This window comes from Bacteroides caecicola, assembly GCF_023337095.1.
GTDB classification, from domain to species: domain Bacteria; phylum Bacteroidota; class Bacteroidia; order Bacteroidales; family Bacteroidaceae; genus Phocaeicola; species Phocaeicola gallinarum.
In genome coordinates, this window is record NZ_JAMBLM010000001.1 from 57,672 (window position 1) to 288,357 (window position 230,686).

At 44.4% G+C, this 230,686-nt stretch carries 173 protein-coding genes, 4 tRNA genes and 2 pseudogenes (2 of these 179 only partly in view); 131 read left to right on the top strand and 48 right to left on the bottom strand.

Translation table 11 applies throughout. The annotated features are described in order from the left end of the window. From M3085_RS00250 to M3085_RS00285, 8 genes are all read left to right on the top strand, one after another. A protein-coding gene (locus M3085_RS00250; protein ID WP_249052011.1) for an alpha-L-arabinofuranosidase C-terminal domain-containing protein crosses the window boundary here: on the top strand, nucleotides 1-579 show its 3' portion. The gene continues 1,911 nt to the left of window position 1, outside the view; 579 of the gene's 2,490 nt are visible here — the last part of the coding sequence; its start codon lies beyond the left edge, outside the window; it ends in the stop codon at nucleotides 577-579. 13 nt (nucleotides 580-592) lie between these two features. Beyond that, nucleotides 593-2,935: a beta-galactosidase gene (locus M3085_RS00255; protein ID WP_249052012.1), complete on the top strand. Its 2,343-nt coding sequence runs from the start codon at nucleotides 593-595 to the stop codon at nucleotides 2,933-2,935. A 581-nt stretch (nucleotides 2,936-3,516) separates the two neighbouring features. Further along, a complete protein-coding gene (locus tag M3085_RS00260; RefSeq protein ID WP_249052013.1) occupies nucleotides 3,517-6,609 on the top strand; it encodes a SusC/RagA family TonB-linked outer membrane protein in 3,093 nt (1,030 codons plus the stop codon). Between the two features lie 22 nt (nucleotides 6,610-6,631). Continuing rightward, entirely contained in the window at nucleotides 6,632-8,164 is a 1,533-nt protein-coding gene (locus M3085_RS00265; RefSeq protein ID WP_249052014.1) for a RagB/SusD family nutrient uptake outer membrane protein, read from the top strand. 141 nt (nucleotides 8,165-8,305) lie between these two features. Then, nucleotides 8,306-8,584: a LysO family transporter gene (locus M3085_RS00270; protein ID WP_178256752.1), complete on the top strand. Its 279-nt coding sequence runs from the start codon at nucleotides 8,306-8,308 to the stop codon at nucleotides 8,582-8,584. Beyond that, complete coding sequence (locus tag M3085_RS00275; protein WP_249052015.1) at nucleotides 8,581-9,183, top strand: lysine exporter LysO family protein; 603 nt, start codon at nucleotides 8,581-8,583, stop codon at nucleotides 9,181-9,183. Before M3085_RS00270 ends, M3085_RS00275 begins: the two co-directional genes overlap by 4 nt. Nucleotides 9,184-9,195: 12 nt before the next feature. Continuing rightward, on the top strand, nucleotides 9,196-12,366 hold the full coding sequence (locus M3085_RS00280; protein ID WP_249052016.1) for a glycoside hydrolase family 2 TIM barrel-domain containing protein: 3,171 nt from the start codon (nucleotides 9,196-9,198) through the stop codon (nucleotides 12,364-12,366). Between the two features lie 232 nt (nucleotides 12,367-12,598). Further along, nucleotides 12,599-14,515: an MGH1-like glycoside hydrolase domain-containing protein gene (locus tag M3085_RS00285; protein ID WP_191710569.1), complete on the top strand. Its 1,917-nt coding sequence runs from the start codon at nucleotides 12,599-12,601 to the stop codon at nucleotides 14,513-14,515. 222 nt (nucleotides 14,516-14,737) lie between these two features. Here M3085_RS00285 and M3085_RS00290 read toward each other — a convergent pair whose 3' ends face one another. The 8 genes from M3085_RS00290 to M3085_RS00325 form a co-directional block, all read right to left on the bottom strand. Further along, on the bottom strand, nucleotides 14,738-16,597 hold the full coding sequence (locus tag M3085_RS00290) for an SLC13 family permease (RefSeq protein WP_249052017.1): 1,860 nt from the start codon (nucleotides 16,595-16,597) through the stop codon (nucleotides 14,738-14,740). 12 nt (nucleotides 16,598-16,609) lie between these two features. After that, a complete protein-coding gene (locus M3085_RS00295; RefSeq protein WP_204499608.1) occupies nucleotides 16,610-17,716 on the bottom strand; it encodes a sulfotransferase family protein in 1,107 nt (368 codons plus the stop codon). Between the two features lie 42 nt (nucleotides 17,717-17,758). Next, a complete protein-coding gene (gene cysN / locus M3085_RS00300) occupies nucleotides 17,759-19,264 on the bottom strand; it encodes a sulfate adenylyltransferase subunit CysN (RefSeq protein WP_191710572.1) in 1,506 nt (501 codons plus the stop codon). Nucleotides 19,265-19,274: 10 nt separating this feature from the next. After that, complete coding sequence (gene cysD, locus M3085_RS00305) at nucleotides 19,275-20,186, bottom strand: sulfate adenylyltransferase subunit CysD (RefSeq protein WP_178256745.1); 912 nt, start codon at nucleotides 20,184-20,186, stop codon at nucleotides 19,275-19,277. 234 nt (nucleotides 20,187-20,420) lie between these two features. Continuing rightward, complete coding sequence (gene cysC, locus M3085_RS00310; RefSeq protein WP_249052018.1) at nucleotides 20,421-21,026, bottom strand: adenylyl-sulfate kinase; 606 nt, start codon at nucleotides 21,024-21,026, stop codon at nucleotides 20,421-20,423. A 4-nt stretch (nucleotides 21,027-21,030) separates the two neighbouring features. Then, nucleotides 21,031-22,602: an SLC13 family permease gene (locus M3085_RS00315; protein WP_249052019.1), complete on the bottom strand. Its 1,572-nt coding sequence runs from the start codon at nucleotides 22,600-22,602 to the stop codon at nucleotides 21,031-21,033. A gap of 21 nt (nucleotides 22,603-22,623) precedes the next feature. Further along, nucleotides 22,624-23,451 carry a 3'(2'),5'-bisphosphate nucleotidase CysQ gene (gene cysQ, locus M3085_RS00320; protein WP_249052020.1) on the bottom strand — a complete coding sequence of 276 codons (828 nt, stop codon included), beginning with the start codon at nucleotides 23,449-23,451 and terminating at the stop codon, nucleotides 22,624-22,626. Nucleotides 23,452-23,554: 103 nt separating this feature from the next. Further along, nucleotides 23,555-25,210, bottom strand: coding sequence for an amino acid permease (locus M3085_RS00325; RefSeq protein ID WP_249052021.1), 1,656 nt, complete (start codon nucleotides 25,208-25,210; stop codon nucleotides 23,555-23,557). A gap of 738 nt (nucleotides 25,211-25,948) precedes the next feature. Between M3085_RS00325 and M3085_RS00330 the strand changes: the two genes are divergently transcribed. Next, a complete protein-coding gene (locus M3085_RS00330) occupies nucleotides 25,949-26,818 on the top strand; it encodes a TolB-like 6-bladed beta-propeller domain-containing protein (RefSeq protein ID WP_249052022.1) in 870 nt (289 codons plus the stop codon). A gap of 219 nt (nucleotides 26,819-27,037) precedes the next feature. Here M3085_RS00330 and M3085_RS00335 read toward each other — a convergent pair. The 3 genes from M3085_RS00335 to M3085_RS00345 form a co-directional block, all read right to left on the bottom strand. Beyond that, nucleotides 27,038-27,111 (bottom strand) — tRNA-Asn (locus M3085_RS00335). A gap of 25 nt (nucleotides 27,112-27,136) precedes the next feature. Beyond that, nucleotides 27,137-27,210 (bottom strand) — tRNA-Asn (locus tag M3085_RS00340). Between the two features lie 22 nt (nucleotides 27,211-27,232). Further along, nucleotides 27,233-27,306: transfer RNA gene (locus tag M3085_RS00345), tRNA-Asn, on the bottom strand. Between the two features lie 490 nt (nucleotides 27,307-27,796). Here M3085_RS00345 and M3085_RS00350 point away from each other — a divergent pair. Both M3085_RS00350 and M3085_RS00355 read left to right on the top strand, forming a co-directional pair. Then, nucleotides 27,797-29,494, top strand: a complete 1,698-nt coding sequence (locus M3085_RS00350) for a S41 family peptidase (RefSeq protein WP_249052023.1) — start codon at nucleotides 27,797-27,799, stop codon at nucleotides 29,492-29,494. 280 nt (nucleotides 29,495-29,774) lie between these two features. Further along, a complete protein-coding gene (locus tag M3085_RS00355; RefSeq protein WP_178257122.1) occupies nucleotides 29,775-31,832 on the top strand; it encodes an HD family phosphohydrolase in 2,058 nt (685 codons plus the stop codon). A gap of 132 nt (nucleotides 31,833-31,964) precedes the next feature. Here M3085_RS00355 and M3085_RS00360 read toward each other — a convergent pair whose 3' ends face one another. From M3085_RS00360 to priA, 3 genes are read right to left on the bottom strand one after another with little or no spacing between them, the layout of a single operon-like run. Beyond that, nucleotides 31,965-32,450, bottom strand: a complete 486-nt coding sequence (locus M3085_RS00360) for a low molecular weight protein-tyrosine-phosphatase (protein WP_249052024.1) — start codon at nucleotides 32,448-32,450, stop codon at nucleotides 31,965-31,967. A gap of 3 nt (nucleotides 32,451-32,453) precedes the next feature. After that, nucleotides 32,454-33,161: a phosphatase gene (locus M3085_RS00365; RefSeq protein ID WP_178257120.1), complete on the bottom strand. Its 708-nt coding sequence runs from the start codon at nucleotides 33,159-33,161 to the stop codon at nucleotides 32,454-32,456. 23 nt (nucleotides 33,162-33,184) lie between these two features. Then, nucleotides 33,185-35,647, bottom strand: coding sequence for a primosomal protein N' (priA, locus tag M3085_RS00370; RefSeq protein WP_249052025.1), 2,463 nt, complete (start codon nucleotides 35,645-35,647; stop codon nucleotides 33,185-33,187). An 89-nt stretch (nucleotides 35,648-35,736) separates the two neighbouring features. Here priA and M3085_RS00375 point away from each other — a divergent pair, with 89 nt between their 5' ends. Next, on the top strand, nucleotides 35,737-36,714 hold the full coding sequence (locus M3085_RS00375; protein ID WP_249052026.1) for a Gfo/Idh/MocA family protein: 978 nt from the start codon (nucleotides 35,737-35,739) through the stop codon (nucleotides 36,712-36,714). A gap of 268 nt (nucleotides 36,715-36,982) precedes the next feature. Here the strand turns inward: M3085_RS00375 and M3085_RS00380 are convergent, their stop codons facing one another. The 7 genes from M3085_RS00380 to M3085_RS00410 all read right to left on the bottom strand — a co-directional run bounded on the left by M3085_RS00380 (nucleotide 36,983) and on the right by M3085_RS00410 (nucleotide 48,288). Continuing rightward, nucleotides 36,983-37,567 (bottom strand): porin family protein, encoded by a 585-nt coding sequence (locus M3085_RS00380; protein WP_191710580.1) that lies wholly within the window; start codon nucleotides 37,565-37,567, stop codon nucleotides 36,983-36,985. A gap of 163 nt (nucleotides 37,568-37,730) precedes the next feature. Next, the gene (locus M3085_RS00385; protein ID WP_249052027.1) at nucleotides 37,731-40,085 is read right to left on the bottom strand and encodes an ABC transporter permease; all 2,355 of its coding nucleotides are present in this window, start codon (nucleotides 40,083-40,085) and stop codon (nucleotides 37,731-37,733) included. Between the two features lie 88 nt (nucleotides 40,086-40,173). Beyond that, entirely contained in the window at nucleotides 40,174-42,534 is a 2,361-nt protein-coding gene (locus M3085_RS00390) for an ABC transporter permease (RefSeq protein WP_249052028.1), read from the bottom strand. A 3-nt stretch (nucleotides 42,535-42,537) separates the two neighbouring features. Beyond that, nucleotides 42,538-44,871 carry an FtsX-like permease family protein gene (locus M3085_RS00395; RefSeq protein WP_249052029.1) on the bottom strand — a complete coding sequence of 778 codons (2,334 nt, stop codon included), beginning with the start codon at nucleotides 44,869-44,871 and terminating at the stop codon, nucleotides 42,538-42,540. A gap of 21 nt (nucleotides 44,872-44,892) precedes the next feature. Further along, entirely contained in the window at nucleotides 44,893-45,498 is a 606-nt protein-coding gene (locus tag M3085_RS00400; protein WP_178257114.1) for a GIN domain-containing protein, read from the bottom strand. Nucleotides 45,499-45,667: 169 nt separating this feature from the next. After that, nucleotides 45,668-46,918: an efflux RND transporter periplasmic adaptor subunit gene (locus M3085_RS00405; RefSeq protein ID WP_204499626.1), complete on the bottom strand. Its 1,251-nt coding sequence runs from the start codon at nucleotides 46,916-46,918 to the stop codon at nucleotides 45,668-45,670. A gap of 8 nt (nucleotides 46,919-46,926) precedes the next feature. Then, the gene (locus tag M3085_RS00410) at nucleotides 46,927-48,288 is read right to left on the bottom strand and encodes a TolC family protein (protein WP_249052030.1); all 1,362 of its coding nucleotides are present in this window, start codon (nucleotides 48,286-48,288) and stop codon (nucleotides 46,927-46,929) included. A 206-nt stretch (nucleotides 48,289-48,494) separates the two neighbouring features. Between M3085_RS00410 and M3085_RS00415 the strand changes: the two genes are divergently transcribed. Both M3085_RS00415 and M3085_RS00420 read left to right on the top strand, forming a co-directional pair. Continuing rightward, complete coding sequence (locus tag M3085_RS00415) at nucleotides 48,495-49,859, top strand: sigma-54-dependent transcriptional regulator (protein WP_249052031.1); 1,365 nt, start codon at nucleotides 48,495-48,497, stop codon at nucleotides 49,857-49,859. Beyond that, nucleotides 49,849-51,153: a sensor histidine kinase gene (locus M3085_RS00420; RefSeq protein WP_191710585.1), complete on the top strand. Its 1,305-nt coding sequence runs from the start codon at nucleotides 49,849-49,851 to the stop codon at nucleotides 51,151-51,153. Before M3085_RS00415 ends, M3085_RS00420 begins: the two co-directional genes overlap by 11 nt. A gap of 136 nt (nucleotides 51,154-51,289) precedes the next feature. Here M3085_RS00420 and M3085_RS00425 read toward each other — a convergent pair whose 3' ends face one another. Together M3085_RS00425 and M3085_RS00430 are read right to left on the bottom strand one after the other, a co-directional pair. Beyond that, nucleotides 51,290-52,141, bottom strand: a complete 852-nt coding sequence (locus tag M3085_RS00425; protein WP_249052032.1) for an FKBP-type peptidyl-prolyl cis-trans isomerase — start codon at nucleotides 52,139-52,141, stop codon at nucleotides 51,290-51,292. A 46-nt stretch (nucleotides 52,142-52,187) separates the two neighbouring features. Beyond that, the gene (locus tag M3085_RS00430) at nucleotides 52,188-52,772 is read right to left on the bottom strand and encodes an FKBP-type peptidyl-prolyl cis-trans isomerase (RefSeq protein ID WP_191710586.1); all 585 of its coding nucleotides are present in this window, start codon (nucleotides 52,770-52,772) and stop codon (nucleotides 52,188-52,190) included. Nucleotides 52,773-52,903: 131 nt separating this feature from the next. Between M3085_RS00430 and M3085_RS00435 the strand changes: the two genes are divergently transcribed. Both M3085_RS00435 and rd read left to right on the top strand, forming a co-directional pair. Next, nucleotides 52,904-53,620, top strand: coding sequence for an SIR2 family NAD-dependent protein deacylase (locus M3085_RS00435; RefSeq protein WP_178255777.1), 717 nt, complete (start codon nucleotides 52,904-52,906; stop codon nucleotides 53,618-53,620). Between the two features lie 123 nt (nucleotides 53,621-53,743). Then, nucleotides 53,744-53,908 carry a rubredoxin gene (gene rd / locus M3085_RS00440; RefSeq protein WP_007570351.1) on the top strand — a complete coding sequence of 55 codons (165 nt, stop codon included), beginning with the start codon at nucleotides 53,744-53,746 and terminating at the stop codon, nucleotides 53,906-53,908. Between the two features lie 290 nt (nucleotides 53,909-54,198). Here the strand turns inward: rd and M3085_RS00445 are convergent, their stop codons facing one another. From M3085_RS00445 to pta, 3 genes are all read right to left on the bottom strand, one after another. Next, nucleotides 54,199-55,239, bottom strand: coding sequence for a sugar kinase (locus M3085_RS00445; protein ID WP_204499630.1), 1,041 nt, complete (start codon nucleotides 55,237-55,239; stop codon nucleotides 54,199-54,201). 109 nt (nucleotides 55,240-55,348) lie between these two features. Further along, entirely contained in the window at nucleotides 55,349-56,551 is a 1,203-nt protein-coding gene (locus M3085_RS00450; protein ID WP_249052033.1) for an acetate kinase, read from the bottom strand. Between the two features lie 44 nt (nucleotides 56,552-56,595). Then, complete coding sequence (pta, locus tag M3085_RS00455; RefSeq protein ID WP_178255780.1) at nucleotides 56,596-57,609, bottom strand: phosphate acetyltransferase; 1,014 nt, start codon at nucleotides 57,607-57,609, stop codon at nucleotides 56,596-56,598. A gap of 237 nt (nucleotides 57,610-57,846) precedes the next feature. Here pta and M3085_RS00460 point away from each other — a divergent pair, with 237 nt between their 5' ends. The 6 genes and pseudogenes from M3085_RS00460 to M3085_RS00485 all read left to right on the top strand — a co-directional run bounded on the left by M3085_RS00460 (nucleotide 57,847) and on the right by M3085_RS00485 (nucleotide 66,641). After that, nucleotides 57,847-58,197, top strand: coding sequence for a CidA/LrgA family protein (locus M3085_RS00460; protein ID WP_178255781.1), 351 nt, complete (start codon nucleotides 57,847-57,849; stop codon nucleotides 58,195-58,197). Further along, nucleotides 58,178-58,873, top strand: a complete 696-nt coding sequence (locus M3085_RS00465) for an LrgB family protein (protein ID WP_178255782.1) — start codon at nucleotides 58,178-58,180, stop codon at nucleotides 58,871-58,873. The genes M3085_RS00460 and M3085_RS00465 overlap by 20 nt, the downstream gene beginning before the upstream one ends. 481 nt (nucleotides 58,874-59,354) lie before the next feature. Further along, a pseudogene (locus tag M3085_RS00470) lies at nucleotides 59,355-62,491 on the top strand (SusC/RagA family TonB-linked outer membrane protein). A 26-nt stretch (nucleotides 62,492-62,517) separates the two neighbouring features. After that, nucleotides 62,518-64,302: a RagB/SusD family nutrient uptake outer membrane protein gene (locus M3085_RS00475; RefSeq protein WP_249052034.1), complete on the top strand. Its 1,785-nt coding sequence runs from the start codon at nucleotides 62,518-62,520 to the stop codon at nucleotides 64,300-64,302. A 426-nt stretch (nucleotides 64,303-64,728) separates the two neighbouring features. Next, nucleotides 64,729-65,619 carry a DUF2156 domain-containing protein gene (locus M3085_RS00480; protein WP_178255785.1) on the top strand — a complete coding sequence of 297 codons (891 nt, stop codon included), beginning with the start codon at nucleotides 64,729-64,731 and terminating at the stop codon, nucleotides 65,617-65,619. Then, a complete protein-coding gene (locus tag M3085_RS00485; protein WP_249052035.1) occupies nucleotides 65,616-66,641 on the top strand; it encodes a GNAT family N-acetyltransferase in 1,026 nt (341 codons plus the stop codon). Before M3085_RS00480 ends, M3085_RS00485 begins: the two co-directional genes overlap by 4 nt. On the opposite strand, the gene cdaA is transcribed toward M3085_RS00485, so the two are convergent. Next, complete coding sequence (cdaA, locus tag M3085_RS00490; RefSeq protein WP_178255787.1) at nucleotides 66,642-67,421, bottom strand: diadenylate cyclase CdaA; 780 nt, start codon at nucleotides 67,419-67,421, stop codon at nucleotides 66,642-66,644. A 21-nt stretch (nucleotides 67,422-67,442) separates the two neighbouring features. Continuing rightward, nucleotides 67,443-68,297, bottom strand: coding sequence for a dihydropteroate synthase (gene folP / locus M3085_RS00495; protein WP_191710592.1), 855 nt, complete (start codon nucleotides 68,295-68,297; stop codon nucleotides 67,443-67,445). Between the two features lie 308 nt (nucleotides 68,298-68,605). Here folP and M3085_RS00500 point away from each other — a divergent pair, with 308 nt between their 5' ends. From M3085_RS00500 to M3085_RS00530, 7 genes are all read left to right on the top strand, one after another. Further along, a complete protein-coding gene (locus tag M3085_RS00500; RefSeq protein ID WP_249052036.1) occupies nucleotides 68,606-69,898 on the top strand; it encodes a UDP-N-acetylmuramoyl-tripeptide--D-alanyl-D-alanine ligase in 1,293 nt (430 codons plus the stop codon). 39 nt (nucleotides 69,899-69,937) lie between these two features. Beyond that, on the top strand, nucleotides 69,938-71,143 hold the full coding sequence (locus M3085_RS00505; RefSeq protein ID WP_249052037.1) for a THUMP-like domain-containing protein: 1,206 nt from the start codon (nucleotides 69,938-69,940) through the stop codon (nucleotides 71,141-71,143). Between the two features lie 150 nt (nucleotides 71,144-71,293). Then, entirely contained in the window at nucleotides 71,294-71,641 is a 348-nt protein-coding gene (locus M3085_RS00510) for a hypothetical protein (protein ID WP_249052038.1), read from the top strand. Between the two features lie 11 nt (nucleotides 71,642-71,652). Beyond that, nucleotides 71,653-72,330 (top strand): ABC transporter ATP-binding protein, encoded by a 678-nt coding sequence (locus M3085_RS00515; RefSeq protein ID WP_178255792.1) that lies wholly within the window; start codon nucleotides 71,653-71,655, stop codon nucleotides 72,328-72,330. A gap of 104 nt (nucleotides 72,331-72,434) precedes the next feature. Continuing rightward, nucleotides 72,435-74,807 carry an FtsX-like permease family protein gene (locus tag M3085_RS00520; protein ID WP_249052039.1) on the top strand — a complete coding sequence of 791 codons (2,373 nt, stop codon included), beginning with the start codon at nucleotides 72,435-72,437 and terminating at the stop codon, nucleotides 74,805-74,807. A gap of 159 nt (nucleotides 74,808-74,966) precedes the next feature. Next, on the top strand, nucleotides 74,967-75,608 hold the full coding sequence (locus M3085_RS00525) for a DUF3256 family protein (protein WP_249052040.1): 642 nt from the start codon (nucleotides 74,967-74,969) through the stop codon (nucleotides 75,606-75,608). A gap of 252 nt (nucleotides 75,609-75,860) precedes the next feature. Beyond that, nucleotides 75,861-76,769 carry a peptidoglycan DD-metalloendopeptidase family protein gene (locus M3085_RS00530; RefSeq protein ID WP_191710598.1) on the top strand — a complete coding sequence of 303 codons (909 nt, stop codon included), beginning with the start codon at nucleotides 75,861-75,863 and terminating at the stop codon, nucleotides 76,767-76,769. Nucleotides 76,770-77,170: 401 nt separating this feature from the next. Here the strand turns inward: M3085_RS00530 and M3085_RS00535 are convergent, their stop codons facing one another. Genes M3085_RS00535 through M3085_RS00545 form a run of 3 tightly spaced genes read right to left on the bottom strand, consistent with a single transcriptional unit; the run spans nucleotide 77,171 to nucleotide 82,990 of the window. Further along, nucleotides 77,171-77,878 carry a DUF3823 domain-containing protein gene (locus tag M3085_RS00535; protein ID WP_178255796.1) on the bottom strand — a complete coding sequence of 236 codons (708 nt, stop codon included), beginning with the start codon at nucleotides 77,876-77,878 and terminating at the stop codon, nucleotides 77,171-77,173. Nucleotides 77,879-77,901: 23 nt separating this feature from the next. After that, nucleotides 77,902-79,776: a RagB/SusD family nutrient uptake outer membrane protein gene (locus tag M3085_RS00540; RefSeq protein ID WP_191710599.1), complete on the bottom strand. Its 1,875-nt coding sequence runs from the start codon at nucleotides 79,774-79,776 to the stop codon at nucleotides 77,902-77,904. Nucleotides 79,777-79,783: 7 nt separating this feature from the next. Next, the gene (locus M3085_RS00545) at nucleotides 79,784-82,990 is read right to left on the bottom strand and encodes a SusC/RagA family TonB-linked outer membrane protein (RefSeq protein WP_249052041.1); all 3,207 of its coding nucleotides are present in this window, start codon (nucleotides 82,988-82,990) and stop codon (nucleotides 79,784-79,786) included. A 548-nt stretch (nucleotides 82,991-83,538) separates the two neighbouring features. Here M3085_RS00545 and M3085_RS00550 point away from each other — a divergent pair. Further along, complete coding sequence (locus M3085_RS00550) at nucleotides 83,539-87,543, top strand: two-component regulator propeller domain-containing protein (protein WP_410553953.1); 4,005 nt, start codon at nucleotides 83,539-83,541, stop codon at nucleotides 87,541-87,543. 204 nt (nucleotides 87,544-87,747) lie between these two features. Here the strand turns inward: M3085_RS00550 and M3085_RS00555 are convergent, their stop codons facing one another. Genes M3085_RS00555 through M3085_RS00570 form a run of 4 tightly spaced genes read right to left on the bottom strand, consistent with a single transcriptional unit; the run spans nucleotide 87,748 to nucleotide 93,874 of the window. After that, nucleotides 87,748-88,800 (bottom strand): glycoside hydrolase family 43 protein, encoded by a 1,053-nt coding sequence (locus M3085_RS00555; RefSeq protein ID WP_249052043.1) that lies wholly within the window; start codon nucleotides 88,798-88,800, stop codon nucleotides 87,748-87,750. A gap of 15 nt (nucleotides 88,801-88,815) precedes the next feature. Further along, nucleotides 88,816-89,985, bottom strand: coding sequence for a glycoside hydrolase family 76 protein (locus tag M3085_RS00560; RefSeq protein ID WP_178255800.1), 1,170 nt, complete (start codon nucleotides 89,983-89,985; stop codon nucleotides 88,816-88,818). A 2-nt stretch (nucleotides 89,986-89,987) separates the two neighbouring features. Continuing rightward, nucleotides 89,988-91,787, bottom strand: a complete 1,800-nt coding sequence (locus M3085_RS00565) for a glycoside hydrolase family 2 protein (protein ID WP_249052044.1) — start codon at nucleotides 91,785-91,787, stop codon at nucleotides 89,988-89,990. A 32-nt stretch (nucleotides 91,788-91,819) separates the two neighbouring features. Continuing rightward, nucleotides 91,820-93,874: a beta-L-arabinofuranosidase domain-containing protein gene (locus M3085_RS00570; protein ID WP_249052045.1), complete on the bottom strand. Its 2,055-nt coding sequence runs from the start codon at nucleotides 93,872-93,874 to the stop codon at nucleotides 91,820-91,822. 169 nt (nucleotides 93,875-94,043) lie between these two features. Here M3085_RS00570 and M3085_RS00575 point away from each other — a divergent pair, with 169 nt between their 5' ends. From M3085_RS00575 to M3085_RS00630, 13 genes are all read left to right on the top strand, one after another. Continuing rightward, on the top strand, nucleotides 94,044-95,129 hold the full coding sequence (locus M3085_RS00575) for a family 43 glycosylhydrolase (protein ID WP_178255803.1): 1,086 nt from the start codon (nucleotides 94,044-94,046) through the stop codon (nucleotides 95,127-95,129). 256 nt (nucleotides 95,130-95,385) lie between these two features. Continuing rightward, a complete protein-coding gene (locus tag M3085_RS13850; protein ID WP_262891999.1) occupies nucleotides 95,386-95,508 on the top strand; it encodes a hypothetical protein in 123 nt (40 codons plus the stop codon). Then, a complete protein-coding gene (locus M3085_RS00580; protein WP_191710605.1) occupies nucleotides 95,505-96,731 on the top strand; it encodes a DUF418 domain-containing protein in 1,227 nt (408 codons plus the stop codon). Before M3085_RS13850 ends, M3085_RS00580 begins: the two co-directional genes overlap by 4 nt. A gap of 230 nt (nucleotides 96,732-96,961) precedes the next feature. After that, nucleotides 96,962-98,200 carry a glycoside hydrolase family 76 protein gene (locus tag M3085_RS00585; RefSeq protein ID WP_249052046.1) on the top strand — a complete coding sequence of 413 codons (1,239 nt, stop codon included), beginning with the start codon at nucleotides 96,962-96,964 and terminating at the stop codon, nucleotides 98,198-98,200. Between the two features lie 31 nt (nucleotides 98,201-98,231). Further along, entirely contained in the window at nucleotides 98,232-100,721 is a 2,490-nt protein-coding gene (locus M3085_RS00590) for a glutaminase domain-containing protein (RefSeq protein WP_249052047.1), read from the top strand. A 53-nt stretch (nucleotides 100,722-100,774) separates the two neighbouring features. After that, complete coding sequence (locus M3085_RS00595; RefSeq protein ID WP_249052048.1) at nucleotides 100,775-102,226, top strand: glycoside hydrolase family 125 protein; 1,452 nt, start codon at nucleotides 100,775-100,777, stop codon at nucleotides 102,224-102,226. A 262-nt stretch (nucleotides 102,227-102,488) separates the two neighbouring features. Beyond that, on the top strand, nucleotides 102,489-103,682 hold the full coding sequence (locus M3085_RS00600; RefSeq protein ID WP_191710609.1) for a saccharopine dehydrogenase family protein: 1,194 nt from the start codon (nucleotides 102,489-102,491) through the stop codon (nucleotides 103,680-103,682). A gap of 27 nt (nucleotides 103,683-103,709) precedes the next feature. Next, complete coding sequence (bcp, locus tag M3085_RS00605; protein WP_191710610.1) at nucleotides 103,710-104,159, top strand: thioredoxin-dependent thiol peroxidase; 450 nt, start codon at nucleotides 103,710-103,712, stop codon at nucleotides 104,157-104,159. A gap of 52 nt (nucleotides 104,160-104,211) precedes the next feature. Further along, on the top strand, nucleotides 104,212-105,261 hold the full coding sequence (gene recA, locus M3085_RS00610; protein WP_178255810.1) for a recombinase RecA: 1,050 nt from the start codon (nucleotides 104,212-104,214) through the stop codon (nucleotides 105,259-105,261). A gap of 83 nt (nucleotides 105,262-105,344) precedes the next feature. Further along, nucleotides 105,345-105,932 carry a GrpB family protein gene (locus tag M3085_RS00615; protein ID WP_249052049.1) on the top strand — a complete coding sequence of 196 codons (588 nt, stop codon included), beginning with the start codon at nucleotides 105,345-105,347 and terminating at the stop codon, nucleotides 105,930-105,932. 303 nt (nucleotides 105,933-106,235) lie between these two features. Continuing rightward, nucleotides 106,236-108,524: an NADP-dependent malic enzyme gene (locus M3085_RS00620; protein WP_178255812.1), complete on the top strand. Its 2,289-nt coding sequence runs from the start codon at nucleotides 106,236-106,238 to the stop codon at nucleotides 108,522-108,524. Between the two features lie 120 nt (nucleotides 108,525-108,644). After that, nucleotides 108,645-108,824, top strand: a complete 180-nt coding sequence (locus M3085_RS00625) for a hypothetical protein (RefSeq protein WP_225230984.1) — start codon at nucleotides 108,645-108,647, stop codon at nucleotides 108,822-108,824. A 147-nt stretch (nucleotides 108,825-108,971) separates the two neighbouring features. Then, complete coding sequence (locus tag M3085_RS00630; protein WP_178255813.1) at nucleotides 108,972-110,306, top strand: NADP-specific glutamate dehydrogenase; 1,335 nt, start codon at nucleotides 108,972-108,974, stop codon at nucleotides 110,304-110,306. A gap of 104 nt (nucleotides 110,307-110,410) precedes the next feature. On the opposite strand, the gene M3085_RS00635 is transcribed toward M3085_RS00630, so the two are convergent. The 7 genes from M3085_RS00635 to M3085_RS00665 form a co-directional block, all read right to left on the bottom strand. Continuing rightward, nucleotides 110,411-110,830, bottom strand: coding sequence for a DUF2007 domain-containing protein (locus tag M3085_RS00635; RefSeq protein ID WP_249052050.1), 420 nt, complete (start codon nucleotides 110,828-110,830; stop codon nucleotides 110,411-110,413). A gap of 152 nt (nucleotides 110,831-110,982) precedes the next feature. Continuing rightward, complete coding sequence (locus M3085_RS00640) at nucleotides 110,983-112,107, bottom strand: AMP-binding protein (protein ID WP_249052051.1); 1,125 nt, start codon at nucleotides 112,105-112,107, stop codon at nucleotides 110,983-110,985. An 11-nt stretch (nucleotides 112,108-112,118) separates the two neighbouring features. Further along, a complete protein-coding gene (gene menC, locus M3085_RS00645) occupies nucleotides 112,119-113,174 on the bottom strand; it encodes an o-succinylbenzoate synthase (RefSeq protein ID WP_249052052.1) in 1,056 nt (351 codons plus the stop codon). 12 nt (nucleotides 113,175-113,186) lie between these two features. Then, nucleotides 113,187-114,002 carry a 1,4-dihydroxy-2-naphthoyl-CoA synthase gene (gene menB, locus M3085_RS00650; protein ID WP_178255817.1) on the bottom strand — a complete coding sequence of 272 codons (816 nt, stop codon included), beginning with the start codon at nucleotides 114,000-114,002 and terminating at the stop codon, nucleotides 113,187-113,189. Nucleotides 114,003-114,020: 18 nt separating this feature from the next. Beyond that, nucleotides 114,021-115,682, bottom strand: a complete 1,662-nt coding sequence (gene menD / locus M3085_RS00655) for a 2-succinyl-5-enolpyruvyl-6-hydroxy-3-cyclohexene-1-carboxylic-acid synthase (protein WP_249052053.1) — start codon at nucleotides 115,680-115,682, stop codon at nucleotides 114,021-114,023. Between the two features lie 16 nt (nucleotides 115,683-115,698). Continuing rightward, nucleotides 115,699-116,820 (bottom strand): isochorismate synthase, encoded by a 1,122-nt coding sequence (locus tag M3085_RS00660; protein WP_249052054.1) that lies wholly within the window; start codon nucleotides 116,818-116,820, stop codon nucleotides 115,699-115,701. Further along, nucleotides 116,817-117,236 (bottom strand): PaaI family thioesterase, encoded by a 420-nt coding sequence (locus M3085_RS00665; protein WP_225230985.1) that lies wholly within the window; start codon nucleotides 117,234-117,236, stop codon nucleotides 116,817-116,819. Before M3085_RS00665 ends, M3085_RS00660 begins: the two co-directional genes overlap by 4 nt. A gap of 135 nt (nucleotides 117,237-117,371) precedes the next feature. On the opposite strand from M3085_RS00665, the gene M3085_RS00670 reads away from it, so the two are divergent. Next, complete coding sequence (locus tag M3085_RS00670; RefSeq protein ID WP_249052055.1) at nucleotides 117,372-117,845, top strand: GNAT family N-acetyltransferase; 474 nt, start codon at nucleotides 117,372-117,374, stop codon at nucleotides 117,843-117,845. A 188-nt stretch (nucleotides 117,846-118,033) separates the two neighbouring features. On the opposite strand, the gene M3085_RS00675 is transcribed toward M3085_RS00670, so the two are convergent. Further along, nucleotides 118,034-118,939: a nucleotidyltransferase gene (locus M3085_RS00675; protein WP_178255821.1), complete on the bottom strand. Its 906-nt coding sequence runs from the start codon at nucleotides 118,937-118,939 to the stop codon at nucleotides 118,034-118,036. A gap of 145 nt (nucleotides 118,940-119,084) precedes the next feature. On the opposite strand from M3085_RS00675, the gene M3085_RS00680 reads away from it, so the two are divergent. Both M3085_RS00680 and M3085_RS00685 read left to right on the top strand, forming a co-directional pair. Further along, the gene (locus M3085_RS00680; RefSeq protein WP_249052056.1) at nucleotides 119,085-123,719 is read left to right on the top strand and encodes a translocation/assembly module TamB domain-containing protein; all 4,635 of its coding nucleotides are present in this window, start codon (nucleotides 119,085-119,087) and stop codon (nucleotides 123,717-123,719) included. Beyond that, nucleotides 123,719-126,043 (top strand): BamA/TamA family outer membrane protein, encoded by a 2,325-nt coding sequence (locus tag M3085_RS00685; protein ID WP_249052057.1) that lies wholly within the window; start codon nucleotides 123,719-123,721, stop codon nucleotides 126,041-126,043. Before M3085_RS00680 ends, M3085_RS00685 begins: the two co-directional genes overlap by 1 nt. Before the next feature lie 329 nt (nucleotides 126,044-126,372). Here the strand turns inward: M3085_RS00685 and M3085_RS00690 are convergent, their stop codons facing one another. Together M3085_RS00690 and M3085_RS00695 are read right to left on the bottom strand one after the other, a co-directional pair. Next, a complete protein-coding gene (locus M3085_RS00690; RefSeq protein WP_249052058.1) occupies nucleotides 126,373-128,391 on the bottom strand; it encodes a RagB/SusD family nutrient uptake outer membrane protein in 2,019 nt (672 codons plus the stop codon). A gap of 17 nt (nucleotides 128,392-128,408) precedes the next feature. Further along, nucleotides 128,409-131,717 carry a SusC/RagA family TonB-linked outer membrane protein gene (locus M3085_RS00695; protein WP_178255825.1) on the bottom strand — a complete coding sequence of 1,103 codons (3,309 nt, stop codon included), beginning with the start codon at nucleotides 131,715-131,717 and terminating at the stop codon, nucleotides 128,409-128,411. Between the two features lie 373 nt (nucleotides 131,718-132,090). Between M3085_RS00695 and M3085_RS00700 the strand changes: the two genes are divergently transcribed. The 27 genes from M3085_RS00700 to M3085_RS00830 all read left to right on the top strand — a co-directional run bounded on the left by M3085_RS00700 (nucleotide 132,091) and on the right by M3085_RS00830 (nucleotide 165,170). Then, nucleotides 132,091-132,891: a peptidylprolyl isomerase gene (locus M3085_RS00700; RefSeq protein WP_178256231.1), complete on the top strand. Its 801-nt coding sequence runs from the start codon at nucleotides 132,091-132,093 to the stop codon at nucleotides 132,889-132,891. After that, entirely contained in the window at nucleotides 132,888-134,126 is a 1,239-nt protein-coding gene (locus tag M3085_RS00705; RefSeq protein WP_191710622.1) for a M16 family metallopeptidase, read from the top strand. Before M3085_RS00700 ends, M3085_RS00705 begins: the two co-directional genes overlap by 4 nt. Nucleotides 134,127-134,149: 23 nt before the next feature. Beyond that, complete coding sequence (locus M3085_RS00710) at nucleotides 134,150-135,475, top strand: MATE family efflux transporter (RefSeq protein WP_249052059.1); 1,326 nt, start codon at nucleotides 134,150-134,152, stop codon at nucleotides 135,473-135,475. Nucleotides 135,476-135,478: 3 nt separating this feature from the next. Beyond that, the gene (locus M3085_RS00715; protein WP_204499679.1) at nucleotides 135,479-138,013 is read left to right on the top strand and encodes a hybrid sensor histidine kinase/response regulator; all 2,535 of its coding nucleotides are present in this window, start codon (nucleotides 135,479-135,481) and stop codon (nucleotides 138,011-138,013) included. Between the two features lie 169 nt (nucleotides 138,014-138,182). Next, nucleotides 138,183-138,255 (top strand) — tRNA-Pro (locus tag M3085_RS00720). Nucleotides 138,256-138,471: 216 nt separating this feature from the next. After that, the gene (gene tig / locus M3085_RS00725; protein ID WP_191710625.1) at nucleotides 138,472-139,818 is read left to right on the top strand and encodes a trigger factor; all 1,347 of its coding nucleotides are present in this window, start codon (nucleotides 138,472-138,474) and stop codon (nucleotides 139,816-139,818) included. 140 nt (nucleotides 139,819-139,958) lie between these two features. Next, a complete protein-coding gene (gene clpP, locus M3085_RS00730) occupies nucleotides 139,959-140,630 on the top strand; it encodes an ATP-dependent Clp endopeptidase proteolytic subunit ClpP (RefSeq protein ID WP_191710626.1) in 672 nt (223 codons plus the stop codon). A 50-nt stretch (nucleotides 140,631-140,680) separates the two neighbouring features. Next, nucleotides 140,681-141,931, top strand: coding sequence for an ATP-dependent Clp protease ATP-binding subunit ClpX (gene clpX, locus M3085_RS00735; protein WP_191710627.1), 1,251 nt, complete (start codon nucleotides 140,681-140,683; stop codon nucleotides 141,929-141,931). A 129-nt stretch (nucleotides 141,932-142,060) separates the two neighbouring features. After that, a complete protein-coding gene (gene recQ, locus M3085_RS00740; RefSeq protein WP_191710628.1) occupies nucleotides 142,061-144,244 on the top strand; it encodes a DNA helicase RecQ in 2,184 nt (727 codons plus the stop codon). Nucleotides 144,245-144,757: 513 nt separating this feature from the next. Then, entirely contained in the window at nucleotides 144,758-145,570 is an 813-nt protein-coding gene (locus tag M3085_RS00745) for a MotA/TolQ/ExbB proton channel family protein (protein WP_191710629.1), read from the top strand. A gap of 69 nt (nucleotides 145,571-145,639) precedes the next feature. Beyond that, entirely contained in the window at nucleotides 145,640-146,245 is a 606-nt protein-coding gene (locus M3085_RS00750; RefSeq protein ID WP_191710630.1) for an ExbD/TolR family protein, read from the top strand. A gap of 20 nt (nucleotides 146,246-146,265) precedes the next feature. Next, complete coding sequence (locus M3085_RS00755; protein WP_191710631.1) at nucleotides 146,266-146,919, top strand: ExbD/TolR family protein; 654 nt, start codon at nucleotides 146,266-146,268, stop codon at nucleotides 146,917-146,919. A gap of 27 nt (nucleotides 146,920-146,946) precedes the next feature. Further along, nucleotides 146,947-147,762 carry an energy transducer TonB gene (locus tag M3085_RS00760; RefSeq protein ID WP_191710632.1) on the top strand — a complete coding sequence of 272 codons (816 nt, stop codon included), beginning with the start codon at nucleotides 146,947-146,949 and terminating at the stop codon, nucleotides 147,760-147,762. A gap of 15 nt (nucleotides 147,763-147,777) precedes the next feature. After that, nucleotides 147,778-148,731 carry a PstS family phosphate ABC transporter substrate-binding protein gene (locus M3085_RS00765; protein ID WP_191710633.1) on the top strand — a complete coding sequence of 318 codons (954 nt, stop codon included), beginning with the start codon at nucleotides 147,778-147,780 and terminating at the stop codon, nucleotides 148,729-148,731. 16 nt (nucleotides 148,732-148,747) lie between these two features. Then, nucleotides 148,748-150,232: a tetratricopeptide repeat protein gene (locus M3085_RS00770; RefSeq protein ID WP_249052060.1), complete on the top strand. Its 1,485-nt coding sequence runs from the start codon at nucleotides 148,748-148,750 to the stop codon at nucleotides 150,230-150,232. A 219-nt stretch (nucleotides 150,233-150,451) separates the two neighbouring features. Continuing rightward, entirely contained in the window at nucleotides 150,452-152,386 is a 1,935-nt protein-coding gene (locus tag M3085_RS00775; protein WP_249052061.1) for an ABC-F family ATP-binding cassette domain-containing protein, read from the top strand. A 26-nt stretch (nucleotides 152,387-152,412) separates the two neighbouring features. Then, entirely contained in the window at nucleotides 152,413-154,452 is a 2,040-nt protein-coding gene (locus M3085_RS00780) for a M13 family metallopeptidase (RefSeq protein ID WP_249052062.1), read from the top strand. 198 nt (nucleotides 154,453-154,650) lie between these two features. Next, a complete protein-coding gene (gene xseB / locus M3085_RS00785) occupies nucleotides 154,651-154,866 on the top strand; it encodes an exodeoxyribonuclease VII small subunit (RefSeq protein ID WP_191710637.1) in 216 nt (71 codons plus the stop codon). Nucleotides 154,867-154,986: 120 nt separating this feature from the next. After that, the gene (locus tag M3085_RS00790) at nucleotides 154,987-156,006 is read left to right on the top strand and encodes a branched-chain amino acid aminotransferase (protein ID WP_191710638.1); all 1,020 of its coding nucleotides are present in this window, start codon (nucleotides 154,987-154,989) and stop codon (nucleotides 156,004-156,006) included. 39 nt (nucleotides 156,007-156,045) lie between these two features. Next, nucleotides 156,046-156,657 carry a DUF975 family protein gene (locus M3085_RS00795; protein WP_249052063.1) on the top strand — a complete coding sequence of 204 codons (612 nt, stop codon included), beginning with the start codon at nucleotides 156,046-156,048 and terminating at the stop codon, nucleotides 156,655-156,657. A gap of 470 nt (nucleotides 156,658-157,127) precedes the next feature. Further along, complete coding sequence (locus M3085_RS00800; RefSeq protein ID WP_191710640.1) at nucleotides 157,128-157,715, top strand: DUF3575 domain-containing protein; 588 nt, start codon at nucleotides 157,128-157,130, stop codon at nucleotides 157,713-157,715. A 25-nt stretch (nucleotides 157,716-157,740) separates the two neighbouring features. Further along, on the top strand, nucleotides 157,741-159,207 hold the full coding sequence (locus M3085_RS00805) for a DUF3868 domain-containing protein (protein ID WP_249052064.1): 1,467 nt from the start codon (nucleotides 157,741-157,743) through the stop codon (nucleotides 159,205-159,207). Next, entirely contained in the window at nucleotides 159,186-160,343 is a 1,158-nt protein-coding gene (locus M3085_RS00810) for a hypothetical protein (RefSeq protein ID WP_249052065.1), read from the top strand. Before M3085_RS00805 ends, M3085_RS00810 begins: the two co-directional genes overlap by 22 nt. Nucleotides 160,344-160,398: 55 nt before the next feature. Further along, nucleotides 160,399-161,940 carry a hypothetical protein gene (locus M3085_RS00815; protein WP_249052066.1) on the top strand — a complete coding sequence of 514 codons (1,542 nt, stop codon included), beginning with the start codon at nucleotides 160,399-160,401 and terminating at the stop codon, nucleotides 161,938-161,940. Between the two features lie 62 nt (nucleotides 161,941-162,002). Continuing rightward, nucleotides 162,003-163,019 (top strand): FimB/Mfa2 family fimbrial subunit, encoded by a 1,017-nt coding sequence (locus M3085_RS00820; protein ID WP_249052067.1) that lies wholly within the window; start codon nucleotides 162,003-162,005, stop codon nucleotides 163,017-163,019. Nucleotides 163,020-163,291: 272 nt separating this feature from the next. Next, a complete protein-coding gene (gene trmB / locus M3085_RS00825; protein ID WP_191710647.1) occupies nucleotides 163,292-164,050 on the top strand; it encodes a tRNA (guanosine(46)-N7)-methyltransferase TrmB in 759 nt (252 codons plus the stop codon). 19 nt (nucleotides 164,051-164,069) lie between these two features. After that, nucleotides 164,070-165,170: an Mrp/NBP35 family ATP-binding protein gene (locus M3085_RS00830; RefSeq protein ID WP_249052068.1), complete on the top strand. Its 1,101-nt coding sequence runs from the start codon at nucleotides 164,070-164,072 to the stop codon at nucleotides 165,168-165,170. A 100-nt stretch (nucleotides 165,171-165,270) separates the two neighbouring features. On the opposite strand, the gene M3085_RS00835 is transcribed toward M3085_RS00830, so the two are convergent. Continuing rightward, the gene (locus M3085_RS00835; protein ID WP_249052069.1) at nucleotides 165,271-167,475 is read right to left on the bottom strand and encodes a sodium-translocating pyrophosphatase; all 2,205 of its coding nucleotides are present in this window, start codon (nucleotides 167,473-167,475) and stop codon (nucleotides 165,271-165,273) included. A 920-nt stretch (nucleotides 167,476-168,395) separates the two neighbouring features. On the opposite strand from M3085_RS00835, the gene M3085_RS00840 reads away from it, so the two are divergent. The 54 genes from M3085_RS00840 to M3085_RS01105 all read left to right on the top strand — a co-directional run bounded on the left by M3085_RS00840 (nucleotide 168,396) and on the right by M3085_RS01105 (nucleotide 225,586). Next, on the top strand, nucleotides 168,396-168,932 hold the full coding sequence (locus M3085_RS00840) for a UpxY family transcription antiterminator (protein WP_191710650.1): 537 nt from the start codon (nucleotides 168,396-168,398) through the stop codon (nucleotides 168,930-168,932). Between the two features lie 26 nt (nucleotides 168,933-168,958). Continuing rightward, nucleotides 168,959-170,860 (top strand): polysaccharide biosynthesis protein, encoded by a 1,902-nt coding sequence (locus tag M3085_RS00845; RefSeq protein WP_204499703.1) that lies wholly within the window; start codon nucleotides 168,959-168,961, stop codon nucleotides 170,858-170,860. 39 nt (nucleotides 170,861-170,899) lie between these two features. Continuing rightward, complete coding sequence (locus tag M3085_RS00850) at nucleotides 170,900-172,069, top strand: outer membrane protein (protein ID WP_249052070.1); 1,170 nt, start codon at nucleotides 170,900-170,902, stop codon at nucleotides 172,067-172,069. 17 nt (nucleotides 172,070-172,086) lie between these two features. Next, nucleotides 172,087-173,286, top strand: a complete 1,200-nt coding sequence (locus M3085_RS00855) for an OmpA family protein (protein ID WP_249052071.1) — start codon at nucleotides 172,087-172,089, stop codon at nucleotides 173,284-173,286. Nucleotides 173,287-173,301: 15 nt separating this feature from the next. Beyond that, nucleotides 173,302-174,444 carry a DegT/DnrJ/EryC1/StrS family aminotransferase gene (locus M3085_RS00860; RefSeq protein ID WP_249052156.1) on the top strand — a complete coding sequence of 381 codons (1,143 nt, stop codon included), beginning with the start codon at nucleotides 173,302-173,304 and terminating at the stop codon, nucleotides 174,442-174,444. Between the two features lie 271 nt (nucleotides 174,445-174,715). Beyond that, the gene (locus tag M3085_RS00865; RefSeq protein ID WP_249052072.1) at nucleotides 174,716-175,102 is read left to right on the top strand and encodes a hypothetical protein; all 387 of its coding nucleotides are present in this window, start codon (nucleotides 174,716-174,718) and stop codon (nucleotides 175,100-175,102) included. A 327-nt stretch (nucleotides 175,103-175,429) separates the two neighbouring features. Further along, on the top strand, nucleotides 175,430-175,822 hold the full coding sequence (locus M3085_RS00870; RefSeq protein WP_249052073.1) for a hypothetical protein: 393 nt from the start codon (nucleotides 175,430-175,432) through the stop codon (nucleotides 175,820-175,822). Between the two features lie 422 nt (nucleotides 175,823-176,244). Then, nucleotides 176,245-176,682: a hypothetical protein gene (locus M3085_RS00875; protein WP_249052074.1), complete on the top strand. Its 438-nt coding sequence runs from the start codon at nucleotides 176,245-176,247 to the stop codon at nucleotides 176,680-176,682. A 121-nt stretch (nucleotides 176,683-176,803) separates the two neighbouring features. Beyond that, nucleotides 176,804-177,190: a hypothetical protein gene (locus M3085_RS00880; RefSeq protein ID WP_249052075.1), complete on the top strand. Its 387-nt coding sequence runs from the start codon at nucleotides 176,804-176,806 to the stop codon at nucleotides 177,188-177,190. Between the two features lie 534 nt (nucleotides 177,191-177,724). Next, nucleotides 177,725-178,891 (top strand): AAA family ATPase, encoded by a 1,167-nt coding sequence (locus M3085_RS00885; protein ID WP_191710657.1) that lies wholly within the window; start codon nucleotides 177,725-177,727, stop codon nucleotides 178,889-178,891. 83 nt (nucleotides 178,892-178,974) lie between these two features. Further along, on the top strand, nucleotides 178,975-179,511 hold the full coding sequence (locus M3085_RS00890) for a DUF4276 family protein (protein WP_249052076.1): 537 nt from the start codon (nucleotides 178,975-178,977) through the stop codon (nucleotides 179,509-179,511). Between the two features lie 14 nt (nucleotides 179,512-179,525). Continuing rightward, nucleotides 179,526-180,395, top strand: a complete 870-nt coding sequence (locus M3085_RS00895) for a hypothetical protein (protein WP_249052077.1) — start codon at nucleotides 179,526-179,528, stop codon at nucleotides 180,393-180,395. Then, nucleotides 180,383-181,489, top strand: a complete 1,107-nt coding sequence (locus tag M3085_RS00900) for a radical SAM protein (RefSeq protein ID WP_249052078.1) — start codon at nucleotides 180,383-180,385, stop codon at nucleotides 181,487-181,489. Before M3085_RS00895 ends, M3085_RS00900 begins: the two co-directional genes overlap by 13 nt. Continuing rightward, on the top strand, nucleotides 181,476-181,763 hold the full coding sequence (locus M3085_RS00905; RefSeq protein WP_191710661.1) for a PqqD family protein: 288 nt from the start codon (nucleotides 181,476-181,478) through the stop codon (nucleotides 181,761-181,763). Before M3085_RS00900 ends, M3085_RS00905 begins: the two co-directional genes overlap by 14 nt. Before the next feature lie 3 nt (nucleotides 181,764-181,766). After that, complete coding sequence (locus M3085_RS00910) at nucleotides 181,767-182,198, top strand: S24/S26 family peptidase (RefSeq protein WP_191710662.1); 432 nt, start codon at nucleotides 181,767-181,769, stop codon at nucleotides 182,196-182,198. A gap of 7 nt (nucleotides 182,199-182,205) precedes the next feature. After that, a complete protein-coding gene (locus M3085_RS00915; RefSeq protein WP_204501149.1) occupies nucleotides 182,206-183,324 on the top strand; it encodes a radical SAM protein in 1,119 nt (372 codons plus the stop codon). Further along, nucleotides 183,311-183,580, top strand: coding sequence for a PqqD family protein (locus M3085_RS00920; protein WP_191710664.1), 270 nt, complete (start codon nucleotides 183,311-183,313; stop codon nucleotides 183,578-183,580). Before M3085_RS00915 ends, M3085_RS00920 begins: the two co-directional genes overlap by 14 nt. Then, on the top strand, nucleotides 183,577-184,692 hold the full coding sequence (locus tag M3085_RS00925) for a nucleotidyltransferase family protein (RefSeq protein ID WP_191710665.1): 1,116 nt from the start codon (nucleotides 183,577-183,579) through the stop codon (nucleotides 184,690-184,692). The genes M3085_RS00920 and M3085_RS00925 overlap by 4 nt, the downstream gene beginning before the upstream one ends. Continuing rightward, nucleotides 184,689-186,416 (top strand): ABC transporter ATP-binding protein, encoded by a 1,728-nt coding sequence (locus M3085_RS00930; protein WP_249052079.1) that lies wholly within the window; start codon nucleotides 184,689-184,691, stop codon nucleotides 186,414-186,416. Before M3085_RS00925 ends, M3085_RS00930 begins: the two co-directional genes overlap by 4 nt. Nucleotides 186,417-186,428: 12 nt before the next feature. Then, nucleotides 186,429-187,241 (top strand): polysaccharide biosynthesis/export family protein, encoded by an 813-nt coding sequence (locus M3085_RS00935; RefSeq protein WP_191710667.1) that lies wholly within the window; start codon nucleotides 186,429-186,431, stop codon nucleotides 187,239-187,241. Nucleotides 187,242-187,268: 27 nt separating this feature from the next. After that, on the top strand, nucleotides 187,269-189,656 hold the full coding sequence (locus tag M3085_RS00940; RefSeq protein ID WP_249052080.1) for a GumC family protein: 2,388 nt from the start codon (nucleotides 187,269-187,271) through the stop codon (nucleotides 189,654-189,656). Nucleotides 189,657-189,662: 6 nt separating this feature from the next. Next, nucleotides 189,663-190,385 (top strand): tyrosine-protein phosphatase, encoded by a 723-nt coding sequence (locus M3085_RS00945; protein ID WP_204501153.1) that lies wholly within the window; start codon nucleotides 189,663-189,665, stop codon nucleotides 190,383-190,385. After that, entirely contained in the window at nucleotides 190,372-191,373 is a 1,002-nt protein-coding gene (locus tag M3085_RS00950) for an endonuclease/exonuclease/phosphatase family protein (RefSeq protein WP_191710670.1), read from the top strand. The genes M3085_RS00945 and M3085_RS00950 overlap by 14 nt, the downstream gene beginning before the upstream one ends. A gap of 14 nt (nucleotides 191,374-191,387) precedes the next feature. After that, complete coding sequence (locus M3085_RS00955) at nucleotides 191,388-192,497, top strand: EpsG family protein (RefSeq protein ID WP_249052081.1); 1,110 nt, start codon at nucleotides 191,388-191,390, stop codon at nucleotides 192,495-192,497. Between the two features lie 5 nt (nucleotides 192,498-192,502). Next, nucleotides 192,503-193,345 carry an ABC transporter permease gene (locus M3085_RS00960; protein ID WP_249052082.1) on the top strand — a complete coding sequence of 281 codons (843 nt, stop codon included), beginning with the start codon at nucleotides 192,503-192,505 and terminating at the stop codon, nucleotides 193,343-193,345. Between the two features lie 10 nt (nucleotides 193,346-193,355). Next, nucleotides 193,356-194,639 (top strand): ABC transporter ATP-binding protein, encoded by a 1,284-nt coding sequence (locus M3085_RS00965; RefSeq protein WP_249052083.1) that lies wholly within the window; start codon nucleotides 193,356-193,358, stop codon nucleotides 194,637-194,639. A gap of 129 nt (nucleotides 194,640-194,768) precedes the next feature. Then, on the top strand, nucleotides 194,769-195,725 hold the full coding sequence (locus M3085_RS00970; protein ID WP_249052084.1) for a glycosyltransferase: 957 nt from the start codon (nucleotides 194,769-194,771) through the stop codon (nucleotides 195,723-195,725). Nucleotides 195,726-195,733: 8 nt separating this feature from the next. After that, a complete protein-coding gene (locus M3085_RS00975; RefSeq protein WP_249052085.1) occupies nucleotides 195,734-196,954 on the top strand; it encodes a hypothetical protein in 1,221 nt (406 codons plus the stop codon). 13 nt (nucleotides 196,955-196,967) lie between these two features. Continuing rightward, complete coding sequence (gene wecB, locus M3085_RS00980; RefSeq protein ID WP_249052086.1) at nucleotides 196,968-198,083, top strand: non-hydrolyzing UDP-N-acetylglucosamine 2-epimerase; 1,116 nt, start codon at nucleotides 196,968-196,970, stop codon at nucleotides 198,081-198,083. Then, nucleotides 198,080-199,234, top strand: a complete 1,155-nt coding sequence (locus M3085_RS00985) for a glycosyltransferase (protein ID WP_249052087.1) — start codon at nucleotides 198,080-198,082, stop codon at nucleotides 199,232-199,234. Before wecB ends, M3085_RS00985 begins: the two co-directional genes overlap by 4 nt. 63 nt (nucleotides 199,235-199,297) lie before the next feature. After that, nucleotides 199,298-200,263 (top strand): glycosyltransferase family 2 protein, encoded by a 966-nt coding sequence (locus M3085_RS00990; protein ID WP_249052088.1) that lies wholly within the window; start codon nucleotides 199,298-199,300, stop codon nucleotides 200,261-200,263. Further along, the gene (locus M3085_RS00995; RefSeq protein WP_249052089.1) at nucleotides 200,260-201,417 is read left to right on the top strand and encodes a polysaccharide pyruvyl transferase family protein; all 1,158 of its coding nucleotides are present in this window, start codon (nucleotides 200,260-200,262) and stop codon (nucleotides 201,415-201,417) included. The genes M3085_RS00990 and M3085_RS00995 overlap by 4 nt, the downstream gene beginning before the upstream one ends. Then, nucleotides 201,414-203,423, top strand: coding sequence for an SP_1767 family glycosyltransferase (locus M3085_RS01000; protein WP_249052090.1), 2,010 nt, complete (start codon nucleotides 201,414-201,416; stop codon nucleotides 203,421-203,423). Before M3085_RS00995 ends, M3085_RS01000 begins: the two co-directional genes overlap by 4 nt. Next, entirely contained in the window at nucleotides 203,411-204,412 is a 1,002-nt protein-coding gene (locus M3085_RS01005) for a glycosyltransferase family 2 protein (RefSeq protein WP_249052091.1), read from the top strand. The genes M3085_RS01000 and M3085_RS01005 overlap by 13 nt, the downstream gene beginning before the upstream one ends. Nucleotides 204,413-204,439: 27 nt before the next feature. Beyond that, a complete protein-coding gene (locus M3085_RS01010) occupies nucleotides 204,440-205,528 on the top strand; it encodes an acyltransferase family protein (RefSeq protein ID WP_249052092.1) in 1,089 nt (362 codons plus the stop codon). A 229-nt stretch (nucleotides 205,529-205,757) separates the two neighbouring features. Beyond that, the gene (locus M3085_RS01015) at nucleotides 205,758-206,747 is read left to right on the top strand and encodes a glycosyltransferase (protein WP_249052093.1); all 990 of its coding nucleotides are present in this window, start codon (nucleotides 205,758-205,760) and stop codon (nucleotides 206,745-206,747) included. Between the two features lie 466 nt (nucleotides 206,748-207,213). Then, nucleotides 207,214-208,413, top strand: coding sequence for a glycosyltransferase (locus M3085_RS01020; protein WP_249052094.1), 1,200 nt, complete (start codon nucleotides 207,214-207,216; stop codon nucleotides 208,411-208,413). Continuing rightward, nucleotides 208,410-209,429 carry an acyltransferase gene (locus M3085_RS01025; protein WP_249052095.1) on the top strand — a complete coding sequence of 340 codons (1,020 nt, stop codon included), beginning with the start codon at nucleotides 208,410-208,412 and terminating at the stop codon, nucleotides 209,427-209,429. Before M3085_RS01020 ends, M3085_RS01025 begins: the two co-directional genes overlap by 4 nt. Continuing rightward, nucleotides 209,426-210,118, top strand: coding sequence for a glycosyltransferase family 32 protein (locus M3085_RS01030; RefSeq protein ID WP_249052096.1), 693 nt, complete (start codon nucleotides 209,426-209,428; stop codon nucleotides 210,116-210,118). The genes M3085_RS01025 and M3085_RS01030 overlap by 4 nt, the downstream gene beginning before the upstream one ends. Nucleotides 210,119-210,124: 6 nt before the next feature. Then, on the top strand, nucleotides 210,125-211,030 hold the full coding sequence (locus tag M3085_RS01035) for a glycosyltransferase family 2 protein (RefSeq protein ID WP_249052097.1): 906 nt from the start codon (nucleotides 210,125-210,127) through the stop codon (nucleotides 211,028-211,030). Next, nucleotides 211,023-212,159 carry a glycosyltransferase family 1 protein gene (locus M3085_RS01040; RefSeq protein ID WP_249052098.1) on the top strand — a complete coding sequence of 379 codons (1,137 nt, stop codon included), beginning with the start codon at nucleotides 211,023-211,025 and terminating at the stop codon, nucleotides 212,157-212,159. The genes M3085_RS01035 and M3085_RS01040 overlap by 8 nt, the downstream gene beginning before the upstream one ends. Next, nucleotides 212,152-213,180 (top strand): glycosyltransferase family 2 protein, encoded by a 1,029-nt coding sequence (locus M3085_RS01045; protein ID WP_249052099.1) that lies wholly within the window; start codon nucleotides 212,152-212,154, stop codon nucleotides 213,178-213,180. Before M3085_RS01040 ends, M3085_RS01045 begins: the two co-directional genes overlap by 8 nt. Before the next feature lie 10 nt (nucleotides 213,181-213,190). Further along, a complete protein-coding gene (locus M3085_RS01050) occupies nucleotides 213,191-214,330 on the top strand; it encodes a glycosyltransferase family 4 protein (RefSeq protein ID WP_249052100.1) in 1,140 nt (379 codons plus the stop codon). Next, entirely contained in the window at nucleotides 214,285-215,319 is a 1,035-nt protein-coding gene (locus M3085_RS01055) for a glycosyltransferase family 2 protein (RefSeq protein ID WP_249052101.1), read from the top strand. Before M3085_RS01050 ends, M3085_RS01055 begins: the two co-directional genes overlap by 46 nt. A gap of 10 nt (nucleotides 215,320-215,329) precedes the next feature. After that, on the top strand, nucleotides 215,330-216,205 hold the full coding sequence (locus tag M3085_RS01060; RefSeq protein ID WP_249052102.1) for a glycosyltransferase family 2 protein: 876 nt from the start codon (nucleotides 215,330-215,332) through the stop codon (nucleotides 216,203-216,205). Between the two features lie 30 nt (nucleotides 216,206-216,235). Next, a complete protein-coding gene (locus M3085_RS01065) occupies nucleotides 216,236-217,192 on the top strand; it encodes a polysaccharide pyruvyl transferase family protein (RefSeq protein WP_249052103.1) in 957 nt (318 codons plus the stop codon). Nucleotides 217,193-217,212: 20 nt separating this feature from the next. Further along, a complete protein-coding gene (locus M3085_RS01070) occupies nucleotides 217,213-218,490 on the top strand; it encodes a hypothetical protein (RefSeq protein WP_249052104.1) in 1,278 nt (425 codons plus the stop codon). Nucleotides 218,491-218,551: 61 nt separating this feature from the next. Beyond that, nucleotides 218,552-219,007 (top strand): DUF4251 domain-containing protein, encoded by a 456-nt coding sequence (locus tag M3085_RS01075; RefSeq protein ID WP_249052105.1) that lies wholly within the window; start codon nucleotides 218,552-218,554, stop codon nucleotides 219,005-219,007. Between the two features lie 6 nt (nucleotides 219,008-219,013). Then, a complete protein-coding gene (locus M3085_RS01080; protein ID WP_249052106.1) occupies nucleotides 219,014-219,622 on the top strand; it encodes a sugar transferase in 609 nt (202 codons plus the stop codon). 6 nt (nucleotides 219,623-219,628) lie between these two features. Continuing rightward, nucleotides 219,629-220,225, top strand: a complete 597-nt coding sequence (locus M3085_RS01085) for an acetyltransferase (RefSeq protein ID WP_249052107.1) — start codon at nucleotides 219,629-219,631, stop codon at nucleotides 220,223-220,225. Further along, a complete protein-coding gene (locus M3085_RS01090) occupies nucleotides 220,222-221,358 on the top strand; it encodes a glycosyltransferase family 4 protein (RefSeq protein ID WP_249052108.1) in 1,137 nt (378 codons plus the stop codon). Before M3085_RS01085 ends, M3085_RS01090 begins: the two co-directional genes overlap by 4 nt. A gap of 122 nt (nucleotides 221,359-221,480) precedes the next feature. Next, a complete protein-coding gene (locus tag M3085_RS01095) occupies nucleotides 221,481-222,128 on the top strand; it encodes a YdcF family protein (protein WP_249052109.1) in 648 nt (215 codons plus the stop codon). 234 nt (nucleotides 222,129-222,362) lie between these two features. Beyond that, nucleotides 222,363-224,129 carry a hypothetical protein gene (locus M3085_RS01100; RefSeq protein ID WP_249052110.1) on the top strand — a complete coding sequence of 589 codons (1,767 nt, stop codon included), beginning with the start codon at nucleotides 222,363-222,365 and terminating at the stop codon, nucleotides 224,127-224,129. Nucleotides 224,130-224,143: 14 nt separating this feature from the next. Continuing rightward, nucleotides 224,144-225,586 carry a DUF5723 family protein gene (locus tag M3085_RS01105; RefSeq protein WP_249052111.1) on the top strand — a complete coding sequence of 481 codons (1,443 nt, stop codon included), beginning with the start codon at nucleotides 224,144-224,146 and terminating at the stop codon, nucleotides 225,584-225,586. 220 nt (nucleotides 225,587-225,806) lie between these two features. Here M3085_RS01105 and M3085_RS01110 read toward each other — a convergent pair. Continuing rightward, a pseudogene (locus M3085_RS01110) lies at nucleotides 225,807-226,091 on the bottom strand (IS66 family transposase); the annotation flags it as partial. Between the two features lie 395 nt (nucleotides 226,092-226,486). Here M3085_RS01110 and M3085_RS01115 point away from each other — a divergent pair. The 4 genes from M3085_RS01115 (at nucleotide 226,487) to M3085_RS01130 (ending at nucleotide 229,925) form a co-directional block, all read left to right on the top strand. Further along, the gene (locus tag M3085_RS01115; protein WP_191710008.1) at nucleotides 226,487-227,716 is read left to right on the top strand and encodes a site-specific integrase; all 1,230 of its coding nucleotides are present in this window, start codon (nucleotides 226,487-226,489) and stop codon (nucleotides 227,714-227,716) included. Beyond that, the gene (locus M3085_RS01120) at nucleotides 227,713-228,084 is read left to right on the top strand and encodes a hypothetical protein (RefSeq protein ID WP_071149580.1); all 372 of its coding nucleotides are present in this window, start codon (nucleotides 227,713-227,715) and stop codon (nucleotides 228,082-228,084) included. The genes M3085_RS01115 and M3085_RS01120 overlap by 4 nt, the downstream gene beginning before the upstream one ends. Before the next feature lie 267 nt (nucleotides 228,085-228,351). Next, on the top strand, nucleotides 228,352-229,539 hold the full coding sequence (locus M3085_RS01125) for a primase-helicase family protein (protein ID WP_249052112.1): 1,188 nt from the start codon (nucleotides 228,352-228,354) through the stop codon (nucleotides 229,537-229,539). A 215-nt stretch (nucleotides 229,540-229,754) separates the two neighbouring features. After that, nucleotides 229,755-229,925: a hypothetical protein gene (locus tag M3085_RS01130; RefSeq protein WP_178256060.1), complete on the top strand. Its 171-nt coding sequence runs from the start codon at nucleotides 229,755-229,757 to the stop codon at nucleotides 229,923-229,925. A gap of 269 nt (nucleotides 229,926-230,194) precedes the next feature. Here M3085_RS01130 and M3085_RS01135 read toward each other — a convergent pair whose 3' ends face one another. Beyond that, nucleotides 230,195-230,686, bottom strand: partial view of an MBL fold metallo-hydrolase gene (locus M3085_RS01135; protein WP_071149578.1) — the end only. It continues 807 nt past the right edge of the window; only the last 492 of its 1,299 coding nucleotides appear in the window; its start codon lies off the right edge, out of view; the stop codon is at nucleotides 230,195-230,197.

Consider the following 230,686-nt stretch of genomic DNA (forward strand, 5'->3'; position numbering starts at 1 on the left):
GTTTATTTAGGTGAATATGCTGCTCATTTGCCCGGTCGTCCGAACAATATTGAGACGGCATTGGCTGAGGCTTTGTATTTGACGGCAGTAGAACGGAACGGCGATGTGGTTTCGATGACTTCTTATGCTCCTTTGCTGGCGAAAGAAGGGCATACGCAATGGAATCCTGACTTGATTTATTTCAATAATAAGGAAGTAAAGCCTACTGTGGGGTATTATACGCAACAGTTGTTCGGACAGAATTCGGGCGACACGTATATCCCTACGGAGCGGAAGGTTGACAATACGCGGATGGATGTGCAGAAGCGTATTGCTTCGTCGGTGATTCGTGACAGCCGTACGGGAGACCTGATCGTGAAACTGGTAAATCTGCTTCCCGTATCGATCAAAACTGCGGTTGAATTTCCCGGTTTGACAAACAGCAGTGCAGTGTTGCATGTCTTGTCGGGTAAACCATCCGATCAACACGTCAGGCCGCAGGAAAGTACGATAAATGTATCCGAAAAGTTTGATTATGAGATGCCGGCATATTCGCTGAGCGTAGTCCGCATACCTTCGCAATTAAAAAATAACAGATAAAACCGTAATACAAATGAAAAAGTTATTGAGCATCGGGCTTTCTTTGCTTTTCGCATTGGGAGTCGTATCCACCCTTTCATCCTGTTCGTCTTCTCAAACAGGAGAAATTTTTGAAGTGGGCAAAAATACCTTCCTTTTAAATGGTAAGCCATTCGTGGTAAAGGCTGCCGAGATTCATTACCCTCGCATTCCCGAACCTTATTGGGAACAGCGCATTCAGTCTTGTAAAGCGTTAGGCATGAATACTATTTGTCTGTACGTGTTTTGGAACCTGCATGAACAGAAACCGGGTGAGTTCGATTTTACAGGGAATAAGGATATTGCCAAGTTCTGCCGGTTGGCACAGAAGCACGGGATGTACGTCATCGTTCGTCCCGGACCGTATGTTTGTGCCGAATGGGAGATGGGCGGTTTACCGTGGTGGCTGCTGAAGAAACAAGATGTACAGCTCCGTACTCAAGACCCGTACTATATGGAGCGCGTAGGCATTTTCATGAACGAAGTGGGTAAACAGCTTGCCGACTTACAGATTACGCGCGGAGGAAACATCATCATGGTGCAGGTAGAAAACGAATATGGTTCATACGGGATAGATAAACCATACGTTTCGGCTATCCGCGACATGGTGAAAAAGGCGGGATTCACTGATGTTCCTTTGTTCCAATGCGATTGGAGTTCTAACTTTACGAATAATGCGCTCGACGATCTGCTTTGGACCGTGAATTTCGGAACAGGAGCGAACATTGACGAGCAGTTCCGCAAACTGAAAGAGCTGCGTCCTGAAACGCCGTTAATGTGTAGTGAGTTTTGGAGCGGATGGTTCGACCACTGGGGACGCAAGCACGAAACCCGCGATGCGGCTACGATGGTGAGCGGTATTAAAGACATGCTCGACCGGAATATTTCTTTCAGCCTTTATATGACTCACGGAGGAACTACTTTCGGATGGTGGGGCGGAGCGAATAACCCGGCATATTCGGCAATGTGTAGTTCGTATGATTACGATGCTCCTATCAGCGAAGCCGGATGGACTACTCCGAAATATTTCCAGCTTCGTGATTTGCTGAAACAGTATCTTCCCGACAGCGTTTCGCTTCCCGAACCTCCCGAAGCATTCCCGGTTATTGAAATTCCGGCGATTACTGAATGGCAGGTTGCTCCGCTCTTTGCCAACCTTCCCGAACCGAAACAAAGTGAAAACATCCAACCGATGGAAATGTTTGATCAGGGTTGGGGTAGCATTCTTTACCGTACGACGCTGACCGAAGACTTGAGCGGGATTCTCCATATTGATGAAGTGCATGACTGGGCACAGGTTTTCGCCGACGGCAAACTGCTGGGACGCTTAGACCGACGTCACGGTGAATTTACGCTTCCGCTGAAAGAAGCGTTGAAAAAAGGTACGCAGCTTGATATTTTGGTAGAAGCTATGGGACGTGTGAACTTCGACAAGTCTATCCACGACCGCAAAGGTATTACAAAGAAAGTCGAGGTAGTGAGCGGCGACAAAGCTACCGAACTGAAAAATTGGACGGTTTATAACCTGCCTCCTTTCTACGATTTTGTAAGCAAGAAAGCGTACAAACCCGGCAAAGCGGTAGAAGCTCCGGCATATTATCGGGCTACGTTCAACTTGGATAAGACCGGAGATACTTTCCTCGATATGCAGACATGGGGAAAAGGTATGGTATGGGTAAACGGACATGCGATGGGACGCTTCTGGGAAATCGGTCCTCAACAGACCCTGTTCATGCCGGGATGCTGGTTGAAGGAAGGAGAAAACGAAATCATCGTCCTCGATTTGAAAGGCCCGGCAGAAGCAAAAGTGGTTGGATTGCAGAAACCCATCTTAGACATGCTTCGCGAAAAAGCTCCGGAAACCCATCGTAAGGACGGACAGAACCTGAACCTTGCTGCCGAAAAGCCGGTTCACAGCGGAACTTTTGCACAGGGTAACGGTTGGCAGGAAGTAAAATTTGGTGCTCCTGTAACCGGACGTTATTTCTGCTTGGATGCGGCTTCGAATTACGACGGAACAAATATTGCCGCCGTTGCCGAAATGGACGTGTTGGGAGCGGATGGAAAACCTGTTTCTCGCGAGTCGTGGAAAATTATGTATGCCGACAGTGAAGAAACACGCAGCGGAAACCGTACAGCCGATAAAGTGTTCGACTTGCAGGAAAGCACCTTCTGGCAAACCGTCGACAATACGGCATATCCTCACCAGATTGTTATCGATTTGGGTAAGAGTTATCAGGTAACAGGCTTCCGCATGTTGCCGCGTGCCGAAGCAGGTGCCCCCGGTCAGATTAAAGATTATAAAGTATACGTAAAGGCATCGGACTTTAAATACTAACATTCGTTTTTCATACTTGTAACCCCGGATTTTCATTGGCTTCTTTAAAAATCAAGCCGATGGAAGTCCGGGTTTTTTCTATCTTCTTTTTTCCTCTTGTTCGATTCATCGGAATAGCTTATTTCAACTTGGTCCGGCTCGGTAAGAAGCCCGGAAAAACGCTACCCATAGAACCGGGTAACACTATGGGTAGAACCGGGCAACTCTTCCCATAGAAATGACCAACACTAACGGTAGCGTTTTTGGAGGATATAACGGCAGAAAATTCTTGCTCTGTCTGACACGCGGGAAAGTTTAAATCAGTTCATTTTTATGATATTCGGTTAATGTCCGTTGGTATATATTTCGGATAAGTATTGATTTAACTGTGGTTTGCCGAATATTGCCCATTGTAGATATGTTAACAATAATTTGTTGCTGATTAATAGTGAGTTATTGTTTTTGTTGTAGATAAAATACCACCTTCCTTCAGGCTTTTGTAGACAAGAAATCAATCCTTTTATTTCCCGCTCAGAAAAAAATACTGTTAGGTTTGCAACAGAAGTTATCAATTTTTAGTGTCAATCAACCTTAAAAGGCTTATGGAAAATAAAAGAAGTAATTTTAAAGCATGGCAATGGGCATTGCTGTTTGCTTTTATGTTTCCGGTATTGGGGTTCTCCCAAACCATCAAGGTAAGAGGAACCGTAGTTGACGCTACCGGCATGTCAATTATCGGAGCAAGTGTATTAGAAAAAGGAACTACCAACGGTGTGATTACAGACATCGACGGTAACTTTGAACTGTCTGTATCTGCCAACGGAACTTTGCAGATTTCTTATGTAGGTTTCCAGACTCAAGAAATCCCGGTAAACAATCAGACCGTATTTAAAGTAACCTTGAAAGAAGATGCGGAAGTGCTGGACGAGGTTATTGTGGTAGGTTATGGTACGATGAAGAAAAGCGACATGACCGGAGCGATTTCATCGGTTAAATCAGACGATTTGCTAAAACGTGCCACAACGAGCGCCACAGAAGCTTTGCAAGGTAAGGTGGCAGGTGTGAGTGTCTTGAAATCAGGAGGTAATGCCGGGGCCGGTATTTCTGTGAAGATTCGTGGTATCAAGACAATGGGTGATAATGAGCCGCTTTACATTATTGACGGTTATCCGGGTGATATTGATGCTATCAACCCTCAGGATATTGAGTCTATGGAAATTCTGAAAGACGGTGCTGCCGCTGCCATCTATGGTTCGGTTGCTGCAAACGGTGTTATTCTGGTAACGACGAAAAACGGTAAGAAAGGTGAGACGAAAGTAACATTCAACACGTATCTTACGTTTAACAGTGCGGCAAAGACCAATGAAATGCTCGATGCCGACGGTTGGTTGAAAGTAATGGATATGATGTATGAAAACGCCGGAGAATCGAAGCCCAATTACATTATTAAAAATGAAGATGGAAGTCTGAAAAATCCTACGGGTGCGAATACCGATTGGCAAGACCAGATGTTGCGTAACGCCATGTCGCAGAACTATTATGTAAATGTTACGGGTGGCTCGGAGAATGCAAGCTATTCATTATCGTACGGTCACTCTGACGAAGAAGGTATTTTCCTCGGAAATAATTACAAGCAGGATAATGCACGCTTGAAAGTAAATATGTCGAAATATATTTTTGATTTTGATGCGACATTGAACTTTAAGGCTACTCAGAATGAACAGCCTCAATATTCATTGAGACAAATGTATTCTATCAGTCCGCTTGTGCCCGTGTATGATGAAAGTCAACCTTCAGGCTATGGATTGACCCAAATGACAGTGGGGGATGAAACTTATACTTTCCCGACCTACAATAACGTGATGGCGGACCATCATTTCAATCAATCTAAAACCAACGGGTATGACATTACGGGTAACATTGGTCTGGCTATGCACTTTGCCCCGTGGCTGACTTTTAAAACGACTTACCAATATAATGGATATTATTCGGTAACGAGATCTCATACAGAGGCTTATACTTCGAATGTTCAGGGTGCTGTTAAATTCCCATATAATTCCGAATCGAATTCATATTTTTACTCTCATACGTTAGAGAATGTGCTGACGTTTATGAAAGATTTCGATAAACATTCTGTAACGGCTATGGTGGGTAGTTCGATTATTGCTTATCGTAATGATAATAGTTCGGTTAGTGTGGAAGGTAAAAATGCCAATGATGAACCTGCCGGATTTTTCGACCCGCATAATACAACTATTGATGCCGGTATCGGAGGTACGTTTAGCGGCAGCGGTACATTTTATAACTATAACCGGGCTTCTTTCTTCGGTCGTTTAAACTATTCATTTGACAGCCGTTATCTGTTGCAGGCAACGGTTCGTGCAGATGGTTCTTCCAAGTTCGGTAAAAATAACCGTTGGGGAGTGTTTCCTTCTGTTGCCGTAGGATGGAGAATCAGCGAAGAAGACTTTTTCCCGAAAAATACAGTTGTCAGCAACTTGAAGTTCCGTGCAAGTTGGGGACGCTTGGGTAATGAAAATGCGTTGGGGTATTACTATGCTCCCACCATGACCCAGAGCAATACTCAATGGATGAGTTATATACAAGGTGGACAACCGTGGACAGGTATGTCGAATCTTTATTTGGTGAACGATGATTTGCGTTGGGAAACTACCGACACGAAGAATATCGGTTTTGACTTCGGTTTCTTTAATAACCATTTAACCGGTTCTATCAACTATTATTACAATACAACGACCGATTTGTTGATTGAAAAAGTGATGCCTCCTTCAGCCGGTATTTATAACCCGACCGTGAATGTGGGTAAAATGCGTAACAGCGGTTTTGAACTGGAGCTGAACTATGCAAACAGTGTAAGCGGCTTCGATTATAACATAGGCTTTAACCTTTCTACCATTAGCAATGAAATGATTAAAGCCGACCCCAACCAAATATTATATGGTTCTGCATTGAAAGATGCCGGTCATTTTGCAACGCAAACTTTAGAGGGATATCCTGTCGCATCGTTCTTCCTCTATCAGACAGACGGTATATTCCAGTCTGATGAAGAAGCTGCTGCCTATGTAAATGCAGACGGTGAACGGTTACAGCCCAACGCAAAAGCCGGAGACATCCGCTTTAAGGACATGAATGGTGACGGGGTGATAGATGCCGATGATAAGGTATACAGTGGTTCCGGAATACCGAAAGTTGAAGCAAACCTTTCTTTCAGCGGTTCATATAAAGGATTCGACCTCTCATTCCAGTTAGGTAGTGCGTGGGGACACAAGCTGTATAATGCCAACCGCATCTATATGGAAGGAATGGATGCCGGTTCTAACCAGTTTAAAACGACATTGGATGCTTGGACTCCGGAAAATAGAGACACCGACATGCCTCGTGCGGTATTAGGCGATCCGAATAATAATACGCGGGAATCTACCCGTTATCTTGAAAACGGTGACTTTGTTCGTCTGCGTCAGTTACAGTTAGGCTATACTTTCCCGTCTAATTGGATGAAGAAAGTCTTTATCGAAAAATGCCGTATTTATGTGAGCGGAGAAAACCTGTTTACCATAACAGGCTATTCAGGTAATGACCCTGAATTCTCTTCTTCCATCCTGAATACAGGCATCGATTCCTTTGTTTATCCCTTTACACGTTCTTACGTAGTAGGTTTGCAAGTAACATTCTAATACCGATAAAATGAAAAATAATATGAAAAAGATATTTTATATAGCATCATTCGCATTGACTTTTTCGCTTGCGGGATGTGATGATTTTCTGACAGTTGAGTCTCCTAATTTTTCTACTGATATCTATTGGAGAGATAAGACTGATGTTGAAGCCGGCTTGTCTGCCGTCTACGGACAGTTGGAAAATAGAACAGATGAATATGGATTTTGTGAACATAAATATCCGGTAGAGGCTTTTCGCGGGGATGATGTCTCCATAGGTGACGATATTAATAACTATCCCAACATGAAAGATCTGTACGATTATACTTATGACAATGAAAATGCGCAAACTAAAGAATATTGGATGAACAATTACAACGGCATAAATTACGCGAATAATGTTATTTATGGCATTGATAAGGTTCAGACCAGCGGTGAAGCGATGAGTCAGGAAGATTACGACCATTTGATGGGTGAGGCAGTCTTTTTGCGTGCATATTATCATTTTAAGACTATTTTAAACTGGAAAGATATTATTATCCGTGATGAGTATCTGACCAGTGAAGATCAGGTTCATAAAGAAATTTCCTCACGTACAGACTGCTGGGATTTTATTTGTACGGAATTAGACCGGGCTGCCGGACTGCTTCCCGACACACGTCCTTCAGGCGAAACCGGACGTGTTACAAAAGATGTGGCTTACTCTTATTTGGGATGGGCATATCTGACTCGTGCTTACGAAGAGAACGATAAGAAAGATGATTATCTGGCACAAGCCATTACAGCTTTTAATAACGTAAAAAATGCTGCATTGGAAGAAGACTTTGAAAGCATGTTTAACGGAACGAACAAAAACTGTAAAGAATCTATCTTCGAATTACAGTTTACCAACATTACTTCAGACGGGGCATATCATAAACATGTGATGCACTATTGGGTAGCAGCTCCTTCAATGGGTGGTTGGGACGAGATACGTGTCAGCCAAAAGATGTATGATGAGTTTCTGAAGGAGGGCAAAATAGCCAATAACAATACGCAATACGATGCGCGTGTTTATGCATCTATGATTTTCAATGATGAATATTACACGGCTCCCAATTCGATATTCGGGGAATACAGTTACGATGATTGTTTCCCGTCAGGTTCGAAAACGAGTTATTGCTTTAAAAAGTTCATACCGTCAACTTACGAGGAATATTCTCAATCATCTACGTATACAAATATTCCGTTGATGCGTTATGCGAATGTGATGCTGATGAAAGCTGAGGCTTTGAATGAACAAGGAACTGCTTCCGGACGTACGGAAGCCATTAACTTGATTAACGAAATCAGAGAAGTTCATGGTAAATTGCCTCCTATGGAAGGCGATTCTTATGAAGCCGTAAAAGCACAGATAGAACATGAGCGTTTGGTTGAATTTTCTGTAGAGTGCTTCCGTTTTTATGATTTGCGCCGTTGGGGTAAATTGGAAGAAGCGATGAAAGCCGATGGAAGAACAAACTTTAACATAGCGGAAGATGAGTTCTTGCCTATTCCTTTAATGGAAATTCAAACCAATAATGATGTGAATTAAAAAAAGATTCTCTTTAAGAAGAATCGGGCAGAAAAGCAGATGACTGGTCTGCCTGATTCTTTTAAAAGAATAGATGACAGAAGAGTTCGGACGAACGAAGAAATCTAACTATTTTTGCCTATCGAAAGACAAAACAGAACTATGTTTACAGTTATCAGTTTGATGTTAGGAGGTATGTGCATCGGCTTTTTGTTGCGCAGACAGCAGTTTTCGTGGATACACCGGGTGATAACCACGCTTATTTGGATTTTGCTTTTCCTGTTGGGCGTAGAGGTAGGAGGTAACCGTCAGATTATCGAAGGACTGGCCACGCTGGGCTTGGAAGCATTTTCCATCACCATAGCGGCAGTTATCGGCAGTTGTATGGCGGCGTGGGCTTTATGGTATCTGTTATATAAAAAGAAAGGAGGCAAGGCATGAAAGGCAGTTTGATTATTGTCGGATTCTTTGCTTTGGGGTGCGTTTGCGGGATATTCCATGTAATACCTGTCGACATCGCCAAGACGGATATCAGTTTTTATGCGTTGTGTGCCCTGATGTTTAGCGTTGGGTTAAGCATCGGCAGCGACCCGCAGACGCTGAAAAAGTTCCGCTCGCTGAATCCTCGGCTGATCTTTTTACCGGTCATGACCATCTTGGGTACGGTATCGGCAGCGGCATTGGTCAGCTTGTTGCTTCCCCATCGTACGCCCGCAGACTGCATGGCAGTAGGAGCGGGATTCGGTTACTACTCACTGTCGAGTATCTTCATCACCGAGTACAAGGGAGCCGAGTTGGGAACAATAGCATTGCTCTCTAACATCATGCGCGAGATTATCACCTTGCTGTGTGCTCCGCTGTTAGTCCGATGGTTTGGTAATTTGGCACCCATATCGGCGGGAGGAGCTACCACGATGGATACAACCCTGCCCATTATTACACGCTATGCAGGACAACAGTTTGTTGTCGTATCTATTTTCCACGGCTTTGTGGTAGACTTCAGCGTTCCGTTTCTGGTAACTTTTTTCTGCTCGATTTAAAAAACATTATCCATGAAAAAAACACTTTACATTACTTCATTTATTCTTACGATTGCTTGTGCGTCTGCTTGGGCTGATAGTAATCAGCCGTGGCAGGATGCACGCATCAATGAAATCAATCGTGAACCCATGACGGCACACTTCCTGCCGTTTGTCAGCGAAAAGGCTGCGCTTCATCAGCAGGCGTTGCCCGATGTAGAACGTTTTGAGGTTAATACGAAGACCGAGCGTCGCGTGTCGTTAAACGGTACATGGAAGTTCCTTTATTCTAAAAACAATGATGCTTGTCCTGCTGATTTCTATCAGTCTGACTATAAGATAGACGGATGGAAAGATATCGAAGTACCGGGCAGTTGGGAGATTCAAGGCTTCGATGCTCCCATTTATACCGATACGCGCTATCCGTTCCCGCCCAATCCGCCTTATGTCCCTACGGACTATAATCCGGTGGGTGCATACGTACATGAGTTTGCTGCTCCCGATGGATGGGATGGAATGGATATATTTTTAGACTTTGAAGGCGTAGAGTCAGCATTCTATTGTTGGCTGAACGGTGAACTGGTTGGATATAGCGAAGACAGCCGGTTGCCCGCACATTTCAATGTTACCAAGCTGTTGAAAAAGGGAACGAACCGATTGGCGGTTAAGGTATTCCGTTACAGTGACGGCTCTTATCTGGAAGGACAAGACTATTGGAAATACAGCGGCATAGAGCGCGATGTATATCTGTATGCCCGTCCGAAGAGCCGCGTAAAAGATTTTAAATTGACTTCTGAGCTGGTAAACGGTTATAAGGATGGCGATTTTAACTTGAGCGTGATTCTGAATCAGCCCTGGAAAGGACAGCGTGTAGAAGTAAAAGTATTGAATGCAGATAATTCCGTATTGTTTGCCAATGAGAAAAAGATTTCGGGTTCAGCCGATACGTTATTTGCCATTAAGCAGTTATTCAACGATGTACTTCCGTGGAATGCAGAAACTCCCAACCTTTATACGCTTGTAGTCAATACATTCGATGCGAAAGGTAATGCGATGGAGTCTTTTGCACATCCGTTTGGTTTCCGAACCGTAGAGATGAAATACGGCCAGCAACTGATAAACGGTGTTCCCGTCTTGTTTAAAGGAGTGAATCGCCATGAGCATAATCCTTACAAGGGGCGCAGTATTGATGTGGCAAGCATGGTGGAAGACATTCGGCTGATGAAGCAATTCAACATAAATGCCGTGCGTAACAGCCATTATCCCAACCATTACCAATGGTACAGCCTGTGCGATAAATACGGATTGTATTTAGTGGATGAAGCTAACCTTGAAAGTCACGGAATGATGTTCCATAAAGATGAGACACTTGCCAATTATCCTGATTGGGAGGGAGCTTTCATGCAGCGTATGAGCCGCATGGTGAAGCGCGACCGCAACTATACGGCTATCGTAACATGGTCATTAGGAAATGAATCCGGTTACGGCAAGAATTTTGAAACGATTTATCATTGGACGAAACAGTTCGACGGTACTCGTCCGGTACAATACGAAGGCGGAGGCTATGAGAGCGTATCGGATATCTATTGCCCGATGTATGCACGCATTTGGGCGTTGCGCCGTCACGTGAACCAGCGGGATGCCCGCCCGTTGATTCTTTGTGAGTATGCACACTCAATGGGTAACAGTACCGGCAACTTGCAGGATTATTGGGACTTGATTTATAAGTACGACCAACTGCAAGGAGGTTTCATTTGGGATTGGGTAGACCAGACTTTTGCTATCAAGGATGAAAAAGGACATGATATATGGGCTTACGGCGGAGATATGGGCTATGTAGGAGTTCATAACGATTCTAATTTTTGCTCAAACGGACTGATTGCTTCAGACAGGAGCTTGCATCCACACATTTGGGAAGTGAAGAAAGTGTATCAATATGTTCACTTCAAGCCGGTTGCCTTTACTCCCAATCGTGTTCAGGTGATAAACTGGCATGATTTTATCGACCTTTCCGATTATCAGCTTCGGTGGACCGTAGAGACAGACGGAAAAGCGGTGCAGGGAGGAGTTATGGACTTTCCGAAGATAGCGGCCCGCCAGTCGGGAGAAGTTACTTTACCCGTGCAACCCATTCAGGCAGGCAATAAAGAATATTTCCTGAAGCTGGAGGCTGTAACCCGTAACGAGGCACCGATGATTCCGGCTGGTCATGTGGCTGCAATGGAACAATGGCAGCTTCCGGTAGATAAAATTGTTCCGGCGATGGAAACGGTTAACGGCACGTTGAAAAGTCGGCGTACGAAAGATGCTCTGATGCTGACGGGAGAGAATGATTTCCGCATCGGTTTCAGTACAGAGAACGGCGAGATGACCGTATTGGAATATCAGGGAAAGAATTTGGTGAAAGAAGGTTTGCAGGCTAATTTCTGGCGCGGACTGACGGATAATGATGTGGCAAACGGCACGGCTGAACGCTGCCGCACATGGCAGGATGCCGGAAAGAACGCAGTGCTGAAAGACATTCGTCTGGAAGAGAGTGCAGATAAAAGGCTCGCTACCGTAGTTGCCACGTATGATATGAAGGAGCAGGAATCAACTTTGCAGGTTACTTACCGTATCCGTCCGAATGGGGTAGTGGGTGTGACCATGCGCTTTACTCCGGGCGAAAAACAACTTCCGGAAATGCCCCGCTTGGGTATGCGTATGATTCTGCCTGCCGAATACGACCAAATGACTTGGTTAGGCAGAGGACCGCACGAGAATTATGCCGACCGGAAGACGGGAGCTGCCGTAGGACTGTATAGTGCCAGCGTGTGGGAACAGTATCATCCTTATGTACGCGCTCAGGAAACCGCAAATAAGTGTGATGTCCGCTGGGTGGCTCTGCGCAATGCTTCGGGCGAGGGACTTCTGGTAACAGGAGAGCAGCCGCTGAGCGTCAGTGCATGGAATTTTCCGATGGAAGACATCCTTTATCGTCCGTTTAACGTAGAGCGTCGTCACGGTGGAAGCATTGAGAAAAAAGATATCGTTTGGCTGAATATTGACCATCTGCAGATGGGGGTAGGCGGTGATAATACATGGGGAGCTCAAGTACACCCCGAATACACCATTATACCCCGCCAATGGGAGTATAGCTTTACGCTTCAGCCGCTGAATGCAGAAACTGACGCGGCTGAGCTTTCACATAAAACTTGGTTCTGAGAACCTGTTTAAATTTTCCGACGCAAGTATTTTTATCCGCCCCTTTTTGAGTTTGTTTCCGGTCTGTTTTCCCGTTTTCACTCGTCAGATAGCCCGCTATCATCCTCGTAAAAACGGGAAAACATCCTCGAAAACAATTCTCAAACTGAGGCAGAGCAAAATTTGAACAGGTTCTGAACTTTGCGCGCTTGTCTTAAAAATAATAGTTAATTTATTTATTGAATAAACACTGATGAAACAACTGATTAGAGGTTTTGTAATCGCGGGTATGGTTGCAGGCTGTCTGGCTTGCAGCCGTTCGGCTCAGGAGATGCCTCCTAATAGTACCCGCTATGAGTTTGGAGATATCTTGAATATAGCTTTGACTCCCGATTCCACGGTTCGCCGTGCCGGGTGTTTTACGGATGCCGGTTCGTGGATGGGATTTACCATTCCCGAAACAGATAAATGGGTAAACGGCTTTTGCGGTCCGTTCAGTCTGGATAACCGCATCTGGTTTGCCCAGTCTGCCGTGTGTGTTGATTTTCTCGATGGGAACGGTACGCTGACTCCCGATTCTGCCATTTATTTCCCCGGTGAAGTATATATCGCATCTTCATCGAACGACCGGAAAATAGAGCAGCGCATGAACTTTGTCAATAGTTCTACCGCTTTGCTTCAGGTGTCGAGCAATGTGGCTGAAGGCTTTAAGTTTACGGGGAAAGACTGGAACAGTAAAGTACGTCTGGAACGGGGAGAACAAACCATTACGGCTTATCATCCGAATGGTGAAGTGGTTCAGCTTACCTTCATGCCCGATGTGGAGTTAAGTTGCGACGGAAAAAATTATGTGGCTTCTACTGCTGCTGACTGTCAACAGATGAACGTGGCCGTTTCTTTCTATTTCTCGGATAAAGAATTGGCGTCGGGCGCACAGAAAAGTGTTGCTTTGTTGCAAAATCCACAACCGGAGTTGGCGGCGAATGCCAAACGTTGGGAAGAATATTTGCAGAAAGTTTTGCGTAAAGACATGAAGCATGAGTACGACCGGGTGGCAGTAAAATCAGTGGTTACGCTGATATCCAATTGGCGCACTCACCGGGGAGGTCTGTTACACGAAGGGGTTATTCCCAGCCACGCGGTGACTTATTTCATGGGTTTCTGGGCATGGGACAGTTGGCGGTTTTCTGCCGCACTCGCCCGCTTTGCTCCCGAACTGGCTAAAAACAACATCCGTGCCATGTTCGACTACCAGTGGCCGGACGGCATGATTATCGACTGTATCTATACCAATCCGGCAGAAAACAACGCCCGCGACAGCAAACCGCCTTTGGTGTGCTGGGCTGTCGACGAAATTTTTACCCATAACCAAGATACGGCATTCGTGAAAGAGATGTACCCGCAGTTGCTTGCCTACTATAAATGGTGGTATAACAAGCGGGACCATGACCGGAACGGCATGTGCGAGTTTGGTTCGACCGACGGTACGCTGGAGGCAGCCGGATGGGAAAGCGGCATGGATAACGCCATTCGTTTCGATAATGCCAAAATGCTGAAAAACGGGAACGATGCTTGGAGTTTGGATCAAGAGAGCGTCGATTTGAATGCTTATCTGGCATACGAATGTAAACTGCTTAAAAAGTTTGCCGCGCTTATCGATACCACATTCGATGCGCCTGATTACAGCGATAAAGTGGCCGATTATTTCTTCGATGAAAAGATTGGCTATTTCTGCGACCGCCGCCTGAAAGACGGAAGTTTCATCGAAGAACCTGCATGTGAAGGTTATACGCCTTTCTGGACACAGATAGCCACCAAAAAGCAGATGGAAAAAGCGTTGGTATTATTTACCGATACGACGAAGTTTTCTACCTACATTCCGTTCCCCACGGCAGCTGCCGACAATCCGAAGTGCGACCCGAACGGTTATTGGCGCGGACCTATCTGGTTAGACCAGACTTATCAGGCAATAAAAGGATTGCGCAATTACGGTTATAACGACTTGGCAGACAAGTACACGCTTCAAGTGTTCGACCGCTGTCAGGGTTTGACCGGCGATGCCCCGATTCACGAGAACTACGGAACGCACACCGGCGAACGCCTTCAAGCATCTCATTTCAGTTGGAGCGCATCTCATCTGTTGATGCTATATGAAGATTACGGGAAATAGCATGTGCGACAGGCGCTGAGCAGTCTCGCTTTTTATATTTGGTAAATGAAAACGAGCTTGTAAAATATCCTGATTAACAGGATGTTTTGCAAGCTCGTTCTTTTTTGTGCCTTTTTGTTTGAACAGTCGGAAAACTTATGCGGAAGCGTTGCCTTACGCAAGCGGTAGCGTAACGCATTTCTATGGGTAGAAATGAGTGGTCTTACCCGTAGCGTTTTTCGCTTAAAACGGGAAGAGCAACGGAAGCACAAATACCATTACGATACCCATGATGATTTGAAGCGGAAGCCCTACCTTTACGTAATCCATAAATGTATATTGTCCGGCGGGCATGACCAGCGCATTGGGCGGTGTGGAAAACGGGGAGGCGAAACACATGCTTGCGCCTACGGCTACCGCAAACAGGAACGGGACGGGATTGATGCCGAGCTGCTCTGCACTGTGGAGGGCAATCGGGGCAAGAAGCACCGCCGTAGCCGTGTTGCTGATGAACATGGTGAGCAGCGAGGTGGTAAAGTAAATGCCTGCCAAGAGTGCGAAAGCTCCGTAGCTGCCCAAACCGCTTACCAGTGCATTGGATATGGATGCCGATGCTCCGGTTTTCTCCAGCGCGAGCGACATCGGCAGCATGGCGGCGATTAGTACCACGCTTTCCCAGTTGATGGTTTTGTATGCCGCTTCCACATTCCGGAAACAGCCGGTTAAAACCATCAGGATGCCGGCTATCATGACCGAAGTCACGGGGGCTACGGGGATGAAGTCGAACACCATCATTACTATCATCAGCAGCATGATGGCGGCGGCTACGGGAGCCTTGTAGTCGAGGGTTACTTTGGCGGCTTCGGCAAGAGGCTGCCCCAATACCACCCAGTCGGTCCCGTCGCGTCCCAAGCGGGCAATATTGTTCCATGTGCCTTGCACAAGCAGAACATCTCCGCTGTGCACACGCTTGTCTCCGAGGTCTCGTAACAAGTAATCGCGCTGCCGGCGAATCCCCAGCACATTCACGTTATATTTGTCGCGGAACCCGATTTCCTTTACCGTGCGGTTTATCAGCAGTGAAGTAGGCATCAATACGATTTCGGCGATACCGATGTCGTAGAAATCCAAAGAATTTTCGTTGCGGTTGGTTTCCTCCGTAGCGTGTCCGTCGAGTATTGATACGGCGTATTCATCGGCAAACTCCTTTACCCGGTTGAAATCTCCCGTAACGTAAAGGATGTCGTTTGCCTGAAGAACGGCATCGGGCGAAGCTAACTTCTGCGCAATCGTTTTCAGGAAGCGGTGGCGCGAAAGGTCGCCTCGGCGTATCTCCAAGATGTTCAGCCCATACTTGCGCCGGATGTCGAGCTCGATTACCGTAGAACCTGCCAACTTGGAAGTTTCGGTAACCAACAGACGGAACAGGTTATGCGACAGTCCGTACTCGTTGACCAGCTGCTTGAGCGATTTTCCTGACTTTGCATCGTCTTCCCGTTTCTTTCTTCCGGATAAAAACAGCTTGCTGAGAGGCATTAACACGATGATGCCTACCAGCAGGCAAACCAGACCTACCGGAAGGAATGAGAAGAAAGAGAGCGGTTCGTAACCGGCAGCCGTCAGCGTATCTTGGATAACCAAGTTGGGCGGCGTACCGATTAGCGTCATCATTCCGCCCATGCTGCTGGCAAAAGCAAGCGGCATCAGCAGGCGGCTGGGATTCATGCCCGCGCTCATAGCCAAGCTGACAACGATGGGAAGCATCAGTGCCACCGTACCGGTGTTGCTCACAAAAGCTCCGATGGCGGCAGTTGCCAAGATGACAAGCAAAAACAGCCGTGTCTCGCTCTTTCCTGCGAGTTTCAGTATACGCGAACTTATTATTTTCGCCAGTCCGGTCTGGAAGATAGCCCCGCCTACTACGAACAGTCCTATTATCATGATTACCACCGAACTTGAGAAACCCGACAGTGCTTCTTCCGGTGTGAGGATATGGCATAGAAGGAGTGCGACAAGCGCACACAAGGCAACCAAGTCGGAACGGATTTTTCCGCTGACGAAGAAAATGGCTGAAATGGCAAGAATGATAATCGTGATAAGCATGTTTCGTCTGGATTATAGTTTGTAACCCCAATCTTCAAGGGCAAACGACCAATGCTCTTCCACGAGTTTCACCGTTTCGGGTTTATACTGATATTTGTTTTTCTTGTATCCCTTTTTCTTGTCTACGTATGCTTTGATGTCGGCTTCTGCTTCTGCGAATCCGGGGATAGAGAGTTTCTCGTAAATTTCTTTCGTCAGGTCGAAAGCATTTTTCTCATAATCCTCGAATTTTACTTCTATCAGGTTTCCTTCGGGAATGTATTTCTTGTCTGCTTCGTACTTATGATACAGTTTGGCGTAAACCGACAAGATGTTGGCTTGCAACTCTTCGTTGCTGATGTCTTCGAGTTTCAACGGCTGGATGGTATTGGTAAAGAAACTGCGCGTTGACTCGAACACGGTATACGGATTGCGCATCAGGTAGATGAACTTCGCGTTGGGGAACATTTTTACCAGCTCTTTCACACGGCCCGTGTGAGGAGGGTTCTTGCTCAAGAACTGCGTTCCGTGTGTATTCCACAGCGAAATTTTTATCAGCTTGACGAATGTTTCTTCAAACACCTTCAGTTCTTCATCGCTAATATCATTGAAGAGTAAGTATTTATCAGCGTACTCCTGCATGTATTTAGGCAGGAACCAAAAGTTGTAGTAGGTGTAAGGCATCATGTTCGACAAGGCAAACTCCTCCTCTTGCGGGAGGTCTACCGCCAGCTCCATATTGTCAGTAGGGCGTTTGTCAGGCATCAGCCAGCTCATGTTTTTCTTGAAGAACGGTTGTCCCCACATCATCAGATGGGGGAATACCGTTTGGTAAGTCGTATTGTAACCGAAATGCTTGTCACAAGAAAATACGTTGTGCATGAAAGTGGTTCCGCTGCGCCAATGTCCCAGAATGAATACCGGATCATGTTCCAGCGGTTTATCGGCAAGCAGCTTTTTATAACGGCTCTCTTGCAGAGACGTCAGCGTAGAGAGCAGGCGACAAACAGCTTTGGTCAGCCGATACTTACCTCGATATGCCGGGTCGATGTCACGTCCTTTGGTTATTTGGTTAAAGGTTTTCCAGTCTGCCCCAACCAACGTGTTTATCGGAAGTTTGTTAAATTCAAGTAGTCCCATTAAGTTGATAATTGAATGTTGAAAAAAATGATAGTTGCGTGGTTATTTCTTTACTTCGATGGCAATACCCTGACGTTCCAAGTCTTTTACCGCCTTTTCTATTGCTTCGTAATGTTCGGGAGCAATGCCTAATTTAGGTAAGTTTAAAACCGGAAGTTCCATCGTCGTGTGCATGTCTTTATCCTCTACACGATTGATAATCATACCTACGGCACTGGTATTGTTGGTAATCGGGTCAATAAGGATAAACGCTCCGGTAGGTTTGTTTTGGGTATATGGGTCGAAGAATAACTCCTTAGATGAAGTCAACACCACGCGGGCTATCTGATTCAGTTGCATCGGCACGTCCTCTTTCGCCAGTCGTCCGTTCTCAACAGACAGATGTTCCATTGTGTTGATGTCCACTTTATATTTGATGGAGTCGATGCGTGTACGGCTGGTGTTGGTGGTCTGCTTCAGGAAGAACGATTTCTCCAAGTCCATCTTTTCCTCGTCCATCCATACCAGCATGGCTTCGAAGTTACGTCCAATCATCGGGACGTTATCCGGATGTACCAGCATCTCACCGCGTGATACGTCGATTTCGTCTTCGAGCGTCAGCGTAACCGACATGGGCGGATAAGCATAATCCAGCTCGCCGTCGTAAGTAACGATGCTCTTTATCCGCGATTTCTTGCCCGAAGGCAAAGCCATCACTTCATCACCTTTGCGTACAACTCCCGAAGCCACTTTGCCGCAGAAACCCCGGAAGTCCAGATTCGGACGCAATACATACTGTACCGGATAGCGGAAGTCGGTCAGGTTATGGTCGTTGCCGATGTGAACCGTTTCGAGGAACTCCAGCAGCGAAACGCCGTGATACCACGGAGTACGTTCAGATTTATCTACCACGTTGTCGCCTTCGAGTGCAGAAAGCGGGATGCACTGTATGTCGGGGATGCCCAACGGGGTGACAAAGGCTTTATATTCGGCTACGATTTTATCGAATACCTCTTGCGAATAGTCTACCAAGTCCATTTTGTTGACAGCCAATACCACGTGTTTGATTCCCAATAAAGAAACCAGATACGTATGGCGGCGAGTCTGCGTGATAACTCCCGTGCGGGCGTCGACGAGGATGATTGCCAAGTTTGCCGTCGAGCCGCCGGTAATCATGTTACGGGTATATTGTTCGTGTCCCGGAGTATCGGCTATGATAAACTTACGGTTGTTGGTCGAGAAATAACGGTAAGCCACGTCGATGGTGATACCTTGCTCCCGTTCAGCCTTCAGTCCGTCGAGCAGCAAAGCATAGTCAATGTGTTCGCCTGCGTTGCCCACCCGTTTGCTGTCGCGCTCCAAAGCGTCGAGCTGGTCTTCATACAGTTTCTTGCTGTCGAATAAGAGTCGCCCGATAAGGGTTGATTTTCCATCGTCTACCGAACCGGCAGTGAGGAAACGCAACAAGTCTTTCTGTTCATCTTTCTTCAGAAATTCTTCGATAGACATTGTGCCTCTTTCTTCACCTTCCATCGGATTCCCTGATTTGTTTTTATCTAAATGTTCCATACTTCCTTGTTTAAAAATATCCTTCACGTTTCTTTTGTTCCATGCTCGCATCTTGGTCAAAGTCGATGACGCGCGTCGTACGTTCGCTCTTGGTGGTAGTCATCATTTCCTCTACTATCTTTTCGATGGTGTCGGCTTCACTTTCCACGGCTCCCGTCAGCGGCCAGCATCCCAATGTGCGGAAACGGATTTTCTTCATCTCTATTTTATCCTTGTATTTTTCCGGCAGGCGGTCATCATCGGGCATAATCAACTGTCCGTCGATATTAACCACCGGACGTTCTTTTGCGAAATACAGCGGGACGATGGGGATATTCTCCAAGCGGATGTACTGCCAGATGTCGAGTTCCGTCCAGTTGCTCAGCGGGAATACGCGAATGCTCTCTCCTTTGCGGATGCGTGTATTATAGATGTCCCACAGCTCCGGGCGTTGATTCTTCGGGTCCCATTGATGAAACTCGTTGCGGAATGAGAAGATACGTTCTTTGGCGCGCGATTTTTCTTCATCGCGACGTGCACCTCCGAATGCGGCGTCGAATTTGTATTTGTCTAACGCATGAAGCAATGCTTGCGTTTTCATCAAGTCGGTGTGTACTTTGCTACCGTGCGTAAACGGTCCTACACCGGCGCGGAAAGCCTCCATGTTACTTTCCACAATCAGATTCCACCCATACTTCTTGGCATATTCGTCGCGAAATTGTATCATTTCTTTAAACTTCCACTTCGAGTCGATGTGCATCAGCGGGAAAGGAACTTTTCCCGGAGCGAAGGCCTTTTCCGCCAAGCGTACCATTACGGAGGAGTCTTTGCCGATGCTGTAAAGCATCACCGGGTTTTCAAATTCGGCAGCCACCTCACGGATGATGTAGATGGATTCTGCCTCCAGTTCTTTTAAGTGGCTTAGTCTGTATTCTTCTTTCATATCATATCTTGTTTTTTAATGAAGAATTTATTCTGTTCTTTATTTCTTTATATATAGCAATGCTTGTTATAACGCAATTTTGAACCTGTTTTCAGGGGCTGAAAATTCTTGCGGATGAACCGGTCAGTCCTATGGGTAGAAATGGTCAACTCTACCGCATGGAACGGGTAACACTAACGGTAGTGTTTTCCGGGGCAAACCGCAGTTTTATCTTGCGTCATAAAATGCAGGTTATCAGAGTATTCCGTTGATGCGTATTTTAGGTAAAATAAGTTTCAACAGTTCTGCTACGGATTCTTCAACCGACAGCTTCGACGTGTCTATCGAAAGTGCCGGATGAACGGGAGCTTCAAACGGAGCCGAGATGCCGGTGAAGTTTTTTATTTCCCCCCGTCTTGCTTTGGCATACAGCCCTTTAACATCGCGCCGTTCACACTCTTCGAGCGGCGTGCTGATATAGATTTCCATAAAATCGTTCTTCCCGATGATGTTTGCCGCCATTTCGCGCAAGGCATTGTTCGGGCTGATAAAAGCGGCGATGGTGATGATTCCTGTATCGACAAACAGTTTGCCTACTTCCGCAATGCGGCGTATGTTTTCGATTCGGTCTTCTTCCGAGAATCCTAAATTATTGTTGATTCCGCTACGGATGTTGTCACCGTCGAGAATACGGCACAGCAACCCGCGTTTCTGGAGTTCGCGCTCCAAAGCGATGGCAATCGTGCTTTTTCCCGAACCACTCAAGCCGGTAAACCAAACCATCAGTCCGCGCTGGCCCAACAAGTTTTCCTTGTCGGCTCGGGTAAGCATTTTATCAAATATCGGATAAATATGTTCCATAAATTTATACAGTTGGCGTGAAAGGCCAAATTAAAGGAATAAGTATAATAGACAATATCATAACAATCAAGTCCATCGGGATACCTATTTTCATGAAGTCGGTAAACTTATAATTTCCGGCTCCCTGCACAATCAGGTTGGTCTGGTAACCGATGGGTGTGGCAAATCCTGCCGAAGCCGCGATACAGATAGCAATGAAGAACGGCATCGGGTCTACTCCGAATTTGCTTGCCGTTTCTAACGCCAGCGGAAACGCCAGCGCCGCCGCCGCGTTGTTTGTAATCAGCTCGGTGATGATAAGCGTAACGAAGTAGAGTAGGGCAAGCGCTCCCCATGCGCCCAAAGAGCCTGAAACGTTTTTAATAAACTCGGCAATCAGTGCAGCCAAGCCCGATTCTTCCATTGCCGAGCTGATGGCAAATGCACAGGCAATGGTTATCAGGATATCCCAACTGATGTATTTCGTATATTTCTTGGGCGGAAATAATTTAAGCCATGCCATTATCACTGCCGTAACCGAGGCGAAAAAGAACATGTCTAACTTCACATTTGGGAAACGTTCTTGTGTGAAAGGCAATTCGCCGATGGTAGCTCCTATAATCATGATCAGGAGAAGCGCAAATGCCGTCCATTTTTTCCATGCAGGCACAAAGCGTGTAGGGATGTCTTTTCCGTTTGTTATCATCAAGAATACAGACGAATCTCCCCATGCCCGTGTAAAAGCGTCGTCGGCCAGCAATACCAGCGTGTCGCCTTCTTGCAGTCTTACTTCGCCGAGGTTTTCCGTGATAATCTGCCCTCCCTGACGTATCTCTTTGATTTCGGCGCCGTAGCGTCGCTTAAAGTCGAAGTTCTTCAGTTTGCGCTTTAGTCCCGGAAAACGTGAGGCAAGCACTACTTCTACAATGTGTTGTCCGCTTTCCATTGCCGCGTCTGCCTCTTCTTCTTCAAAGTTGTCCGGACGCTCCGCCGGCAACAGCTTTTTCGAAGTCAGTATAATGAAAAGGATTCCCACTATCGTGATAGGTATTCCGATATAAGCTAAATCAAACATCTTTAATCCTTCGAAGCCCCGGTCTATCATCATACCGTGAATCACCAAGTTGGTCGATGTTCCGATAAGCGTACAAAGCCCTCCCAAAATAGTGGCATACGACAGCGGAATTAAGAACTTGGTACACGAAAGTCCTACCTTTTTAGACCAATGCTTGATTATCGGGGCAAAGATAACCACCACGGGCGTATTGTTTAAGAATGCCGAAAACGCACTCACGATAGGCAGTACGCGCAGTTGGGCTTTGGTTACCGTCGTGGTTTTATCGGGAAACAATTTCTTTACGATGGTAGTCAGTGCGCCGCTTTGTCTTACTCCTTCGCTTACCAGAAACAGCAATGCCACTGTTATCATGCCCCGGTTACTGAATCCGGCAACCATTTGCTTCGGAGAAATAATGCCGGCTACCATAAAAAGCACAACCACAGATAGTAAGACAATGCCCGGACGCATCTTATCCATGATAAGCGCAGCCAACATTCCTGCCAATCCAAGTAATACAAAAAGTATTTCAAAGTTCATATATCTTGATGTAATTTAGTCTTATTCACGTCTGCCCTCTTTAGGCAAGACAATGAACCACGGATTTAACAAATCTTCTTTATTGTAACGTAAAGGAGTCTTTTCTTCTGCTTGATATACTTCTCCTCCTGCTGCGCGTACGATGGCGTGTCCTGCAGCCGTGTCCCATTCCATCGTAGGAGCAAAGCGCGGATATACATCGGCTTTCCCTTCTGCCACCAGACAAAGTTTCAGCGAACTGCCACTCGATACGGTAGTTACCTGTGCATGTTGCTGCTTCATCTGTTCGATGTATGCTTCCGTTTCCGGAGTAAGATGAGAGCGCGATGCCACCACTACGAATCCCTCATGCTTATCTTCATAAGGCAGTCGGCAACCTTTTTCCATGAGTGCTTCCACTGTTCCGTCAGGGGCTGCTTGCGCAATTCCGTTTACTTTATAAGCACCTGTCTCGCAGTCGCCGAAGTAAAGCTCTTGTTTTACCGGAATGTAAATCACGCCCGCTTCCGGATATCCGTTCCGTACGTACGCAATGTTTACGGTAAACTCTCCGTTACGTTTTATAAATTCTTTGGTTCCATCCAGCGGGTCTACCACCCACAGTTCGTTCCAGCTTCTCCGTTCCTCGGTTGCTATTTTCCTTCCCTCCTCGCTCAGTATCGGGTAGGGCGTTTCTTTTAGGAAGGATGATATGACCTCGTGCGATTTACGGTCGGCAATCGTTAGCGGTGAATTGTCGGCCTTTTTCTCTATTTCGAAATCCGCGTTAGGATCGGTGTACACTTCCATGATTTTCGCTCCGGCTTCAATGGCTGCACGGATGGCGACATATAATATCTTCTTATCCATAAAAACATAAATTGCTGTAAAATAACAGCTTTTTCAAGACTTATCGGTAGTTGAATTTTCGTTTTTTGTTGCTAATTTTATTTTATAACTTCTTTTAAGAAAATCAGGTATGTGCCTGAGCGTGTTTCCAGATTCGCCACATATAGTATGCACAGTGGGTAAAGGCAAACACAAACGAGATGGTAAGCAGGGTCTTGTCTTCTTCCCACCCTACGGTTTGCTGATGCCATAATCCGGTGATAATACTTAATACGGCAAGTACCAGCCCTAATATATTTAATACCATGTCTCCTTTCCGGTGCGCCTGATGCGGTTCAAGTTTACTGTGCTTGATGCCGTAGCCGGCGTATATATCCAGTCCGATGAGCATCCATAACACGAGGCGTATCCATGTATCGGCAGGAAGGAAACACATCATACATAAGCAGGTCAGGATTCCCAAAATGGGGATTAACGGAACGAACGGAGTCTTGAAAGCCCGATGTACGTTGGGCATCGTTTTGCGTACCACCAATACTGCGGCACAAACCAGCGTAAAGGCGAGCAGCGTACCGATACTGGTCATTTCGCCTGCCACTTGAGCGGGGACGAATCCGGCAAGCAGACTGACTACCACCATGAAGAGGCAGTTGCTGTGTAGCGGTGTGCGGAAGCGTTCGTTGATTCGTGAGAAGAATGGGGGAAGCAGTCCGTCGCGACTCATGCTGAGGAAAACGCGGCTCTGTCCTAAAAGCGTTACGATGATAACCGAGCAGTAGCCGAAAAGAATAGCCAAGATGATTGCCTTGTTCAGCCACGGATAAGCCGGCTGGATGATGCCCGAAGCATCCGGAGTACCCATCTTTTCGATGGCTACTGCTACGGGGGCGATACCCACCTGCCCGGAGAAATCCGTATAATGAGCCACTCCGGTCATTACATGGGCAAACAATATGTATAACACCGTACATACCAAGAGCGAAACCAAGATACCGATGGGCATATCCCGTTTGGGATTCTTGGTTTCTTGTGCCGCCGTACTTACAGCGTCGAAGCCTAAGAATGCAAAGAATACGATTGCCGCACCGCGCAGGATACCCGAAAAGCCAAATTCCCCCAAGTGTCCGGTGTTTTGCGGAATGTAAGGCACGTAGTTCTCGGCTTGGATGAATTTCCATCCCAAAATCACAAAGATAAGGATTACAGATACCTTTAAGAAAACAATCAGCCCGTTGAAGAACGAGCTCCCTGCCGTTCCGCGCATCAGGATGAGGCTCATCAGCACCACGATTACCATTGCCGGAATATTGATGATGCCGCCGTCCCACGGACATGCCGTCAGTGCGTGAGGCAGTTCGATGCCCACTCCCTGTAAGAATACCACCAAGTAACGGCTCCAACTGATGCTTACGGTAGTGGCGGCAACGGTGTATTCCAATACCAAGTCCCACCCGATAATCCAAGCTATCAGTTCGCCCATCGTGGCGTATGAGTAGGTGTATGCACTTCCTGCCACCGGAATCATCGATGCAAATTCGGCGTAACACAGTCCGGCAAAGCAACAACCGATGGCTGCAATGATGAACGACAGTGTAATGGCAGGTCCGGTATAAGCGGCCGCCACGGTTCCGGTGATGGAAAACAATCCCGCTCCGATGATTACGCCTACTCCTAAAGCCACCAGACTAACCGGCCCCAACACACGTTTCAGCGTTTTGTTTCCTGTTTCTCCCGCCTCTATCTGAAGCGCCTCAATGCTTTTTCGTATAAATAGTCCCATTCTGTTTTGTAGTTGTACAACGAAAAATGAGTTGCAAAGTTACAGAGAAATCTGATAATATTGAATTTATGAGTTTAAAAACTCAAGAATTCGGTCATTAGTCATCTTTATTGAGAGAAAATGTTCTTAGGTGTAGCTTAGAACCTATTTAAATCTTAGTATGATTTTGTTAGGAGAAATGAGGTGCTTCCAACTTATGGATGAATAAATATTAAAATATTGTACATTTGTTTTTATAACTAAAAATATTTTATGATCATGAAACCGTTAAAGATTATTTTTATTTCTTTTGTTGTTGTGGCAATAGGGTATAGTCTGATTAAGACTAAGGTTAATTCACATGAAGGTATGTCAGATCTTATGTTAGCCAATTATAGAAGCATTGGCTCGTAATGAAGGTTCTGATTGTGACTATAAAAATGGCTATACTGCATTTACAAACAAATCGGGGGGAGCCTATGATTGTTGTCAAGTATGGGTGTCAAAAGCCCCTAATACAAGTGAAGGGCATTGTCGGTAGTGATTAATGAAAGATTAGAAAAGAAAGGTTACAAACAAGTGACAGGGCAACCGCATCAAAATGTCAATATGCTGATAATCAACGTTTGTCTTTAGTGTATCTTGTCAAATATTATAAAATATAATATTGGGTTATCAGCAAGTTAGGCTGCTAATAAAATTTTGATGCGGTTGCCCTGAAACAAGTGACCTTTCTTTTGGAAATTAAATAATTAATTTATGAAATTACGCACATTATCATTTTTTATTTTGTTATTGTTTGCCGTGGGATGTACTACAAGAGATAAACAAGCTGAAATTATATGGAAAGAACGGAATATTCCGAAGGCAGTTCATTTGCAGGTGGTGGATTCTCTTGTTATAAACCAGCCCTTTAATTTGCTTTCATGGAGCATAAACGGAAACAGTGTTTGCTTTGTTACGTCCGGTATGCAGGATGGCTTTCTTTCAGTTTATAGCTATCCTGAATGTATGAAACGCTTCGATTTTGGGAAAATAGGACAAGGACCGGATGAATTTATTACGCTTAATGCAGGTGAAGCGCGAAATAACCGGTTGCTTTTATACGATATTATGGGGCGTAAGGCACTTTTGTTTGACACAGATAAAGACACGCTCCGTGTAGCTTCCCGTTTATCGCTGTATAATGATGAAGAAGGTTTGTGTCGTCCTTTTACTTACATTACACAGATAGATTCTGATAATTATTTGATGAAAGTAGACGATGCTGTTTCGTCGACATGGGATATATCGGATTTGAAAGTAGGGAAGGTGAAAAGTTCTTTCAAAAATCCCAATCGGACGGAAGAGTATTCGTATACGCCGTTCGATTTTATTCAGTGCGTATGCGATACGACTTTGATAGTTGCCTATAAATACATGGACAGGTTGGAGTATTATTCCATCAAAGATTACCGTATATATCCTTTGTTTGCGATGGGAAGTCATACTAATCAGGCAGATATACAGGATTACAATTACCTGATGCAGTATTATTTGGACGTAGCACCTCATAATGGTTTCTTCTATTGTTTAAAGTCGGATGACGGAATGGAGAGTGGAAATATAATAGAAGTCTATGATGTTTAAGGTGAATGTAGGGAGAGTTATTTATTAGGCAAAAGAATCAGTTCCCTGCGTTTCGATTCGGAGGGATTGCTTATAGGATATGCCGCCGATACGGACCAAACGGTACTTTATCGCTTTAACCCCAAAGGATATTAAGCGGATGAATCTGTCTCATGTTTCCCTGAAATATTCCATACGAAAAAAGCTGCTTCAATCTACTTGAAACAGCTTTTTATTTTGCTCTTCAGGTTGGACTTGAACCAACGACCCTCTGATTAACAGTCAGATGCTCTAACCGACTGAGCTACTGAAGAAAGTAATAAGTTATGTTCAATGAAGCTCTTCAGGTTGGACTTGAACCAACGACCCTCTGATTAACAGTCAGATGCTCTAACCGACTGAGCTACTGAAGAATTTCGCAATCCGGCTTATCGGCTCTTCAGGTTGGACTTGAACCAACGACCCTCTGATTAACAGTCAGATGCTCTAACCGACTGAGCTACTGAAGAAGGTTTTTCCGAATTGCGTGGCAAAGGTAGCAGGTTATTTTGAAATATGCAATATCTTTGCGAAAAAAATATTCAATTATTCATTATTTTTCGCTGTAAGGTTGTTTTTATGAAGTATGATTTAGCCTTTTTACCGGATTATTTACGGTCTTTTGTTGGCTGTCTGTGCCAGAAACAAGGCTGTAAACTGCTTGTAAAAACGCTACCGTTAGTGTCAGGTGCTTTATGCGGATAAGTTATTCGGTTCTACCCATAGAACAAGGCAGTCTTCCGAATAGAATTTTTTGTTGTTTCCGGTGTTGTGTATTGTCTTGAAAAACAATAGATTACAGTTTATCCGTCAGCGCGCCCGCTATTTCCCTGATATCGGCAGAATAAAAAGGCGATAAATTTACACGGATGGGGCGAAATTAAGTTAAATATTAAGCGAGTTTTGCGAGGATAAACGGAATAATGTTTTTCTTTGCAGTTTGAAATTTATGATATAACTATGTATATGAAAAAAATATTGGCAGGTGCATTGATTGTGCTGGTAGGCATCGGCGTTATCAGTTTTAAGGAAGACGACCGGAATTTCCAGATAGCAAAGAACTTGGATTTGTTTAATTCAATCTTCAAAGAACTGGATATGTTTTACGTAGACACGATTGACGCCGAAAAGATGATTCAGAACGGTGTGAGGGGGATGCTGGCACTGACCGACCCGTATACCGAGTATTATCCTGAGGAGGAAATGAGCAGCGTGAAAGAGTTGACCACCGGAAAATACGGAGGCATTGGCGCAGCCATACGTTATTACGAGGCGAAAGACCGCATTGCTGTCATCGAGCCTACGGAGGGGATGCCGGCTGCCGAGGCAGGCGTAAAGGCGGGCGATATCATTCTTGCCGTGGGAGGAAAGGAGATGGTACGTGGGGATATGAAACCGCAAGACTTTTCAGAAAAGGTGAGTCAGGCGTTGCGCGGCGAACCGGGCACGTCGTTTATTCTGAAAGTAATGCGTCCGCTGAAAAACGACAGCACGATACTTGAGTTTAAAATAACCCGTAAGAGTATCCGTACCAATCCGGTGCCTTACTACGGAATGGTGCGCGACAGCATCGGGTATCTGGCTCTTTCCAGCTTTACAGAGAACTGCTCGAAAGATTTCAAGAAGGCATTTATCGAACTGAAGCAAAAAGGAGCGAAGGCGTTGATTCTGGATTTGAGGGATAACGGCGGCGGCTCGCTGTCGGAAGCGATAGACATCGTAAACTTTTTCGTACCGAAAGGGCAGGAGATTGTGGTGACGAAAGGAAAGCTGAAGCAGGCGCAAGGTTCATATAAGACCGAAAACGAACCGATTGACACCAAAATTCCTTTGGCGGTTTTGGTAAACGGAGGGTCGGCATCGGCATCGGAAATTGTGAGCGGCTCGTTGCAGGACTTAGACCGTGCCGTAATAATAGGTACGCGCACGTACGGGAAAGGGTTGGTACAAACCATACGCCCGCTGCCCTATAACGGTACGCTGAAAGTTACCACCTCGAAATATTATATACCGAGCGGGCGTTGCATTCAGGCGATTGATTATGCGAAGAAGAACGCCGACGGCTCAGTGGCACGTACGCCCGACAGTCTGACGAACGTATTTCATACGGCAGCCGGTCGTGAGGTACGCGACGGGGGAGGTATTCGTCCGGATATAGAAGTAAAGGGCGACCGCATCCCGAACATTGTGTTCTACCTGATGAACGAGGACATTATCTTCGATTATGCCACGCAGTATTGCTGGGATCATCCTACGATGGAGTCGGTAGAATCGTTTAAGTTGACAGACGAAGACTACCGTACCTTTAAGGAGTTGGTTAAATCGCGCGATTTTACGTACGACCGCCAGAGTGAGAAAATGCTGAAGAGCCTGAAAGAAGTGGCAGAGTTTGAAGGATACATGGAGGGTGCTTCCGAAGAATTCAAGGCATTGGAGAAGAAACTGAACCATAACCTTGACCGCGATTTGGATTACTTCTCGAAACAGATAAAGACGTATATTGCCCAAGAAATCGTAACCCGTTATTTCTATCAGCGCGGTGCGGCGATGGAGCGCCTGAAAGACGATGAAGATTTGGGGAAAGCCATCAGCGTATTAAAGGATGGAAAGCAATACAGCGAAATACTGTCTGTAAAGAAAACGCCGGAAGCGAAATAAGAAATTGGTTTCTTTTTCGGCAAAACATAAAGAGAAAATAAAAGTAGAATAAGAGCCTGTTTAAATTTTGCTCTGCCTGCGTTTGAGACTTGTATTCGAGGATGTTTTTCAGTTTTTACGAGGAGGACAGCGGGCCATCTGATGAGTGAAAACGGGGAAACAGACCGGAAACAAACTCAAAAAGAGGCGGATAAAAATACTTAATCGGAAAATTTAAACAGGCTCTGAGCATTATTATTCTACTTTTTTTCTTATTTTGCAGCCCAAATACGATTGGGTTATGAAAAACTTTCAAATGAAAAGGCAGTTGTCATTAAAAGAACTGCTGTATAAAGGTCTGATATTCCTCGCAACGGTGCTTGTCATCGTTTATTTTTTACCGAGGGAAGGCAAATTTAATTATGTCTTCGAAATAAACAAGCCGTGGAAGTATGGACTGTTACAGGCATCTTTCGATTTCCCTATCTATAAAGATGATGGGGAGATGGTGAAGGAGCAAGACAGTATTATGCGTAATTACGCTCCTTATTATCGGCTTGATAAGAATATAGGCGAGCAAATGATCCGGAAATTCAAAGATGATTATGCTCGAAACCTGAACCACATTATTCCGGTCGCAGCCTATAGCCATCACATCGAGCGTCTGCTTCGGGTGATTTACGAAGCGGGAGTTATTGCTCCCAATGATTTGGAGCAAATACAGAAAGACAGTTTGAATCACATTCAGATGGTTGATAAAAATACATCGAACCAAACTGAAGTGAAAGCGCTTTATACTTTTAAGCGGGCATACGAAATGCTTGTCAATGCGGATACGGTTCATTACGACAAGGCTTTGTTGCAGCGTTGTAATCTGAATAATTACATTACCCCCAATTTGATTTACGATGCCGAACGGTCGGAGTCTGCGAAACGAGACCTGTTGAGTGAATTGTCTTGGGCAAACGGTTTTGTGATGAACGGTCAGAAGATAATCGACAGGGGCGAGATAATCGACCAGCATACTTATAATATCCTGAAGTCACTGGAAAAAGAATGGGGAAAACGAAGCGAAACCGTGGCCGAAAAACGGTTGACTTTGTTCGGGCAAACGCTGTTTGTGGCGATTCTTATTTTTTGTTTCATGACTTATTTGGAGTTGTTCCGTCGCGATTATTACGATAAGCGGGGGTGTATTACGCTGTTATTTATTATTATTGTAGCTTTCCCCGTATTGTCTTCTATCATGGTCGAACATGCTATATTGAGTGTCTATATCGTTCCGTTTGCCATGATACCTATGATTATCCGCATTTTCCTTGATTCGCGAACGGCATTTATGGCACACGTGATAGCTATTTTGCTTTGTTCCATCTCGCTGCGTACCCCTCATGAGTTTATATTGCTGCAAACGGTGGCAGGTATGGCGGGTATATATAGTTTGCGTGAATTGTCTCAGCGTTCCCAGCTATTCCAGTGCGCACTGTTTGTAACATGTTCTTATTCTTTGCTTTATTTTGCACTCGATTTGATTCATGTCAGCAAAATAGCCCAGCTTAGTACGCATATATACCTTCATTTTGTAGTCAATGGCATTTTGTTGCTGTTTACTTATCCGCTGCTGTTTATTTTGGAAAAGACATTCGGTTTTACTTCAAATGTTACATTGGTTGAACTGTCTAACATTAATAACAAACTGATGAGACAGATGTCGGAAGTTGCTCCGGGAACATTCCAACACTCGCTGCAGTTGGCAAACCTCACCGCTGCTGCTGCTAATCGTATTGATGCAAACAGTCAGTTGGTTCGTACGGGGGCGATGTATCACGATATCGGTAAAATGCTGAATCCGGCTTTCTTTACCGAAAATCAGTCGGGAGTTAATCCGCATGACCAGTTAGACTTTAGGCAGAGTGCTCAAATCGTTATCAGCCACGTAACCGATGGCTTGAAATTGGCAGACAAATACAACCTGCCGCAAGTGATAAAAGATTTTATAAGTACCCATCACGGAAAAGGCCTTACGAAATACTTTTATATCTCTTATCAGAATGCACATCCGGGTGAGGAGGTAGATAAAGAAATGTTTCGTTATCCGGGACCGAATCCGTTTACGAAGGAACAGGCTATTCTGATGATGGCCGATTCGGTAGAAGCAGCTTCGCGCAGCTTGCCTCAATATACGGAAGAAAGCATTTCGGCATTGGTTGAAAAGATAATCGACAGTCAGGTGCAGGAAGGATATTTTAAAGAATGTCCCATCACGTTTAAAGACATTGCCACGGTAAAGGCTGTATTCAAAGAAAAGCTGAAAACCATGTATCATACGCGCATCAGCTATCCGGAACTGAAGAAGTAACGGAAAGGCATTGGAGGGCAGTATGATTTGCCTGAAAACGCTACCGCATGTTTTAAGGAACACAAGCCGATGTTTTAATCAATTCTTCGGTTTTTTTTCCCTAAAACATGCGGTAGCGTTTTCAGGGGTTGTTTATCTCCAAATCTGTTTGTCGGATTCCATATACGAGTTTAACAAACCAGCGCAGGCATCTTCTAAGATATCGAGCACATTCTCAAAGCCTTGCGCACCTCCGTAGTAAGGGTCGGGGACGTGGTCGGCTACTTTTGTCCGACAAAAATCAGTCATACGCACTATCTTCTGTTCCGATTCCACCGTAGGGGCTTTGTCGTGGAGGGCATCAATATTTCCGTCATCCATACCTAAAATCAGGTCGAAGTCATAGAAGTCAGCCGTACAAACCGGACGCGAACGGTGGGTGATATGATAGCCGCGACGCCGGGCGTGGGCGCGCATCCGCTCATCGGCATGTTCGCCCTGATGGTAACCGCTGATACCTGCCGAGTCGACTTTGATTTCGTTTTCCAGTCCTTCGCGACGAATGTAAGTACGCATGATTTCTTCAGCCGCAGACGAGCGGCAAATATTGCCTAAGCAGACAAAGAGTATTTTCTTCATGGGCTAAAACAAATAGTTTTTAAATTTTTCTACACTGGTATTCATGATTAACGCTTCCGGAAAATCGGTTTCGGCTACCAGCTCTAAAGCATAGTCGTAAGTGGCAATATCGAACGAGATATGGGCATCGCTTCCTAAAATGACAGGCACTTCGTACTGCTTGCACAGGCGGAGGATTTCCAGATTGTTTGCCCTTGCGTCTGCCTTATGCCGGCAAGGTTTTAGCGAGCTGTTATTGATTTCGAGTAATGTCCGATGAGCTTTCGAAGCCAAGACAATCGGTTCGAAATTCAGTTTGGCAGTACCGTCACCCGGATGGCTGATGATATGGATATAAGGGTTTGAGATAACTTGTATCATGCCGTGAGTGTTTTCTTCCGGCGTACCCTGCTTGTAGCAAAGCGAGTGGATTCCGGCAATGCGTAAGTCGAGCATTCTCAAGTAATATTCGTCCATGTCAAGGTTTCCTTCTCCGTCGAGTATGTTTATCTCCGCGCCCAACAAAAGTTCGATTCCGTACATTTGCCGTGGAACAACATGGAGGTTGCGGAAATAAATCGGGTCGCACGAGCCGGGTATTCCGGGAGAATGTTCGGTAATACCCAACACTTTCAACCCTTTTTCGGCAGCGGCATGAGCCATTTCTTGCAGCGTGCTGAAAGCATGTCCGCTGGCTATGGTATGCGTATGTACATCTAATTCTATTTTCATAATGGGATGTTAGTTTATTTGTGTTACATCGGGTCGACGTCGTAATACACCACAAGCGAGCGGAAACGTTCGTCTTCGATTACCGAACGTTGTACCTGAACCAAGTACGAGCGTACTTTCTTCATCGACACGGTTTGTTCGATTTTTATCACTATTTTCTTTATATACAATGTCTGCACACGCGCTACGGGCGGTTTGTCCGGACCGAGGATTCGTTCTCCTAATCCGCTTCGGAGGTAAGTCGCCATCAGGTCGGCGGCTTGGTCAAGGACATCCTCTTTGCGGTGTTTCAGATAAACATATATCAGCCGGTAGAACGGGGGATATTTGAATAAACTGCGTTCCGCCAACTGGTCTTGATAAAGCCGGTTGTAATCGTTTGCTATGACTTGACGAATCAGCGGCAAGTCGGGCGACTTGGTTTGCAGTATCACCAGCCCCTGCTTGTTTTTTCTTCCCGCCCTGCCTGCCACCTGTGCCATCAGTTGGAAGGCACGTTCGTATGAACGGAAATCCGGATAATTCAGCATCGAGTCGGCATTCAGAATCCCCACCACACTAACGCGGTCGAAATCCAATCCCTTCGAAACCATTTGCGTACCGATTAATATGTCGGTCTTTCCCTCTTCGAAATCGGCTATTATTTTTTCGTATGCGGTTCGCGTCCGTGTAGTGTCTAAGTCCATACGTGCCACCCGTGCTTCAGGGAAAAGCGTTTTAATATCGTCTTCAATCTTTTCCGTGCCGAATCCCCGGTTCATTAACTCCGTACCGCCACACGCCGGACACGATTTCGGCACTTGGTAAGTGTATCCGCAGTAATGACATGTCAGTTGGTTTAATCCTTTGTGATAAGTCAGGCTGACATCGCAGTTCTTACAGCGAGGAACCCATCCGCATATCCGGCATTCTATCATCGGGGCAAATCCGCGCCGGTTCTGGAACAGAATGACCTGCTCTTTGTTTTCAAGGGCTTCGCGAACCTTTTGCAGAAGCAGCGGCGAGAATTGTGCCGTCATGTATTTCTTTCGTGCCAGCTCTTTGATATCGACTAATTCGATGTGCGGAAGCCGGATGTTCTGATGGCGTTCGGTTAATGTTACCAAACCGTATTTGCCATGTGTGGCGTTATAATAGGTTTCGATGCTTGGCGTAGCCGTACCCAGCAAGGTCTTTGCGCCGAACATGGAGGCAAGCATGATGGCAGCGTTGCGGGCATGATAGCGCGGGGCAGGCTCTTGCTGCTTGTACGTATTCTCATGTTCCTCGTCTACGATAACCAGACCTAACCGCCGGAAAGGTAGGAATACCGAAGAACGCACACCCAATATCACGTCGTAATCATGCTCGGAAAGCTGTTTGCGCCATATTTCCACCCGTTCGGCATCGGGGAACTTCGAATGGTAAATGCCCAAACGATTCCCGAAAACACGCTTCAGACGCTCGGTTATCTGGGTGGTCAGGGCTATTTCGGGAAGTAAATAAAGAACTTGCTTGCCGGTCTTTATAGTCTGGTTGATAAGATGGATGTATATCTCCGTCTTGCCGCTCGCTGTGACTCCGTGAAGCAAGCAGACGTTTTTTTCGCGGAAACAGTTTAAGATGCCCGTATAAGCCTGTTGCTGGGCAGGGCTTAACGTGTTCAGCGGGAGGGTATCGACGTTGCTTTGGGTCAGTCTGCCTATTTCTTGGAAATAAACCTCGAATACTTTCTTGGCAATCAGCTCATTCAGCGCTGCCGAAGAAGCCCCTGCCGCATCGAGCAGTGCCTTACGTGTAACCTCTTTGGGGGGATTCCCCGGCTGTGTCCAACCGGAAAGTTCGATGTATTTCATCAGCAGCGCCAACTGTTTGGGAGCACGGGCAAGCAGGTCGAACTGGAAACGCAGGTTCCGTTCGCTGCTCATGGCATCGGTCAGCCGTACGCGCGCTTCGGTGCGTGGCTTGTACACCCGCTTCAGCTCTTCCTTTACGTGGATGGCTTCTTTGTCTAACAGCGATTTGATGACCGGCAACAAATGTTTGATGCCACTCGCTTTTTCCAACTGCGTGACGCATTGTTCCGGGTCGGCACTCAGCAAGTCCAATACGCGCTGCTCCTTTTCGGGCAACGGCTCGGCGGCTTCGAAGTCCGGGTTATATACTACCAGCGTTTCGCTCTCTAATTTCATCCCCGAAGGCATGGCAGCTTTATACACGTCGCCCAGCGTACACAGATAGTAATCTGCCAGCCATTGCCAGAAAGCATACTGATGTTCCAGCAAAGCCGGTTGCTTGTCCAGTATTTCAGACACCTCTTTCGTTTCGTATGCCTCAGGCGGAGTGTCGTGTACCCGTGTTACGATAGCCGTATAGTATTTCTTTTTCCCGAAAGGGACGACAACCCTGCATCCCATCCGCACTTCTGTTTCCCATTCCGGCGGAAGGGCGTATGTATATTGTCCCGCAATGGGCAAAGGTACTATAACGTCGACATACTTTTTCATGGCTGCAAAGTTACAAAAAAGCCTTCCATCTTGCTTGCCCCTTTAGCAAAGTTTTATAGCTTTGCAAGAACGGTTAAATTATATTACGCATGAAAACATATAAGATAGGAATCATAGGATGCGGCCACATAGCCCGTAAGATGGCTTTTACGTTGGGACGCATGGAGGGAGTAAGGTGTTACGCCGTGGCTTCAAGAAACTTGGAGAAAGCGCAGGCATTTGCCGCCGAATGGCAGTTCGAGAAGTCATACGGCTCTTACGAAGCGCTTGCCGACGACCCCGAAGTGGATTTGGTTTACATCGCCACGCCTCATTCGTTCCACTACGAGCAGGCGCGGATGTGCATCGAGCGCGGAAAGGCAGTGTTGTGCGAGAAAGCCTTTACCGCCAATGCCCGTCAGGCGGAAGAACTGTTGGCGTTGGCTCATGAGAAAAGTGTGTTTATCACCGAAGCTATCTGGACACGCTATTTGCCGCTGTCGGCTAAGGTGAAAGAGCTGTTAGACGCAGGGACGATCGGAGTTCCCCGTACGCTGTCGGCTAATTTAAGCTACCCCATCTCCGGCAAAGAACGCATTGTTCGCCCGGAGCTGGCAGGGGGAGCGTTGCTCGATATAGGTATTTATACGCTGAACTTTGCGGCAATGGCTTTCGGTGCGGATGTGGAGCGCACGGTGTCTGCCTGCACTAAAACGGATACGGGTGTCGATGCCCAAGAAAGTATCACACTGTTTTACGCCGACGGGCGAATGGCTGCCTTGCAGTCGAGCATCTATGTGCAGAGCGACCGCGAGGGAATTATTTCGGGCGATAAAGGGCATATCATCGTAGAAAATATCAATAACCCGTCGTCCGTCCGTGTGGTGGGTTCGGATTACCAGACCGTAGCCGTTTATCAGGCCCCGCCGCAGATTACCGGTTTTGAATACCAAGTGAAGGCGTGTATCGAGGCATTGGAGAAAGGGTGGTTGGAGTCGCCTTACATGCCCCATGCCGAAACGTTGCGCATCATGCGCCAGATGGATGCGCTGCGCAAAGAGTGGGGAGTGGTATATCCTTGCGATTAAACGGTCAGCCGGTTCTTTCGCCGCAAAAGGTTTTATGCAGAGCGAGAGAACCGGCTGACTGTTAGTTGTTTATAGTCTGTATGAATCTTTCCGTCCGGCTAAAGCGCAAGGCGGAATTTTTCTTCCGCATACCCCGAAAAATGCTACGGTTAGAAATTTTATTCCATGCCGAAAGGTTGACCATTTCTATTCGGAAGACTCATCGGTCTATCGGGTAGAATTTTTCGGGCTTTCTGCTAAGCCGGAAAAGGCTTAAAAGACACTATAATCAGAACATGTAGGCAAGCGAGATTTGCCACGTGTTGTTATCGAAATCCACGTGCGTAAAGCTGCCGTTGTCGCTTTTCACCATTGCACCCGTATCCTTCAATCCGATGTTGTAGTTTGCGCCTACATGTACATGTCCTAATATTTTCAAACCGGCTCCTACGTTGAGGCTGGTCGATTTTTTATTAAATTCGCAGATGTCTTTAAACCAGCGGTGACCAACGTTGAAACCGAACTGCGGACCTACTGCCACGTAAGCTCCCAGTACACTGCTGAATCCTATTGTCCACTTCAGGTTGATAGGAATTTCGATGCTTTTCTTCTTGGTAGAACCTTCTGCCGTATCAATACCGTATTGGTTATACAACGCAGAAACGTCTACACCTAAGCCCAATAAAGGCAAGGTAAGTTCGGCCGTCGGTCCGATGAAGAATCCGCTTTGGTTATCTGAGTTGAACACCTCTTTCGATATAGAAACTTTTGAAACGTTTAATCCGCCCTTTACACCGAATTGGATTTGGGCTTGCGACGGCAATGCCATAAACAAACATGCCGTAACCATCAGAATAGATAAAATTCTTTTCATAAGCAACTTTTGTTAATAATTCTCGTCGGCAAATATAGGACATTCGCCGAATAAAGACAAAAGCATAGGGTGAAAATACTCAAAATCCGGAGGAACGGAGAGTTTCCGAATCTTCCGTTCCGTCCGGATTAGGCAAAGTGTGAGAGTGAAAATAGAGAGAGATTTATTCGGTTTTCAGGTTGTTCACCGGGTTTTCACGTGTTGCCTTCAGGCTGATGAAGAATACAGATATCAGCGAGATGAGAGATACCGTTGCGATGGAAACCAGCGGAACCCACCACGGGAATGTGCTGTCGAACGTCACAATCTTGTCTATCTGACGCACACCGAATATCATCAGCGGGATGGCAATAACGAGGCTGATGAGTAACGACACGAGTGAGAAGCGCATCAGGCGTTTCATTTCACCCGATGAACTGGAGCCAAATACCTTTCGTACCGCCATGTCGCGCTTGCGCTGGGCAATGAAGTAAATGCTCATAGCCGTAAGTCCGAGCAATGAAATGAGCAGGGCAGCGCAAGTGAAAATAATCATCAGGCTGTTCATGCGGCTGAAATCGGAGTAAAGGTTGCGTATCTGTTTATCGTACCATTCCGACTCGAAAGAAAAATCTTTGGCAGCTATCTTGTAAAGCTGGTCCAGCTCTTTCTTGTAAGTATTTAGGTCTCCGTCCTGTACCTCCACTGATACGTTCCACGGATAGATGCTGTCGGGATGTTGGATTTGCATCTGGAGCGGATGAATGTCGTGGTCTATCAGGTCACGGCGGATACGGAAGTCTTTAAACACTCCTGCTATCTGAACCGGCCCGTAATTGTCACTCATAAAATGGTCGGTAACTCCGATGGTGGCAAGCGTTTTCATCGCTTTTTCGCTCATAAAGAAATTGTTCCTTCCCATCGGCGTATGGCGGTCGTCGGTAATCTTAATGTGATAGATATCTAAGAATGCCGAGTCGACAATGAAAGTCTGAAAGCTCATTTCCAGCGTACTGTCTGCCGAAGGAATGTAAGTGGTATTGTTGCTTCCCCCATCCAATGGTATGCCGCACGAGAAAGAAACACGTTTCACGAAAGGCAGTTTCTTAGCTTCGTTACGGAAAAGTTGCAGGTCTTTTTGCGAACCGATAGACGGATAGCTCAATACGTTGCCGAACTCATATCCCAACGGTGCGTGTACGATGCGGTAAATCTGTACGGAGAGATAAACCGAACAAGTAAGCAAGGCGATGGTCAGTCCGCTTTGTACGATGTTGAGCGTGCGCAGGTAAACAGATTTCGTCTTGCGGCGGAACGTACCTTTCACCACGTCCATCGGGTTGTAGTTAGAAAGCATCGTGGCTGGGATAAAGCCCGACAACAGGGTCAGTGCGGCGATAAACAGGATGTAAACCATGATGGTTACTCCGTTGAGGTCGCCCGTGATGTCGATTTTAGAATGAAGCAGTTCGATGGCAGTCGGCTCTGCAGCTTTGGCAAGCAGAAATCCCACGACGAACGAAACGAACGTAAGTAGAAACGATTCTATAATCATACGCCAGAATATGCTGGGCTTTGATGAACCGAGCAGGCGGCGTGTTGCCATCTCTTTGGCACGATAGCTGGTTTGCGCCACGCTCATGCTGATGTAGTTCAGCACCGCCATCAAGAGGATGAGTATACCTACGGTAATGAAAATGACCACCAGCTTAAAGTCGTACTGGTTCAGTGGAGCTACGGCGGGGGTTTCCGAGAAATAAAAATCATGCCACGGGATGAAACGGGCTTTTTTAAATGTGCCGGAGTTTTGGTAAATCCAGAAGAATTCTCCCAAATAAGATGCCACATCATCCGATTTCAGATTCAAGTCAGAGCCGGGAGCGGTGCGGAAAAAAAGCACACTTCCTCCCGCATTGTTCATGTGAGTACATTCGATAGAGCAGCCCCAGTTAATGTACTTCATGTTCTCAAAAGGAATGAATATCTCGATGTCGGAAGATATGATGGAGTTGTCAATATCTTCGATGACTCCGGTTACTGTAAATGTTTCCTTGTTACATGGCACTACGGTAAGCGTCTTGCCTAAGGCTTTTTCTGTACCGAACAGGCGCAAAGCAGCCGACCGGGTGAGTACGATGCTGTTATTGTCGGTTAATAACTGTTTGCGGTTTCCTTCCAGCAAAGTGAAACGGAAGAACTCGAAGAAGTTCTTTTTCACACAGGCACCCATTGTCTGTACTGGTTTGTCGTTTACCTGAACAAACGGCTCTGAAATGCTCATGGCACACCAGTCCTCTATCTCCGGATAACGACTTTGAAGGCGGTCACCCAGATTGTAATGTCCGCCTGCCCAATACTCATTGGCAAACACTGAGATGCGGTCGGCATCCGGCAAATCACGGTCAACGGTAAGCTGACGCATCACCATGTTGGCGATAAGCAACACAAACATCAACGAGATGCTTAACCCCGCCACGTTGACCAGCGTAAAGAGCTTGTTTCGCTCCAAGAATGTAAAGTAAGTTTTCAGTCCTTTCATATTATTGGTATCTATGTAAAAAGTTACGTTTATTTTCCTTTATTTCATGTGGTAGATTTTTAAGCGTATCTTTAGGATTCGGAATCCGCTATTCCGTCTTAATATTGTTAATCGGATTTTCTCGCGTGGCGCTTCGGCTGATAAGTCCTATCGACAGCAGTGAGATGGCGGCTACGGCGATGAAAGCCACACATGCCGTCCACCACGGAAACGACTTGTCGTAACCCACGATGCGCTGGATGTAACGGAATCCTATCCCGATTATCGGGACGGCGATGAGCAAGCTGGCGGCAAGCGACTGACCTGCAAATGCCAACAGACGCAGCAGTTCATGCCGGTTATCCGAACCGAACACCTTGCGTATCGCCATGTCGCGTTTGCGCTGGGCAATGAAGTAAAGGCTCATAGCCGTCAGTCCCAACAGGGAGATAAGCAGGGCAGCAAGCGTGAATATGCCTATAACCTTGTTCATGCGGATAATGTCGGCATAGGCATCCGCTATCCAGTAATCATACCAATGTGATTCGAACGGGACTCCTTCTATTATTTCCGAGTAGAGTGCGTCCAACTGATGCTTGTAGGCAGGCAAATCGCCGTCGGTTGTTTCTACCAAGATGTCCCACGGATACCCGATGCTGTCCGACGGGATAATCTGCATCAGTACGGGGCGTATGGGGTCTAATGCCGAATACATGCGGAAATCAGGGAAGCGTCCGGCTATTGTTCTCGATGCGTCCTCGCCTTCAATCTTAAACGAAACCGCATCGTCGTCCAATCCCATCTGCCGGAACGCTTCGTGGTTCAGGTAGTAATTCCGGTCGCTGTAAGTCAGGTGATAATCTCGTTCCAACGGGATGTGGAAAATATCGAGGAAAGCCGAGTCGGTTTGCAGCAAGCGGAAGTCTACCGGAACGATACGCCCCTTCAGGTTATAGGTAGTGGAGTGTCCGTTTCCGCCATCGACGGGCATACCGCGCGTCAACGATACATTTTTTACGAACGGTAACTTGCGAACCTCGTCGCGGAAGCGGTATAGATTATTCGTCTCGCTCATGTTAGGATAACAAAGCACATTGCCGTAAGTATATCCTAACGGCTCGTGAAGCAGGCGGTAAATCTGTACGCCGAGAAAGAATGAACAGGCAAGCAGAGCCACTGTCAGTCCGCACTGTACCACGTAGAGCGTACGCAGATAAACCGCTTTGGTCTTGCGCCGGAACGTACCCTTTACCACATCCATCGGGTTGTAGTGTGACAGAATCGTGGCAGGAACGAAACCCGATACGGCAGAAAGCAGCAGAATGCCCGCCACGTAGACCGCCGCAACCGGTATGGTAAAGTCGCCCGCTACGTCAATTTTGGTTTTCAGTAGCTCCATGGCGAAAGGCTCTACCGCCTTAGCCAGCAGGAAAGCAAGGGCAAACGCAATGAAAGTCATGATAAGCGATTCTGCCATCATGCGCCAGAAGATATCCTTCGATGACGAACCTAACAGGCGGCGTGTAGCCATCTCTTTGGCACGATAGCTGGTTTGAGCCACGCTCATACTTATATAGTTGAACACAGCCATCAGCAAAATCAGTATCCCCGTTACGGTAAACACTGTCATCAGCTTGCGGCTGTACTGGTTCATGTTAGCGCATTCTATTTCTGAAAAATACACCTCGTGCATCGGAACCCAAAAGGCTTTCTCAAACGAACCGTTGTGATAAGGCCATGCAAATGTCTTGAGCCACTCCAGCATGTCAGCGTTCTTGTCGTTCGGGTCTATCCCTTGCGGCACGCGGATGAACACATTCGCCCCGCCAAAGTTCTGCATCACCGTATTCTCGATAGCGGCAGCCCAGTTGATGTATTCCATTGCCTCGAAAGGAAATACCAGCTCTGTTTCCGAAGGGAATATGGAATTGCCGATGTCTTCCATTACTCCCGTTACCGTATAGGTATGCTTGTCGGTGAAGTTCACTTTGATGCTTTTCCCCACCGCTTCCTCGTTGCCGAAGATACGCTTAGCCGCTGACTCCGAGATGACTACGCTGTAATTGTCCTGTAGCACATGGGCAGGGTCTCCCTCCCGAAGCCGGAAGCCGAAGAACTCGAAGAAGTTCTTGCGTGCCAGTAATACCTTCACATCAAACTTCTTACCCTCAACGTCGATGTATTCGCCACCCACACCGGCAGCATTCGTAGCCACAGTCCATTCCTCTATTTCCGGATAGCGGCTCGCGAGGCGTTCGCCCAACACGTAATGCGCACCGAAATTTTGTTCGGAGCAAAACAAATACGTGCGGTCGGCATTGCGCGTGTCGCGGTCTACGGTAAGCTGGCGGGTTACCATGTTGGCGATAAGCAACACGAACATGAGCGAGATACCCAAGCCTGCCACGTTGACGAACGTAAAGAGCTTGTTGCGCTCCAAGAATGTAAAGTAAGTTTTGAGTGCTTTCATACATCATTCCGTTTTAATCGAGTTAGCCGGATTCTCGTTGGCGTTTCTCCAGCTCTGTACAGTTACGGTTAGCATGGTAATAAGCGAAACGAGCAGGAACGAGACAAGGAATATCCAAGCGCGTATGGGAGTCTTTTCGGCAAAACCTTCTAACCAATGTGCTCCGATCCACCATCCGAAGGGTGCGGCGAAGATGAAGCATCCTATTAATATGTACAAGTACCGGCGGTTGAACATGCCCAGTATTTCGCCCGTAGTGCTGCCGAATATCTTACGGATGCCTATCTCCTTGCGGCGGTATTCGCTCTCGAACATGGTAAGCCCGAACACGCCAATGATGCTGATAACGATGGCAAGCAGTGAGAAGAGCAGGATTTGTTTGGTAAAACGCAATTCGTTACGGTAAGCCTCATCGAGCACTTGGTCGATGAAGCGGAAATTGAAGTCGTGACCCGGAGAGAACTTTTCCATCGCTTTCTGCAATGCACGGACTACTTCTACCTTGTCTGTACCGGCAGAGACACGAACGTTAATGAAGTTCTTTCCTCCCCAGCCCTGATGGTCTTTCCCGTAGATAAAGAACGCCATGGGCTGGGCATTGTTATCGTTGCGGAACGAAGTGTATTTCACATTCTCGCAGAAGCCTATCACGGGATAGTCGTTCGTGGTAGCAGGCTGGTCTACGGCAAGCCATTGATATTTAGCACGCGCTGCTTCGTTGAATATGTACACGTCACCGTCGCCGGGCTTAAAGTCTCGCCCTTCGGTGATGCGGATTCCCATCAGCTTGAGGTAGCGGTAGTCTACGGGCAGTACATCGAATAGGAGATGTTTGTCATCTGCGCCCCGTCCCCAATTCATGTAGCTGTCGGCAGAACTCAGAACGAATTGCGATACCGAAGCTCCCTCTACGCCCGATATCCGGCTGACCTCTGCTATCACCGCGTCTGTCTGACTTCGGGTTTCGTCTGTCATGTTGCCCACTACGATGGCATCCTTATCGTAACCGTAATCGGTGGTACGGATGTATCGGCTTTGGGTGTACATGATGCCGATGGCAATAATAAGGGCAAACGAAACAAAGAACTGAATGCAGACCAGTCCCGTGCGCAACTTGCGTCCCTTAGGGGTTAAACCGAACGACCCTTTCAGTACCAAAGCAGGTGGGAACGAGGTAACATACCATGACGGATAAAGCCCCGCGAGCAGTCCCATCGCCAAACTCAGCACGAAAGTAGCGGTTAGCAGGTAGGGGTGACTGCCGAAACTCAGATCGGAGGCGACCAAATCCTGCATTCCCGAATCCCGAAGAGCCAGCAACAGCACAAGGGAGAGCAAGAAAGCGATAAAGCTGATTAATGCCGATTCTGCGATGAGGCTTCCGCGAAGCGAGCGGGTAGTAGCCCCCAATACTTTCTGTGTATTGATGCTTCTGATGCGCATCGGCGTTTCCGCCAATGAGAAATTCATGAAGTTTATCGTAGCAATGATTACGATAAGGAACGATACGCATATCAGCAGGTAAACCGTAGTGCGGCTGCTTGCACTCTTATTGCCGATGGTAGAGAAATGCACATCGGTAAGCGGGGTAAAGTGAAGAAAGGGTTCTGTATTGGTTTCTTCTTTCAACTCCGGGAAGAACTCTTTCAGTTTATTAATAACTTGTTGGTTGATGGCATCCACTTCTTTCGGATGGGTTATCCGAATGTAACACGTATAGTTCCAGTTTCGCCAATCATCTTTGTTCTCATCCGCAGGGTAAATGGACTTGAAAATAGGGTTGCCTAATTCGCTGTTTTTAGGGAAGTCTTCGTACACACCGCCTACGGTTAGCGAAGTATCATCGAATCCTTTGCCTATCACATCCACAGTTCCAAAGAGCCGCATTGCCATTGACCGCGGGATAAGCACTTGGTTAGGCTTGTTAAGCGCGTCGGCTGAACCCGCAACCATTGTGGGCTGGAAGGTGTTCAGGAAATTGCCGAAACCCGCACGCATGGTTTCGTTGAACAGGTGCTGATTGACTGTTATGTCATAAGAACTCTGCCATGTTTGGAGTACGGACATGCTTTCTATGCCGGGCGAACTGGCTGCGATTAGCTCGCACAACGGGCGTGCCAACCATATTTGCCAGTCGTTGTTACCGTTTGGATTGACTTCCACACGGAATATCTTTTCATAATCCTTATACCCCTTGTTGAAATTGTAATCGTAATCCACCTGCGTCATGATAACGAAGAACGAGGCAAAAGCAATCGCCAGTCCCACGATGTTCAATACGCTGGCGGTAAAGAAACGCCGGAACGTATGCGAAAAGTTACGGATGAGAGTTTTCATTGCTTGCGTTTATTGGTTCACTTATTTCCCTATTTTCAGATTGTTGGTGTTACATACGCCTACACCGTCTTTGCTGATGCGGGCATGGTCGGCAGAGCCACTCAACACCACTTTGCCCACCCCGTCTAAGTCGGCACGGAGGTCGCGGCAAGTAACGTGTACGTCGGTTTTACCCACACCGTCTACCGACAGGCGGAGCGTTTCACACTTCAGGTCTTCCATTTCTACCGAACCCACACCGTCTACGTCGATACGGATGTCGTCCACCTTCAAGGTCTTTTCACACCGGAACGAGCCAACCCCGTCGAACGACAACTCATCAAGGTCGGGCGCGGTAAGATAGATTTTCGTCCCCTTCTGGTTACGTTTCTTCTTTGAATCGGTTTCGATGTAGAGCTTTCCGTCTTTCACCGTTACTACCGTATTTCTGACATCCGTTTCTTCACCCTCTATGCGTACCGAGCATTTGCTGTCTTGCGTGAAGTAAACGCCCGCCACGCCGTCCATTTCGATAGAAGAAAAACTCTCTACGTCCCGTTCTTCTACCACGGTTTTCTTACTTGCCATACAAGAAGTGAAACATCCCATTCCTACTATCCCTATCAGTGTTAAAATAATCTTTTTCATAATGCGTAAATGTTTTATAATTAAATATTTATATACTTTTCTTGAATCAGTCCGATCGGATGCCGTATGTCTTGAAAAACGCTACGGCTTGTTTTTTAATTTCATGCGGTAGAGTTCCCTATTTCTATTCGTAAGACCGGTCTGTCTTTCGAATAGAATTTTGAGGCTCTTATTTCAGTATCAAAACTTCGTTGTCTTTATAGCTTTCGTAGCCGGAGATGATAACCCGTTCTCCTTTCTCTAACCCTTCGGTCACCTCGTAGAACTGCGGGTTCTGCCGTCCGATGCGGATTTTGCGGCGATAGGCTTTTTCCCCGTTTTTATCTACCACGAATATCCAGTTTCCGCCCGTTACTTGGAAGAAAGTGCCCTTCGGTATCAGAACGCTTTGGGTAGGCTCGCCCAACTGGAGGTCGATGTAATACGTTTGTCCGCTGCGGATGTTCTCCGGGCGTGTACCTTCGAACACGAGGTCGGTGCGGAAACGTCCCTCACGCACTTCCGGATAAACCTTGCGTACCTTCAGGCTGAACTGCGATCCCTGCCGCTCGAACGTGGCAGGCAGTCCGTTTGTCACCCGGTCGATGTAATGCTCGTCTATCATCGCCTCTATCTTGAAGTCGGAGAGGTCGTTAATCTGACCCACCATCTGTCCGGCAGTAATGTTTTGTCCCAGTTCGGCATCAAGCAAGCCCAGTTCGCCGTCAATCGGGGCACGCACCTCCAACTTGTCTTTGCGTTCGCGAATCAGCAACACATTCTTGCGCATGTTCTGCAAGTTATCTTCCATCTGTTCCATCTGGATGTTGCGGTAAATCGAGTCCTGTTTCAGGCGTTCGGTTATCAGTCCGTGTTTTTTCAGTGAAACCTCGTAATCCTCTTTCGCCTGAAGATATTCTTCGCGGCTGATGAGGCGTTCCTTATACAGACGTTCGTACTGGTGGAACGTGCGCTGCTTGCGGAGCGTCTCCACATCTAATTGAACCTTTTCGGTTTCGTTTGTCAGCTTGTCTTGCTGCATGGTAACCTGCGTATTACGCAGCAGGTTCTGCTTCTCGGCAAGCTCCGATTCAGCATTCAGAATCTGGAGGTCGAGGTTCGAGTTGCTGAGGCGGAGAATCACGTCGCCCTGCTTTACATGTGCGCCTTCCTCTACCACCTTCTCGCGTACGATGCCCCCTTCCTCCGGGCTGAGCTGTACGATGGAAATAGGCTGTACCTGCCCGTTTACGCGGATGTAGTCGTTAAACTCTCCGTAAGTCACTTCGGCAATGTTCAGCGAACGCCCGTCGACTTTCAGCGTCGAGGCATGATTGCCAAAGATAATCCAAACCACTAACAGAAGCAATGCAGCTCCGCCGATGAGGTAAGGCAAGTGACGCTTTTGAATCCCTTTTTTCTTTTCTAATTGTATATCCATATCCTTTATCAGTTTTCCGTTTTTACTTTAATGATGTTTTCTCCTTTATAATAGTCTACCAACCTACATTTCATTACGTACGTCAGCCGGCTTTGCAGCAGCAGCGTTTCGCTCTCCAGCCATGTAGCCGCGTTGTTCTGCACGTCGAGCGAAGTCATCAGTCCCTCTTCATACTTGCGGCGCGTTACGTGATAGGCAAGCGAGTCTGAAGCCGCTTTCTTTTCCATCTGGATGCTTTCGCGCAAATACCCCTCGCGGTCTTGCACTGCCTGTTGCACTAACTTCTGAAGCTCCTCTTTCTGCGCTTCGTACTGTTCGCAGGCAATCCGGTAATTGTTACGCGCCTGACGGAGACTTATCGAACCACTCATGCGGTTGAAAATGGGGATGCTCATCGTAACTCCGAAATACTCTCCCAAGTTGTTATCAAGCTGTGTCTTGAAATCCGGATAATCATGGTTATGCAGCTCCTTGTAGTACGAACTGGATATGCCTCCGTAGAATGAAATGGTAGGCAAGACGTTCGCCCATGCTATTTTACGGTTCATGCGCGCCACCTGTTTGTTCATTTCCGACTGGCGTAGCGTGGGGTTCACACTGAGAGCAATGCGAAGCACGTCTTGCGGATGTTCGTCTGTCAGCCGAATCGACTCGAAAGTCTGTATATCGAGTATATCCGTATTGAGCAACAAAGAATCTCCGGCAGGGTAATTCATTTTCTGTTTCAGGGTGAGCATTGCCGTTTCGTAAAGATTCCGCTGATGCGTCAGGTTGTATGCGTCGGTAGCCTGCTGAGCTTCCATTTGTGCAACGTCGGCACGTCCTTTCAGCCCTAATTCTTCCTGTCGGCGCGTTTTGTAAAGTAAAGAATCACTCTCTGCCAGTTTCTTTTCCGCCAAGCGGATGGTTCCGTAGTAATAAAGTGCGTCAATGTAAGCCTGAAAGGTTTCAAGAGCAGTGTTGTCTTGCGCTTCCTGCAAGGCAGCCTTTCCCAACAGCAAGGCAGCTTTCGAGCGGCGCACTTCGTTTACTAAACTTCCGCCCCGGAAGAGCGTCATTGAGGCTTCGGCAGCGTAACTGTTGTTGAAAGTCGACACATTATTATATATATTGGTTTCCGGATCGACCGACCGACCGAAGTTATACTGCACGCCTGCGCTCGCACTGATGCCCGGTAAAAAACTGCCGATAGCCTTGAGGCGGTCAAGCCGGTAATTGTCGGCTTCTAATCGGCGCTGTTTCACCGTGCGGTTGTGTTTCACGGCGTAACTCATACAGCGGTCTACATCCCACGCCTCTTGCGCCGTGGCAGCCAGTCCGCAACCCACGGCAAGGAATAAGAGAACTGTTATTTTTCTGTATCTTTTCATTCGTTTTCTTGTTTTTATCCGTAAAAATGAAATCAAATACCGTGCCATAAATGTAAGTGCTTGTTAATCAATAAGAGTGAGTAGAAGCAGACGATGGGAAGTGTCAAAAAATTAGACACCCGGTGTCTAAATATTTGTCACTTGCCGCGGTGTCTCCTTTTCTTTTTTTATCTAACTTTGCGCTGTAACAGTAATGGATAAAGCTCATGGCAAAACAAGGAACGCTACTTGTGGTAGACGATAACCAGAATATTTTGACTTCGCTCCAATACCTGTTGAGCGAATATTTCGACCGCATCATTACGCTTGGTTCTCCCGTAACCATCCCTTCGCTTTTCAGGCAGGAGAGTATCGACGTGGTATTGCTTGATATGAACTTTTCATCGGGTATCAACAGCGGAAACGAAGGATTGTACTGGCTGCGCGAAATCAAACGCTTGCGCCCGCAAACACAAGTGGTGCTCTTTACAGCGTATGCCGACATCGACCTCGCTGTGACGGGAATCAAAGAGGGAGCTTCCGATTTCGTGGTGAAACCGTGGGACAACGCCAAACTGGTACGCACGTTGCAGGAAGCCTACGGTAAGACGAAAGGAAAACGGCAGGCGGCAGCTCCGTCGGAACAGGCAGGAGGCTCAATGTACTGGGGAAACTCTCAGGCAATTCGCCCGCTGCGGATGTTAGTGGAAAAGGTCAGCTCGACCGATGCGAACATTCTGATAACCGGCGAGAACGGTACGGGAAAAGACATGCTGGCGCGCGAAATCCACCGCCTGTCAAGCCGGCACACGAAACCACTGGTTACGGTAGACATGGGAGCCATTACCGAATCATTGTTTGAGAGCGAACTGTTCGGACACGTGAAAGGCTCGTTTACCGATGCTCACGCCGACCGTGTAGGACGTTTTGAGGCAGCCGACGGCGGAACATTGTTTCTCGACGAAATAGCCAACCTGCCTTATCATCTTCAAGCCAAGTTGCTTACCGCCATCCAGAAACGCAGCTTCATAAAAGTGGGCAGCAACACGCCCCAGCCTACCGACATCCGTCTGATTTGTGCCACGAACCGCGACTTGGAAGAAATGGTACGGAAAGGAGAATTTCGCGAAGACTTGCTTTACCGCATCAACACCATCCACCTGCACATCCCCTCGCTGCGCGAACGGAGGGAGGACATCGTACCTTTGGCAAAACGTTTCCTCGCACAATATAATACGCAATACGGTAGGGCGTTGGAAGGATTCGAGCCGGAAGCACTGCGTAAGCTGCTTGACCATCCGTGGTACGGAAACATCCGCGAACTGCAACACACGATAGAAAAAGCGGTTATTCTTTCCGAAGGCAATGAACTGAAAGCAGACTGCCTGCAATTCTCGGCTGCACAACATCAGCCGGCAGACGATACGCATCACCCGTCGGACGATATGCCGATACAAACGCTCGACGAAATGGAATGCAGTCTGGTGAAAAAAGCCATCGACCAATGCAACGGAAACCTCTCGCAAGCTGCGGCACAGTTGGGCGTTACCCGCCAGACACTGTACAATAAAATGAAGCGTTATGGCATTTAGGTGGATATCATCGACGTTTATCCGTGTGGCATTACTTATTGCCGGAACCGTATTGCTTACGTTAGGAGTCAGCCGCGTAGATGTTTGGTTTATCGTAACGGGGGGCATACTGTGTGTGCTGGCAGCCTATGTGTTTTTTAAGATTCAGAATCAGCTTCGCGAAAAAAGCCATCTCATGTTAGAGGCAATCCGTAACCGCGACTATACGTTCCGCCTGCCGGTTTACGGATTGGCGGGAGGCGAACGTGTGTTGCAAGATACCCTGAACCAGTTCGGCTCACTGATGGGCGAACAGAAACAGTTCATGGAACAGCGCGAACGCTTTTACGAACAAATACTTTCGAGTGTGACTTCAGGGGTTATCGTGATGGACGAAAACATGAAAATCGTACAGACCAATCCTGCTGCCGCCCGCTTGTTGGGACTGCCTTTCTTAGGAACGCTCCAACAATTAGAACGTTACGGCGAAGATTTTCCCGAAACCATCCGTTCGTTGGCGGCTGGCGAGCGGTGTAACCTGCAATACACTACCACGAAAGGCGAAGTCCACCTGCTGGTGCGAGCCTCCGTCATGCAGGTAGGAGAGCATACGGTAAAGATTCTCACCCTGAACGATATCCGCAACGAACTCGATGCCAAAGAGTTGGATTCATGGATAAAACTGACGCGCGTACTGACCCACGAAATCATGAATTCCATCGCCCCTATATCTTCACTCAGCGAAACCTTTCTGCAGCGCAGCGACGTGGTGGGAACTCCGTTGTATGAGGGCGTCCGAGCCATCCATGAAACCTCTGCCGGACTGATTAACTTTGTAGACAGCTACCGCAAGTTTTCCTCTCTCCAAAAGCCTGCCCCCGAACCGTTTTACCTGTTGGAACTGATACGTCAGGTTAGCGAACTGCATCTTTTGCCTCCCGATATAACACTGACCTTGCAGATAGAGCCGGAAGACTTGATGATTTACGCCGACCCGAATCTGATTCGCCAACTGCTGATTAACCTGATAAAAAATGCCGTCCAAGCTATAGGGACGGCAAAAGGTCGCATTCACATCCGTGCCTACACAACGGCAGACGAACACATCTTTGTCTACGTAAGCAATGACGGTCCGGTAATCCCCGACGATGAAGCCGAAGAAATCTTTGTCCCCTTCTTCACTACCAAGAAAGAGGGAAGCGGCATCGGTCTGTCGCTTTCCCGCCAGATAATGAAGCTCTCCGGCGGGACTATCAGCCTGCTCCGCCCCGGAACAAACGGATGGAATACCACCTTTGTGTTGGAGTTTGAGTAAATGTATCGTAAATCTCATTCATGCAGTAAAATTGCTTTCTGTAGAAGGTAGTGCAGTAAGACACACCGCCAATAAAAAAAGGATGCCTGCACATAGCTAAGCATCCTTTTCGTTATGAAGTATGATAACAAAAGTATTATTTTTCGATTTCAACCAATTCAACTTCAAATATTAACGTAGAGAACGGTTTGATGTTACGCTGCTGCTGTGAGCCGTAAGCCAGTTCCTGCGGGATGTAAAGTTCCCATTTCGAACCTACCGGCATCATGCTCAGTGCTTCAGTCCATCCTTTGATGACACGTTGCAAGTTCAATGTAATCGGTTTTTCTGACTTGTCGAATTCCGTACCGTCAATCAAAGTACCCTTATACATTACTTTTACGTTTGATGTATCGGCAGGCATTTCTCCTGTACCTTTGGTGATAACTTTGTATTGCAATCCGCTTTCGGTAGTTTGTACGCCTTCCTTGCCTTTGTTTTGAGCCAAGAACTCTTCGTTTTCTTTCTTGTATTCGGCATATTCTTTTTCGATAGCCTTTTCGCGGATGTCAGCTTGGTGCTTGCGGATGTAAACGTTAGCCGAGTCGATAGAAACCGTGCCTTCTTTCTTTGCGGTAGCAATGAATCCGGCCAAGTAGTTTTCTTTGCTCAGCGAAACGGTAGTGTCGTTACCGAACATGCGGCGGTTATTCATTTCATACATCTGTCCGCTAACCTGCTGTCCGAGTTGCAAGCCCAGCAAGTAAGCCTTTTCTTTCGGTTCCATTTCTTTCAGTCCTTGTTCCAAACCCTTGATGAAGTTGGCAACGTGAGCCGAGTCAACACCACCCTGATTCAAAACAAATTCCATCAATCCCTGATTATTGGCTACGCCCACCATATAAGAAAGCGTATCTACATCGCTCTTCAGGTTAGCCTGCGGAGCGTGATTGCATGATGCCAAGCCCGTTGCGGCTGCAAACATCATCAGTAAAGTAGTTTTTTTCATTTGCTTGTTATTTTAGTTTTGATTTTTATTTCTATAAATTGCCGATTTAGAGCACTTCGATAAGTTCTACTTCGAAAATCAGTGTGCTGTGAGGCGGAATCATTTCGCCGGCTCCCTGTGCGCCGTAAGCCAGTTCCGACGGGATGTAAAGTTTCCATTTCGCACCTTCCGACATCAGTTGCAGTGCCTCTACCCATCCTTTGATTACCTGATTCACACCGAAAACGGCAGGTTCGCCGCGCTTGATGGAGCTGTCGAACAACGTTCCGTCGATGAGTGTGCCTTCGTAGTGGCAGCGTACGCGGTCGGTAGCTTTCGGTTTCTTGCCGTTTCCTTCTTTGATTACTTCGTACTGTAATCCGCTTGGCAGGGTTACGATGTTCGGGTTCTTTTTGTTTTCTTCAAGGAATGCCTTGCCTTTGGCTATGTTTTCGGCATTCATCTTTTCTTCTAATTCGGTAAAATATTTGTTGACGATTTCGCGTGCTTCGGTGTGCGTAATAGCGGTTTGGTTTCCTTCCAACACGTCTTTGATAGCCTGTGCAAAGTCGTTTACATCAATGTTGCGGGCGCCCATGCTCCACAAGTTTTGGCCGATGCCCAAGCCGATGGCGTAACTGAACTTGTCCATAAATAGATTTAAATTATTAAGTATATGTTTAACGGGAGGCAAAGGTATCTTTTTTCTGTGAAACAGAGGTACTTTGACTTATAAAATTTCTTATTTTTGCGATAAAGTAGAATATTTCACGGAGGTTTATCATGAAGAAATTAGTAGTTTTGACGGGAGCAGGTATGAGTGCCGAAAGCGGAATCAGTACTTTTCGCGATGCAGGCGGGCTGTGGGAACGTTATCCGGTAGAGCAGGTGGCTACACCCGAAGGTTATGCTGCCAATCCTGAACTGGTAATTAATTTTTATAACGAGCGGCGCAAGCAGTTGCTTGATGTGAAACCAAACCGAGGACATGAGTTGCTTGCCGAGATGGAGAAAGACTATGATGTGACGATTATCACGCAAAACGTGGATAACCTGCACGAGCGGGCAGGCAGTTCGAACGTCATTCACCTGCACGGTGAGTTGACAAAGGTGACGTCGAGCCGGCATCCCAACGACCCGAAATGTATCCGTACCCTCCGCCCCGAAGAGTATGAAGTCAAGATGGGCGACAAGGCAGCCGACGGTTCGCAGCTCCGTCCGTTCATCGTGTGGTTCGGCGAGGCGGTTCCGATGATAGAAACAGCCATCGACTGTGTGGAACAGGCAGACATCTTCGTAATTATCGGTACGTCGCTCAACGTATATCCGGCGGCGGGACTGCTTAACTACGTCCCTCAAGGCGTTCCTGTCTACCTGATTGACCCGAAAGAGGTTGCCGTTAATTCGATGCGAAAGGTGCATGTTATCCGTAAAGGAGCATCGGAAGGCGTGGCCGAACTGAAAGCCTTATTAGAAGAATCGGGAAGCGTAGGAAAGTGATGTTCGGGGTATATATGCGATAAAAAATGTTATACGGGTAAGATGGTGAACAAATTTTGTTTATATTTGTTTTTACTTTGATATCAATGATAACGAATACTAACTTTAATAGAACAAGGACTTATGAAAAAGTACATTTGCACAGTATGTGATTGGGTTTACGACCCTGAAGTGGGCGATCCTGAAGGCGGCATTGCTCCGGGAACAGCTTTTGAAGATATTCCTGAAGATTGGGTTTGTCCGGTTTGCGGTGTAGGCAAAGAAGATTTCCAACCTGTAGAGGAATAATAACGAAATAAACAAAAGGGAAACGGTCGCTTTTCAGCAATGAGAGGCGGCCGTTCTTTTTATGAGAAAAAAGCTCTTATCTTAGGCTTGGTAAGGGGGAGAAAAACACTACCCATAGAACGGGTAAGTTCTATGGGTAGAACCGGATGGTTTATCCGCAAGAGATGGGTAACACTAACGGTTGCGTTTTTCAGGACTGACCGGTGGTGTATTCCCTACATGATTTGAGCCGTTCCAATGACTTGGGATGGAGAATAATAAGTTGTTGTTCAGCTTTTTATAATGAATGCTTACCGTTCTACCTCTCCACTCTCGTGTTTTGCAAGCAGTGCCTCAACTTCGGCAGCTTTCACCATGTTATAATCTCCGGCAATGGTATTTTTCAGTACCGATGCTGCCGTTGAAAAATTAACACGCTTCTGTTCGTCGCTGAAAGCCGTTTGCGCATAGAGCATGGCTCCACAGAAAGCATCGCCTACACCTACGCAGTCAATCACATTGTCGATGTCGAACACGCGCGTATGCTTCATCGTTCCGTTAGAATAAAGTATGCCGGCAAACGTATGATGTTCCGAACTCATGACGTTACGCAGCGCGATATAAATGTACTTGCAGTCGGGTATTTGCCGGCTGATGGCCTGACAGAACTTTTCGTACGCCTCTATGTCGTATTCTTCCCCGTCGCGGGTAGCCTTGAATCCCGGTGCAGGGATATCCATCAGCATGGCGTATTCGCTTTCGCTGCCGAAGATAATGTCGCTGGCGGTCATCAGCGGACGCAATACTTCTTGCGCCGTCTTTCCGTAATTCCACAGATTTTTCCGGTAGTTGATGTCATACGAAACGGTCAGCCCCATTTCTTTGGCAATGGTGGTTGCCTCTTTGCATACCTCGGCAAGTCCCGGTGTGAGGGCGGCATCGATGCCCGACCAGTGGAAGATGGAAGCATCTTTAAATATTTCCCTCCAGTTTATCATCCCCGGTTTCAGTTCGGAAAAGGCAGAGCCTTCGCGGTCGTAAATCACACTTGAGTTACGCATGGCGGCAGCTTTTTCCATATAATACGTGCCCAGTCTCCGTCCGCCGGTAAGGATATGCCCCGTTCCGATGTTATGCGAACGGAGTTCGGCAAGACAGGTTTCTCCCAGCGCATTATCGGGCAGGCGCGTAATGTATTCTACATCCGCTCCGAAGTTGGCAGCCGAAATAGCTACATTGGCTTCGCTTCCTCCGTAATTGACCAACATTTCATGGCTCTGCTGGATACGCAAATTGTTGGGCGTAGTGAAGCGGAGCATGATTTCTCCGAAAGTTACGATTTTCTTTTTCATAAAATGAGATTCATTAAAAAAACGCAGGCCTTCGCCCGTTCACTCAGATTGTGGATACCCTCTGTGCGAATTAGCGAAACCCTGCGTTGCAAAGTTTTATTTCAGAAATTTATTTCTGGTTCTTTAAGATTTCCATCGTGTCGGTAGCAATCATCAGTTCTTCATCCGTAGGGATTACCACTACTTTGACTTTAGAGTCGTCGGTAGAGATGATAGCTTCTTCGCCGCGTACCTTGTTGCGTTCCGGGTCGATTTTCACACCGAGGAATTCCAGCGGTTCGCAAGCAGCCCAGCGAGCCGTAGCCTGATTTTCGCCTACACCGCCAGTAAACAAGATAACGTCTACACCTCCCATCGCAGCCGCGTAAGCTCCGATGTATTTGGTAATGCGATAGAAGTACATTGCTTCTGCACGTTTAGCTTCTGCTTCTCCTTTGGCTGCGGCTGCTTCCAGTTCACGCATGTCGCTTGAGCGGTGGAAGATACCCAGCACACCGCTTTTCTTGTTCAGTATGTTCGACATTTCGTCCGGTGTCAGTCCTTCTTTTTTCATCAGATATAAGATGGCGCCGCCGTCGATGTCGCCGCTGCGCGTACCCATCATCAAACCTTCCAGCGGGGTAAGTCCCATTGTCGTGTCTACACACTTGCCGTCTTTGATGGCAGCGATAGAACCTCCGTTACCGATGTGGCAGGTAATGATTCTCGAACCTTCAGCCGGGATATTCAGGAACTCGCATACACGTTTTGACACGTAGCGGTGAGACGTTCCGTGGAAACCGTAACGGCGGATGCCGTATTTTTCGTAATATTCATACGGAATGGCATACAGGTATGCCTTTTCGGGCATAGTCTGGTGGAATGCCGTATCGAACACTGCGATTTGGGGAACGTTAGGCAACAGCTTCTGTACGGCATAGATACCTTTCAGGTTTGCCGGATTGTGAAGCGGGCCGAGGTCGCAACACTCTTCAACGGCAGCAATGACAGCGTCGGTAGTCAGTACCGAACCACTGAACTTAGTGCCTCCGTGAAGCACGCGATGACCTACCGCTCCGATTTCGTCGAGCGATTTTACTGCTCCATATTCGGGGTGGGTAAGGGTTTCAAAGATGAATTGAACCCCTGCCGTATGTTCTTCAATGTCTCTTTCGATGATTTTCTTTTCGCCGTTGGGCAATGTAATCTTCAGGAAAGAGCCGGGTAAGTTAATCTTCTCAAGTCCTCCTTGTGCGAGGATTGCTTTAGTAGTCATATCAAATAATTTGTATTTGATGGATGAACTACCGCAGTTGAGTACTAATATTTTCATTGGTGTTTTTATTCTTAATTTATTTACGTTACGTGTTTCGGTCGTTAACTGTTCTTTTTAGCTGCAATGGCTTGGTTGGCAGTAATGGCAATCATCTTATATACGTCTTCGATGCAGCATCCGCGTGACAAGTCATTGACCGGGCGAGCGATACCTTGCAAAATCGGACCGATAGCGGTAGCGTGTCCCAAGCGTTCTACTAATTTATATGAAATGTTTCCTACTTCCAGACAAGGAACGATCAGCACGTTTGCTTTTCCGGCGATTTCCGAACCCGGAGCTTTGCTTGCGCCGATTCTCGGAACCAGTGCTGCATCGGCTTGAAGTTCACCGTCGATTTTCAAGTCGGGAGCCATTTCTTTGGCAATGTTCAGGGCTTCTACCACCTTGTCTACCACTTCGTGCTTAGCCGAACCTTTGGTTGAGAAGCTCAGCATGGCTACACGCGGGTCGAGGCCTGCAACAGCCTGTGCGGTGCGTGCCGTACAAACGGCAATCTGAGCCAATTGGTTTGCATCCGGAACCGGTGTCACGGCTACGTCGCCCATTACCAATACACCATTGTCACCACATTCGGGAGCGTGAGTAAGCATCAGCATGGCGCCTGATACGCAAGTAATACCCGGAGCTGTTTTGATGATCTGCAATGCCGGACGAAGTACGTCTCCCGTTGTATTGCGCGCTCCGGCCAGCTGACCGTCGGCGTCGCCGGATTTGATAATCAAGCAGCCTAAGTAAAGCGGGTTTAATACCAACTTACGGGCTTCTTCAATGGTCATGCCCTTCTTTTTGCGCAGTTCGCACAACAGTTGGGCGTATTCTTCTTTTTTCGGATTTGTTTCAGGGTCTATGATTGTAGCTTTATGGATGTTTCCCAAGCCCCATTCTTTTGCCAGAGCCATAATCTCGTCGGGGTTACCCAGCAAGATAAGATCTGCTACACCGTCTGTCAATATTTGATTGGCAGCTTTCAAAGTACGTTCTTCCGTTCCTTCCGGAAGCACGATGCGCTGTTTGTCTGCTTTAGCGCGTTCAACGATTTGACTAATTAAATCCATAATCGGTTATATGATTAAAATTGAAATTGCATGTTAGGATGTTTGACCTTTTTTCCTCTTGCAAAAGTAGGCATTTTTGCAATATCAGGTTTGCAAAAGCCGATTTTTTTTGGTTTAAAGTATGCAAAAACTATATGTTTAAAGGCAGGATTTGTTAAAAGCGCCCCATATTGGTATCGCGTTTGGATTGAATCTGTAAATTTGCCACGTTTTTCAATAATTTTAGTAATAGGTATTATGATACGTCAATGTTCCATCCTTTTCGGATGTTTGGCGTTAGGTGAACTGATTGTTTATCTGACGGGTATCAAGCTGCCTTCCAGTATTATAGGGATGCTGCTTCTTACACTTTTCTTACAGTTGGGCTGGATAAAGCTCGAATGGGTTCAGGGATTGACCGACTTCTTGGTAGCCAATCTGGGTTTCTTTTTTGTTCCTTCGGGGGTAGCTCTGATGCTTTACTTCGATATCATTCAGGCGCAATTTTGGCCGATAGTGATAGCTACGCTGGTCAGTACGGTATTGGTGTTAATTGTTACAGGATGGGTTCATCAATTGGTTCGGAAGTATGGATTTTTTAGAAAATAAGTTTTTCCTGCTGGCAATAACGTTCGGCTTTTTCTTTTTAGCCAAGTTGTTGCAAAAGAAGACAGGCTCATTGCTGCTCAATCCTATCTTGATAGCGATAGCCCTGCTGATTTGTTTCCTGAAGTTTACGGGAGTGTCTTACGAGAAATATTCCGAAGCCGGTTCGCTGGTAGAGTTTTGGCTGAAGCCCGCCGTGGTAGCTCTGGGCGTACCTTTGTACTTACAGTTGCGGATGATAAAAAAACAACTGATGCCCATTGTCGTGTCTCAGTTGGCAGGATGTGTGGTCGGTCTGGTAGCCGTTACGGTGATAGCCAAACTGATGGGTGCATCGCCCGAAGTAATCATGTCGTTGGCACCGAAATCGGTCACCACCCCGATAGCGATGGAAGTGTCGAACGCCGTGGGCGGAATCCCTTCTCTGACGGCAGCCGTGGTTATCGTGGTAGGGCTGTTTGGAGCCATTTGCGGATTTAAGGTGCTTCAGGTAGGGCGCGTAGGCAGCCCAATCGCGCAAGGGCTGTCAATGGGTACGGCAAGCCACGCCGTCGGTACTTCACGGGCGATGGAAGTGAGCGGAAAATACGGAGCCTATGCCAGTTTGGGCCTCACGCTGAACGGCATTCTTACCGCTTTGCTCTCGCCGACTATTCTGCACCTTTTGGGGCTTTATTAATCCGGACAGACTCTAAGTTCTTGATAAATAAAGGAGTATGATGTTGCCCAAAGCAGCGTCACGCTCCTTTTTATGCTTCTTGAAACGCAAGCGGTAGTTTCCTCTTACGCAAGCGGTAGTTTTCCCTTACGCAAGCGGTAGTTTTCTCCAATTCATGCGGTAGCGTTTTTCCTCCCTTTTTTCCGGCTTATTTCTCTGTCCGGAAAGGCGTGAATTTTGCTTGAAATCATCGTAAAAAATGAGGCCGACAAATCATACTTTGAATGGAAAAATCGTACATTTTGATGAAAGAATAATCCAATATTTTCTTTATTAAGCTGATTATCAGATGTGTTTTCTGGAGAATATCTTAATGTACACCCGACAATTTTGATAGGATGGTAGACAATATTTTTATTTGTTATCTTTAAGTTTCAATAATTTTGCAATCAAGAAACGAATGGAATACAATAAAGTCTATTAATCCTTAAATTATAGAAGTATGGATACACATCTGAATCGTGTGCTTTTCAGTAGCACATTTATTAGACTGGCAGCGTGTGCCGTTCTTTCCGCAGGTTTTTTCCCTATGGTTCATGCGGAAACGAGCGAGATTTCCACTGCCGGTATTATGCAGCAGAGTCGTACTGTTACAGGTAAGGTCCTCGACCCGAAAGGCGAAACAGTCATCGGTGCAATGTGATGGAAAAGGGCACTTCCAACGGAACCATTACAGATTTCGACGGCAATTTTACCTTGAATGTATCTCCCAACGCTACGCTTGTAATCAGCTATATCGGTTACAAAACACAAGAGATACCGGTATCTCAGGCTAAGGCGGGGAGGCTGGAAGTTACATTGCGCGAAGATTCTGAGGTGATGGATGAAGTGGTGGTGGTAGGTTACGGTACTCAGCGGAAAGCAACTCTTACGGGTTCGGTGTCGTCGGTCAGCGGAGACGATTTGAAGAAGATATCAGCAGCGAATTTAACAAATACATTGGCAGGAAAAACAGCAGGTGTCATCGCTAATACGCGAAGTGGCGAACCGGGAGCAGATGATGCGGAAATATTGATTCGTGGTAAGGGAACATTAGGAAGTACCTCGCCGCTGATTGTGGTTGATGGGATAGCAGACCGTTCGTTTGGTCGTTTGAACCCTGAAGATATAGAATCAATATCTGTATTGAAAGATGCGTCGGCAGCAATTTACGGTGCGCGTGCGGCAAACGGCGTTATCTTGGTAACTACCAAGCGTGGCAAAGAAGGTAAAATAACGGTTAATTATAGTGGTAACGTTTCTATTTCACAGCCAACACGTGTTCCCGAAATGCTGGATGCTTACCAGTATGCTACGTATGTCAACGAGTTTGATGCAGCACAGGGAAACGCTTTGACGTATCCGGAAACAGCATCGGCAAAAATATTGGATGGAAGCGACCAGATTAATTATCCAAACACGAATTGGTGGAATGCAGTGTCGAAAGACTGGGCTACCAATACCGAACACAGCCTTTCTATCAGTGGAGGTACTGACAAGTTCTCGTTTTATACTTCTGCTCAATATATGTATCAGGATGTGATTTATAAAGATAGTCCGCAAAATTATAATCAGTATCAGTTTACTACCAATCTGGATGCCCAAATAACCAAAGCTATAAAGTTCAGTATGGATATTCTCGGACGTCAGACGGTAAACAACCGCGGCGCTTATTCAACTGAAGATTTGTTCGGATATTTTCTGACTACAAGTCCGATGGCAGCACCTTATTATCCGAATGGATTGTTAAGAATAGGACATGACGGCATAACGAATAACGCCGTGTTAATGGTTTCCGACCTTCCCGGAACGGATAAAACCACGAATAACACCATCAATCTGAAGCCGAGATTGCGTATTGACTTGGATGTCATTACTCCGGGATTGTATGCAGAGGGGTATGCGGCATTAGACTATACGTTTAATAATGGAAAAACAATAAGAAACCCGTATGACATTTATTCGTATGACGCAACAACGGGTGAATACATTAACCAGCGTGATGCTACCGGTGCTACAAGCGTAGGCTCTTGGTCAAGTAACAGCAGTACCGTTACGGTTAATGCGCGTATCGGATATAGCCGCACCTTTAACGATGTTCATAAGGTAGATGCTTTTGTAGCTTACGAACAAAGCAAGTATAAATATAATTATCTGTATGGCTATCGCACCAATTTTACTTCGTCTGTTTTACCGGATTTGGATTTTGGAAGTACCAATAAAGACGACCAGAGCAATAGCGGTAATTCTGATGAAACAGCGCGCCAAAATTGGTTCGGACGTATAAACTATGGCTATAAAGACAAATATCTTGCCGAGTTTACTTTGCGTTACGATGGTTCTATGAATTTCGCACCGGGTCATCGTTGGGGTGTTTTCCCGGGTTTCTCTGCCGGTTGGGTAATGTCGGAAGAAAATTTCTTCGAACCCTTGAAAAACGTTGTCAGCTTCTTCAAGCTGAAAGGTTCATGGGGAATGATGGGTAATGATAATATCAGCGCATACCAATACCTTTCCATGTATGGATTTGTTGCAGACAATTCAACTCCCTCACGTTATGTATTTGGTGTCGACCCCGTGTTTGCAGAGAGTATTTATGAAACGGTAACGGCAAATCCGTTGGTAACTTGGGAAACTGCTAAAACATGGAACGTAGGTTTCTCTTCTCAATTCTTGGACGGAAAATTCGGATTGGATTTTGATTACTTCCAATCTCGCCGTAGCGATATTCTTATTACTCGTAATGCCTCTATTCCTACTTATTCCGGTTTGTCTTTGCCTGCCGAAAACTTAGGTAAGGTAAAAAATCATGGTTTTGAATTGATAGCTACTTATCGAGACCATGCCGGCGATTTTGAGTGGGGCGTAACCGGTAATGTTACCTATGCGAAAAATGAAGTGGTTTATATGGATGAGGCGGTGGATACTCCGGAATGGCAGCGTCAGACCGGACATCCGATAGATGGGGGTACTTATTATCAGGCATTGGGTATTTATCAGACTCAGGAACAGATTGATGCAACACCTCATTTGGCGGGAACTAAGGTTGGAGACCTGATTTATCAGGATACTAATGATGACGGTAGCATTACGTGGGATGATGCCGTGCGCCGTGACAAGTCTGCTACTCCGAAATGGATATTCGGTCTGACACTGAATGGAGCATGGAAGGGATTTGATGTAAATGCCTTTTTTCAGGGACAAGCCGATGCTGAAATATTGGTGCAGCCTACGATGAATATGGCAACCGACTTTTACGAAGGGCGTTGGAGCGAATCGAATACGGCCGAACAAAACATGGCAGCCAAATGGCCGCGTGCTTTCATGAAAGAATCGCAGGTAGACGGACGTAACTCACAGTCATCTACATGGTGGTTACGTGACGCATCGTTTGTACGTTTGAAATCGCTTGAAATCGGATATACATTCCCAAAGAAATGGATTACTCGTTTGGGGATAGATAATCTTCGTTTGTATGCCAATGGCAACAACTTGTTTACGATTGACGGAGTAGATATTTTTGACCCAGAAATGACAAACGGCATTAGAGGGTATTCTATTCAGCGTACATGGACATTTGGTGTCAATGTTACTTTTTAATTTCTCACTTTTAAATGGTATTTATTATGAAAACAATATATAAAGGCGCATTGTGTACATTGGTTGGAATGAGCATGGCTGCGTGTTCCGATTTTTTGGATGTCGACCCACATAATCAGATTTCAGACGCTGCGGTTTGGAGCAGTTTGGATTATGCGGAGGCTTTTTTGAACAACTGTTACAGATGGGTAGAAGGAGATAATGAACAGGGTGTTCCTTTTTGCAGTTATACCGATGAATTGTATCACCGTACCGGATATGCCACTGAAGTGTATACGTTAGGTAATGTTTCTTGCGATAATTATAATGTCGGTTATTCCGAAGGTAAAGGTAATACATGGTATTTTTATTATACCGGAATAAAGAATACAAACCAATTCCTTGAAAGAATTAATGACGTATCGGTTACCTCGGAAGAAGAAGAAAGCCAAAAAGAAGAAATGATAGGTCAGGCTTATTTCCTGCGGGCGTTTTATTATCATCAGTTGTATTCTTTGTATGGTCGTGTTCCGTTGGTGTATCAAACGTTTGATATGGATTCGGAATGGACACAAACTCGTGCCGAAATGGATGAAGTAGCAGACTCTATCGTTGCGGACTGTGACCGTGCGGCGGCAATTCTTCCGGTTTCTTACACCGGTGAAGATTTTGGACGGGCTACACGGGGAGCGGCATTGGCTGTAAAAGCCCGCACCTTGCTTTATAAGGCAAGCCCGTTATTCGGTACGCCTTCTACCGAAAAATGGCAGGAAGCAGCTGACGCACAAAAAGCGATTATTGATTTGGCAAATGAAGGGGTGTATAGCTTGCCTCAAGTAAGTAATTATGAAGAATATGCCGAACTGTTTTGTAATCCTCAGAATCCGGAAATCATATTCGAAAAGATGTATAGTACAGTGAGCGGGGGCGCATATTCGCAGAGCTACCCGATGTCTTCGCCTCCCGGAGCTTATAACGGTTATAACGGATGGGGCGTATGGTTGCCCACGTATGATATTGTAAATCTTTATCAGAAATCGGATGGCACAGATTTTGAAATTACCGATTGGGATAATTATCCCATTCAGGTTCCGACAGTAGATAGTAATACGGGTGAAATCGTATATGTTGACCAAACAATTGAAGCTACCAAAACTTCTCCTTACGAAGGTCGTGAGATGCGTCTTTACGCTAATATCTTGTATGATGGAGCTCTTTGGGGATATGGAGAAGATAATCATCCCGTTGAAATATTCGAATCGGGGGCAGAAGGTGTAGAGTCTGGCGAACAGTCTCCTACTTATACGAGTGGTGAATATTGGAACGCAACCCAAACCGGTTATTATTTGCGTAAGTTCATGAATCCGAATTATAACCAGTGGGATGAAACTGTAATGGATAATACTCCGTGGATATTTTTCCGGTTGGGAGAATTTTATCTGAACTATGCGGAATGTCTGATCGAATTAGGGAGAGATAACGAGGCTTTGCCTTATATTAACGAAACCCGTACCCGTGCTTTACTTCCGGCATTGACGGATGCAAGTAATATTCGGGAGAAATATGAACAGGAAAGAGCTGTGGAACTGATGTTTGAAGGACAGCGTTTCTTTGACTTACGCAGATGGAAACGTATGGAAGAGGCTTATGCTGCGGAAAATTGCCCTACGGCAATGAAGATTTATAAGTTGGCAGACGGAACCTTGTTGTATACTCATAACACTACCGTATTACAACAGCGTAATTTCCGTGAGGCCATGTATTGGATGCCTGTTCCTCGTTACGAGTTGAACAAATGTCCGCAACTTGACGGGCTTCCTTATGAAGAATAACGTTTGTATTTAAGGGGAAAACATTCCTCGCCGGCAGCGGTCGTTGTGAAACGGGAACGCTGCCGGTCATATTTTTATAACCACATCCTATTTGTTGCAGTCAGACCGGTTTTGATACTATTTTAATAGGTTTCTCCGGCGAGAAGGAAGGTCGAAATTTTCCGCCGGCATATCCCGAAAAACGCAACCGTTAGTGTTGGTCATTCCATGCGGTAGAGTTGATCGTTTCTATTCGGAAGACCGAGCGGTTCTACTGTTAGAAATTTTCCGGGTTTCAAACCCAACCGGAGATTTTCTGAAACAAGTTCATAATCAGATTGATTCAGTTGAATTGCTTCTTTCGCAAGATGAAAGTCCGGCTTCATTCGTTCTCTTTGCAGAAATGTATTATATTTGCATTTCCTAATTAAAAGAGAAAGGATTTTTATGATACCCTTTAAACCAATAGAATTGGAAGACAGAGCGCGCGTTCTGCATTATACTCTGTCCTCTCCGCGTCGGAACTGTGATTTATCTTTCGTAAATTTATATAGCTGGAGCTTTTTATATCAGACGGAAATTGCCGAGCAAGACGGATTTTTGCTGTTTCGCTTTTATGTAGACGGCGGACTGGCGTATATGATGCCGGTAGGCGAAGGCGATGTACGTCCGGTGGTGGCAGCGCTGATGGAAGATGCAGACAGGCTCAATGCCCCGTTCCGTATGCTGGGCGTGTGTGTAAACATGAAAGAGACATTGGAGCAGGCTTTTCCCGGGCGTTTCCGTTTTACGTCCGACCGTGATTATGCCGACTATATTTACCTGCGTTCTGATTTGGCTACGCTGCGCGGCAAGAAGTTTCAGCCTAAGCGAAACCATGTCAATAAGTTTAAGGCTTCTTATCCCGATTACGAGTATCGCCAGCTTACTCCGGAGTTGGTGCCGGAATGTTTGCGGCTGGAGGCTTTGTGGTGTAAGGCAAACGACTGTGCGGAGAATGCCGCACTTCAGGCAGAACGCCGCTCGATGACGAATGCTTTAGAGAATATGGAGAAGTTAGGACTTACGGGAGGTGTGCTGCATGTGCAGGGAAACATTGTAGCGTTCACCTTCGGCGCTCCGATTAATAAGGAAACATTTGATACGTGCGTCGAGAAAGCCGATACAAGTATCGAAGGTTCATACGCTATGATTAATTATGAGTTTGCCAACCGCATTCCCGAACAATATATTTATGTAAACCGTGAAGAAGATTTGGGACTGGAAGGTCTGCGTAAAGCAAAATTGTCTTATCAGCCCGAAACGATTCTCGAAAAATACATGGCAGAACTGGTATGACAGTAAAAGAGCAAGTGAAGCAGCTCTGGAAGTTGTGTTTCAATGATAGCGATGCGTTTATCGACCTTTATTTCCGGATGCGTTATTCCGATCGTATCAACAGCTATACAGAGCAAGACGGAAAAGTTGTGGCAGCTTTTCAGCGCGTACCCTATTGGATGAAGTTATTTAACCGGGTATTGCCTGTGGCTTACATCTCAGGAGCATGTACGCATCCCGACTACCGGAAGCGTGGTATAATGCGCAACCTGTTGGCTGATGCCCATCGGCTGATGTTCAGTGAAGGAGTTATGGCAAGCATCCTGATTCCTGCCAACAAGGGGCTGGAGACTTATTATAATCGTAGCGGGTATGTTTCACGGCTTCAGCGTGAAGTCCTATTGCTTACGCTTGATAATTTGCAGCTTGCTGACGTAGCATCGGGGTTGGTTTTCAGGGATGTGTCCTTGTCGGATGATTTGCCTGAAGAAGTTTTTCCTTTTTTCAGCCGTGAGTTGGATGCCTGTTCTGCTGTCGTGTTACATACGTCGGAGGATTTTAAGGTGATACTTGCCGACTTGCAGTTGGCAGGTGGACAGCTTTGGACGGTTTATAACGGGGAAAGCCTTGTCGGGCTTGCTCTTTGCCTGAAAGAAAGAGACCGCCTTTGTGTGAAAGAAATCCTTTGTGCCGATGGAGAGACAAAGGCCGCGTTACTGCTGTTTTTGCTGCATCAGTACGAAGTAGAACAGATAGAATGCGTACGGTGTGCAACCCATACGGTACATCCTTTCGGTATGATACGCATTGTTCATGCTGAGGCTTTTCTAAGATGCTATGCACAGTATTATCCGGAGAAAGCATTCTGTATTAAACTGACCGACGATGAAATCTCCTCAAACTGCGGTTATTATACGGTTTCTGATGGCGTTTGCAGGCGCGGCTACCGGTTCGGGCAGTTGTACCGTCCATGCTCTGTCGGGGAACTTGCCGATTGGTTGCTTGCCGGTGACGAACCGTATATGAATCTGATGCTGGATTGATTATCTGTCGTCATCGTTGGTCAGCATACGTTCCAGCTCTTCTGCCGTCAGCTTCAGATGGAATTGCCCGTGATAGGCGATAGAGATACCGCCGGTTTCTTCCGAAACAATGATAGCCAGTGCGTCAGTTTCCTGTGATACACCCAGTGCCGCACGGTGTCTCAATCCGAGCTCTTTCGGAATATCCAAGTTGTGTGACACCGGAAGAATGCAGCCCGCTGCTTTGATACGTTTATTGCTGATAATCATGGCTCCGTCGTGCAGCGGACTGTTTTTAAAGAAAATATTTTCTATCAGGCGTTGGTTAATGTTCGCATCAATCACATCACCCGTCCGTACAATGTCGTCCAGCGGGAAATTCTTTTCAATGACAATCAGTGCGCCCACTTTTCCCTTACTCATGTTCAGACACGCCATGACGATAGGCATGATATCCTCTTTGCTGGTTTCTGTTTTTTTGTTTCCCCTCAAAAAGCGGAACCAACTGCTGCTGTGATGGCGCGAGCCCAGTGTGAGAAGGAACCGGCGTATCTCTTCCTGAAACAAAACGATGAGCGCAATGACTCCCACACTCACCAGTTTATCGAAGATAGAGCCTAACAGACGCATTTGCAATACTTGAGAAACAATGACCCAAATTACGATGAACACCAATATTCCGGTAAAGATATTGATAGAACCGGAAGATTTCATCAGCTTGTAAGTCTTGTACAGCAGGAAAGCTACCAGCAGGATGTCCAGTATATCTTTCAGCGTCAGGATGTGAATATCGAAAGGCATATCTTTTTTAGCGTTTAGTATTTATTCTTCAGGTTTTTTCATTGCGGTCGTGATTCGGACGGCTTCCACGGCAGCTTTTACATCATGTACACGCAAGATGTCCGCTCCTTTCATCAGTGCAATGGTGTTGATGATGCTTGTTCCGTTCAGGGCATCGTCCGGTGTTCCGCCAAGCAGTTTGTAAATCATTGATTTGCGCGATACGCCGACAAGGACGGGCAGTTCGAATATTTGCAGCTCTTCCATTTTGTCCAGCAGTTCGTAGTTATGCTCCAGCGTCTTGCCGAAACCGAATCCGGGGTCAAGAATGATATCTTTGGCGCCGAGGTCGCGCAGTTGTTGCACTTTTTGGGCGAAATAGAGCATGACCTCTTTGGTTACATTCTCGTAATGAGGAGCCTGCTGCATATTTTGCGGTGTACCCTGTATATGCATCATTACGTAAGGTACTCCCAAGCGGGCAACAGTAGGAAACATGTCGGCATCCATGTTTCCGCCGGCAATGTCGTTGATGATGGCTGCACCGTATTCTTCCACACACATGCGTGCTACGTCGGCACGGAATGTATCTACCGAAATAACCGCATCCGGCAACTCGCGGCGCACGACTTCCAGTCCCCGGCGCAGGCGTGCCATTTCTTCTTCGGCAGAAATATGTTCGGCGTTCGGGCGTGAAGAGTATGCCCCGATGTCGATTATGCTTCCTCCTTCTTCCGTTATCTGATGAGCTCGTGCGGCAATTTCCGCTTCCGTCTGTTTGCGACTGTTTGCATAAAAAGAGTCCGGCGTTACGTTCAGTATCCCCATTACCTGCGGATACGACAAATCCATCAGCCGTCCGTTTACGTTTATATATTTAATAAATGTGTGTACCATTGGTTACGCATGATTGCTTGGCGTTGCAAATGTACGTACAATAATTTATTTTTCGTTCTTTCGGAAACGATTTTTCAGATTTGAGGCGTAAAACATAGTGTCTGAAACGGGCCTAAAACGCTACCGCTTGTGTTACCTTACGCAAGCGGATGAACAGGGCAACACAAGCGGTAGCGTTCATCGGTTTATCCGTTAGTGTTTGCGGGGGTGCAGGCACAAAGTAAAAACTTGTGTAGATTCGTGACCAATCAGACCTGTAAATCGGAAGATTTTCATTAAGTTTGCCCCCTGTTTAATTGAAATGAATCATGGAATTAACCGCTTTATATGAGTGCTTTTTGGCGTGCGGCGAGGTAACGACCGACAGTCGCCGCTGTCCGCAAGGTTCGATGTTCATCGCCTTGAAAGGAGCCAATTTCGATGGAAATGCGTTTGCCGAAGATGCGTTGAAGCAGGGATGCCGTTATGCTGTGGTAGATGACTCCCGCTATGCCGGTACGGATAATCCGAATATTTTATATGTAAACGATTGCTTGTCGGCTTTACAAGGGTTGGCGAATATGCACCGGAAACGCCTGAACACGCGCATGATAGGCATTACGGGAACGAATGGAAAGACTACTACCAAAGAGCTTATCGCTGCGGTATTGTCGAAAAAATACAAGGTACTGTATACGCAGGGAAACCTGAATAACGCCATCGGTGTTCCGCTGACGCTGCTCCGCCTTACGCCCGAACATGAAATCGCGGTCATTGAGATGGGAGCCAGTCATCCGGGCGACATCAAGGAGTTGGTTGAAATAGCCGAACCGGATTACGGCATCATTACCAACGTGGGAAAAGCCCATCTGGAGGGATTCGGTTCTTTCGAGGGAGTAATCCGTACGAAAGGCGAGTTGTACGACTACTTGCGCACGAAGAACAATGCCACGGTATTTATTCAAAATGAAAATGCCTACTTAAACCGGATAGCCGGAGGGTTGAACTGTATACGTTACGGACAAACACCGGGACTCTTTGTGAGCGGTGAGTTGGTATCGTGTTCGCCGTACCTGAATTTCCGTTGGACTGTGGGAGGAACGTCTTACGATGTAAATACACAGTTGATAGGTTCGTATAATTTAGACAACTTATTGGCGGCGGCAGCCATCGGCGTTTATTTCGGGGTAGAGCCTGCGCAAGTTTCCGAGGCGCTTGGGGATTATGTTCCGCATAATAACCGTTCGCAGCTTACGGTAACACCTCATAACCGCCTGATAGTAGACGCTTATAATGCCAATCCTACCAGTATGATGGCTGCGCTGGATAACTTCCGGCGGATAGAAGATCCCCACAAGATGGCGATACTGGGGGCGATGAAGGAATTGGGAGACGCCAGCCGCGAAGAACACCAAAAGGTGGTAGATTACCTGTCCCGGTGCCACTTCGAGCGCGTTTGTCTGGTAGGAGAGGAGTTTGCTGCCCTTACCCATCCGTTCGAACAATATAAAGATGTGAAAGAGGTTGAGGCTATGCTGTCGGAAACCAAGCCGGAACACTGCCTGATTCTGATAAAAGGCTCGAACAGCATGAAGCTCAGCCAACTGCAAGATTATCTGTAATACAGAGTAGATGAATCCCTCTACATAAAGCGCATTAGTATGAATCCATCCGAAGAAACCCTCCGTTTTATCCGTTTGCACCGCCGTGATGATGTCCGTGCTTTGGCATTTCAGGCAGCCAAGTACCCCGACGTGGACATGGCGGAAGCGGTAGTACAGATAGCCGGCATACAGATAGCCGAGAAAAAGATTCCGCAATGGGCACAGACCGAAGGCATTCTTTATCCGAAACATTTGTCGATGGAGCAGTGTTCGTCGGAGGTAACAGCCCGTTATAAAGCCTCGTTGGTGGAGGGAGACTCGTTCGCCGACCTTACGGCGGGATTCGGAGTAGACTGTTCGTTTATAGCCCGCCGCTTCCGTAGGGCGGATTACGTGGAGCGTCAGGAAACGCTTTGCCGCTTGGCTGCACACAATTTCCCGCTGTTGGGATTAAGCCACATCAACGTGCATTGTGCCGATGCGCTGACGTATCTGCAAGCAATGGCTCCGGTGGATTGCCTGTTTCTTGACCCGGCGCGCCGCGACAGCCACGGCGGGAAAACCGTTGCCATATCCGATTGCGAGCCGGACGTATCCCGACTCGAACCGTTGCTGGTTGAGAAAGGGCGCACGGTGATGATAAAACTTTCGCCCATGCTCGACATCGCTGCTGTGTTACGCGACTTGCGCTGTGTGCGGGAGATTCATATCATATCGGTGAATAACGAATGCAAAGAGTTGGTTGTTATTCTCCGTCGGGACTCAGAAGTCTCGGAAAGCATTGGGAAAGAAATTATTATAAGTTGTGAACAGCTTGTTAATAACTCACCATCCCAACATTTCGACTTCACCTACGCCGAAGAACGCGAAGCGGTTTGCCCCATCGCTGATAAGGTAGGCGCGTATCTGTACGAACCCGGTGCGGCACTGCTGAAAGCGGGAGCTTACCGCCTGCTGGCGGCACGTTACGGCGTAAGCAAGCTACATCTTAACAGCCACCTCTATACGTCGGACGAACCGGTAGCCTTTCCCGGCAGGGCATTTAAGGTAATGGCTGTATCCGGTTTCGGGAAGAAAGACCTGAAAGCATTGTTAAGCGGGGTGGAGAAAGCGAATCTCACCGTCCGTAACTTCCCGTCATCGGTTGCCGAACTTCGGAAAAAACTCAAGCTGAAAGAGGGAGGAGACACTTATCTGTTTGCCACCACGCTTGCAAGCGGTGAGAAAGTTTTGATAAAGTGTCGAAAGGCTACCGTATCCTGATTCGTTACATTGTCTAAAAATTATACATCGGGTGTCTATTTTTTAGACAGTCGGAGGTCGGCTTAATTTGTTACGTGTGCTGTATATCAGAATGTTATAAAAATGGCACGGCATTTGTATTCATACTTCGTGAGAATAAACACGAATGTTATGAATACAATCTTACGAAACCTATTTTATACGCTGCGTCGTTTTCGGACGGCTTCCTGTCTGAATCTATTGGGACTGTCTGCCGCCTTTGCCGCTTTCGTAGTCATGATGATGAAGGTAGGCTATGAGCGAAGTTTCAATACCTGTTATCCCGAAGCCGACCGGATAGCGATTCTGGATATTAATATCGACGAAGAACCTTCGTATTTCGGTTGCGTACTTCCGCGAGGTTTCCTTGATTATGTTATCGGAAATACCTCCGGCATAGAGTGTGGAAGTATCTATGCCAAAGGTATTTTTGACGTGGCTTTCTGTACCGATCCCGATAAATCAATTAGTAACAATTAATAGATACCATTATGATTAAAATTGAAAACCTCAGCAAAACCTTCCGTACTACGGAAGTAGAAACCATTGCGTTGAACAAAGTAAACCTCGAAGTACGCGAAAAAGAGTTTGTTGCCATTATGGGACCTTCGGGATGCGGCAAATCTACCTTACTGAATATCCTCGGACTGTTGGATAACCCTACCGAAGGAAACTATTACTTGGGCGATAAAGAAGTCGGACATTTGAAAGAAAAAGACCGCACCAACGTGAGAAAAGGTAACATTGGCTTCGTTTTTCAGAGTTTCAACCTGATAGACGAGTTGAATGTGTTTGAAAACATCGAGTTGCCGCTTACTTATCTCCACATCCCTGCCGAGGAGCGTAAGAAAAAGGTAAACGAAATCATGAAGCGCATGGGCATCAGCCACCGTGCGAAACACTATCCGCAGCAACTCTCCGGAGGACAGCAGCAGCGTGTTGCCATTGCCCGCGCCGTGGTGTCCGACCCGAAGATTATCCTTGCCGACGAGCCTACCGGTAACCTTGACTCGAAGAACGGACAAGAGGTAATGGAACTGCTTACCGAGTTGAACAAAGAGGGTACTACCATCGTAATGGTAACTCACAGCCAGCGCGACGCAGGCTTTGCCGGACGTATCATCAATCTGTTCGACGGACAAATCGTTTCGTCTATCGCTGAAATGTAAATATTTGATAAATAGTTGGTTGTTGAGGCTTAAATTCTATGGGAAGAACCGACCTGTTTAAGCCGAAGAACTTAATAACGCAACCGCTAAAAACACCAAACACTATGGGAAGAATTTTTAAGTCCCTTTTTAGGAGGGGAGAGGCGAACGGAATCAAGATATTCTGCTTGGGCGTGGGGCTCGCCATTGGGCTGACTTTGCTTGCCGAAGTTATCTTCGAACGCTCGTATGACGACTTCATTCCACGATTGGAAGATACGTATCGGGTAGAGTCGAATTTTTTGGGGAAAGATAATGACGGTTGGCGGTCATACTCTCAAACTGCCGGAGCCATTGCGCCGGGTATCAAGAGCTACTGCCCGGAGGTAGAGGCTGCCACACGCTTTACGGAACTTATGTTCGGTAGCCCTTTCCAGTCGGAAGACAACAAGGTAATTCGAGGCAAGGTCTTGCTGTGCGACAGTTCGTTTTTCGATGTATTTCCCTTGCCGATACTGATGGGCGAATCGCCCCATACGGGATTGGAAAAGCCGGGAAACGTTTATATCTCTAAAAAGTTGCTTGACGTTTTGGGCGAAGGTATTATCGGGCACACCCTGAGCTGGCAAGAGAATCCGAAGGTGAAGTTTACCGTAGTGGGCGTGTTCGGCGACCTGCCCGAAAATTCCCATCTGCCCGATTTGAATATGGCAGTAGCCTTATCCTCTATCGGATGGTACAGTTGGGACGGAAGAGATAACTGGATAGGAAATGACCGGTATAAGAGTTACGTCCGCCTCCGTTCAGGGACCAATCCGGAGCAGCTCAAGCCCAATATCAAGAAAATGATAGACGACCACGTGGGGGAAGAGCTGGAGCAAGCCGGTCTAAAGCTGGATTACACCCTTTATCCTGTGAAAAAAATATTTGTATCCTCGGATTATAACCGGGTGATGAACATTGTGTTTCTTGCCTTTGCTGTGATTATGCTGTTGACGGCAATGTTGAATTACATCTTGCTTTCCATCTCCTCAATGGTAAACCGAGCCAAAACTGTGGCTACCTACCGTTGTTACGGAGCGGGAAGCAAAGACATCTATCGGATGATACTTGCCGAATCGTTTCTGCATGTGGGTATTCTCAGTCTCGCACTGGCTGTGTTGATCATATTCGGACTGCAAGATTTCTTGCAGGAACAGATAGGGCACAGCTTGCAGTCGCTTTTCCCGCCGCAAACAATTATAATCTGCATACTGGTTACGCTTGCGGTAGTGGTAGTTTGCGGGGTGATGCCGGGCTATCTTTATACACGCATCCCCGTAACGTATGCTTACCGGCGTTACACCGAAAGCAAACGGCACTGGAAGTTAGGCTTGCTTTTCGTGCAGTTCCTTCTTACCACGCTTTTCGTTAATCTGCTGGCGGTAATTGGTCTGCAATATCACACTCTGACGAACTACGACGCCGGTTTCGAGTATAAAAGTGTGGCAATGGTAGGCCTTTCCAATGTTCCGATAGCAGAACGGGAAAGATGCGTTCAGGAATTGCGCCGCCTGCCCAATGTCGTATCCCTGACGTGGGGATACCAGTCGCCTGCCGATAAGTGTAGCGGTAATAATGTTTACCTTCCTGATACGAAAGAACAGTTGATGAACGTGGCAGATATGTATGACGTGGGCGGCGACTACCACAAAACCTTCCAGATTCCCCTTGTGGAAGGAGAGGTTTTCACGCCCCATCTGCAAGACACGGTGACCCGTCAGGCGATGGTAAGCCGCCGGTTTGTGGAACGGATGAAAGCATTGGCAGGCTGGGAAGGGTCTGCGGTAGGGAAGTCATTTTTCTTGAGCGAACACGGAGGACCGCTGACCATCTGCGGCGTGTACGAAGAAATCCATCTCGGTTCGCAGATGACGGAACAGCGCGACGAGCGTCCTACGGTAATGTTCTACGGAGACAAACCGATAGGAAGGCTGTTCATCCGTTTCCGTCAGATGTCGCCCGAAGCCATGCAGGAAGCACAGGCAGTGGTAGACCGCACCATGACCAGTCAGGACAAGATAGTAACCAGCTTGGGCTTGGAAATGAACAGCCTGTACGTACAGTTGCTTCATGTGCGCAACAGTGTGCTCTTCGCCGGACTGTGTGTGCTGATTATCGCCCTCATCGGTTTGATGGCATATATCCGCGATGAAGTAACCCGCCGCCGTTCCGAAATAGCCATCCGTATCATTCACGGGGCATCGGTAGCCGATGTGCAACGGCTCTTTCTTACCGATTTGCTGAAAATAGCCCTGCCTGCCGTGGTAGTCGGTGCACTGCTGGCATGGAAAGTGGGCGAAAATATCCTTCAGCTCTTTGCCGTAAAAATAGAGTTGTCGTGGTGGATTTTTACCGGCTGTACACTCATCGTACTGCTTATCGTGGTGATGCTTGCCGCCTTGTTAGTATTAAAAGCCGCCCGTGTCAATCCCACCGAAAACCTGAAAACCGAATGACCGGAACCGGTAACATCCTTACATAAATTACCACGCGCCTGTATTCCCCGGACGGATGCAGGCGCGTATCTTTTTATAAATGGTTGCCTTTTTTCAACTCTTTTTGCCGGCAAATAGAAATAAATCGTAACTTTGGCGAGATTTATAACAGAGACCATTATGAAACAGATTCTACTTATAGCCTGTATGTTATGCAGCCTGACGCTGCCCGCCCAAGATATAAAGTCATTGTTTATTGAGTTGCCCGACTCGCTTTCTCCGCTGCTGACCAAAGTCAACCGCGAAGATTTCGGCGATTTTCTTGCCAGCAACATGAAAGCAGAAGTGCGCAACCGTTTCGGCAAAACCTCTGAAATGATTACGATGACCGATGATTATCTGATGCTGAAAGTCAGCTCGGTGAGCACTGCCGAAATGAAACTGCTTCCCGTCAACGACTCGGTAAAGGTGATTTGTGTGGTGCGTACCTATACGGCTCCTGCCGCCGACAGTCAGATCGAATTTTACGATACCTCGTGGCAAGAACTTCCGCTGTCTGATTTTCTGACCTTGCCGGCAGAAGATACGTTCTACAAGCACCCCCAATCAGCTGTTCAAGCCGACTCGTTGAGAAATTTGCGGGCATCGGCAGACATGTATCTGCTGAAGGCAGAACTCTCGAAAGAAGAACCCGTATTGACATTTACCTATACTACCCCCGACTATCTGGACGAAGAAACGGCAGGCAAACTGCGTGCATACCTTGTGGCTGCTCCCTTGCGCTACAAGTGGAAAGACGGAAAATTTGTCTCCTCTCTGTAAGCCCGGTTGGAAGTAACGGTTAAAAGAGGCAGATGAAAGTTTTTGTTGTACAGAAAGTTATGTTTAACAACATATATTTTCTGCATAAATACGCTTTTCTTATAAAAATAGTTAAGTAAATAATACGCTCTGCCGAAAAAAAATTATCTTTGGAACGCTTTTTGTAAATCTGAGTATCCTTTATAGAGGATAGTCTTAAAGTTGAACCGTATGAAACCGGAAACGGTCTCTTGAATAGAAGTAAAAAAAGTAATGATTTTAAAATGTATTAGAACAGTTGCGGTGGCAGCCTTGGCGTTAGTCAGCACACATGTGGCAGGGCAAGACCTGTTGGCGCGTCAGGCTCCGGTAGACCGGAAATTGAAAGCAGTAGATTCTTTAGCATTGATTCGTCAGATAAAGGCCGAACAAGCCGTTTATCCGGCGTATAGTCTCTATCCGAATTGGAATAATGAACGTGTTCACGCTTACGGAAACACGGTAAACGTACCCGACAGCTTCCGTATCGATCTTACAGGCTTCTGTATGCCTACTACCCATACAAAGATAACATCCAAATGTGGTCCGCGCTGGCGGCGTATGCACAACGGTTTGGATATAAAAGTTTATATTGGAGATACTATCCGTGCTGCTTTCGACGGACGGGTGCGTATGGTGAAATACGAACGCCGCGGTTATGGAAAATACGTAGTAATCCGTCATGACAACGGTTTGGAAACCATCTACGGACACCTTTCCAAGCAAATCGTGAAAGAAGATGAATACGTAAAAGCAGGCGACCCCATCGGTTTGGGTGGAAACACCGGTCGTTCTACCGGCTCTCATTTACATTTCGAAACTCGTTTCTTGGGCGAAGTCATCAATCCGGAATTTATGTTCGACTTCCCGAATCAAGATATTGTAGCAGACAGCTATTTGTTTGTCCGTGGAGCCAATCGTTATGCTTACCAGCGCACACGTGCTTTGGCTGCTGTGAAATCAGGCAAATCAGGGGCGGCAGAAGCTGAAAAGGCAGCTATCCGTTACCACAAGATTCGCAAAGGCGATACATTGGGACGCATCTCGCGTATTTATCATGTATCAATCGACCGTTTGTGTAAGTTAAATGGTATCAGACGTACGACGACTCTCCGTATCGGACAGGTATTGAGATGTTCTTAATAAACATATATTAGATTTTAAGAGAGAGAATAGGGAATGTGCCGTTCGGCGTATTCCCTATTCTTTTTATATGTGTGTGCGGAGAAGGGAACAGACTCTTTTTTTATCAGACGGTTCAGTGTTGAAGTAGGAGGAATGTTTCGTCCTGTTTCGGATGATACCTATTTTGTGCGGAATAGCAAAGCAATAAACGTTTGCCGGATTGGTTGCTGCCTTAATGAGATAATAATCTTATCCGAAGCATCTTCTGCCTCTATTGAAAGGAAGAAAAGAGTTGCCGGGCGGTAATCGAAGAGATAATAAAAGACCTCGAAAGCATGTGAGCCATGCCGACGAGGTCTTTCGATTTGTGCGACTTTAATTTATTGATATTGTTACCCTTCTACAATCCTTATGTGAGATTAATCCAAGCGGATGACAGGCGAGTAGATAGCTTGGTCGGAACCCGAAGGCCACAGGGCAATACGTCCGAAAAGCGTTCCACGATTCAGTGCCGTTTGAAACATCTGATGGTCGGTATAATCCCGTGTAGCGAACGTATAAGTTTTGCCACCGCCGGCATAATCCGCCATGTTTTCAGTTTCATCGTAGCGGTCTACGTTATGTTCTCCATCACTCAAAAATTGTGTGGTTCCTAACAGCAACATCACGCGGTCGATACCCGTTCCTGCAATTTTGTTTACGTCAAATGAGGCGTTTATCTGATTGCCGTTTCGTGTAATCTGTGCATTGTCTACCAGATAGTAGGGCACTACCTCCACATCTTGTACGGCTGTGCCTCGCAGGTTGATTTCGATGGTATCTCTTCCTTCCGAAGTCCACGGGCCGTTTCCGGCTTTCGTGATTAACTGATATTGACCGTCGAAGATGCAAATAGAAAACTCTCCGTTTTGGTTGACAAATACATCCACCGGGTCATGTTTTTCATATCCACGCTGATAAAGCTGAAGTCTCACAGCTTCATTGCCGCGTAATTGTAATGGTTCGCCTTGATAAACCACACGTCCTTTGATAAAAGATTCCGGCTCATCATAATTATCTTTCCGGCAACTTGTCAATACCAACGTTGCCAAAATAAAAACCGAGCATATCTTAAATAATGTATTCATATTATTGTTCGTTTTTGAGTTAATTATTGGAACGGATTTTTCACCAGTTTCGGGTTGTTATTAATCCATCCGTTATTTATTTCTGCATAATACTGAGCGTCAGTGCAATGGTAAGGCTTCGGCCATAAGTCGAGTGTAGCCATGTTTTTTTCGATGAATACCCATTTGCCATCGTTCGGGTCGCCCGGTGCAACTACTTTATACGGCCATAATCCTAAGCGTTGAGCTGTTCTCGTATTCGGGTTTCCGTCCCAAATTTTGTCAGCTTCCATCCAGCGTTTCAGTTGCCACCAGCGTTGTCCTTCAAATGCAAATTCCACACGGTTTTCATGCATGATTTTTTCGTGGTCGATGCTTGTCAGCGGTTTTACTCCTGCGCGTGAACGTATATCATTGATATATTTCAGTGCGGTTTCATCATAGTTATCGCCACTCAGTTCCCAGCTTGCTTCGGCAGCAATCAGATAAGCCTCTGCGATGCGGAAATGTACGTTCCACATATCAGAGCCTCGGCCGATGGTTCCGGCGGCAGGTGTAGCGTCAAGATATTTGCGGACATAGAATCCGGTACGGTTGATTTCACGTTCATTGCCGCCGAACGGACCATTGTTTGCCGTAATCAGGCGATGTTCTTCATCGTATGAGTTACGCGCTCCGGTTCGTTCCACCCATTTGCCGTTTTCCTTTCTCAACTGTCCGGCTTGCAGTTCGATGGTTTGTCCTCCGAAAGTAGCCCCCGGGAAGATGATAGAGCCGTTCAAACGCGGGTCACGTTCCATGAACAAATCAGTCGGATTGTCGAAGAATTTCGGGTTGTCTATCGTGCCGATGTCGAATCGTGCTCCTTTACCTCTTTCCTCTTCGCTTGCATCAATCGGTTCAAACGCCTCTACCAAGCCTAAGATTACCGACAGGCGGTCGCATCCGGTATCTTGTGCGATGCTCTTAGGCAGGTTGTTAGTGGTGAACTGATGTGTCTTTCCCGGTGCTACAAAGTCGAAACACCAGATAACTTCCGTATTTCCATCCTTCTGACATACGGCTTTATAGAAATTATCGGCATACGCCTGTGGGGTATTTTCGGTAGGATACATCAATTTATAAGGTCCTTTTTCAATTACTTCTTTTGCCGCAGCCAGTGCTGTTTGATAATATCCTTCAGCCTTTTCAGCAGGAATACCTACTTCACCTCCTTGCGTGCGTAATTGCGGATGAGCTTCAGGAGTGTTGTATCGAGCCAATGAAGCAGCAGTCAGTGCGGCGCGTGCTTCAAGCATTTTGGCTACCCAATAATTGGCACGTGCATTATGCGTGTTGGTTTCCGTAGTCAGCAACTTTCCGGCTTCTTGACATTCCGAAATAATGTAGTCGTACAGAGCTGTTTCAGTAGAACGTGGAATCTGCATGGTACTGATATCCATTCCCGGAGTATAGTCGAATATTTGGTCGCCAACGATGGGTACTCCTCCTAAACTTCTGCCCAAGCAAAAGTAAATCCATGCACGGATGTAACGCACCTCTCCGATGTAAGCCTCTTTCGTGGCATCATCAATTGCGGTAGAGGTTTTCACTCCCTCTAAGAACACATTCAGGTCGTGTATCAAATCGTAGCAATGGTCGTAGTCACACCATTTGTTACGGTCGAAATATTCTGTTTCATTTCTGTCGTAATAAATAGCCTCGTCGATGCTGGTCCAAGCATCCCAGTCTTCCACTTTTTGTCCCAGCATGGTTCGTCCGTAGAAGTTGGCTATTACAGATTTTATCAATGTCGGGTCTCCGTAAGTCTGGTCTTGGGTTAATATCGTGTCAGGCTTGGTATTCAAGAAGTCGCTACAACTGTTTAACGTCAGCATAGCAGCAGCCAGTGAAGCTGCGAATAAATATCTCTTTTTCATTGTTTACTTAAAATTTAAGGTTTACACCAATATTAATGACTCGCATCGGCGGATAGTCCAAACCATTGTCGCTTGCACATTCCGGGTCCATGATACCTTTCAGGTTCGAAATCGTTAACAGGTTTGTTCCGGAGATATAAACACGCAGATTGCTGATTCCTGTGTGATTCAACCATGCTTGCGGCAGCGTATAGCCAAACTCAAGATTACGTAATTTGATGTATTTTACGTTGTGCATCCAGAATGTACTGGTATCGTAGGCACTTGTTTCGTCTGAATTTAAGCGCAGCATCGGGTATTTTCCGGGAATCAGTTCGCTGTTCGGGTCAAACGGGTCAGACAGATGCCATGCGTCTTTCAGCACTTCGCTCGGATTGTTACCGTCATTTTGGAACGGGCGTGCAGTTTCATAACGTTGAATCCATGAAGTCATGCCGGAGCCTGTCCAGTCCATAGCCAAGTCGAATCCTTTCCATGCAGCAGAGAGGTTGATACCGAAGTTAATGGTAGGTGTGCTGTCTACACGATAACCGATGGGGCGTTCGTCCAAACCATTGATGACACCATCGTTATTCTGGTCTTTATACATGATATCTCCCGGAACAACCGTGCGGTTACCTTTGCGGTCATTGTCAATCGGGTAGGTAGCGATTTGTTCCCAACTTTCAAATCTTCCTATGGCTTCATATCCCCAGTTGATGTAGCCCACACGATGCCATATACTGTTTCGGTATTCATCCCATGAATTGCTGAAACGCGGTTTGTATTGTTCCCAGTCGTAGAAACGAGAATAAGTCATGTTGGCTCCCACGCTGTAATGGAAGTCGTTGTAATTATCAGTGTAATTAATTGAAGCGTCAAAACCTTTGTGCATATCCGACCGCAGGTTTTCTTTAGGCAAGTCAATACCTGTTTCGTTAGGTATCAGTACGTCATAACGAGATTCGGAAATACCTTCACGCAGACGGCGGAAATAATCGACTTGCAGGTTCAAGCGGTTGTTTAAGAATCCCATGTCGACTCCGACGTCCAGTATCTTGGCTGTCATCCATGAAAGAACCTGATTAGGCAAACCGCGTGTAGCTGAACCAACAATCCAGTTACCGTCGAGTACAGCACCTCCATTATTATAGGTATATCCCGACAAGAAATCAAAAGCAGCATAATCGGCTACGTTGTCATCTCCTACTTCGCCGTATGAGCCACGGAGTTTCAGGTTGCTGATTATCTGACCTATTTTGTTTTCTTTCCAGAAGTTTTCTTCCGAAATTCTCCATCCGATAGATGCCGACGGGAAGAATCCCCAACGGTGTCCCGGGCGGAATTTCCACGAACCGTCCCAACGTCCGATTAATTCTACCAGATATTTGTCTGCATAGTTATAGTTGATACGTCCGAGGTATCCCATACGTGCTTCGGTGCGGTCTCCGTCATCGTTGAATTCTACGATTTCTTTCAGGCGGATTAAGTCCATGGCATTGGATACCGGAGTAGAGTGAATCCACATTTTGGGGCGTTTGCGTTGGCTGGCTTCAAAGCTGGCTACGGCTGTAATCGAGTGTTTTCCGAATTTGCGGTCGTAGTTTAACTGGAAGTTACCAATCTGGTCTTCCACTTTTTCCCGATTACGTTCTCTGTACGGATTGGTCATTGCGTCTGTAACGTAATAAGAGTCGGTGCCCGGGTCGTATGCATACAAGTTAAATGTATATTCCTGATTGTCTAACTCATTGTATGCGTAATAATATCCTACCAATCCTTTAAACTTTAATCCTTTCAGAATTTCATATTCGGCAGTGGCGTTCAGTTGGATAACGCGCCATACGTCTGATACCTTACCCGAAGTATTGTAATTCAGGATGGCGAAGTTGGTTTCCGGCTGGTCGGACACTTTTTGCGGATAATTCGGGTTATCGTTTGCATAAGGCCGTTTGGTTGGCTGGTTTTTCAAAGTGGCGAAACGCGGCAACCAATAGTCGTCTGTTCCCGGAACGCCCGGATGCCGGCGGTCTTCGATACGTCCGTTAACGGTAGCACCTACCTTCAAACGCTCGTTCACATTCATTTCGATGCTCATCTGCGCGTTGGTACGGCGGAAACTGCCGTAGTTGCGAACCGTGGCATCTTGGTTGATGTGAGAAATGGCAACATAATAATTGGCTTTGTCTGTACCTCCTGAGAAGTTCGTGTTGATATAGAATTGAGGAGCGGTAACCCAAATGTAATCTCCCCAGTCCCAACCTTGATACTGCGGGTCAGTTCCTGCCATCCACTTGTCGTATTCTTCTTTATTGTAACGACGGTCTCCTCCCGTGCGTCCGGAGAATGTTTCGGCAGTGGCGTAAGCATGTACGTAATCTTTTACATTAGCCGGGTCAACGAATTTTGAGTTTTTCTGCCATCCGTAGTAAGCGTTAATCGAAACTGTGTTTTTCGTGTTTCGCGCTCCCTTTTTGGTAGTAACCACTACCACACCGTTTGCTGCACGCAAACCATACAGGGCAGCCGAAGCGTCTTTCAGGATAGATATTGACTCGATGTCGTTGAAGTCCATGTTGTTAAACTGTCCTTCATCACTCACAACTCCGTCGATAACGAATAGCGGTGTACCCATGTTTCGGATTTGCAGGGCGGTAGTAGAACCCGGCGCTCCGCTTTGTTGACGTGTGTTCAATCCGGCTATTTTACCAACCAAAGCACCACTGGCGGTTACGGCAGCCGAACGTTCGATATCGCTCGATTTGACAGAAGATACGGCTCCGGTCAGCGTTGCTTTTTTTTGCGACATACCGAAACCCGTTACAACAACCTCGTTTAACACCTCTGTTGCTTCTCTCAGTGTGACTTGGATAGAACCGGAATTACCGATTTTCACAGTTTGTGTTGTGTAACCGATATATGAAATCTCCAGCTCTTCGCCTTTAGCTACGTTGATTTCAAATCGTCCGTCCATGTCTGTGATGGTTCCTGTGCTACTTCCACTGAGCCGGACTGTTGCCCCGATAACGGGCTCGCCGTTTTCGTCTACAACGATACCTTTGATTGGCCGTTGTTGCTGTGTCGATTCAACAGAGGCGTCAGGCATTAACAGAGAGTTGGTTCCCCATGTGTAGCTATATCCGCTGGGAAGCAGGGAAAATGCGGCTGCACATAAAGGGACACGCCACAAGTTGCTACGGGTCAAGAAGCAAATTTTTTCTTCTTTTTTGCTCATAGTGACTAAATTTAGAAATGGTTAATAAAAAAAGTTCATGGTATTTTTCAAATTTACCGATTGCAAATAACGGTGATTTTTGCTCTTCGGAAGATGAAAAGCTATTCAATAAACAGAAAACGTGTATATTATAATAGTGCGTTGGATTACAGTGTTTTATGTATTATGTGTTGGTCTGATTTTTTTGTTTTATGGTTGCTGATTGTTGCTGTTTTTCTGTTATTTGTTTAAGAAGTGTCGGCATAAGAAGAAAGACTGTTATTTACGGAGTCAAAAACTCTTCGGGTAGAATTGGATAAAACATCCGCATGTTTTGCCTGACGCATACGGATGCGTTCCTATGCGCAACCGCATGTGTTCGAGCGTATGGTTTTTACAGATACATTTCGCATGAAACAGCCCGTTTGAGCAGCTATTTTTCCGGTTAAAACTTTACAGTAAAAAGAATATTCATTACTTTTGAAATCTTGAAACAAAGCATCATTATATTCATGCAATTTTTATTTTTGAAAAAAAAGGTTGACCCATGCAAACGCATGAGGCGGGAGATGAAATGCCTTCTTTTATGGTTTGCTGTGTGGGGAGTATGTCTTTCCGCAAAGGCTTCTGGCTCATTAATGTTCAGTACATATACGGTAGAAGACGGGTTGTCGCATAACACCGTGTTATGTGCCTTGCAGGATAGCTATGGCTTTATCTGGCTGGGTACAAGCAATGGATTGAACTGTTTTGACGGCAGGAAGAATATCATATACCGCAGTTCGTCGCAAGACGAAAACCGGTCGCTCGGAAATAACTTTGTCCGTTCGCTTTACGAAGACAGCCAAAAGCGTATCTGGGTAGGTACAGACTGTGGCATTTATATTTATGAGCGTAATCGGGATGCTTTTGTTCTGTTCGATGTTACTACCGAGTTCGGCGTGTTTATCAGTAGTGAAGTAAGCCGGATAGTGCAGTTGGCCGACGGTATGATAGGTATAGCTACGTTAGGGCAAGGACTGTTTTTTTATGACCCGCAGAAAAACGTTTTAACGCAGAACAATATGTATTCTTCGTTCGTATGGGACATCTGTGTGGGGCAAAAAGGAGAAATATACTGTTCTTCATTGCAAGATGATATTCTTTGTTTCGACCGTCATGGAGCATATCAGCGAACTTATCACTTATCATCTTCGGATGTAGATTGGAACAAGTCGAACCATAAGGCCAATTGCATTCAGCTTGTGGATAGTACGCTGTGGATAGGAACAAACAGCAAGTCTTTGTTCAGTATCAATGTAGGTACGGGAGAAACAAACCATTATGAAATAGGAGCAGACCAGTTCCGGATTATCCAATGTTTGAAACCGTGGAGGCAAAAAAAATTGTTGGTAGGAACAGATAACGGACTGTATAGTTTCGACCGCATGACAAAAACGCTGGTTCCGATAGATAACTCGGTGGGCGACTCTTCCGGTAACGACCGGAGCATCAATGCGCTGATGGAAGACGCCGAAAACGGTATTTGGGTACTGACTAACATGCAAGGAGTAAGCTATCTGTCGGCACGTGCCAAGCCCTTCCGCCGTTTTGTGTTACCCGAAAGCGGTGTGGTAAATACGTTTTGCGAAGATGAATCCAACGGAAATATCTGGATAGGTACTCGTAACGGGCTGTACCGATATGATAAGGCCACTCGGAAGGTCGATAAATATCCTTTGGAAGAAGACGGCAAATCGCCTTACGATATCCGTGCCCTGTTTTTGGATAAAGGTAAATTATGGATAGGGACATTTGCCAACGGGTTAAAAATCTTAGATTTGTCGACGAGGCGTGTAAAAAGTTATAATCACTCTTATACTACTCCGAACACGATATGTAGCGATGATGTGCAAACGATTTACGGCTGTCGTAACGGGCGGATTTATGTAGGGACAAGTTGGGGGCTTTGTTATTATAATCCCGAAGAAGACAACTTCCATACAGAAACAACCATTGGAGTCATGATATCCATTACGGATATATTGGAAGACGGGCATAACAACATTTGGATTTCGACGGCAAACAGCGGGGTTTTTCTATGTAATCAGACAGATAATTATTGGCGTCATTATGAACATAAGCGTAACGACAAGAAAAGCATCAGCCATAATTCCGTTATCACGTTGTTTGAAGACAGCAACGGCGTAATGTGGTTTGGGACAAACGGAAACGGGCTGTGCTATTTTGACGAACGCCAGAGATGTTTTGTCGATTTGAGTGAAAACAATTCATGGGTTTCCAGTCAGGTTATTTATTCGATAGAGCAAGACCAGTCGGGAGCATTCTGGCTGTCGACGAATGTGGGTATTGTGAAATTAAACCCCATGTCATCCGAAAAATACCAGCGTTTTACCGAGTCAGACGGTTTGTTGAGTAATCCGTTCCGTGAAAGAGCTTCTTTTAAGGCAGAAGACGGTACGATTTACTTGGGAGGGATGAATGGGTTTAACGCCTTCCGTCCTTCGTTCTTTCCTTCAAATGCCTACGTTCCTCCCGTATACATCACGGATATAACTTTGATGCGTGTCGATAAAAGAGAAGATGTACGTAAGTTGTTGCATCTTGACAAACCCTTCTATCAGGCCAAAGAAGTAAAGATACCTTATACCTATAATAGCTTTACGGTGTATTTTGCTGCACTTAGTTACCAAGACCCCCGTAAGAATCATTATTCTTATAAGTTGGAAGGGGTAGACAAGGAATGGTTTAACGATTTGGAGAATAACTATGTTTCGTATAACAATCTGGCTCCGGGCAAATATCACCTGCTTGTGCGTGGTTCGAACAATGACTTGAAATGGAATAATGATGTAGCTGATTTATGGATTATTGTTACGCCTCCGTGGTGGCTGTCAGGCTGGGCGTATCTTGTGTATTGTTTGCTTGCGGTTTGTTTTCTTGCGTATGCACTGTGGCGCAGAGACCGTCATCTGAAGAACAAATACCGCAAACGGATGGAAAATTATCAGATAGAGAAAGAAAAAGAATTGTATAAATCTAAAATCAATTTCTTTATCAATTTGGTGCACGAAATACGTACACCTCTTAGCCTGATTAAATTACCGCTTGAAAGTTTGCTCGTTACCGACCGGAGCAAAGAAGATAGCAAATATCTTTCGGTAATAGATAAGAATGTAAATTACCTGTTGGGAGTGACCAATGAGTTGCTGGATTTCCAGAAAATGGAGGCAGGCGTAGTACGGCTTCATCTGAAGAACTGCGATATTGTAGAGCTATTGCAAGATATTTATAACCAATTTATCGGTTCGGCTGAACTGAAGAGTCTTGTTCTGACGTTGGATGTTCCGGAAACCTCCCGGATAGAGGCGGTGATTGATGCTGATAAAGTCAGCAAGATTGTGGTAAACTTGGTTAGCAATGCCATGAAGTATGCCCATACCCGAATAGATATTAGGTTGAAACAACTCAATGAACAGTTTGATATTCGGGTAGAAGATGATGGAGACGGGATTCCTTTCGATGAAAAAGAAAAAGTTTTTCAAGCTTTTTATCAGGTAGACAATCCCAAAGCGATGTTAGGGACAGGTATCGGTCTGGCATACTCTCGCTCGTTGGCGGAAAACTGCGGGGGAAGTTTGAGGGCAGAAGACAATTCTTACGGTGGAGCATCTTTTATTCTGACGCTTCCCCTTCACGCCCGTGAGTCGGATATAGAAGAACAGATTATCGTATCGGATATGGATGAAAAGGTGGAATCGCCGGTGAAAACTGAAGAGGACGACCCGCTTTTGCAACAAAAATATACCGTGTTGTTGGTTGAAGATAACGTAGAACTGTTAGACATGGAGTATACAAGGCTTGCCAAATGGTTTAAGGTGGTAAAAGCAACGAACGGACTGCAAGCCTTGAAAGTTTTAGAAACGACTGCCGTTGACGTAGTGGTGAGCGACGTGATGATGCCTAAAATGAACGGACTGGAGCTTTGTAACAAAATAAAATCGGATATTGATTACTCTCACATCCCCGTTATACTGCTTACGGCAAAAACCTTACCCGAATCGAAAGCCGAAGGATTCAGGTACGGAGCGGATGCTTACGTGGAAAAACCGTTTACTATCGTTCAGTTGAAGATGCAGATACGAAATATCTTGAAGTTAAGGATGGTTTTCCATCAGCGTATGCAAGAGCTGAACAGTCATAACCTGCCCGAAGGACAAGAAGAAATAAGCATTACGCCTCGCGACCGCGAATTTCTTACAAAAATGCAGCAGGCGGTTGAAGCGCAACTGGCTGACGAGAATTTTTCGATAGACATCTTGGCGGCGGATATGAACATGAGCCGTTCTAATTTCTACCGTAAACTTAAAGCCTTGACCGGAATGTCTCCCAATGATTATCTGAAACTTTGCCGGTTGAACAGGGCTGCTGTATTGTTGAAGGAGGGATGCCGCATTACGGAGGTATGTGAGCAGACGGGTTTCAGTTCGTCATCTTATTTTGCCAAATGCTTTAGGGCGCAATTCGGCGTATTACCGAAAGATTACGTAACTCATCTCTCGCAAGAGAAATAAGAAATTCTTCCGAAAAAAACGCTACCGTTAGTGTTACTTGTTTCATGCGGTTAAGTTACCCGGTTCTACCCATAGGACTTGCCTGTCCTATGGGTAGAATTTTTTTATGCCCGGATAAAGTTCAAACAACCCTTTTATGCGGATAAGTTTTCATTTCTATCCGAAGGAATTTTCGGCTGTTTTTCGGATGGAAATTTTTCGTATTTATTTCTGTAAGGAAACCGGACGGACTCCCTCGTGGGTGATTTTTACGGGTTTGATGTAGCCATTGGGGTCGAACTCCAATTTATCAATGCAAACCTGACGTTCGTTTATCCCCGTGTGACCTAACGGACGGCGATGGTAAATAATGTAATACTCATCTTTTCCCGGTATCTGGATAACCGAATGATGTCCTGCTCCGGTAGCTACCTGCGGGTCTTGCTGTAAAATTTTTCCGATACGTTTAAACGGTCCGAACGGCGAGTCGGCTATGGCATAAGCCACACAATAATCCGGGCCTCCCCATCCGCCTTCCGACCACATGAAGTAATACTTTCCGTTTCGTTTCAGCATGAAGGGGCCTTCTACGTAATTTTCGGGAGTAACTTCTTTGTAGTACGTCCCGTCGCCAAACGGCTCCAAAGCCAAAAGGTCGCTTCGTAATTTCACCATGTTACAGTGTCTCCATCCCCCGTAGTACATATAATACTGTCCGTCGTCATCGCGGAACACAAACTGGTCTATCGGCTGTGCTTTATTTATGATTTTCGAGATGAGCGGTTTTCCTAAAGCGTCTTTATACGGACCTTCCGGACGGTCGGCAACAGCCACTCCGATGCCTCCCCACTGCTCATCGTTCTGAATATCGTTTCCGCCGAAGAACAGGTAATATTTCCCGTTGGCATGAATTACCGATGGCGCCCACAAAGCATATTTTACCCACGGAACATTTTTGATGGATAACACCTCTGGATGTTTGGTCCAATGAACGAGGTCGGTCGATGAAAAAGCATCGAAATGCGTTTGTAAGTTATATTCTTGATTGATGGCTTCGGTTTTTCGCTCCAAATCTTTTTTATAAGTAAGGGTGTCTTCTCCGTAAAGCTGAGAAAGCGTCGGGAAAATCCAGTATGTATCGCCGTAAACGATGGCTTCAGGGTCTGCATACCATCCGGGAATTATCGGATTTCCACTTTGCCGGTTTTGCTGTGACCGGCAGTGGGCGGCAGGAATACACAGTATGGCTCCTGCCATGATTAGATGTTTGATATTCATAACGTACAAATAGAGTTACAATTCGCTGATTTCTGCAAATAATTCAACCATGCAAGCGTTTTCCAGCAAACTTTTAAATTGGTTTGACTTATTTCCCGACCAGTCGTTGCTGAACAAGCCGTTGCTGTCGCGCGTCCATCTCCAAGCAAAATCGGCGTTATCTATCATCGCTTTGATGTAAGTCGGGTTATGGTCGGTTTGATAAAGAGCCTTTAAACCTCTGAACAAGATAACATTAAACCACGGACTGTCGGGATAGAATCTCATTTCTCCTTTCGGCGTTTGCTGCAAGCGGCAGAAATACTCGTAAGCCCCTTTAGCCGTTTGCTGCGCATCCTGTAAGTAAGCCTCCTTGCCTGTAATCTGGTAAAGCAGTACGCCTGCCTGAATCATTTGCCCACTGTTGTAAGTATATTTGGCATAGCCTATTTGACCTTCTAAGTTGATATTGTCCCAATAAACAAAATCCTCAGGGTCGCGCAGGTTTTTCTTGGTCCACTCGTAGGTTTCTTCAGCCTGTTTCAAATACTTTTCATCTTTTGTGAGCTTATATAACTTCAGACACAGAACCGTAGCCGGAGCATTTGAACAAGTATTTTTGGAGGTACGTTTCTGTTCACACCAATAGATTCCTCCACCCAGTTCGTCCGACCATCCAGAGTAAATATACCGATGCAGGGCGATAGCCTTGTCAAGATATTCTTGTTTGCCGGTAGCTTCGTAGTAATCGCAACAGTCTAAAGCTATCCAGTCGTTGTCATCGTAATATCGGTCATTTTTCCCTGCAAAGGTGGGGTATGATTGGTAACACGCCGGTTTCCGGGTATTGTCCCAATACAAATCAAGTCCCGGCTTGATTTGTTTATCCATAAGCTCCTTGTATTTGTCTGCTTTGGATATTTTGTACATGGAGACACAGCCCGAAACCATTGCCGAATACGGCCAAAGGAAAGATACTTCTTGCTGAGTAAGATTAGCATCGCTGTTGGCAGTATAAGTAATCTGTTGCTTGGGGTTACGAGGATAAGTTTCCATCAGCAGTCCGTATTTCGGAACCTGATATAAAGTTAATATCGTGTTCAGTAACGAATCTGCCCGCTGAAAGAAAAGATTACCTCCATACTGCCTTGCCGACAAGAGCAAGGGCAGTATGGTAAATAAGAAACAAAAAGATGCTTTTTTCATGATTATTTCAGGTTAGTGTGCGAAGAAGGAATCAGTTCGAAGATTGCCTTAATCCGTTTCATATCTAATTTGGGAGTACGGTTGTAATAATAAATACCGTTTTTTTCCTGTTCCACGTCAGTGAGTTGCGTGTAACAGAATCCCATAACGTGTTTAGCGTCTTTCAAGGCTTTTACCTGACTTTCCAAGCGAGTGTAGAACTCTTCGGGAGTTTGAGGTATGTTTCCATAGCCCCAAGAATTTTTGCGCTCTTCGGCCGACATCCATCCGATGCCTCCGAATTCGTCTACCATATAAGGTTGTCCTTCGTACACGGCCAAGAATTTTTTGTCGCGGCTGTTTCGGTAAGGTTCTTTTCCTTCTTTAAACTCCAGTTGTTCTGCCAGTTTGCTTCCATCCTGTTCATAATTATGTACACTCCAGATATCGGTCAGTATATGGTCGTCTCCGCTGGCGTCGTTGATGGGACGGGTGGGGTCGATTGACTTCGTTATATGATAAATGTCGCGTATCAGTCGCGGATAAACTCCTTCACGGCTTCCCCAAGTTTCATTAAAAGGAGTCCAAGTAACCAGCGACGGATGGTTCCGGTCTCTCGCTACCACTTCCGTCCATTCGCCGATGTAATTGCGCACCGCCAGTTCGTCATTGATATCCATCACCCAGCTTGCACTCTCTCCCCATGTAAGATAACCCAATTTGTCAGCCCAATAATAATAACGTTCTTCGAAAACTTTCTGGTGGAGTCTTGCCCCGTTAAATCCGGCTTCCTTTCCCAGTACGATGTCGTTTTTCAAAGCCTCGTCTGAAGGAGCTGTCCATACTCCGTCGGGATAATATCCTTGATCGAGTACCAAACGTTGGAAATAAGGCTCGTTGTTCAGATAAAAGATGCCATCGGCAGTATGTACTTTGCGCATACCCGCATACGATTTCACCTCATCAATGATGTTTCCCTGCTGGTCTTTTACCTGATAAACCAAGTCGTATAAGAACGGATTCTCAGGACTCCATAACTTCATATTCTTGACAGGAAGTATGATGGTACTGCTGTTTGAGCAGGTAACGCTTTTTTTTGCTACTGTCTTATCGCCGTCTTTTAGCACGATTTCCAGCGTATTGTTAGACTCTTGATAAAATTCCGGAGTAATAATCAGTTGTTTTTGGTCAATGTCGGGGCGTACTACCGCTGTTTTTAATCCTTTCTTGTCAACAGCTTCCATCCAAACCGTTTGCCAGATACCGGTAACGCGGGTGTAGGAGCATCCTCCCGAATAAAAGTTGGTACATTGTTTCCCGCCGGTCTGTTTACCCGAACGCAGGTCATCTTTTACCTGAAGCACCAAGTTATGTGTTTGTCCGCTTTTCACGAATCGGGTGATATCTGCCGAGAATGAAGACGAACCGCCCCAATGCGACTGTACAAACTTTCCATCGATATAAATTTCAGTATAATAGTCTACCGCTCCAAAGTTAAGCAATATCTTTTTCCCACTCCAGTCGGCAGGGATTGACAGTTTGCGTTGATACCACAGACAGTTGATAAAATCGGTATGCGCTACTCCCGACAGTTTGCTTTCCGGACAGAACGGAACAGTAATTTGCTGGCTCAGTTGTTCGGCCTTTTGTAGCGAGCGGTCTTTACCCGATTCTCCGAAATCGAACTCAAAGTTCCATGTCCCGTTTAAGTTTACCCATTGGCTGCGTTCGAATTGCGGACGTGGATATTCAGGACGCGGCTGCGGATTGGCAAATCCGTTCAAGCAAATTAATGCGAATAAAGTTGTTAATAGTTTCTTCATGATAGAATTGTAATAATAAATAGGTTAATGAATTATTCGTAAGTGTTAGGGAACGCGCTGATTCGGAGTCGGGCAGCTCCCATCGGTATTAAGGTGATTTCTTCTTTTTCCCTTTTGGGAGCATCGGCTTCGGGCAGTTCATGGCAAAGTCCGTATTGGTCTACCTTCCAGCTTGGAATCTGTCGTCCTACGGTTTTGATTTCAAGAGGAACGCTTTCTTGCGTGAAGGGGAAATTGTCGGCAGGCCATTGTTTTTTGATTACTTTGAAATCTTTCAGCGCATTGTCTTTGTTTAATACCAATGAGTAATTCCACGGCGAGTCGGGATAGATTTCATACGTAGGCCATTGGCTTGCATCGGCATCTTTTTGCCATTGTGAGTCGCCGATTGCAGTTTCTTTACTGTCGCTCTTTACATATTTCTCTCGTATTTTTAACGACATGGTGAGCGGTCCATAGTTTACGCTTACGCTGTTCTTGTTTACTTGCCATGTACGCAAACTGAGTTGCATGGGTAACGTCAGTTCCACTTTATCGTCGTTTTTCCAAGTGCGGCGGATACAAGCATATTGTCCGCTGGTAACAGGAGTCGTAACTTTCTGTCCGTTGATATGGATTTGTGCTTGGTTTGCCCAAGTAGGAATACGCAAGTAAAGCGGGAATTCCACTTCCTTGTCTGTTTGAACAGTCAACCGGATGACTTCATCAAACGGATAGTTCGTTTCTTCATGAATAGCGATTTGCTGTCCGTCTCCTACTTTCATGGTCGCTTTGCAAGAAGCATACAGAGCTAAAGCTGCTCCGTTATCGGGAGTAGCCAATACCAGATGCTCGGTATAGTAAGGCCATCCTTGTGCATGGTTATGTTGGCAGCAGCGGCTGCTGAAAGGGTTCATGGCAAGGAAAGGTCCGGAGTTATCAATGCCCGGATGATGGTTTTTCGAATCGCTTATCACATGATTCGGGCAGGTGATGTAACGCAACGCCTTAAAATCAGGCATGGTTGCTGCCGGATAAGTATTGAATGCTACATCTTCACAATGTTCAGCCCAAAAAGGATCACCCGTCATGCGGAGCATGATTTCATCCGAAGCCATTTGTTCCACCATTCCGCAAGTTTCTACGCCCTGCCGGGGGTCGATATAGCCCATGCGACAATTTTCATCAGAGCCGAACATACCTCCCGGCACTTGTCCGAACGTGCGTCTGATCAGATGATGTACATTGTATGAAGCAGCTAATAAAGCAGAATCTTTATCAAGCATGTAGTAAGTGGCGGGTTCGCGGAAACATTGCGCAACGTTCACGTTATGCCAGTTGGGTAACGTAGAAGATCTTGTCCAATCGGCAGTGTTGCGATGTATCTTCTCAGCTAACTCTAACAAGAAAGATTCACCGGTTTTATTGTATAACCAATATACGCTAAGTAAATTATCTCCACCGCGGCTATTTTCCCAGTAATCCTCTAAAAATTTATCGTCAGGCAAACTTAACTCCCATTTGAAGAAATTGGTCATTAAAGTTAGCACGCGCGAATCGTTGGTATATTCATAATAAGATTGCAGACACCATAACATAATCATTTGCGCCCAGAGTTCAGGCTTATCGCCTTTCATGTTTATCGGACCAAACGATCCGTCGGGACGCTGGCTGTTTATGGCTGCTTCAATCCATGTTTTAGCTTCGTTTATCATGTTCTCATCGCCTAAGATGTAAGCCAGATTTCCGTAGCCTTTCAACCAATACGGAACTTCTTCCCATCCATGATCGCCTCCATTGGTGAGCCAAGCATTGTTTTCCTTTTCCAGCCATGCACTGATTTCGTTTAAGTGACCGGTCAGTCCGTCTCGTTGCAGTTCCAAATACTTTCTTAACCATCCTTCCGGCTTGATACTTCCTACCGGAAGTTTTAAGAAATGCGACGGTTGCAGTGGAGAACGATTATTCGCATAGTTTGGATTCTGTTCCATTCTGTCTGGTCGGTCTGTCATGGTTACACTAAACTCTGTAGATGTATGGTTACATGAACAACACATTGACAGTGCCGCACAAAACAGCATTCCTTTTACTTTACTGATGTTTTTCATGATAATATGTTTTTTTGATGTTTTAATCTACATACAAAGGTTGCCATTTATTTTTTCTTTTGTGGATAGGTTTTGTCAAATAAAAGATAAAAACTGACCATTTCTTCTTGAATTGTTGGTTGAAATGTATAATTTTGGCTGCATGTTACATACCCAACGAAATATTGTTATGAAATTAGTTTGTTACGTGCCTTTGTTTATTCTTATGTGTATGATGGGTGCCTGTCGGAATAATCCGAATGCCGAAAGCGGCAAAACGGTGTCAACCTTTACCAATCCTTTGTTTGGTACAGGAAGTTCTCCCAGTGCTATTTTTTATAAAGGGAAATATTATTATACGCATGAAACCAACGATATGATTTGGGTGTGGGAGACAGAAGATATTACAGATATGCAACATGCTATTTATAAAGAAGTGTGGCGTTCTGCCGACCCTAACAATAAATATAATTTGTGGGCGCCGGAGATTCATCGGATAAATGACAAATGGTACATCTATTATGCTGCCGATAATGGCAATACGGATAATCATCAGATTTATGTATTAGAGAATGAGGCTGCAACTCCATTGGAAGGAACATTTAAACTGAAAGGAGCGATTATGACGAATCCGGATTGGAATTGGGGGATTCATGCTTCAACTTTTGTTCATAAAGGAGTTCAATACTTGATTTGGTCGGGCTGGCCTCAAAGACGTATCATGGAAGAAACCCAATGCATTTATATCGCTCGGATGAAAAATCCGTGGACACTGGATACCAAGCGGGTTATGTTGTCGAAGCCGGAATATAGTTGGGAACGACAGTGGGTGAATCCCGACGGAAGCCGTACGGCTTATCCGATTTATGTAAACGAGGCTCCTCAGTTGTTTCATTCGCGCGACGGACAAAAGCTGATATTATACTATTCGGCAAGCGGATGTTGGTCTCCCTATTATTGCATAGGGATGCTTACTGCCGATACCGATGCTGATTTGTTGAACCCGGATTCTTGGCATAAAGACGATAAACCGGTATTTTCGCAGTCGCCTCAAGATAGTGTATTCGGTCCGGGAAGCCTTTCGTTTGTTCCTTCTCCCGATGGGAAAGAATGGTATGTACTGTATCATGCCCGTGCAATACCCAACGGCATAACCGGTGATAATGAGTCGAGAAGCATACGTATGCAAAAAATAGAATGGGATAAAAACGGGATGCCCGTATTTGGGAAGCCTGTAAAATTAGGAGTTCCCTTGCCTAAACCTTCCGGATTATAATTTGGGCTGGTGGAAATAAGCCGACATCTGATAAAAGATGCCGACTTATTTTTTTGCAATGGAACAAACCGGAGGCAACAGCCCTCAAGCGTAAGAAAAGGCAAGTTATGATGCCTGCGGGGCGTTAAATGGTGAAAAGACTGGTTGGTGAACTGTTTTTTCTGTTTTTTGAATGACTATTTCTATCATTCGTTACTTGCGTTCGTTAGTTTTGCAGCAGAGAATTAACACATTATCTTTATTAAACCTGAAAACGATGAAAAACGTATTTACCAATCACACTCATGCTGCAACGCCCGTAGCCTGTGTATCAATAAAGGATTATGCTCCGCTTTCGGAACAATCGAGTATAGAAATCTTCAACGTCGGGATGTTATGAATAATCATGTTCATCGGATTGCTCCTCCCAAACGCATTCATTCGATTGATGCGCTTAGAGGATTTGCATTGGTAGGTATTCTGTTGTGGCATTGCATGGAGCGTTTTGACCTGACTTTGGTGCCGGTAGTAGATAATCCTTTCTGGCAGCGGGTAGATACGGGAGTCTTTGATACGCTGAATTTCTTGTTTGCCGGAAAGTCGTATGCCATGTTTTCTTTGTTGTTCGGACTGAGCTTTTTCATGCAGATGGATTCTCAGGCAAGTAAGGGAGTAGATTTCAGAGGACGTTTTGTTTGGCGTATGGTGCTGTTGTTATTGTTCGGCTATATTAACGGACTGATGTATTTGGGTGAGTTCTTTGTAGTCTACGCTTTGTTAGGACTGTTTCTTATACCTTTATATAAAGTACCCACCAAGTGGCTGATAGGATTGGCTGTGTTGCTGTTCCTGCAAATTCCCGCAGTAATCAGTTTTGTTTCCTTGCTGGAGAACAACGTGCCGAACCAGCCTACCGATTTGGTGGTCGAAATGAATCGCCTTTATGAAACCTGTGCTTCTGTGTTTATTCACGGTTCGTTTGCCGATGTGATTGATTTCAATCTGTGGCGCGGACAATGGGCTAAGGTGTTGTGGGTGTTTAATAATTACCGCTATTTGCAGTTGTTGGGGTTGTTTATCATCGGTATGCTGATCGGACGTTCGGGAATCCATAAAGACGAAGTTCGGATGGTAAATTACAGCAAACTGGTTTTGCCGTATGCGTTGGCGTTTTTTGCCGTGTTCTATGCGATAGCTTATTTGCTTCCTTATTGGGGAGTAAAAGATTTTGCATTGCGGGTAGGACAGACCATGTTTAAAACATACGGTAATTTAGGGCAGATGATGGTTTACGTTTGCGGACTGATACTGTTGTATTACCGATACGGCGGACGCAAGATTTTAGATTATTTGGCTCCGGTAGGCAGAATGAGTGTAACAAACTACATGATGCAAAGTTTTGTCGGCGTTTGTGTTTTCTACGGCTTTGGGTTAAATGGGGCTGTGTCGCTGAATTATCTTGAAAGTTTTATGTTCGGTATCTTTTTCTGCATAATACAAATAGCTTATAGTAATTGGTGGATGAAACGGTTCTATTATGGACCGGTAGAGTGGCTGTGGAGAATTTGTACATGGCTCTGTCGAGTTCCGTTTAAGCGTAACACCGTAAAAGGGCTTGTTTAAGAAGCTTTATCCGGCTCGGCAGAGGGCTTGAAAACGCTACCCATAGGACGCATCAACACTATGGGTAGAACCGGTCAACGCTACCGCATGAGTTGACCAACGCTAACGGTAGCGTTTTTCGGGTATAACGGAGGAGACATTTTGCCCGCGCTTCCGTTAGCGGAAAAAATTCAATGGGTTCAATTAATGCATAGGTTTTAGTATCGATATATATAAAAACATTAGTTAGTATGAAGACAAGAAAAATATTATTGTTAATCGGATGTTGGGCCGTCGGACTTTCAGGGATGTGTGCGACGTTGCGCTATACTCATGCAGATGTATGGGAGGCTTACGAAGGTTTTAATCGTAATTACCTTGATTCCCTGAAGTATATTTATAAAACGGATACTTCTTTTCCTCGTGCCGTAGACCGTGGAAACGGAGCGGCGGCAATTTGGTGTCAGCCTATTTATTGGGATATGGCGATGAATGCATATCGTCTTGCCCGTTCGCAGAAAGACACAGAGCGCGAAAAAAAGTACAAGGCGTTAAGTCGGAAAATCTTTGAGGGAAATAAAGCTCACTATGTAGGCTTCGATTTCCATGACAATAACGAAAACACCGGCTGGTTTATCTACGATGATATTCAGTGGTGGACTATTACGCTTGCCCGTGCTTACGAATTGTTTGGCGACAAAGAATACCTGAAACTGGCCGAGGCAAGTTTCAGTCGGGTATGGAACGGTTCGAAGCGGGTAGGGGATACCGGCTCGTACGACGAGAAAAAAGGCGGCATGTTCTGGCAGTGGCAACCTATCCATAACCCGAAACCGAATGACAGCGACCGCGACGGCAAGATGGCTTGTATCAATTTCCCTACGGTGGTAGCGGCGATGACGCTTTATAAAAATGTACCCGCAGGCAGGCGCGAACCGGAGGAGGCGGATTGGAACTACCAAACCAAAGCACAGTATTTGGAAAAAGCGAAAGAAATCTATGAGTGGGGGGTAAATAACCTGTTCGACAAATCGACGGGGCGAGTGGCAGACAGCCGGCACGGAACGCATGAACCGGACTGGAAAGCCCACGTATATAATCAGGCGACTTTTATCGGAGGCTCGGTAATGCTGTATCAGGCTACGGGTGAACGCCGTTATCTGGATAACGCCATCCTTGCCGCAGACTATACGGTGAAAGACATGTCGCCTGCCGGTGTGCTTCCTTTTGAAAGCGGAATCGAGCAAGGTATTTATACGGCCATATTCGCACAATACATCGCCATGTTGGTTTACGATTGCGGACAATCGCAATACCTTCCTTTCTTGGAGCATACGATAGACTGCGGGTGGAGTAACCGCGATAAGAACCGCATCATTTGCGGAGGAAAATACGATGAGGCGGTGAGCGGAAATCAGGTGATAGACAGTTATTCGGCATCCGGCATTCCCGCTTTGATGTTGCTCTTCCCTGACAATACTGTAAAGTGAAAATCATGTATCATCAAAAAAGAATAAAAATATGAGACTGACAACATTAGTTTATGTAGCAACAGCCGCTCTGCTGGTTGGTTGCGGAGGAGGAAAACAGCAGTCGGAACAACATGCTAAAAACGAATTACGTGCTCCGGCTTATCCGTTGGTAACGATTGACCCTTACACCAGTGCGTGGTCGATGTCTAATCAATTATATGATGCTCCGGTAAAACACTGGACGGGCAAGAACTTCCCTTTACTGGGAGTTGCTAAAGTCGACGGCAAAGCATATCGTTTTATGGGAGAAGAAGAACTGGAACTATATCCGATATGTGGAACCTCCGAGCAATGTGACTGGGAAGGAAAATATACAACTGCCGAACCCGTTTCGGGTTGGGAAAAGGCCGGATTTAACGATGCTGCGTGGAAAACGGCTCCGGGAGCATTCGGAACGAAAGAAAACGAGCCTACTGCAAAAACTCAATGGGGAAGTGAATACATTTGGGTACGCCGTACGGTAAACATAACCGACGATTTGTCGAAGAAAAACTTGTATTTGGAATACTCGCACGATGATGACGTAATCATTTATGTAAATGGTATAAAGGTGGTCGAAACAGGCAATTCGGCGAAAAAGTATGTGTATGCCAAACTTCCCGAAGAAGCAGTTGCTTCGTTGAAAAAGGGAGAAAACATAATCGCTGCCTATTGCCGTAACCGTGTGGGAAATGGTTTGTTGGATTTTGGCTTGCTGGCAGAAAAAGACGATACCCGATTCTTTGCCGAGACCGCTGTACAGACTTCGGTAGACGCTCAGGCTACTCAGACTTATTATACGTTTAACTGCGGGAACGTTGACTTGAAACTGACTTTTACCGCTCCGCTGTTGATGGATGATTTAGACCTGATGACTCGTCCGGTTAACTATCTTACTTACGAAGTTCAATCGAAAGACAATCAAAAACACGATGTGGAATTGTATTTCGAAGCAGGTCCGCAATGGGCGATTGACCAACCCTATCAGAAATCGGTAAGTAAAACCGGAAATGAGAATGGTATCGTTTACGCCAGCACCGGAAGTGTTGAGCAGAACATATTGGCGAAACGGGGAGATGATTTGCGCATCGACTGGGGATATTTTTATTTTGCAGCGCCTGATGACAATCGTTTGAAGGTTGGCACCGGTGACGGAGCCTTGTTGCGTCAAAGTTTCTTGGCCGATGGTACGCTGAAAGAACAGTCGACCGACGGAATGAATAAATTGGCTATCGCTTGTAAGATGGGTAATGTCAAATCGGATACGGGATATCTGATGCTGGCTTACGATGATATTTACTCACTGCAATACTTCGGTACTAATTTGCGTCCGTATTGGAATCGTAAGAACGATCAGACTATCTTTACCCAGTTGGAAAAAGCAACGCAAGAGTATAGCACATTGATGAAACGCTGTACCGAATTTGATGCGAAACTGATAGGCGAAGCAGAACAGGCTGGAGGCAGAAAGTACGCTGAGTTATGTGCGCTGGCTTATCGGCAGGTAATGGCTGCACACAAGCTGGTTGAGTCGCCCGACGGTGAGCTGCTGTTCATGTCGAAAGAGAACTTCAGTAACGGATGTATCAATACCGTGGATTTAACTTATCCTTCTTCTCCTTTGTTTTTGGTTTATAATCCGAATTTGCTGAAAGGCATGATGAACGGTATATTCCAATATAGCGAAAATGGCAAATGGCCGAAACCTTTTGCAGCGCATGATTTGGGTACTTATCCGTTGGCAAACGGACAGGTATACGGGGGTGATATGCCGATTGAAGAAACCGGAAACATGATGATTCTGAGCGCAGCCATCGCCGTGATAGAAGAAAATCCGGACTATGCGGCTAAGCATTGGGATGTATTGACTACATGGGCAAACTATTTGGCTGAGAATGGTCTTGACCCCGAAAATCAGTTATGTACGGATGATTTTGCAGGACATTTTGCCCATAACACAAACCTGTCTATCAAAGCAATTATGGGTGTGGCTTCTTATGCGTATTTGGCAGACAAGCAAGGAATGAAAGACATTTCGAACAAGTATATGGAAAAAGCCAAAGAGATGGCGGGCGAATGGTTAAAGATGGCTGACGATGGTGACCATTACCGTCTGACATTCGACAAGCCCGGTACGTGGAGCTTGAAATATAATCTGGTATGGGATGAACTGTTAGGCTTTAATCTTTTCCCGAGAGAAGTGGTAGAAAAAGAACTGGCATATTACCAGACAAAAGAAAATAAATATGGAGTTCCGTTGGATAACCGTGAAACCTATACCAAGAATGACTGGATTATGTGGACGGCAACAATGGCGCAAGACCGTGCTACTTTCGAAAAATTCATCGCTCCTATCTATACGTTTATGAATGAAACGGTAGATCGCGTTCCCATGACCGACTGGAACTGGACGTTAGAACCTAATCAGAGAGGCTTCCAAGCACGTTCTGTTATTGGTGGTTATTGGATGAAGGTGCTAAAGGATAAATTAGGAAAATAATCGGGCGGGAAGCAATGTATTTTGTATTTTTGTCTGACTTAAAAAAGATGTATATGAAAAAGAATTTGATAACCGGAGTGTGTTTGTTATCTGCATTCGCCTGCATTTCGCAAGCGAATGCGATAACGGCAGAAACGTCTTATGTGTGTACGAATGATGCGATAAAGCAGGATAATCGTCCGGCTCCGGATAAACGTTTGTTCCATTCCGATGCCGTAGAAAAGCAAATCGAAAGAGTTTGTCGGTTGCTGACTAATACCAAATTGGCTTGGATGTTTACGAATTGTTTCCCGAATACGTTGGATACGACGGTTCATTTCCGCCATTTTGAGGATGGTCGTCCGGATACCTTTGTATATACCGGAGATATCCATGCCATGTGGTTGCGCGACTCCGGCGCTCAAGTGTGGCCTTATGTGCAGTTGGCAAACGAAGATGCTGCACTGAAAGAAATGATAGCAGGTGTTATCAACCGCCAGTGGATGTGTATCAATATTGATCCTTACGCCAATGCGTTTAATGATGGGGCTACGGGCGGAGAATGGATGAGCGACCTGACGGATATGAAACCGGAGTTACACGAACGCAAATGGGAGATTGATTCGTTATGTTACCCCTTACGTTTGGCGTATCATTATTGGAAGGTTACGGGTGACAGCTCTGTTTTTGGCGAAGACTGGCTGAAAGCGATAGCCAATATCCTGCAAACGTTTAAGGAGCAGCAGCGTAAAGACGGAACAGGTCCTTATAAGTTCCAGCGCAAAACCGAACGCGCACTGGATACGGTTCCTTGCGACGGATGGGGACGTCCGGTAAAACCGGTCGGCCTGATCGTATCCACGTTCCGTCCGTCTGACGATGCTACAAACATGCAGTTCTTGGTTCCTTCAAACTTCTTTGCCGTGTCTTCTTTGCGTAAAGCGGCAGAGATATTGCAAACAGTCAATAAAAAAGCAGACTTGGCTGCCGAATGCACAACGTTGGCAGACGAAGTGGAAACGGCATTAAAACAATATGCGGTTTATAATCATCCGAAGTACGGAAAGATTTATGCTTTCGAGGTAGATGGTTTCGGCAATCATATTTTGATGGACGATGCGAATGTACCCAGCCTGCTGGCAATGCCTTATTTGGGCGACGTAGATGTAAACGACCCGGTTTATCAGAATACCCGCCGTTTCGTGTGGAGCGAAGACAATCCTTATTTCTTCCGCGGAACAGCAGGTGAAGGTATTGGAGGACCACATATCGGGTATGACATGGTTTGGCCGATGAGTATCATGATGAAAGCCTTTACCAGTCAAAACGATGAAGAAATCAAACGTTGCATTAAAATGTTGATGGATACAGATGCCGGTACAGGATTTATGCACGAATCCTTCCACAAAGATAATCCGGCGAAGTTTACCCGGGCTTGGTTTGCATGGCAAAATACGCTCTTCGGAGAACTGATATTGAAGCTGGTGAACGAAGGTAAAGTAGATCTGTTGAACAGCATTCAGTGATACAAAAACTTAACTCATAGCGTGAAAGAAAGCATCGGCATGTTTTTATACATTTAAGCCGATGCTTTCCTTATTTTATGCGGTAGCGTTTCCGGCGGTAGTTGAAGAAGCCGCCATCTCATTCTTTCAGACTTGTAAGGTGATAAAATTCTGCAAAGTTCCGAAATACATCTTGATTTTATGCGTTCCGAATTGGGAATATTCCGTATATTTGCATACATGAACGGTGACGTTGCCGGGCATTAAAGTTTTATAGAAATCAATGAGTAAAGTATTAATCATCGGTGCAGGCGGTGTAGGAACCGTGGTTGCACACAAAGTGGCTCAGCATCCCGACGTATTTACGGAAGTGATGATTGCGAGTCGTACCCAGTCAAAATGTGATGCGATTGTGAAAGCAATCGGTAACCCTAACATTAAAACTGCTAAGGTTGATGCGGACAATGTGGACGAACTGGTGGCTTTATTCAACAGTTTTAAACCCGAAATCGTTATTAACGTAGCGCTTCCGTATCAGGATTTGACTATCATGGAGGCATGTCTGAAGGCAGGCGTGAATTACTTGGATACGGCGAATTACGAACCCAAAGACGAAGCTCACTTCGAGTACAGCTGGCAGTGGGCATACAAGCAGCGTTTCGAAGAAGCGGGACTGACTGCTATCTTGGGATGCGGATTCGACCCGGGAGTAAGCGGTATCTATACGGCTTATGCCGCCAAACATCATTTCGACGAAATTCAATATCTGGATATTGTAGACTGTAACGCCGGAAATCATCACAAAGCGTTTGCTACGAACTTCAATCCCGAAATCAATATCCGTGAGATTACCCAAAACGGCCGTTACTATGAAGACGGCAAGTGGGTAACAACGAAACCGCTGGAGTTCCACAAAGATTTGACTTATCCTAACATCGGTCCGCGCGATTCTTACCTGCTGTATCATGAAGAGTTGGAATCGCTGGTTAAGAATTTCCCAACCATCAAGCGTGCCCGTTTCTGGATGACGTTCGGTCAGGAATACCTTACCCATCTGCGTGTAATCCAAAACATCGGAATGGCAAGCATAGAGCCTATCAATTATAACGGCATGGAGATTGTTCCTTTGCAGTTCCTGAAAGCTGTGTTGCCGAATCCGCAAGACTTGGGCGAAAACTACGAGGGAGAAACTTCCATCGGTTGCCGAATCCGCGGTATCAAAGACGGAAAAGAACATACCTATTATGTATATAATAACTGTTCACATCAGGCTGCTTACCAAGAAACAGGTATGCAGGGCGTAAGCTACACCACGGGAGTTCCGGCTATGATTGGCGCCATGATGTTCCTGAAAGGACTGTGGAAGCGTCCGGGGGTATGGAACGTAGAAGAGTTCGATCCCGATCCGTTTATGGAAGAACTGAACAAGAATGGTTTGCCGTGGCATGAAGTGTTCGACGGCGACCTTGAACTGTAATCATTACTAAAGACAAGAACAAGGAGAATGAACGTAGGAGATAAAGCTCCCGAAGTATTAGGCTTGAACGAAAAAGGAGAAGAAATTCGTTTGAGCAGCTATAAAGGGAAGAAGTTGGTGTTATATTTTTATCCGAAAGACATGACTTCCGGCTGTACGGCACAGGCTTGTAACCTGCGCGATAATTATGACGAACTCCGAAAGGCAGGTTATGAGGTGGTAGGCGTAAGCATTAACGATGCAAAATCGCACCAAAAGTTTATCGAGAAAAATCAGCTTCCTTTTACCCTGATAGCCGATACCGACCAGAAGCTGGTACAGGAGTTTGGAGTATGGGGAGAAAAGAGCATGTACGGTCGTAAGTATATGGGTACGTTTCGTACCACCTTCATCATTAACGAAGAAGGGGTGATCGAACGAATCATATCGCCGAAAGAGGTAAAGACCAAAGACCATGCTGCTCAGATTTTAAAATAATCGGCGGTGGCATTGTTCGCCGTTCGGTTTGTTACTTAAATTGAAAGAATAGATGGCAAAAAAAGACGAATTAGAGTTTGAAGGTGGAGTGGAAAACACTCCGAAGCCCAATAACAGTGAAAAGCTGAAAGCACTTCAGGCAGCGATGGACAAGATAGAGAAGAGCTTCGGTAAAGGCTCTATCATGAAGATGGGCGACGAACACGTCCAAGAGGTAGAGGTGATTCCTACCGGCTCTATCGCGCTGAATGCGGCTCTTGGTGTAGGCGGCTATCCGAAGGGACGTATCATCGAGATTTACGGTCCGGAGTCGTCCGGTAAAACCACACTGGCTATCCATGCCATTGCCGAAGCGCAGAAAGCGGGAGGCATTGCGGCGTTTATCGATGCCGAACATGCGTTCGACCGTTTCTATGCAGCTAAGCTGGGTGTGGATATCGACAACCTGTGGATTTCGCAGCCCGACAGCGGTGAGCAGGCACTCGAAATAGCCGAACAGTTGATACGCTCATCGGCTATCGACATTATTGTTATCGACTCGGTGGCAGCCTTGACTCCGAAAGCGGAAATCGAGGGAGACATGGGCGATAACAAAGTAGGTTTGCAGGCGAGACTGATGTCGCAGGCGCTGCGTAAAATGACCTCAACTATCAGTAAGACGAACACCACATGTATTTTCATCAACCAGTTGCGCGAGAAAATCGGTGTGATGTTCGGGAATCCCGAAACCACTACCGGCGGTAACGCCCTGAAGTTCTACGCATCCGTGCGTCTGGATATCCGCAAGGGGCAGCCGATAAAAGACGGTGAAGAAGTTATCGGAAACCAAACCCGCGTAAAGGTGGTGAAGAACAAAGTGGCTCCTCCGTTCCGCAAGGCAGAGTTCGATATCATGTTCGGTGAAGGAATTTCTCACAGCGGCGAAATCATCGACTTGGGAGCCGACTTGGGAATCATCAAGAAGAGCGGCTCATGGTATAGCTACAACGATACGAAGTTAGGGCAAGGTCGTGATGCAGCGAAACAATGCATCAAAGATAATCCGGAACTGGCAGAAGAGTTGGAGGGATTAATCTTTGCAGCCTTGAAGGATAAAGATTAAGATTCGGAAAATCCCGAATCAGATAACGTCCCGACTCTTTTCTCATAGAGAGTCGGGATTTTTTTTATTTGCAACAAATCCGTATGGAAGTAAAAGTAGTACCTTATAATCCTGATTGGGAAAGAATGTACCGACAAGAATCTTTTTGTTTGCGTAACATTTTGGGAAACGAATTGGTGGCTATTTACCACATCGGCAGTACGTCTGTGCCCGGATTGGCAGCCAAACCGATTATTGACATCATGCCTGTGGTAAAAGACATTAACCGCATCGACCGGTTGAATCTGGAATTCGAACGGTTAGGTTATGAATGTATGGGGGAGTTCGGCATATCCGGACGCCGTTACTTTCGTAAAGGAGGCGATAACCGTACGCATCAGGTGCATGTGTTTCAGCAAGATAACCGTACAGACATCGACCGTCATTTGGCTGTGAGGGATTATTTGCGCACCCACCCCTCGGAAGCGGCTCATTACGGAGCTTTGAAGCAAGAACTTGCCTTGCGCTTTCCTCATGACATCGAAGGATATTGCGATGGAAAGGATGGATTTATGAAACAACTTGAGGCGAAAGCATTGGCTTGGTATGCCTCCGATGCAGCGGCTGTATTATCCGTAAAGCCGGTCTTGTTTATTTTATCTGGTTTGCCGGGCAGCGGAGCATTTGAATAAAAAATCAGTTTATCGAATTTTGTAATGAGCTTGTTCTTAGCTATTTACCGATAGGCTGAAAATAAGGAAAATTCTAACGGTAGAACCGGACGGTCTTCCGAATAGAATTGGCCAACGCTACCGCATGGGATGACCGACACTAACGGTAGCGTTTGGGGGAGGCACGACATCGGACGATTTTGTATTTTGCTTTCGTCGGAGAAGTTTCTTAGTTAAACCAACTTCCAAATTAACAAAATATAGATTTCTTCAATTAGAAATTTATGTATATTTGCGCCGAAACTTATAAAACCGAAAAACATTATGGCTAAAATAACAAAAGAAGCTGCCCTGCTGTATCACTCGCAGGGAAAACCGGGAAAAATAGAAGTCGTTCCCACAAAACCTTATCAAACACAACGCGACTTGTCATTGGCTTATTCGCCGGGGGTAGCCGAACCGTGTCTGGAAATCCAGAAAGACCCCGAAACGGCTTACGATTATACCGATAAAGGAAACTTGGTGGCTGTTATCTCAAACGGTACGGCAGTATTGGGACTGGGCGATATAGGAGCAGTGAGCGGTAAGCCTGTTATGGAAGGTAAAGGATTGTTGTTTAAAATCTATGCAGGTATCGACGTATTCGATATTGAAGTAAACGAAAAAGACCCGGATAAGTTTATAGAGGCTGTAAAGGCGATTGCTCCTACTTTCGGTGGTATAAATTTGGAAGATATCAAGGCGCCGGAGTGCTTTAAGATAGAGCAACGCTTGAAAGAAGAACTGGATATTCCGGTGATGCACGACGACCAGCACGGTACGGCTATCATCTCAAGCGCCGGACTGGTGAACGCTTTGGAAGTAGCCGGTAAGAAGATAGAAGATGTAAAGATTGTAGTGAACGGAGCCGGAGCATCGGCCATTTCATGTACGAAACTGTATCTGTCGCTCGGTGCACGTTTGGAGAATGTGGTAATGCTGGACAGTAAAGGTGTTATCTCAAAACAGCGTACCGACCTGAACGAACAGAAGAAGTTCTTTGCAACCGACCGCACCGACATCCACACGCTGGCAGAAGCCATCAAAGGTGCCGACGTATTCCTCGGTTTGTCGAAAGGTAACGTTTTGACGCAAGATATGGTGCGCAGCATGGCAGACCATCCGATTGTGTTCGCGCTGGCTAATCCTACTCCGGAAATCTCTTACGAGGATGCGATGGCTTCCCGTCCCGATGTATTGATGTCAACCGGACGTTCTGACTATCCGAACCAGATTAATAATGTAATCGGATTCCCGTACATTTTCCGTGGAGCATTGGATACACGTGCAAAAGCTATCAATGAAGAAATGAAATTGGCTGCCGTACGCGCCATCGCTGGATTGGCTAAAAAGCCCGTCCCCGACGTAGTGAATGCAGCTTATCATGTTAATAACCTGACGTTCGGCCCGGACTATTTTATCCCGAAACCGGTAGACCCGCGCTTGATAACCGAAGTGTCAATGGCGGTAGCCAAAGCTGCGATGGATTCAGGCGTAGCGCGTAAGCAGATTACCGACTGGAACGGTTACAAGAATCATTTGCGCGAGTTGATGGGACAGGAAAACAAGCTGACTCGTCAACTGTATGAAACGGCTCGTCAAGACCCGCAGCGTGTGGTATTTGCCGAAGGCATCCACCCCAACATGCTGAAAGCCGCTGTCGAGGCTAAGGCGGAAGGTATCTGTAACCCGATTTTGCTGGGCAACGAAGAGCGCATCGAGAAGCTGGCCAAAGAGTTGGATTTGAATCTGGAAGGCATCGAAATCGTAAACTTGCGCCACGACCGCGAGGCTGAACGCCGTGAACGTTATGCACGTATTCTTTGCGAAAAGCGTGCCCGCGAAGGTGCCAACTATCAGGAAGCTAACGATAAGATGTTCGAACGCAACTACTTCGGTATGATGATGGTTGAAACGGGAGAAGCAGATGCTTTCGTAACCGGACTGTACACGAAGTATTCGAATACCATCAAAGTAGCGAAAGAAGTAATTGGTATCCAGCCGGAGTATAAACACTTCGGTACGATGCACATCCTGAATTCAAAGAAAGGAACTTACTTCATTGCCGATACGTTGATTAACCGCCACCCCGATACCGATACGCTGATTGATATCGCTAAATTGTCGGCAAAGGCAGTACGTTTCTTCAATCAAGAACCGGTAATGGCTATGCTTTCTTATTCAAACTTCGGTTCAGATGCAGAAGGAAGTCCGGCAAAGGTACACGAAGCGGTAGATTACATGCACCGTACTTATCCCGAACTTGCTATCGACGGTGAAATGCAAGTAAAATTTGCGCTCGACAATAACTTGCGCGATGAGAAATATCCGTTTACCCGTTTGAAAGGCAAAGAAGTCAATACGCTGGTATTCCCCAACCTGACTTCTGCCAATGCTACTTACCAGCTTATCCAAAACATGAGCGAAACAGAAGTGATTGGCCCGATTCAGATGGGATTGAACAAACCGATTCACTTTACCGACATCGAAAGCTCAGTGCGTGACATTGTAAACATCACAGCCATTGCCTGCATTGACGCCATCGTTGCAAAGAAAATGAAAGGTAACGAGTAATCTTTATAAATATAAAAATAATAGATAAGAATACGGATTGACGCGGATTATGCAGATAAATAGTAATTGCTATCTGTTTAATCTGCGTCAATTTGTATTTTATAAAAAGCCTGTAATTCTATGCGAAAACCACTCAATAATACGCAATGTGTCATTCTTACGCTTTTTTGGGCGGCACTTTGTTTCATCGTTCTTACTTCTGCGTCGCGTATTGACGGACCGCTTATTATAACCATTCTTATTTCAGGGGCATTGGTTTTTATTCCTGTCATTAAGTCAATCAAAGGCGGTAGAAAGTAGCTTTTCTTCAGTTTCCTCTTGTTTTACTTTGTGTTTTGATACTTTTTTGTGATTTTTCTTGAAGAAATGTTGTATAAATAAATTATTATCTATACTTTTGTCACATCAAACAAAGAAAAACAACCAATTTAAAATAAGAGATCCATTATGAATGCAGCTAAAGTTTTAGAAGATCTGAAAAGAAGATTTCCGAATGAACCTGAATATCATCAGGCAGTTGAAGAAGTGTTAAGCACTATCGAAGAAGAATACAACAAGCATCCCGAATTTGATAAGGTTAATTTGATTGAACGCCTTTGCATTCCTGACCGTGTTTATCAGTTCCGTGTTACGTGGATGGACGATAAAGGGAATATCCAAACCAATATGGGTTACCGTGTACAGCATAATAACGCCATCGGCCCGTATAAAGGAGGTATTCGTTTCCATAGTTCTGTAAACTTGGGTATCTTGAAGTTCTTGGCATTCGAACAGACTTTCAAAAACTCTTTGACAACGCTCCCGATGGGTGGAGGTAAAGGTGGTTCCGATTTCTCACCCCGCGGCAAATCCAATGCCGAAGTAATGCGTTTCTGTCAGGCATTTATGTTGGAATTATGGCGTCATATCGGTCCGGAAACCGATGTTCCCGCAGGTGATATCGGCGTAGGCGGTCGTGAAGTAGGCTACATGTTCGGTATGTATAAGAAACTGACCCGTGAGTTTAGCGGCGTATTGACCGGTAAGGGTCGTGAGTTTGGCGGTTCGCTGATTCGTCCGGAAGCTACCGGTTACGGAAACATCTATTTCTTGTTGGAAATGCTGAAAACCCGCAACATTGACATTCAGGGTAAAACTTGTTTGGTTTCTGGTTCGGGTAACGTTGCGCAATATACGGCAGAAAAACTGATTCAGTTGGGTGCAAAGGTCGTTACGATGTCTGATTCTGACGGCTATATTTACGACCCGGATGGCATCGACCGTGAAAAGTTGGATTACATCATGGAACTGAAGAACTTGTACCGCGGACGTATCCGCGAATATGCAGAAAAATACGGTTGCAAGTATGTTGCCGGCGCACGTCCGTGGAACGAAAAAGCCGACATCGCACTGCCTTCTGCTACGCAAAACGAAATTAACGGCGACGATGCCAAAGCATTGGTAGCAAACGGAGTATTCGCTGTGTCTGAAGGTGCCAACATGCCTTCTACTCCCGAAGCAATCCGTGTATTCCAAGACGCTAAGATATTGTACGCTCCGGGTAAGGCTGCCAACGCCGGCGGTGTTTCTGTATCCGGTTTGGAAATGACTCAGAACTCTATCAAGTTGAGCTGGAGCCAAGAAGAAGTGGATGAAAAACTGAAGAGCATCATGAAGAATATCCACGAGGCTTGCGTGAAATATGGTACTGAACCCGACGGTTACATCAACTACGTGAAGGGTGCTAACGTTGCCGGATTCATGAAGGTAGCCAATGCAATGATGGCTCAGGGCATCGTGTGATGAACCGTAACAGATAGTTTCTCGAACATATTATTTACTTATCATTTATGCCATCCTGCTTTCGGCGGCTGCGTAAGTCGCGAAAGCAGGGTGGCTTTTTTATTTCACTCCTTGCTGTGGCGGGAAACGGGGCGGTCGAAATGCGCTCCGCAGTTCCGGCATACAAATTCCCAATGCTCCGTGCCCGGAGGGGCTGCGGCAAGGGCGGCAATGATTCCGGAGAACAGTGCCCGCAGCCGATGGCGTTTTTTCAATACAAAACGGATGTCGTCGGAATGACAGCGGGGGCAGTATTTAAGCTGTTCGGGAATCATCTCGTTTCGTTCAAGGATTTCCAGTGCACGGCTGTAGTCTGCTTCGTAAACAAAAATATCTACTCCGGCAATTTCGCTGATATATCCCCGAAGCACGTACGAAGTATTCACATTGTGAAGCACGGATGGAATGCCTTCATTTTCAAGCGCTCCGCTGATGATTTGGGCTTGGAAGGCATCGTTGCAGGTCATTAATCGGACGGTTCTCATGCTGTGATTAGATTAGAAAATAAGGGGTATTTGAGATGTTTACAAATCTACAGAATTTAGGTGAAAAACGCAAGCGGATGCGTTCTATAACTTATGCGGATAAACAATAGAACGCATCCGCTTGTGTTGGGTAACGCTATGGGTAGCGTTTTTCAGTCTTTGCCGATGGGGTTTTGAGGGGCTGAGGCAGCTATTTTTTTCGCTGTGGCACGGTCGGGTTTTCCTGTTCCCGTTTGCGGCAATCGGGTTATGCACACCGTTTGCTTGGGACGCCAATAAGCCGGAAGCGTTTCAACCGCCTGCCGGATAGCCGGACTGTCGGGAGCAAAGTTTTCAACCAACAGCACGATGCGTTCACCGAATTTGGCGTCGGGTGCCGAAGTCACCATAAACGGGCAGGGAAGCAGTGGGCGCAGCGACGCTTCCACCTGCTCGATTTGCACTTTCACGCCTCCCGTGTTCACGGTATTGTCTTTACGCCCTAATATGCGGAATTGCCCGCGCGCGTTGAACTCCACGATGTCGTTTGTTATCAGTAGCTCCGGGTTGACCAACGGGGCATGGATGGCAAGCGTATGGTCGGGTGTGAGGCGGACATCCACATTCGAGAAAGGCGTGTACCATTCCGATGCTTCTTTGCCATTCAGTCTCCGCAGAGCGATGTGTGAAAGCGTTTCGGTCATGCCGTAGGTACTCCATACTGCGTGGGGAAACGACTTTAGTGCCTTGCCCAACGCTTCGTCGATGGCTCCGCCGCCGATAATCAGGTGGCGCACATCCATCAGCCGCTTCCGTTCCTCGTCTGTTTGCAGGCTGTTGAATACCTGCATCGGAATCATGGCGGAAAACACGGGTGTCTCGCCGATAGCCTGCATCGGGTGTCCGCACGGAGTGACCGGAAGGAGGTTCAGCCCTGCCACGAGTGAGCGTACCACCACCATTTTCCCCGCGATGTACTTCAGCGGCATACACAGCATGGCGGAGTCACCGTGCCGAAGTCCGAGGAAATCGACCGTCAGCATGGCGGAGTTCATCATCCGATGCTTCTCTACCCGAAGCGGTTTGGGTGCACCCGTCGAGCCGGAAGTGTGTACCGTCAGTCGGTCATCATCGTTAAACCACTCGGCAAGGAATTCGGCAACTTCGGCATAGAAACTGTCCGTTCCGTAGCGTCGGCGGAATTCGGCAAGCATTTCTCCGGCGCAGTAATCCGCATCGTAAACCGTCCCGTCGATGGTAATAGTCTGTTGCTTAATGTCTGTAATAAACATATCCATACCGCTTCCGGTTAAAGGTTAAGGAATTGCTTTAAGTCTGGTTCGGGTTCTTCCGGATGAAACCAGAGGCAATCGCCCTCGATGTGAAGCGGATAATCTACATTGTCGGTAAAGAGCAATCCCGTGCCCAAGCCTTGAGGAATAGACGGGTGAAGCGTGGCACACCATTGAGCAATGGCGTTCAGCCCCACGTTCGACTCTAATGCCGAGGTAATCCATGAGCCGATTCCCCGTGCTTCAGCCAGCTCAATCCACTCTTTCGCCCCGTAAATTCCCCCGTGCAAGGAAGGTTTCAGGATGATGTATTGCGGACGAATCGTTTCCAGCAATTCGATTTTCCGCTGACGCTCGTTCACACCGATAAGTTCCTCATCCAAAGCGATGGGGAAAGGAGCGGCTTCACACAGTCGGCTCATCGCCTCCCACTGCCCGGCGCGAATCGGTTGCTCGATGGAATGAAGATGAAAACGGTTCAGCTCATTCAACTTGCGCGGAGCATCCTCCGGCGAGAAAGCCCCGTTCGCATCAACCCGCAGTTCGATTTCTTCCGGCGAAAAATGTTGGCGGATATGGTGGAGCAACTCCAGTTCCTTGTCAAAATCGATGGCCCCAATCTTTACTTTGATGCACCGGAATCCCAAGCGCATCTTTTCCTCAATGCGTCGGTACATCTCATCGAAGTTCCCCATCCAGATAAGCCCGTTGATAGGAATCCCCTCCGTTCCGGCTGAAAAGGGTGTCTGGAAGAAGCGCAGACTTCCGGCATGAAGGTGCAGAAATGCCGTTTCCATCCCGAAGAGCATCGACGGATAAGGGCGGAATGCCTCGTAATCAATGCCCGCTTTCTGCTCTACGTCACGACATAATTGCGACAGTATCTGTTCGTATTCCGGCACGGCATCGCAACTCAAATCGGGCAGGGGCGCACATTCACCCACTCCGTAACGCCCCGTTTCCGTATCGGTAACCCAAAGATACCATACCCGGCGCGTATGATAAACCCCGCGCGACGTGCCTGCCGGTTGCTTGAAATGCAGTGTGCGGGGAATGATTTCAATATGATACATGGAAGACAAACATTAAGGGAATTTCGGATATTTCGACCAGTCGGGTTTCCGTTTCTCAAGGAAAGCGTGTCCGCCCTCTTGTGCCTCCTCGGTCATGTAGTAAAGCATGGTAGCATCTCCCGCCAATTCCTGTATGCCTGCCTGTCCGTCGAGTTCGGCATTCAGCCCGGCTTTAATCATGCGTAAGGCAAGCGGACTGTGTTGCATCATTGTCTCTGCCCATTCTACCACCTCGTCTTCCAGACGGTCGAACGGAACCACCTTGTTTACAAGCCCCATTTCGAGTGCCTCTTGCGCCGAATACTGCCGGCAGAGAAACCATATTTCGCGTGCCTTTTTCTGTCCCACGATACGGGCAAGGTAAGAAGACCCGAATCCGGCATCGAAACTGCCCACGCGCGGACCCGTTTGTCCGAAGATGGCGTTCTCGGAAGCAATCGTCAGGTCGCAGACCACGTGAAGCACGTGACCGCCTCCGATGGCATATCCGTTTACCATCGCGATAACCGGTTTCGGGAGCGAACGTATCTGCTTCTGTACGTCTAACACATTCAGGCGCGGAACACCGTCGGTTCCCACGTATCCGCCGTGGCCTTTTACGTGCATGTCTCCTCCCGAACAAAAGGCTTTGTCGCCCGCTCCGGTCAATACCACTACATTGATGTCTTGACACTCACGGCAATAATACAGAGCATCGCTGATTTCGGCAGTGGTTTTCGGAGTGAACGCATTGCGGTAGCGCGGACGGTTGATGGTTATTTTCGCTATCCCGTTATAAAAATCGAAAAGAATATCTTCGTATTCTTTAATGGTTTTCCATTCTCTCATAATCAAAGTTCAATTCGTTTATTTTAGGTTGTGATAATATTCTTTGAGCAATTCTACGTCGGCAGCTTTGTCGGTAAATACCTCAAGCAACATCGGGCGTTGGGTAATCGAGGGCTGGGTAAACTGTTCGGCAGCCGCCGTTAATTCGTCAGCGTTATGTGCCGCAAGGTATTCAAATCCGCAGTCTTCCGCCCAAGCGCGAGCCGACGTCCGGTGGGTGGCCGTAACGAAGCGGCGGGCATTCTCGTGCAGTTCCAGTCCGGGGAGTGCGTGGAATATCTCGCCTCCGCTGTTGTTCAGCAACAGGATACGCAGGTTAGCCCCGTAATTCGGATTCCAAAGCGCATTCATGTCGTAGAAGAAACTTAAATCGCCGATGAAGATAAAGTTCAGTTTCTCTGAAGCAGCGGCATATCCCACGGCGGTAGAGAGCGAACCTTCGATTCCGTTCGTGCCTCGGTTGGATAACACTTCCACTTCTTCCGGCAAGTTGAACAGTTGTGCATAACGTACAGCCGAACTGTTTGCCAAATGTAAAGCGCAAGGAGCAGGCAACCGACGCATTACTTCGCCTATGGCACTCATCTCTGAATACGGGAAGGATGCCTGCGGAATAGCCTTCGATAGCGTTTCCCATTGGCGCGGGTATTCGGGCGTGCGGGTATTCATCATCGGAGCAATCTTTTCAAGAAACTCAAACGGGTCTATCTCTATTACCGTGGTGAGTGAACCGAACAAGTCTACTACCTCACCGTCAGCCGATATGTGCCAGTGTTCTACGGGCGGATGACGGCGGAGGAACTTTTTCAATCGCTTCGAGATAATGTGTCCGCCGTAAGTGATAAGCAGTTCGGGACGCATTTTCTGCTGCGCTTCAAAGTCCATCGAGCACAGTAACGGTTCGATGTTACGTATAGGGATTCCCGGAATGGTGCGGTTACTGATGTTTTCCGTAAACCAAGCGAAGTGCTTGTAAAGCATTTTGATGTATCGCTTGTCGAACAGGTATATCAGATTCATCTGCCCCACCACCATCATGCGTCGCTGATACTTGTTCAGTCGGTCGATGAGCGGTTGATAATCTTTGTCGTAGATGTTGAGTCCCTGATAGCGGGTAATGACACGCGCTTCGGGCAACTCGCTGACCGGAAGTTTGAAGAACGGTTCGCTTATGGGCACATTGATATGTACCGGTCCTTTTCCGTGGTGATTTAATTCCAGCAACGCTTCATTGATAAGCCGGTTACAATACCATTCATCCTCATCGGTTGTTACTTCGGGAAGGTTTACCGATTTTTTTACCAGCGAACCGAATACTCCCGGTTGAGGCAAAGTCTGTCCGTCCATTTGCCCGATCCATGCTCCGGGGCGGTCTGCCGAGATAACTATCAGCGAAACTTGTTGATAAAATGCTTCGGCAACAGCCGGATGCAGATTCAGCAATGCCGTTCCCGACGTGCAGCAGACGGCGGTGGGTGTACCTCCGTGAAGGGCAAGTCCCAATGCAAAAAATCCCGCACTCCGTTCATCGGTCACCGGGTAACACGTAAATTCCGGTACGTTGGCAAGCGTTTGTACCAACGGAATGTTTCGGCTTCCGGGACAGAGAACTATTTTATGTACGCCGTGAGCTTTCAGAAGGGCGGCAAGTTGAAGTATGCTTTTCTTGTCGGTATACATAGCTGTATGAAAGGTATTATTGAATGATTTGCTTCATGGTATTCATCTTGTGGCGGGTTTCTTCCCATTCCGTATCAGCTGTCGACGACGGGAGTATGCCTCCTCCGGCATAGAGTGTGGTCTGTGCGTTGTGGATGTGCATACAGCGCAGGTTGACGTACAGCGTGGTGTGTCCCTGCGAGTCGAGCCATCCGATGATTCCCGAATAGTAACTGCGGTCATAGCCTTCGTTTTCGGGAATGAACTCGTAGGCAGCCTGTTTCGGCAAGCCACATACGGCAGGAGTGGGATGAAGTTCGCTCAGGATGTCGCCCAAGTTGTCCGTATTCTTCAAACAGAAATGGAAGTCGGTTTTCAAGTGAACCAACTGTCCGGCACGGGCGGTGTACGGACCTTTTTCGGTGAGCTTCGAACCGAATTTTTTTATCGTTTTACGCAGGTATTCGCTTACGAAAGCCTGCTCTTCACGGTTCTTGTCACTCCAGTTTTCGGGCATCACTTCGCCTTCCATCGGCATCGTTCCGGCGAGCGATACCGTATGCCATTGGTTATCCTGCCCGCTCAGTATGATTTCCGGCGTGCTGCCTATCCACGTTCCGGTGATGGGAGTGTGGGTAAGCGATATCATCATACGCGGATAGCTGTTACAAGCATTGATGAACGCCCGGAGCGGTGAAAAGTTTTCCGGCAAATCGAGCGTTTCGTTTCGTGAAAGCACCAACTTTTTAAACGTCCCCTCGCGTAACGGAACGATGAAACGATTAAACGCTTCGGTATAATTTTTCTTTCCGTGGGCAGTGCCCGTGTGTATGGTCTCTGCGGTTTCGGCTGACCGGATGAGGCTGCTGTCTGTATTCAAGTGTTGAAGAACCTCTTCTATTTGTTCCCACTCGCGTGCCGTGTGGTCGGGGCGGATGATAACCCCCGGATGCTCCGGGCTGTAACGGAAAGGAGCAAGGACAAATCCGGTCTTTCCGTTCAGTTCGCTTAAATCTTCAAAAGTTTCTACTTCCTCGGTTTCGTTCTGAAGAATTAAAATCGGCTCGTCTGTCCACGGCAAACGGTAGATGGCGAAACAGACGTGGCTTTGCGTCAGCCTGTCTATCAGTTGGTGTAATTTGGTTTCAGGTATGTTCATGAATGTTTCTTTACGATTTTGTTGACCACACGAGCCGTCGAAACCAACTGCCCGTTTTGGTTCATGATGTCAATATTCCAAGTATGCAAGGTTCTTCCCCGGTGGATGAGTGTTCCTGTCGCAGTGATGGTTTCGCCCACCGGAACCATCCTGAAGTGATTGGCGCTGACCTGTATGCCGCACGGCATTTCGCTTGCCGCACAGAGCGGGATAGACCCGTGTCCTGCTACGATTTCCGCCAAAGCCAACGAAGCGCCTCCGTTTAATACGCCGAAAGGCTGACAACTGCGTTCGTCTACCGGCATGGAGGCTTTTACGTAGCCATCTTTCATTTCTTGAAAAACGATGCCTAAATGTTCTCCCATCGAGTGCGACAAGTCGGGGAGTTCGTAGGACGTTTCATTGCTTGTTTGCATATTCTTTCAGATTATTTACTATGCAAAAGTACAAATTCCGTTTCAAACGCCCGATTACTTCTTGATAAATTACACTATGTTAATTTATTTCTTGTGTGAGAATCGGTCTCGAAAGAAAAAGCTAACTTTGTGTATATGACAGCACATTATTTTTTAACGACAGAGATATCCATTGAGTGTATCTGTATGATATTTCAAGACTCGGTAGCGCATACGTGTTGCCGTGACTACACCTCCGGGCAACTTCAGGCGTGGCTGAACCGTGCCACGGAAGAGCGATGGCAGAAGTTGAAAAACAGCGATTTGCATTTCATTGCCGCCCGATGCTGCGAAACAGGGGAGTATGCCGGATTTACTTCGGTAAATGCCGGAGGCTATCTGCACAGCATGTTTGTGCGCCCCTGTTACCAGCGTAAAGGGGTGGCCTCGATGCTGCTTCGGGCTGCGGAAACATACGCCATTGCGCAGGGAGCAGACGAGCTGCATACCGAAGCAAGCCATACAGCCCGCCCGTTTTTCGAGAAGAACGGTTTCGGCATCATTCGTAGGCAGACTGTGGACGTAGACGGGGTGAAAATGGATAACTGGCTGATGGATAAAAAGTTATGATGGGAGGCATATAGGTAAAAAACGCAACCGTATGTAACCCGTAACGCAACCGCATGTGTCAAGGGGTTTGTCGGGTAGAAATAGAATTTCTATTCGAAAGGAAAAAACGACTTCCGGATACAAAAAATGCGCCAAAACGAAGTGTGTATTCATCGTTTTGGCGCATGGCTTATAAGTCTGATGCTTGGTTAGAACAATTTGGCAGGATATTCGCCGGCGTCTACCAGAGCTTGAATCTTGTCGACTACGCTTTGGCGGTCGGCAGCATACGTTACGCCGAACCATTTTGAAGTTGTATCCAGAACTTTTACCGTAGCGGTTCCGTCGTTAATCAACTTGTTAACCAGCAGCGGAATAAAGAATTCTGCCTTGATGTTGCTGATGTTTGTTTTCAGGAAGTCGACAAAATAATCTTCCGAATACTTGAAATAGTCGGGTGTAAATCCCCACATATTCATAGATACCGGCGTATTGTCTTCTACCGCTACCCATTCTCCGTTTTCGTCTTTATAGCAAACCGGTCCGTTAACGCGCATGATTTCCGTCCGTTCTACTACGGTAGTCAGATGTCCGGCATCGTTGGTAGAGCAGATACCACGTGCTACCGCACCGCTTTCCGACAGCGTGTTTCCTACACGGAAACCTACCATGCAGTAATCATTCTTTGAGCCTTCGGGCAGTTCAGACAAATATTTTCCGAGTACGGCAAAACTGTCGCGGCCATAAAAGTCGTCGGCATTGATTACGGCAAACGGTTCTTTGATAACATCTTTACCCATTAGCACGGCGTGGTTTGTTCCCCACGGTTTTACACGTCCCTCAGGGCAGGTAAAGCCTTCGGGCAGGTTATGAATGTCTTGGAAAACGACTTCTACCGGGATATGATTTTCATATTTGCTGATAATCTTTTCGCGGAAATCTTTTTCGAAATCTTTACGTATAACAAAAACAATTTTACCGAATCCGCCGCGGATAGCATCGAATATGGAGTAGTCCATGATAGTTTCTCCGTTCGGTCCCAGACCATCGAGCTGCTTTAAGCCGCCGTAACGACTTCCCATACCGGCAGCCAGTACAAATAATGTTGGTTTCATAAGTATGAATTAAAAAGTTAGTAACACAGGCAAAGATAGAAATAATTATGCAGTCGAGCGCAGACTTTATCAACAAAATGTATGTCTCTTTCGGTTATTTTTACTATTTTCGCCTTTGCAACAAAACTAACTTGGAGATTAAGGTATGAGAAGATATGCTAAATGGAGCATCGGGATTGTTCTTGTTCCGTTTGCGTTATTTATAATTATATGTGTATTGCTGTATATTCCCCCAATTCAGCGTTATTTGGTGACGACGGCTACACAGTATGTTTCGGAGGCAAGCGGCATGAATGTTCATATCGGTCGGTTGTCTCTTTCTTTTCCTTTGAATCTTGTGGTCCACGAAGCGCAGGTGGTCGATAAAAAAGACACGCTCTTGAATGTTGACCGGCTTACGGTGAAAGTCCAGTTGTTGCCGCTCATTCAAAAGCGGATTGAAATAGACGGCGTCGGGCTGAAGGGAGCATCGGTTAATACCGGGAGACTGATAGAGGGTATGCAACTGAAAGGCGAGTTAGGAGAACTCTTCCTGCGTTCGCACGGAGTGGATTTATCCCCCGAAACGGCTGTACTGAATAATCTTTTGTTAAAAGATGCGCATTTTTCACTCTGCATGGCAGATACTACCGAAAGTGCTGACACGGCAGCCAGCGAGCCTGCTTTCTGGAAAATCCGGCTGGAAGATATTGACCTCGATAACGTTTCGTTTGCCATGCAAATGCCGTTAGACTCTATGGACTTTCGGGTGAAGATAGGAAACGGCACGCTGCGCGACGGTATGGTAGACCTCCGCAAGCAGGCATATGCGGTAAATCGTTTAAGTATCCGTGAGGGAGAAGCGGATTATAACTCCGGTACGTCGCCTGTGCTTGAAGCCGGTTTAGACCCTTCTCATATACAGATAAAAGATATTAACATCGGAATCGATTCGGTGTATTATGAAGGGAATCACATCCGTGCGCTTATCCGTGAGTTTGAACTGAAAGAGCGTTCCGGCTTGGAGGTGACATCCGGTGAGGGCCGATTGGTGGCAGACGAGAAAGTTATCAACGTTCCTTCTCTTCGTATTCAAACTCCCGATTCTTATCTGGCTTTCGAGGCTTCAGCGGACTGGAGCTTGACGAGTGCCGAAGCCGACGGTAATCTCAGGGGGCGGTTGATGGCGGAAATCGGCAAAATTGATTTGCTGAAGTTCGTTTCCGGTATGCCTGAAGATTTTACGAGGCGGTATCCTTCCGCTCCGCTCCGCATACAGATGGGGGTTGATGGAAATTTGAAAGAGTTGAGGCTGACGCAAGTAAATGCCATTCTGCCCGAAAGTTTTCGGATAGAGGCCGACGGAGTGGTAACCAATCTGTTGGATAGTGTGAACCGGCAGGGGAATTTACATTTGCTGGCTGCTTTCCAGAATATGAATTTCTTGAAACCTTTGACCGGGGGAGTAGTGCTTCCTTCGGGTATGAATATAAATGGCGACATGAATCTGAAAGGAAATCAACTCAACGCAGAGCTTGATTTGCAGAAAGATTCAGGAAAAGTTTCACTGATAGCCGATTACCATTTGCTGAAAGAAGCCTATCGTGCCGACTTGACGGTCGACAAATTAAATTTGCATGACTTCATGCCTGAAGATTCTTTGTTCTTGCTTTCTGCTTCATTGCGGGCTTGGGGAGCGGGTTTCGATTTCTTTTCTCCAAAGACTTCAATGGATGCCGAAGGCGGATTGAGCCATTTGGAGTACGGGTCTGCGGTTTACTCCGGTGTACGACTGAATGCATCGCTGAAAAAATCATACGCCACGGTTGACTTGGATGTAAAAGACAACCTGATGGATATTTCTTCTCAGTTGGAAGCTGTCCTTCATCCCAAGCAGATAAAGGCGGATATGAATGTTAGCGTTCGCAATCTGGATTTAAACGGGATGCGCCTGACGGCTACGCCTCTTAAGACATCGGAAGAAATAAACCTGCATGTAACTACCGATATGAAAGCAAGTCATAAGGCTCGGCTCTCGGTAAAAGATATTCGGATTATTACGCCGAAGAAAACTTTTAAAACCAAAGATTTGCATGTGGGAATCAATACGGCGCGCGACTCTATTCGCAGCTATGCCAATGCGGGCGATTTGACTTTCTTGTTCCGTGCGCAAGGAGGAATAGAACAACTGACCCGCCATGTTGAACTGCTGTCGACACGCTTGACGAAACAGTGGAAAGAAGGATATGTGGATTTGGACGCGCTTAAAGAAAATCTGCCTAATGCGACGTTTTATATCTTTGCCAAAAAAGACAATCCATTGGCAAATATGCTTGCAGTGCAGAACGTAAACTTTAACCGTTTATTTACAAAGATTGAAACATCTCCGGCAGAGGGATTAAAAGGGAAGGCGTATCTGTATAGTCTGCGTACGGATAGTTTGGAACTTGATACCATTTATTTTAATATAGCCCAAGAGGTAGGGAAACTCGCATTCCGCAGTGGGGTGATAGCAGGAAACAAACCTTTTCAGGAGGCTTTCGATGTTTCTTTAAATGGTGAAATAGAAGCAGACGGGGCTAATATGTTTATCGAATATTTAAACGGAAAGAAGGAGTGTGGCGCACGTATGGGATTCGTGGCGAAGTTACAGAAAGATGGAATCAGTCTGCATGTTTCGCCCGATGACCCGATTTTGGTTTACCGGCAGTTTCAGGTTAATCCGCAGAATTATATATATCTGAAAAATGAAGGACGTATTGAGGCCGATTTGGGTATCTACGATAAACAGCATACGGGTATCCAATTTTATTCTACGCCAGACTCCCTTGCCCAGCAAGACCTCACTCTGGCTTTGAACCGGATAGATATAGCTGAATTTCGCCGGATTATTCCATACATGCCCGATATAGCCGGAGTGATTAATGCGGAAGTTCATTATGTAGAAGCCGGGAAACAGATGCAAGTATCTGCCGATATGAGCGTGAATAAGCTGGCATATAATCGGCAGCCTTTGGGCAACTGGGCGCTGAGTGCCGTCTATCTGCCGAAAGAAACGGGTGAGCACCGTATCGATGGCTTTGTAACATTGAACGACAGCGAAGTAATAAGCCTTAGCGGGTCTTACCTGTCGGCTGTCGCAGAAGAAGAACAAGGGCATATCTCGGCAGAAATGGGGCTTCATCATTTCCCGCTCGAACTGGCGAATGCTTTTATTCCGAACCGTATGGCTATCCTTTCGGGGGATATCGACGGTACGCTTTCGGTAGACGGAGCGACCAATAAGCCGTTAATAAACGGTGAGATGAATCTGGATAGTGTGAATGTGTATGTCCCGCAGGCATCACTTAACTTGAGGTTTGATAATCGTCCAGTCCGTATCGCCGACAATCGTCTTACATTCGATAAGTTTCAGATATTTACTCGTGGAAAGACTCCGTTTGTTATCGATGGCGATGTGGATATGTCTGATTTTGCCGACATGAAACTCGATTTACGGATGGATGCACATAATTTTGAAGTGCTGAATGCGAAACGAACCAAAGAATCGATAGTATACGGAAAGTTATACATTGACTTTGATGCTTTGCTGAAAGGCAGTGTTACCTCGTTGAATTTGAGAGGAAATGCCAATATCTTAGGTACAAGTGACTTTACTTATATCCTTCAGGAGTCTCCGCTGACCGTGGAAGACCGCTTGGGAGAAACGGTTACTTTTGTCAATTTCAGCGATACGACAGGCTTGGACAGGCATACCGTACCTACTATGACGCTGGGCGGACTTGACATGCTGATGACGCTTCATATTGATGAGGCCGTACAGTGTAGGGTTGATTTGGATGAGAACGGCAAGAACTATATGATGTTTGAAGGCGGAGGAGATTTATCGTTCCAATACACGCCCGAAGGGAATATGTTGCTGAACGGCCGTTATTCGCTGATGAGCGGCGAACTGAAATATCAGATGCCGGTTATTCCGCTGAAAACGTTTTATATCCGCAACGGAAGCTATATAGAATGGACGGGGAATATTATGAATCCGAATCTGAATATTCATGCTTCTGAGCGGGTACGGGCTTCGGTTGCACAGGAAGATCAAAATACGCGGACGGTAAATTTCGATGTGGGTGTAAGTATTACCAATCGTCTTGAAAACTTGGGCTTTATGTTTACTCTTGAAGCTCCCGACGATGGAACCGTACAAAACGAGCTGGCAGGAATGTCGGCCGAAGAACGTAACAAATTGGCGGTTACCATGTTGGTTACGGGGATGTATCTCGCCGAAGGAAATAATACCGGAGGTGGGGGCTTGTCGGCAAACAGCATGTTGAATTCTTTCCTTGAGAGTCAGATTAACAAGGTAGCGGGCAGCGCACTGAAAACCATTGATGTCAATTTCGGAATGGAACAGACAGAACAAGGGGGCAATACGCAGACCGATTATAATTTCCAGTTTGCAAAACGTTTCTGGAATAACCGTTTCAGTGTGATTATCGGCGGTAAGGTATCAACAGGCAACAACGCCGCCCAGCAAGATGAATCTTTCATTGATAATATATCGTTGGAATACCGGTTGGATAATAGCGGGACGCGCTATATCAAGATTTTCCATGATAAGAATTATGAGAACGTACTCGACGGCGAAGTAACCGAAACTGGAGTGGGTATCGTACTGCGTAAAAAAATCAGTAAGCTGAGCGAACTCTTTATCTTCAGGAACAAGAAAAAGAAAAAACAGCCGGATGAGGATGCGGTAACAAATAATAAAGAAGGTATAAAAGACGAAAAAGAAGAAGAGTGATGAAACATACATTATATTTGTTGTTTGTCGGAGTATGGATGCTTTTCCTTACCGGATGCTCTACTACGAAGCATTTGGCCGAGGGCGAAACGCTTTACATCGGTATGCGTAAAACGACGGTTGATAACCTCGATGAAAGCACTATGGGGAAGAAAGCGCTTGAAGAGGCTGAGGCTGCCATTACCGTGGCTCCTAACAATGCCGTGTTTGGCAGTGGCAGTATGCGCTGGCATGTCCCTGTCGGGCTGTGGGTTTATAACCGTTTCCAACGCTACGAAAAGGGACTCGGAAAATGGATTTTCAATAAGCTCGCCTCAGAGCCGGTTTATATCTCAACCGTTAATCCCGATACCCGCGTAAAGGTGGCGAGCAACCTGCTCCACGATTATGGATTCTTTAACGGAACGGTGACTTACGAGGTAGACAGTACCGATAATCCGCGTAAGGCACGGCTGAAATATCATATCGACATGGGGCGCGGTTATAAGTTGGATTCCATTGCTTACGAAGGGTTCTCACCGCGTGCCGACAGTTTGATACGGGCTACCTACAACGAGCGTATCATTCGCCGGGACGATCATTTTGATGTTACCAAGCTGAATGAAGAGCGCGAACGCTTGGTGGCTCTTTTCCGCGACAACGGATATTATTATTACCGTTCCGATTTTATCACCTTCCTTGCCGATACTTTGATTCGTTCGGGCTATGTTAATTTGAAGATAGTTCCGAAAAAGAGTGTCCCGCCCGAAGCCTTGCGTACATATTATATCGGACATACTTCGGTCTACCTGACCGGACATAACGGCGAGCAACCTGTCGACTCGTTGAAGCGGCGTAACTTTACCGTGTATTACGCCGGAAAGAAACCGGGCATTCGGTATGGCGTATTGCGCAAACGCTTTCTTTACCGTAAGGGCGAGTTGTATTCGCAGACACGTCAAGACTATACGCAAGAGGCTTTGGCACGTTTGGGCGTATTTAAGTTCAATGAATTTCAATACACACCCCGGCACGACGGCTCGGATACGCTGGATATCCGGGTAAATTCGGTGTTCGACCTTCCTTACGACAGCGAGCTGGAGTTTAATGTCACTACCAAAAGTACCAAACAAACCGGACCCGGAGCTATATTTAAGCTATCTCGCAAAAATTTCCGGCGTATGGGAGCTTCATTGAATTTGGAATTGAAAGGTTCGTATGAGTGGCAGACCAGCTCTACGGTGGATGGCGAAAGCTCTGTCATGAATTCGTATGAACTGGGGGCGGCATTGTCGCTGAACTTTCCTCGCCTTGTCCTTCCGTGGGTACGTAATCGGGTTAATCCTTTCTTGTATCCTTCGGAAACGAACTTCAAGATTTATGTCGACCAAGTAAACCGTGCGCGTTATTTCAAGATGCTTTCTTTTGGTGGAGAAGTGTCGTACAGTTTTCAGCGGTCGCGCAGTGTGAAACACACCGTTACGCCGCTTCATTTGGCGTTCAACAAGTTACAGCATCGCACGGCACGTTTCGATTCCATCGCTGCGCAGAACCCGATGTTGTTCAACAGTCTCGACGACCAGTTTATCCCTTCCGTATCTTATACCATTACTTACGATAACAGTTACCGGAAAAAGAAGAACCGTATATGGTGGGAGAACTCTGTGACTTCTGCCGGAAATGTTACCTCGCTGATTTACGCGGCTTTCGGTAAGAAGTTCAGTGAGCGCGACAAGAAGTTTCTCGGAACGCCTTTTGCCCAATTCCTGAAGTATTCTTCCGAGCTACGTTACCTGCATGAGTTTAACGAGTATCATCAGCTTGCCGCCCGCGTGATGGGAGGTGTGATTTGGGCTTACGGAAACAAAACCATCGCTCCGTATAGCGAACAGTTTTACGTAGGGGGTGCCAACAGTATCCGTGCGTTCACCATCCGTTCTATTGGTCCGGGACGTTTCCATCCGGCGGAGAATGCGAACTATTCGTATGTCGATGAGACGGGCGATATCAAGTTGGAAGCAAACTTGGAGTACCGTTTCCGCATCCTGTCGAACTTCTTGGGCGGTAACCTGAACGGGGCTGCCTTTCTTGATGCCGGAAACGTTTGGCTGATGCGTAAGGATGAGGCTCGTCCGGGAGCAGAGTTCACGCTGAACCGTTTTTTCGACAGCATAGCAGTGGGTACGGGTATCGGTATCCGTTACGACCTTTCTTTCCTTGTGCTTCGTCTTGACTGGGGGATAGCCCTTCACGTTCCGTACGATACGGAAAAGTCCGGTTATTATAATATTCCCAAGTTTAAAGACGGTATGGGAATACACTTTGCCATCGGTTATCCGTTCTGAGGTTGAACCGTTACCTTCGGGAACATCGCTGGGCGGAAGATTTGCTTGGATCGTTAACGTTGGTCAGTGTATTGTTTTTGAGCGAGCAATATATGCCGTGGGGCTGGGCAGCCTTGATTTCTATTGTGTTAAACCTCGTATTGTTTGCACGATTTTGGACTCCCCGCCGCAAGAAATAATTCCTTTTCAAAGAACTGAAAAAACGCATCCGCATGTGTCAGCTAACACATACGGATGCGTTACTTGTTTCTACCGCATGTGTATCTCAACACTTGCGGTAGAATTTTGAGCCTGTCACTTGTCTGTAAAACAGGCTCTTAGGTGAAGTGTTATTGTTCGGCAGCCATATCAGTCGTAGTAGGCCAGTAAGGATTCTGATACAACGATGACAAGTCAACCGATGCATTGTCTGAAGCGGTCAGCAAGAACTGACGGATGGGTAACGGGCGGAGGTAGTGAGCCAGATGCCATACGTATCCGTTGCGGAACACGTTGTTGTTCGTCATGTTCTTTTCATACGGGCGAAGGTATTCGCTCAGGCTGCGGTTGGATACGTTTGCCGATACGCTTCCATCGTCAACAAATGTGCCTCCGTAATTCCAGCTTTCCATCGGCGTGTTCCAAAGGTGGAAACCTTCTACGTGGTAAGGTTCGTTCTTCATTTGGTCGAGCGCGCGCCAGCGGGTCAAGTCCATCCAGCGTAATCCTTCAGCCATCAGTTCACAACGGCGTTCGCGGCGGATATTGTAAAGAATCGGGTCGGTCAGTTGTACGCCGGCTGAGTAAGAACCCCAGTCCAAGCGTTCGTTTGCCATGTTGGTAGCATCAATCGTAACCTGCGGGTCGACAGCATTTCCTGTAAATCCGGCAGCCGTACGGATAGCTCTCCAGTAAGTCAGAATCTTGTCGGATAATGTCTGTGTACGCTCGTATTCAGCTTCCATATAGTTGAGCAGTGCTTCGGTAGCGCGGAAAGTAATAGAACCTACGTAACCACCGTTTCCAGCAGTCAAAGCGCGGTCGAATGTTCCACCCTTGCGAATCGCATATCCCGTAGAGTATCCCCATTCTCCGTCACCACGCAGGATAGACGGTACGGGTTCGGTAGTAACTCCCTGATCGCCCGACGTATCATCCATGTTTTTGAACAAGTTGGTTTGTCCCGGTTCTTTCAGGAATATCTTCAGGCGCGGGTCGGCGTGTTGTCTTACCTCGCTGATGGTTTGGTCGGAATACGCAAATCCGTCGTGCGAAGCATAAATCGGTCTGCCGTCTTCCATTACGAAACTTTCTACCATGCTGCGTGTCAAGCCGATGGCATAGTTACCACGTGTTACGGCAACTTCTACGTTATTCGTAACGCCCAGACCCTTGCTGTATTCTCGCCACAGCAATACATCGGCAAAGCCCGACATGTCTGTGCTTCCGAACATACTGAAGTAAGGATTGTCAGGGTCAGATTCCGATTGAGGTACTGTTCCGGTGTTTTGCGTAAGGCTTCCGATGTATTTGTCGGCAACCTCCTCTGCACTTTCCGATGCTATCTGATAGAAGTATTCGATTTCGTTATCAATGCTTCCCGACGGATATTCATAATTGGCATTATAGTCTTTCTCCTTGCCGGGCCATCCTTCGCCGTTGGGGACGAACGGAGTTCCTTTGAAGTATTTCAACCATGAAGCCTCGAACAGGGCGACACGTGATTTGACAAGCGTGGCAACATCGGGCGACAAGCGGTTTTTACGGGTATCGAAGTTGTTGGTCATGCAGATGCGTGCGCTATCCAGATCGTTGATGATGAAGCGTGCCACCTCGTTACGCGGACTGCGTGTTGAGGCTGCCACCAAGATGGCATTATCGTCGGGCAAAGCCTCCTTGATAATCGGCAGGTCGCCCCACTTTTGGAGCATGGTGAAATAGCTGTAAGCGCGGAAGAAATAAAGTTCTCCGATGTACTGAAGGATATTCTGTTCTGAGCCGGATATTTCGCCGTTATAATAATGTCCGAGTATCGTGTTGATAGAATAGTTGATATTCCGGATATTGGTCCAGCTCCAGTTGTCGCTATCATCCAAACCTACCAGCCACTGACCGGTGGCATATTTTCCATCGGCAGAAAGCCCCGTTTGGTTATCCGTATTATTGTCATTACCAAATGTCCCGTAGCTCCAAGAACCGTGTGAAGGAAGAACATCAGCATAAAACTTGTTACAAACAGCCTGAAGTTGGTCTTCCGTCTGATAATAATCTTCGGGAATTACATAAGAAGGCGGCTGCTTGTCTAAGAAATCTTCACAAGAAACAAGCGTGGTCGCTAATAAAGCGATAGATATATATTTTAGTTTCATAATCGTATTCCTCTTAATTAAAATGTAATGTTTAAGCCACATGATAAAGTTTTTGACAACGGATAGGCGTTACCGTTACCACCGTTACCTCCGGCAATGGTTTCAGGGTCAAACTGAGAGGCAAGGCTGGTGCCTGTCCACAAGTTTTCACCGGAGAAGTAAACGCGAAGATTCTGGATTCCCCAGCGGTTTGTGAGGCGTGCCGGGAATGTATAACCAATCTGTAAGTTTTTCAGACGGATATAAGCTGCGCTTTGCAGGTAACCCGTTTGACATTGCTGGTTCTTGTCGCTATACAGCGGACGCGGCAGATAAGAGTCGAGGTTTACGTCTTGGTAACCGTTTTGTACTGACCAGCTGTTTTCATCACGGAAATAATCAGAAACGGCTTCCAGTCCGGTAGCCCACCACTGTCCGTTGCTTGCCGCACCAAACAAGTAAGTACTTCCCTGCCAGTAATCACGTTTACCTACACCCTGGAAGAATACGCGGACATCAAATCCTTTCCAGCTTGCATTCAGGTCGAGACCGAAGAGATAACGCGGCGTGCTGTTTCCAATCACCGTACGGTCTCCCGTATCACCCAATGTTCCCGAACCTCCTGAGATTCTTCCATCGCCGTTGGTATCTGCATACATGATATCACCCGCAGCCCATGATGAACCTAAGGCATCTTGTCCTCCGTTAGGCAGAGTAGCCAAGTGGTCCGCCATTTCTTGGTCTGTCTTGGCAATTCCAATCGTGGTATATCCCCAGATTTCGTTGATGTAACGTCCCGCGATGTAAGTATCAACGGCATTGGTCGGGTTATTCGGATAGCGCAGAATCTTGGTACGTGCATCTGCTACGTTGAATTTGATTCCGTAAGAAAGTCCGTTATCCAAGCGGTCGTTCCAACCGATAGAAAGTTCCCAACCCGAAGTACGCAAGTCGGTATTGTTGGTTACCGGGACATCAGTACCCAAGATAGCCGGAAGTTCGGGAGCGTTACCCACCATGTCTTTGGTATTACGGACGTAGTAATCGAACGAACCGGTCAGACGGTTATCAAACAATCCCCAGTCAAGACCAACGTTATACGATTCGATGGTTTCCCATGTCAGTACCGTAGAAACAAGTCCCGGAGCCGTTGCCGTATTCGGTTTCACCCCATTCATCAGCCATGAACCGTCAGAAGCACCTACTGTCATGGTTTGGAATGTCTGATACCAGTTCGTTGTATTTTGGTTACCTAACGAACCGTAAGAAGCACGCAGTTTCAGTGTACCAACGATATTGTTAATCGGTTCGAAGAAGTTTTCGCGTGCGATGTTCCATCCCAAAGATACAGACGGGAATGCCTTCCACTGATTTCCCTTACGGAAGCGTGAAGTACCATCGGCACGCAGGTTGGCTTCAATCAGATATTTGCCGTCGAAGTCATAGTTTACACGGGCGAAGAAACCGGCGGTAGTCCATTCATTGCGCGAACCGTTTACGTCCGGTGTAATGGGATTTCCGTTCACATCCAGTCCGGTAGTCAAGTCCACTTCCGATTTATCGGGGAACATCACACCGTTGTTCTGCAATCCGAATTGAGTTTGTTTTAAATCCTCGGCTTGGAAACCACCCATTACATGCAAGTTATGCTTGTCGTTAAATGAATGTGTGTATTCCGTATAGGCTTGGAAGTTGTAATAATTCTCTTTGTAGTAATCTTCGTGAACGTTCGAACTATCTGTATAGCGGTAAGGATTACCATTGATGTCGTGGTTATATTGCATCTGGCTGTCCCAGTGACGGTTTGCCGAATTAATGTGATAGTTGAAATCAATGTGTGTAATCCAGTTCTTGATCGGTTCGATTTGGAAACTGATTTGGTGGTACGTATCATCGGTCTGTGTTTTATCTACACCACCTTCTGCCAAGCCCAAAGCCGGAGACGGAGCCGAGAAATAATACCCGTTGCGGTCGTACAGCGGAAGAATCGGCCATCCCTGACGTGCCATATCGTTATACAGACTTTCAGTCAATGTAGCCGGACGCTTGTAATCCTCGCGAGTAAAACGCATGGTATAGTTAAACCGTAACCATTCGGTGATTTCCGAGCCAATCTTAGCCGTTGCGTTGAAACGTTTCAAGCCTTCTTCTCCCAGCTCCATGAAGCCGCCCTGATCAAGGTAGTTGAACGAAGCATAATAATTCAGCTTTTTCGTTCCGCCGTTTACGCTGAAGTTATGTTCTTGAGAGAACGTCCATTTTTTATATATAGCGTCATACCAGTCTACATCATCGATACCGTTGGCATATCCATCCAGCCACTGTCCGTTTTCGTTAGCTCCGATGCTGTATAAGATAGTTCCGTCTTCTGTGATGCGTTGTCCCGGTCCGTAAGGCTGTGCATTGTGGTAAGCTACGATTTGATCCATACGTTCCGGAGTGAAATATACGCCGTTACCTCCGTTGGCAAACGTATCGTTCATCCAGCTGGCGAAATTCACCGAGTTCATCATGTGATTCATGTTTACCGGCGTACCCCAGCGGAAACTGTTGTTATAGTTCACGGTTGTTTTTCCTTCCGTGCTGCCCGATTTGGTTGTAATCAAAATCACACCGAAGGGCGCACGCGAACCGTAAATTGACGAAGCTGCCGCGTCTTTCAAAACCGAAATGCTGGCAATATCCTGCGGGTTGATGGTATTCAGGTCGCCTTCCATACCGTCGATCAATACCAGCGGGTCTCCGCTTGTTCCTTGTCCGATGGTGGTTGTACCACGTACGTTAATGCTCGGCGTGTTTTCCAAGCTACCGTTGGTTTGTGTAATCTGCAATCCCGGAACCACACCTTGAAGGGCTTGAGTAACGTTGGTAACCGGACGCTGAGCGATTTCTTCCTGCGTAACCACACCTACCGCACCGGTAAGGTTTACTTTCTTTTGCGTACCGAAACCCACTACTACCACTTCGTCCAATACTTCAGTATCTTCTTTTAAGGTAACATTGATGGCTTTTCCCGGTTCTACTTTAATTTCTTGTGTTTTAAAGCCGATGAAAGAAATCTCCAACGTAGCGCCCGAAGATACGGATAGAGAAAAGTTTCCGTCTAAGTCTGTAACCGTTCCGTTTGTAGTACCTTTCTCAACTACGCTGGCTCCGATAACAGGTTCGCCCATAGCGTCTCTTACTGTTCCGCTGATTGAAACTTTGTTTTGGAGGGATGATTGCGTAACGGGAAATGATTCCGACGCAGCAAATACAGATGCTGGGCTTGCTATGAAACCCGCAGACAGCAACAGGGAATAAAGGACAGCCCGTTGCCGCTTGTTCATCAATACATCGTTTCTCATGTTTTTCAAGTTTAAGATATGTGATTGTTAATTCGACGCAAAGCTATTAAATTTTTGTATAATTGGATAAATAAAAATCAAGCAGAATTAGTCGAAAATCGTTCAAAGAAGAAGGGCTGGCAATCATTTTAATAGGGTGAAAATTGTGCATTACAACCCCTGAAAAGTTTGTCGGGATGAAATTTTATTTCTATTCGAAACGTTGGCAAACGCTATGGGATAGACTTGGTAACACATGCGGATGCGTTTTGGGCATGTAAAAAGGAAGGCAGACATGCTGATTCTTCGCGGTAAAAAACGTATTTTTGCAGGCAAACAACCGTAGAATATGAAAAAGGTATTTTTTTTATTATTAACCCTGACGGCTTGGAGCATGGCGGTATGCACGGGCTGTCAACAAAAAAGCAATTCCATGAACAAGGGAGATGAAACGTTGGTAAAGTTTGAAACCACAGAAGGAAACATTACGATTAAACTGTATAATGAAACGCCGAAACATCGCGATAACTTTATTAAGTTAGTAAAAAACGGTACGTATGACAGCACTTTATTCCATCGCGTGATTAAGAATTTCATGATTCAGGCAGGCGACCCGAAGAGTAAGGATGCGGCTGATACGGCAATGTTGGGAAACGGTGACGTGGGTTACACGATTCCGGCAGAAATCAATCCGAAATTTTTCCATCGCAGGGGAGTGCTGGCGGCTGCTCGTCAGAGCGACGAAGTGAACCCGAAACGCGAATCGTCGGGATGCCAGTTCTATATCGTGACCGGAAGAAAGTTCAGCGAGGCGCAGCTGATTGACTTGGAAAACCAGTTGAATGAATCTCGCGTAGGCGAAGTATTCAATGAGCTGGCTCGTAAGCACATGAAAGAAATCTACAAGATGCGTCGTGCGGGCGATAACGACGGTTTGCTGGAACTGCAAGACAAACTTGAGGCAGAAGCACGTGCCCAAGTGGATAAAGAGCCGGCGTTGCAGTTCAGCAAAGAGCAAGTTCAAGCCTACACCACGGTAGGAGGTGCGCCCCATTTGGATGGAGCTTATACCGTATTCGGTGAAGTGACAGAGGGCATGGACGTGGTTGATAAAATAGGAAACGCGAAGACCGGCCGTGCCGACCGCCCGGTGACAAATATTCGAATACTTAAAGCAGAGGTGTTGGAAAAATGATTCAAGTAAACCGACATACGCTTGCCAACGGATTGCGCATCGTACATAATGAAGATAACTCGACACAGATGGTTGCTCTGAACATACTTTACGATGTAGGTGCCCGCGATGAAGACCCTGCACATACAGGCTTTGCCCATCTGTTCGAACACCTGATGTTCGGTGGCTCGGTAAACGTGCCCGATTATGATACGCCCGTGCAGAATGCAGGAGGCGAGAATAACGCATGGACGAACAACGACATTACGAATTATTATATAACCTTGCCTTACCAAAATGTGGAAACAGGTTTTTGGCTGGAAAGCGACCGTATGTTGAGTCTTGATTTCTCTCCCCGCAGTTTGGAGGTACAGCGTCAGGTAGTTATCGAAGAGTTTAAGCAGCGAAACCTGAACCAACCCTACGGAGATGCTTCCCATTTGCTTCGGGAAATGGCGTATCAGACTCATCCTTACCGCTGGCCCACCATCGGGAAAGAGATTAGCCATATAGCGAATGCCACACTTGAGGAAGTGAAAGATTTTTTTTTCCGCTTTTATGCGCCTAATAACGCGATTCTTGCTGTGACAGGACATATTTCGTTTGACGAAACAGTCCGGCTGGCTGAGAAATGGTTTGGCAGCATACCGTCGAGAGATGTCCGTGTACGTAAGTTGCCCGAAGAAACACTCCAGACCTCGATACGCCGCATGACGGTAGAGCGTCCTGTTCCGGTTGATGCTTTGTACATGGCGTTTCACATGTGTAACCGCCATCACGCCGATTATTATGTCTATGATATGATAACCGATGTGTTGTCGAGCGGACGTTCCTCCCGTTTCATCCGCTCGCTTGTACACGACCGGAAACTGTTTACTTCCATCGATGCCTATATATCGGGCAGTTTGGACGAAGGGTTGATATTCGTTACCGGGAAACCGTCGGAAGGGGTGACGCTGGAACAGGCGGAACATGCTGTTTGGGAAGAACTGGAACGCTTGAAAACCGTGCCCGTAGCCGAAGTGGAATTAGAGAAAGTAAAAAACCGCTATGAGAGCGAACAGATATTCAATAATATGAATTATCTGAATCTGGCTACCAATCTGGCATACTTTGAGCTGGTTAATCGGGCAGAAGATATAAATGATGAAGTAGGCAAGTATCGGTCGGTAACAGCCGCTCAGATTCAGGAGGTGGCCACTCGGTGTTTCGTACCGGAAAATTGCAGTGTACTTTATTATAAGAAGCAATCATGAACTTATACCAAAAAGTGTAACAAATGAAACAATCTCATTATCGGGCGTTGCTTGAATTGGGCCTGCCTATCGTTGTGGGGCAAATAGGAGTGATAATCTTGGGTTTTGCCGATACGCTGATGGTAGGTCATCATAGTTCAAACGAACTTGCTGCGGCAAGTTTTGTGAACAACATGTTTACGCTTGCCATTATCTTTAGTACCGGATTTTCGTACGGGCTGACTCCCGTTGTGGGAAGCCTGTTCGGTCAAGGTAAGAAAGAAGAGGCGGGGAATGCTTTGAAAAACAGTCTCGCCGCAAATACGCTGTTGGCTATTATTGTTTGCATGGTAATGTTTGCCCTTTATCAGAATATAGGCCGCTTGGGGCAGCCGGAAGAACTGTTGCCCTTTATGCGTCCTTATTATCTGGTATTGCTCGTTTCGTTGCCTTTTGTATTGTGGTTTAACGGGTTTAAGCAATTTACCGATGGCATTACCGATACGAAAGTGTCTATGTGGATTTTATTGGGTGGAAACCTTTTGAACATTGTCGGCAACTATATTCTGATTTACGGTAAATTGGGAATGCCTGAAATGGGGCTGACGGGTGCCGGTGTGTCCACGCTCGTATCCCGTATCCTGATGGTACTTGCCTATCTTGCACTGTTTTTCGGCACGTCGCGTTACGACGTGTTCAAACGCGGATTCCATCGTGGTAAAGTAAACCGTAAGGATTTTATGTTGCTGAACAAATTGGGACTTCCCATTGCCGGACAAATGGGGATGGAGACGGCTTCTTTTAGTTTGAGTGCCATTATGGTAGGATGGCTGGGTAGTACGGAGTTGGCGGCTCACCAAGTTATGATTGCCGTATCTCAGGTCTGTTTCATGATGTATTACGGAATGGGCGCGGCCGTTTCTGTACGTATCAGTAATTTTTACGGTCAGAAAGACATTACATCGGTAAAGCAAATAGCCAATAATGGATTCCACCTGATGTTATGCCTGTTGGTGCTAACCTGCATTCCTATTTTTTGTCTGCGCCATTATATCGGAGGATGGTTTACCGACGATGCAGCCGTCAGTGTAATGGTTGTCCAGTTGATAATTCCCTTCCTTATCTACCAGTTCGGTGATGGATTGCAAATCAATTTTGCAAATGCTTTGCGAGGTATCGCTGATGTACGCCCGATGATGTGGTGCTCGTTTATTGCCTATTTTATCATATCATTGCCTGCGGGCTATCTGTTTGCCTTTGTCTGCGGGTGGGGAATTACCGGAATCTGGATGGCTTTTCCCTTCGGTTTAACCTCGGCAGGCATTATGTATTACCTGCGTTTCAGGTATAAAACAAAGAAAGGAGTCTGAGTTATGCTTTCTACTTCCTCGAAAATCGCTTGTGGATATATATTGCTCATAGCCCTGCTTTTGGGCGCTATCGTGTATATCTATCGCCAGATGAATTTGCTGATAGAGCCTGCCGGTGTGGAAGAAAGCATCAACAACCGCAGGCATACTACCCACCATCTGATCAGCAAGCTGTATGAGGCAGAAATCATAGGGCAGACGCTTCACGTGGGACGAATTTATGAGTATCCGCGTTACAAAAAAGCGATGAAGGAAGTAGGCATTGCTCTTGATAGCCTTCAGGCACAGTTGACCGACACGTTGCAACAAGCCCGTTTGGATACGGTGCGTACGCTGCTTCACAATAAAGAGCAGAATATGAGGCTGGTGCTGGAGGCATTGCGTCAAAGTCCGCCCGACGAACTTTACCGGCAGCAATTGGATAGTCTGATTGCTCAGCAAGACTCTATATTGAAAAATGCAACTCATTTAAGAAGAAAGGTTATCACTCACCAAAACACTTACACGATTCATCATCGGCGGAAGCCTTTTTTCAAACGTGTAAAAGATGTGTTTGCTCCGGGAAAGGCGGATTCAACTTTGGTGAATAACGTGATAGAGGAAGTTTATACCGATACGATAGACGAAGTGTTTAACCCGATAGACACCATCGCTAACATGCTGACCGGAATACACGATAAGGTGTTCCAGACTCGGCAGGAGCAACAACGCATGTTGACCAATCGCACAAACCGTTTGCATATTGCCGGTACTAATTTGAGCAAACGAGTAAACCAGTTGCTCGAAAGTATTGAGCAGGATGAATTGTCTGCTGCCTACCACCGTTTGCAGCAAGATCGGTCAATTCGTCAACAGGCAGCTCAAACAATGGGCATTATAGCTACACTGGCCGTTATTTTGGTATTGGTGTTTTTTATCATTATCTGGCGCGACCTGACACGCAGTAACCATTATCGCCGTGAGCTGGAAAAATCGAAACTATATGCCGAAAACCTGCTTGTAGCCCGCGAGAAGTTAATGTTGACCATAACTCATGATATCAAAGCTCCGGCAGGGTCTATCATAGGATATATAGACTTGCTTGTCCGGCTTGTGAAAGACAAGCGCCAGTTGTTCTATTTGTCGAACATGAAAAGCTCGGCTAAGCATCTGCTTGATTTGGTAACTTCGCTGCTTGATTATCACCGCTTGGAAGCGGGAAAAATGGACTTACACTCCGTCGTGTTTAATCCTCATGAATTGTTTGGAGACATTTATAACAGCTTTTTGCCGCTTGTAGAGAAAAAAGGTTTGGAATTAAACCTGAAAGAAAATCTTCCGGCATCGCTGAATGTAGAAGGTGACCCTTTCCGTATTCGGCAGATAGCCGAAAACCTGCTTTCTAATGCTTTGAAGTTTACAGCAGCGGGCAGCATAACGCTGACTTTCGGTTATCGGACCGGATGTCTTGTTTTTAGCGTAGCCGATACCGGATGCGGAATGAACCGTCAGGAACAAGAACGCATATTCCAAGAATTTACCCGGTTAAGCAGTGCGCAAGGGCAAGAAGGCTTTGGGCTGGGATTGTCTATTACTAATAAGTTAGTAGACCTGTTGAAAGGAAACATAGAGGTGGAAAGTTCACCCGGCGAGGGCAGTACCTTTAAAATATCCATTCCGTTGCCGCTTTCGGATAACGCTCCCCTATCAGAGCCGAAAGCATTTGTTCCTATCCGTGCAAGTAGAGCGCTCCGGATTCTTTTGATAGATGATGATAGAATCCAGATGAATCTTACAGAAGCCTTATTAAATAATGTGCTTGCGGCTCGTGATTCGGGGAATAAACCGGAGATATACTGTTGTGAACAGCCCGCAGAGGTTTTCGATTTATTGCATGAACACGTTTTCGATGTCATATTTACAGATATTCAAATGCCGGCAATGAACGGATTTGAGTTGTTGCGTAGCTTGCGCTACATGAATATACCTCAGGCAAAAAATGTTCCGGTGGTAGCTATTACGGCGCGTGGCGATTTGACTGAAGCCGATTTCCGGGAGAAAGGTTTTTCTGGCATGTTACAGAAACCGTTTAATCGCTCCGATTTGCAGCAGGTGCTGACGGAGGTTCTTTCGGGAATAACATTGGCTGAAAAACAGGCTGCAACTTCGGCTGCGGATGAAATCTCCTCCGATGCTTCTCAACCTGCGGAAAAAACTCCGTTTAATTTTTCATCTTTGACAGCCTTTTCTGAAGATGATGCTGATGCTGCCGGTGAAATCCTTCGGACATTTGTTCTGGAGACAATGAAAAATGTAAATCAGATGAAAAAGGCTATTGAAGAAAAGAATATGGAAATGCTTTGCGGGATAGCCCACAAAATGTTGCCTACTTTTGTAATGATTGATGCGAAAGAGGCTATTCCTTCCCTCCGGTGGCTGGAAAGCAAGCGGGGAGAAACTGATTTCCAAGAGAAAGCCGGGGAAGAAGCTCGCAAGGTGATAGACGTAGCGGAAAAGATTATTGCTTGCGGCAAAGACCTCGAAAAACGATACCGTTAGCGCTTTTTAGCTTCCCGGAAAGCTAAGAATAATGTATAAAGACAACCTCTTCGTTGGAGGAAAAAGAAGAAAAAAACAAACAAAATAAAAAAATATTCTTGTTTTGTTTGGTAGTTCAAAAAAAGTCCTTACCTTTGCACCGCAATTCAGAAGAAAAGCAAACAAAAATCGGAATGTAGCGCAGTTGGTAGCGCACTACGTTCGGGACGTAGGGGTCGGGCGTTCGAGTCGCCTCATTCCGACAGCAAAGAGCGATAAGAGAAGACTTCTTTTATCGCTCTCTCTGTATTTTGCTCCTATACGGTCCTTTCAAGCGAGTCTGGCTGCGCTTGTGTACTGATTATCCTTTTTATATTTTTTAGCTTGACTGTTTGGTAATTGTGAGATTAAACACTATTTTTGCAACCTCTTTAGTCATAAATTGGAAAATAGTAATAATTAAATAAATAAGTTCGGAAATGAATATTTCATTGCAAAACGTAGACAAGGTAAGCGCGCTGCTTACTGTTCAGATTGAGAAAGCTGATTATCAGGAAAGAGTTGATAAGACTTTGAAGACAATCCGTCAAAGAGCAAATATGCCCGGCTTCCGTAAAGGTATGGTTCCGATGGGGCTGATTAAAAGACAATACGGAACTTCTGTATTGGTGGAAGAAGTTGACAAACTGATGCAAGAAAAAGTGGGCGAATACATTCGTGATAACAAAGTAAACATGCTGGGTACTCCGCTGCCTAAAGAAAGCAATGCCAACTTTGAAACAGACGAAAATTTTGAATTCTCTTTCGATATCGCTTTGGCTCCGGAATTTGAATTAGAATTATCGAATGCCGATACGGTGGATTATTACGATATTGAAGTGACAGACGCTATGGTTGACCAGCAGGTAAAAATGTATACGCAGCGTACGGCTAAATATGACAAGGTGGAAGAATATCAGGAAAACGATATGCTGAAAGGTTTGCTGGCTGAGTTGGATGAAAATGGCAACACGAAAGAAGGTGGCGTTCAGGTAGAAGGTGCTGTAATGATGCCTACTTATATGAAGAACGATGACCAAAAAGCTATTTTCAACGGTGCGAAAGTAAACACGGTGCTGGTATTCAATCCTTCGGTTGCTTTTGATAACAATGATGCAGAATTGGCTTCTTTATTGAAACTGAAGAAAGAAGAAGTAGCAGAACATAAAGGTAACTTTAGCTTCCAGATTGAAGAAATCACTCGCATGATTCCGGGTGACTTGACTCAAGAACTGTTCGATCAGGTATTGGGCGAAGGCAAGGCTCACAATGAAGAAGAATTCCGCGCTCAGATTAAAGAAGCGATTGCAAAACAATTCGAATCAGACAGCGATTATAAATTCTTGCTGGATGTTCGTACTTACACAATGGGTAAAGTGGGCAAGTTGGAATTTGCAGATGGCTTGATGAAACGAATCATGCTGGAAAACAACAAAGAAAAAGGTGAAGAGTTTGTAAATGAAAATTACGAAAAGAGCCTTGAAGAGCTGACTTGGCATTTGATTAAAGAAAAACTGGTGGCTGCAAATAATATTAAAGTAGAGCAGGCTGACATCAACAACATGGCTAAGGAAGCAACTCGTGCACAGTTCGCACAGTATGGTATGATTAATGTGCCCGATGAATTGTTGGAAAACTATTCAAAAGAAATGTTGAAGAAGCGTGAAAGTGTAGAAGCATTGGTTAACCGCGTGATTGAATCGAAGTTGGCTGAGGCTGTGAAGACTCAAGTAACGTTGAATCATAAAGCTATTTCGGTTGAAGATTTCAACAAGATGTTTCAATAAAAAGTAAATCGTTTTATTAACGATTTCCGACTGAAAAATTATTCTTAGGCACGGCTTGCTTGGATTTCTTGGTTTTTATTGAAGAAAGACCTTGTAACTTCTTGTAATCCGTGCCTAAAAACCATAAAAGCATTATAAGAATGGACGATTTTAGAAAATATGCTACCAAGCATTTGGGAATGAATAGCATGGTGCTTGATGACGTTATCAAGTCGCAAGCGGGCTATTTGAATCCTTATATATTGGAAGAACGTCAGTTAAATGTAACTCAGTTAGACGTGTTTTCCCGATTGATGATGGATCGTATTATTTTTCTTGGTACGCAGATTGATGACTATACAGCAAATACGCTGCAAGCACAGTTGCTGTACTTGGATTCGGTCGATGCAGGAAAAGATATCTCTATTTACATTAACTCACCGGGTGGGTCGGTATATGCCGGGCTGGGTATTTATGATACGATGCAGTTTATTACCAGCGATGTTGCTACGATATGTACGGGCATGGCTGCTTCGATGGCCGCCGTCTTGTTGGTTGCCGGAAAAGAAGGAAAGCGCTCTGCGCTTACTCATTCGCGCGTAATGATTCATCAGCCGATGGGAGGCGCTCAAGGTCAGGCTTCTGATATTGAGATTACAGCCCGTGAGATTCAGAAACTGAAAAAAGAACTTTATACGATCATTGCAGACCATTCGCATACGGATTTTGACAAAGTGTGGGCCGATTCTGACCGCGATTATTGGATGACGGCTCAAGAAGCGAAAGAGTATGGCATGATTGACGAGGTGCTTTCTCGCAAGCCGGCGGTATAATTTCTTTGTAGAGATTTTTTGCATTTGATATAAATAAATGTATAAGCAAATTGGAAGATAAAAAAACATCGAAAAACAAACGGCGTTGCAGTTTTTGCGGTCGGTCGGAAGATGAAGTAGGCTTTTTGATAACAGGAGTAAATGGATGTATCTGTGACACTTGCTCTGAACAGGCATACGAAATCGTTCAAGAAGCCTTGCACCAGCATGGAAATAGCTCTGCCGGAAACTTGAATTTAAAAGAACTGCCTAAACCTAAAGATATTAAAGAGTTTTTAGATCAATACGTTATAGGGCAGGATGATGCCAAACGTTATTTATCGGTAGCGGTGTATAACCATTACAAACGGTTGCTTCAGCCTAAAGATGAAAACGACGTGGAGATAGAAAAGTCGAATATCATTATGGTAGGTAGTACGGGTACGGGAAAAACCCTCTTGGCACGTACGATTGCCAAGATGCTTCACGTTCCTTTTACTATCGTTGACGCTACCGTATTAACCGAAGCCGGTTATGTAGGAGAAGATATCGAAAGCATTCTGACACGTTTGCTTCAGGTTGCAGATTATAATGTAGAGGAAGCGGAGCGCGGCATTGTTTTCATCGATGAAATCGACAAAATAGCCCGCAAGGGAGATAACCCTTCTATTACGCGCGACGTGAGTGGCGAAGGTGTACAGCAGGGATTGCTGAAGCTGTTGGAAGGTTCTGTTGTAAATGTGCCTCCACAGGGTGGACGTAAGCATCCGGAACAAAAGCTGATTCCGGTCAATACGAAGAATATCCTGTTTATTTGTGGAGGAGCATTTGATGGCATTGAACGTAAGATAGCCCAACGCTTGAATGCAAACGTAGTGGGATATAGTGCTGTTAAAGAAACGGTAAAAATAGATAGAGGCAACTTAATGCAGTATATCGCGCCTCAGGATTTGAAGTCGTTCGGTCTGATTCCTGAAATCATAGGACGTCTGCCGGTATTGACTTATCTGAATCCTTTAGACCGGACGGCCTTGCGTAATATCCTTACCGAGCCTAAAAACTCAATCATAAAACAATATGTCAAACTGTTCGAGATGGACGATGTAACGTTGGAGTTTGAACCCGAAGTCTTTGATTATATTGTAGATAAAGCGATAGAGTATAAATTAGGCGCGCGTGGCTTACGTTCCATAGTAGAAACGATAATGAACGATACCATGTTTGAGATACCTTCTCAAAATGTGCATAAGTTTGTTGTAACGTTAGATTACGCCAAAGAGCAGATGAACAAAGCTAATTTGTCGCGTTTGCAAATGGCATAATCAGAAAAAATCATTGAAAAAAAGACTTCTTCGGTAAAATATTCTCCGAAATATTTGTGTAATATGGAAAGATGTTTATAACTTTGTTACAAGAGTAATAAAGATGTTCACTTAAAAACAAAGGGAAATATGACGGAAAATATCAACTTAACCGAACAACTGAAGAAACATTTCGGCTTTGATACTTTTAAAGGAAATCAAGAAGCCATTATTCGTAATCTGTTAGCAGGAAAGGACACGTTTGTCCTTATGCCTACGGGCGGTGGAAAGTCGTTATGTTATCAGTTGCCTTCTTTGTTAATGGAAGGAACGGCTATCGTTATATCTCCGCTTATCGCTTTGATGAAAAATCAAGTGGATGCGATGCGTAACTTCAGTGAAGAAGACGGCGTTGCGCATTTTATAAACTCTTCGCTTTCCAAATCGGCTATTGAACAAGTCAAATCGGATATTCTGGCGGGAAAGACAAAGTTGCTTTATGTAGCTCCTGAATCATTGACTAAAGATGAGAATATCGCTTTTCTAAAGAATGTAAAAATCTCGTTTTATGCAGTTGATGAAGCACATTGTATATCGGAATGGGGGCACGACTTCCGTCCTGAATACCGTCGGATTCGTCCGATTATAAATGAAATCGGAACAGCTCCGGTTATAGCTTTGACAGCTACGGCTACGCCGAAAGTAAAGATGGATATTCAGAAGAATCTCGGAATGATGGAAGCAACGGAATTTCGTTCTTCTTTTAACCGTCCGAATTTGTATTACGAAGTACGGGCAAAGACGGTAAATGTAGACCGGGATATTATTAAATTCATCAAGCAAAACGAAGGAAAGTCCGGCATAATTTATTGTTTGAGCCGGAAAAAGGTAGAAGAATTGACAGAAATCCTTTTGGCAAACGATATCAAGGCACGTGCATATCATGCGGGGATGGACTCTGCTACACGTAATGCCAATCAGGATGCGTTTCTGAAAGAAGATATTGATGTCATCGTTGCTACGATTGCTTTCGGTATGGGAATTGACAAGCCGGATGTCCGTTTTGTTATTCATTATGATATACCTAAAAGTCTGGAAGGGTATTATCAAGAGACCGGACGCGCAGGACGTGATGGAGGAGAGGGGCTGTGTATAACCTTCTATTCGAATAAAGACTTGCAAAAGCTGGAGAAATTTATGCAAGGTAAACCTATTTCAGAACAAGAAATAGGCAAGCAGTTGTTGCTCGAAACGGCTGCTTACGCCGAGTCTTCAGTGTGTCGTAGAAAAACTTTGTTACACTATTTCGGAGAAGAATATACGGAGGATAATTGTGGTAATTGTGATAATTGTTTAAATCCGAAAAAACAAGTGGAGGCTCAAGATGCATTATGTGCGGTGATTGAAACAATCATTGCTGTTAAAGAGAATTTTAAGCAAGATTATATTATAGATATATTATTGGGTAAAGAAACATCGGAAGTCTTGGCTCATAAGCATGAAGAACTTGAAGTCTTTGGCTCTGGAATGGGAGAAGACGAACGGTTGTGGAATGCGGTTATCCGTCAGGCTCTCATAGCCGGGTATCTTGATAAAGATGTAGAAAATTACGGGCTGTTGAAAGTGACCTCTGCCGGACATAAGTTCTTGAAAAAACCAACTTCTTTCAAGATTGTAGAAGACATTGACTTCGATGAAGAAGAAGTAGAGGAAACACCGATGAGAGGTGGCGCTTCATGTGCTGTCGACCCGGTTCTTTACTCAATGTTGAAAGATTTGCGTAAGAAAATGTCCAAACGTCTGGATGTTCCTCCTTATGTTATTTTTCAAGACCCTTCGTTGGAGGCAATGGCTACTATTTATCCGATTACGCTCGAAGAACTTCAGAACATTCCGGGCGTGGGAGCAGGTAAGGCGAAACGGTACGGTCAGGAATTTTGCGAGTTGATACGTAAGCATTGCGAAGAAAATGAAATCGACCGTCCGGAAGATTTGCGCGTAAGAACGGTAGCCAATAAGTCGAAGTTGAAAGTATCCATTATTCAAAGTATTGACCGCAAGGTGGCTTTAGATGACATTGCTTTAGCTAAGGGTATCGAGTTTAGTGACCTGTTAGATGAAATAGAAGCGATTGTCTATTCGGGTACAAAATTGAATATTGATTATTTCTTGGATGAAATAATGGACGAAGACCACATGCAGGATATCTATGACTATTTTAAAGAGTCGACGACCGATAAAATAGAAGACGCCATGGAAGAGTTAGGTGATGAATACACTGAAGAAGAAATACGTTTAGTGCGTATCAAATTTATTTCGGAAATGGCAAACTAAATGGTCTTTCAGTCTGTAAAGCATATTTGTAAAAAAGTATTAAGCCAACTGATTCGATTGGAATCGGTTGGCTTTTTTTGAAAATAGAGTTGACTTAAGGCTTATTTTTACTCTATATCTTCAAATTTGTCTAAAATTATACTTTTTTGATTTTGATATTTCATGAAATTATTCTTTCTTTGTGTCGCAAAAGTATATACTATTATTATGGAATGTGAGATTATTAAAGCTGTATTGATGTCAACTATTGTTTTGTCATGAAAATGCAACAGACACGAACAATTCCATATAATAATGTTATAAAGAGAATCCATGTAAATACTTTTGTATTTGTGTGGGAAAGAATAAATGTTTAGATGTGTTGGGCTGGTTACTTTTATTCGGTGTTTTGTTAACCGGGGTATAGAACTAACCATTCCTTATTTTTTTGTATTGAGTATTGTATTATACCTAAATATTAAAAGTGTGAGTTAAGTATTTTTTTATAGACCAAAACAATTAATTTTTATTTTTATGGAAACTAATAACAAAAAAAAACAGGGATTTAAAGGAATTGAAGCTGCTGGTTTAGTTATTATCGCATGCTTTGTTGTTGCTTTGTGTATTTACAAATTTGTGTTGGGTGATCCTTCAAACTTTATGAACAATGACCCGAACAACCATCCGCTTCCGGGCAACATGCTGGGTACTATCTATAAAGGTGGTGTTGTCGTGCCTATTATTCAGACTTTGCTGTTGACTGTAATTGCATTGAGCGTTGAACGTTATTTTACTATCCGTGCTGCTTTCGGCCGTGGTAAATTGGTTAAATTCGTAGCTCAAATCAAAGAAGCTTTGGCAAAAAATGATATGCAGGCTGCTCAAGCATTGTGCGACAAACAACGTGGATCTGTAGCAAATGTAGTAGGTGCAACTTTGCAGACTTACCGTGAAATGGAACAAAACACTGAAATGGATAAAGACCAGAAGGTATTGGCTATCCAGAAGTCATTGGAAGAAGCTACTGCATTGGAAATGCCGATGTTGCAGCAGAACTTGCCGATCATTGGTACTATTACTACACTGGGTACTCTTTGCGGTTTGCTTGGTACCGTTATCGGTATGATTCGTTCATTCGCCGCTTTGTCTGCTGGTGGTGGTACTGACTCAGTTGCGTTGTCAACCGGTATCTCTGAAGCCTTGATCAACACTGCATTCGGTATCTTGACTGGTGCGTTGGCAGTAATTTCTTATAACTACTTTACTAATAAGATCGATAAATTGACTTACAGCCTTGACGAAGTAGGCTTCTCTATCGTACAGACATTCAACGCTACCCATAAATAATCCGAAGGGACTAACGGTAGGTCTCTCGTGTAGACGAAAATAGTATAACTAATTTTTAAATAGTTAATTATGGGTAAAGTTCAAGTTAAAAAGAAGTCCATGTTTATCGACATGACTGCCATGAGTGACGTGACCGTGCTGTTGCTTACTTTCTTTATGTTGACAGGTAACTTCATTAAGAAAGAACCGGTACAGGTTGTTACTCCGGGTTCGGTTTCTGAAATCAAGATTCCGGAAACGAACATTTTGCAGATTCTTGTCGAACCGAGTGGCAAGATTTTCATGAGTCTTGACAAACAGCAAGATATGGCTGCAACATTGGAAGCCGTAGGAAAGGAATATGGTTTGACATTTACTCCTGAAGAGATTAAAAAGTTCTCTGTATTCCAGACGTTCGGTGTACCGATGAAGAATATGAAACAATTTCTTGCACTTCCAGGCGAAGAGCAGGATAAAATATTGAAGAATTACGGAATTCCTTGTGACAGTGTGGATAATCAGTTCAAGTCTTGGATACGTAATGCACGCATAACAAACCGTGATTTGCGTATCGCCATCAAAGCTGATCAAAGTACTCCTTATTCTGTTATTAAGAACGTGATGAGTTCTCTTCAGGATTTGAAGGAAAACAGATACAATCTGATTACTTCATTGAAAAAAATGTCTGACGAATAAAATTAAAGGAGAAGTTAAAAATGGCTGAAATACAAGATAATGGTGGAGGCAAAAAAGGGAAAGGCTCGAAGCAGAAAAAGATGACTGTCCGCGTTGACTTTACGCCGATGGTGGACATGAACATGCTTCTGATTACTTTCTTTATGCTGTGTACCTCTTTGAGCAAGCCTCAGACGATGGAAATCAGTATGCCTACCAATGATGAAAATATTACGGAGGATCAGCAGAATAAGGTAAAAGCTTCGCAGGCTCTTACGTTACTGCTCGATGCGAATAATAAGCTTTATTATTACGAAGGCGAGCCTAATTATGAAGATTATACTTCTTTGAAAGAAACTGATTACACGGCTGACGGCATACGTAAGGTGTTGCTTCGCAAAAACTACGATGCTGTGAAGAAAGTGGAAGAGTTGAAAGTAAAGAAGGCTAATTTGGAAATTACTGAAGAAGAGTATAAAAAACAAGTTTCTGAAGTAAAAAGCGCGAAAAATACGCCGACAGTTATTATTAAAGCGACAGACAAGTCTACTTACAAGAATCTGATTGATGCATTGGATGAGATGCAGATTTGCAGTATCGGTAAGTACGTGATTGTTGATATTACAGACGGTGACCAATTCTTGATTGATAACTATAATTCAAAAGGTCAGCTGAGTAGTAATGCTGTAAGTTGAAATGTGTAACACCTTAAAAAGAAAAATATGGCAAAAATAGATTTGATTTCTTTGGAATGGTGTGAACTCATTTTCAAAGATAAAAATAAAGCGTATGGCGCATATAAAATGCGTCGTGATTTTGGTAGACGTCAGTTGGCTGCTATCATAATTGTGATTGTAGTCGCAGCTGTCGGATTCTCTCTTCCGCGATTGATAAAGATGGCTATTCCTGAAAAAGAAGAGGTTATGACGGAAGTTACTCAACTTTCTCAATTGGAAGAGCCGGAAGTGAAGCAAGAAGAACTGGTAAAGCCGGTTGAACAAATTGCTCCTCCTCCCCAGTTGAAGAGTACCATTAAGTTTACTGCTCCGGTTATCAAGAAAGATGAAGAAGTAGCAGACGAAGATGAATTGAAGAGTCAGGATGAATTGACTGAATCTAAAGTGCAGATTTCTATTGCCGATGTAAAAGGTAACGACGAATTGAACGGTAAGGATATTGCCGATTTGCAAGAAGTTATTACTCAGGCTCCTGAAGAAAAAGAAGAGCCTTACACGATGGTAGAACAGATGCCGCAATTCCCGGGCGGACCGGCAGAGTTGTTGAAATACATTGCTAAGAACTTACATTATCCTGCTATTGCTGCAGAAAATGGTATTCAAGGTCGTGTTATTTTGCGATTTGTCGTTTCTGCTGAAGGTAATGTAGAAAATGTACAAGTATTGCGTTCTTTGGACCCGTATTGTGATAAAGAAGCAATCCGAGTAGTTCAATCATTGCCGAAGTGGATTCCGGGTAAACAGAACGGACGTAACGTTCCTGTTTATTACACTTGTCCGATTGTATTTAAATTGCAATAAATTAAGTATACGTGTATGAAGAGAGGTGCGCTTTTGTTGGCTTTATTTGTCGTTTTTTTAGCTTCTTCTTGTCATGACGCTCAAAAAAAGAGCAGTAAAGGTAGTGAAGAAACCTTGTATTCGGGTAATATAACGATTGCGGTGGATGAGTCTTTCAAACCTATCATGGAAGAAGAATTACAAGTCTATCGGGCGTTAACACCTGAAGCTGTAGTAACTCCTATCTATTGCAGTGAAGTAGAAGCTATTAATCTCCTGTTGAAAGACAGTGTGCGTCTGGTTATTGCTAACAGGCGTTTGACTGATGAAGAAATAGCCTCTTTTCATGCACGTAAATTCTTTCCCGAATCAATTCGTATGGCCGTTAGTGGCGTTGCTTTGATTGTCAATCGGGAAAATCCGGATTCTTTGATTACGGTAGAACAATTTCGTAATGTCTTGACAGGGAAAATAAAGACATGGAAAGAACTGAATCCACAGTCTGAGTTAGGAAATTTGCAAGTAGTCTTTGATAATCCAAACTCAGGAACGATTCATTATGCCATCGATTCGATTTGTCGAGGGGTACAGATGGCTTCCGATTTGAAGGCTCTGAAAACAAATGAAGATGTTATAAAATTTGTATCTGAAACACCGGAGGCAATCGGAGTAATTGGTGCTAATTGGATAGGGAATGATGCCGATACGACCCGTCTTTCTTTTAATGAGTCTGTTAGGGTGATGGCTGTAAGTAAAATGTTGAGAGCAACAAAAGAAAATAGTTTCAAGCCTTATCAAGCCTATCTTGCGTTAAGAAGTTATCCGTTGACACATGATGTATTTATCCTGATTAATGATCCGCGTGGGGCATTGCCTACAGGGTTGATGACTTTCTTGACGAGTGATAAAGGACAACGTATTATTTTGAAATCCGGTATCGTACCAGCAACTCAGCCTGTTCGCTTAGTGAATGTAAAAGATGAATTTTAACAAATTGAGATAGATAATGAAGAATAGAAGTTTAGGTTTTATATGTTGTTGTTTTTTGTTCTCTGCTTCAATGTGGGGACAGGAACCTCTTTCTTCTGACCTGAACCAGCAGGTAACCCAAATCGCTAAAATGATTAAGGATAATCCGAAAGGTGCTGAAGAAGGATTTGATGGTTTGTTAAAGGGAAAGAATAAAAAGAATATTCCTTTGTTATTATCGATTGGAAAAGCATATTTGGATGCTGGAAATGCAGATATGGCTAAGGAATATGCTGAACGTGCCCGTAAAGCTGATTCTAAATCTGCATCTGTATATATGTTCTTAGGAGATATAGCATTGGCTGGTAAAGATGCAGGAGCAGCGTGTGGTAATTATGAACAGGCAATATTCTTTGACGAAGATTGTTACGAAGCTTATTATAAATATGCACGTGCGTATGCAGGGGTGAATCCTCAGCTTTCTGTCGACATGTTGATGAAGCTGAAAGAGAGACATCCGGAAGAATTGAATGTCGATCGTGAATTGGCTAATGCTTATTATCTGATGGGTAATTACAGCAAGGCTAAGAGCGCATACGATGATTTCATGCAGAAAGGAACTCCTAACGTACAGGATTACGGACGTTATGCAATGTTGCTTTATTTGAATAAAGATTATCAGCATTCATTGGATATGGCTGGAAAAGGTTTGGCAATGGAAGCTGACAACCATTTGTTGAAACGTTTGATGATGTACGGTTTGTATGAATTAAAGTCATACCCGGCTGGTTTGCAGGCTGCTAATGAGTTCTTCAAAGATCCGAATAATCCGGATTTTGTGTATTTGGATTATTTGTATCGTGCCCGTTTGTATCTCGCAAACGGAAATAACGACGAGGCTATTGCTGAATTTGAAAAAGCATTGAAGGCTGATGAGAAGAAAGAACATCCGGAAGTGGCAAAAGAAATGTCTGATGCCTACGGAAAGATGCTGAAATATCCTGATGCGATTCGTATGTACCAAGTATACATGGATATGCTGGGTGACAAGAAAGAAGTTAGCGACTTATTCTTATTCGGTCGTTTGTACTATCAGGCAGCAGGTGCTTTAGCTCCGACAAATACGGCAGATTCTACTGCAGTAGCAGCGGCTCCTGTTGATACGGTAATGATTAAGAAACAGCAGAATGAATATCTGACACAAGCCGATACGATATTTGCAGAAGTGTCACAACGTGTTCCTGATAACTACTTGGGATATTTCTGGAGAGCTCGTACCAATGCAATGTTAGACCCGGAAACTACTTTGGGTTTGGCTAAGCCTTATTATGAAGCTGCTTTGACACAGTTGGAAAAAAATCCGAATGCTTCAAAATCTTTGTTGATTGAATGTGAAAGTTATTTGGGTTATTACTACTTCTTGAAGGAAGAGTACGAACAATCTAAAGTTTATTGGACTAAGATTTTGGAAATAGATCCGGAAAACGCTACTGCAAAACAAGCGATGGAAGGACTTCAATAAGCAGAAAAAGCATAATAATCCTTTAATTAATTGCCAACAGTTCTTGAGGAATCAAGGGCTGTTGGTATTTTTTTGCTTGTATTTTTAATGTATAGCTTACCTTATCTCACCGATATTCTCTTCTTTACAACCTCTCTCTAAGGTTTTTTTCGTTTTTCATGTCTTTTTATTTAATATAAAATCGTAACTTTGCCGACACTTTGTAAAGCAAATACGTGCATGATATCGGTAGAAGAATTAAAAGTGGAGTTTGGCGTTACACCTCTCTTTGAGGACGTTTCTTTTGTTATCAATAAGAAAGACCGCATCGCTTTGGTGGGAAAGAATGGAGCCGGTAAATCTACGATGTTGAAGATTTTGGCAGGATTGCAGCGTCCCACCTCAGGTACGGTGGCCGTACAGCGCGGGGTAACGATTGGCTATTTGCCTCAGGTGATGATTCTTAGTGATACGCGGACGGTGATGGCGGAAGCGGAAATGGCTTTCGAACACATCTTTGAGATGCAGGAGCGTTTAGATAAGATGAATCAGGAGTTGGCAGACCGTACGGATTATGATTCTGAAAGTTATCATGAACTGATAGAAAAGTTTACGCATGAAAACGACCGTTTCCTAATGATGGGAGGAACAAATTACAAAGCGGAAATAGAAAGAACACTTGTTGGCTTAGGATTCAACCGTTCCGATTTCGATCGTCCCACATCAGAGTTTAGCGGAGGATGGCGTATGCGTATTGAGTTGGCAAAGATTCTGTTACGGCGTCCTGATGTGCTGTTGCTGGATGAGCCTACTAACCATTTGGATATTGAAAGTATCCAGTGGTTGGAAAATTTTTTGAAAGTGAGTCCCGGAGCAGTCGTGTTGGTAAGTCACGACCGTGCGTTTATCAATAATGTGACCAATCGCACCATCGAAATTTCTTGTGGACATATCTATGATTACAAAGTAGCTTACAATGAATTTGTGACACTTCGCAAAGAACGCCGTGAACAGCAACTTCGCGCTTACGAAAATCAGCAGAAAGAAATTAAAGAGACCGAAGACTTTATCGAACGTTTTCGTTATAAGGCAACCAAAGCCGTTCAGGTGCAGAGCCGCATCAAGCAGTTGGCAAAAATTGTTCCCATAAAGATTGATGAAGAAGATACTTCTGCACTTCGGCTGAAGTTTCCCCCTGCCGTTCGTTCGGGTAATTATCCTTTGATATGCGAGGGAGTGAAAAAATCATACGGCTCGCATGTGGTATTCCATGATGTCACGCTTACGATTCATCGCGGAGAAAAGGTTGCTTTTGTAGGTAAAAATGGCGAAGGAAAATCTACATTAGTAAAATGTATCATGGACGAAATTCCTTACGAAGGGAAATTGGTGATAGGACATAACGTTCAGATAGGTTATTTCGCTCAGAATCAAGCGCAGTTGCTTGATGAAAACCTGACCGTGTTTGATACCATCGACCGTGTGGCGAAAGGAGATATTCGCTTGAAGATACGCGATATTTTGGGGGCATTTATGTTTGGAGGCGAGGCTTCCGAGAAAAAAGTTAAAGTGCTTTCCGGAGGTGAACGCAGTAGGTTGGCTATGATTAAACTTCTGCTTGAGCCGGTCAACTTTTTGATTTTAGACGAGCCGACCAATCATCTTGATATGCGTTCGAAAGATGTGTTGAAGGATGCAATTCGCGATTTCGATGGAACGGTGATTGTTGTTTCCCACGACCGTGAGTTTCTTGACGGCTTGGTGACCAAAGTATACGAGTTTGGCGGAGGAGTTGTGAAAGAACACCTCGGTGGCATTTACGATTTCCTTCAGAAGAAACAAATGGAAAGTTTAGACGAGCTTCAGTTGTCCCAGTCTCCCTCGACGGCAAAAACAGAGGTTCCGGCAGCAGTAAGCGAGAATAAACTTTCATACGAAGCTCAAAAAGAGTTGAATAAGAAAATCCGCAAGTTAGAGAAACAGATTGCCGATTGTGAAAAAGAAATCGAAGATTTGGAGGGTAAGAAAACCGAAATTGAAACCCGGATGGCAACTCCCGAAGGTGCGGCAGATATGAAACTTTACGAGCAGTATCAACAGTTGAAAGAACAGATTTCGGAGGTGGAAGACCGTTGGGAAGCTGTGTCGCTGGAGTTGGAGGAGATAAAAGAATAAAGAAACACTTTTTTTAATAACGCTATATGAATAAAAAGAATTATGTAATTCTTGCAGCCGTTGCGCTGGCTGCAATGACAGGTTGTGCCGGCCAGAAGGAAGCGAAAAGCACTTCCGGCATTGATCTTGCCAATATGGATACTACGGTATCTGCCGGTACTGATTTTTTCCGTTATGCTTGTGGTGGGTGGAATGACGCTCATCCGCTTACAGCCGAATATTCTCGCTACGGAACATTCGACATGTTGTTTGAAAATAGCCAAAAGCAGTTGCGCGATTTGATTGAAGGGCTTGCTGCTCAGCAGAATAACCAGTCGGGAACACCCGCTCAGAAAATCGGCGATTTGTATAACTTGGCAATGGACAGCGTAACGCTGAACAAGCAGGGTGTGGAACCTGTAAAACCTCGTCTGGATGAAATTGCTGCAATGACCGATAAGAGCCAGATTGTTCCGATGATGACCAAGTTGCTTTACGACGGTATCGGTACATATTTCAGAAATTATGTATATGCCGACCCGAAGAACAGTGCGCTGAATATCTTCCAAATGGGACAGGGCGGCATTAACTTGGGCGAAAAAGAATATTATTTGGATAATGACAGCATTACTCAGAACATCCGCGAACAGTATAAGAACTACATTGCCAAGCTGTTTACACTGGCAGGATTTTCCGAAACTGAAGCCCGGCAGAAGATGGCAGATGTGATGGAAATAGAAACAGCCATTGCAAAAGTTTCATTTAGTGCAGCTCAGCTTCGCAACCCGGAAGCAAACTATCATAAGATGTCTTACGATGAGGTGAAGAAAACATTCCCCGGCATTGATTGGGATGCTTTTATGAAAGGTTTGGGACTGGAAAACGTTACTGAAGTGAATGTAGAACAAATCGAACCGATAAAGGAAGTAGATAAACTTATCAATACGCTTCCGCTGTCGAAACACATTGCGTATTTGCAGTATAACCTGTTGGACGCTGCCGCAAGCTATCTGAGCGATGATTTCATAGCTGCCCGTTTCGATTTCTACGGAAAGGTATTGTCCGGACGTCAGGTAAATCAGCCGCGCTGGAAACGTGCTGTAAACTCGGTTGACGGCATGTTGGGTGAACTGGTAGGACAGATGTACGTTGAGAAATACTTCCCCGCAGCAGCGAAAGAGCGTATGGTGAAGCTGGTAAGCAACTTGCAGGTGGCTTTGGGCGAACGTATCGACGCACAGGAATGGATGAGCGACAGCACGAAGGTGAAAGCACACGAAAAGCTGGATGCTTTCCATGTAAAAGTGGGTTATCCGGACAAATGGAAAGATTACTCTGACTTGAAGGTGGAAAAAGATTCTTATTGGGCAAACGTATGCCGTACCGCTGCTTGGAATGTGAAAGATATGTATAGCCGTTTGGGTAAACCGGTAGACCGTGAAGAATGGTTGATGACTCCGCAAACCGTAAACGCTTACTATAATCCTTCTACAAATGAAATCTGCTTCCCCGCAGCCATTCTTCAGCCTCCTTTCTTCAACATGGATGCCGACGATGCAGCCAACTACGGAGCGATTGGCGTGGTTATCGGTCATGAGATGACTCACGGATTCGACGATCAGGGTCGCCAGTTCGATAAAGAAGGTAACTTGAAAGACTGGTGGGCAGAAGGTGACGCCGATCGTTTCCAAGAACGTGCGCAAGTGATGGTCGACTTCTTTAATGGCATTGAAGTGCTTCCGGGACTGTATGCTAATGGACAACTGACGTTGGGTGAAAACCTTGCCGACCACGGAGGTTTGAACGTAGCGTTCTTGGCATTCCAGAATGCAACGAAAGATGCTCCGCTTGGAGTGGTAGACGGATTTACTCCCGAACAGCGTTTCTTCCTTGCTTACGCTACACTGTGGGCAGGAAACATCCGCGACGAACAAATTCGCGTGTACACCAAGTCCGACCCTCACTCACTGGGCAAATGGCGTGTAAACGGAGCGTTGCCTCACATTCAGGCGTGGTATGACGCTTTCAATATTACGCCGGACGACTCGATGTACATTGCTCCCGAAAAGCGTGTGAATATATGGTAATATTGCTATAACGCAGTTTTACGTTAAGAGCTTGTTTGAATTTTGCTCGGCTTTAAAAACAACTTATTGGAAAATTAAAACAGGCTCTAATATACTTGCGCCCCGAAAGTTTTTTACCGACTTTCGGGGCGCATTTGTTTTGTTTTAGGTTGAAAAAACGTACTTTTGTCTGTGTTAGGCTTTTAAAAACAAGAAGATATGGCTGCCAAGAAAGAAACATATACCGAAGCGATGAAGCGTTTGGAAGAAATTGTAAACCGCATCGAAAGTAACGAGTTGGATATTGACCGGCTGGGAGAGAACCTGCGCGAAGCTCAGAAACTGATAAAATACTGCCGTGACAAACTTTATAAAGCCGATGCGGAAATAAAAAAGATGTTGGAGCCCGAAGGGGCGGAAGAAAGCAAAGCATAACGGAGGAGTGAATAATCGGCTCTTCTGAAAAAGATGGAAATAAAGTTGGATTTTGTAAAGATAAAACGTATTTTTGTCCAAACATGTAAGCAGAACTGAAATTATTAAAACAATATAACAATGAAAGAAATTGATTGGGCTAATCTGTCGTTCGGATATATGAAGACAGATTATAACGTACGTTGCTATTATCGCGACGGAAAATGGGGAGAATTGGAACTTTGTTCGGAAGAAACTTTGAATATTCACATGGCAGCTACTTGCCTTCATTACGGTCAGGAGGCATTCGAAGGCTTGAAGGCATATCGCGGCAAAGACGGTAAAATCCGCGTATTCCGTCCGCAAGCCAATGCAGAACGCTTGCAAAGCACTTGCCGCGGAATCCTGATGCCCGAACTGCCTACCGAACTGTTCTGTGAGGCTGTGCGCAAAGTGGTAAAGGCAAACGAACGTTTCATTCCGCCTTACGAAAGCGGTGCTTCATTATACATCCGTCCGTTGCTCATCGGTACGGGCGCACAGGTAGGTGTTCATCCGGCGAGCGAATACCTGTTTGTTATCTTCGTTACTCCGGTAGGCCCGTACTTTAAAGGCGGTTTCGCTACCAATCCTTACGTAATCATCCGTGAGTTCGACCGTGCCGCTCCGCTCGGAACAGGTACTTATAAAGTAGGCGGTAACTATGCGGCCAGCCTGCGCGCCAATAAGAAAGCTCACGACTTGGGTTACTCTTGCGAATTCTACCTCGATGCCAAAGAGAAGAAATACATCGACGAGTGTGGCGCAGCCAACTTCTTCGGTATCAAGAATAACACGTACGTTACACCGTTGTCTACTTCCATCCTTCCGTCTATTACCAACCGCAGCCTGATGCAGTTGGCAGAAGACATGGGCATGAAAGTTGAACGCCGTCCCATTCCGGAAGAAGAACTGTCTACTTTCGAAGAAGCAGGAGCTTGCGGAACAGCAGCCGTTATCAGCCCCATTGAGCGCATCGACGATTTGGAGAACCATAAATCCTACGTCATTGCGAAAGACGGCAAACCGGGACCCATCAGCGAAAAGCTGTATCACAAGCTGCGTGCTATCCAGTACGGCGATGAAGCCGACCCGTACGGATGGGTAATGATGGTGGAATAACCGTAAAGGCATTATTGTTTAACTTTAAAATATATTACTATGAGGAAAAAGTATTCAGAGTTGAGAGAGGAAGCCAGTAAGTCGTTAGACGGCAAATGGATGATGGCAGCGTTGGCTACATTGATTTATATAGCCATTGCAGCCGGGGTTTCCAGCATTCCTTTTATAGGAACGGCTTTGGCGTTTTTGATTGGTTATCCGTTGGTATACGGATACTACATACTGTTGCTTGACGGCTTTCGTGGGGCAGAGAAGCTCGAATTGGGCACTTTGTTCGAGGGCTTTAAGGATTATGGGCGGATATTCGGTACAATGTTCCTGATGTTTATTTATCTGTTTCTGTGGACATTGTTGCTCGTTATTCCGGGTATTATAAAAGGTTATTCTTATGCCCTGACTCCTTACATTCTGAGAGATGAACCTCAGTTGAAGTTCAACGGGGCGATAGAAAAAAGTATGCGCATGATGGAAGGACATAAAATGGATCTGTTTATCCTTGATTTGACTTTCATCGGATGGGGACTTTTATGTATCATTACCTTTGGTTTGGCATACTTTTGGGTAGCTCCTTATTTCCAAACCGCCCGCATCGCTTTTTATGAGATGCTGAAGGCAGAGCAGGCAGAAGAAGAACCTGCAACCGAGATGTAATCTTACAGTTACTCTGTATATTTTCAAGAGAGGTCAGACTCGTCGGCAGACGGTCTGACCTCTCTTTTTGTTTGCCTGTTCAAAACTTTAATTGGCTGATGTGATTCAATAAGGATAGCTTTCATTGGGTACATCTGAGAGAACCAAAAAACGCTTCGGCTAGCGTTGGTTGTTCCATGCGGATGCGTTACTCAATTCTTCCCATAGAGTTTGCTTGTTTTTCGGGTAGCGTTTTCAACCTTTCCCTCCTCCCGTGTGGATGGTTGTTACGCCGGATAAAACCATTATCGTGGAAAGAAAATCCAGTAATCCTGCCATTTTGTGTTATCCCCATTTGATGTTTGTACATCTTGATAAATATGTTATCTGTTGTTTATCAATGTGTTATCTGTTGCATGATGTGCATTGCAGAAAAATGAATAAAATCGCTGATGATGTTAATTTTGCACTCAAATAACATATTTTGATATATGATAAAAAAGTATTTCTTAAAATTCATATTGCCGGGAGTTATTTTAATGCTGACATCCTCTTTGTCAGCTCAGAAGCTGGCTGTGAAAACCAATTTGCTTTATGATGCTACGGCAACCCTCAATGCCGGATTTGAAACAGGACTTAGCCCTAAATGGACGCTTGACGTATCGGGTAACTACAACGGATGGAACATGAGTAGTTGCGGATGTCGCAAATGGAAACACTGGATGGTGCAACCGGAGGCACGTTACTGGTTCTGTGAGCGTTTCAACGGTCACTTTCTGGCAATGCACGCACTGGGAGGACAATATAATATGGCAAAGGTGCATTTACCCTTCGGGCTTTATCCGGGACTCCGTAAGAACCGTTACGAAGGCTGGTTTGCCGGAGCGGGTGTGGGCTACGGTTACCAGTGGGTGCTTAACAAACGCTGGAATTTCGAGGCGGAAATCGGAGTGGGGTACGTTTATACGGACTACAAAACCTATCGTTGCTCGCAATGTCCCAAGCGGACGGATAGGGGACACAAGAACTATCTGGGCCCTACAAAGGCGGCCCTGACACTGGTTTATGTCATTAATTGATTTATCTAAAGAATAAGAAATACCTATGACAAATAGAATAATATTATCCGGAATTTTATGGGTAACGGCATTGGTTGCTGCCGCGCAGGTTTCTTATCTTGACCGTGTAGCGGTAGAAACAAAGGCGGTTAGGAAGGTTGATGATAAAGTTACGGTAGATTTGCTGTGGCAGTTTAACGGACTGAAGGTGAACACGCAAAATCAGGCAGAGTTCATACCCGTATTGGTGGCTGCCGACGGTACGGCTGAAACGGAGCTTCCTCACGTTTTTGTAGAAGGGCGCGTGCGCAGATGGGTAAACGAACGCCGTGAACTGTCTAAAGATTGGTCGCCGCGAAACGGAGAAGTGGTACGTCGGCATAAAGGGAAATACATGCCCTTAAATTATCATGCCGAAATACCGTGGGAGGCTTGGATGCACGGTGCAAACATTGAGGTACGCGAGCGCGTGACGGGCTGTGCGAATTGTCTGAACGGATATGCTGCGACTGTCATTGCTCCGTCTGTATTACCTTATCGCACCCCTGATGCTTCTCAATTCCGGTTTGCCTCTTTGGTTACGCCGGCAGAAGAAGAACTGAAAATGCGCTCCATTACTTTCCGTGGGCGATTCCAGTTCCGCCTTGACAAATATGATATTGACCCAGCCTACAAAGACAATTACAAAAAGCTGGAAGAAGCACGCGCGAAGATTGACGAGGTGGCTTCTAATCCCGATTTGAACATTGTCAGTATCGAAGTGGCAGGATATACTTCGCCCGAAGCTACCGTAGCCTATAATGAACGTTTGGCACGTAATCGGTCTACAAGCCTTGTCAACTACATGAAGAAACGTTTCCCCCAAGTGCCTTCTCAAAAGTGGTTTGCCTCTTGGCCTAACGAAGACTGGGACGAGCTACGCGAGGCTGTCGAGAAAGATACCTTACTGCCCGGACGCGAACAGATACTGGATGTTATCAGCAAATATCCGGATAATCTTGACCTACGCGAACAGAAGTTGAAGGAGCTGCGTCCTGCTACCATTTATGAAACGCTTTACCGCAAGCATTATCCGTATCTGCGCCATAACGATTATATCATTCGTTTTGCTGTGCGTCCGTTTACGGTTGAGGAAGCAAGGGTACAGCTCTTAAAACAGCCGGAGCGTTTGAGCGCCGCCGAAATCTATCGTGTGGCAATGAGTTATCCCGAAAACTCTCCGGAAAGGATTCAGGCATTACAGACCGCTGTTCGCCTTTATCCTTCGGATGATATAGCTTTACAGAATCTTGCTGTGGCATACCTGCAAGCCGGAGATCCGCTTGAGGTCTTGTCGTTGCTCGACGGCAGGGCGCATACGGCATCTTTGCAGAATATCGTTGGCGTTGCGCTTATCCATGCCAAACGGTATGAAGAAGCAGGTTTGTGGTTTGAAAAAGCGGCTGCAGCAGGTGCTTCAGAAGCGCGTACAAACTTGCAGTTACTGAACGAATGGATATCACATACCCGATGAAGTATAACAGCGTACAATATTGCATACGTATGGTCATGGCGGCATGGGCTGTTTTGTCTGTGGCGGCTTGCAGTGACAGAAACACCCCTGAGCCTGCGATATCGGGGGCGGACTTGATAATCTGTTTCACGGGTGTGGAACATGCAGACCCAATGTCCGGAACTTTCACGCGCATGTCCGACGGCGAAGACATTTCCATAGAATACCGTCAGATTAGCATAGAGTTGACCGATGCACACGGAGTCCGTACCTTTTCTACCACAGAAGGTACGCTCCCGTCATCTGATGAGCTGACACCTCCGGATAACCTCTCGCTTGAGGAATTGCTCGATGGTTGGAATTCGGGTATGGGTAAAGGATTTAGGATTACAGAGGTGGATAATCCCCAAAAGTTGAGTGTATCCATCAATGGAGGGACAGACGAGTTCATGAAGCTCACTCCCGAACTGGTAAATGCAGAACTTGCCGTACCTCTTTATGCCGAAGTCACCCATTTTACTTATACCGCAGAAAGAGACGGACATCCTGTATGTGTATTGGTAATAACGCCGCAACACCGCATGGCGCGACTTGAATTTGCCGGAGTGAAAATAGAAGGTGCAAATTCGTCTTATACCGATGTGGTCTTGCAGGGAGCGTTTCTGAATAACGTCTTGCCGGCTGAGCAGGCAGCAGTTCCCTTGCATTTTGACGAGTGGAACGAAAGATTGCTAACCGGTTTGTCTATGCCGGGTGGTACACCCGAAACGCCCGTTGTTTTGCCCGACTCAAAAGGTTTTGCATTTAATATCTTTCCCACTTATGCACAGACTTCCGACGGATGGAACACGGAAGTAGTGGAACGGTGGAAACAAAAAAGTGGTACCGTAAGCCGCTGGGTACCTTCTTTAACTCTTGTGTTCAATGCCAGACGGAAGGATACCGGAAAAGAGCAGTTGCTTTACGCCGTGGTGACTAAGTATACCGAAAGTAATGGCGAACTGATTGATATGTTCGAGCCGGGATGTATCTATCGTTTTGGAACAGTTACGGTAGATGTGGCAAAAAATCTGCTGGAGGGAGTTGAACCGGTTTCATCCGGAGGTTCGCGCAGTGCCGCGTTATCCGGAGCAGGCTTACAGATACGTAGGCAGTAGCGGCGCAAACAGATTGTTACATAAGCCAATTAAATACAAACTTAAAAAAACAATTATGAAATTGAAATCAAGCAAATTTATCACATTAGGAGTGGCGACACTGCTGCTGGGTGCATGTCAGAAGAATGAAGTGCAGCTCCAAGACGATAATAGCCTATCGGGTGCAGGAACCCGGATGATGGTATATTTCGGTAATCCGATGAGCGGTGCTTCACGTGGCGATGTCTTAACAGATAAGACCCCCGGAGATAAAGGTGAGAATGTTATGGAAGTAACGTACAATAAAGTAGAGTTTACATTAATTGACAAAGACGGGGGACGTGAACGCACGATAACGTTGCAAAACGGTGAGGCGGACAAAGCGAAATTACCCTTAGGCTCTACGGTTGCTGATGCAGATGCGTTAACTGGCCAGATTAACGGAAAAGAGGGAGTAGTATTCGAGGATGTTATTGATCCCAAGAAACTCACCGTGTCTATCAATGACGGAAAAGCTGCACCTATGGTGCTGACCGCTGAGCGTGTTACTTCCGGCTATGCTGAACCCCTTTACGCCGAAACTACTGATTTCTCTAAAATAAGTACTGACGGTTCAAAGATAACTGTGGTGCTAAGTCCGGAACACCGCATGGCGCGTTTGGAATTTAGTGATATAAGTTTTAAAAACTATGATTGCGGTAGTGACTACGAAGCCGAAGTAATATCAAGAAAGGAAGAGGGGAGTCCTGAATATACCGGATTGGCAAGTCATTGCGATGGTGATTTCTATTTAACTTATACCAACCTTACTCTGAAAGGAATATTTCTGAATAACTTGTTGCTTGAAGAGGGACGGGAAGTGCCGGTGCATTACGATGGATGGACAGAGGAGAGCGGAAACAACTCGGTTGACCCCGGAAAGGTGAAAGCCGCAACGCCGATATATGTGAATAAATCCTATGAGTATAAATACGAAACAGGAGAAAATGGAACGAAAGATTCGTCTTACAACCTGAAGAACAATGCACAATACACATTCAGCAATGCTGAAACGTATGGTGCCGACGGATTGAAAATATCATTCAATGAACCGAACCTCCCGGGTTATATTCCGTATTGGGATGAGAACAAGAGTGAATGGGCAAGTACTCAGCAAGATAAGGGCAAAGCATATACCTTTAACATCTTCCCCAATTACAAAGAAACGGATGAAAGCTATAAGAAATGGGATGCCGACGTACAGGCACGCTATTCGAAGGATGCGGATAAAGTCAGCCGATGGGTTCCCAATCTGACTTTTGTGTTCTACGATGCTGCTTATGCCAAGAATTGGGACGAAGCGTCGTCTAATGAAGACGAAGACAACCACATACTTCCCGAAGGTAAAGAGGTAGGACATCAGGTCTTTGCCGTGGTAACCAAATATGTCAACATTGCTGACGGAAAAAAGATTGATAAATTCGAACCCGGCTATATTTATCGTTTTACAGGAATGACGATTGATACAAAGAAACATATCGGTACGGATGTAGACGGTCCTCAGAAAGTCGGACTGATCGCCTATGTGAGGGTATTGAAGTGGTCGATAGTAGATGGAGAGGCGCACTTTGCAGAATAAGTGCACCAAGTCCTGATAAGTGATTTTTCATAAAGCTGATAAAAACAAGCCGAAACCGCACAATGAACAAATTTATCTTTGAGCTATGGACAAAGTACCTTCCGGTCGTTATTGGACTTCTTCTGACGGTGTCTGTCACAAGTTGCGTATATGACGATAAGGCGGCAGACTGCGACAACGTGATACTTCGGTTTATATATTATGCCGACGGAGAAGAGAATGTTATTCAGGACTACCTGTATGGCATTGATGTCTATATTTTCGACGGGAAGGGCAAACTGGTGGCCAAAGCTCATCTGACAGAACAAGAGATAAGAGCCGGCACACCATTGGAATTGGACTTGCCTGACGGAACTTATCATGCCGTGGCTTTCGGTAATGACTTTGACAATACGTCGCTTGAGAATATCCTCACTCCCGTCGACCTTGAACGTATCTCGATGTATAATCCGAATAGCGAGAAGCAGACAAACGACCGCAATTATTTCGGGAAGCATACTTTCGAGGTAACTTCGAGTGAGGAGTATTTCCGTCCGGTAGTGGAAGAGACTGTGGAAATGAAAAGTGCACACACCGAGCTGCGTATAGGAGTAAAAGGATTGCCCGGACCGAAGAATCCGGATCAGATGCCTTATTACATCGAACTGTCGGGGGCTGTTCCCGGTATGGATACCAATGGAAATCCCACGGGTAGCGGAACGAACGAGTATCGGCCTGTATTGCGATGGAACCCGGATACGGGAACTTATGTTGCCGAACTTTCTTTCTTCCGCCGAAACGGGCATGGTGAAGACGGGCGAAATCCCGAAGCCGAGCTTGAGCAGACCACGCGGAATATCTATGTCCGGGTATATGCTGCAGACGGCACACCGATGACGGAACCCATTTCGCTGTGGGAATTTCTGCAAAAGAATCTGTCCGGAAAGGAAATTCGTGAAGTGGGTGCGCTGCAAGAGCAGCAACTCGATATGCGGATAGAGTTCTCTTCACCTGATAAAGAGAATCCCGGACTGATTACCTACGTGGTACTTCTTCGGTGGAGTATTACGGATGGGAGTATAGGATTTGGAGATGATTGAGAGAGTATAAGATGTATTAGGAAAGCTCGCGGGGTCGGCAATTCGTTTGCCGGCCTCGCTTTTTTATTTGCATTTGCTCCAAACTTTAATCAGTAGTTGCGATACCGAGGGGGATAGTCCGCAGGCACAAGCGCTTAAATATTTGTTAAGCGATGAGTAGTTTAGACGTAGAAAAGAGTAGTAACGCACCCTGCTGTTTGTAAAGATTGTAAACTCGTTTTTGTCCGTTCCGCCGAAAATCTGTAATTTTGTCCGCAAACAATTAAAAGATAATGGGAAAAGGTAAATTAGCAAAGTTTGCAGATATGGCTTCATATCCGCATGTGTTTGAGTATCCGTATTCGGTGGTTGATGATGTTCCGTTCGATATGAAAGGAAACTGGAACAGGGATTTCTTTAAAAACGATAATCCGATTGTGCTGGAGTTAGGATGCGGAAGAGGGGAGTACACCGTGGGATTGGCGCGCCGCTATGCCGACAAGAACTTTATCGGAGTAGACATCAAAGGGGCGCGTATGTGGACGGGGGCTACCGAAGCCTTGAACGAGGGATTGAAGAACGCCGCTTTTCTGCGTACGAACATCGAGATTATCGACCGTTTTTTCGCGCCGGGCGAGGTAAGCGAGATTTGGCTCACGTTCTCCGACCCGCAGATGAAGAAGGCTACCAAGCGGCTTACCTCTACTTATTTCATGGAGCGTTACCGCCGTTTCCTTGTACCCGGCGGGGTGATTCACCTGAAGACCGACAGTAATTTCATGTTTACCTATACCAAATACATGATTGAGGCGAACCGCCTGCCGGTAGAGTTTATTACCGATGACCTTTATCATTCGGGCATGGACGATGACATTCTGAGTATCCGTACTTATTACGAACAACAGTGGCTTGACCGTGGCTTGAATATCAAATACATTAAGTTCCGCCTGCCGCACGAAGGAGTGTTGCAAGAACCCGATGTGGAAATCGAACTTGACGATTACCGCAGCTATAACCGCAGCAAGCGGAGCGGACTGAAAACAAGTAAATAGTAATTTATATCTGTTAGATATGACTCTTTATCCGAAATTGATTCTTGACGCACTGGCAACCGTGCGTTATCCGGGAAACGGAAAGAATATCGTTGAGGCGGAAATGGTTGCCGATAATCTCCGCATCGACGGGATGAAAGTAAGTTTCTCGATTATCTTCGAAAAGCCTACCGACCCTTTCATGAAATCGGTTGTTAAGTCGGCTGAGGCGGCAATCCATGCTTACGTATCGAAAGACGTGGAAGTGACGATTGCTACCGAGAGTAAGCAGGCGGCGCGTCCCGAACCGGGAAAGATGCTTCCGCAGGTGAAAAACGTCATTGCCGTATCGTCCGGAAAAGGTGGTGTGGGCAAGTCTACCGTGGCGGCAAACCTCGCCGTTGCCTTGTCGAAATTGGGTTATAAGGTGGGACTGCTGGATGCCGATATTTTCGGTCCTTCTGTTCCGAAAATGTTTCAGGTGGAAGATGCGCGTCCGTATGCCGAAACCATCGACGGACGCGATTTGATTATCCCCATCGAGAAATACGGAATCAAGTTGCTGTCCATCGGTTTCTTTGTCGACCCCGACCAAGCTACGCTGTGGCGCGGAGGCATGGCAAGCAATGCGCTGAAACAGTTGGTGGGCGACGCTAACTGGGGCGATTTGGATTACTTCATCCTCGATACTCCTCCGGGAACGAGTGACATCCACCTCACGCTGCTCCAGACGCTCGCCATTACGGGAGCGGTAATCGTCAGCACCCCGCAGGAAGTGGCGTTGGCGGATGCACGTAAGGGAATAAACATGTATACCAACGATAAAGTAAATGTTCCCATCCTCGGCTTGGTGGAAAACATGGCGTGGTTTACTCCTGCCGAACTGCCGGAAAATAAATACTATCTGTTCGGGAAGGAAGGAACGAAACGCTTGGCAGAAGAACTGAATGTTCCGCTTTTAGGTCAGATTCCTATCGTGCAAAGCATTTGCGAGAACGGCGACAAGGGTACTCCCGCTGCGCTCGACGAAAACTCGGTAACGGGCAGCGCGTTTATCGACTTGGCACGTAACGTGGTGGCGCAAACCGAAAAGCGCAATGCCGAGTTAGCTCCTACCGAGGTGGTGCATACGCATAAGTGATACTCCTTTTAAACGCAGATTAACGCGGATTTTCGCGGATTGTTTCTTTTAATAAGCATAACAATCTGCGAAAATCCGCGTTAATTTGTGTTTAGCCTTATCAGAATAAACTCCATGAAACGGTAAGCCCCGCCATTACGATGGCTACCATACTCATCAGTTTGATAAGAATGTTCAAACTCGGTCCGGACGTATCCTTAAACGGGTCGCCTACCGTGTCGCCCACTACCGTGGCGCGGTGAACCTCGCTGCCTTTTCCTCCGAAGTTTCCTTCTTCTACGTATTTCTTCGCATTGTCCCATGCACCTCCGGCGTTTGCCATGAAGATAGCCAGCACGAAGCCCGACGACAGTCCGCCGATAAGCAGCCCGATGACTCCCGGAACACCGAATACCAGTCCCGTAGCCACCGGAGCGATGATGGCGAGTAACGACGGGAATACCATCTCATGCTGTGCCCCCTTCGTTGAAATCTGTACGCAGCGGGCATAGTCGGGTTCGGCTTTTCCTTCCAAGATGCCTTTTATCTCGCGGAACTGGCGACGCACTTCCTCCACCATGCGGGCAGCCGCACGGCCTACCGCGTTCATGGTCAGTCCGCAGAACAGAAACGCCATCATGCTGCCTATGAACATGCCCGACAATACTTTGGGATTCATCAGCGTGACATCGTAATACAGCATGAAGTCGGTAAAACTTGCTTCGTGGATGGCAATGCTGAGGTTGTTCGGCAATTCGAGCACGGTAGTGCCCAGACGCTCCAGCCCGATGCGGATTTCTTCGATATACGAAGCCAAAAGTGCCAGTCCCGTCAGGGCAGCCGAACCGATGGCAAACCCTTTTCCTGTAGCCGCTGTGGTATTTCCTAACGAGTCGAGCGCATCGGTACGCTTGCGCACCTCCTCACCCAGTCCGCTCATCTCGGCATTACCCCCCGCGTTGTCGGCTATCGGTCCGTAAGCATCGGTAGCAAGCGTGATGCCCAGCGTAGAGAGCATCCCTACCGAAGCAATTCCGATACCGTAAAGCCCCATCGCCACGTTCGAAAAGTCGAAGCCCGAAGCCAGCCAGTAAGAAAGAATGATACCTGCTACGACAGCGATAACCGGGATGGTGGTCGAAATCATTCCCAATCCGATACCGGAAATAATCACCGTGGCAGGACCGGTTTTTCCACTCTCCGACAGCTTTTGGGTAGGTTTGTATGATTGCGATGTATAATATTCGGTAGAGCGTCCGATGATGACACCCACTGCCAGCCCGATAATCACAGACAGTGAGAGGTTTACCCAATTATTGATATCCAGCAGCCACAGGATGACGAACGTGGCGGCAACAATCAGTGCCGAACTCAAGTTCGTACCTACCGACAGCGATTTCAGCAACTCTTTCATGCCGGCATCCTCGCGCGTACGTACGGCAAAGATACCGATGATGGAAAGCAAGATACCCACGGCGGCAATCAGCATCGGCGCAATTACAGCCTTGAACTGCATTTCCGTATCGCCCGTACCGATAAAGGCAGCGGCACCAAGTGCGGCGGTAGCCAGTATCGACCCGCAGTACGATTCATACAGGTCGGCACCCATGCCGGCAACGTCGCCTACATTGTCTCCCACGTTATCGGCTATCGTAGCCGGATTGCGCGGGTCGTCTTCCGGTATTCCGGCCTCTACCTTGCCCACAAGGTCGGCGCCCACGTCGGCAGCCTTCGTATAAATTCCTCCGCCCACGCGGGCAAACAAAGCCTGTGTCGAGGCACCCATACCGAAAGTCAGCATGGTAGTGGTAATCATGCAAAGTTTGGCGGTAGGATTCATGGCATCGGCAGGAATACACCATTCCAGTAACAAATACCAGAACGAAATGTCGAACAGCCCCAGTCCTACCACTACTAATCCCATCACCGCCCCGCTGCGGAACGCCACGCGCAATCCCTTGTTCAGCGATTTCTGAGCGGCATGAGCCGTGCGTGCCGAAGCATACGTAGCCGTTTTCATGCCTAAATAGCCCGATAGTCCGGAGAAAAATCCACCCGTAAGAAAAGCAATCGGTACCCAGTGATTCTGTAAGTTAAATCCGTAAGCCATGATAGAAAATAGAATGACCAGTCCGATGAAAACCATCGTAACCACCTTGTACTGTTGTTTCAAGTACGACATGGCTCCCCGTCTTACGTGCGAAGCGATTTTAGCCATGATAGGGGTTCCTTCGCTCTCCCGCATCATTTGTTTGTAGAAGTACCATGCAAGCAGCAGTGCCAAGATAGAAGAAGTAGGTACTATCCAAAAAAGAAATGTTTCCATAAGTAGTATTGATTTTAAAAAGCTGTTTCAAAGATAAGAAAACCAGTGGGAAAACAGATGGCGGGAGATGAAAAGAATGTTTAAAAGCCGGCGGATGCCTGTTTAATTATATTAATGTATGTGGGCGGAAATCAGGGCGGGGAGGTTGGTGCGCCGAAAGACAGTGAAAGCGCAGGATGACAAAACCGCTTTGTCGGCTTTCTATTCGTTTTTTTCGGGCTTATGTTTTATGACCCACCTTGCCGGGTCGTATAACCCGCCACGGTGAGTTATATAACCCACCAAGCTGAGTTATACGACCCGGCAGGGTGGGTTATAAATATTGTTTCGTACAAACCTGAAATTCTTTTGATAAAAACGGAAAAACAAACCCAATAAGTTTTAAATGAAACAATAGCCTGTCTGTTCGGGGCATGAGGCAAACATTCGGCAAGTATGAAATAAGTTTACAGGAAAATCTTGTTGCCGTTTTTCGCCGATGAAGGTTGGAAACAGGTATTTTCCCCTCAAATTTTGCTTTAATATTTTAGTTTCAAGGCACGAATCCTGATGGTAGACTTTGTATTGCCGTATGTTCGACTATATTGTGTTTTGATTGAATTTTAGCTTATTTCCTATCATTTTGCTTTGTATATATGTGTTTTTGTTATACTTTTATTTGTATTTTCGTAAACTTCTGTATATCCCCTCTCAAAAAAATATAGATTTTATCATTTAGTTTATAAATAATTATTATATTTGCACCGTAGTTGTTTAATAGATATCTTATACGGTAAGGAGAAATAAGCATATTAAAATAATTCTCTCAACAAATGTCTATTAAAGATAAATTAATCGTAATTGATTGAAATATAGGGACATACTTATATTTCAAAGCCCCAGAGGTATGCCCTTTTCTTAAATCTGTATCTACTTTTTCTATGAGCAAACTGGAGGGAAAAGTGTGGTACGCCATGCGTGCCACTTACCGAAGGGAGTTGGATGCCAAAAAACTTTTGGAAGAACAGTCCATCCAAGCCTTTGTTCCCATGCGTTACGAGCTCCGTATAAAAGGAAAACACAAAAAACGCGAAATTGTTCCGGTAATTCACAATTTAATTTTTGTTTATGCGTATCCGTCTGAAATTCAGAGCGTAAAAAAAACAATTCCATACCTCCAATATATGATGGATTTTCGCGAAGGAAACAAAATTATCGTGCCGGAAGAACAAATGCGTCGGTTTATTGCTGTTACGGGTACGTATGACGAACAGCTGATGTTTTTCAAACCTGAAGAACTTAATTTGTCGAAAGGTACAAAAGTGCGGGTTCGCGGTGGTGATTTCGAAGGACAGGAAGGAATCTTTCTGAAGGTGAAAGGTGCGCGAGACAAGCGTGTGGTTATCGCCATTCAGGGCGTGATTGCCGTTGCATTGGCGACCATCTCTCCCGATTTGATAGAAGTCATATCTGAATAACGTATAAATTCATAGAATAATCTGGCATGTTGGGTTTGAAGACTACACATATCGGCTTTCTCAGCCGTTATGTAATTTGGATTGTGGATAGCCTGCTATCCGTATTCTCTACTTATTTTTGTTTTTTGTTTTTCCACTATTTGCTGGAACTTGAAATCGCTACCCGCCAATCGTTGCAGTTATTGTTGTTGGCGATAGTGGTCAGTTTCTTGCTTACGTGGATGTGTCAGACGTATAGGGGTATTATACGCCATGCCACGCTTGCCGAACTGATGCGGATCGTTTACGCGATGCTGCTGAAGGCGGGCTTTTGGTTATGTGTGGCTTATGGCACGCAAGAATATGTGGGGCTGTTTATTTATTCGCAGGTTATAGCTGATTTTATTTGTTCGGTCTTTTTGCTGATGTTCAGCCGTACGTTGATTGTCAGCTTTTATTATAATCTGTTACGGAAAATAGGCAATACGGCTCCTAACACATTGGTTTATGGCACTTCGGAGGCGGCTATCAGTCTGGCTAATTACTTGCGGAACGATAAAGAAAATGCTTACCATGTCATCGGGTTTATTACGCGGGACAAGCAGATGAAAGGTTCGCGCATCTTGGGGTGTTCGGTTTATTACATCCGGAAACAGGAAGAGTTGAGTCATTTGCTCGAAACGAACCATATAAAGTATATCCTGTTTACGAACAATGCCGACCTTCATGCCGACGAAGACTTGCTGTCGTACAGCATCGAGAAACAGATTACCCTGCGCATCGCTCCGCTGATGGAAGGCGAAGACGGGTTGTCGAAGCGTATTCAGTTGCGCGAGGTGCAAATTGAAGATTTATTAGGACGTGATGAAATAAAAATCAATTTAAGCAATATCCGCAAAGAGTTGTCTACCCGTACGATTATGGTTACGGGAGCTGCCGGAAGTATCGGTAGCGAGCTTTGCCGGCAACTGTGTAAATTCAATCCCAAACAGTTGGTTCTGTTCGATTTTTCGGAGACGGCTACTTATCAGATTGATATGGAGTTACGGAAGAAGTTCCCGAATAATCGGATTCTTTCTGTTATCGGTGATGTCAGAAACAAGCAGCGGGTAGAGTCGCAGGTGAAACAGTATCGTCCCGATATTATTTTCCATGCCGCTGCTTACAAGCACGTGCCTTTGATGGAGGAATATCCTTGTGAAGCGGTGAGGGCTAATGTTTTAGGCACGCAGAATGTGGCAGATGTTGCTGTTGATTGCGGAGTGGAGAAGTTTATTATGATTTCTACCGACAAGGCGGTTCATCCCAGTAGTGTAATGGGGGCTACCAAACACATTGCGGAGATGTATGTGCAGAGTTTGGGAAATAAAATCAAATCGGGCGGGCTTAAAGGTAAAACTTGCTTTATTACCACTCGTTTCGGAAATGTGCTGGGCAGTAACGGCAGTGTAATTCCATTGTTCCGCCAACAGATATTGGAGGGCGGTCCGGTTACGGTAACCCATCCCGACATAATCCGCTATTTCATGACCATTCCCGAAGCATGTAGATTGGTGCTCGAAGCTGCTTTCTTGGGTACAGGAAACGACATTTTTATTTTCGACATGGGTAAGCCGGTGAAGATAGCCGACCTTGCTCGCCAGATGATTCGGCTTTCGGGCTTACATCCCGATGAGGATATTAAAATAGAATATACCGGATTGCGTCCGGGAGAAAAATTATACGAAGAACTGCTGTATAAAAAAGAGGATACGACATCTACCGACAATTCGAAAATATTCCGGGCAAAGAGTATTGAGGTAGATTACGACAAGATGAAAGAGCGCATCGGTAAGCTCATTGAAATAGCTTGTACCGACAACAAGGAGGAAACCGTGCGTATGATGAAAACGATAGCGCCCGACTACGTCAGCCAGCACTCGGTTTACGAAAAATTAGATACGATTTAATCCATATATGTTTAATTTTAAACTGTATTTATCATGAAAATGAAAAAGAGAGTTTATCTCGCATTGATGATGCCTTTTCTTTGTTTCGTAGGAGGGGCAGCTCAAGAGGTAACAGAAGGAGTCCCGGTGGATGAAAACCCAAACCTCGTGTTATGGGAAGATTCCTTAGTGGATAACAAGCCTGTATTGAACCCGACCAAATTCTGGGACAACTGGTTCATTACGGTAAACGTGGGAACGTTTTATAACTTGGTAGACAACGGGGGAAGTGCTAAAGCCGGAAAGATGTTTCAACCTGCTGCCGGCTTGTCTGTAGGTAAGTGGATATCGCCGTGGGGTGGTTTCCGTTTGATGGGTATGTGGGGCAGAGGCGCCGGACATACTAATCCGCAGTATGTAGGAGACAACTACTACCACTGGAATATCATTAACGGATATGGTGATGCTTTGTTTAACTTGCACAACTTGTTTGGCGGTTACAAGGAAAACCGTAAGTTCCAGTTGATGGCTTTGGCCGGTATCGGCGTTGAACACGTTGAAAGTTTTGATGTGAAAGGAACGAATATCACGACGGAAAAGAATAACCTGTTAGGTTTCCGTACCGGTTTGCTGGCTTCTTTCCGTTTGAACAAGGCGTTGGCGTTCAACCTCGAAGCCTCTATCAACATGTTAGACGACTCGTATGACGGACAAGTGTATGATAATAAATGGGACATGCACCTCAACTTCTTGGCCGGTCTTGTTTACCGTTTCAAGAATCATGACGGAACACGTCAGTTTACATACGCACGCCGTAACGAGGAAAAATACGCTATCTTGAACGACGAAATCAACCGTCTGCGCAGAGAGGTTGAAGCAATGAAGAAAGCACCGGCTGTAAACGTGGTAGAAAAAGTAGTGAAGAGTAATCAGACAACTGTCTTGATTTCGTTCGACGCAAATTCAACCAAGATTAACCGCTTGCAGGAAGTCAACGTTTATACGGCAGCCGAAGCTATCAAGAAGATTGAAAACGGTGATTTGTACATTACTCCGGCATCTAACATTACGGATACCGATCTGTTTAACGGACGTGCTAATGCCGTTCGCGATGCTTTGATGAACGAATACAACATCCCGGCAGGACATATCTTCATCGAGCAAGACAGAAAACTGGTTGATTCGCTTGACCCGTCAAAGAACTGCGTAGTTGTTTATATTGTCAAATAATTTTATAAGCTAATAAGATGAAAAAACTAATTATATTGGGTTTGGCTGCTGCGCTTGCTTTGCCTTCATTTGCTCAGGCGGAGAAGAAAGTAGACATAGCATCGATTAAGGCAGACTCTGTTACTGTATTAAAGCCTTATAAGGCAAAAGATAACTGGTTCTTCGGTGTATATGCCGGTACGAACTTCTCATTTGGCGAAAATACTCGTTTTAACAAGGGTAAGATGTTTGGACCGAGTTTCGGACTTTCAGTAGGTAAATGGTTCTCACCGGCTGTCGGCGCGCGTTTGCGTTGGGCTATCCTCCAGCAGCACCACATGGTGAATACTGAAATGGAAGCTGCATATCCTAACCTTGACCCTGTTTACAAACATGGTATGACTTCGGTATTCTTCGATGGTTTGTTTAACTTCAATAACATCTTCAGCCGTTACCGTGAAGATTCACGCTTTAATGTAATCGGTGTGCTCGGTATTGGTTTCAACTCTGCTTTCGGCTTTTCTGATAACTCGGCTGACTGGACTAACACGGGTTATGAAATAGATACCGACGGCGGTACTTACTTGGCTATCCACGCCGGTTTGATGTTGAACTACAAGCTGAACAACGCTATCGACCTGAACCTCGAAGCTACTTATAACGCTACCGACGATGCTTATAACGGTGTGCGTTATGACCGTAAGTACGATGGTTATATGTATATCGTAGCCGGTATGACTTGGCACTTCAAAGATCAGTACGGCGACCGTCGTTTCCGTTACGTAACGATGACTGACCAAGCTAAGATTGATGAGTTGAACCGTCAGATTAACGACCAGCGTGCACAGCTCGTTCCGCCTCCTCCTGTAACGAAGGTAGAAGAAAAGGTGGTAGAAAACGAAGTGCTTAACATGACTGTATCGTTCATCATCGATAAGTATAACATCACCGACTTGCAGAAAGACAACGTGAAGGCAGCTGCTAAATATCTGGAAGACCATCCGGATGTGAACTTGATTATCACCGGTTATGCCGATGTTCAGACTGCTTACCCGGCATACAACTTGCGTTTGTCTAAACGTCGTGCCGAAGCTGTTTATAACATGATGGTTGATGAATTCAACGTTGATCCGTCTCGTATCCGTGTAGACTATAAGGGTGATACCATCCAGCCGTACCAGAAGAAGAACGAATGGAACCGTGTTGTAGTATTCATCACCGAACCGCGTAACAAGTAATAAATAGTATTCTTAATCATGAAGCGTATCCTTTTGTCATTGGCTCACATGAGCGGCAAAGAGGAAGAGTTTATCCGCGAAGCGTTCGACTCCAACTGGGTAGTTCCGTTGGGGCCGAACGTGGATGGATTTGAGCGCGACCTTGAAGCATGGATTGGAAAGAAAGCAGGGCGTGAGGTTCATGTCGTGGCTTTGAGTTCGGGAACAGCTGCCATTCATCTGGCGTTGGTCATGTTGGGCGTAGGGCCCGGCGATGAAGTGATCTGTCAGAGCTTTACCTTTGCGGCTTCTGCCAACCCGGTCTGTTATCAGGGCGCCACGCCTGTTTTCGTCGACAGCGAACCGGATACGTGGAATATAGACCCTCAGTTGCTGGAAACAGCGATTGAGGATCGTTTGCGCAAAACAGGGAAGTTGCCGAAAGCCATTATCCCCGTTCATCTGTACGGTACGCCCGCCCGCATGAACGAAGTGATGGACGTTGCCAACCGCTACGGAATCCCCGTGGTAGAAGATGCTGCCGAGGCAATCGGCTCGGAATACGGCGGACGCTATTGCGGCACGTTCGGGCAGTATGGCGCACTTTCGTTTAACGGCAACAAGATGATAACCACCAGCGGTGGCGGTGCCTTGATTTGCCCCGACGAAGCATCGGCAGCCCGCGTAAAGTTTTACGCTACACAGGCTCGCGAAGCCTTCCCCTACTACCAGCACGAGAAAATCGGTTACAATTACCGACTGAGTAATATATCGGCTGGCATCGGACGCGGACAGATGTTTGTACTCGACGAACACATCGCCCGTCGGCGTGCGATACACGGTCTTTACGTGGAAAAGTTAAAAAACACACCGGGCATAACGGTGATGCAACCACGGTCTACGGTAGATTTATGTCCTAATTATTGGTTGAGTACCATCTTGGTAGAACCGGAACAGGCAGGCTTTACGTATCAAGACCTTTCGGCGCGTCTCGCTGAGGCGGGCATCGAAAGCCGTCCGCTATGGAAGCCCATGCACCTGCAACCCGTGTTCCGCAATGCTCCCGCCTACGTAAACGGGGTATCGGAATCACGATTCCAGCAAGGTCTTTGCCTTCCGTCAGGCCCGTTGGTAACCGACGATGATGTGGATAAAATCGTGGAAATAATAAAAAAATGATAAATTATTAATGTTTAATCCTTCTAAGTTCCGGGGGAACTTTTAAGTTCACACGGAGCTTTCGGAACAAGAAAAGTTTTGATAATCAGGTTTTATTAAGCGATTATTTATTGCTGATAAGTAACAGAAAGTAAATCTGTTACCCTCTCCATTTAAGCTGTAAGACGCATTCGCGAACAAAGTTCCCCCGGAACTGTTTGCGAACGAATCAAGACGCAATCCTGAACTAAATTCTTACGGGATTTAGATTAAGATAATGGAGATAAAAACAATGAAAAAAGCGTATGTAAAACCTACAATGGAAAGTGAAGCATTTGTAGCGAGTGAATATATTGCGGTATGTACAGGAGCTACTTATGACGCATGGTGCAACCACAGTGGCTATATATTCCATGATTATAACGGCAATGGAATGATAGATAGGGGTGATGATTATATTTATCCAAATGATGCTTGTGGTGAACACTATCGTTCGGAAGAAATGCCTGAATTTAATGCTTTAGCTTTTAATGGAGATCAAGTGGAATGGAAAGGTGGATTATTCTTTGGAACTTATGTAGTGAAAGATTCTCAAAAAGATAAAGGTACTCCCGGTTTTGTTTATAAAAAAGAACATTTCTCTACGAAGTTTAGTACAGATCCTCATTACGTTTCTTGATAAATATTATCAAAATTCACTTTTCATGTTCCGAACCAAAGGAAGATTAAACAGAAATAACAAAAACAGAGAAATCGAATTTATTAATGTTTAATCGTCTAAGTTCGCGAAGAACTTGGGCTTTCTTTACTGACAAAGAGACTCTATACGTTCTTGGAAACTTTATATACGAATAAAATACTGTAAAGTATAATGTTCTAATAATCAACTCTATCTTGATAGAATGCGAGTATAAGTTCTTCGCGAACTTTGCTCCACTCTATCCGATAGATGCGATTATAACTCTTTTTCGGGGTTTAGACAAACTTTCAAAAGAAGATATAGAACATGAAAAAAGCGTATGTAAAGCCGAGCATGGAAAGTGAAATGTTTCTCCCAAATACTTACATTGCTGCTTGTGAAATCCTTTCTACATGGAGAGTAAAATGTAATGTTCCTGCCGGTATTGGATATTACGAAACTAATGGCATACCGGGATATCAACGTGGTAGTTGGAAAGAGGAGGGAGATGAAGAGATTGCGAGTGGCAAAGGATGTGGAATTTGGCATACGGGAGTAGAACAAGAACCTGTTGCTAATGCAATGTGGCAAGAAAGATGGAGCGGCAGATACTATTCTGTATATCATTGGACTCAAGGAAGTAGCGGTTGGGGACATTCTAATCACCACTTTACGAAAGTAGAAGATGCAGAATGGGAACATGAAAAGAACCATAGCTAAATCTTAACTTTTCCAAGCAAACAAAAATAGAGTTTCACATAAGTCAGTAAAGATAAAAACGAGAAATCAACTTAAAATTATTAACCATTTAGTACGTTAATTTTATAAGAACTTTACGTTTGAGTCTTTATTGACGAGAATTTTGATAAAACGTAAGTTCTGTCCGAATGAAGCCTTGCAAAGTTCGGATAGAACTTAACGAATTATCAAGCTGATATAACTTTTAGAGATGTACATCGGCATGATTAGCTAATCACAAATAGTTGTAACATGAAGGAAAAGAAGAACTTTGTGAGAAAAGTTCTATCCGGACTTTAAAGCCAATCAAAAAGTACATCCTTTCTAAATAATTATTTCAGACCGTCAACGCGGATAAGAGCCTAAGGCACTCATAAAGCGAGCGTACGAAAATTATTTAGGATATGGAAAAGAAAAGAGCGTATGTGAAACCAAGTTTGGAAAGTGAAGCATTTGTTCCCAATACCTATGTAGCTGCGTGCGGAGATGAAAACAAAGTATATTTGTTTACATGCGATGGAGGCGGAGGAGCATATGGTGGTGTTTGGCATGATGATAATGGGATTCCGGGATTGCAAACTAGCTCTTCAGGACATTGGTGGCAAGGAAATTATGTTCCTGCTGATACACGAATAAGTAGAGGCACTGACTCATATCATGCTTGTTATGAAACACATAGGGCAAGTGTGATGGATGATTTTATTACAGACTGTTATTTCAAAAAACCAAGACAAAGTGATAGCGATGCAATTCCTGTAACTGTATGGAGAGGACCTTGGGGTAATAATACTCATTGTACAACTCAATTGGATATTAATTCTTGGAAAACAGAAAAATCATAAAAGCAAAAAACATTCGGCTTCACTTCGAGTAAGCGAAGCCGAATTATCAAAATTCAACAAGAGAAACACAAACGTAAACCTTCTTATTCCATTAACGTGCTGATGAATAAAAAGCAAGAATATGGAAAAGAAAGCGTATGTGAAACCAAGTTTGGAAAGTGAAACGTTTGTTCCGCAAACATACATTGCCGCATGTGGAGATAGCGGTGTTACTTATCTTTTTGAGTGTAATGCAGGTACAAAACTTTGGGGTGATAGAAATTATCGTTATAAAGTATGGACAGATAGCGGACAAGTTTTAGCCAGTGAGCGGAAAGGCTTATATGGACCTTGTGGAGAAACACATGAAGCTGATTCAGATGATGAATTTTTATGGGGGTATATGGATAATGTGAATACCCCGTGGAATGAAAATATTCGTGTTCGTATTTGGAGAGGTCCTAATAATGATAATGTTCATTGCACAACAAAGCTCAATGAGCATGAGTGGGAGACAGGAAAATCCTAATATAAAATGAATATCTACCATTAGCCAATGTAGGGGCGTATCGCATACGCCCGAAAGCATCAACGTATATAATCCGCGTATTCAGGGCGTATGCCATACGCCCCTACAAGCTATTTGGCAAAGTATAGTTATTTATGTTAAATACTTGATACTGTGTAATTTTTGCTCCGCCTGCATACCCCTGAAAATGCTACGGTTAGAAATAAAATTTCATCCCGATAGCTTCCCTATTTCTATTCGGAAGACTTATCCGTTTATCGAATAGAATTTTTCGGGGCGGAAGAAGATGAAGTAAAGTTTTGAATACCTGTTATTTGTCAATGTAGGGGCGTATGGCATACGTCCGAAAACAGCCACGTGGATAAACTCGCGCATTCAGGGCGTATGCGATACGCCCCTACAAGGCAAATGCAGATGTTTATAGGCGCTTTAAAATTTAACTCAGCTGTATCAATGTTACTGATATAAGTTCTTTTATTGGCGAATATTTGAATCTGAAGAATATTTCCTTTCTTTGTAGAAAAGGAATGATATATGCTTATTTCGACTATAACACTATATAACTGGAAGAACTTTCAGCACTGTGAAGCTCACCTTGCCGACCGTTGCTTTATCGTAGGTGCAAATGCTACGGGGAAATCAAACCTGCTCGATGCCATTCGTTTTTTACACGATGTGGTGAAGCAAGGAGGAGGACTGCAAACCGCCGTAGACGACCGGGGCGGGATAACCCGAATCAGATGTTTGTCTGCACGTAAGCGGACGGATGTAGAAATCGGGGTAGAGCTGAAAGAATCGGTAAGCGGAGAGGTTAAATGGAAGTATGTGTTGGGGTTCAGACATACAGGAGGCGGCATCCGCAAAAGTCAGGTAAGCATCGTGACCGAACAGGTCTATTCTGCCGAGGCAGGCGGCTATGTTCTTAACCGTTCGGCAGAGTCGGAAGGCGAAGACGAAGAAACACTGAAATATACGCATCTGGAACAAGCCAACGCCAATCAGAAATTCCGAGAAGTGAAAGACTTCTTCCTGCAAGTAGAATATTTGAATATCATTCCGCAACTGATTCGCGAGTCGGACGGCAGGCAAGGCGGCAAAGACGATTATTACGGACGTGGTTTTCTTGCCCGGTTGTCGGTGCTGAATGAGGCGACACGGAATTCATATTTAAAGAAAATAAACGAGGTAGTACGGTTGGCAGTTCCGCAGTTGAGTGAACTATCGTTCGCAAAAGACGAAAACAATATGCCTCATTTGGAGGCTCGTTACCTGCATTGGCGGGCGCAAGGAAGCAAGCAGCGTGAAACCCAGTTCTCCGACGGAACCCTTCGCCTGATAGGTTTTCTGTTTGCTTTGCTCGACGGCAACGGCGTAGTGCTTCTTGAAGAGCCGGAAATAAATCTTCATCCGGGGATAGTTGCACACATACCCGAATTTATCGCCCGTATGCAGCGTTATAAAAACAGACAAGTATTGATAACCACGCATAGTTACGATATCCTGTCGGACGCGGGAATCGATGAAAATGAAGTGTTGCTGCTGACCGCAACCGATGAGGGAACGCAGGTAACGAACATTTCAAATGAGGAAGATATTTGCAACGTGTTAGGAGCAGGATTCTCCGTGGCCGATGCCTTGATTCCGCGTACCAAGCCTGACGGAATAGATGAGTTGGGGACAATAAATCTGGCAGCGGAATGAAAAACGTATATATCGCAGGCGAAGACCCCGTAACACGTGAGATAATTTACAGGTTGTTGAAATACTGTTAGCCGGATTTCTATGTGATTCAGGAATTGCCGGCTCGCGGGAGTGAAATAAAAAACAAAATAGAATCCTTTAATAAATTGGCAGCCAGTCAGCCGGTTATCTTGCTGACTGATTTGGATACGGACGATTGCGCCCCGTGTACGAAACGCAATCTGCTGAACGGATTGGTTCAACATCCGAACTTCCTGATAAATGTAGCAGTAGATGAGGCGGAAGCATGGTTGATGGCAGACCGTGTGAACTTTGCCGACTATATAGGAGTTCCGGTAACCGATGTACCTCAGGCGTGTTTACAAAAACAGGGTGGTATGAAGCCCTTGATGGAAGTTTCCTGCCCGCTGAAGTCGTCTTATTATCTGACTCACAGTATAGCACCTCATTCGGCAAAAGAAGAAATCCGCAGCCAAGTGGCGGCAACCGGAAAAGGCTGTAAAGGAAAAGAATACAATACTGCCATGCTTCCGTTTATTCGGGAAAAATGGGACATAGACAATGCCCGTCAGCACTCTGACAGCTTGTCGCGGATGATAGACCGCATCAAAAAAATATAATCATTCATACACAAATGCTAAAACTAACCATCGGCAAACTAAACATTCAGTTAAACGGAGTGGATGCCGAGCAGATACCGGACAACACGCTGTTGTTCCGTTCCGACTTTCAGGGAGAAGCCGATTTGACCTATACGATTCGTATCGGCGAAAATCCTCCGGTTGTTTCATCTCCGGTTATTTACCGCGCAAAAGACATCATGGTGTTCGGAAAGCCCGACGGCTTGGAGGCACGGTTGCTTTATATGCCCGACAGCCGTGATTGTTATGCGTATTACGAAGAAATCAGTGAAAAAGAAATTAATATATATGTCAATGGGGCATATCTTAATCATCTGAAAATTGATACGATATTTATCTCCCTGTTGGCACTCGAACGCCATGAGGAGCGGCGCGGGGCGTTTATCCTGCATTGCGCTTACATGAGCTTCGACGGAAAAGCCATTTTGTTCAGCGGTCCGAGCGGCATCGGAAAATCCACACACTCCGGCTTATGGTGCAACGAATATCCCGACCGTACCTGTGTGCTGAACGGAGACAAATGCCTGCTTACGATGGACGACGGTCGGCTGTTTGCCAACGGTTGGCCCGTATGCGGCTCAAGCGGTATCTGCCAAAACGAAAGACGCGAAGTGGCGGCAATCATTCTGTTGCAGCAGTCCATGATTAACCAGTTCATCGAAGAAAAACCGATGCGAAACTTCAAACAACTGCTGGCACAGATTACGGTGAATTACTGGAACAATCAGTACACCGACGATGCAATGAATTTCATTGAAAGCCTTTTGCGGCGGACGGGATGTGCCACGTATGCCTGCAACATCAGCAGCGAGGCAGTTGTCACCTTATATAATAAATTGAAGGAAAAGCAATGGATTTGTTAGACGACGCAACCAAAGTAGAGAAACGTTTGGTAGCGAAGGCTACGATGGCACGTGTACCTATTACTGCATCTTTCGAACTTACCCCCTGTTGTAACTTGCAGTGCGACATGTGTTTCATCAGCATGAAGCACGCCGAGATGAAGGCACACGGCGGATTGAAAGACTTGGATTTCTGGCTCCGGATAGCAGCCGAACTGAAAGAAATGGGGACACTGTTTATCCTGCTTACCGGAGGCGAGCCGTTGCTCTACCCGCATTTCAAGGAACTGTACCGCTCGCTGCGCGAGATGGGATTTATCCTGACGCTGAACACCAACGGAACGTGTATTGACGAAGAAATTGTTCAACTTTTCCAAGAGAACCGCCCGCGGCGTGTCAATGTAACCCTTTACGGAGCCAGCCGGGAAACTTACGAAACGCTCTGTCATCGTGCCGATGGCTTCGACCGCTGCATGAACGGACTTACGCTGTTGACAAAATGCGGTATCGATACAAAGCTGAACGTAAGCATCGTAAAAGAAAACCTGCATGACTTTGAAGAGATATTAGCCATAGGAGACCGTTTCGGCATTCCTTCGGTGGTAAACGGTTATATGTTTCCCTGTTCCCGCTCCATCCGGAAACAGATCGGCGTAATCGAATCGCGCCTCGAAGCGGAAGACGGCGGACGAATCGACGCACTTGCCATGCGTCATACCAAAGGAGCCGGATTTTACGATACGATACCGGTAATGCTGGAAGAATTAGAACAGGTCGTTCCCGATGACCGTCCGTTCCGCCTGACTTGCCGGGCAGGGAGCAGTTCGGCTTGGATTACTTGGCAGGGAGTAATGACCCCGTGTGTGATGATGGAGTATCCGGCTGTCAGTTTAGAACAGTTGTCCGTGCGTCAGGCATGGAACGAAATAGGGAGAATGTGTGGCTTGTTGCTTCCACACGACGACTGCAAAGGATGTAAGTTGCGCAGTCTCTGTCAGGTATGTTATGCCTCGGCAATGCTTGAAAAGCAACATTACGGAACGGTGGATTACTTATGTCGTTTCACAAAAAGTGAACTGAATACATTGAAGATTTTGACAGATGAAAAAAAATAAAGAATTTATAGTACGGAATATTGCAGACGAAACCGTTTTGGTGCCCGTAGGAGAAACCACGCAAGACTTTAACGGCATGATAACGCTGAGCGAGGTCGGAGCATTTATTTGGGAACACATCGAAGAAGCTCCCGATTTCCAGTCGCTGGTTCGGCTTATCTTAAATGAATATGACGTAGATGAACAAACAGCCGCCACCGATGCGGCTGCGTTTTTGAACCAACTGCTCTATATGCAGATGATTGTGCCGAACAATCCCGAAAAGCAGTGGTAACGCATGAGGACAATCGATACGCGAACCTATATCGACATGCTTCGCGGGCTGACGGAAGAGGGTAAAGAAGTCACATTGATCGTGGCAGGCAGCAGCATGTCTCCCTTCCTGATTCATCACCGGGATAGCATCTGTTTCCGCAAACCCGACAGGGAACTTCGGCGCGGCGATATGGTTTTTTACCAGCGGGCCGACGGACAGTATGTCATGCACCGCATTTGCCGCATCCGACAGGGCGATTACTATCTGATAGGCGACGCGCAAACCGAAATCGAAGGGCCGATAAAAAGAAACCAGATATTCGCACTGGTAACCCAAGTAAAGCGCAAAGGCAAATGGATTCGTCCGGGAGACTTCTGGTGGTTCTTTTTTGCCCAAATCTGGATACGAGTCATTCCGTTGAGGCGCTTTATTATTCGGATGTATCCCAAATAAAGATAAAATGGATCAATTAACCGATATAAATCCGGTAGAAAGGCGGTTGGTAGACAAAGCCAATGCCGCATGGATTCCCATCTCAAGTTCTTTCGAACTGACTCCGCTCTGTAACCTGAAATGCGACATGTGCTACGTGCGGATGGAACAAAGTGAAGTGAAGCAGGCCGGCGGATTACGCAGTGCAGATGAATGGCTGCATACAGCGGAAGAGTTGCGGCAGGCGGGTACGCTGTTTCTGTTGCTGACGGGTGGCGAACCCTTGCTTTATCCGGGCTTTGCCGATTTATACCTCCGGCTGAAAGAAATGGGCTTCATCCTCACCCTGAATACCAATGCCACACTGATAACCGAAGAGTGGGCACAACTGTTTCAGCGGCAAAAGCCCCGCCGAATCAACGTTACGCTTTACGGCGGCAGCAATGAAACTTATGAGTCGTTATGTCATGTTTCAAATGGTTTCGATCGTTGTATGAACGGCTTGCGGTTACTGAAGGCTCATGGCATTGATGTTAAATTGAACCTGACTCTGTTGAAAAAGAACCGCAACGACTTTTCCCGCCTGTTGGAAATAGGCCGGACGCTGGATATCCCTGTATCGACAAGCAGCTACATGTCGGTGTTTTGCAGCAAGACCTGTACCTCGCAGTTGGAGATTCCCCGCATACGGATGTCTGCCGACGACGTGGCAAAGATCGATGTAGAATATCTGAAATATAAAAAAGGCGACGATTATCCTGCGTACGCTTGTGAGATGGGAAACTTTCTGAAGCACGACATTCCTACTGCCTCCGAGGGACAAGGGCTTACCTGCCGTGCCGGGAAAAGTTCGTGCTGGATAAACTGGCAAGGCATAATGACACCCTGTGTGGATATGGCGGCTCCGGCGGTATCACTGGCGGAAACGTCGGTAGCTGAGGCTTGGAAAAAGATAACAGACGAACGGAAAAACCTGCCCCTGCATACCGAGTGTGCCGGCTGTGCCCTGCGGCCGGTGTGTGACGTTTGCTACGCCAATGCTTCCAACGAGAAAGCACACTGCGGCAACCTGCACTATTTGTGCGACATCGCCAAAGCTAAAAAAGAATTATTGATACGTGAATCAAACAGATATGAAACTAAATAATTTATTGAAACTTCGTCAGGTAGGCGGAGAATATATGATTATCAATCCGTACAGCGAAGCAGCAGACATGACGCAGGTTATTTCGCTCAACGAAACGGCAGCATGGCTGTGGAAACAGGTCGAAGAAAAAGAGTTTACCACAGACACGCTGGTAAATTTATTGTGTGAAGAATATGAAGTAGACCGTTCTACGGCGGAAAACGATATCCGTGAATTGTGTAACGAATGGCTCCGGAAGGGATTGGCGACAGAATGAGCAGAATACAGGAGTTGTTTTTTTTCTTGCTGAAGCGCGGACTGTGGGGCGATAAGCAAACACCGGATGAGGGCTTGTTTCCGGCAACATCTTCGGAATGGATGCTGCTGTATCGGCTTTCCCGTAAACATACGGTGCAGGGAATTGTATACGATGGCATTTGTACCCTGCCTGTCGGTTGTCAGCCCCCGAAGATGCTGCTTATCCAATGGGCGGTGGAAATAGATAAGTGGGAGCGTATCAATCACCACCAGCAACAGATGCTTTGCCGTATACAGATGCTGTTTAACCAAGCTCCCGCCATCCCGTTTGAGTTAATAAAAGGATTGGCTATCAGTTGTTATTATCCTAATCCTTTACATCGGGTTTGTGGAGATTTAGACCTTTATTTTTGCGGAAAAGAAGGGGTGGAAGCAGCCAATAAGCGTATCGAACAGACGGGAGTTTGCGTTGAGTTGGGCAACTCAGACGACTCATCGTATACTGTAAACGGTACTTATGTAGAGCAACATCCCCGATTGATAGAACTGCATAACCCGTTCATCCAAAAAGAGTTGCAGCAATGGGAGAAACAGGTTTTCGGAACCGGTGCACCGGAGCAGCGTCCGGTGTATTTCGGCATACCGATATGTGTACCGACTCCTGTGGCTCATCAGATGCTGGTTTCTACCCACATATTGAAGCATCTGTTAAATGAAGGTATCGGGTTACGCCAACTTTGCGATGCAGCGATTCTGCTGAAAGCGCAAGCATCGGTTCTCGATAAAGAAGAATTGGAGAAAAGATGCCACCAGTTCGGCATATATCGTTGGTCGAAGCTGCTGTATGCGTTGTTGGTAAAATACATCGGACTTCCCGCAGAATATCTGCCTTTCCCTACCGACGAAAATCCTGACACATTGATGGAGGAAGTTTGGGAAAGCGGCAACTTCGGATTTTACGATGAACGAAAGGCGGCACGTCCCGACGGAAAATGGAAGAACAAATGGTATACGGTAAAACAAATCAGCCGCAAAGCAAAACTGTTTTTCCTGTATGCTCCCGGTGAAACCTTTTGGTGGCCGGTATCATTGTCGGGTGTCCGGCTGAAAGAATTGATTCAAGGGAAATGAGGGAGTTGATAAAAAAGCTGTTACGTAAATTAACGAAAGAAAATATACATTCCGTTTACCATTTGGGGCGGAAAGCCATGCGCTGGGTGATGCAAGTCACAGCAGGCTATCATTGGTTAATTACCTTTTCCATTTTTTCGGGCATTTTTGGCGTGGGCATGTCGTTGTTCAACGTATGGCTCTCGAAATGGATTATTGATATCGTAACCGGTGCACGCGAAGGAAACGTTTGGATAGCTGCCGGACTGGTGGTTTTCTTTTTCTTTTTCGGTATGGCGGTGAAGCTGATTTCGCCGTGGATTTTCGGAAAAATCAGAATGCGCATCGGCATACGGATGCAGAACTCACTGTCGGATGCCTTAATGATGTGTTCGTGGAAAAGCGGACAAAAGTGGCATACGGGCGATTTGTTGACTCGTATCAACAGCGATGCTTCGGAAGTGTTGAGCATGGGCATGGGGATATTGCCTAACTTAATCGTTACCACGGCACAGCTGATCGGTTCGTTTATTTTCTTGTGGGCGCTTGAGCCTCGGCTGGCTTGGTTCATTTTAGGAGCTACGCCGCTGGTACTTTTGTCGAAAATCTATTTCCGGAAAGTGCGCGAGCTGAGTAAGGCACAAAAAGAAATGAGTAGCGAGATGGGCTCGGTAATGGAAGAAAACCTTTCGCAGCGTGTATTGGTCCGTTCGTTGGGTGCCACGGATTACCGTAAGCAGAAACTCCATCAGACCCAAGAAAAACTGTTTAATCTGGGGATGGAACAAATCAAGTTCTCCACCTATTCGCAGGGAGTGATGGGATTTGTGTTTGGCGGCGGTTACTTGTGTGCGTTTTTGTGGGGAATCTACCAGTTACATACCCATCAGATAACATTCGGTACGATGACCGCTTTCCTTCAGTTGGTAGGACAGGTGCAAGGCCCGTTCTTGGGACTGATAGCCATACCGCCTGCGTTGGTGCGCGGATGGACTTCGGTAGAACGTCTGATGGCATTGTTTGAAGATGTAGAACCCGATGAAAATCCGAAATATTTGGATAGTCCGTTAGCTCTGACGTTTAACCAAGTTACTTTCTCTTACGAAGAAGGTCAGCCGATATTGAAAAATTTTTCGGCAGAATTCCGTCCCGGAACCTCTACTGCCGTAGCCGGGCCTACCGGAACTGGAAAAACAACAATGATCCGGCTGATGTTGGCACTGCTGTCGCCCGACTCTGGAAATCTGACTCTTACGACTGCGGGAAATACTACCTATAACGTGAACCAAGACATGCGGATAAACTTCATGTACGTACCGCAAGGAAACACCCTTCTTAGCGGTACAATTCGCGAGAACTTGTTGTTGGGAAATCCCGCAGCGCAAACATCTGATTTAGAACATGTACTGCGTATCGCTTGTGCCGACTACGTATTCGATTTGCCACAGGGAATAGATACCCGCATCGGCGAACACGGTTACGGGCTTTCGGAAGGTCAGGCACAGCGTTTGGCGATAGCCCGCGCATTGCTTCGTCCGGGAAATATTTGGCTGTTTGATGAGGCTTCTTCAGCATTGGATACAGCCACTACCGCCCGATTGATGGATAACTTGTTGCGTGAAGGCGCAGAAAAAACCTTAATCTTTATAACCCACGACCCACGCCTGATGGAACGTTGCGACCGGGTAATTAATCTGAATGAATGTAATTTAAACGATAATCGAACAGAACAAATAAAAAATTAGCTAATTGAACTTATGAACAAAATGATTCGAATCTTTTGCCTGTTGGCAATTCTTTTCTTCGGTTCGTGTGCTGGCAGAAAAAATTTAGTTTATCTGCAAGACATGGAAGAACTGAAAGAATATCCGGTTTATCAGAAATACGAAGCCGTTATTCATCGTGATGACCGTTTGAGTATTACAGTAAGCTGTAAGAATCCCGAACTTACTTTGCCGTTTAATATCCCCGGAAGCAGTGACTATAGTGTGGGGCTCGACGGAAACGTAACGGCGGTAATGCCTGCCACTCCGGGTACAGACAATACCAACAAAGGATATTTAGTAGACGTGAATGGCGAAATCGATTTTCCCGTACTCGGTAAATTGAAAGTAGAAGGATTGACACGCAACCAGTTGACCGAAATGATTAAGCAACGTTTGATTAATGAAGATCTGATAAAAGACCCCATTGTGACGGTAAACTTTCAGAACTTCAAAATAACGGTGCTTGGTGAAGTGGGCAGTCCGGGAACTTACGACATCAAAGGAGAACGAATCACTCTGCTGGAAGCGATAGCCAAAGCCGGAGATATTACAGATGAAGGACGTGTAGACCGTGTTGCCGTAATTCGCGAGTATGGTAACAAGCGTCGTATTCAGTTCCATGACCTTCGTTCAAGAGAGATTTTTAACTCTCCAAGCTACTATTTGCAGCAAAACGACATCGTATATGTAGAACCTTCTTCAGCCAAAGCGAGAGACAACGCTCAGCGTACATTCAGTATGTTCAGTATGGTATTGTCTTTCATTACAACCATAACTTCTATCGTTGTATTGGCAATACAGTAGGTGACTAACTCTTAATTTATTCTCGTTATGATACAAATGAGCGAACAGAAAGACCTGTCAGGCAATGATAAAACCCAAAGCAGCAGCGGATTTAATATCAATCCGTTAGATATGCTGATGTATTTGTTAGCCCGTTGGTATTGGTTTGTGCTGTCTATAGCCGTATTCGGAGGCTATGCATGGTATCAATATGCCAAAACGCCTTATCAATACTCCAGCTCGGCAACGGTTATGATAAAAAATGCAGGTCATAATAATTATAATTACGGATTAGACCGTTTTCAGATGAACAGTTACACTAACGTGGCGAATGAAATTTTGCAATTTCAATCTTATAAACTGATGCGCGACGTGGTGAGCCGGTTACATGCTGAAGTTTGCTACACTGTGATGGACGGTTTGCGAGAAATCGAATTGTACACACAAGCTCCGGTAAATCTGTCTTTTCTTGAAGCGGAAGAACATGAAGATTTCAGTGTAGACGTAATTCCTATTGATGACAAAACCGTCCGGCTATCGAATTTTATAGGCAATACGGTTAACAGTCAGTCAATGAATGCAACTTTGAACGATACCATTCAAACACCGATAGGAAAGTTGTTGATAACGCCTACGCTTTATTATGCCAATAAATGGTACGGTTCGACCATCACCGTACATAAGATGAGCGTAGATAACATGGCAAGTATCTTCAGTTCTAATTTATCGATTACGCAAGCAGAAAACGATGCTTCCATCCTTTATCTTAGCCTGCGCGATCAGTCTCCGGTGCGAGTAGATGATGTGTTGAATACGTTGATTACGATCTATAATGAAGAAACTGTAAAAGATAAAAATCAGATAGCCATCAATACATCGAAGTTTATTAATGACCGGTTGATTATCATCGAGAAAGAATTGGGTGGTGTGGAATCTGAAATCGAGTCGTATAAGCGTCAGCACGAATTGATTGATGTATCATCGGCAGCCAGTATGTCGGTAGCCGACAAACAGCAATATGGAAATCAGATTACCGAATTGGAGTTGCAAAAGCAAATGGCTAATTACGTGAAGAGCTATCTTACCGACCCTTCGAAGATTACGGGACTGCTTCCTTCGAATACAGGTATTGCCGATATGAATATTGAAACCCAAATCACCCAGTATAATACAAACAAGCTGAAACGTGATAAGTTGATAAAAAACAGTAGCAATAAAAATCCGGTGGTACAAGAGTTGAACAATTCACTGATGGCACTGCGACAAAACATCATCCGCGATATCGACAATGTGATTGTAGGAATTGATGCCAAGTTGCGTGAAGCCAGAAGTCGTGCGGGAGAAGCTGAAAGCCGTGTGGCAAATATTCCGACACAGCAACGTCAGATGTTGTCTATCGAGCGTCAGCAACGTATCAAAGAAGAATTGTATTTGTATCTGTTGAATAAACGTGAGGAAAATGCTTTGAGTCAGGCTACCACTGAAACCGATGCCCGTGTGCTTGACCCTGCCGGTGGAAGTGATATGCCGATTTCTCCGAACGGGAAAAACATGATTATGGCAGGAGTGATGAAGGGATTGGCATTGCCGGCTGTAATATTGATAGCACTCATGTTCTTCGATACGAAGATACGTACGCGGAAAGATATCGAAGACGGAGTCAGTGTACCGTTCCTCGGTGAGATACCGGAAGCAAAAAATCGTGGGAAGAACCATATTATCGTGCGCGATCAAGGGCGTGACATCGTTTCGGAAGCCTTCCGTATCGTGCGGACGAACATGGACTTCATGCACATCAAAAACAAACAAATGCAGGTTATTACCTTCAGCTCGTTCGGTCCCGGAGCCGGTAAGACTTTTGTTTGTACCAATTTGGCAGCCAGTTTTGCTCAAACTCAGAAAAAGGTAATACTGATAGACCTTGATATACGTAAGGGAACATTGAGTCGTCATCTTCACCATCAAGAAAGTGGTATGACAACTTACCTCGCCGGAAATGCAAAGATAGATGACATCATTAAGCCCAGTGAGTTTGCGCCGAATCTGGATGTGATATCTGCCGGTCCGAATGCGCCTAACCCTGCCGAATTGTTATTGAGCGAAAATTTGGAAACGCTCATTGCCGAGTTGCGTAAACGCTATGATTATATTATTGTAGATAACGTGCCGGTAGGTATTATTGCCGATGCCGCCATCACCAACCGAATAGCCGATTTAACCATATTCGTTATCCGTGCAGGTAAATTTGACCGACGCATGTTGCCGGACTTGGAAAAGTTGTACCGCAGCAAGCAATTAAATAACATGTCATTGATACTGAACGGTGCGTCTGTTAAAAATAATGGCTACGGTTATGGCTACGGCTACGGTTATGGCTATGGTTACGGCTACGAAGAAAAAAGATCGAAGTTTAAATTCTGGAAAAAACGCAGTTAATCAGTTATGTTTTTCAGTTTCAAGAAAAAACATTCATTATTGGAATCCGGCATACTGAAAGGAATGACCGACATCCACTCCCATATACTTCCGGGAGTGGATGACGGTTCTCCTTCTACGGCTTCCAGCTTAGATTTATTGAATTGGTTTGAACGTTTGGGCATTGTTCAAGTATGGTTGACTCCGCACGTTATGTCAGACCTTACGCAAAATACACCTGAGCGATTGACCACCTGTTTTGAACAGTTTAAACAACAGTATAAAGGAACGATAAAACTCCATCAGGCCGGAGAATACATGATGGACGCAGCCTTCCTGCAAAAGTTAGAAACGGGAGTCTTGCAATTGGGTAAGAAGCATCTGTTAGTAGAAACTTCATATATGCTTCCTCCTGCCGGACTGCATGACATATTGGAACAAGTACGTCATGCAGGCTATTTCCCCCTGATAGCCCATCCGGAACGTTATACTTACATGGATAAAAAGGACTATCAGAAACTACATGAAGAAGGATATGAATTTCAGTTGAATCTGATGTCGCTGAGCGGTTATTACAATCCGGGCGCAAAAGCTGCAAGCGAATGGCTACTCAAAAAAGGCATGTACACCTACGTTGGGAGCGACTTGCATCATCTGGAGCGTTACCAGCCCATGTTGGAAACCATGAAGCTGACCAGCGAGCAACTTGAATCCCTGAGTATACTGATTGCCAATAATGAGTATATTTAAAAAGACCATTCTGCTGTTATTGTTGCTTCCTACCGTGTTGTTGGTCATTATACCTCACAGCACGGCGTCTGTAGCTTCCTATCTAACTCCGGTAACTTTAGCAGTTATTCCGATAACTTTGTTGAATGCCTTTTTAACGGTATGGGAATTTCATAAACACAGTCGGTGGACATGGCTGTTTGCCATAGCTTTTCTTGTCAGCGGTTGGCAGGTTAGCGAAACGATTGGATTCGGAATTTCAAGTCGGAAAGTACATTCGGAAATGTTTCCTATACGCATCGTAAGCTGGAATGTAAGAGACTTTCAACTAAAATCAGAAACCCTATTGAAAGCAAGTAACGTACTGTTGGCAGAAAAGCCCGACATACTCTGTTTTCAAGAACGACCGCACACCAACCTGTTGGCATGGGATACAATCAAAGCCGCTTTTCCTGATTATCCCTATACTGCGATAAACAGTAGAGAAGACGAAGTCTTAAATTTAGCAATCCTGAGCCGCTGGCCTGTTTCCGGATTAAAAGAATTTTATTTCCCGGAAAGTTACAACAAAATCATACAAGCAGACATACACATAGGCAAACAAACAATACGTTTGTTTAACGTACATCTGCAAACCACAGGCGTAACGCCCGGCATGGAAAGAAAAAGCGTGATTCAAATCATGCAAAAACACGCATTAAAGCGTAATAAGCAAGCCCAACTTTTACACGAAGCCATTCAGTCAAGTCCCTATCCGGTTCTTGTTTGTGGCGATTTTAACGACGTACCCTCTTCGTTCGCATATACACAAGTCAGTCAAGGCTTGCGCGACTGCTTTAAAGAAGCCGGTTACGGATGGGGAAACACCTACCAGTCGTTAGGCAACCTGTTTCGGATTGATTATATGCTCTGCTCCAAGCAATCCGTTGTAACAGACTACAACCTGATAAGTAATTCATGGAGCGACCATAAAATCCAGTGCGCTACCATCTATTATCCATCTAACTAAAACAGAAAAGATACATGTTCGATTTTATACCTCTATCCGATTATACAATGTATTTCAACTATACCATACTTGTTATGGTATTAGTCGCCTTCTGGCAGTGTAATACGGGTATCAGTCTCCAGAAAAATACAGCCACCTTGAATGCCATGTGGGGAATCCTATTCACCATTCTGCTTATTCTGTATATGGGGTTAAGGCCGATATCCGGTGTGTTCGGTGATACGGTTAATTACGCAAAAGGATTTTATGAGATACAACATTCTGTAAAACCGTTTGTGTGGCAATGGGAAGGAGAGTGGTTGTTTTATAATTTGATGGGATGGTTTGCAAAAAACAGTGACATACATACCTTCTTTTTATTTTGTACATCTGTATATATTGGATGCCTTTGGTTAGCTATGCAGCGCATCTTTAAGAATTACTACTATATTCCTTTTTTGGTCATACTCGGAATGTTTACCTTTTGGAGCTATGGGGTAAATGGTATTCGTAACGGGATGGGAGCATCTTTGGTTATTCTTGCAATGACTTATGTCAATCGTATTCCTATGATGTTAACTCTTTGTATAATAGCAACGGGAATACATAAATCTTGCTACTTGATGATTGCGGCCGGAGCATTGGCATGGTTTGTAAAAAACAGTTATCTCTATTTGGTAGGTTGGATAGCGTGTGTAGGAGCATCGTATGCGGTAGGTGGACGCATTCAAAGTTTTTTGGCTAATTTCATTTCTATCGGTGATGACCGTTTTTCCGGTTATTTGACAGGTAGTAATATGGTGGGCGAGGTTATACAAATGAGTATGACATTCCGTTGGGATTTTCTTCTGTACAGTGCGATGGGCGTATTTGTAGGGTATTATTTTATTTTCCGTCGTAACTTTAAAGATGAATATTACCAGTGGATTTATAATACATTTTTAGTGACCAATGCCTTTTGGGTATTGGTGATCCGTGCGGCATACAGTAATCGTTTTGCTCAAATATCATGGTTTATCATGCCGATAGTATTGATTTATCCGTTTATGAAGCAACGGTTTTGGCAGAACCATGAACGAATATTGGGAGCGGCATTATTGGCGTTTTATGCATTTGCTTTTTATTTTAATATATTAAAAGGATAGATAAAATGGAGAATAAATGGGATATAGAAATTAAACCTAAGAAAAAACTGTTAGATGTCGATATTAAAGGTATTTGGAAATATCGGGATTTGTATAGAATGTATGTAAAGCGCGATATCGTTACGGTGTACAAACAGACTATATTAGGTCCTTTATGGTTTTTGATTCAGCCAATATTCACCACAATTATGTATATGTTTGTTTTCGGTGGATTGGCAGGTATTTCTACCGATGGAGCACCGCAACCGCTGTTTTATATGTCGGGCATTTTGCTTTGGAATTATTTTAATTCTGCTTTTATGGTTTCTTCCAATGTATTTACGACCAATGCAAGTGTGTTTGGAAAGGTATATTTTCCTCGATTGGTAGTACCTTTATCCGGTATAACATCCAATCTGATAAAGTTTGGAATTCAGTTAGTTCTGTTTATTCTTATGTATCTTTATTATTGGGCTCAGGGAGCCGATTTGCATATAAACTGGACGTTGATACTTTTTCCCTTTCTTGTTTTTCTAATAGCTTTTCATGCCATGTCTTGGGGATTGATTATATCGGCTCTGACTACAAAATATCGCGATTTGACTCAATTGGTTACATTTGGCATTCAGTTGTTTATGTATGCTACCCCTGTAATCTATCCTTTAAGTGCGGCACCGGAAAAGTATCGCGATTTGATATCCTTGAATCCGTTGACTCCCATATTTGAAGCTTTTAAATATAGTTGTATGGGGTGCGGTTCCTTAGATTGGGGAGGGTTGCTATACAGTACGGTGTTTATGTGTATTACCCTTTTCCTTTCGGTAGTTATTTTCAGTAGAGTAGAACGTAATTTTATGGATACAGTATAAAGAGTATAAAATGAGTGAAATAGCTATACAATTCGATCGTGTTGGTAAGTTGTATCAATTAGGGTTAGTTGGTACAGGAACACTTTCGCACGATTTAAACCGTTGGTGGAAAACGGTGGTTCTTCATAAAGAAGACCCTTATCTGAAAATAGGTGAAACAAACGACCGTTCAAAAAAAGGAAAGTCTGAATTTGTGTGGGCTTTGCGCGACATTACATTCGATGTTAATCAAGGGGACGTAGTTGGCATTATAGGGAAAAATGGGGCAGGTAAATCAACTTTATTGAAATTATTGTCTCGTGTAACTTCTCCTACGGTAGGTGCTATTCGTGCGAAAGGTCGCATCGCTTCTTTATTGGAAGTAGGGACGGGATTCCATCCAGAGCTTACAGGACGTGAAAATATTTATATGAACGGTTCCATCATGGGGATGACCCGCCATGAAATAAAGCGTAAGTTAGATGAGATAGTAGATTTTGCCGGAGTGGAACGCTACTTAGATACTCCTGTAAAGCGATATTCCAGCGGTATGACTGTTCGTTTAGGTTTTGCTGTTGCAGCTTTTCTTGAACCTGAAATTCTTGTAGTAGATGAAGTGCTTGCTGTGGGAGATGCTGAGTTTCAGAAAAAGGCTATCGGTAAAATGCAGGATGTTTCCAAAGGGCAAGGACGTACAGTATTGTTTGTAAGCCATAATATGGCAGCAGTACGAAGTTTATGCAATAAAGGTGTTATATTAAAAAACGGTTGTATTGACTATATTGGTTATAATATTAATGATACTATCAATCGCTATTTGAGAATGAGTCAATCATTCCATAAACAAACAAACAAAATTATTAATAATATAGAATGGCATAAATCCGGATTTCTAGTCAATGAAATTCTATTTAATAATACAGATAATAGTTTTTCTATTTTAGAATCTGGTAAAAACACCTTAAATATAATTGTTATTGGAGAATCTGACGAAAACTTATTAGCCGACCTTATGGTCATCATAAAAAATAAAGACGAAGTTCCAATGGCTGCGTTAGCAGAAGGGCACTGTAAAGGAATACTTACTGCAATAAACAAAGGAAAATTCACCATTAAAAAGCAAATAATACTACCTAAATATTTAGGCAGTGGAGATTACATCATTGATATCCATATGCACCGACCTATGGTCGAATGGTATATGAGAGCTCCCCATTGTACAGAACTTCATATAGACGGTTACCAAGAAGGGTTCGGAAGAGCTCTCAGATGTAATGAGGAAGGTTTTATAGGATTAGAATCAATTAATATTTAATCATAGGAAATATAGAACATCACATATTACATGAATAAGACATTCATGCCAGCCCACAATAAAAACTATTAATAAATGAAGGTCTACATAAAAAATCGCAAACGGAGGAAAGAAGATTACATGTGCTTCATGCAATCATTTGTAGAAGCTGCTATCTCATGTGGCATAAAAACAAAAAAACAATATTATTTCCCAAATAAAAAAATTGAAAACAAAATTATCCATTGTGCTGATACAATACTTACCTTAATAAACAAATATCTTCCATTCCTTATTCGAAAAAAGAAAGCCATAATAATTACTGCTGCGGGTGATACCATTTTTAAAGAATCATTTCCTTATTTCTATAATTCGGAAATTATACCCATGTTATGGGATGTATGGCCGGCAAGATGGGAAGGTATATCTTATAATCTTCAATATCTGCAATGCAAGTTGTGTTTTGTTACAGTAAGAAGCGTAGCCGAAAGAATAAAAAAAGAAATAGGTATTAATGCCTATTGGATTCCAGAGGGCATTTGTATAACAGATTATCAAAAAGGAGTCCCCTTAGCAATAAGAAAAAATGATATTCTTGAATTGGGGAGGCAACATGTTTTCTATCACAACATACTCGAAAGATTAGAACGTGAAAATCAAATTCACGGTTATGCTAGAAACTCATATTATCCTAACGGAAATTATAAGACACTAGCATTTCCAAAAGCAAATGAATTAATAGAAGCATTACCAACATTTAAAATAATTGTTTCTTTTCCTCGGACAATAACACATCCAGAACAAGCTGGAAAAATGGAAACATTAACCCAACGATATTGGGAAGGTATGTTGAGTGGATGCCTGATTATAGGAAAAGCTCCACAAGAACTTATTGACCTAATTGGTTATAATCCTGTTGTTGATATTAACCTTAATGAATCGGAAGGTACATTAAAAAAACAAATAATAGCCATCTTGCAAAACATATCTGCTTATCAAAATTTGGTTGACAAAAATTACGAAACAGCTTTACAATATGCTTCTTGGGACCAAAGAATGGAACAGATAAAGCGAATTCTTACACAGCATGGATATACTTTAAATTAAAACAAAAGATGAAAGTGCTATATATAACAGGAAGTTGTCTTACTAAGAACACTTCTGCCAACATGAGCCATAATGGATATGTACAAGGTTTATTAGAAAATGACGCAGAAGTTACAATTTTGATGGCAAATGATAGTTGGGGAAAAACTGACAACAAATTGCGCAAATGGGAAAATGCAAAATATATAGAATTTAACTCTGTTTCATTTATTGATAAAATAAAGAGTAGATATATAAGAATAACCCAAAATACTGTAAGTGATTCACAAGCAACCTCACCTAAATTGAACAAAACAAAACGTTCGATTAAAAATCATATTCGCAAATTACTTAAAAAGACTTTCTATACACTATATAAGCCAGACCCTATATATCCTTTAGAAAAGACATGGCTTAAACATGCCAGCAGATACCAATCAAAAGACGAATATGATTTAGTAATCTCCAATTCTTCTCCTGCTGCCAGCCACAAGTTAGCTGCTCTTTTAATTGAAGAAAAAAGAATAAAATACAAACGCTGGATACAGATTTGGGAAGATCCTTGGTTTCATGATTTATATGGTAATCATCCACTCTATATACAAGATGAAGAACACCAACTTTTAAAAAAAGCCGAAGATGTATATTATGTAAGTCCCCTCACCCTTCATTATCAGAAAATATATTTTCCAGATTGTGCTCATAAAATGAAATTTATTCCACTGCCTTATTTCAAGTATGAGAAAGGCATTTGCATAAACCAACAAAACATTTCATTTGGATACTTTGGCGATTACTATTCACAGACAAGGAATTTACGCCCTTTTTATGAGGCTCTAAATGAATCTGGATATAAGGGATATATCTATGGAGACAACAATCTGCAATTACCTTCAACTGATCAAATCATTGTTTCAAATAGAGTTACATTAGAAAAACTTGAACAGATTCAATCGAAAACTTCAGTTTTAGTTCATTTGTGTAATCTAAGAGGTGGACAAATTCCTGGAAAAATATATCATTATTCAGCTACAGAAAAACCTATTCTGTTTATTCTTGATGGAACCGAAGAAGAACAAAAAATAATCCAAGACTTCTTTTCCCAATACCATCGATATTATTTCTGTAAGAACAATAAAGAATCTATTTTAAAAGCCATTATAGATATACATCAACATTACAGCCAATATAGAGGTGTTATTGTCGATGCTTTTAGTCCAAAAGCAATTGTCCGAAGTATACTTCAATAATATCGTTTTAATAATGAAGAAAATAATGCTTGTTTTTGGGACACGCCCTGAAGCCATAAAAATGTGTCCTTTGGTAAATGAATTAAAAAGTCGGAAAAATATGCAAGTTTCTGTTTGTGTCACAGGTCAACATAGACAAATGCTCGATCAAGTATTGGAAGCCTTTCAAGTTATTCCTGATTATGATTTATCCATAATGAAGACTCAACAATCACTTTTTGATATTACAATAAATATTCTACAAAAAATTAGAGAAGTACTTATAAAAGAAAAACCGGAAATCGTTCTTGTTCATGGAGATACTTCTACAACTTTTGTTACAGCATTAGCTTGCTACTATCTACAAATTCCCATAGGACACGTAGAAGCTGGATTACGGACACACAATATCTATTCACCTTATCCTGAAGAATTCAACAGACAAGCCGTAAGTATTATAAGCCAATACAATTTTGCTCCAACTGAACAATCAAGAAAAAATCTTATAGCAGAAGGGAAAAATCCCAAAAGCATTTTCGTAACAGGAAATACAGCTATTGATGCACTAAACACAACTATAAAAGAAAATTATATTCATCCAGAACTTATATGGGCTTCCGATTCCAAACTTATTTTAATTACAGCACACAGACGTGAAAATCTTGGTGAGCCAATGAAACATATGTTTCGTGCGATTCGCAGAGTTATGGACGAACATCCTGATATAAAAGCTATTTATCCTATACATATGAATCCTTTAATTCGAGAGATGGCCAATAGCATATTAGGAGATGACGATAGAATTCATATTATAGAACCATTGGATGTGATTGACTTTCATAATTTCATGAATAAAAGTTATCTGATTCTAACAGATTCTGGAGGTATTCAAGAAGAAGCTCCTTCATTAGGCAAGCCGGTATTAGTTATGAGAGATACGACAGAACGTCCTGAAGGCGTTCTGGCAGGAACACTAAAACTGATAGGAACAGAGGAAGAAAATATTTACAAACATTTTACACTGCTGCTTGATAATGAATCTGAATATAAAAAAATGAGTCATGCTTCAAATCCATATGGTGATGGAATGGCTTGTAAAAGAATAGCAGACATATTATGTGGTTATTGTACCAATGGATGTCAATTATGAAAAAAAAAGTAACAATCATCACAGAGAATCTTTATGGAGGTGGAGTACAACGCATTCTTCAGATAATTTGTAATCATTTCGATTATGAACGATATAATCTAACAGTTTATTCGGTAATGGAAGATATACCTCGTCCTCCATTTTATCCCTCACAAATTCACTACAAATACATATTTAATGCTCTTAAACAAGAATATAATATTGTGAAGCGTATATGGATAAAAATCAAAAATAAATGGAAATTATTCGTATACTACCATTGTACACCTAAAATGTTTTATCAATTATTTATCAATGAAAAAACAGATGTTGCTATCGCTTTTATTGAGGGATATGCCACCCGAATAGTAGCAGGATTTCCTAAAGATACAAAACGGATTGCATGGTTACATACTGATTTAGAAAATAATCCATGGACTAATGTTGCTTTCAGGAATATGAATGATGAACAAAAATCATACAACAATATGGACTGTATCGTATGTGTTTCAAATGTAGTTCAAAACATTCTTGAAAAAAAATATATAATTAAAACAAAAACCCAAATTATATATAACCCTATTGATAGAGAAAGGATTATCAAATTAGCTAATAAAAAAAACGAAACTCCATATTACTTTTCTATAAAAAGTAATCGTATAATCAGCATCGGAGCATTGATTAATATAAAAGGATATGAAAGATTAATTAAGATAGCTAAAAGGCTTGTTATAGATAATTATCAGTTTGAATTGTTGATTCTTGGGAAAGGACCTCAAAAAATATATCTTGAAAATTTAATTAAAGAAAATAACCTAACGACCCACGTTCAATTAATAGGTTATCAAAATAATCCCTATCCATTTCTACAAGCTGCTGACATTTATGTATGTTCATCATATGCAGAAGGCTATAATACGGCTATTACAGAAGCTCTTATTTTAGGAAAAGCTGTAGTATCAACAGAATGTTCTGGAGTAAAAGAACAATTAGGCGAAAATAATGATTATGGGATTTGTACTCAAAATAGCGAGGAAGATTTATATGAGGGCATTAAGAAAATGTTAAATCCTAATACTTTGTCATACTATACTAGAAAAGCTCAAGAAAGAGGACAAATATTTACATTAGAAAAGAGTATGAGTAAAATATATAATCTTATTGAAGATTAAAGAGTAACAAAAAAACTGTTTATCATAGTTTTATTACAAAATAACGATTAGCCAACCCAAAGAATGATTTCAATTATTATTCCTGTATATAACGTAGCTAATTATCTTTCTCAATGCCTTAATTCCGTCATTGCACAAAAATATAAGAATTGGGAATGCATATTAATTGATGATGGCAGTACGGACGATAGTGGACATATATGTGATAATTACAGTCAAATAGATAATCGGATAACGACCATTCATCAAACAAATCAAGGGGTGTCAGCCGCACGAAACACAGGTATCAAATATGCCAATAGGCAATACATAACCTTTGTTGATAGTGATGACTGGATAGATGAAAATTATTTAGATACTCTTCTTAAAGGATTAGAAACTCAAACTGAGCTTGTCGCATCCGGACTTATACAAGAATTTTCCGATACTACAAGACAAATATTTGCTCCTAAAAAGGATTATACTTTTCAACTGGATGAAGAACACACAAGGATTTTTGTTGAAATGAACAGATTATCTTTATTTTATGGTCCTGTAGCCAAATTATATAAATATGCAATCATAAAAAAGCATCATATCCTTTTTCCAGAAAACTGTTCTTATGGAGAAGATCTCATTTTTAATTACCGGTATTTAGGTTGTATAAAGGAAATCACTTGTATATCAGCAGCCAACTACCATTATCGGATTATAGGTTCGGGAACATTATCCAGTCGTTTCCGTCCAGACCAATTTGATACAGATTATTCACAATGGAAAATACTTCGCATATTTTATCAACAACAGCAAATGTGGAATAAAATATCACAAGAATATCTTTATCAGAAACTATGGGGAATTGTATATGACGGAATATTTGGACAACAAAATATTCAAAAAAATATTATTGATAAAATTATAAATATACCAGAGCATAATGAATTAATGCATTGGGAACATACGTTTTCTTGTGCAAAATGGATAAAAAAATTATTCCAATATAAATGCTCATATTTATTATATTTAATTATAAAAGGAACAAGGAAATGAATTTGCTTCTATACCCTCATGGGGGCAGTGGTAACCACGGATGTGAAGCCATCGTACGATCAACAATTCAGTTGTTCAGCCAATACAAAACCATCTTGTTTTCAATCCGTCCGGAACAAGACTACAAAGTCGGACTAGGAAAAATCTGCTTAATAGAAAAAGAAAGCAGTCCAATTCGCAAGATAAGTTTTTCTTATTTAAAAGCATTTTTATGTTATTATGTATTACACGACAAGGATGCTTTTGAAAAAATACATTTTAAACCGATTATTTCTTCGATAACAAAAGATAATTTGCTATTATCTATCGGAGGTGACAACTATTGTTATGGGATACCATCTTACATCTATCTCATAAATAAAATTTGTAAAAGGAAGCAATGTAAGACTATTTTATGGGGATGTTCTATCGAACCAGAATCAATAAAAGAAGATATGCTTGATGATTTAAAAAGCTATACCCATATTTTCGCACGTGAAAGCATTACCTATCAAGCTCTTTATGAAAAAGGAATCAGACAAGTCTCTCTTATTCCAGATCCGGCATTTACGTTAAGTTGCAAGAATTTGCCTTTGCCACAGGAATTTACCGAATTCAATACGGTAGGAATCAATCTAAGCCCATTAATTATGAATAATGAAAAGATTAATGGGATTACGCTCAAAAATTATATCGCTTTAATACGCTATATATTAGAACATACAGATATGCAAATCGCATTGATTCCACATGTAGTATGGGAACAAAACGATGACAGAAAACCTTTAGCATCACTCTATCAAGAATTTAAAGACACGGGACGGGTAGTATTTATAGCTGATCATAATGCCGAAGAGCTAAAAGGTTTTATTGCGCGTTGCCGTTTTCTCGTAGCAGCACGTACACATGCTTCTATTGCTGGCTATTCTACTCAAGTACCGACTTTAGTTATAGGCTATTCAGTAAAAGCACGCGGAATAGCTCGCGATTTATTTGGTAACGAAGAACATTATGTATTACCAGTACAATCATTGCAAAAAGAAGATGAATTGGTAAAAAAATTCCAATGGCTACAGGTACATGAGAAAGAAATAAGACAACATTATCAAGCATTCATGCCCCAATATATAGGCAAATTGAATGAATTGAAAACAAAATTAAATGAGCTCCTATGATTCAACTCATTGATAAACAAAGTTGTGTTGGATGTGGAAATTGTGTAATAGTCTGCCCTAAAAATTGCGTCACAATGCAAACAGATGAAGAGGGCTTCTTATATCCTGTTATTACTAGCAAAAATTGCATAGACTGCCATTTATGCGAAAAGTCTTGCCCCGTATTACAAGAAATTACTTATATTACACATACCACTCATAATTGGTCAGGAGCTTATCACCTACAGGAAGATATTTGTTTAAATAGTTCTTCAGGAGGTGTCTTTTATGAATTAGCCAGATACGTTCTACAAAAAGAAAAAGGATATGTATGGGGAGCTGCCTTTGTGTCCCCTTATAAAGTGGAACATATTTCCATAAGCCAAGTATGTGATTTATGGAAATTACAAAAATCCAAATATGTTCAATCAGATATAACCCATGCATTTTCTCTTGTTAAAGAGCAATTAAAACAATCGAAAAAGGTACTTTTTTCCGGTACTTCCTGTCAAATTAAAGCTCTTTATCTTTATTTAAAACACGTATATGAAAATCTGATTACTGTGGAAGTAGTATGTCATGGAGTTCCCAGCCCATTAATTTTGGAGAAGTATATGAAATCTCATGATATCATTCAGATAGATTTTCGCAAAAAAGACAGAGGTTGGTATAATTATGAACTCTGTTTTACATATGCCAATCAACGAAAAAAACAGATAAGAGCAGCCAATAATCTTTACATGAAGGGATTTTTACAAGATCTTTACAACCGTCCTTCATGTACAGCCTGTCCTGCCAAGTCTGGAAGAAGTCAGGCGGATATAACCTTAGGAGATTTGTGGGGAGTCGAACGTTTTGCTTCCGATTTATATTATAACAAAGGGGTTTCACTCGTCGGATTACATAGTTTCAAAGCCGAACAAATATGGAAAGAAATAAAATCTTCTTATGTTACTCGACAGATAGATTATCAACAAGCCTTAGTTGGAAATCCGTGTTTGGAAAAAAGTATTCCTGCAGCTCCTCAGCGCAATGAATTCTTTCAACTGTTTCAAACAAAAGGAATTCAAAAGGCACTTTTGGTATATGCAGGTGAAAAATTGTCATTTTCACAAAGAATAAAGAAAATCCTTTTAAATATATGGAATACAGGTTGGAATATAGCTTTAGGAATACGTGAACAAGTATATCAGATAATTGATTTTTTCTATGCAATATTTCATCCTGCTCCTAAAGTAATAAGTATTCAGGAAACATTAAAAGTAATTATAGAAACGCATTGCTCTGTGAGTAGATTCGGAGATGGCGAATTAAAATTTATAGAAGGAACAGAAACATGGTTTCAGAAAAAAGAAAGGGCACTACAAGAAGGATTAATCCGTGTTCTTCACAACGAACAACCTAATTTAATGGTCTGCATTCCTCCTATCTTTAGTTCTCTCAAGCCATTGACACAACATGACCGTACTTATTGGCAATCACATATAGCCCGAACTCGCAAAACATGGTATCAGTATCTTAATCGGAAAACTACCTACTACAATGCCTTTATCAGCCGATGCTATATGCCTTTTCAAGATAAAAGCTATGCTCGTCAATATTTTGATTTATGGAAGCAAGTTTGGGCAAACAAAGATTTACTTATTATTGAAGGAGAGAAGACCCGTTTAGGAATAGGAAATGATCTTTTCGGTAATGTACATAGCATCAAAAGAATCCTTTGTCCCAACACACAAGCTTTTCAATACTATCAGCAACTGTTAAACGAAGTATTAAAGTATGATACTCATCATTTAGTGTTATTAGCAGTAGGACCCACTGCTACAGTATTAGCTGCCGACCTGTCTACACGAGGATATCAGGCCATTGATATTGGTCACATAGATATTGAATATGAATGGAGCCGTATGCGTGTCACACATAAAGTGCCGGTAGAAAATAAATTTGTTAATGAAGCAGGGGCAGGCAAAGGAGTTGGTGAATCAAATGATGAAAAATATTTATCTGAAATAGTATGCCATTTTTAAGTATTATAGTTCCAGTATATAATGTGGAGTCTTATTTACATGATTCTTTAAATTCATTGTTAAATCAAACATTTCCAGATTATGAGGTGATTTGTGTAAACGATGGTTCAACAGATAACTCGCTAAATATTTTAGAAGAATTCAGTAAAAAGGATACTAGGATAAAAGTTATATCACAAGAAAATAAAGGATTAAGTGCCACCAGAAATATTGGCATTAGAAATTCAACAGGAAAATACATATCCTTTTTAGATTCTGATGATTTTCTAAAGCCTGATGCATACGCTAAAATATATAGCGTCATATTAGAAAACGATGTAGATACTATTATATCTGGATATGAACTATATCCAGAGAAGAGACAAGTAGTCCCACAAATTAAGAGTGGATATATTGATAATTATAAAGAACTCTTTTCTTCTACCCTCAAAGTTCAGTCATCTAATGATTTTTGTTTTTCATGGAGATTTATAATAAAAAGAGAGTTACTGATTAAAAACAATATTTATTTTAACGAATTAGTAAGACTAGGTGAAGATATGATATTCAATATTGAAGTAATATGCAACAGTAGTACAATATATGTTACTAGTTTTACAGATTATTGTTATAGATATAATCCTGATAGTTTAATGCACTCCAAGCAATATAAACCTTTTTTAAATCAATCAATCGATTTGTTTTGCAAGATAAAATATGATCAGATATATAAATATAAATTAGATAATTTTACGCCATACAGCTTTGATCTAGCAAAATATACATTGTTGATATACTTGCCAATGTTAAGAAATAATTTAGATGCAAAAAAAAATCTGGAAACATATCAAAATGATTTGCTTGAAATATTATCATTATCATGCATAAGAAAGGCTTTTAAAATCATAGGATGGAAAAATATATATTATAATTACAAAGAATATCTTTTATATACACTATATAAATTCCGTCTCGTAAGAATATTGACAATAGCTCACAAAATCCACTAAATGTATAATCATAAAAGTTAGCTTAAAATGAAGAGAATTAATTGGATAGACGAACTAAAAGGATTTATATTGATTTTAGTTTGTTTAGGACATACACATATAAGCATTCCGTTCATGGGGGGGGACGTATTAACAATTTGTCAAGCTTTTCGTATGTCTACTTTTTTTTTCTTATCAGGGATTTTATTCAGTACACGCCGATATACCACTATAAACTCTTACATAATGAGTAAAACAAAGGTTTTGTTAATACCTTATGTTTTATTAGCTTTATTATTTTCCTTTTTGGATCCAAGACTATATGACCTATCCTTAATGGAAAGACAAAGCTATCTAAATCCTTATTGCCTTGCTTTAGACATTCATTCCAATTCGGATTTTCTTATTATGGAGCTTATAAGTATCTTTTATCATGGAGTCCCTATTACAGGAGGTCCTTTATGGTTTGTTCTGACACTCTTCTTTGTAAGTGTCTTGTTTTTTATCATTCATCACATGTTGAAAGGCAATGCCAAAGGAATTATAATATACGCTGTATTCTGCTTGATTACAGGATGGTTATTGAATCTGTACAACCTAATTCTTCCTTTTGGTTTTTCAACCGTATTCACAGCTTCTTTCTTTTTTGCTTTTGGCTATTTGGCAAAAAGAATAATAAAGTATATGACTGGAATGAGCAAGATAAAATTAGGAACAATTATCATATTCCTTTCTCCAATTTATCTTTATGCAATTAATTTAAATGGAGCAATAAGTCTAATGAACAATGAAGTAGGAAATAATTTCTTTGGTTATATTACCAGTACTGTTACTGGTATTTTTGTTATTGTCAGTATATTCATCCTTTTCGATAAGTTGGTATGCAAGTGTGTACTGCAAGGAATATTGAAAAATATAGCTCGCAACGCATTGATTGTATTACCTGTACACTACTGGGCGATTAAGTGTTGCGGAATATTTCTTCATCCCATTTCAAACGAAGATTATTTTCCATGGCTGGTTACATTGATTATGATAATAGTTACCGCTCTTGCTATTCCTTTATTCAGAACTAGATTTTATAAATTACTAGGTAAAGAAAAAATTTCTTTTAAAGAAAGTCTATCAATTAAATAACTATGAACTTATTTAAACTTTTTCCGGCTCGGTAGGCGGTTTGAAAAAATCCTACCGCATGAATCGATAATTTCTATGGGTAGAACCGGACAATTCTACCGCATGAAATAAATCATGCTAACGGTAGCATTTTTCGGGGGAGTGCCGCCGGAGAATTTCTTCATTGCGCTTGGAGCGGAAAAAGTTTAAATAGGTTCATCAAGAACTACATCTTCAATTCATTATTACAATGGAATATAGCTACCAAAACAATTTAGTTTCACTTGTCACTCCCGGTTGGAATGGAAAACTGTTTGTGCATCGGTTATTAGATTCTATTATTGCCCAAACTTACCGTCCTATTGAATATATTTACGTAGATGATGGATCTACAGACGGAACAGCGGAAATAGTACAATCGTATAGTAAAAGATTTGAAGCGTCAGGGATTGATTTTAAATTCATCCAACAGGAGAATGGAGGAATCAGTGAAGCATTAATGACAGGATTCCAATATGTAACAGGTAAATATTTATCTTGTCCGGAATATGATGACATTTTATTGCCCACCTCCATAGAAAAGCGAATCCAATATCTGCAAAACCACCCTGATTGTGCCGTTGTCAGTGCTGATGCATGGGTTGTAACAGAAAACAATATAGAAGAACGAAAAAATAAAATTTCACATAACAACCCCAACCGATTCGACCGAAACCATTTTTATCAGGCTCTGATGTCAAATAGCATATTCAATGCAGCTTGTAATATGCTACGAATGGATTTGTTTGATCAAACGCATACTGATAGGAAAATTTTCTCTTCACGTATTGCGCCTAATCAACAAATATTGCTTCCGCTTTATTATCATTACAACAGAGGATTTATAGAAGAACCTCTTTCAATTTTCTTGATTAGACAAGGTAGTGTCAGTCATCCCGAAAAAACGTTAGAAACAGAATTAAACAGGGATATTGAATATCGAGATATTCTATTTAATACATTGGAAAGTATTGATATGCCTGAAGATTTACTAGAATTGTATAAAAGAAGAGTCGAAATCAATGTACAAAAAGACTTTGTTTTGTTTGGTTACATATATAATGATTTAGCTTTACTGGAAAGTGCCCTTTGTTATCTGGAAAATCACCATGAAGCAACTCCAGAGCATTATTTGTACAGAAAAAGATTGAAAAGTAAAATCTTTCAATTTAAGCGTTATATTAAACAAAAATTGAAATGAATTTGACTTGTAAAGATTCAATATAAGTAGGTGTTCACAATTTATATGTAAGTAAGAATATATTGTGCGAGATATACCTACAAATGAAACTTTAAGAAAAAACTGTTTTGAATTAAATCAAGAATAATGTTATAGCCTTGTATAAAATTAGCCGTTAGTAATGGGAAGATACCCGTCCCGGTTTCGCACAATACAAATGAAGAGATACCAAAGGTCATACAGGCAATTTATAGAGTAGGCGGAGAGCTGTTTTTCGATGAAGATACCTTCATAAAACGGCGGTGTCGGACGAATGATTTTGCAGTAAAAACGGATTTGGGTTAAATAGTAAATAGCCAGTGGTTATACTATGTGTAGCATCGGTTTGTGCAGGGGATAAGCTGCTATGCGGCAGACCGGATTGAACTGAGAAAACTCATCTCAAATCGTCACATGATAAAATCTAAAATAATCTCTTGATAAAGGTATGAAACCTCGTATTTTCATAGCCATTCACTACCTTGAACTTGGCGGGGCAGAAATAAGTCTGATAGGTTTACTCAATGCAATAGATACTTCTCGGTATGATGTAGACTTGTTTGTGTACAGTCATCGTGGAGAGTTAATGAAAATGATTCCAGCAGGAATTCATTTACTTCCGGAGGTTAAAGAATATGCACAGATTGAGAAGCCTATCAAAGAAGTCTTAAAGCAAGGCGGTTGGAAGATTGCGTTGGCAAGACTGTGGGCAAAGTTTCAATTCTCGCGTTATGTAAAACGCTGTCGTCCTAAAGAAGGATCGGCCATATTTCAATACGTGTTTAATGCGGTGACCCCTTTACTTCCTGATTTATATAAATATGGAGAATATGATTTGGCTATCAGTTTCTTAACTCCTCATAATATTGTAGCAGAAAAAGTTCATGCCAAAAAGAAGATAGCTTGGATTCATACGGATTATACTCGAATCAGTGTTGATGTAAATAAAGAACTCCCTGTTTGGGATAAGTTTGATAAAATAGCGTCCATTTCACAAGATGTTACAAAGACTTTCTCGCAAATATTCCCTTCTTTATCAGATAAGATGATAGAAATAAATAATATTCTGTCTCCATCGTTAGTGAGAAAGCGTGCTGAAGAGTTTCCCGTTATCTTTTCTAAAGATGTAAGTCGGGTCAATTTGCTTTCAGTAGGGCGCTATACGTTTGCTAAGAATTATGATAATGTGCCGGATATTTGTAAACGCATAAGGGAAACAGGATGCAATGTCTATTGGTATATTATTGGATATGGAGGGGATGAGGCTTTGATACGTTCGAAAATTAAAGAGGCGGAAATGGAAGAATATGTAATTCTTTTAGGAAAAAAGGAAAATCCTTATCCCTATATGAAAGCATGTGATATTTATGTACAACCATCGCGGTTTGAAGGGAATTCGGTAACGGTTCGCGAGGCGCAGATACTATGTAAACCTGTAATTGTTACTGATTATCCGACAGCTCAAAGTCAAATTCAGCAAGGCGTTGATGGAGTCATTGTGCCACTTGATAACATGGAATGTGCCCGAGGTATTGTAGAAGTGATAAAAAATAGAGATTTGCAGAATAACTTGATTGCTTATTTACAGACACATGACTACGGGAATGAGCGAGAAGTTGAAAAAATATATCAATTAATAAATTCATGAATGTTTTGAAAAATAGAGTATATGAGTTAGATATACTTAGGGTGTTAGCTTGTCTTATGGTAATCTGTATGCACGCACCGTATCCCAAAGAAGGGGCGAATGGATTGTTTCTTTCTACATTAAGTTATTTTACAGCGCCTTGTATAGGACTGTTCTTCATGGTATCTGGTGCATTACTTTTACCGGTACAAACAGATACGAAGACTTTTTTAGGTAAACGTTTATCAAAAGTTGTTGTTCCTACGTTGGTTTGGACTGTAGTCTATGTAGGCTATAATATAATAATGGGAAAGGATGAAAATTGGATCCAAACTATTGCTTCTATTCCCTTTTCAGCTCAGGGACATGGAGTGTTGTGGTTTATGTATACCTTGATAGGATTATACCTTCTTGCTCCTGTTATGAGCCGTTGGTTAGAGAAAGCCAGTAAGCGTGAAGTAGAGTTCTATTTATTGCTTTGGCTTATCAGCTTATGTTATCCTATTCTTAAATTGTTCTTGAAAATACAAGATGGAGCAGAAAATATCCTATATTACTTTTCCGGTTATGCAGGTTATTTCTTATTGGGTTACTATATGCGTAAATATCCTCAAGTACTTGCTTTCAAAAGATTGCTCCCCTTGTTGATTATCTCATTGGCAGCTCCTGTGTTATGTAAGGTCTTTCATTTGAACGTAAATTTTTACAGTTTGTTTTGGTATCTTTCCGTTTTTGTTGTAATAATGTGTGCCGTATGGTTTCAAGGTATATTCAGTTATGGTAAACGCCATTTATCATCTTGGATGTTGGGGAGATTAGAGTTGATATCCAATCTTTCATTTGGTATCTATTTAAGTCATATCTTTATTATGCGATATATTTTATGGAAATGGGATGTTATCGTTTCTATAAACTCTTATGGACTTCAAACCTTGATTGTTGTTATACTTACTTTTATAATTTCTCTACTATTTTCTTGGCTTATGGCATATTTGCCTAAAGGAGATTATATCATTGGATATAAAATAAAAAGATGATACCTAAAGTAATACATTATTGTTGGTTTGGGGGAAAAGGAAAACCCGAAGCAGTCCGGCGGATGATACGAACTTGGAAGTTATATTGCCCCGACTATCAGTTAAAGGAATGGAACGAAACAAACTTCGACATTCATATTAACCGATATTGTAGGGAGGCATACGAACGGCGGAAATGGGCTTTTGTGAGTGATGTTGCCCGTATGTATGCTTTATATAATGAGGGAGGGATTTATATGGATACAGATGTTGAAGTAGTCCGTTCGCTTGACAGCTTATTAGATAATCCTGCTTTTTTAGGTTTTGAAGGAACAAAGTGGATTGCAACCAGTATTTTGGGAACAGAGCCTAAGAATCCGGTGATTCGTTCTTTTATGGATTCTTATAATAGTCGTTCTTTTGTTCGGGAAGATGGTAGTTTAGACCAAACTACCAATGTGGAAGAGTGGACCAAACTGTTAGTCGATAAGTTCGGATTACAGTTAAACGGAAAAAAACAATGCGCTGCCGGATTTAATATTTTTCCTGCTGATTATTTTACGCCGTATGATTATCTAACCGGTAGGCTTCATCGAACCGATAATACTTATACGATTCATTGGTTCGGGCAATCATGGATAAATAATAAGCCGTGGCGGACGAAACTTTCTCAATGGTATCATCGTTTGCGCGGTATAAAAATGGAATAAGGATTGATGAAAACACTTACTATATTTACTCCTGCCTACAATCGGGCACATACCATCGGTAGGACTTACGAAAGTCTTTGCCGTCAGACATGTAAAGATTTTGAGTGGCTGATTGTGGATGATGGCTCTTCGGATAATACACGAGCGTTGGTTGAAGGTTGGATAAAAGAGAATAGAATTCCGATACGATACATTTATCAGCAGAATCAGGGAATGCACGGTGCGCATAACACTGCCTATCGGAATATTGAAACTGAGTTGAATACGTGTATTGACTCTGATGATTACATGCCTGATGATGCGGTAGAGAAAATAATTACTTTTTGGAAACGAAATGGCTCAAATCGGTATGCCGGATTGATTGGTTTAGACCGGACGGAAGACGGAAAGATTATCGGAACAAAATTCCCTGAAGATATGAACTCGACTACGCTTTACGGGTTTTATGCACGGGGCGGAAAAGGGGACAAAAAGTTGGTGTATCGTACAGAAGTTATTCGGCAATATCCCGAATATCCTTTGTTTGATGGAGAACGTTATGTCAGTTTGGGATATAAGTATCAGTTGATAGATCAAGATTATGAATTGCTGACGATGAACGAATCGTTGGTTGTTGTAGAATATCAGGCGGATGGTTCCAGCCGGAATATGTATAAACAGTACTGGAATAATCCGAAAGGATTTGCGTTTATCCGGAAAGCAGATATGAAGTTGATGCCGGGTTGGATACGGAAATTTAGGGCATGTATTCATTACGTATCAAGTTCGTTACGTGCTAAAAATAAATATTTTATATCTGAGTCTCCGTTACCCCTTGCTACTTTGTTGGCAATTATTCCGGGATTTATATTGTATAAGTACACGGAGTATAAAGTTAAGTCTGATAAAAAGTTTAAATTGAAGCATGAGTGAACCGATAAGGATATTGAATTTATTCACCATAATGAACCGAGGTGGTGCGGAAACAATGGTGATGAATTACTATCGGAAGATAGACAAGACGAAGGTACAATTCGATTTTATGGTACATCGTCAGGAGCGTGGAGCATACGATGACGAAATCGAAGCAATGGGAGGGCGAATCTTTCGCATGTGCCCCATTTATCCGCAAAATATTTTTCGGTATAAGCGATTGTTAAGAGAGTTTTTTGATACCCATCCGGAATACAGAATATTGCATTCCCACATGTCCGAATTAGGTTATTTCGCTTTTAAAGAAGCTATTCGTCATCATGTACCTGTCAGGATTTGTCATGCACATAATGCTCCTGTTTTTAAAAGCGAGACATGGAAAGAAAAATTAAAAAGATTGCCGCGTGAGTGCTTGGCAAAAAAGATTCGCGGTTTGTCTACCGATTTTTTTACTTGTAGTGAAGTAGCCGGAGAATGGTTGTTTGGAAGAAAAAACAGATACAACTTACAGTTTATGCCTAATGCGATTGATTCAAAATCGTTTAGTTACAATCTTCAGAAATCTATTGAAGCTAAAAGGTCGTTGGGTTGGGAAAATAAAATAATAATAGGCCATGTTGGTCGATTTTGTCCACAAAAGAATCATAATTTTCTGATAGATATATTTCAGGCGTTTCACCAAATTCATTCGGAGAGTATGCTTATTTTGGTGGGAAGTGGAGATTTGATGGGGCCAATTAAGAAAAAAGTTCGTTCATTAGGATTAGATGAATCAGTTTGTTTTTTAGGAAATCGGGCGGATATGTCATTGTTATATAGTGCTTTCGATTTGTTTTTATTTCCCTCTTTTTACGAAGGACTTCCTGTGTCGTTGGTAGAAGCTCAAGCGGCAGGATTACCTTGTGTGGTTTCAGATACAATTTCTTGTCAGACTAAAATCTTACCTTCTTATGTTAAAGTATCTTTACAGGAATCGCCTGTCACATGGGCAGAACAAATGGATTCCATCTTGTTACGGTGGAAAAGAAAAGATACCTCTTCAGAAATTAAGCAAGCGGGATTTGATATAACTAACAATGCCGAGTGGCTAACTCAGTATTATATAAATCGTTTCAACGGAAATGGATAATCCTTTGGTATCAATTATTGTTCCCGTTTATAATGTGGAGACTTATTTATCTCAGTGTTTAGATTCTTTGCAGAACCAAAGTTATACGAATATAGAGGTAATAGTTATAGACGACGGCAGCAAAGATAATAGTTGGTCGGTACTTCAGAAATATGTGGTCGATAAACGTTTTTGTTGTATCTCTCAAAACAATCAAGGTGTTTCTGAAGCCCGTAATAAGGGATTGGATTTGGTCAAAGGTGAATACATCATGTTTGTCGATGCTGATGATTGGTTGGATTGTAATGCTGTAACTGAATGTGTGAAAGCTATGCAGGAATCAAACTCGGATGTTTGTCTGTTTGATTACATGCGTGAGTTTCAGTATATAAGCGAGCGAAGGTCATTGTTTGAAAACTCACAGAGGTTTGATGAAAAGGCTTGTCAAGATTTGCAATGCCGTATGATTGCTCCGACAGGTACTGAATTGGTTCGTCCGCAGACCTTAGATTCGTTTGGAACTATTTGGGGAAAGTTATATAAACGTTCGGTATTGACGGATATCAAATTTGTTGATTTGAAAGTGATAGGAACGGCGGAAGACACTCTGTTTAATTGCTTTGCTTTTTTGCAAGTAAAGAAGGCTGTTTATTTGCACGAAGCCTTTTATCATTATCGAAAATATAATGCAGGGGCAGAGACGAAAAAATATAAACCGGACTTGTATCAGCGTTGGAATAAATTGTTTGAGTATATGGGTCGGTCTGCCTGTTCTGAGAAAGCTCGTACAGCATTGTCCAACAGGATAGCACTGAGCATAATAGGATTAGGATTGAATGAATGTATGTCCGACCAATCGTTTTCGCAAAAAAAGAAACAGTTACTTCATATTATAGGGCAATCCCATTATAAAGAGGCTTATAGAGAATTAGATTTTACTTATTTTCCTATTCATTGGAAACTGTTTTTCTTTTGCGCCAAACATCGGTTGGCTACACCTTTATTATTGTTGTTAAAAGTTATACATCGAATAATCGGTTAAGTAGAAAGGTATGAAAATCGTATATTGTCTGAATAGTATTCGCGGATTGGGAGGTGTTCAGAAAGTAACGTTGATAAAAGCGAATGCGTTGGCAAAAATTGCGGGGAACGAAGTCTATGTCATCGTTACAGACAACTGGAAAGAACATGTATTGGTAGAAGAAATATCCCCGAAAGTACATTTTATTAATCTGGAAGTGAATTATTATAAAGATGATTATAAATCAAGACTTCATCAGATAAAATCAAATTTGCGGATATTTCGTCATTATTTTCGTTTACAGAAATATATAAACCAGATAAAGCCCGATGTCATTATTTCTGTGGGGCAAGGAGAAAAATACATCATTCCGTGGTTAAGGACTAAGGCTGTAAAAATACGCGAAATTCATTTCAATTCCACTTATCGCCACTATACGTATGGAAAGGATTGGATAGCCAAATTATTAGATTTTGTAGATTATAAATTAAATGCACGAGGGTATGATAAAATAGTTCTCTTGACCAAAGAGGATAAAGAGACCAATTTCCCAGATAATGATAAATTCACGTATGTTCATAATCCATTGACATTGGAGAGGTCATCTTATTCTGTTTGTCGTGAGCATACAGTAGTTGCCGTAGGACGATTGGAATTGCAGAAAGATTTTGCATCATTGATACGGGCGTGGCAGTTTGTTCATAAAGCAGCTCCGGATTGGAAGTTGAATATTTGGGGAGAGGGTTCTCGTAGACCGTATCTAACTCATTGGATAAAAGAATTAAGGCTTGAAGATTGTGTTTTTCTGCAAGGCTATACAAAAGATGTACATGCTAAATTGGAAGAGTCTTCTATTTTTGTGCTTTCTTCTTTATACGAAGGTTTCGGATTAGTACTTTTAGAGGCTATGGCATGTGGGCTGCCCATTGTTTCGTTTGCTTGTCCGTTCGGTCCGCGTGATATTATACAAGATGGGGTGAATGGTTTTTTGGTGGAAGGCAGGAGCGAATTAGATTTGGCAGATCGGATTATTCGTTTAATTCAGTCGCAAGAGTTGCGCGAGCGTATGGGAAAAGCGGCATTGAAGCGAACTAAAGATTTTGATATTTCAAAGATTGTTGAACAATGGATGAATCTGTTCCAAACAGAGTTACAGAAGAGAGAGAAATGAATAACTTAAATCCTACAATAAGTATAATCGTTCCGGTATATAATACAGCACTTTATTTGTCAAAGTGTTTGAACAGTATAGCGGCTCAAACGTTTACCGATTTTGAGGTTCTGATGATAGACGATGGCTCAACCGATGGTTCGGGTGAGATTTGCGATCGGTATAGCCAATCTGACAGTCGGTTTATTGCTATTCATCAATCTAATCAGGGTGTTTCGGCAAGCCGTAACAATGGTTTGAAGCAGGCAAGAGGAAGTTATATCTCTTTTATTGACAGCGATGACTATGTTCATCCTCAAATGTTGGAGTTACTGTATATGACAGTCCGGCAGGGGGATTATGATTTCTCTATGGTTCGTTACTTGTCGGTAAATATTGATCAAGAGATAGAGATTGAAAGAATTATAGAACCTCATTTCCGAGAATTGTCGAGAGAAGAGATTTTGTGCAAATTGTTTGGAAAGTCGGGAGAAGACGTGCAATATATGATTTGTTGTAATAAATTATACGATAAGTGTTTATTAGAGAATATCTATTTTTCAGCATTTAAAGTATCAGAAGATTTATTATTTAATGTAGAAGTGTTTAGTAAAGTCCGTCAAGCTATTGAGGTAGATAGTAAATTATATTATTATACTCAGCGTAATACATCTGCTTCTCACAGCGTTTCAGAAAAACAAATAATAGATAGGATAGATGCTTCATATACATGTTTAAGATACATACCGTCAGGTTCGGCAGAAGAGGCGTGTTGTGTAATGAAATTATACAAAGTTTTATTTAGTTCCCGTTTTTTGGGACGCAGGGAGGTGTATCTGAAAAATGTGGTTAGGCGGATAAAAGAAGTGCATAAGCAGATATATAAGTGTTTTCTTCAGAATAAATATATTTCAACTGTTTATAAAATCTTGTTTATGGGATTTTTTTATTGTCCTTTGTTATATCGATTTTTTGTCGGTTTTAATGAGTTGAGGGCGAAGAGAGTGTAATTTTAGAAGTATGGATATAAAAGTTTCAATTATAATTCCGGTTTATAATGTAGCTCCTTATATAGAGGAATGTTTGCGTTCGGTTGATAATCAGACTTATCAGAATATAGAAGTAATTATCGTAGACGATTGCGGTATGGATAATAGTATGGAGTTGGCTGCTCGCTTTGTGGAGAATTCAAGCCGGAAAGAACAATATATTATTGTTCGACATGAATGTAATAAGGGTTTATCGGTTGCCCGAAATACAGGAATATTGAAATCGACAGGAAATTATCTTTATTTCTTGGATAGTGATGACTATATAAAATCGGATTGTATTGAAAAAATGGTTCAATGCGTACAAAATCATCCTCAGGCAGAAATGGTGTATGCAGGAAACAGCAATTATGATATGGAGTGTAAAAATTTTCCTGAGTTTACGGAAAATTCGAGAAAAATAAAGAATGAGATGCTAACTTATGGATATTATCCGATAGAAGCATGGAATAGGCTCGTTATTAAGAAATTTATATTATCTAATGGCTTGTTCTTTAAGGAAAATATCGTACATGAAGATTTGTTATGGAATTTTTATTTAGCTAAGAATGTGAAAGCTGTATGCTTTTTGTTAGAAAACACTTATTGTTACAGACATAATCCTCATGGAATTATGTCTTCTCGCTTACAAAAACAATGTGATAGTATGGATGTTATCATAAAGGATTGTGCGAAACACATTGACAATAGATGTATTTTTAAGCAGTTGGAATTTATTTTGCATATAACTCATACGAATTATGTAAAGCGATATAAAGCGGAAAGACAGTTTGTATTCATCCGTTATATCGGTGCAATATTATACTTACTTAAAGTATTATTTTTTAGACATGAACAAAAAGTTTAAAAGGTGTTAGGCTGTATATGAATATGCGCAATGGAGAAAATTTTTGAAGAAAAATGTGAGCAGTTGAGGCGCTGTATAGAAAAGCAACTTATTCCTCTGATAAATAATGATTATGTGTTATATGATTTGCCGTATCATGAGAATATTGGCGATTTGTTGATATGGAAAGGAGAATTGGCTTTTTTGTGGCAACTGCCTTACAAACAGTTGGGGCTATGTTCCTTTTTTACTTATAAACATAAGTATTTATCTTCTGAAACTATAATTTTGATGCATGGTGGAGGTAATTTAGGAGATATATGGCGCAAATCCCAGGATTTTAGGTTGCAGATTGTAAAAGAATATCCCAATAATCCTATCATCATATTCCCGCAAACAGTTTGGTATAATGATTTGGATACAATGAAGCGGGATGCAGAAATAATGTCACGACATAAGAATTTGACCATTTGTGCACGGGACAGGAAATCGTTTGAGTTATTGCAAACTTATTTTTCTGCTAACAAAATATTATTAGTTCCTGATATGGCTTTTTGCTTATTGCCTGAATGGATACATAGGTTTCAGTCTAAATGTAATCATAAAGTATTATTTTTGAAACGAAAAGATAAAGAACTGAATAAATCTTATTCTTCTTTGCCTTTGGAGAAAGATGAGGTAAATATCTCTGATTGGCCTACATTTGAGAAGAAACATATTGTTCAAAAATTGGGAAATGGACTCTTGTTTTTATCTTATTATTTCCCCAAAATTTTTAGTAAGGTTTCGGATGGATATTTTCGTTTTATTCTTATGCCTTACTTTATAAAATTGGGATTACGTTTTGTCAGTTCTTATAAATATGTATATACAACAAGGTTGCACGTTGCTATTTCCTGCGTTTTGTTGGGTAAACCATTTACGTTATTAGATAACAGTTATGGTAAGAATCGTAGTTTTTATGATACTTGGTTGGCGGACATAGATGATGTAAAGTTGATGAAGTAATAATATTTAGGAGTTGAAAAATGAATAAGATTGAAGTTATTCAGATAGAAAAAGTTGGAACAAAAATATGCGTTCATTTTAAAGTAGATGGTGATGTAAAACGATATTTTCAGACAGATATATTTGTTTCGGAATATATAAATGATATATCTGCTGTACCTGATAGTATAGCTGTTATTCCATTTGTTTGTAATGTATTGCCTATTATATGGTTAACCGATTCGTTTTTGAACCTTCCTGTTTTGGATCAGTCTTTTTACAATGGGTTAGAACAAATTAAAGAAGGATATTGTAAAATGTATCCGAATATGCTTTTCAGAGGAATCCTTGAGGTTGGTAATATTGTCGATAATAAGATTAATATAGAAAGAAGTAAACGGAATTGTACTGTGTTATTTAGTGGTGGCATTGATGCTTTTTCTACTTTGTTAAACCATATCAATGAACGTCCTATTTTGCTTACAATATGGGGAGCGGATATAAAATTGAATGATACGCAAGGATGGAATAATGTTTATGGGCATACCAGAAAAGTCGCTCAATCTTTGGGATTGGAATATGGATATGTAAAGGCTAATTTCCGAGAATTTATAGCTGTCGATAGATTGAGTGTACTTGTTAAAGAATCGGGTGATGAATGGTGGCATGGATTCCAACATGGCATTGGATTGATTGGATTAGTAGCTCCAATAGCCTACCTTAAAAAGCTGTATTGTGTATATATAGCTTCTAGTTATGCCGTCAATAATGTAACATGTGCTAGTCATCCAACAATTGATAATTATGTGGCTTTTGCGGGTTGTAACACAATACATGATCAATACATGTATACTCGCCAACAAAAGGTAGGTGATATTTGTGCTTATGCAAGGAGAGTGGGACAATATCCTTTATTGAGAGTTTGTTGGGAGAGTAGTGGAGGAAAAAATTGTGGTTATTGTGAGAAATGTTTGCGTAGTGTATATGGATTGATTGTAGAAGGAGAAGAGCCTAATAATTATGGTTTTCATATTGAGCCTGACAAAATACGTTTATCTATAAATAAAATTATTCAGACTTATAAATTCCCGATTCATAATCGTTGTTATTGGAAAGAAATTCAACAACGTTATAGAGGAAATAAAGAGAATATTTTACCTTCTTATCGTCAGGCATGTTTATGGCTTGATGAGTTTGATTTTGAAGTGTTCCATTCTAAAAAATATAAGTTGAAGTATTTTTTCTTTAAATTAAAATCTGTATTGTCTCATTGGGATACATTATCTTATGTGATAAAAACAAGGTTGAGGATTACTTGATTTTGTGACGCTTTTATTAAATAACGATTCATGAAACAAAACTTTATAAATTCATTTTATTATGAAATCATTCGTATTACTAATCACCTGCCTTTTAACGGTATGGTGTGCCGAGGTAAAAGCATCAGTTTTTCATTTAAATCAAACTGTTGATCAAACCGTTACACAGGCGGTGAAAGAGAAAAACTGGAAGTTGAAGGTAGATATGGCTTTCTTGAGCGATGGAAAAACTCAGGCGTTGCCTTCCGATTCGTGTTTTATGATGGTGAATGGGGCAGATGCTACCCTTTGTTTGCCGTATGTGGTGAACGAACAGAGTGATGAAAAGGTGAGTTTGCAAGGAAAAGTAACGGCTTATTCGTTCCGCGATAAGGGAGACCATTATACCGTTAATCTGCATGTTACGTGCGAAGCGAAAAACTATTCGTTTACGATACACGTGTATAAAGAAGATGGATTGGGGTCTATTCTGCTTAACTCGTCGAAATTGAGTTATAGTGCGGAGCTGGTAAAATGACAGCCTATGTATAGACACTGTTTGAAGCGTGTTTTCGATTTCTTGTTTGCATCGGTTGCCTTGTTGATTTTGTTGCCTGTTTTGCTGTTGATAACGGTAGGGCTGCATGTCGCTAACAAGGGGGCCGGTGCATTTTTTTTTCAGGAACGCCCCGGTAGATATGGCAAATTGTTCAAAGTTATTAAGTTTAAGACGATGACTGATGAACGCGATGAGCAAGGACAGCTGTTGCCCGATGCGGAACGTCTGACGAGAATCGGAAAGATAGTACGCTCGCTTTCGATTGATGAATTACCTCAGCTGGTCAATGTGCTGAAGGGAGATATGGCGCTTATCGGGCCTCGGCCTCTGTTGCCCCAATACCTGCCTTTGTACAGTAAAGAGCAGGCACGCCGACACGAGGTACGTCCCGGTATTACAGGTTGGGCACAGGTTCACGGCAGAAATGCCATCAGTTGGACGAAAAAATTTGAGTTGGATGTGTGGTACGTAGATCACTGTTCGTTCCTGCTTGACGTGAAGATTTTTTTCCTGACCATCAAGAAAGTGCTGGTCAGGGAAGGCATTTCGCAGGAAGGACAGGCTACGATGGAATATTTTAACGGTAAGAATTAAGCAAAGATGTTTTTATACGGAGCAAGTGGTCATGCCAAAGTGATTATAGATATTCTGGAGGCTTGTGGCATGACGGTTGAAGGATTGATAGACGACAATCGGGAGAAAAACGAATTGTCGGGCTATCCAGTGTTTCATGAGTGGCAGGCAGACAAGTCGCCGTTGATAATAAGCATCGGCGATAATCGGATACGCCGGATGATAGCCGAACGTGTTGAGGCTGATTTCGGTGTAGCGGTTCATCCGTCGGCAATCGTTTCACGGCGATGTACGTTGGGAGCGGGCACGGTGGTTATGCAGGGAGCGATTATTCAGAGCGATGCAGAGATAGGAAAACATTGCATCATCAATACCGGAGCTTCGGTAGACCATGAGTGCCGGATTGGGGATTTTGTTCATATATCGCCGCATTGTACCCTGTGCGGAAATGTTACCGTGGGCGAAGGAAGCTGGATCGGTGCAGGTTCTGTCATCATTCCCGGTGTGAAGGTAGGGAAATGGAGTGTAATAGGTGCCGGTTCGGTAGTTACGAAAGATATTCCTGATGGTGTATTGGCGGTAGGGAATCGGTGTCGGGTGGTGAAAAGCGGATATAAGTTATGAAGCGGAAAGTGATTCGTATTACAACAATTCCAATGTCTTTGAAAATCTTGTTTCCCGGACAACTGAAGATGTTGGCAGAGGAGTATGAAGTGGTAGCCGTTTCATCTCCCGGCAAAGAGTTAGACGAAGTGGGCAGGAGAGAGGGAGTGCGCACGGTGGCCGTACCGATGGAGCGTCATATCTCGCCTTTTAAAGATTTAGTTTCTCTGTGCCGGCTTATCCGGCTGTTTCGTAAGGAGAAGCCGTGGATGGTACATTCGCATACCCCGAAAGCGGGACTGTTGGCGATGTTGGCGGCATGGATGTGTGGCGTTCCGGTGCGTATCCATACGTTTACCGGACTGGTGTTTCCTACGGCGGTAGGTATGAAGCAACGCCTGCTGATGGCTACCGACCGGTTGACGTGCGCTTGTGCCACGCTGGTTAATCCCGAAGGGAAAGGTGTGAAGCGCGATTTGGAGCGGTATCATATTACTTCAAAGCCTTTGCGCATTATTGGTAACGGGAATGTTAACGGTATCGATTTGTCGTATTTCAGTCGGACGCAGGAGGTTTGTAAAACCGCTGCGACCGTTCGTGAAGAGGGCTGCGTTACGTTCTGTTTCGTTGGTAGAGTAGTGGGAGACAAGGGAATGAATGAGCTGGTCCGGGCTTTTTTGCGTTTGTATGCGCAGCATACTCAGGTGCGGTTGCTGTTGGTCGGTCCTTTCGAAGATGAGTTAGACCCGCTGCAGCCCGATACCAAGCAAATCCTCTTGAACCATCCTGCCATACGTTTTATGGGTTGGCGGAGCGATATCCGTCCTTTCCTTGCCGCATCGGATGTTTTTGTCTTCCCCAGTTACCGCGAGGGCTTTCCCAATGTCGTTTTGCAAGCCGGGGCGATGGGACTGCCTTGTATCGTGACCGATATCAACGGATGTAATGAAATCGTACAGGAAGGAGTGAATGGCTTGATTATTCCACCCCGCGATGAAAACAGTCTTTATGAGGCGATGTATAGGCTGGCAACACATACGGAAGAGCGGGAATCAATGGCTCTACAGGCCCGTCCGATGATAGCGAATCGGTATGAACAGCATGATTTATGGAATAAGTTAAAAGAAATTTATCAAGCTCAAATCAAAAAATAGCTATGTATTTTATTCTCTCCTCGTTGCTTTCATTTGTTTGTAATCCTGTGTTTTATATCATTGTATGTTTGGTTTTGGCATGGTTGGTTAAGAGCCGAATCGTAAAAAAAGTTTTATATGGAGTGAACATTGTTCTTGTTATATTGTTTACTAACCAGCCGTTTTCCCGGTTTGTCAAGGAACAATGGTATAAAGAGTATGACCATCCGCTTCCGGCAGGCAAGGTATATCAGTATGGCATTGTATTGGGCGGATACAGCAACTGGGACTGGGAAAGAAATCGAGTAGAATTTAGTGAGATAGCCGACCGCTTATTGGCTGGCATTTATTTATATAAACAAGGAACAGTTAAGAAATTGGTTTTAGCTTCCGATGGTTCGATTATCGAAAATCCTACGGGGCAGGGACCGAAAGGTAATCCGAGAGGGATGATGGCTTTCTTGCGGGCGATGGGTATGCCTGAGCATGATGTGATATTAGAGGTCAAGGCACGTAACACCCGAGAGAATGTTACACGTACGCTGGAGTTGCTGGGCGACAGTCTGCGCACTTCTCCTTCGCTGCTGATAACATCGGCAGTCCACATGCGCCGCTCGTTGTCGGCTTTCCAAGCCGAAGGTTTGCATCCGGACTATTACATTACCGATACGCAGGTGCGGATAGACGGTAAGGGAGACAGCTGGATGCCATCGCTCCAAACCTTGTCTGAGTGGCCGGAACTGTTGCATGAGTGGATTGGGTATTTGGTGTATAAAGTAAAAGGATGGTGAAGTCGTGGTAGAGGCTTTTTTCAACGTTATCCGGCATGATTCGGAGTGTGAAAAAATTCTACCCATAGTGCAGGTAAGTTCTATGGGTAGAACCGGGGAACTTTACCGCATGAAACAAGGAACGCTAACGGTTGCGTTTTCCAGAATATCTGATTAGATTTAATGTGCTGTTAATCAGATTTGTAGGTTTGAACGGATTCATGATATTTTATTTATAATTTTAATGATAAAGATATGTTTAAAGGTAATTTGTTGAAATTCGTTTCGCATGGTGCATGGGCTTTTCTGATACTGGGAGTGACTGCGTGTGTAGATAACGACTACGATTTGACGAAAGACATTGATTACACCGTTACGGTGGGAGGTGACTTGAGTATTCCGGGGAGCAACACGGAAGCCATTACGCTGAAAAAGATTCTGGACATGGATGAAACCAGCATCGTGAAGGCCGATGAGAATGGCTTTTATTCGCTGGTAAAGTCAACGGCTCCGCAGCAAACCGATGTGAAGGTTGACAGTATTTTGTTTAATAACGAGATGTTTGATTCTGAAGGAGCGGAAACATTCCTTGAAATGCCTCAGGGGATGTTTGATGCGTTGCCTGAAAATGAGGCAATAGAGTATCCGGTTCAGCGGGAAGTTACATCGGTTACTGCTGAAAAAACAGACGTTACGGATGAGTTGCTGGCGATTGACAGCGCAGTTACGGAACTGCCAATGGATTTGGAATATCGTTTCCTGCCCGATAACGACTTGCAGAAGATTTATCTGAAAGCCGGATATCAAATTGATTTTCCGGATTACGTAGTAATATCGGAGGCTGAGAACACCGATAAATCGTTGATAGAAGTCCGCAATGGGAAAAGCATTTTCTTCAAAAAAGATTTGATGGTTAATGAAAACGGATTGAATATCCCCGTTATGATTCGCGTATTGGATTTTACCAATATGCCCGAAGGCAGTGGCTTTACTTATCCGAGCAAAATGAAAATAGACATGGAACTTGTTTCGGAGGGACAGATTTATTTCTATAAAAAAGACTTTGTGCAAAATACCAACCGGCATAACATTCATTTCATGAGAACGCCTCGACTGCGTGAGGGAAAGATTATGAACTGTAAGGTTAAGGTTCAGCCGGAGATAAACATCGAGATGGAATCGATACAGATAGATAATCTTCCGGACTTCTTGTCTGATGAAGACGTGGTAGTCGATTTGGTCGATCCCAAGTTTTATGTAACGGTAACCAACTCTGCTCCGGTGGATGTCAACCTTAATGCCACGATAACTGCGCATCGGAAAGACGGCAGTAGTTCCATTCAGGTAGGAGACAAACACGGTGTTCCGGTGGTGATACCGAAGAGTGTTGAAAATTATGTGATTTGTTTCCATAAACAAAACACCGAGGTTGAAGGTGCCGACCAGAGCATTCAGCTTACCGACATGGATGTGTTGATAGAAAAGATTCCTCAATATATCAGCATTGACGATATTGAATCGAACGTGCCCGACCGGTATTACTACGTGCGTCCGGGACGTACCTACTCCGTACTGACCGAAACTCGGATAGATGCTCCGCTGACGTTTGGCGAAAAAACAAATATTGTTTATCGGGATACGTTAGACGGATGGCATGAGGATTTGGATAAATACGACATGAAGGCTGCTACGATAACAATGGATGCCGTAAATGCGATACCGCTGAATATGAAACTGGACGTACAGGCGATTGACGTAAACGGCAATGAAATTCCGGACATCGTTGCTACGGTGGATAAAAGCATTGCCGCAGGCTATATGGAACAACCAACCACTACTACGATAACTATTCAGTTGACTTCACAAAATGGTTCGATATCTAAATTAGACGGTTTGTTGCTAATAGCTAACGCTACGTCTCCCGCCACGAATGAGTCACAACAGTTAAATGAGAATCAAACCTTGACGCTTACCAATGTGCGTGTATCGGTTAAAGGAGGAATAAAAATAGATTTGAATTAAAAGACACTGAAGTTATGATAAAGAAATGTAGTTATTATTGTGGAACAAGTATTCTGTTGTGGTTGGTGTGTGTGTTTGCTGCTGTTGCTCAGCAGCCGCTTCGTTCGGGGTATTTCTTAGACGGTTTTTATTATCGTCATCAGTTGAATCCTGCATTTGCTGCCGAACGTAATTATATCAGTATCCCTGTCCTCGGAAATATCAACGTTGAGGCGCAGGGAAATATCGGAGTCAGTACGTTTTTATATCCGTATCAGGGCGACCGTCTGACTACTTTTCTGAATGAAAGCGTAGGAGCAGATGAGTTTATCGGTAAGCTGAAAGACAGAAACCGTTTTAACGTTAATCTGAACCTGTCGGTGCTTTCTTTCGGATTCCATAAGTGGGGAGGATTCAATACTTTCGATATAAACCTGAAGTCATCTACCGGCTTTTCGTTGCCGTCTCAGTTGTTCGAGTTTATGAAGTTGGGTATGCAGGGCGAGAGTACGGAATATCGCATGGATAATATCAACATCCATACCAATAATTATGCTGAAGTGGCACTCGGACACTCACGTCAGATTAACGAACGCCTGCGTGTAGGCGGTAAGTTCAAGCTCTTGGTGGGACTTGGTAATGCCAGTGTCAAGATGAACGATGTACTTGTAAACCTCTCACAAGACAAATGGATGGTACAGGCGAACGGTGAAATGAATACTTCCGTCAAGGGACTGTATATGCCTACCAAGCAGGAGAGCGGCAAAGATGTGAATACCGAAGCCGAAAAAGACTTGGTAGACTGGGAAAATATCGACTTTGATACTCCCGGACTTTCGGGAATGGGTGCGGCAATTGATTTGGGTGCATCTTATAAGTTGAACAATGAAATTACCCTGTCGGCAGCGTTATTGGATTTCGGTTTCATCTCATGGCGTAATACCATCCACGCTGTTACGTCCAATAAACCGTGGGAGTTTAGTGGCTTTCAAAACATTGCCATCGATTCGGATTTGGGTGATGACGACCCTAATTCGTTGGAATCTCAGATAGACGATTTGGGTAAGGGGTTGGAAGAATACGCCAGCTTTCACCGCCGTTCTACGGGAGGAAGCCGTACAGCCATGCTGGGAGCTACGCTCAACTTAAGTGCCGAATACGTTCTTCCGGTTTACCGGAAACTGAAATTCGGCTTCCTATCTACCACCCGCATTAACGGAAAATACAGTTGGAGTGAAGGTAGACTGTCTGCCAATGTAGCCCCGGTGTCATGGTTCGAAGCAGGAGTTAACTACGGGCTTTCCTCGTTCGGTTCGTCCTTCGGATGGATAATCAACTTCCACCCCGCCGGTTTCAATTTCTTTATCGGCATGGACCATCTGATGGTGAAAGTAACTCCACAGTATTTCCCTGTTCACCGCGCCAATGCCAACTTCAGCATAGGGTTTAACGTTCCTTTCGGTAAGAAGTGTTCATAAGGATTAACATTTTATCTGTATGGAAATAACCAACTGATTCTCTGCGAATCAGTTGGCTATTTTTGTTTGTTGTAATCCGGTGTTTATCCATAGCGCGTAGCATTAGTAATACGTAAGCATCCGATAAAGTACACATTGTAGATTTGTAAAAAACAACAAACTCTTCTTATCAACGAGTATAAAGTTGACAGGAAGAGTTTGCTATTCTATAGTATCTCTATTAGACTTCAATTGGATTTTCGTTGGACTTCTTCAACTTCCAGACATCCGGAAGCAGTTCCCGGATGTTTTTACCGGAGTCCTTCTCCTGATAGTATGGAAGTCTGGCGATGACATCGTTCAGCCATTCTCTCGGATTGACTTCCTGTGCCTTGCAGCTGGCAAGCAATGAACAGATGACCGCTGTATTTTCCGCAGCTTCATGATTCCCGCAGAAGAGGAAGTTCTTTCTTGAGAGCGTCAGAGGACGTATCGCATTTTCAGCCAGATTATTGTCTATCTTTAACGTGAGTTCGATATAAAGATTAAATTTATTTCTCTGAAAAATAGGAACATAGCGATAAAAGCATTAAATTTATAGTGTCAAGTTATACCATTTAAGCGATTACCACTATGTTTTCAGAGGCTAAAGTTACGGAGAATCTCTGGAATAACCTCCAAATTTCGGAAGATTAACGCAATAGAAATTGGGAATTAAGCAGTTAGGAGAAAATCACGGAAGTTGGAAAAGGGGCTGAAAACCGTTTCAAAGCGGATTGAAGCAAAAGAACGGTTTCCTATCCGTTACCCGATGGAAGTGCAGATTTAACAGTCACCGTTCCGTTTGCGCCGCTCTGCGTAGGTTTGCTTGTCAAGGTTTAACTCGTTGATTTATAGTTTTGCAACCAAAAAAGAACGAGTATGGCAAGAAGTACATTTCGCGTGCTGTTCTATGCGAACGGCAGCAAGGAGAAGAACGGAATTGTCCCCATTATGGGACGGGTTACAATCAACGGGACGGTGGCGCAGTTCAGTTGCAAGCGGAGCATCTCAAAGGAACTTTGGGACGCAAAAGGCAACCGTGCCAAGGGCAAGAGCGTGGAGGCAAGGGAAACGAACCTTGCACTTGACAATATCAAGGCGCAAATCATCAAGCACTACCAGCGCATATCCGACCGTGAGGCATATGTCACAGCGGAAATGGTACGCAATGCTTACCAAGGCATAGGCTGTGAGTACGGAACATTGCTTAATTCCTTTGACAGGGATAACGAGGTGTTCAATAAACGTGTCGGGAAAGACAGGGTTATGGCTACTTACCAGTCACGGGTGCGGGCAAGGAATCATGTGGCGGCATTCATCAAGTCGTTTTACAAGCGCAACGACATGTCGATGCTGGAACTTACTCCCGATTTTATCAAGGAGTTCGCTGCTTATCTCTCAACCGAAGCAGGATTACAAAACGGGAGTATTTGGGCAAACTGCATGTGGCTGAAAGGCGTGGTGATGCGTGCGCACTTCAACGGGCTGATACCGAGAAACCCGTTTGCGCAGTTCCACATCAGCCCTAATGTCAAGGAGCGTGAGTTTTTGACTGAAGACGAATTGAAAGCGGTGATGACACACGAGTTCGCAGACCCGAAGCTGGCATACATCCGTGACCTGTTCGTGTTTGCGAGTTTTACCGCTCTTTCTTTCGTGGACATCAAGGAACTGACTACCGACCGCATCGTGGAGGTGAACGGCGAGAAGTGGATTATCTCCAAGCGTCACAAGACTGGCGTACCGTTTCAAGTGAAGCTGTTGGACATTCCCTTACAGATAATTGAGCGTTACAGACCGTTCCAAGAAGACAATCTCGTTTTCCCAAATTTGAACTATTGGTCAATCTGCAAACCGTTGAAGAAAATGATACGGGAATGCGGTGTAAATAAGGACATCAGCTTCCATTGCTCACGTCATGGATTCGCAACCCTGGCTCTCTGTAAGGGTATGCCGATAGAGAGCGTAAGCCGTATTTTGGGGCATACGAACATCGAAACGACCCAAATCTATGCAAAGATTACCGTAGAGAAATTGGATAACGACCTGACTATGCTGGGCGACAAGCTGAGCAAGTCATTCGGCAATATCAAAGTGGCAGGAATATGAAACGGACAACAATCACGATGGACGAGTACGGCAGGGGTGCCGTACCGTCCGATACTGCCAGCGTATGGATGAGCGAAATGGAGTTAATGGAACTTTTCGATGTAATCGCCCCGACACTCCGTGCAGCCATCCGAGCCGTATACAAGAGCGGAGTATTGAAGCCCTACGAGGTGGAAAGGCGCATTAGACTGCCCAACGGCTACTTTGTAGATGTGTACGCTATACCAATGGTCGTAGCACTGGCTTTCCGAATTGACACACCGAGTGCGTCAAGTGTTCGCAATGCCTTGTTAGAAAGGCTTTGCTTGCGAAAAGAAAAACAAGTGCTGTGGCTTTCGATAAGCAACAGACAGCCGTGTAAATGTTAGCATGTACGGTCATGTGGCAATACGCCCATGCGGTCACACAATCCCGTCAGTCCGAAGAAGTGCGGTTTCGCTTCTTCGGGCTATTTCTTTTCGCCTTTTGACGGCTGATATTACCCGTTCCGCTGTATTTTCTTATCCGTCAGTTTTTTTGCGCCGTTCTGCATCATTTTATGTATCAATGTTTTAGCCGTCCTGCCGTAGCTTTGCACCCATGTTTAATCCGCTTGCCGACAATACGTTGGCGGCACTAAAATCTGTATTAAAGACATGGAAAAGAAAGAAGAATTCATCCGAGTAGGCACTACGCTCTACAAAATTGTGGACCAGCCCCGCATCGATGGCGGCTATGTGAGGAAACGCATCGCATGGAACTCCGAGACCCTGCGGCAGGACTACGGCAAGGATTATATGGCGAGCGTCCCCAAGTATGACGGCTTCTGCACCGTACCCGACCATGTGGGCTACAAGCCCGTAGTCGGCAAGTTCCTCAACCTCTATGAGCCGATAAGCCATGTTCCCGAACAAGGGGATTTTCCCTGCATCCGCTCGTTGGTGGAACACATCTTCGGCGAACAGTACGAATTGGGTATGGACTATCTTCAACTGCTCTACCTCTATCCCATTCAGAAGCTACCCATTTTGTTACTCGTGTCCGAAGAACGGAACACGGGCAAAAGCACGTTCCTGAACTTCCTGAAAGCCGTATTTCAGAACAACGTGACGTTCAACACCAACGAGGACTTCCGCAGCCAGTTCAACTCCGACTGGGCGGGCAAGCTGCTCATCATGGTGGACGAGGTATTGCTCAACCGCCGTGAGGACAGCGAAAGGTTGAAGAACCTCAGTACCACGCTTTCCTACAAGGTGGAGGCGAAAGGCAAAGACCGTAACGAGATAGGCTTCTTCGCCAAGTTCGTGCTTTGCTCCAACAACGAGCACCTGCCCGTCATTATAGATGCTGGTGAGACACGCTATTGGGTACGGAAGATTATGCCGCTACGGAGTGACGATACCGACTTCCTGCAAAAACTGAAAGCGGAGATACCTGCTTTCCTCCATTTCCTGCAACACAGGCAGCTATCCACCGAAAAGGAAAGCCGTATGTGGTTCAATCCGAAGTTGCTGGAAACGGAAGCCTTACGGAAGATAATCCGCAGCAACCGTAATCGGTTGGAGATAGAAATGGCGGAACTGCTGCTTGACATCATGGTGAAGATGAAGGTGGAAACGGTGTCTTTCTGCTTGAACGACATCATTCCCTTGCTGGTCTGTTCACAAGTCAAGGTAGAGAAGTCGCAGGTACGGAAAGTGGTACAGGAGTGCTGGAAGCTCACACCCGCGCCCAATGGTCTTACCTATACCGCCTACCAATACGGCGGCAATGACCGTTACCAGACCCGAAGAAGCGTGGGCAGGTATTACACCGTCACGAAAGGGCTGCTGGAAAATCTTTGATATTCTGTTGAATTGTTGAATAAGGGTAATAAAGTATTGGTATATAAGAATATGCAACCTCAACAAACCGTCAACAACACACAACGGCTGATGAAAAGAAGAAGCAACGGTACACACCATCAACCTTGCCTTTTCTTTTCGCATCCGTTTGTTGGGCGGTACGCTTTTGTTTAGAGATTGTTTAGAATGTATTTTGCAATATATCAAGCTGTTATGTGTACAATTCAACAGTTCAACGCTTTTTCACCCCTCAACAAGTCCGCCGGGGAAGCAACAGAGGTGAACGCCGCTATCCGCCGGCTGGTCGGACGGACTTCCGTCCTGCCGACCGACAAGGGAAAGCCCTCATCGCTGGCGAAACGAAAAAGGCAACCAATGTCCGCTGACATCACCACCGACACCGCCGCAGGCTTTTGGGGAACAAAAAGCCATAGCTCATTAGGGCGTTTTCTTCACGCACCGCTTCGCTCATGCTAAAAACACCCTAATGAGCCAACGGGGTTACACCCCTCTGGACACCCCGTTTACTTCTGTTGGAAGCAGCAGGTTGTCCTTTGGAGCATTCAAAGGGCTGGGTTACTCTAAAGTCGAACCTCTGTTTTTCTATGGTAGCAAGTTTGTGTTTTGGGCAGACCAAAACTAATCAGCTCTACGCTCAAATAAATTCGATGTCTAAATCGTTATTCAACTTACGACTTGTAGTTACGATTCTCTCTTGCAGTAGAGGAGGTATGTCAATAGAAGAGAAATTAGTTTCTTTATCCCTGTGAATGGGGAGAATAGCGAATCGGGGATTGGTTGATATGCAGACGTTGCGTAATGCGTCTATTGTTGCATGTCCGCTGGTATGAAGTTGTATCACATCCGTGAAGCGTTCTTGCAACTTTATATATTCTTCATTCCTTGTATCATCACGGTTGATGTAGCCCTCCCACATGGAATAGATGAGTAATGGTTTCTCTTCTATGGGCAGTATCGGAAGAATCCGATCTAAGAGTATGTGGAATTTATCACTTGCCCGTACAAACATCGTGAAGCCATTTTCTGCCATCCATTCTTTCAATTTAATGTTCCAATCTCTATAAGTGTATATGGTACCGAATTTGAAGCACGAAGAGCTTCTTCCCATCGAAGATCGCTTTTCTCC

Bases quoted from the DNA above. Each gene is read 5' to 3' on its own strand.
- M3085_RS00395 (WP_249052029.1), bottom strand. From the start codon at position 44,871: ATGAAAACTCTCATCCGTAACTTTTCGCATACGTTCCGGCGTTTCTTT.
- M3085_RS00900 (WP_249052078.1), top strand. From the start codon at position 180,383: ATGGATTTGTTAGACGACGCAACCAAAGTAGAGAAACGTTTGGTAGCG.
- M3085_RS00765 (WP_191710633.1), top strand. From the start codon at position 147,778: ATGAAGAGAGGTGCGCTTTTGTTGGCTTTATTTGTCGTTTTTTTAGCT.
- M3085_RS00360 (WP_249052024.1), bottom strand. From the start codon at position 32,450: ATGAAGAAAATACTCTTTGTCTGCTTAGGCAATATTTGCCGCTCGTCT.
- M3085_RS00770 (WP_249052060.1), top strand. From the start codon at position 148,748: ATGAAGAATAGAAGTTTAGGTTTTATATGTTGTTGTTTTTTGTTCTCT.
- M3085_RS00430 (WP_191710586.1), bottom strand. From the start codon at position 52,772: ATGGACAAGTTCAGTTACGCCATCGGCTTGGGCATCGGCCAAAACTTG.
- M3085_RS00715 (WP_204499679.1), top strand. From the start codon at position 135,479: ATGCTTTCTACTTCCTCGAAAATCGCTTGTGGATATATATTGCTCATA.
- cysN (WP_191710572.1), bottom strand. From the start codon at position 19,264: ATGGAACATTTAGATAAAAACAAATCAGGGAATCCGATGGAAGGTGAA.
- M3085_RS00940 (WP_249052080.1), top strand. From the start codon at position 187,269: ATGATACAAATGAGCGAACAGAAAGACCTGTCAGGCAATGATAAAACC.
- M3085_RS01115 (WP_191710008.1), top strand. From the start codon at position 226,487: ATGGCAAGAAGTACATTTCGCGTGCTGTTCTATGCGAACGGCAGCAAG.
- M3085_RS00985 (WP_249052087.1), top strand. From the start codon at position 198,080: ATGAAAAAAAAAGTAACAATCATCACAGAGAATCTTTATGGAGGTGGA.
- M3085_RS00405 (WP_204499626.1), bottom strand. From the start codon at position 46,918: ATGGATATACAATTAGAAAAGAAAAAAGGGATTCAAAAGCGTCACTTG.
- M3085_RS00640 (WP_249052051.1), bottom strand. From the start codon at position 112,107: ATGGATATGTTTATTACAGACATTAAGCAACAGACTATTACCATCGAC.
- M3085_RS00710 (WP_249052059.1), top strand. From the start codon at position 134,150: ATGAAACAATCTCATTATCGGGCGTTGCTTGAATTGGGCCTGCCTATC.
- M3085_RS00590 (WP_249052047.1), top strand. From the start codon at position 98,232: ATGAGACTGACAACATTAGTTTATGTAGCAACAGCCGCTCTGCTGGTT.
- M3085_RS00365 (WP_178257120.1), bottom strand. From the start codon at position 33,161: ATGAAAATAGAATTAGATGTACATACGCATACCATAGCCAGCGGACAT.
- M3085_RS00380 (WP_191710580.1), bottom strand. From the start codon at position 37,567: ATGAAAAGAATTTTATCTATTCTGATGGTTACGGCATGTTTGTTTATG.
- recQ (WP_191710628.1), top strand. From the start codon at position 142,061: ATGACGGAAAATATCAACTTAACCGAACAACTGAAGAAACATTTCGGC.
- M3085_RS00800 (WP_191710640.1), top strand. From the start codon at position 157,128: ATGATAAAAAAGTATTTCTTAAAATTCATATTGCCGGGAGTTATTTTA.
- M3085_RS01090 (WP_249052108.1), top strand. From the start codon at position 220,222: ATGAAGCGGAAAGTGATTCGTATTACAACAATTCCAATGTCTTTGAAA.
- M3085_RS00350 (WP_249052023.1), top strand. From the start codon at position 27,797: ATGTATATGAAAAAAATATTGGCAGGTGCATTGATTGTGCTGGTAGGC.
- M3085_RS00950 (WP_191710670.1), top strand. From the start codon at position 190,372: ATGAGTATATTTAAAAAGACCATTCTGCTGTTATTGTTGCTTCCTACC.
- M3085_RS00870 (WP_249052073.1), top strand. From the start codon at position 175,430: ATGAAAAAAGCGTATGTAAAGCCGAGCATGGAAAGTGAAATGTTTCTC.
- M3085_RS00435 (WP_178255777.1), top strand. From the start codon at position 52,904: ATGAAGAAATTAGTAGTTTTGACGGGAGCAGGTATGAGTGCCGAAAGC.
- M3085_RS00850 (WP_249052070.1), top strand. From the start codon at position 170,900: ATGAAAAAGAGAGTTTATCTCGCATTGATGATGCCTTTTCTTTGTTTC.
- M3085_RS00565 (WP_249052044.1), bottom strand. From the start codon at position 91,787: ATGAAGAAACTATTAACAACTTTATTCGCATTAATTTGCTTGAACGGA.
- folP (WP_191710592.1), bottom strand. From the start codon at position 68,297: ATGGTACACACATTTATTAAATATATAAACGTAAACGGACGGCTGATG.
- M3085_RS00775 (WP_249052061.1), top strand. From the start codon at position 150,452: ATGATATCGGTAGAAGAATTAAAAGTGGAGTTTGGCGTTACACCTCTC.
- M3085_RS00755 (WP_191710631.1), top strand. From the start codon at position 146,266: ATGGCTGAAATACAAGATAATGGTGGAGGCAAAAAAGGGAAAGGCTCG.
- M3085_RS00660 (WP_249052054.1), bottom strand. From the start codon at position 116,820: ATGAACATACCTGAAACCAAATTACACCAACTGATAGACAGGCTGACG.
- M3085_RS00510 (WP_249052038.1), top strand. From the start codon at position 71,294: ATGAATACAATCTTACGAAACCTATTTTATACGCTGCGTCGTTTTCGG.
- M3085_RS01120 (WP_071149580.1), top strand. From the start codon at position 227,713: ATGAAACGGACAACAATCACGATGGACGAGTACGGCAGGGGTGCCGTA.
- M3085_RS01045 (WP_249052099.1), top strand. From the start codon at position 212,152: ATGGATAATCCTTTGGTATCAATTATTGTTCCCGTTTATAATGTGGAG.
- pta (WP_178255780.1), bottom strand. From the start codon at position 57,609: ATGGATTTAATTAGTCAAATCGTTGAACGCGCTAAAGCAGACAAACAG.
- M3085_RS01080 (WP_249052106.1), top strand. From the start codon at position 219,014: ATGTATAGACACTGTTTGAAGCGTGTTTTCGATTTCTTGTTTGCATCG.
- M3085_RS00555 (WP_249052043.1), bottom strand. From the start codon at position 88,800: ATGAATATCAAACATCTAATCATGGCAGGAGCCATACTGTGTATTCCT.
- M3085_RS00865 (WP_249052072.1), top strand. From the start codon at position 174,716: ATGAAAAAAGCGTATGTAAAACCTACAATGGAAAGTGAAGCATTTGTA.
- M3085_RS00285 (WP_191710569.1), top strand. From the start codon at position 12,599: ATGAAACAACTGATTAGAGGTTTTGTAATCGCGGGTATGGTTGCAGGC.
- M3085_RS00895 (WP_249052077.1), top strand. From the start codon at position 179,526: ATGCTAAAACTAACCATCGGCAAACTAAACATTCAGTTAAACGGAGTG.
- cysC (WP_249052018.1), bottom strand. From the start codon at position 21,026: ATGGAACATATTTATCCGATATTTGATAAAATGCTTACCCGAGCCGAC.
- M3085_RS00880 (WP_249052075.1), top strand. From the start codon at position 176,804: ATGGAAAAGAAAGCGTATGTGAAACCAAGTTTGGAAAGTGAAACGTTT.
- menC (WP_249052052.1), bottom strand. From the start codon at position 113,174: ATGTATCATATTGAAATCATTCCCCGCACACTGCATTTCAAGCAACCG.
- M3085_RS00885 (WP_191710657.1), top strand. From the start codon at position 177,725: ATGCTTATTTCGACTATAACACTATATAACTGGAAGAACTTTCAGCAC.
- M3085_RS00560 (WP_178255800.1), bottom strand. From the start codon at position 89,985: ATGAAAAAAGCATCTTTTTGTTTCTTATTTACCATACTGCCCTTGCTC.
- M3085_RS00570 (WP_249052045.1), bottom strand. From the start codon at position 93,874: ATGAAAAACATCAGTAAAGTAAAAGGAATGCTGTTTTGTGCGGCACTG.
- M3085_RS00920 (WP_191710664.1), top strand. From the start codon at position 183,311: ATGAAACTAAATAATTTATTGAAACTTCGTCAGGTAGGCGGAGAATAT.
- M3085_RS00330 (WP_249052022.1), top strand. From the start codon at position 25,949: ATGAAATTACGCACATTATCATTTTTTATTTTGTTATTGTTTGCCGTG.
- M3085_RS01025 (WP_249052095.1), top strand. From the start codon at position 208,410: ATGAATGTTTTGAAAAATAGAGTATATGAGTTAGATATACTTAGGGTG.
- M3085_RS00535 (WP_178255796.1), bottom strand. From the start codon at position 77,878: ATGAATACATTATTTAAGATATGCTCGGTTTTTATTTTGGCAACGTTG.
- clpP (WP_191710626.1), top strand. From the start codon at position 139,959: ATGGACGATTTTAGAAAATATGCTACCAAGCATTTGGGAATGAATAGC.
- M3085_RS00665 (WP_225230985.1), bottom strand. From the start codon at position 117,236: ATGCAAACAAGCAATGAAACGTCCTACGAACTCCCCGACTTGTCGCAC.
- M3085_RS00520 (WP_249052039.1), top strand. From the start codon at position 72,435: ATGGGAAGAATTTTTAAGTCCCTTTTTAGGAGGGGAGAGGCGAACGGA.
- menD (WP_249052053.1), bottom strand. From the start codon at position 115,682: ATGTATACCGACAAGAAAAGCATACTTCAACTTGCCGCCCTTCTGAAA.
- M3085_RS00460 (WP_178255781.1), top strand. From the start codon at position 57,847: ATGATACGTCAATGTTCCATCCTTTTCGGATGTTTGGCGTTAGGTGAA.
- M3085_RS00585 (WP_249052046.1), top strand. From the start codon at position 96,962: ATGAAGACAAGAAAAATATTATTGTTAATCGGATGTTGGGCCGTCGGA.
- M3085_RS01100 (WP_249052110.1), top strand. From the start codon at position 222,363: ATGTTTAAAGGTAATTTGTTGAAATTCGTTTCGCATGGTGCATGGGCT.
- M3085_RS00630 (WP_178255813.1), top strand. From the start codon at position 108,972: ATGAATGCAGCTAAAGTTTTAGAAGATCTGAAAAGAAGATTTCCGAAT.
- M3085_RS00290 (WP_249052017.1), bottom strand. From the start codon at position 16,597: ATGCTTATCACGATTATCATTCTTGCCATTTCAGCCATTTTCTTCGTC.
- wecB (WP_249052086.1), top strand. From the start codon at position 196,968: ATGAAGAAAATAATGCTTGTTTTTGGGACACGCCCTGAAGCCATAAAA.
- M3085_RS00780 (WP_249052062.1), top strand. From the start codon at position 152,413: ATGAATAAAAAGAATTATGTAATTCTTGCAGCCGTTGCGCTGGCTGCA.
- cysD (WP_178256745.1), bottom strand. From the start codon at position 20,186: ATGAAAGAAGAATACAGACTAAGCCACTTAAAAGAACTGGAGGCAGAA.
- M3085_RS00970 (WP_249052084.1), top strand. From the start codon at position 194,769: ATGCAATCATTTGTAGAAGCTGCTATCTCATGTGGCATAAAAACAAAA.
- M3085_RS00425 (WP_249052032.1), bottom strand. From the start codon at position 52,141: ATGAAAAAAACTACTTTACTGATGATGTTTGCAGCCGCAACGGGCTTG.
- M3085_RS00995 (WP_249052089.1), top strand. From the start codon at position 200,260: ATGAATTTGCTTCTATACCCTCATGGGGGCAGTGGTAACCACGGATGT.
- M3085_RS00450 (WP_249052033.1), bottom strand. From the start codon at position 56,551: ATGAAAATATTAGTACTCAACTGCGGTAGTTCATCCATCAAATACAAA.
- M3085_RS00905 (WP_191710661.1), top strand. From the start codon at position 181,476: ATGAAAAAAAATAAAGAATTTATAGTACGGAATATTGCAGACGAAACC.
- M3085_RS00670 (WP_249052055.1), top strand. From the start codon at position 117,372: ATGACAGCACATTATTTTTTAACGACAGAGATATCCATTGAGTGTATC.
- M3085_RS00275 (WP_249052015.1), top strand. From the start codon at position 8,581: ATGAAAGGCAGTTTGATTATTGTCGGATTCTTTGCTTTGGGGTGCGTT.
- M3085_RS00955 (WP_249052081.1), top strand. From the start codon at position 191,388: ATGTTCGATTTTATACCTCTATCCGATTATACAATGTATTTCAACTAT.
- M3085_RS00580 (WP_191710605.1), top strand. From the start codon at position 95,505: ATGAATAATCATGTTCATCGGATTGCTCCTCCCAAACGCATTCATTCG.
- cdaA (WP_178255787.1), bottom strand. From the start codon at position 67,421: ATGCCTTTCGATATTCACATCCTGACGCTGAAAGATATACTGGACATC.
- M3085_RS00445 (WP_204499630.1), bottom strand. From the start codon at position 55,239: ATGAAAAAGAAAATCGTAACTTTCGGAGAAATCATGCTCCGCTTCACT.
- M3085_RS00295 (WP_204499608.1), bottom strand. From the start codon at position 17,716: ATGGGACTACTTGAATTTAACAAACTTCCGATAAACACGTTGGTTGGG.
- M3085_RS00420 (WP_191710585.1), top strand. From the start codon at position 49,849: ATGGCATTTAGGTGGATATCATCGACGTTTATCCGTGTGGCATTACTT.
- M3085_RS01065 (WP_249052103.1), top strand. From the start codon at position 216,236: ATGGAGAAAATTTTTGAAGAAAAATGTGAGCAGTTGAGGCGCTGTATA.
- M3085_RS00930 (WP_249052079.1), top strand. From the start codon at position 184,689: ATGAGGGAGTTGATAAAAAAGCTGTTACGTAAATTAACGAAAGAAAAT.
- M3085_RS00400 (WP_178257114.1), bottom strand. From the start codon at position 45,498: ATGAAAAAGATTATTTTAACACTGATAGGGATAGTAGGAATGGGATGT.
- M3085_RS00265 (WP_249052014.1), top strand. From the start codon at position 6,632: ATGAAAAAGATATTTTATATAGCATCATTCGCATTGACTTTTTCGCTT.
- priA (WP_249052025.1), bottom strand. From the start codon at position 35,647: ATGAAAAAGTATGTCGACGTTATAGTACCTTTGCCCATTGCGGGACAA.
- M3085_RS00965 (WP_249052083.1), top strand. From the start codon at position 193,356: ATGAGTGAAATAGCTATACAATTCGATCGTGTTGGTAAGTTGTATCAA.
- M3085_RS00945 (WP_204501153.1), top strand. From the start codon at position 189,663: ATGTTTTTCAGTTTCAAGAAAAAACATTCATTATTGGAATCCGGCATA.
- M3085_RS00615 (WP_249052049.1), top strand. From the start codon at position 105,345: ATGGAAGTAAAAGTAGTACCTTATAATCCTGATTGGGAAAGAATGTAC.
- M3085_RS01020 (WP_249052094.1), top strand. From the start codon at position 207,214: ATGAAACCTCGTATTTTCATAGCCATTCACTACCTTGAACTTGGCGGG.
- M3085_RS00790 (WP_191710638.1), top strand. From the start codon at position 154,987: ATGAAAGAAATTGATTGGGCTAATCTGTCGTTCGGATATATGAAGACA.
- M3085_RS00410 (WP_249052030.1), bottom strand. From the start codon at position 48,288: ATGAAAAGATACAGAAAAATAACAGTTCTCTTATTCCTTGCCGTGGGT.
- M3085_RS00575 (WP_178255803.1), top strand. From the start codon at position 94,044: ATGAAATTAGTTTGTTACGTGCCTTTGTTTATTCTTATGTGTATGATG.
- M3085_RS00315 (WP_249052019.1), bottom strand. From the start codon at position 22,602: ATGAACTTTGAAATACTTTTTGTATTACTTGGATTGGCAGGAATGTTG.
- cysQ (WP_249052020.1), bottom strand. From the start codon at position 23,451: ATGGATAAGAAGATATTATATGTCGCCATCCGTGCAGCCATTGAAGCC.
- M3085_RS00815 (WP_249052066.1), top strand. From the start codon at position 160,399: ATGAAATTGAAATCAAGCAAATTTATCACATTAGGAGTGGCGACACTG.
- M3085_RS00525 (WP_249052040.1), top strand. From the start codon at position 74,967: ATGAAACAGATTCTACTTATAGCCTGTATGTTATGCAGCCTGACGCTG.
- M3085_RS00545 (WP_249052041.1), bottom strand. From the start codon at position 82,990: ATGAGCAAAAAAGAAGAAAAAATTTGCTTCTTGACCCGTAGCAACTTG.
- M3085_RS00695 (WP_178255825.1), bottom strand. From the start codon at position 131,717: ATGAGAAACGATGTATTGATGAACAAGCGGCAACGGGCTGTCCTTTAT.
- M3085_RS00750 (WP_191710630.1), top strand. From the start codon at position 145,640: ATGGGTAAAGTTCAAGTTAAAAAGAAGTCCATGTTTATCGACATGACT.
- M3085_RS00515 (WP_178255792.1), top strand. From the start codon at position 71,653: ATGATTAAAATTGAAAACCTCAGCAAAACCTTCCGTACTACGGAAGTA.
- M3085_RS00260 (WP_249052013.1), top strand. From the start codon at position 3,517: ATGGAAAATAAAAGAAGTAATTTTAAAGCATGGCAATGGGCATTGCTG.
- M3085_RS00685 (WP_249052057.1), top strand. From the start codon at position 123,719: ATGAAACATACATTATATTTGTTGTTTGTCGGAGTATGGATGCTTTTC.
- menB (WP_178255817.1), bottom strand. From the start codon at position 114,002: ATGAGAGAATGGAAAACCATTAAAGAATACGAAGATATTCTTTTCGAT.
- M3085_RS00745 (WP_191710629.1), top strand. From the start codon at position 144,758: ATGGAAACTAATAACAAAAAAAAACAGGGATTTAAAGGAATTGAAGCT.
- M3085_RS00355 (WP_178257122.1), top strand. From the start codon at position 29,775: ATGAAAAACTTTCAAATGAAAAGGCAGTTGTCATTAAAAGAACTGCTG.
- M3085_RS00390 (WP_249052028.1), bottom strand. From the start codon at position 42,534: ATGAAAGCACTCAAAACTTACTTTACATTCTTGGAGCGCAACAAGCTC.
- M3085_RS01105 (WP_249052111.1), top strand. From the start codon at position 224,144: ATGATAAAGAAATGTAGTTATTATTGTGGAACAAGTATTCTGTTGTGG.
- M3085_RS00990 (WP_249052088.1), top strand. From the start codon at position 199,298: ATGATTTCAATTATTATTCCTGTATATAACGTAGCTAATTATCTTTCT.
- M3085_RS00690 (WP_249052058.1), bottom strand. From the start codon at position 128,391: ATGAAACTAAAATATATATCTATCGCTTTATTAGCGACCACGCTTGTT.
- M3085_RS00705 (WP_191710622.1), top strand. From the start codon at position 132,888: ATGATTCAAGTAAACCGACATACGCTTGCCAACGGATTGCGCATCGTA.
- M3085_RS13850 (WP_262891999.1), top strand. From the start codon at position 95,386: ATGAAAAACGTATTTACCAATCACACTCATGCTGCAACGCCCGTAGCC.
- M3085_RS00675 (WP_178255821.1), bottom strand. From the start codon at position 118,939: ATGAAACCAACATTATTTGTACTGGCTGCCGGTATGGGAAGTCGTTAC.
- M3085_RS00910 (WP_191710662.1), top strand. From the start codon at position 181,767: ATGAGGACAATCGATACGCGAACCTATATCGACATGCTTCGCGGGCTG.
- M3085_RS01085 (WP_249052107.1), top strand. From the start codon at position 219,629: ATGTTTTTATACGGAGCAAGTGGTCATGCCAAAGTGATTATAGATATT.
- M3085_RS01030 (WP_249052096.1), top strand. From the start codon at position 209,426: ATGATACCTAAAGTAATACATTATTGTTGGTTTGGGGGAAAAGGAAAA.
- M3085_RS00700 (WP_178256231.1), top strand. From the start codon at position 132,091: ATGGCGGTATGCACGGGCTGTCAACAAAAAAGCAATTCCATGAACAAG.
- M3085_RS00760 (WP_191710632.1), top strand. From the start codon at position 146,947: ATGGCAAAAATAGATTTGATTTCTTTGGAATGGTGTGAACTCATTTTC.
- M3085_RS00810 (WP_249052065.1), top strand. From the start codon at position 159,186: ATGGATATCACATACCCGATGAAGTATAACAGCGTACAATATTGCATA.
- tig (WP_191710625.1), top strand. From the start codon at position 138,472: ATGAATATTTCATTGCAAAACGTAGACAAGGTAAGCGCGCTGCTTACT.
- M3085_RS00505 (WP_249052037.1), top strand. From the start codon at position 69,938: ATGAATCCATCCGAAGAAACCCTCCGTTTTATCCGTTTGCACCGCCGT.
- M3085_RS01015 (WP_249052093.1), top strand. From the start codon at position 205,758: ATGGAATATAGCTACCAAAACAATTTAGTTTCACTTGTCACTCCCGGT.
- M3085_RS00635 (WP_249052050.1), bottom strand. From the start codon at position 110,830: ATGAGAACCGTCCGATTAATGACCTGCAACGATGCCTTCCAAGCCCAA.
- M3085_RS00480 (WP_178255785.1), top strand. From the start codon at position 64,729: ATGATACCCTTTAAACCAATAGAATTGGAAGACAGAGCGCGCGTTCTG.
- M3085_RS00280 (WP_249052016.1), top strand. From the start codon at position 9,196: ATGAAAAAAACACTTTACATTACTTCATTTATTCTTACGATTGCTTGT.
- M3085_RS00540 (WP_191710599.1), bottom strand. From the start codon at position 79,776: ATGAAAAAGAGATATTTATTCGCAGCTTCACTGGCTGCTGCTATGCTG.
- M3085_RS00925 (WP_191710665.1), top strand. From the start codon at position 183,577: ATGAGCAGAATACAGGAGTTGTTTTTTTTCTTGCTGAAGCGCGGACTG.
- M3085_RS00915 (WP_204501149.1), top strand. From the start codon at position 182,206: ATGGATCAATTAACCGATATAAATCCGGTAGAAAGGCGGTTGGTAGAC.
- M3085_RS01060 (WP_249052102.1), top strand. From the start codon at position 215,330: ATGGATATAAAAGTTTCAATTATAATTCCGGTTTATAATGTAGCTCCT.
- M3085_RS01040 (WP_249052098.1), top strand. From the start codon at position 211,023: ATGAGTGAACCGATAAGGATATTGAATTTATTCACCATAATGAACCGA.
- M3085_RS00820 (WP_249052067.1), top strand. From the start codon at position 162,003: ATGAACAAATTTATCTTTGAGCTATGGACAAAGTACCTTCCGGTCGTT.
- M3085_RS00830 (WP_249052068.1), top strand. From the start codon at position 164,070: ATGACTCTTTATCCGAAATTGATTCTTGACGCACTGGCAACCGTGCGT.
- M3085_RS01055 (WP_249052101.1), top strand. From the start codon at position 214,285: ATGGATGAATCTGTTCCAAACAGAGTTACAGAAGAGAGAGAAATGAAT.
- recA (WP_178255810.1), top strand. From the start codon at position 104,212: ATGGCAAAAAAAGACGAATTAGAGTTTGAAGGTGGAGTGGAAAACACT.
- M3085_RS00935 (WP_191710667.1), top strand. From the start codon at position 186,429: ATGAACAAAATGATTCGAATCTTTTGCCTGTTGGCAATTCTTTTCTTC.
- M3085_RS01125 (WP_249052112.1), top strand. From the start codon at position 228,352: ATGGAAAAGAAAGAAGAATTCATCCGAGTAGGCACTACGCTCTACAAA.
- M3085_RS00855 (WP_249052071.1), top strand. From the start codon at position 172,087: ATGAAAAAACTAATTATATTGGGTTTGGCTGCTGCGCTTGCTTTGCCT.
- M3085_RS00835 (WP_249052069.1), bottom strand. From the start codon at position 167,475: ATGGAAACATTTCTTTTTTGGATAGTACCTACTTCTTCTATCTTGGCA.
- M3085_RS00845 (WP_204499703.1), top strand. From the start codon at position 168,959: ATGTTGGGTTTGAAGACTACACATATCGGCTTTCTCAGCCGTTATGTA.
- M3085_RS00375 (WP_249052026.1), top strand. From the start codon at position 35,737: ATGAAAACATATAAGATAGGAATCATAGGATGCGGCCACATAGCCCGT.
- M3085_RS01070 (WP_249052104.1), top strand. From the start codon at position 217,213: ATGAATAAGATTGAAGTTATTCAGATAGAAAAAGTTGGAACAAAAATA.
- M3085_RS00530 (WP_191710598.1), top strand. From the start codon at position 75,861: ATGATTTTAAAATGTATTAGAACAGTTGCGGTGGCAGCCTTGGCGTTA.
- M3085_RS00840 (WP_191710650.1), top strand. From the start codon at position 168,396: ATGAGCAAACTGGAGGGAAAAGTGTGGTACGCCATGCGTGCCACTTAC.
- M3085_RS00550 (WP_410553953.1), top strand. From the start codon at position 83,539: ATGAAATGCCTTCTTTTATGGTTTGCTGTGTGGGGAGTATGTCTTTCC.
- M3085_RS00600 (WP_191710609.1), top strand. From the start codon at position 102,489: ATGAGTAAAGTATTAATCATCGGTGCAGGCGGTGTAGGAACCGTGGTT.
- M3085_RS01050 (WP_249052100.1), top strand. From the start codon at position 213,191: ATGAAAATCGTATATTGTCTGAATAGTATTCGCGGATTGGGAGGTGTT.
- bcp (WP_191710610.1), top strand. From the start codon at position 103,710: ATGAACGTAGGAGATAAAGCTCCCGAAGTATTAGGCTTGAACGAAAAA.
- M3085_RS01005 (WP_249052091.1), top strand. From the start codon at position 203,411: ATGCCATTTTTAAGTATTATAGTTCCAGTATATAATGTGGAGTCTTAT.
- M3085_RS01075 (WP_249052105.1), top strand. From the start codon at position 218,552: ATGAAATCATTCGTATTACTAATCACCTGCCTTTTAACGGTATGGTGT.
- trmB (WP_191710647.1), top strand. From the start codon at position 163,292: ATGGGAAAAGGTAAATTAGCAAAGTTTGCAGATATGGCTTCATATCCG.
- M3085_RS00625 (WP_225230984.1), top strand. From the start codon at position 108,645: ATGCGAAAACCACTCAATAATACGCAATGTGTCATTCTTACGCTTTTT.
- M3085_RS01035 (WP_249052097.1), top strand. From the start codon at position 210,125: ATGAAAACACTTACTATATTTACTCCTGCCTACAATCGGGCACATACC.
- M3085_RS00255 (WP_249052012.1), top strand. From the start codon at position 593: ATGAAAAAGTTATTGAGCATCGGGCTTTCTTTGCTTTTCGCATTGGGA.
- M3085_RS00500 (WP_249052036.1), top strand. From the start codon at position 68,606: ATGGAATTAACCGCTTTATATGAGTGCTTTTTGGCGTGCGGCGAGGTA.
- M3085_RS00465 (WP_178255782.1), top strand. From the start codon at position 58,178: ATGGATTTTTTAGAAAATAAGTTTTTCCTGCTGGCAATAACGTTCGGC.
- M3085_RS01010 (WP_249052092.1), top strand. From the start codon at position 204,440: ATGAAGAGAATTAATTGGATAGACGAACTAAAAGGATTTATATTGATT.
- xseB (WP_191710637.1), top strand. From the start codon at position 154,651: ATGGCTGCCAAGAAAGAAACATATACCGAAGCGATGAAGCGTTTGGAA.
- M3085_RS00385 (WP_249052027.1), bottom strand. From the start codon at position 40,085: ATGAAAGGACTGAAAACTTACTTTACATTCTTGGAGCGAAACAAGCTC.
- M3085_RS00620 (WP_178255812.1), top strand. From the start codon at position 106,236: ATGGCTAAAATAACAAAAGAAGCTGCCCTGCTGTATCACTCGCAGGGA.
- M3085_RS00795 (WP_249052063.1), top strand. From the start codon at position 156,046: ATGAGGAAAAAGTATTCAGAGTTGAGAGAGGAAGCCAGTAAGTCGTTA.
- M3085_RS00875 (WP_249052074.1), top strand. From the start codon at position 176,245: ATGGAAAAGAAAAGAGCGTATGTGAAACCAAGTTTGGAAAGTGAAGCA.
- M3085_RS00805 (WP_249052064.1), top strand. From the start codon at position 157,741: ATGACAAATAGAATAATATTATCCGGAATTTTATGGGTAACGGCATTG.
- M3085_RS00595 (WP_249052048.1), top strand. From the start codon at position 100,775: ATGAAAAAGAATTTGATAACCGGAGTGTGTTTGTTATCTGCATTCGCC.
- M3085_RS00975 (WP_249052085.1), top strand. From the start codon at position 195,734: ATGAAAGTGCTATATATAACAGGAAGTTGTCTTACTAAGAACACTTCT.
- M3085_RS00415 (WP_249052031.1), top strand. From the start codon at position 48,495: ATGGCAAAACAAGGAACGCTACTTGTGGTAGACGATAACCAGAATATT.
- M3085_RS00680 (WP_249052056.1), top strand. From the start codon at position 119,085: ATGAGAAGATATGCTAAATGGAGCATCGGGATTGTTCTTGTTCCGTTT.
- M3085_RS00270 (WP_178256752.1), top strand. From the start codon at position 8,306: ATGTTTACAGTTATCAGTTTGATGTTAGGAGGTATGTGCATCGGCTTT.
- M3085_RS00475 (WP_249052034.1), top strand. From the start codon at position 62,518: ATGAAAACAATATATAAAGGCGCATTGTGTACATTGGTTGGAATGAGC.
- M3085_RS00960 (WP_249052082.1), top strand. From the start codon at position 192,503: ATGGAGAATAAATGGGATATAGAAATTAAACCTAAGAAAAAACTGTTA.
- rd (WP_007570351.1), top strand. From the start codon at position 53,744: ATGAAAAAGTACATTTGCACAGTATGTGATTGGGTTTACGACCCTGAA.
- M3085_RS01000 (WP_249052090.1), top strand. From the start codon at position 201,414: ATGATTCAACTCATTGATAAACAAAGTTGTGTTGGATGTGGAAATTGT.
- M3085_RS00485 (WP_249052035.1), top strand. From the start codon at position 65,616: ATGACAGTAAAAGAGCAAGTGAAGCAGCTCTGGAAGTTGTGTTTCAAT.
- M3085_RS00325 (WP_249052021.1), bottom strand. From the start codon at position 25,210: ATGGGACTATTTATACGAAAAAGCATTGAGGCGCTTCAGATAGAGGCG.